At 60.4% G+C, this 230686-nt stretch carries 210 protein-coding genes and 4 pseudogenes (2 of these 214 cut by a window edge); 113 read left to right on the forward strand and 101 right to left on the reverse strand.

What is annotated here, in order from left to right; all coding sequences use genetic code 11:
* Both FFM53_RS25235 and FFM53_RS25240 read right to left on the reverse strand, forming a co-directional pair.
* Positions 1-973 carry the 5' portion of a sugar ABC transporter ATP-binding protein gene (locus FFM53_RS25235; RefSeq protein ID WP_138390315.1) on the reverse strand. Its footprint begins 479 nt before the window's first position, so the window shows 973 of its 1452 coding nt (coding positions 1-973); the start codon lies at positions 971-973; its stop codon lies off the left edge, out of view.
* 72 nt (positions 974-1045) lie between these two features.
* On the reverse strand, positions 1046-2062 hold the full coding sequence (locus FFM53_RS25240) for an ABC transporter substrate-binding protein (RefSeq protein ID WP_138330710.1): 1017 nt from the start codon (positions 2060-2062) through the stop codon (positions 1046-1048).
* A gap of 281 nt (positions 2063-2343) precedes the next feature.
* On the opposite strand from FFM53_RS25240, the gene FFM53_RS25245 reads away from it, so the two are divergent.
* Together FFM53_RS25245 and FFM53_RS25250 are read left to right on the forward strand one after the other, a co-directional pair.
* The gene (locus tag FFM53_RS25245; protein WP_138330709.1) at positions 2344-3582 is read left to right on the forward strand and encodes a GAF domain-containing sensor histidine kinase; all 1239 of its coding nucleotides are present in this window, start codon (positions 2344-2346) and stop codon (positions 3580-3582) included.
* Positions 3583-3595: 13 nt separating this feature from the next.
* Positions 3596-4318: a response regulator transcription factor gene (locus tag FFM53_RS25250; RefSeq protein ID WP_138390313.1), complete on the forward strand. Its 723-nt coding sequence runs from the start codon at positions 3596-3598 to the stop codon at positions 4316-4318.
* Positions 4319-4342: 24 nt separating this feature from the next.
* Here the strand turns inward: FFM53_RS25250 and FFM53_RS25255 are convergent, their stop codons facing one another.
* Positions 4343-5668 carry an aminotransferase-like domain-containing protein gene (locus tag FFM53_RS25255; RefSeq protein ID WP_138390311.1) on the reverse strand — a complete coding sequence of 442 codons (1326 nt, stop codon included), beginning with the start codon at positions 5666-5668 and terminating at the stop codon, positions 4343-4345.
* A 99-nt stretch (positions 5669-5767) separates the two neighbouring features.
* On the opposite strand from FFM53_RS25255, the gene FFM53_RS25260 reads away from it, so the two are divergent.
* From FFM53_RS25260 to FFM53_RS25295, 8 genes are all read left to right on the forward strand, one after another.
* Positions 5768-6730 (forward strand): substrate-binding domain-containing protein, encoded by a 963-nt coding sequence (locus FFM53_RS25260; RefSeq protein WP_138390309.1) that lies wholly within the window; start codon positions 5768-5770, stop codon positions 6728-6730.
* A gap of 74 nt (positions 6731-6804) precedes the next feature.
* A complete protein-coding gene (locus FFM53_RS25265) occupies positions 6805-7695 on the forward strand; it encodes an ABC transporter substrate-binding protein (RefSeq protein WP_138390307.1) in 891 nt (296 codons plus the stop codon).
* Positions 7692-8621 (forward strand): amino acid ABC transporter permease, encoded by a 930-nt coding sequence (locus FFM53_RS25270; protein ID WP_138390305.1) that lies wholly within the window; start codon positions 7692-7694, stop codon positions 8619-8621. Before FFM53_RS25265 ends, FFM53_RS25270 begins: the two co-directional genes overlap by 4 nt.
* Positions 8618-9397, forward strand: coding sequence for an amino acid ABC transporter ATP-binding protein (locus tag FFM53_RS25275; protein ID WP_138390303.1), 780 nt, complete (start codon positions 8618-8620; stop codon positions 9395-9397). Before FFM53_RS25270 ends, FFM53_RS25275 begins: the two co-directional genes overlap by 4 nt.
* 69 nt (positions 9398-9466) lie before the next feature.
* Entirely contained in the window at positions 9467-10657 is a 1191-nt protein-coding gene (locus FFM53_RS25280) for a M20 aminoacylase family protein (RefSeq protein WP_138390301.1), read from the forward strand.
* Between the two features lie 99 nt (positions 10658-10756).
* Positions 10757-11233 (forward strand): MEKHLA domain-containing protein, encoded by a 477-nt coding sequence (locus tag FFM53_RS25285; protein WP_173883654.1) that lies wholly within the window; start codon positions 10757-10759, stop codon positions 11231-11233.
* 146 nt (positions 11234-11379) lie between these two features.
* Positions 11380-13494 carry a carboxy terminal-processing peptidase gene (locus tag FFM53_RS25290; protein ID WP_138330700.1) on the forward strand — a complete coding sequence of 705 codons (2115 nt, stop codon included), beginning with the start codon at positions 11380-11382 and terminating at the stop codon, positions 13492-13494.
* Positions 13495-13891: 397 nt separating this feature from the next.
* Positions 13892-14773, forward strand: a complete 882-nt coding sequence (locus FFM53_RS25295; protein WP_138390513.1) for a DUF6030 family protein — start codon at positions 13892-13894, stop codon at positions 14771-14773.
* Between the two features lie 438 nt (positions 14774-15211).
* Here the strand turns inward: FFM53_RS25295 and FFM53_RS25300 are convergent, their stop codons facing one another.
* The 7 genes from FFM53_RS25300 to FFM53_RS37050 all read right to left on the reverse strand — a co-directional run bounded on the left by FFM53_RS25300 (position 15212) and on the right by FFM53_RS37050 (position 22296).
* Positions 15212-16717: a tripartite tricarboxylate transporter permease gene (locus tag FFM53_RS25300; RefSeq protein ID WP_171597896.1), complete on the reverse strand. Its 1506-nt coding sequence runs from the start codon at positions 16715-16717 to the stop codon at positions 15212-15214.
* Positions 16718-16726: 9 nt separating this feature from the next.
* Positions 16727-17188 (reverse strand): tripartite tricarboxylate transporter TctB family protein, encoded by a 462-nt coding sequence (locus FFM53_RS25305; RefSeq protein WP_138388982.1) that lies wholly within the window; start codon positions 17186-17188, stop codon positions 16727-16729.
* 174 nt (positions 17189-17362) lie between these two features.
* Positions 17363-18379 carry a Bug family tripartite tricarboxylate transporter substrate binding protein gene (locus FFM53_RS25310; RefSeq protein WP_138333135.1) on the reverse strand — a complete coding sequence of 339 codons (1017 nt, stop codon included), beginning with the start codon at positions 18377-18379 and terminating at the stop codon, positions 17363-17365.
* A 137-nt stretch (positions 18380-18516) separates the two neighbouring features.
* A complete protein-coding gene (locus FFM53_RS25315; RefSeq protein ID WP_138388981.1) occupies positions 18517-19404 on the reverse strand; it encodes an amidohydrolase family protein in 888 nt (295 codons plus the stop codon).
* On the reverse strand, positions 19404-20426 hold the full coding sequence (locus FFM53_RS25320; protein ID WP_138333097.1) for an amidohydrolase family protein: 1023 nt from the start codon (positions 20424-20426) through the stop codon (positions 19404-19406). Before FFM53_RS25320 ends, FFM53_RS25315 begins: the two co-directional genes overlap by 1 nt.
* A 242-nt stretch (positions 20427-20668) precedes the next feature.
* Positions 20669-21919, reverse strand: coding sequence for a LysR family transcriptional regulator (locus tag FFM53_RS25325; protein ID WP_138389003.1), 1251 nt, complete (start codon positions 21917-21919; stop codon positions 20669-20671).
* Between the two features lie 2 nt (positions 21920-21921).
* The gene (locus tag FFM53_RS37050) at positions 21922-22296 is read right to left on the reverse strand and encodes a hypothetical protein (protein WP_138388980.1); all 375 of its coding nucleotides are present in this window, start codon (positions 22294-22296) and stop codon (positions 21922-21924) included.
* A 25-nt stretch (positions 22297-22321) separates the two neighbouring features.
* Between FFM53_RS37050 and dctA the strand changes: the two genes are divergently transcribed.
* The 4 genes from dctA (at position 22322) to FFM53_RS25350 (ending at position 29806) form a co-directional block, all read left to right on the forward strand.
* Complete coding sequence (gene dctA / locus FFM53_RS25335; protein ID WP_138388979.1) at positions 22322-23647, forward strand: C4-dicarboxylate transporter DctA; 1326 nt, start codon at positions 22322-22324, stop codon at positions 23645-23647.
* 464 nt (positions 23648-24111) lie between these two features.
* Positions 24112-25758, forward strand: a complete 1647-nt coding sequence (locus FFM53_RS25340) for an acetolactate synthase large subunit (protein ID WP_138388978.1) — start codon at positions 24112-24114, stop codon at positions 25756-25758.
* Positions 25759-26057: 299 nt separating this feature from the next.
* Positions 26058-27182, forward strand: coding sequence for a metallophosphoesterase family protein (locus FFM53_RS25345; RefSeq protein ID WP_138388977.1), 1125 nt, complete (start codon positions 26058-26060; stop codon positions 27180-27182).
* On the forward strand, positions 27179-29806 hold the full coding sequence (locus FFM53_RS25350; protein ID WP_138388976.1) for an AAA family ATPase: 2628 nt from the start codon (positions 27179-27181) through the stop codon (positions 29804-29806). The genes FFM53_RS25345 and FFM53_RS25350 overlap by 4 nt, the downstream gene beginning before the upstream one ends.
* A gap of 39 nt (positions 29807-29845) precedes the next feature.
* On the opposite strand, the gene FFM53_RS25355 is transcribed toward FFM53_RS25350, so the two are convergent.
* The 9 genes from FFM53_RS25355 to FFM53_RS25395 form a co-directional block, all read right to left on the reverse strand.
* Positions 29846-30145, reverse strand: coding sequence for a type II toxin-antitoxin system RelE/ParE family toxin (locus FFM53_RS25355; RefSeq protein ID WP_138388975.1), 300 nt, complete (start codon positions 30143-30145; stop codon positions 29846-29848).
* 8 nt (positions 30146-30153) lie between these two features.
* Positions 30154-30429 carry a ribbon-helix-helix domain-containing protein gene (locus tag FFM53_RS25360; RefSeq protein ID WP_138333086.1) on the reverse strand — a complete coding sequence of 92 codons (276 nt, stop codon included), beginning with the start codon at positions 30427-30429 and terminating at the stop codon, positions 30154-30156.
* Positions 30430-30546: 117 nt separating this feature from the next.
* The gene (locus tag FFM53_RS25365; RefSeq protein WP_138333084.1) at positions 30547-31815 is read right to left on the reverse strand and encodes an MGH1-like glycoside hydrolase domain-containing protein; all 1269 of its coding nucleotides are present in this window, start codon (positions 31813-31815) and stop codon (positions 30547-30549) included.
* Positions 31816-31834: 19 nt separating this feature from the next.
* A complete protein-coding gene (locus FFM53_RS25370; RefSeq protein ID WP_138388974.1) occupies positions 31835-32893 on the reverse strand; it encodes an ABC transporter ATP-binding protein in 1059 nt (352 codons plus the stop codon).
* Between the two features lie 13 nt (positions 32894-32906).
* Positions 32907-33764: a carbohydrate ABC transporter permease gene (locus tag FFM53_RS25375; protein ID WP_138388973.1), complete on the reverse strand. Its 858-nt coding sequence runs from the start codon at positions 33762-33764 to the stop codon at positions 32907-32909.
* Complete coding sequence (locus FFM53_RS25380; RefSeq protein ID WP_138333078.1) at positions 33761-34612, reverse strand: carbohydrate ABC transporter permease; 852 nt, start codon at positions 34610-34612, stop codon at positions 33761-33763. Before FFM53_RS25380 ends, FFM53_RS25375 begins: the two co-directional genes overlap by 4 nt.
* A gap of 72 nt (positions 34613-34684) precedes the next feature.
* Positions 34685-35959, reverse strand: a complete 1275-nt coding sequence (locus tag FFM53_RS25385; RefSeq protein ID WP_138388972.1) for an ABC transporter substrate-binding protein — start codon at positions 35957-35959, stop codon at positions 34685-34687.
* Positions 35960-36001: 42 nt separating this feature from the next.
* Entirely contained in the window at positions 36002-37012 is a 1011-nt protein-coding gene (locus FFM53_RS25390; protein ID WP_138388971.1) for a LacI family DNA-binding transcriptional regulator, read from the reverse strand.
* A gap of 146 nt (positions 37013-37158) precedes the next feature.
* A complete protein-coding gene (locus tag FFM53_RS25395; RefSeq protein ID WP_138388970.1) occupies positions 37159-37482 on the reverse strand; it encodes an antibiotic biosynthesis monooxygenase family protein in 324 nt (107 codons plus the stop codon).
* A 366-nt stretch (positions 37483-37848) separates the two neighbouring features.
* On the opposite strand from FFM53_RS25395, the gene FFM53_RS25400 reads away from it, so the two are divergent.
* The 9 genes from FFM53_RS25400 (at position 37849) to FFM53_RS25440 (ending at position 49393) form a co-directional block, all read left to right on the forward strand.
* Positions 37849-39663: a putative bifunctional diguanylate cyclase/phosphodiesterase gene (locus FFM53_RS25400; protein ID WP_138388969.1), complete on the forward strand. Its 1815-nt coding sequence runs from the start codon at positions 37849-37851 to the stop codon at positions 39661-39663.
* 84 nt (positions 39664-39747) lie between these two features.
* Positions 39748-40707, forward strand: a complete 960-nt coding sequence (locus tag FFM53_RS25405; RefSeq protein WP_171597976.1) for an HD-GYP domain-containing protein — start codon at positions 39748-39750, stop codon at positions 40705-40707.
* Between the two features lie 273 nt (positions 40708-40980).
* Positions 40981-41991 carry a LacI family DNA-binding transcriptional regulator gene (locus FFM53_RS25410; protein WP_138388968.1) on the forward strand — a complete coding sequence of 337 codons (1011 nt, stop codon included), beginning with the start codon at positions 40981-40983 and terminating at the stop codon, positions 41989-41991.
* Between the two features lie 47 nt (positions 41992-42038).
* Positions 42039-43331, forward strand: coding sequence for an ABC transporter substrate-binding protein (locus tag FFM53_RS25415; RefSeq protein WP_062941620.1), 1293 nt, complete (start codon positions 42039-42041; stop codon positions 43329-43331).
* 71 nt (positions 43332-43402) lie between these two features.
* Positions 43403-44335, forward strand: coding sequence for a carbohydrate ABC transporter permease (locus FFM53_RS25420; RefSeq protein WP_003550718.1), 933 nt, complete (start codon positions 43403-43405; stop codon positions 44333-44335).
* Entirely contained in the window at positions 44328-45221 is an 894-nt protein-coding gene (locus FFM53_RS25425) for a carbohydrate ABC transporter permease (protein ID WP_138388967.1), read from the forward strand. Before FFM53_RS25420 ends, FFM53_RS25425 begins: the two co-directional genes overlap by 8 nt.
* 2 nt (positions 45222-45223) lie before the next feature.
* A complete protein-coding gene (locus FFM53_RS25430; protein ID WP_138388966.1) occupies positions 45224-46924 on the forward strand; it encodes a glycoside hydrolase family 32 protein in 1701 nt (566 codons plus the stop codon).
* A gap of 13 nt (positions 46925-46937) precedes the next feature.
* A complete protein-coding gene (locus tag FFM53_RS25435; protein ID WP_138388965.1) occupies positions 46938-47984 on the forward strand; it encodes an ABC transporter ATP-binding protein in 1047 nt (348 codons plus the stop codon).
* Positions 47985-48382: 398 nt separating this feature from the next.
* Complete coding sequence (locus tag FFM53_RS25440) at positions 48383-49393, forward strand: Lnb N-terminal periplasmic domain-containing protein (protein WP_138389002.1); 1011 nt, start codon at positions 48383-48385, stop codon at positions 49391-49393.
* A 138-nt stretch (positions 49394-49531) separates the two neighbouring features.
* Here FFM53_RS25440 and FFM53_RS25445 read toward each other — a convergent pair whose 3' ends face one another.
* Complete coding sequence (locus FFM53_RS25445; protein ID WP_138333060.1) at positions 49532-50398, reverse strand: helix-turn-helix domain-containing protein; 867 nt, start codon at positions 50396-50398, stop codon at positions 49532-49534.
* A gap of 99 nt (positions 50399-50497) precedes the next feature.
* Here FFM53_RS25445 and melA point away from each other — a divergent pair, with 99 nt between their 5' ends.
* From melA to FFM53_RS25490, 9 genes are all read left to right on the forward strand, one after another.
* The gene (melA, locus tag FFM53_RS25450) at positions 50498-51814 is read left to right on the forward strand and encodes an alpha-glucosidase/alpha-galactosidase (protein WP_138388964.1); all 1317 of its coding nucleotides are present in this window, start codon (positions 50498-50500) and stop codon (positions 51812-51814) included.
* Between the two features lie 187 nt (positions 51815-52001).
* A complete protein-coding gene (locus FFM53_RS25455; RefSeq protein ID WP_138388963.1) occupies positions 52002-52796 on the forward strand; it encodes a DeoR/GlpR family DNA-binding transcription regulator in 795 nt (264 codons plus the stop codon).
* The gene (locus FFM53_RS25460; protein ID WP_138388962.1) at positions 52793-53752 is read left to right on the forward strand and encodes an N-acetylglucosamine kinase; all 960 of its coding nucleotides are present in this window, start codon (positions 52793-52795) and stop codon (positions 53750-53752) included. Before FFM53_RS25455 ends, FFM53_RS25460 begins: the two co-directional genes overlap by 4 nt.
* A gap of 31 nt (positions 53753-53783) precedes the next feature.
* On the forward strand, positions 53784-55040 hold the full coding sequence (locus tag FFM53_RS25465) for an ABC transporter substrate-binding protein (RefSeq protein ID WP_128459253.1): 1257 nt from the start codon (positions 53784-53786) through the stop codon (positions 55038-55040).
* A complete protein-coding gene (locus FFM53_RS25470) occupies positions 55037-55954 on the forward strand; it encodes a carbohydrate ABC transporter permease (protein ID WP_138388961.1) in 918 nt (305 codons plus the stop codon). The genes FFM53_RS25465 and FFM53_RS25470 overlap by 4 nt, the downstream gene beginning before the upstream one ends.
* Before the next feature lie 23 nt (positions 55955-55977).
* The gene (locus FFM53_RS25475) at positions 55978-56811 is read left to right on the forward strand and encodes a carbohydrate ABC transporter permease (protein ID WP_020486869.1); all 834 of its coding nucleotides are present in this window, start codon (positions 55978-55980) and stop codon (positions 56809-56811) included.
* Between the two features lie 11 nt (positions 56812-56822).
* Positions 56823-57776: an SIS domain-containing protein gene (locus FFM53_RS25480; protein WP_138333050.1), complete on the forward strand. Its 954-nt coding sequence runs from the start codon at positions 56823-56825 to the stop codon at positions 57774-57776.
* Entirely contained in the window at positions 57773-59071 is a 1299-nt protein-coding gene (locus FFM53_RS25485) for a D-tagatose-bisphosphate aldolase, class II, non-catalytic subunit (protein ID WP_138388960.1), read from the forward strand. Before FFM53_RS25480 ends, FFM53_RS25485 begins: the two co-directional genes overlap by 4 nt.
* Before the next feature lie 67 nt (positions 59072-59138).
* Entirely contained in the window at positions 59139-60209 is a 1071-nt protein-coding gene (locus FFM53_RS25490; RefSeq protein WP_138388959.1) for an ABC transporter ATP-binding protein, read from the forward strand.
* Positions 60210-60262: 53 nt separating this feature from the next.
* Here the strand turns inward: FFM53_RS25490 and FFM53_RS25495 are convergent, their stop codons facing one another.
* Positions 60263-60943 (reverse strand): redoxin domain-containing protein, encoded by a 681-nt coding sequence (locus tag FFM53_RS25495; RefSeq protein ID WP_138388958.1) that lies wholly within the window; start codon positions 60941-60943, stop codon positions 60263-60265.
* A gap of 199 nt (positions 60944-61142) precedes the next feature.
* Between FFM53_RS25495 and FFM53_RS25500 the strand changes: the two genes are divergently transcribed.
* The 8 genes from FFM53_RS25500 to FFM53_RS25535 all read left to right on the forward strand — a co-directional run bounded on the left by FFM53_RS25500 (position 61143) and on the right by FFM53_RS25535 (position 67976).
* On the forward strand, positions 61143-61310 hold the full coding sequence (locus FFM53_RS25500; protein WP_171597916.1) for a hypothetical protein: 168 nt from the start codon (positions 61143-61145) through the stop codon (positions 61308-61310).
* 24 nt (positions 61311-61334) lie between these two features.
* Positions 61335-61799 carry an NUDIX hydrolase gene (locus FFM53_RS25505; RefSeq protein ID WP_138388957.1) on the forward strand — a complete coding sequence of 155 codons (465 nt, stop codon included), beginning with the start codon at positions 61335-61337 and terminating at the stop codon, positions 61797-61799.
* 173 nt (positions 61800-61972) lie between these two features.
* Positions 61973-62254, forward strand: coding sequence for a hypothetical protein (locus FFM53_RS37055; protein WP_020487077.1), 282 nt, complete (start codon positions 61973-61975; stop codon positions 62252-62254).
* Between the two features lie 271 nt (positions 62255-62525).
* Complete coding sequence (locus FFM53_RS25515; protein WP_138333123.1) at positions 62526-63401, forward strand: DMT family transporter; 876 nt, start codon at positions 62526-62528, stop codon at positions 63399-63401.
* Between the two features lie 159 nt (positions 63402-63560).
* Positions 63561-64475, forward strand: a complete 915-nt coding sequence (locus FFM53_RS25520; protein ID WP_129417459.1) for an ABC transporter permease — start codon at positions 63561-63563, stop codon at positions 64473-64475.
* A 3-nt stretch (positions 64476-64478) separates the two neighbouring features.
* Positions 64479-65405: an ABC transporter permease gene (locus FFM53_RS25525; protein ID WP_171597921.1), complete on the forward strand. Its 927-nt coding sequence runs from the start codon at positions 64479-64481 to the stop codon at positions 65403-65405.
* On the forward strand, positions 65398-67032 hold the full coding sequence (locus tag FFM53_RS25530) for an ABC transporter ATP-binding protein (protein ID WP_138388956.1): 1635 nt from the start codon (positions 65398-65400) through the stop codon (positions 67030-67032). Before FFM53_RS25525 ends, FFM53_RS25530 begins: the two co-directional genes overlap by 8 nt.
* On the forward strand, positions 67029-67976 hold the full coding sequence (locus tag FFM53_RS25535) for a 2-hydroxyacid dehydrogenase (RefSeq protein WP_138388955.1): 948 nt from the start codon (positions 67029-67031) through the stop codon (positions 67974-67976). The genes FFM53_RS25530 and FFM53_RS25535 overlap by 4 nt, the downstream gene beginning before the upstream one ends.
* A gap of 29 nt (positions 67977-68005) precedes the next feature.
* Here FFM53_RS25535 and FFM53_RS25540 read toward each other — a convergent pair whose 3' ends face one another.
* On the reverse strand, positions 68006-68725 hold the full coding sequence (locus FFM53_RS25540) for a GntR family transcriptional regulator (protein ID WP_138388954.1): 720 nt from the start codon (positions 68723-68725) through the stop codon (positions 68006-68008).
* A 143-nt stretch (positions 68726-68868) separates the two neighbouring features.
* Here FFM53_RS25540 and araD point away from each other — a divergent pair, with 143 nt between their 5' ends.
* From araD to FFM53_RS25575, 7 genes are all read left to right on the forward strand, one after another.
* Positions 68869-70605: an L-arabinonate dehydratase gene (gene araD / locus FFM53_RS25545; RefSeq protein ID WP_138333034.1), complete on the forward strand. Its 1737-nt coding sequence runs from the start codon at positions 68869-68871 to the stop codon at positions 70603-70605.
* A 9-nt stretch (positions 70606-70614) separates the two neighbouring features.
* A complete protein-coding gene (locus tag FFM53_RS25550; RefSeq protein ID WP_138388953.1) occupies positions 70615-71805 on the forward strand; it encodes an L-talarate/galactarate dehydratase in 1191 nt (396 codons plus the stop codon).
* 20 nt (positions 71806-71825) lie between these two features.
* A complete protein-coding gene (locus FFM53_RS25555; protein WP_138333031.1) occupies positions 71826-72536 on the forward strand; it encodes a ribonuclease activity regulator RraA in 711 nt (236 codons plus the stop codon).
* Positions 72537-72596: 60 nt separating this feature from the next.
* On the forward strand, positions 72597-74114 hold the full coding sequence (locus tag FFM53_RS25560; protein ID WP_138333029.1) for an aldehyde dehydrogenase (NADP(+)): 1518 nt from the start codon (positions 72597-72599) through the stop codon (positions 74112-74114).
* Between the two features lie 17 nt (positions 74115-74131).
* The gene (locus tag FFM53_RS25565; protein ID WP_138388952.1) at positions 74132-75037 is read left to right on the forward strand and encodes a 5-dehydro-4-deoxyglucarate dehydratase; all 906 of its coding nucleotides are present in this window, start codon (positions 74132-74134) and stop codon (positions 75035-75037) included.
* A gap of 186 nt (positions 75038-75223) precedes the next feature.
* On the forward strand, positions 75224-76744 hold the full coding sequence (locus FFM53_RS25570; RefSeq protein ID WP_012755645.1) for an ABC transporter substrate-binding protein: 1521 nt from the start codon (positions 75224-75226) through the stop codon (positions 76742-76744).
* Positions 76745-76814: 70 nt separating this feature from the next.
* Entirely contained in the window at positions 76815-77876 is a 1062-nt protein-coding gene (locus tag FFM53_RS25575) for an Ldh family oxidoreductase (protein ID WP_138388951.1), read from the forward strand.
* Positions 77877-77935: 59 nt separating this feature from the next.
* Here the strand turns inward: FFM53_RS25575 and FFM53_RS25580 are convergent, their stop codons facing one another.
* Positions 77936-79702: an SLC13 family permease gene (locus FFM53_RS25580; RefSeq protein ID WP_138388950.1), complete on the reverse strand. Its 1767-nt coding sequence runs from the start codon at positions 79700-79702 to the stop codon at positions 77936-77938.
* A gap of 177 nt (positions 79703-79879) precedes the next feature.
* Here FFM53_RS25580 and ligD (FFM53_RS25585) point away from each other — a divergent pair, with 177 nt between their 5' ends.
* The gene (ligD, locus tag FFM53_RS25585) at positions 79880-82525 is read left to right on the forward strand and encodes a DNA ligase D (protein ID WP_138388949.1); all 2646 of its coding nucleotides are present in this window, start codon (positions 79880-79882) and stop codon (positions 82523-82525) included.
* 345 nt (positions 82526-82870) lie between these two features.
* On the opposite strand, the gene FFM53_RS25590 is transcribed toward ligD (FFM53_RS25585), so the two are convergent.
* Positions 82871-83425: a methyltransferase family protein gene (locus tag FFM53_RS25590; RefSeq protein ID WP_138333022.1), complete on the reverse strand. Its 555-nt coding sequence runs from the start codon at positions 83423-83425 to the stop codon at positions 82871-82873.
* 213 nt (positions 83426-83638) lie between these two features.
* On the opposite strand from FFM53_RS25590, the gene FFM53_RS25595 reads away from it, so the two are divergent.
* Complete coding sequence (locus FFM53_RS25595; RefSeq protein ID WP_138388948.1) at positions 83639-84517, forward strand: alpha/beta fold hydrolase; 879 nt, start codon at positions 83639-83641, stop codon at positions 84515-84517.
* 321 nt (positions 84518-84838) lie between these two features.
* Entirely contained in the window at positions 84839-85318 is a 480-nt protein-coding gene (locus FFM53_RS36935) for an LBP/BPI/CETP family protein (RefSeq protein ID WP_129417473.1), read from the forward strand.
* 185 nt (positions 85319-85503) lie between these two features.
* Here the strand turns inward: FFM53_RS36935 and FFM53_RS25605 are convergent, their stop codons facing one another.
* Both FFM53_RS25605 and FFM53_RS36510 read right to left on the reverse strand, forming a co-directional pair.
* Complete coding sequence (locus FFM53_RS25605) at positions 85504-86139, reverse strand: hypothetical protein (protein ID WP_138389001.1); 636 nt, start codon at positions 86137-86139, stop codon at positions 85504-85506.
* A gap of 73 nt (positions 86140-86212) precedes the next feature.
* A pseudogene (locus tag FFM53_RS36510) lies at positions 86213-86385 on the reverse strand (PRC-barrel domain containing protein); the annotation flags it as partial.
* Between the two features lie 309 nt (positions 86386-86694).
* Here FFM53_RS36510 and FFM53_RS25615 point away from each other — a divergent pair.
* From FFM53_RS25615 to FFM53_RS25640, 6 genes are all read left to right on the forward strand, one after another.
* Complete coding sequence (locus tag FFM53_RS25615; RefSeq protein WP_138333017.1) at positions 86695-87423, forward strand: FadR/GntR family transcriptional regulator; 729 nt, start codon at positions 86695-86697, stop codon at positions 87421-87423.
* Between the two features lie 21 nt (positions 87424-87444).
* Positions 87445-88431, forward strand: coding sequence for a D-erythronate dehydrogenase (gene denD / locus FFM53_RS25620; RefSeq protein ID WP_138388947.1), 987 nt, complete (start codon positions 87445-87447; stop codon positions 88429-88431).
* A gap of 166 nt (positions 88432-88597) precedes the next feature.
* Positions 88598-89665, forward strand: coding sequence for an ABC transporter ATP-binding protein (locus tag FFM53_RS25625; RefSeq protein ID WP_138333013.1), 1068 nt, complete (start codon positions 88598-88600; stop codon positions 89663-89665).
* A gap of 148 nt (positions 89666-89813) precedes the next feature.
* On the forward strand, positions 89814-91118 hold the full coding sequence (locus FFM53_RS25630) for an ABC transporter substrate-binding protein (RefSeq protein ID WP_138333012.1): 1305 nt from the start codon (positions 89814-89816) through the stop codon (positions 91116-91118).
* Positions 91119-91201: 83 nt separating this feature from the next.
* A complete protein-coding gene (locus FFM53_RS25635; protein ID WP_129417478.1) occupies positions 91202-92134 on the forward strand; it encodes a carbohydrate ABC transporter permease in 933 nt (310 codons plus the stop codon).
* Positions 92135-92174: 40 nt separating this feature from the next.
* Positions 92175-93074 carry a carbohydrate ABC transporter permease gene (locus FFM53_RS25640; RefSeq protein WP_003550790.1) on the forward strand — a complete coding sequence of 300 codons (900 nt, stop codon included), beginning with the start codon at positions 92175-92177 and terminating at the stop codon, positions 93072-93074.
* A gap of 98 nt (positions 93075-93172) precedes the next feature.
* On the opposite strand, the gene FFM53_RS25645 is transcribed toward FFM53_RS25640, so the two are convergent.
* The 4 genes from FFM53_RS25645 to FFM53_RS25660 form a co-directional block, all read right to left on the reverse strand.
* Positions 93173-93568: a hypothetical protein gene (locus tag FFM53_RS25645; protein ID WP_138388946.1), complete on the reverse strand. Its 396-nt coding sequence runs from the start codon at positions 93566-93568 to the stop codon at positions 93173-93175.
* Positions 93569-93608: 40 nt separating this feature from the next.
* On the reverse strand, positions 93609-93842 hold the full coding sequence (locus tag FFM53_RS25650; RefSeq protein ID WP_138388945.1) for a BrnA antitoxin family protein: 234 nt from the start codon (positions 93840-93842) through the stop codon (positions 93609-93611).
* 268 nt (positions 93843-94110) lie between these two features.
* Positions 94111-95412 carry an MFS transporter gene (locus tag FFM53_RS25655; RefSeq protein ID WP_171597935.1) on the reverse strand — a complete coding sequence of 434 codons (1302 nt, stop codon included), beginning with the start codon at positions 95410-95412 and terminating at the stop codon, positions 94111-94113.
* Positions 95413-95594: 182 nt separating this feature from the next.
* Positions 95595-96047 carry a MarR family winged helix-turn-helix transcriptional regulator gene (locus FFM53_RS25660; RefSeq protein ID WP_003562469.1) on the reverse strand — a complete coding sequence of 151 codons (453 nt, stop codon included), beginning with the start codon at positions 96045-96047 and terminating at the stop codon, positions 95595-95597.
* Positions 96048-96248: 201 nt separating this feature from the next.
* Between FFM53_RS25660 and FFM53_RS25665 the strand changes: the two genes are divergently transcribed.
* Genes FFM53_RS25665 through FFM53_RS25690 form a run of 6 tightly spaced genes read left to right on the forward strand, consistent with a single transcriptional unit; the run spans position 96249 to position 101281 of the window.
* Entirely contained in the window at positions 96249-96788 is a 540-nt protein-coding gene (locus tag FFM53_RS25665) for a flavin reductase family protein (protein WP_138333008.1), read from the forward strand.
* A 10-nt stretch (positions 96789-96798) separates the two neighbouring features.
* Positions 96799-98031, forward strand: a complete 1233-nt coding sequence (locus FFM53_RS25670; protein ID WP_138388944.1) for a flavin-dependent monooxygenase — start codon at positions 96799-96801, stop codon at positions 98029-98031.
* A 47-nt stretch (positions 98032-98078) separates the two neighbouring features.
* The gene (gene tsdA / locus FFM53_RS25675) at positions 98079-99059 is read left to right on the forward strand and encodes a gamma-resorcylate decarboxylase (protein WP_138333004.1); all 981 of its coding nucleotides are present in this window, start codon (positions 98079-98081) and stop codon (positions 99057-99059) included.
* A 1-nt stretch (position 99060) separates the two neighbouring features.
* Positions 99061-100119 carry a maleylacetate reductase gene (locus FFM53_RS25680; RefSeq protein WP_138333002.1) on the forward strand — a complete coding sequence of 353 codons (1059 nt, stop codon included), beginning with the start codon at positions 99061-99063 and terminating at the stop codon, positions 100117-100119.
* A 20-nt stretch (positions 100120-100139) separates the two neighbouring features.
* Complete coding sequence (locus FFM53_RS25685; protein ID WP_138388943.1) at positions 100140-100988, forward strand: dioxygenase family protein; 849 nt, start codon at positions 100140-100142, stop codon at positions 100986-100988.
* Positions 100985-101281, forward strand: a complete 297-nt coding sequence (locus FFM53_RS25690) for a YciI family protein (RefSeq protein WP_138332998.1) — start codon at positions 100985-100987, stop codon at positions 101279-101281. The genes FFM53_RS25685 and FFM53_RS25690 overlap by 4 nt, the downstream gene beginning before the upstream one ends.
* Positions 101282-101302: 21 nt before the next feature.
* Here FFM53_RS25690 and ligD (FFM53_RS25695) read toward each other — a convergent pair whose 3' ends face one another.
* The 8 genes from ligD (FFM53_RS25695) to FFM53_RS25730 all read right to left on the reverse strand — a co-directional run bounded on the left by ligD (FFM53_RS25695) (position 101303) and on the right by FFM53_RS25730 (position 109823).
* Complete coding sequence (gene ligD, locus FFM53_RS25695) at positions 101303-102349, reverse strand: non-homologous end-joining DNA ligase (protein WP_138388942.1); 1047 nt, start codon at positions 102347-102349, stop codon at positions 101303-101305.
* 295 nt (positions 102350-102644) lie between these two features.
* Positions 102645-103100 (reverse strand): D-erythrulose-4-phosphate isomerase, encoded by a 456-nt coding sequence (gene derI, locus FFM53_RS25700; RefSeq protein WP_017996196.1) that lies wholly within the window; start codon positions 103098-103100, stop codon positions 102645-102647.
* Between the two features lie 11 nt (positions 103101-103111).
* Positions 103112-103882 (reverse strand): triose-phosphate isomerase, encoded by a 771-nt coding sequence (locus FFM53_RS25705; RefSeq protein WP_138388940.1) that lies wholly within the window; start codon positions 103880-103882, stop codon positions 103112-103114.
* A complete protein-coding gene (locus FFM53_RS25710; protein ID WP_017991649.1) occupies positions 103879-104655 on the reverse strand; it encodes a DeoR/GlpR family DNA-binding transcription regulator in 777 nt (258 codons plus the stop codon). The genes FFM53_RS25705 and FFM53_RS25710 overlap by 4 nt, the downstream gene beginning before the upstream one ends.
* A 99-nt stretch (positions 104656-104754) precedes the next feature.
* Positions 104755-105690 (reverse strand): sugar-binding transcriptional regulator, encoded by a 936-nt coding sequence (locus FFM53_RS25715; RefSeq protein ID WP_018480514.1) that lies wholly within the window; start codon positions 105688-105690, stop codon positions 104755-104757.
* Between the two features lie 70 nt (positions 105691-105760).
* Positions 105761-106693 carry a sugar phosphate isomerase/epimerase family protein gene (locus FFM53_RS25720; protein ID WP_138388939.1) on the reverse strand — a complete coding sequence of 311 codons (933 nt, stop codon included), beginning with the start codon at positions 106691-106693 and terminating at the stop codon, positions 105761-105763.
* Positions 106694-106704: 11 nt separating this feature from the next.
* The gene (locus FFM53_RS25725; protein ID WP_138388938.1) at positions 106705-108216 is read right to left on the reverse strand and encodes a glycerol-3-phosphate dehydrogenase; all 1512 of its coding nucleotides are present in this window, start codon (positions 108214-108216) and stop codon (positions 106705-106707) included.
* A 32-nt stretch (positions 108217-108248) separates the two neighbouring features.
* A complete protein-coding gene (locus FFM53_RS25730) occupies positions 108249-109823 on the reverse strand; it encodes an FGGY-family carbohydrate kinase (protein WP_246413284.1) in 1575 nt (524 codons plus the stop codon).
* Between the two features lie 756 nt (positions 109824-110579).
* On the opposite strand from FFM53_RS25730, the gene FFM53_RS25735 reads away from it, so the two are divergent.
* From FFM53_RS25735 to FFM53_RS25765, 7 genes are all read left to right on the forward strand, one after another.
* Entirely contained in the window at positions 110580-111236 is a 657-nt protein-coding gene (locus tag FFM53_RS25735) for a DUF2291 domain-containing protein (protein WP_138388936.1), read from the forward strand.
* Positions 111233-112777, forward strand: a complete 1545-nt coding sequence (locus tag FFM53_RS25740; protein ID WP_138388935.1) for a sugar ABC transporter ATP-binding protein — start codon at positions 111233-111235, stop codon at positions 112775-112777. The genes FFM53_RS25735 and FFM53_RS25740 overlap by 4 nt, the downstream gene beginning before the upstream one ends.
* A gap of 22 nt (positions 112778-112799) precedes the next feature.
* A complete protein-coding gene (locus FFM53_RS25745; protein WP_138388934.1) occupies positions 112800-113852 on the forward strand; it encodes an ABC transporter permease in 1053 nt (350 codons plus the stop codon).
* 112 nt (positions 113853-113964) lie between these two features.
* On the forward strand, positions 113965-114912 hold the full coding sequence (locus FFM53_RS25750; protein ID WP_003550839.1) for a D-ribose ABC transporter substrate-binding protein: 948 nt from the start codon (positions 113965-113967) through the stop codon (positions 114910-114912).
* A gap of 149 nt (positions 114913-115061) precedes the next feature.
* Positions 115062-115904, forward strand: coding sequence for a DeoR/GlpR family DNA-binding transcription regulator (locus FFM53_RS25755; RefSeq protein WP_138332981.1), 843 nt, complete (start codon positions 115062-115064; stop codon positions 115902-115904).
* Between the two features lie 38 nt (positions 115905-115942).
* A complete protein-coding gene (locus FFM53_RS25760) occupies positions 115943-117472 on the forward strand; it encodes an FGGY-family carbohydrate kinase (RefSeq protein WP_138388933.1) in 1530 nt (509 codons plus the stop codon).
* Positions 117473-117515: 43 nt separating this feature from the next.
* Positions 117516-119261 carry a glycerol-3-phosphate dehydrogenase/oxidase gene (locus FFM53_RS25765; protein ID WP_138388932.1) on the forward strand — a complete coding sequence of 582 codons (1746 nt, stop codon included), beginning with the start codon at positions 117516-117518 and terminating at the stop codon, positions 119259-119261.
* 6 nt (positions 119262-119267) lie between these two features.
* Here the strand turns inward: FFM53_RS25765 and fba are convergent, their stop codons facing one another.
* The 6 genes from fba to FFM53_RS25795 form a co-directional block, all read right to left on the reverse strand.
* A complete protein-coding gene (fba, locus tag FFM53_RS25770) occupies positions 119268-120332 on the reverse strand; it encodes a class II fructose-bisphosphate aldolase (RefSeq protein ID WP_018245682.1) in 1065 nt (354 codons plus the stop codon).
* A 379-nt stretch (positions 120333-120711) separates the two neighbouring features.
* On the reverse strand, positions 120712-121560 hold the full coding sequence (locus tag FFM53_RS25775) for a sugar phosphate isomerase/epimerase family protein (RefSeq protein ID WP_138388931.1): 849 nt from the start codon (positions 121558-121560) through the stop codon (positions 120712-120714).
* 11 nt (positions 121561-121571) lie between these two features.
* Complete coding sequence (locus FFM53_RS25780) at positions 121572-122558, reverse strand: ABC transporter permease (RefSeq protein ID WP_138388930.1); 987 nt, start codon at positions 122556-122558, stop codon at positions 121572-121574.
* Positions 122558-123586 carry an ABC transporter permease gene (locus FFM53_RS25785; protein ID WP_138388929.1) on the reverse strand — a complete coding sequence of 343 codons (1029 nt, stop codon included), beginning with the start codon at positions 123584-123586 and terminating at the stop codon, positions 122558-122560. Before FFM53_RS25785 ends, FFM53_RS25780 begins: the two co-directional genes overlap by 1 nt.
* Positions 123579-125093 (reverse strand): sugar ABC transporter ATP-binding protein, encoded by a 1515-nt coding sequence (locus FFM53_RS25790; protein WP_138388928.1) that lies wholly within the window; start codon positions 125091-125093, stop codon positions 123579-123581. Before FFM53_RS25790 ends, FFM53_RS25785 begins: the two co-directional genes overlap by 8 nt.
* 126 nt (positions 125094-125219) lie before the next feature.
* Positions 125220-126203 carry an autoinducer 2 ABC transporter substrate-binding protein gene (locus FFM53_RS25795; protein ID WP_138332968.1) on the reverse strand — a complete coding sequence of 328 codons (984 nt, stop codon included), beginning with the start codon at positions 126201-126203 and terminating at the stop codon, positions 125220-125222.
* A gap of 245 nt (positions 126204-126448) precedes the next feature.
* Here FFM53_RS25795 and FFM53_RS25800 point away from each other — a divergent pair, with 245 nt between their 5' ends.
* From FFM53_RS25800 to FFM53_RS25880, 17 genes and pseudogenes are all read left to right on the forward strand, one after another.
* Positions 126449-127507 (forward strand): LacI family DNA-binding transcriptional regulator, encoded by a 1059-nt coding sequence (locus FFM53_RS25800; RefSeq protein ID WP_138332966.1) that lies wholly within the window; start codon positions 126449-126451, stop codon positions 127505-127507.
* A gap of 976 nt (positions 127508-128483) precedes the next feature.
* On the forward strand, positions 128484-129494 hold the full coding sequence (locus FFM53_RS25805) for a GlxA family transcriptional regulator (RefSeq protein ID WP_138332965.1): 1011 nt from the start codon (positions 128484-128486) through the stop codon (positions 129492-129494).
* A 183-nt stretch (positions 129495-129677) separates the two neighbouring features.
* Complete coding sequence (locus FFM53_RS25810) at positions 129678-131357, forward strand: ABC transporter substrate-binding protein (protein WP_246413286.1); 1680 nt, start codon at positions 129678-129680, stop codon at positions 131355-131357.
* Between the two features lie 69 nt (positions 131358-131426).
* Complete coding sequence (locus FFM53_RS25815; RefSeq protein ID WP_138388926.1) at positions 131427-132440, forward strand: ABC transporter permease; 1014 nt, start codon at positions 131427-131429, stop codon at positions 132438-132440.
* A gap of 3 nt (positions 132441-132443) precedes the next feature.
* Entirely contained in the window at positions 132444-133319 is an 876-nt protein-coding gene (locus tag FFM53_RS25820) for an ABC transporter permease (RefSeq protein WP_138388925.1), read from the forward strand.
* Positions 133316-135406: a dipeptide ABC transporter ATP-binding protein gene (locus FFM53_RS25825; protein ID WP_138388924.1), complete on the forward strand. Its 2091-nt coding sequence runs from the start codon at positions 133316-133318 to the stop codon at positions 135404-135406. The genes FFM53_RS25820 and FFM53_RS25825 overlap by 4 nt, the downstream gene beginning before the upstream one ends.
* Entirely contained in the window at positions 135406-136668 is a 1263-nt protein-coding gene (locus FFM53_RS25830; RefSeq protein WP_138388923.1) for an MFS transporter, read from the forward strand. The genes FFM53_RS25825 and FFM53_RS25830 overlap by 1 nt, the downstream gene beginning before the upstream one ends.
* Positions 136665-138098, forward strand: coding sequence for a dihydropyrimidinase (hydA, locus tag FFM53_RS25835; RefSeq protein WP_138388922.1), 1434 nt, complete (start codon positions 136665-136667; stop codon positions 138096-138098). Before FFM53_RS25830 ends, hydA begins: the two co-directional genes overlap by 4 nt.
* Positions 138095-138856, forward strand: a complete 762-nt coding sequence (locus tag FFM53_RS25840; RefSeq protein WP_138388921.1) for an SDR family NAD(P)-dependent oxidoreductase — start codon at positions 138095-138097, stop codon at positions 138854-138856. Before hydA ends, FFM53_RS25840 begins: the two co-directional genes overlap by 4 nt.
* A gap of 32 nt (positions 138857-138888) precedes the next feature.
* The gene (locus FFM53_RS25845) at positions 138889-139926 is read left to right on the forward strand and encodes an NAD-dependent epimerase/dehydratase family protein (RefSeq protein WP_138388920.1); all 1038 of its coding nucleotides are present in this window, start codon (positions 138889-138891) and stop codon (positions 139924-139926) included.
* Positions 139926-140852, forward strand: coding sequence for an allantoinase PuuE (locus tag FFM53_RS25850; RefSeq protein WP_138388919.1), 927 nt, complete (start codon positions 139926-139928; stop codon positions 140850-140852). Before FFM53_RS25845 ends, FFM53_RS25850 begins: the two co-directional genes overlap by 1 nt.
* On the forward strand, positions 140827-142536 hold the full coding sequence (locus tag FFM53_RS25855; protein ID WP_246413288.1) for a thiamine pyrophosphate-requiring protein: 1710 nt from the start codon (positions 140827-140829) through the stop codon (positions 142534-142536). The genes FFM53_RS25850 and FFM53_RS25855 overlap by 26 nt, the downstream gene beginning before the upstream one ends.
* Before the next feature lie 16 nt (positions 142537-142552).
* A complete protein-coding gene (locus FFM53_RS25860; RefSeq protein WP_138388918.1) occupies positions 142553-143887 on the forward strand; it encodes a dihydroorotase in 1335 nt (444 codons plus the stop codon).
* Positions 143888-143897: 10 nt separating this feature from the next.
* Positions 143898-144671, forward strand: a complete 774-nt coding sequence (locus tag FFM53_RS25865; protein WP_138388917.1) for an SDR family NAD(P)-dependent oxidoreductase — start codon at positions 143898-143900, stop codon at positions 144669-144671.
* 46 nt (positions 144672-144717) lie between these two features.
* A complete protein-coding gene (locus FFM53_RS25870) occupies positions 144718-145503 on the forward strand; it encodes an SDR family oxidoreductase (RefSeq protein WP_138388916.1) in 786 nt (261 codons plus the stop codon).
* A gap of 45 nt (positions 145504-145548) precedes the next feature.
* Positions 145549-145818 (forward strand): hypothetical protein, encoded by a 270-nt coding sequence (locus FFM53_RS37060; protein ID WP_173883656.1) that lies wholly within the window; start codon positions 145549-145551, stop codon positions 145816-145818.
* A gap of 244 nt (positions 145819-146062) precedes the next feature.
* Positions 146063-146179, forward strand: a pseudogene (locus FFM53_RS25880) (helix-turn-helix domain-containing protein); the annotation flags it as partial.
* A gap of 41 nt (positions 146180-146220) precedes the next feature.
* Here FFM53_RS25880 and FFM53_RS25885 read toward each other — a convergent pair.
* Genes FFM53_RS25885 through FFM53_RS25905 form a run of 5 tightly spaced genes read right to left on the reverse strand, consistent with a single transcriptional unit; the run spans position 146221 to position 150137 of the window.
* The gene (locus FFM53_RS25885) at positions 146221-147378 is read right to left on the reverse strand and encodes a glutathionylspermidine synthase family protein (protein ID WP_138332940.1); all 1158 of its coding nucleotides are present in this window, start codon (positions 147376-147378) and stop codon (positions 146221-146223) included.
* A gap of 1 nt (position 147379) precedes the next feature.
* The gene (locus tag FFM53_RS25890) at positions 147380-147979 is read right to left on the reverse strand and encodes a DUF1190 domain-containing protein (protein ID WP_138332939.1); all 600 of its coding nucleotides are present in this window, start codon (positions 147977-147979) and stop codon (positions 147380-147382) included.
* A 12-nt stretch (positions 147980-147991) separates the two neighbouring features.
* Entirely contained in the window at positions 147992-148393 is a 402-nt protein-coding gene (locus FFM53_RS25895) for a DUF350 domain-containing protein (protein WP_138388915.1), read from the reverse strand.
* A 35-nt stretch (positions 148394-148428) separates the two neighbouring features.
* Entirely contained in the window at positions 148429-149085 is a 657-nt protein-coding gene (locus FFM53_RS25900) for a YjfK family protein (protein ID WP_029871135.1), read from the reverse strand.
* Positions 149082-150137 (reverse strand): ion channel, encoded by a 1056-nt coding sequence (locus FFM53_RS25905; RefSeq protein ID WP_138388914.1) that lies wholly within the window; start codon positions 150135-150137, stop codon positions 149082-149084. The genes FFM53_RS25900 and FFM53_RS25905 overlap by 4 nt, the downstream gene beginning before the upstream one ends.
* Before the next feature lie 103 nt (positions 150138-150240).
* On the opposite strand from FFM53_RS25905, the gene FFM53_RS25910 reads away from it, so the two are divergent.
* Together FFM53_RS25910 and FFM53_RS25915 are read left to right on the forward strand one after the other, a co-directional pair.
* Positions 150241-150687, forward strand: coding sequence for a YjfI family protein (locus tag FFM53_RS25910; protein WP_029871137.1), 447 nt, complete (start codon positions 150241-150243; stop codon positions 150685-150687).
* Positions 150684-151418: a PspA/IM30 family protein gene (locus tag FFM53_RS25915; protein WP_138388913.1), complete on the forward strand. Its 735-nt coding sequence runs from the start codon at positions 150684-150686 to the stop codon at positions 151416-151418. Before FFM53_RS25910 ends, FFM53_RS25915 begins: the two co-directional genes overlap by 4 nt.
* Before the next feature lie 249 nt (positions 151419-151667).
* Here the strand turns inward: FFM53_RS25915 and FFM53_RS25920 are convergent, their stop codons facing one another.
* The 12 genes and pseudogenes from FFM53_RS25920 to FFM53_RS25975 form a co-directional block, all read right to left on the reverse strand.
* On the reverse strand, positions 151668-152393 hold the full coding sequence (locus tag FFM53_RS25920) for an amino acid ABC transporter ATP-binding protein (protein ID WP_138388912.1): 726 nt from the start codon (positions 152391-152393) through the stop codon (positions 151668-151670).
* On the reverse strand, positions 152371-153030 hold the full coding sequence (locus FFM53_RS25925; RefSeq protein WP_138388911.1) for an amino acid ABC transporter permease: 660 nt from the start codon (positions 153028-153030) through the stop codon (positions 152371-152373). Before FFM53_RS25925 ends, FFM53_RS25920 begins: the two co-directional genes overlap by 23 nt.
* A complete protein-coding gene (locus FFM53_RS25930; protein WP_138388910.1) occupies positions 153027-153698 on the reverse strand; it encodes an amino acid ABC transporter permease in 672 nt (223 codons plus the stop codon). Before FFM53_RS25930 ends, FFM53_RS25925 begins: the two co-directional genes overlap by 4 nt.
* Positions 153699-153778: 80 nt before the next feature.
* Positions 153779-154564, reverse strand: coding sequence for a transporter substrate-binding domain-containing protein (locus tag FFM53_RS25935; protein ID WP_138388909.1), 786 nt, complete (start codon positions 154562-154564; stop codon positions 153779-153781).
* A 3-nt stretch (positions 154565-154567) separates the two neighbouring features.
* Entirely contained in the window at positions 154568-155317 is a 750-nt protein-coding gene (locus FFM53_RS25940; protein WP_138388908.1) for a GntR family transcriptional regulator, read from the reverse strand.
* Positions 155318-155512: 195 nt separating this feature from the next.
* A pseudogene (locus FFM53_RS25945) lies at positions 155513-155937 on the reverse strand (PIN domain-containing protein).
* Positions 155934-156188 carry a FitA-like ribbon-helix-helix domain-containing protein gene (locus FFM53_RS25950; RefSeq protein ID WP_138388907.1) on the reverse strand — a complete coding sequence of 85 codons (255 nt, stop codon included), beginning with the start codon at positions 156186-156188 and terminating at the stop codon, positions 155934-155936. The pseudogene FFM53_RS25945 and the gene FFM53_RS25950 overlap by 4 nt, the downstream one beginning before the upstream one ends.
* Positions 156189-156337: 149 nt before the next feature.
* A complete protein-coding gene (locus FFM53_RS25955) occupies positions 156338-157108 on the reverse strand; it encodes an amino acid ABC transporter ATP-binding protein (RefSeq protein WP_138388906.1) in 771 nt (256 codons plus the stop codon).
* 13 nt (positions 157109-157121) lie between these two features.
* Positions 157122-157781 carry an amino acid ABC transporter permease gene (locus FFM53_RS25960; protein WP_011648868.1) on the reverse strand — a complete coding sequence of 220 codons (660 nt, stop codon included), beginning with the start codon at positions 157779-157781 and terminating at the stop codon, positions 157122-157124.
* A gap of 6 nt (positions 157782-157787) precedes the next feature.
* Positions 157788-158450, reverse strand: a complete 663-nt coding sequence (locus tag FFM53_RS25965; protein WP_138388905.1) for an amino acid ABC transporter permease — start codon at positions 158448-158450, stop codon at positions 157788-157790.
* A gap of 117 nt (positions 158451-158567) precedes the next feature.
* A complete protein-coding gene (locus FFM53_RS25970) occupies positions 158568-159407 on the reverse strand; it encodes a transporter substrate-binding protein (RefSeq protein WP_138388904.1) in 840 nt (279 codons plus the stop codon).
* Between the two features lie 257 nt (positions 159408-159664).
* Positions 159665-160255 carry a TetR/AcrR family transcriptional regulator gene (locus FFM53_RS25975; protein ID WP_173883684.1) on the reverse strand — a complete coding sequence of 197 codons (591 nt, stop codon included), beginning with the start codon at positions 160253-160255 and terminating at the stop codon, positions 159665-159667.
* 88 nt (positions 160256-160343) lie between these two features.
* Here FFM53_RS25975 and FFM53_RS25980 point away from each other — a divergent pair, with 88 nt between their 5' ends.
* A complete protein-coding gene (locus FFM53_RS25980) occupies positions 160344-161147 on the forward strand; it encodes a crotonase/enoyl-CoA hydratase family protein (protein ID WP_138388902.1) in 804 nt (267 codons plus the stop codon).
* Between the two features lie 39 nt (positions 161148-161186).
* Here the strand turns inward: FFM53_RS25980 and FFM53_RS25985 are convergent, their stop codons facing one another.
* The 3 genes from FFM53_RS25985 to FFM53_RS25995 all read right to left on the reverse strand — a co-directional run bounded on the left by FFM53_RS25985 (position 161187) and on the right by FFM53_RS25995 (position 166273).
* A complete protein-coding gene (locus tag FFM53_RS25985; protein WP_138388901.1) occupies positions 161187-162974 on the reverse strand; it encodes a methyl-accepting chemotaxis protein in 1788 nt (595 codons plus the stop codon).
* Positions 162975-163200: 226 nt separating this feature from the next.
* Positions 163201-165384, reverse strand: a complete 2184-nt coding sequence (locus FFM53_RS25990; RefSeq protein WP_138388900.1) for a DUF1217 domain-containing protein — start codon at positions 165382-165384, stop codon at positions 163201-163203.
* 241 nt (positions 165385-165625) lie between these two features.
* Positions 165626-166273, reverse strand: a complete 648-nt coding sequence (locus tag FFM53_RS25995) for a TetR/AcrR family transcriptional regulator (RefSeq protein WP_003550211.1) — start codon at positions 166271-166273, stop codon at positions 165626-165628.
* A 164-nt stretch (positions 166274-166437) separates the two neighbouring features.
* On the opposite strand from FFM53_RS25995, the gene FFM53_RS26000 reads away from it, so the two are divergent.
* The 8 genes from FFM53_RS26000 to FFM53_RS26035 all read left to right on the forward strand — a co-directional run bounded on the left by FFM53_RS26000 (position 166438) and on the right by FFM53_RS26035 (position 174455).
* On the forward strand, positions 166438-167310 hold the full coding sequence (locus FFM53_RS26000; protein ID WP_138388899.1) for an EF-hand domain-containing protein: 873 nt from the start codon (positions 166438-166440) through the stop codon (positions 167308-167310).
* A gap of 319 nt (positions 167311-167629) precedes the next feature.
* Complete coding sequence (locus FFM53_RS26005; RefSeq protein WP_138332901.1) at positions 167630-168922, forward strand: flagellar hook protein FlgE; 1293 nt, start codon at positions 167630-167632, stop codon at positions 168920-168922.
* Positions 168923-168935: 13 nt separating this feature from the next.
* Positions 168936-170396: a flagellar hook-associated protein FlgK gene (gene flgK, locus FFM53_RS26010; protein WP_138388898.1), complete on the forward strand. Its 1461-nt coding sequence runs from the start codon at positions 168936-168938 to the stop codon at positions 170394-170396.
* Positions 170397-170398: 2 nt separating this feature from the next.
* On the forward strand, positions 170399-171445 hold the full coding sequence (locus FFM53_RS26015; RefSeq protein WP_138388897.1) for a flagellar hook-associated family protein: 1047 nt from the start codon (positions 170399-170401) through the stop codon (positions 171443-171445).
* An 11-nt stretch (positions 171446-171456) separates the two neighbouring features.
* Positions 171457-171831 (forward strand): DnaT-like ssDNA-binding protein, encoded by a 375-nt coding sequence (locus FFM53_RS26020; protein ID WP_138388896.1) that lies wholly within the window; start codon positions 171457-171459, stop codon positions 171829-171831.
* A gap of 155 nt (positions 171832-171986) precedes the next feature.
* Positions 171987-172880, forward strand: coding sequence for a DUF6502 family protein (locus tag FFM53_RS26025; protein ID WP_138388895.1), 894 nt, complete (start codon positions 171987-171989; stop codon positions 172878-172880).
* Positions 172877-173950 (forward strand): DUF5666 domain-containing protein, encoded by a 1074-nt coding sequence (locus FFM53_RS26030; protein ID WP_138388894.1) that lies wholly within the window; start codon positions 172877-172879, stop codon positions 173948-173950. Before FFM53_RS26025 ends, FFM53_RS26030 begins: the two co-directional genes overlap by 4 nt.
* 256 nt (positions 173951-174206) lie before the next feature.
* The gene (locus FFM53_RS26035) at positions 174207-174455 is read left to right on the forward strand and encodes a hypothetical protein (protein ID WP_138388893.1); all 249 of its coding nucleotides are present in this window, start codon (positions 174207-174209) and stop codon (positions 174453-174455) included.
* A gap of 109 nt (positions 174456-174564) precedes the next feature.
* Here the strand turns inward: FFM53_RS26035 and FFM53_RS26040 are convergent.
* Positions 174565-174675: pseudogene (locus FFM53_RS26040) on the reverse strand (type II toxin-antitoxin system VapB family antitoxin); the annotation flags it as partial.
* A gap of 239 nt (positions 174676-174914) precedes the next feature.
* Between FFM53_RS26040 and FFM53_RS26045 the strand changes: the two are divergent.
* Together FFM53_RS26045 and FFM53_RS26050 are read left to right on the forward strand one after the other, a co-directional pair.
* Positions 174915-176732, forward strand: a complete 1818-nt coding sequence (locus FFM53_RS26045) for a methyl-accepting chemotaxis protein (protein ID WP_138388892.1) — start codon at positions 174915-174917, stop codon at positions 176730-176732.
* Between the two features lie 115 nt (positions 176733-176847).
* A complete protein-coding gene (locus tag FFM53_RS26050; RefSeq protein WP_138388891.1) occupies positions 176848-177243 on the forward strand; it encodes a DUF4112 domain-containing protein in 396 nt (131 codons plus the stop codon).
* 27 nt (positions 177244-177270) lie between these two features.
* Here FFM53_RS26050 and FFM53_RS26055 read toward each other — a convergent pair whose 3' ends face one another.
* The 8 genes from FFM53_RS26055 to FFM53_RS26090 all read right to left on the reverse strand — a co-directional run bounded on the left by FFM53_RS26055 (position 177271) and on the right by FFM53_RS26090 (position 185048).
* Positions 177271-178227: an ROK family protein gene (locus tag FFM53_RS26055; RefSeq protein WP_138388890.1), complete on the reverse strand. Its 957-nt coding sequence runs from the start codon at positions 178225-178227 to the stop codon at positions 177271-177273.
* Between the two features lie 14 nt (positions 178228-178241).
* On the reverse strand, positions 178242-178943 hold the full coding sequence (locus FFM53_RS26060) for a ribulose-phosphate 3-epimerase (RefSeq protein WP_138388889.1): 702 nt from the start codon (positions 178941-178943) through the stop codon (positions 178242-178244).
* 4 nt (positions 178944-178947) lie between these two features.
* Entirely contained in the window at positions 178948-179757 is an 810-nt protein-coding gene (locus FFM53_RS26065; protein WP_138388888.1) for an alpha/beta fold hydrolase, read from the reverse strand.
* Positions 179754-180599 carry a sugar phosphate isomerase/epimerase family protein gene (locus tag FFM53_RS26070; protein WP_138388887.1) on the reverse strand — a complete coding sequence of 282 codons (846 nt, stop codon included), beginning with the start codon at positions 180597-180599 and terminating at the stop codon, positions 179754-179756. The genes FFM53_RS26065 and FFM53_RS26070 overlap by 4 nt, the downstream gene beginning before the upstream one ends.
* Positions 180599-181675: a Gfo/Idh/MocA family protein gene (locus FFM53_RS26075; RefSeq protein ID WP_138388886.1), complete on the reverse strand. Its 1077-nt coding sequence runs from the start codon at positions 181673-181675 to the stop codon at positions 180599-180601. The genes FFM53_RS26070 and FFM53_RS26075 overlap by 1 nt, the downstream gene beginning before the upstream one ends.
* Positions 181676-181810: 135 nt before the next feature.
* Positions 181811-182956 (reverse strand): ABC transporter ATP-binding protein, encoded by a 1146-nt coding sequence (locus FFM53_RS26080; RefSeq protein WP_138388885.1) that lies wholly within the window; start codon positions 182954-182956, stop codon positions 181811-181813.
* Positions 182957-183296: 340 nt separating this feature from the next.
* Positions 183297-184244, reverse strand: coding sequence for a PfkB family carbohydrate kinase (locus FFM53_RS26085; RefSeq protein WP_138388884.1), 948 nt, complete (start codon positions 184242-184244; stop codon positions 183297-183299).
* A 3-nt stretch (positions 184245-184247) separates the two neighbouring features.
* Positions 184248-185048: a beta/alpha barrel domain-containing protein gene (locus FFM53_RS26090; protein ID WP_138388883.1), complete on the reverse strand. Its 801-nt coding sequence runs from the start codon at positions 185046-185048 to the stop codon at positions 184248-184250.
* Positions 185049-185293: 245 nt separating this feature from the next.
* Between FFM53_RS26090 and FFM53_RS26095 the strand changes: the two genes are divergently transcribed.
* Positions 185294-186055, forward strand: a complete 762-nt coding sequence (locus tag FFM53_RS26095) for a DeoR/GlpR family DNA-binding transcription regulator (RefSeq protein ID WP_003550157.1) — start codon at positions 185294-185296, stop codon at positions 186053-186055.
* 92 nt (positions 186056-186147) lie between these two features.
* On the opposite strand, the gene FFM53_RS26100 is transcribed toward FFM53_RS26095, so the two are convergent.
* A complete protein-coding gene (locus tag FFM53_RS26100; RefSeq protein WP_138388882.1) occupies positions 186148-186966 on the reverse strand; it encodes a sugar phosphate isomerase/epimerase family protein in 819 nt (272 codons plus the stop codon).
* A 195-nt stretch (positions 186967-187161) separates the two neighbouring features.
* On the opposite strand from FFM53_RS26100, the gene FFM53_RS26105 reads away from it, so the two are divergent.
* Positions 187162-188310, forward strand: coding sequence for a Gfo/Idh/MocA family protein (locus FFM53_RS26105; protein WP_138388881.1), 1149 nt, complete (start codon positions 187162-187164; stop codon positions 188308-188310).
* Complete coding sequence (locus FFM53_RS26110) at positions 188307-189242, forward strand: alpha/beta hydrolase (RefSeq protein WP_138388880.1); 936 nt, start codon at positions 188307-188309, stop codon at positions 189240-189242. Before FFM53_RS26105 ends, FFM53_RS26110 begins: the two co-directional genes overlap by 4 nt.
* A 19-nt stretch (positions 189243-189261) precedes the next feature.
* Here FFM53_RS26110 and FFM53_RS26115 read toward each other — a convergent pair whose 3' ends face one another.
* The gene (locus FFM53_RS26115; protein ID WP_138388879.1) at positions 189262-190296 is read right to left on the reverse strand and encodes a LacI family DNA-binding transcriptional regulator; all 1035 of its coding nucleotides are present in this window, start codon (positions 190294-190296) and stop codon (positions 189262-189264) included.
* Positions 190297-190869: 573 nt separating this feature from the next.
* On the opposite strand from FFM53_RS26115, the gene FFM53_RS26120 reads away from it, so the two are divergent.
* From FFM53_RS26120 to FFM53_RS26130, 3 genes are all read left to right on the forward strand, one after another.
* On the forward strand, positions 190870-192117 hold the full coding sequence (locus FFM53_RS26120; protein ID WP_064655552.1) for an ABC transporter substrate-binding protein: 1248 nt from the start codon (positions 190870-190872) through the stop codon (positions 192115-192117).
* An 88-nt stretch (positions 192118-192205) separates the two neighbouring features.
* Positions 192206-193144 carry a carbohydrate ABC transporter permease gene (locus FFM53_RS26125; protein ID WP_138388877.1) on the forward strand — a complete coding sequence of 313 codons (939 nt, stop codon included), beginning with the start codon at positions 192206-192208 and terminating at the stop codon, positions 193142-193144.
* A 5-nt stretch (positions 193145-193149) separates the two neighbouring features.
* Positions 193150-193995: a carbohydrate ABC transporter permease gene (locus FFM53_RS26130; RefSeq protein ID WP_138388876.1), complete on the forward strand. Its 846-nt coding sequence runs from the start codon at positions 193150-193152 to the stop codon at positions 193993-193995.
* Here the strand turns inward: FFM53_RS26130 and FFM53_RS26135 are convergent.
* The 20 genes from FFM53_RS26135 to FFM53_RS26230 all read right to left on the reverse strand — a co-directional run bounded on the left by FFM53_RS26135 (position 193953) and on the right by FFM53_RS26230 (position 213589).
* Positions 193953-194798: an HAD family hydrolase gene (locus FFM53_RS26135; protein WP_138388875.1), complete on the reverse strand. Its 846-nt coding sequence runs from the start codon at positions 194796-194798 to the stop codon at positions 193953-193955. The genes FFM53_RS26130 and FFM53_RS26135 overlap by 43 nt on opposite strands.
* The gene (locus FFM53_RS26140; protein ID WP_138388874.1) at positions 194795-195580 is read right to left on the reverse strand and encodes a DeoR/GlpR family DNA-binding transcription regulator; all 786 of its coding nucleotides are present in this window, start codon (positions 195578-195580) and stop codon (positions 194795-194797) included. The genes FFM53_RS26135 and FFM53_RS26140 overlap by 4 nt, the downstream gene beginning before the upstream one ends.
* Before the next feature lie 9 nt (positions 195581-195589).
* Complete coding sequence (locus FFM53_RS26145; RefSeq protein WP_138388873.1) at positions 195590-196339, reverse strand: glycerophosphoryl diester phosphodiesterase; 750 nt, start codon at positions 196337-196339, stop codon at positions 195590-195592.
* Positions 196340-196393: 54 nt separating this feature from the next.
* The gene (locus FFM53_RS26150) at positions 196394-197440 is read right to left on the reverse strand and encodes a sn-glycerol-3-phosphate import ATP-binding protein UgpC (protein WP_138388872.1); all 1047 of its coding nucleotides are present in this window, start codon (positions 197438-197440) and stop codon (positions 196394-196396) included.
* A gap of 1 nt (position 197441) precedes the next feature.
* Positions 197442-198290: a sn-glycerol-3-phosphate ABC transporter permease UgpE gene (gene ugpE / locus FFM53_RS26155; protein ID WP_138388871.1), complete on the reverse strand. Its 849-nt coding sequence runs from the start codon at positions 198288-198290 to the stop codon at positions 197442-197444.
* A gap of 12 nt (positions 198291-198302) precedes the next feature.
* Positions 198303-199187 (reverse strand): sn-glycerol-3-phosphate ABC transporter permease UgpA, encoded by an 885-nt coding sequence (gene ugpA, locus FFM53_RS26160; protein ID WP_138388870.1) that lies wholly within the window; start codon positions 199185-199187, stop codon positions 198303-198305.
* 65 nt (positions 199188-199252) lie between these two features.
* Complete coding sequence (gene ugpB / locus FFM53_RS26165; protein WP_138388869.1) at positions 199253-200575, reverse strand: sn-glycerol-3-phosphate ABC transporter substrate-binding protein UgpB; 1323 nt, start codon at positions 200573-200575, stop codon at positions 199253-199255.
* Positions 200576-200912: 337 nt separating this feature from the next.
* Positions 200913-201917, reverse strand: coding sequence for a sugar kinase (locus tag FFM53_RS26170; protein ID WP_138388868.1), 1005 nt, complete (start codon positions 201915-201917; stop codon positions 200913-200915).
* Positions 201918-201935: 18 nt separating this feature from the next.
* Positions 201936-202751 carry a carbohydrate ABC transporter permease gene (locus FFM53_RS26175; RefSeq protein WP_064655543.1) on the reverse strand — a complete coding sequence of 272 codons (816 nt, stop codon included), beginning with the start codon at positions 202749-202751 and terminating at the stop codon, positions 201936-201938.
* A complete protein-coding gene (locus tag FFM53_RS26180) occupies positions 202751-203689 on the reverse strand; it encodes a carbohydrate ABC transporter permease (RefSeq protein ID WP_138388867.1) in 939 nt (312 codons plus the stop codon). The genes FFM53_RS26175 and FFM53_RS26180 overlap by 1 nt, the downstream gene beginning before the upstream one ends.
* Entirely contained in the window at positions 203689-205017 is a 1329-nt protein-coding gene (locus FFM53_RS26185) for an ABC transporter substrate-binding protein (RefSeq protein ID WP_138388866.1), read from the reverse strand. Before FFM53_RS26185 ends, FFM53_RS26180 begins: the two co-directional genes overlap by 1 nt.
* Positions 205018-205072: 55 nt before the next feature.
* Entirely contained in the window at positions 205073-205750 is a 678-nt protein-coding gene (locus FFM53_RS26190) for a GntR family transcriptional regulator (protein WP_171600412.1), read from the reverse strand.
* Between the two features lie 7 nt (positions 205751-205757).
* On the reverse strand, positions 205758-206642 hold the full coding sequence (locus tag FFM53_RS26195) for a dihydrodipicolinate synthase family protein (protein ID WP_138388864.1): 885 nt from the start codon (positions 206640-206642) through the stop codon (positions 205758-205760).
* 109 nt (positions 206643-206751) lie between these two features.
* The gene (gene repC, locus FFM53_RS26200; protein WP_138388863.1) at positions 206752-208056 is read right to left on the reverse strand and encodes a plasmid replication protein RepC; all 1305 of its coding nucleotides are present in this window, start codon (positions 208054-208056) and stop codon (positions 206752-206754) included.
* Positions 208057-208210: 154 nt separating this feature from the next.
* Positions 208211-209212, reverse strand: a complete 1002-nt coding sequence (gene repB / locus FFM53_RS26205) for a plasmid partitioning protein RepB (RefSeq protein WP_138388862.1) — start codon at positions 209210-209212, stop codon at positions 208211-208213.
* 4 nt (positions 209213-209216) lie between these two features.
* Positions 209217-210410 (reverse strand): plasmid partitioning protein RepA, encoded by a 1194-nt coding sequence (gene repA, locus FFM53_RS26210; RefSeq protein WP_017991335.1) that lies wholly within the window; start codon positions 210408-210410, stop codon positions 209217-209219.
* Between the two features lie 271 nt (positions 210411-210681).
* The gene (locus FFM53_RS26215; protein WP_138388861.1) at positions 210682-211995 is read right to left on the reverse strand and encodes a hypothetical protein; all 1314 of its coding nucleotides are present in this window, start codon (positions 211993-211995) and stop codon (positions 210682-210684) included.
* Between the two features lie 118 nt (positions 211996-212113).
* The gene (locus FFM53_RS26220) at positions 212114-212518 is read right to left on the reverse strand and encodes a type II toxin-antitoxin system VapC family toxin (RefSeq protein ID WP_138388860.1); all 405 of its coding nucleotides are present in this window, start codon (positions 212516-212518) and stop codon (positions 212114-212116) included.
* A complete protein-coding gene (locus tag FFM53_RS26225) occupies positions 212515-212748 on the reverse strand; it encodes an AbrB/MazE/SpoVT family DNA-binding domain-containing protein (RefSeq protein WP_138388859.1) in 234 nt (77 codons plus the stop codon). Before FFM53_RS26225 ends, FFM53_RS26220 begins: the two co-directional genes overlap by 4 nt.
* An 88-nt stretch (positions 212749-212836) precedes the next feature.
* Entirely contained in the window at positions 212837-213589 is a 753-nt protein-coding gene (locus FFM53_RS26230) for an SDR family oxidoreductase (protein WP_138388999.1), read from the reverse strand.
* Between the two features lie 351 nt (positions 213590-213940).
* On the opposite strand from FFM53_RS26230, the gene FFM53_RS26235 reads away from it, so the two are divergent.
* The 7 genes from FFM53_RS26235 (at position 213941) to FFM53_RS26265 (ending at position 221550) form a co-directional block, all read left to right on the forward strand.
* Complete coding sequence (locus FFM53_RS26235) at positions 213941-217576, forward strand: PAS domain-containing protein (RefSeq protein WP_138388858.1); 3636 nt, start codon at positions 213941-213943, stop codon at positions 217574-217576.
* A complete protein-coding gene (locus tag FFM53_RS26240; protein ID WP_138388857.1) occupies positions 217573-218214 on the forward strand; it encodes a response regulator transcription factor in 642 nt (213 codons plus the stop codon). The genes FFM53_RS26235 and FFM53_RS26240 overlap by 4 nt, the downstream gene beginning before the upstream one ends.
* Positions 218215-218217: 3 nt before the next feature.
* On the forward strand, positions 218218-218595 hold the full coding sequence (locus FFM53_RS26245; protein ID WP_003550117.1) for a response regulator: 378 nt from the start codon (positions 218218-218220) through the stop codon (positions 218593-218595).
* A gap of 1 nt (position 218596) precedes the next feature.
* Positions 218597-219289 carry a response regulator transcription factor gene (locus FFM53_RS26250; protein ID WP_138388856.1) on the forward strand — a complete coding sequence of 231 codons (693 nt, stop codon included), beginning with the start codon at positions 218597-218599 and terminating at the stop codon, positions 219287-219289.
* Positions 219290-219482: 193 nt separating this feature from the next.
* Positions 219483-219836, forward strand: a complete 354-nt coding sequence (locus FFM53_RS26255; protein WP_138388855.1) for an ArsR/SmtB family transcription factor — start codon at positions 219483-219485, stop codon at positions 219834-219836.
* Positions 219837-220226: 390 nt separating this feature from the next.
* Entirely contained in the window at positions 220227-220892 is a 666-nt protein-coding gene (locus FFM53_RS26260; RefSeq protein ID WP_138388854.1) for a nitroreductase, read from the forward strand.
* Between the two features lie 85 nt (positions 220893-220977).
* Positions 220978-221550 (forward strand): NADPH-dependent FMN reductase, encoded by a 573-nt coding sequence (locus FFM53_RS26265; protein WP_138388853.1) that lies wholly within the window; start codon positions 220978-220980, stop codon positions 221548-221550.
* Between the two features lie 183 nt (positions 221551-221733).
* Here the strand turns inward: FFM53_RS26265 and FFM53_RS26270 are convergent, their stop codons facing one another.
* The 6 genes from FFM53_RS26270 to FFM53_RS26295 form a co-directional block, all read right to left on the reverse strand.
* Positions 221734-222921: a galactarate dehydratase gene (locus tag FFM53_RS26270; RefSeq protein WP_011649533.1), complete on the reverse strand. Its 1188-nt coding sequence runs from the start codon at positions 222919-222921 to the stop codon at positions 221734-221736.
* A 12-nt stretch (positions 222922-222933) separates the two neighbouring features.
* Entirely contained in the window at positions 222934-224145 is a 1212-nt protein-coding gene (locus FFM53_RS26275; RefSeq protein WP_138388852.1) for a mandelate racemase/muconate lactonizing enzyme family protein, read from the reverse strand.
* A complete protein-coding gene (locus tag FFM53_RS26280; RefSeq protein WP_138388851.1) occupies positions 224142-225863 on the reverse strand; it encodes an ABC transporter ATP-binding protein in 1722 nt (573 codons plus the stop codon). The genes FFM53_RS26275 and FFM53_RS26280 overlap by 4 nt, the downstream gene beginning before the upstream one ends.
* A 7-nt stretch (positions 225864-225870) precedes the next feature.
* Entirely contained in the window at positions 225871-226992 is a 1122-nt protein-coding gene (locus FFM53_RS26285) for an ABC transporter permease (RefSeq protein ID WP_129422515.1), read from the reverse strand.
* 9 nt (positions 226993-227001) lie between these two features.
* On the reverse strand, positions 227002-227988 hold the full coding sequence (locus FFM53_RS26290) for an ABC transporter permease (protein WP_027664799.1): 987 nt from the start codon (positions 227986-227988) through the stop codon (positions 227002-227004).
* A 123-nt stretch (positions 227989-228111) separates the two neighbouring features.
* Positions 228112-230049, reverse strand: a complete 1938-nt coding sequence (locus tag FFM53_RS26295) for an ABC transporter substrate-binding protein (RefSeq protein ID WP_138388850.1) — start codon at positions 230047-230049, stop codon at positions 228112-228114.
* Between the two features lie 317 nt (positions 230050-230366).
* Between FFM53_RS26295 and FFM53_RS26300 the strand changes: the two genes are divergently transcribed.
* A protein-coding gene (locus tag FFM53_RS26300) for a FadR/GntR family transcriptional regulator (protein ID WP_138388998.1) crosses the window boundary here: on the forward strand, positions 230367-230686 show its start. It continues 394 nt past the right edge of the window; only the first 320 of its 714 coding nucleotides appear in the window; its start codon is at positions 230367-230369; the stop codon falls past the right edge of the window.

Genomic DNA, 230686 nt, shown 5'->3' on the forward strand with positions numbered 1-230686 from the left:
GGCGATCGCCGGCGACGAAGGTGACGAGCGGATCGCGCTCAGGCAGCCAGTTGCCGGACTGGGCGGCATGCAGGGCGAGCAGGAGTTCGGTCTGCCCATGGCCCGCCAAACCCGCCAATCCGATGATCTCGCCCTTGCGGGCCGCAAAGGAAAGGCCCTTCGCCTGATGGGACAGAATGAGCGGAGCGGTGGATTGTTCGCGCGCCGAGCGCTGCTTGGTCTCCTCCTTCGCAACGGTGCCCATGGCTTCGACGAGGCCGTGATGGTCGAAGCCATGCGCCGGGCGCTCGGCGACGACGCGGCCGTCCTTCATGACGATGATGCGGTCGGCGGTTTCGAGGATCTCGTGCAGAATATGCGAGATGAAGATGACGGACCCGCCCATGGCGATGAAGCGGCGGACATGATCGAGCATCTGCCGGGCAAGGCTTGCATCGAGCGACGAGGTCGGTTCGTCGAGGATCACCAGCCGCGGCGCAATGCCGGCGTCGGAAAAGGCCATGGCGATCTCGACCATCTGCCGCTCGGCGATCGAAAGATCTCCCACGGCCCGGCTGCTGTCGATGCCGTGGCCGGGAAAGACGGCGTCGAGGCTCGTCTCGATGATTTTTGCGGCGCGCCGCCGCCAGCCGAAGCCACCGAGATGGCGATGCATGATGCGCGTGTTCTCGACGATCGAAAGGTTGGGGCAGAGCGAAAGCTCCTGGAAGACGCAGCGCACGCCGCGGGCACGCGCGGCATTGATGCCATAGCGCTCCAGCCGTTCGCCGTCGCTCGCCACACTTCCTTCGTGCGGTGTGAGACCGCCGTTGATCACGCTGACGATGGTGGACTTGCCGGCTCCATTGTGGCCGACAAGCCCGACGCATTCGCCCGGCATGACGCAGAGGGTCACGCCATCGAGTGCCCTAACCGCGCCGAAGCTCATCTTGGCGCCATCGACGGCGATCACCGCCTTCAAAACGTCATCCATGCTGCCCGCCATGCCCGCTTCATAAAGAATCCCGCGCGGCCATTTGCGGCCGCGCGGCAGTCGCCGGGAGATTTACTTTGCCGACTCGATGACCTTGATTGCGTCTGCCTGCGAGTATTCCACGTTGGCGACGCCGCCGGCCTGGGTATTGGCGAGGTTGGTTTCGAGATTGTCCTGGTCAATGCGCAGGAAGGGCACGACGAGGTCCTTCTTGACTTCCTTGCCGTCGAGGATCTGCTGGGCCACCCAGAAAGCGAGCGTGGAGACGCCGGGCGCGATGGAGACGGACATGGTCTCGTAACCCTTCGCGTCCTTCTGCTCCTTCCACCACTTCAGTTCGTCTTCGCGGTTGCCCATGATAATGATCGGCATCTTCCGGTCGGTCGCGGCAATCGCCTGTGCGGCGCCATAACCGTCACCACCCTGCGTTACCACGCCGGCGATGTCGGGCAGGCTCGGCAGGATGCCGGCAACAGCCTTCTGCGCCACGTCCTGCGCCCAGTCGCCGTGCACGGAGCCAACGACCTTGAACTGCGGGAACTGCTTGACACCCTCGTGGATGCCAGCCGAGATCTCGTCGTCGACGAAGACACCGGCAAGGCCGCGGATCTCGAGCAGGTTGCCGCCGTCCGGAATTTTCTTCGACAGGTACTCGACCTCACTGCGGCCCATTTCCTTGAAGTTCACGGCGATGCGCCAAGCGCAGGGTTCGGTCACGATGCCGTCAAAGGAAACGACGGTGATGCCGGCGTCGCAGGCCTCCTTGACCGCGCCGTTCAGCGCCGTCGGCGAGGCGGCGTTCAGCACGATGGCGTCATAACCCTGCAGGATCATGTTCTGGATCTGCGCCGCCTGTTCCGTCGCCTGGTTCTCGGCAGTGGTGAAAGGGTCGGCTGCGGCAACGGTGCCGGCCTTCACGGCTTCGCCTGTCACCTTGCCCCAGCTCGTCAGCATGGCCTGGCGCCACGAGTTGCCGGCATAATTGTTGGAAAGGGCGATTTTCTTGGCCGACGTGTCGGCAAAGGCGGAAACGGGCATCGCGGCGCATGCGATAGCGGCCGATGCCAGAAGCATCTTGCTGATTGTCATGTCTTCCTCCCTGATGATCGCGCCTGTCGGCGGATCGCTTCACTCCTGCCAGCCCAACTGGGTTCGAGTGAAAATTGTTCTTGCACTGAGCTTCCTCCTCTCAGTAAGGGCAGGATGCGGGAGATCGATCGGCCTGTACAGGGGCAAGGCGGCAATCCGTTTGCGGGTTTTGCGCAACAAGCTGCGGGTTTATGCAAGACGGCGGCGCTCCCGCAGGCGCTTACTGGAAAGGAGTCGCGGCGGGTTGAGGAGCCCGGCGCCGTCTCGGGGAGGAACTGACGATGCTGCATCTCGTACCCGCAGCCATGTTCGACCATTATCTCGGCATTTCCCGGCTGCTCGCGGGCCAGCTCGACTTCCGCTCGGCTATCCGTTCCGTCGCGGCCGAGGTCGCCCATATCATCCCGCACGACCACCTCGATGTCTGCGTGCTGCTTGAGGGCGGCAACTACCACACCGCTTATGAGACGGGCATCGAGACTGCCTGGGGCGGCCTTGCCGGCGCGCCTGTTGTCAACAGCCCCATCCGCTCGCTGCTCTGGGGCGAGGTGGATTTTCTGCTGGCGGACGACGCCATGACCGATCCGCGTTTCCACTTCGAGGGCGCATTCAAGCGGCCGATCGTCGAACAGTCGCTGAGAAGCCGCTTGCATGTGCCCATGAAGGTGCAGGGCACGATCATCGCAGCGCTTTCCTGTTCGTCGCACAGGGCGGGCGTCTATACGATGGAGGATATCGAACGCGCCCGCATCATTGCCGACCTGCTGACGCCGTATTTCTTCGCGCTGCAGGCAGCCGAGCAGGCGCAACGCTCGGCGATCGTCGAGGCAGAGGCCCGCGCCCGCGAGGAGGGCTTGCGGCAAGGTGCGCTGAAACTTACCGAAGCGCTGGAGCAGGAACGCCAGCGCATCGGCATGGACCTGCACGACCAGACGCTCGCCGACCTGACGCGGCTCGCCCGCCGGATCGATCGGCTGTCGCGCAACGGCGAAATGGCGCCCGAGACGTTGGAGCCGATCTCCCGTTCCCTGCAGCATTGCATGCAGGATCTGCGGCAGATCATCGAACAGGCAAAACCCTCCGTGCTCCAGCTCTTCGGCCTCGCCCAGGCGATCGAGCATCATCTGGACCGATCGACCCGCGACACGGGATCGGGGATCGAATGGGGCCTTGTCGACGAGACGCACGGCGCGCTGGAGCGACTGGAACCCACCGTCAGCGTCGCGCTGTTCCGGATCGCGCAGGAGGCGATCAACAATGCGGTGCGCCATGCCGCTCCCTTGGCCGTCATGGTGCGGCTCGAGGCCGATGACGATCGGTTGTCAATCGAAATCTCCGACGACGGGACCGGGCTCGCCAAGGCGCGGGGCCGGATCGGCGGCGGCATCGACAATATGAAGACCCGTGCGCGGCTGATTTCGGCGCGCTTCACGACCGGGCCCGGCCACAACAATCGCGGGACTGTGGTGCGCGTCGTGCTACCGCTCGCACCGCACGACCCGCCAAGCGGGCCAAACTGAGGAGAAGGGCACCATGAAGGTTCTGATCGTCGAGGACGACCCGCTGCACCGGTCCTATCTGCACGAGGCGGTCAACGCGGCCCTGCCGGAATGCGACACGGTGATCGAGGCGGAGAACGGAACCGTCGGCGAGAAGCTCGCCCGCGACCACAAGTCGGCGCATATCGTCATGGACCTGCAGATGGCGAACCGCAACGGCATCGAGGCGGCGCGCACCATCTGGAAAGAGCGGCCGGAGACCCGCATCCTGTTCTGGTCGAACTACTCGGATGAGGCCTATGTGCGCGGCGTCTCCCGCATCGTGCCGGATGGCGCCGCCTATGGCTATGTGCTGAAATCCGCCTCCGACGAGCGGCTGAAGCTTGCGCTACGCTCGATCTTCATCGAGAGCCAGTGCGTCATCGACCGCGAGGTACGGGGCCTGCAGCAGAAGAGCCTCGGCCAGACGAACGGCTTCACCGATTCCGAATACGAGATCCTCGTCGATATCGCGCTCGGCCTCACCGACCGGGCCATCGCCAAACGCCGGGGCCTGTCGCTGCGCAGCGTGCAGAACCGCCTGCAGCAGCTATACGACAAGCTCGACGTCTACCAGAGCGCCGGTGACGACCACGAGGACGGCCGCTTCAATCTGCGCGCCCGCGCCGTCACGGTCGCTTTCATGCGCAAACTCCTGAACTACAGTGCTCTCGAGCGGGCGGAGGCAGAGCTGCAGGAATGGCTTGAGGGAAAGTAGTACGCGAGGTGCGGGCCCCTACCTTCACGGCGCATGAGCCAGAGCGATCGCATCGGCGGCTTCCTCGCAGCGATCGCTAAGCGTGCTGGTCGCCACTCGAATATGATTGCTGGGCAAGACGGAGAATTTGTTGCCCGGGTTGACAGCGATATTGCGTGCGGCGAGCGTCACCATCGCGAATGGTTCGGAGACGACGGGCACCCAGAGGCACAGGCCCTGGCCTGGCGGTATCGGTATTCCCCGTTCGCTAAGTGCATCTGCAAGAGCATCGCGCCTCTGCTGATAGATCTCGCGCGCCTCGCCGATAAGCTGCCAGGTTTCCGGATCGCGCAATAGCCAGGCGGCGGCCCCTTGCAGGATACGGCTCGTCCAGCCGGCGCTGAAGGAGCGGTAAGACTGGATCTGGTCGACGATAGGCGCGGAACTCGACAGAACCGCGAGACGGAGATCCGGGCCGAGGCTTTTCGAGAGCGAGAGGATATGGATCGTCCGCTCCGCAAATCGGCCGCCCAGCGACTGCGGAGGCGCTGTCGACACGTCGCCGACGCCGTCATCCTCGATAACAAGCGTATCGCTGTCTTCCAGCACATCTCCTAGCTGACGAAGGCGGGATGAACTGACCGTAACGCCGGTCACCGAATGCAGCCGCGGCTGGAACAGAAAAGCGGCCGGACGTTGCCGCAATGCTTCGCGCAACGAATCCGGCAGGGGGCCTTCGCCGTCGCAGGCGACAGGGATGATTTTGACGCCGAGATCTTCCAGAATATCGAGCAGCCGCATCGCGGTCGGATGTTCGATCGCGACCGACGAACCCGAGGAAACCAGCGCATGCAATATCGTATAGACGGCGTTGTAACCGCCATTGGTGGCCAGAAAGGCTTCCGCCTCATACGGCCATCGCTCTGAAACGGCGTCCTTCAACTCAGCTACGATCCGGCTGCGCTCATAGCTGTTGAGATCATCGACGGACGCGCCATAGGCCATCGCTTCGGCTAGGCGGGGAAGAAGTGCTGCATCCGGCCCGGCTAAGGTAAGGTCGAGCACACCCGCCGCATAATTTCCCGAGCTGGCGAGACGCTCCGGCTTGGCGACGAAGCGGTCGCCGCTGACCCAGGTGCCGTTGCGCCCCCGGCCGCTGATGATCTTCTGCCGCCGCAATTCGCTCCAGGCTTCGGAGATAGTCGCCGGACTGACATGCAATTCGTAAGCGATATCGCGGATCGCCGGCAGGCGTGTCCCAACGGGCAGGATACCGGCACGGATCAACGCGCTCGTTTCGAGAGCGATTCCCCTGATGCTGCGGTCGGCTATTTTTTCGGCAAACCAAGAGGCTTCGACCGCGTCGCCCATTTTTACCTCACTTTAAATGTTCAATAACGTAATAACATTTGTACTCTCTATTTTGAACATTTAATTTGCCACCCGTCGAGCAATTTTGTGAGTTTTTGCATGCCTGTGACGCTTCGCATCGCCCTTAGGGACTGGGATTACATGACACCGCTTGTGCTCGGTGATGTCATTTCTTCCCGTCTCGATATCAAAGTGGATCGTGTGGGCACGCTGGTCTCCAGCCTCGCCGATGACGCAGCGCATGACGCCGCGGAAATGTCCTTCAGCCGCTATTCGCAGATGCGCCATGACGGCGATGATCGGGTTCTGGGCATGCCGAACTTCATCATGCGCGGCTTCCGCCATCGCTGCATCATCACCGCCAAGGATAGTCCGATCCGCAAGCTCTCCGATCTGGCCGGCAAGAACATCGGCGTGACCGGCTGGCGAGATTCCGGAAATACCTGGACCCGTGCCGCGTTGCGCCGGGAAGGCGTCGGCGTCGAGGATGCCATGTGGTATGCCGGGCGCCTGACCGAGGCCCATCCGATCGTCGACCGGCTCGACGGTTTTGGACGGCCTGGCCGCATCGAACCTGCTCCCGGCGAGCGTCCGATGGTCGATCTTTTGCTGGATGGCGGGCTCGACGCCGTGTTTACGCCTTTCATGCCGAAAGGTTTCTTCGACCAAGAATCGCCGCTCCGCCAGGTGCTGGATGATTTCCGCGCCGCCGAAGTCGCTTACCTCAATGAGGTTGGCTATGTCCCAGGCATGCATCTGATCGGCTTCAAGGCTGATATCGTCCAGGAGCACCCCTGGATCATGGATGAACTCAGCGAATTGATCGACGAGTCCCAGCGTCTGTGGCTGGAAAAGCGTGAGAAATACGCCGACACCACGCCCTGGATGATCGACGAACTGCGCCGCTGCGCGGCGGATCTGCCGCCGACCTGGAGGGCCAGCGGGCTTGCCGAGAACGAGGCAATGATCGCCGACTTTGCCGAGGAACTCTACGAACAGAAGATCATGCCGCGCCTTTTGACGCCCGCCGAGCTGTTTCCGTGGCACGCCAAGGCCCAGTGAACAAGGCCAATGAAACTCATCACAGGCCTCAACGTTGAATTACCATTTTCGCAAAACCAAAAAAGGGGAATGACATGCATTCGAAACTGATCGCTTCCGCCGCCCTGCTGGGCCTGATGATGACGACGTCGGTCTTGGCCCAGGAGGCGGCCGTCGCAAAGCAGACCGTCAACGACGCTCTTCGCGCCCGCCTGCCGGAGAAGATCCGCACGGACGGCAAGATGATCTCCGTCAACAACGGTTCCTTTCCTCCCTATGAGATCGTCACCGGCACGAAACTGACAGGCGCCAGCGCCGATCTTACCGATGCGATCGGCCAGATGCTCGGCGTCGAGATCGAGCACGAAACCGTCAGCGGGTTGAGCGCGTTGCTCGCCGGCATCAATTCCGGCCGATACCAGTTCGCCTTCGGCCCGATCGGTGATTTCAAAACCCGTGAAGAGGCCAATGATTTCGTCGACTGGGTGCAGGAATACGTGGTCTTCTCCGTCCAAAAGGGTAATCCGAAGGCCATCAGTTCGCTCGACAGCGCCTGCGGCAATCGCATTGCCGTCATGGCCGGCGGCTCCGCCGAAAAGGTAATCCAGGCCCAGGTGGAAAAGTGCAAGGCGGCGGGCAAGCCCGCGCCCGAAGTGCAGTCCTATACCGACCAGCCGAGCTCGATCCTGGCGGTCCGTTCCAAACGCGCCGATGCCTTCTTCTCCTCGCAGGCGCCGCTGACCTATTTCGTGTCTCAGGCAAACGGCCAGCTGGAATTGAGCGGCGTCGGCCAGAAAAACGGGTTTGAGGATCTCTATCAGGGCGCCGTCGTGCCGAAGGGCTCGCCGCTCGGCCCCGTTCTGCTCGACTCGATCAAGGCGTTGATGGATAACGGCGCCTATGCCGCCATCATGAAGAAATGGGGTCTTGAGAACAACATGATCAAGCAGCCCGGCCTCAATCTTGGTGGAGCCCTGCCGAAATGAGCAATGACCGCACGACTGCCGCACCGCCTTTGGGCGGTGCGGACTTCCGGGATGTTGCCCACGCCCACAAGCCTTTTCAAACGGGCAGGCTCCTCCTGTGGGTGGTCGTGCTGCTGATTGCCGCGAACTTCCTGTGGATCGTCGCCCATAACGAGAATTTCGGCTGGCCTGTTGTCGCGGCTTATTTCTTCGATCCGACTGTTATCAATGGCCTTTACGTCAGCCTGGGCCTGACGGTGGTCGCGATGGCCATCGGCATCGTGCTCGGCCTCGGACTGGCGATCGCCCGGCTGTCGAATGACCGGCTCGCAAGTTCGCTGGCATCGCTATTCATCTGGTTTTTTCGCGGCACGCCGCTCCTGGTGCAGCTGATCTTCTGGTACAATCTCTCGACCCTTTTTCCCGAGCTTTCGATCGCTATTCCGTTCGGCCCGACGCTCGCCAGCTGGGATACCAATTCGGTGATCACGCCGATGACGGCGGCAATCGTCGGCCTTGCCTTGAACGAAGCGGCCTACATGGCCGAAATCATTCGCGGCGGCCTGCTCTCGGTCGATCGCGGCCAGTTCGAAACGGCGGAAGCCTTCGGCATGACCAAGGCGAGGGCGCTGTGGCGGATCATCATTCCTCAGGCGATGCGCTCGATCGTGCCGCCGACGGGCAACCAGCTGATCAGCATGATCAAGGCAACCTCGCTCGTCAGTGTCATCGCCATGGCCGATCTGCTCTATTCAGTCCAGTCGATCTATAATCGCACCTTCGAGATCGTACCGATGCTGCTGGTCGCGGTCCTCTGGTACCTCTTCATCACCTCCATCCTCAATCTCGGCCAGAGCTATATCGAGGCCTATTACGGTCGCAGCGAACGGCGCAACACCGCCGCTGCCGCCAAATCCGAGACCCTTGTCGAGGAGGCAAGCCATTGACCGCTGCCGAAATTGCAAAGCCTCTCGTCAGAGCCCGCAACGTCCACAAGTCCTTCGACCAGCTCGAAGTGCTGAAGGGGATCGACCTCGACGTCATGCCGGGTGAAGTCGTCGTGGTGCTCGGCCCGTCCGGCTCGGGAAAATCGACCTTCCTGCGCTGCATCAACCATCTCGAAGCCATCAATAGGGGGTTCATCGAAGTCGATGGCGAACAGATCGGCTACCGTCTCCGCAAGGACCGGCTGGAAAAGCTGTCGAGCAACGGGATCGCCAGCCAGCGGCGCAAGATCGGCATGGTGTTCCAGCAATTCAATCTCTATCCGCACATGACGGTGCTGCAGAACATCGTCGAGGCCCCGATCGGCGTGCACGGAGAAAGTCGCAAGGCCGCGACCGAGAACGCCATGCGGCTTTTGGAGCGGGTGGGTCTGTCGGAAAAGGCGGATAGCTACCCCCGCCAGCTCTCCGGCGGTCAGCAGCAGCGCGTCGCCATCGCCCGCGCGCTTGCGATCAAGCCGAAGCTGATGCTGTTCGATGAGCCTACCTCGGCGCTTGACCCGGAGCTGGTCGGCGAAGTTCTCTCCACCATGCGCGATCTGGCCAAACAGGGCCTGACGATGATCGTCGTTACCCATGAGATCGGCTTCGCCCGCGAGGCGGCCGATCGGGTGGTGTTCATGGACGGCGGCAATGTCGTCGAGATGGGCAAGCCCGAGGATGTCATCGGCAATCCGCAACATCCCCGGACCCAGGCTTTTCTCGCCCGTTTTCTCTAACTGATGTCAGCTTCTGCTTCGACCCTCGGGCCGGAGCAATGCCCTTTTCGATCAAGACTGGATGTTTTCATGCCCACGCTCGACAATGCCTATGCCCGCGTTTCCGATTTCGAAGCCATGGAGGCGGAGCTGAAGGCGACCCGCCAGTATCTGCATGCCCATCCGGAACTCTCCTTTGAAGAAGCGGAAACGGCGCGTTACGTTGCGGAAAAGCTGGAGGGCTGGGGTTATGACGTGACCCGCGATGTCGGCGGCCATGGCGTTGTCGCCCGCCTCAGCGCCGGCAAGGGCAGCAAGGGCATCGCCATCCGCGCCGACATGGATGCACTGCCGATCGTCGAGGAAACCGGACTTGCCTATGCCAGCGGCACGCCCGGCAAGATGCATGCCTGCGGCCATGACGGCCACACGACCGTGCTGCTCGGCACAGCCGAATATCTCGCCCGCACCCGCCACTTCAACGGCACAGTGACGCTGATCTTCCAGCCGGCGGAAGAGGCGAGCAAGAATAGCGGCGCCCAGGCGATGATCGCCGACGGCCTGTTCGAGCGGTTTCCGTTCGACGCCATCTTTGGCCTCCATAACCACCCCGGCGCTCCCGAAGGCACCATCCTGCTGCGATCCGGCCCGATGATGGCGGCGTCGGACACCGTCGCGATTACCATCAAGGGCAAAGGCGGCCATGCCTCGCGGCCGCACCTGACCGTCGATCCCGTGGTCGTGGCGTGCAACCTCGTCGTCTCGCTGCAGACCATCATCTCGCGCAACCTCGATCCGACCCAGACGGCCGTCATCACCGTCGGCACGATCCATGCCGGCGATGCAGTCAACGTCATTCCGGAATATGCCAAGCTCGCATTGAGCGTACGCTCTTTCGAGCCTGGCATTCGCGACCTCCTGCAGGAACGCATCACCAAGCTCGCCCGCTCGGTGGCAGAAGGGCACAATGCTTCCATCGAGATCGACTACGATCGCGGCAATCCTGTCGTCGTCAACTCGCCTGATGAGACGGATTTTGCCCGGATCGTCGCGGCGGAACTGGTCGGCGAAGACAAGGTCGCGACCTGCCCGCTCATTCCTGGCAGCGAGGATTTCTCGCACTTTCTCGAGCACAAGCCGGGCAGCTTCCTGCGTCTCGGCAATGGCATGAATTCCGCCATCCTGCATAGCGCCAAATATGATTTCGCCGATGCCAGCCTGACGGTTGGCGCAGCCATGTGGGCAAGGCTCGCGGAACGCTACCTCCAGGATGACGCCTGAAGTTCCGATCGCCCAGCTTGACCGCGTCGCATTTGGAGCTAGCCTTTCAAGCGAGAACATCACTTTCGACATTTCTCGCCGCTATCCAGGATGCGCAGCATGATTGCCAACTATAACGCCGGTCTCGACTTGTCTTACGATCTCGAATTTTACGCATTGATGGCGGAAAGTTTCGAACGAAGCGTGAGACGCAGCCTGACGCCGGAAGGCGAGGGTGCTGAATGGCTCTACGACCAGTCGCCGGCAGTTGTTCTTGCCCACAACACCGACGCCGATCCGCGCTTCATCTACGCCAACCGCGCTGCCCAAGCCTGCTTTGAATATTCATGGGACGAGTTCGTCACTTTGCCATCGCGTCTTTCGGCGGAGGCGCCCGATCGCGCCGAACGCGAGAGGTTGTTGAATGCCGTGGCGGCCAACGGCTTTATCGCCGACTACCGCGGACTTCGCATCGCCAAGTCAGGGCGGCGTTTCTATATCGAAAAAGCCATCGTTTGGGATCTTGTCGACCGCAGCGGGTGCCGTCGCGGCCAGGCTGCGACTTTCGATTCCTGGCAAGACGTGCAGGCGGATTGAGCGCCGGCTGCGGAGACCCCAACTAGGCGCCGGATATGTCCGCAGCTTTGCAAACCATGTCGTTTGCCATTTGGTTGCCAAAAAACCATGATTGCGTCACATAGATCGCACATCGACACTCGGCATTAAGAATTGGACAACGCTGAATGCGCATAGCCTACTTTTTCCTTGGTGCATTTCTTGCAATTGCACAGTCCGCATATGCTGAAGTTGCATCACCGCCTGCTCTGGCGCCTCTAAAGCGACAGGCGCAAGCCGCCGAGTTGAGCGCACAATTTCTTTCGCGGTATAGCTACAAGCCCGTTCCACTCGACGACGCCTTGTCGGCCAGGATCATGGATCAGTTCATCAAGTCACTTGATCCGGACCGCATGCTCTTCCTGCAAGCGGACATCGACAAGTTCATGTCCGATCGCAGCGAGATCGACGATGCGATAGAACGGAAGGACTTGAAGATTCCGTTTGCGATTTTCAACGCCTATGAACAGCGCGTTGTCGACCGCATGAACTATGCACGCAGCCTGCTGAAGCAGGACTTCGATTTCAGTGCGCAGGAAAATTATTCGGTGCTGCGCGATAAAGCGCCATGGTCGCAGTCTGAAGCCGAGAGCAATGAGCTTTGGCGCAAGCGCGTCAAGAGCGACTGGTTGCGGTTGAAACTCGGCGGCAAAAACGACGCGGCCATTCGCGAAACACTCGACAAACGTTATGAAAACATACTCGAACGCGCTTACAAGTTTAAAAGCGACGACGTTTTCCAGTCGTTCATGGATGCCTATTCAACGTCGATCGATCCGCACACGGACTATTTCGGTGCGGCCGCTTCAGCCGACTTCAATGTCTCGATGAAGCTTTCGCTGTTTGGTATCGGTGCAGTGCTGCAGGAACGCGACGACTACACGACGATTCGTGAGCTCGTGCCTGGCGGGCCGGCGCAACTGTCCGGCAAGCTCGCGGTCGGAGACCGCATTACCGGCGTTGGTCAAGGCAAGGATGGGGCTATCAAAGAAGTGGTGGGCACGCGCCTTGATGAAGTCGTGCAGATGATACGCGGGAAAAAGGGCTCCGTCGTGCGGCTGGACATCCTGCCGGCAGATGCCGGAGCTGATGGCACGCATCGCGTCATCAGCCTGGTGCGCGATAAAATCAGTCTCGATAAGCAGGCTGCCAGGAAGACTGTGCTGTCCGTAAAAGTGGGCGACGCCACGCGTAAAATCGGGATCATCACGCTGCCGGTATTCTATGAGGATTTTGAAGCCAAGCGCAAAGGAGACCAGGATTACAAAAGCGCAAGCCGCGATGTCGCCAAGCTTCTCGACGAGTTGAAGGAAGAAAAAGTCGACAGCGTTCTCATCGACCTGCGCAACAATGGCGGCGGTTCATTGGACGAGGCAATTGATTTGACCGGTCTGTTCATCGGCAATGGCCCGGTGGTTCAGCAGCGCGGCAGCGATGGCAAGGTCGACGTGAGGAGCTCGGAGCTTGCAGCGCCTGTCTGGGCAGGCCCGATGGGTGTCCTGATCAATCGCGGGTCGGCGTCGGCTTCTGAGATTTTTGCCGCGGCAATCCAGGATTACGGTCGAGGCGTGATCGTCGGCGAACCCAGTTTCGGGAAGGGCACCGTTCAGACCGTCGTCGATCTTGACCAGATCGTCCGCAACAGCAAACCCGAGTTAGGGGAGCTGAAGGTGACGATTGCCCAGTTTTTCCGGGTCAACGGCGGGACGACACAGCTGCACGGCGTAACGCCCGATATCGGCTTGCCAGGACTTTCCGATCCGACGAGCTTCGGCGAGACCAGTTATGACAATGCCCTGCCGTGGGCTCAGATCAAACCTGCGAAGTACACGGCCGCCGACACTGTCACGACGTTGCTGCCGACATTGCAAAGCCGCCATGATGCGCGGATTGAGAGCGATCCGGACTTCCAACGCCTGATAAAAGACATTGCCGACCTCAAGGCGCAGCGGGAAAAAGGAATTGTTTCCCTCAATGAAGCCGAACGTCGCAAAGAAGCGACGGCGCGCGAGAAACGGTTCAAGGATCGAGCGCAAGCAAGCGGTGGCGAGGATCTTGGAGATGACGGCCTGGAGGCAGGCGAGCGCAGCCTGAGCGCTGATATTGCCATCGAGAATGCCCGCAAGAACGCAAAAGACGTCCTGCTCGACGAGGCCGCCGCCATTCTTGCCGACGAGGCCGATTTGCAGCAAGGCGCGCTGAAGGCAGCCACGAAACAAACGGGAAAAACGGACGGAAAATAGTCGATCGGGCGAGCACTTCCTTGACGGGCTGGATCACAATGCTGGACCAGTGCAGTTGTCGGCCGCCCGTGCGCTCTTCCGCACCAATTTTAGAGGGCGAACGCCGTTCACTGGGGTTGCCGCTTGACGCTCGACAAACGCAACTTCACACTTACAGTATCGAAGGTGAGTCGGACCGACTGTACCGTTTTCACATCCGTCGCTCACCTTAGAAGGAGTCGCCAGCAGGGCTGATTGGTCGAAGCGCCGACCGATGCCGGTGGGTCGCAAATAGGATCGAGGTTGATTGAGTTCGAACTCGCCGCTCCTATTTTGCTTGTGAGGTCGCGCCATGGATAAAGTGCTATCAGCAGTCGATCCTCCTCGCGACAGCCCACTTCGGAACCGGAATTTCCGATTGCCGAGCAACCGCCGGTCTCTGCTTTGGGCGGGGCTTTTGATATCAATTTTGCTTCTTGCAGGCATCGTCGTTTTTTATCGTGAGGTCCACCAGCTCGAAGATCCAGTCGGGGTCTTTGAAAACCGAGCTCTCAATAAGGCTGCCCGATCATCTCGCATAGCCGCCCGCCCTGATCCGGAAGCTCCTTCTCCCCTGCCGCCGATGTCGATATCACTGCAGCTGACCGAGGTCCCGAAGCTGGAATTGGCAAGTCAGTTTCTGCGGATGTGGCGCGTCTCGGGGCCGAATATTTGCGGTGCTCTTCGAGAGGCCGGCATCGAGATGAGCGAATGGAAAGCCGCATCGATGCGCAATCGCAGCTATGAATGTTATTTTCAGCGCATCTACGAACGGGACGAGGTGCGTCCCCTCAGCTCAACCTTCGTTAAGGTTCGTGGAGATGAAATGGGCGATATCCTTGAGATCCGCGCCAAGATCATTGGGCCGACGACCGACGCTCAGGGACGTCTCGCCCCGGCCGTCCTGCGCATTTTCGAGATCATCGTGAAGCAGGCGTGCTGGCGTGATTTCGAGGATACTCTCGCCTCGATCCAAAACCTTCGAAATGTCGAATACGAACGATTCGGCTCCTATCTCAGCTTCACGCGCGAAGCAGGCAGCGCAAATATCTTTAATTTTGTTCTTGGTCTTAAGGCGACTTCAAGTTCGCAGGTGAAGACCAAGACGTATTTTTCGACTGAGCGCTGGCTACGAATGCCCGCAGTGCTCCTGCGAACTTCATTCTCAGGGAGCGCTTGGGGACATCCATATCAGCCAATTGCGCTCAATGACGTCGCAAGTACCCGTCGCAATTCAAGATCAAGCTGGAACTGTGGCTGAACATCGACGATTTTATCATTTTAAGCGATGAAGCGTCACGCCGAGCAGCCGAGCGGGGCGCTTGGATGGATAACGGACCGGCAACGGGTCAGGAGGTCGCGAAGGATCTCGAAGTAGTGTTCGCTGAACCATTTCGGCGATGCGTCGACATTCTTCGCAGAGATGGAAGAGCCAAAGGGTACCGCCAATCGCTGCGCAATAATTCCCAATTGCGGAGTGACGCATTGAGGATCGCGAGGCGCTGACCACGATCAAGGGATGCAAACAACATAACCTTCCTTGAGTAAGCGCGGTCAAGGCCACTGAAACAACACCGAGTACTCGGCAGACTCGCAGTATTTGCGGCTATTGACGATGATCAAGAGAGTCTGGGGCAACGACTGGAGCAATGCAACCACGTCAGTATTCCAATCCCGTTGCGGTAGGGCGAATTTGTTCTCAATCCTCTTCCTGGAACACCTCCTCACGCTTCTTCTTGACGCTCGGCAGGAAGACGACAATGAGGACGGCGACCGCAATGGCCAGAAGAATGGCACTGATCGGCCGCGTAACGAAGGTCGTCGGATCGCCGCGCGACAGGATCATGGCGCGCCGGAGGTTCTCCTCGAGCAGCGGCCCGAGCACGAAGCCGAGCAGAAGCGGCGCCGGCTCACAGCGAAGCTTCGCCAGCACATAGCCGATGAGCCCGAAGAAGGCGACGGCGTAGAGATCGTAGACGTTGGCGTTGACGCTGTAGACCCCGATCGAGCAAAAGGCCATGATGATGGGGAAGAGCACGTAGTAAGGCACGGTCAAGAGCTTCACCCAGAGCCCGATCAGCGGCAGGTTAAGGATGACCAGCATCAGGTTGCCGATCCACATCGAGGCGATGATACCCCAGAACAGCGCCGGCTGCTCGGTGGCGACGTTCGGACCGGGTACGATGCCCTGGATGATCATCGCCCCGACCATCAGCGCCATGACCGGATTGGCCGGAATGCCGAGCGTCAAGAGCGGAATGAACGAAGTCTGCGCGCCGGCATTGTTCGCCGATTCCGGTCCCGCAACGCCGGCGATCGCGCCCTTGCCGAATTCCTCCGGCGTTTTCGACATCCGTTTTTCCACCGTATAGGAGGCAAAGGCCGCGAGAATGGCACCACCACCCGGCAGGATGCCGAGCGCCGAGCCGATCGCCGTACCGCGAATGACCGGCGCGATCATCTCCTTGAATTCCTGGCGGGACGGCAAAAGGCCGGTGACCTTGGCCATCAGCACCGTGCGTGTCGACTCGCCCTCGAGGTTGCGCAGGATTTCCGCCACGCCGAACACGCCGACGGCAAGCGCCACGAAGTTCAGCCCGTCCGCATATTCACGGATGCCGAGCGTGAAGCGTGGCGTGCCGGTGTAGATGTCGGTGCCGACGAGGCCAAGCAGCAGCCCGAGCGCCACCATGGCCAGCGCCTTGACGACTGAGCCATGCGCGAGTGCGATCGAGGAGACGAGGCCGACGATCATCAGCGAGAAATATTCCGCCGAGCCGAACTGCAGCGCGATTGCGGTCAGCGGCGGTGCGAAGATCGCGACGAGAAAGGTCGAGACCGTGCCGGCAAAGAACGAGCCGAGCGCCGCGATCGCAAGCGCTGCGCCGGCCCTGCCCTTGCGGGCCATCTGGTAGCCGTCGATCGCGGTCACGGCCGAGGAGGATTCGCCCGGCATGTTGATCAGGATCGCCGTCGTCGAGCCGCCGTACTGCGCGCCGTAATAGATGCCGGCGAGCATGATCAGCGAGGAAACCGGTTCAAGTTGGAAGGTGATCGGCAAGAGCATGGCGATCGTCGCCGTGGCGCCGATCCCGGGCAGTACGCCAATCAGCGTGCCGAGCAGCACGCCGATCAAGCAGAAGAGCAGGTTTTCCGGAGTGCCGGCTGTTGCAAAGCCGAGCGCGAGATTGCTGAAAAGATCCATCATCGTCTCCTAGAACCGGACCCAGGGGCCGAAGCGCTCGAACGGCAGGCCGAGCCCATAGCTGAAGACCCCAACCGAAAAGATCGTCAGCAGCAGCGACAGAACGATCGCGAAGAACACGTTCATCTTTTGCGATGCGAAGCAGGCGATGAAGGCGGTGAGGAACAGTGACGGCGCGAAGCCGAGCCCGCGCACCGTCAGCCCGAAGAATACCGGTGCCGGCAGGATGAAGAGCATGCCGCGCCAGGCAAACGGGTCGATCGGCTCGCCCTCGACCCGCAGCGCCTGAATGAAGATGATCGCGCCGAGAAGCACGAGCACGGCGGCAAGCACCAGCGGGAAATAACCGGGCCCCATGCGCACTGCCGTGCCGAGGTCGAGCCCCAGCGACTGGATGGCGAAGAAAGCGCCGGTCGCGACGAAAAGCGCGCCGCAAATCGCATTGGTGGTATCGAAACTGATGGATTTCATGGTGTCTCCTGGCGTTAAAGGCGACGCGAGATCAAACATCCCTCTCGCAGGCGGGACGCATACAATCTACCGGTACTGCCCTTGCGCAGGCCGTTGCGAAACTTCTCCCCTTCGAAAGGAGAGAAGGATGCGACGTGGATGAGGGTTGGGCATAGTTGGCCGACGCGTTACGATCTATTGCCGCACGATGCCCGCATCCTTTATGACCTTTGACCACTTGTCGATATCAGCCTTCAGACGATCGCCGATTTCTTGCGGCGTGCTGGAACGGGCCTCGACGCCGAGATCCGCAAACCGCTTCTTGACGTCGGGGTCGCCAAGAACCTCGACGAGCGCCGTGTTCAGTTTGTTCACGACGGCCTGCGGTGTGCCGGCGGGAGCGAAGATACCGTTCCAGGACGTGACATCGAACCCTTTTACGCCTTCTTCCTGGGCCGTCGGAACGTCCGGCAAGAGGATAGAACGGGTGGAGCCAGATGATGCAATCGCAGCAGCCTGGTTCTGCTGGAGTGCCGCCTTTAGCGCCGTCTGGCTATCGATGATCAGGTCAAGCTCCCCACCGAGAAGGGCAACTTGAAGATCCGGCGTGCCCTTGTAGGGAACGATCGTGAGGTCCACTCCGGCCGTCGATTTGAAGAGTTCGGCCGCAAGGTTCTGGCTGCTCCCGACATTAATGGTCCCGACATTGAGCGCGCCCGGGTTTGCGCGGGCCGCTTCGAGAATATCCTTGAGGGACTTGAATTTGCCATCCGCCTTGGTCACGAATACGAAGTCGAAGTAGGCGAGGCTGGATACCGGAACGAAATCGGCGACGGGATCGAACTGCAGGTTTTTGAACAACGGAACGCTGATTGCGGTTCCGTTCGACAGCAGAGCGAGCGTATATCCGTCTGGCTCCCCATTCAGCGCCACCCGTGCGGCGACCGATCCTCCCGCGCCAGGCTGATTCAGGATGACGATCTGTTTCCCAAGCTTTTTGCCGAGAGAATCCGCGACGATGCGCGCAGTGATGTCGGCAATTCCACCAGGGCCGAACGGAATGACAAGACTGATCTCGCGGCTCGGATAGTCGTTCTCCTGCGCCGGTGCTTCCACCGCCATCGCGAGTATTAGAACGATCGCCGGGATTATCGATTTCATCAATGTTACGATCCGCCGGGATGGCGTGCTCACTTGTTGTCCTATGCTCATGTTCCTAATCTCCTCCTCTTGATAGATGTCGATGCACGCAGCGATGTCCGTACAACCGATGCATGAATGCGTTGCGCATCCAGATTGCCGCCCACCACCTGCGTGGGATGCGTCGCCCGGCCATTCCCGAAGGCGGGTTACCGCCAATAGAGCCGCATGGGATTTTCAACCAGCAGCTTGCGCTGAAGCTCCTCGGACGGCGCGATGCGCGGGATGATGTCCACCAGCGCGCCGTCGTCGGGCATGTGGTCCTTCATGTTCGGATGCGGCCAATCGGTGCCCCACAGGACACGCTCCGGGAAGCGCTCGACCAGCGTCCGCGCAAACGGAACGACGTCGTCGTAGTTCGGCGGACCTGATCGCGACAGTCGCTCCGGGCAGCTCACCTTGCTGACAACATTTTCATGCTCGGTCATGAAGCGGATAAAGCGGCCGAACTGCGGGCCATCGACAGGCTGGGAGACATCCGGCCGGCCCATGTGGTCGACGACGACGGTCGTCGGCAGCGAGGTGAAGAAGTCCCAGCGCTCCTCGAGATCGGCCGCCTCGAAATAGATCACCACCTGCCAGCCAAGCGGTGCGATACGGTCGATGATCGCACGATAATAGGCATCCGGTTTCGGGTCGACCAGGCGGCGAACGAAGTTGAAGCGCACGCCGCGCACCCCTGCGTCATGCAGTTCGGCGAGCTCCTCGTTCGTCACCGTGTCGCGCACCGTCGCTATCCCGCGAGCACGATCGCCAGCCGCATGCAGCGCATCGACCAGGGCACGATTGTCGGCGCCGTGGCATGTCGCCTGGACGATGACGTTGCGCTCGAACCCGAGAAAATCACGCAGGGAGAACAGTTGCTCTTTGCCGGCATCGCAGGGTGTGTATTTCCTCTCGGGCGCATAGGGAAACACATCCCCAGGCCCGAAGACATGGCAATGCGCATCCACTGCACCCGGCGGCGGAATGTAGCGCGGCTTGCTCGGGTCGGGATGATAGCGGAGCCAATCGGGATCCATCTGGAAATTTGCCATCACAGCCCCCGTGCCTTGAGCTGTGCATCGAGACGCGGATAGACGCGGCGCGCGTTGAGTTCGAACACCTTCCGCTTGTCCTCATCGGATATCGTCAGAGCTTCGATATAGCGCTTGGTGTCGTCGAAATAGTGACCCGTCTGCGGGTCGATCCCGCGCACTGCGCCAACCATTTCCGATCCGAACAGGATGTTTTCCACATCGATCACCTCGAACAACAGGTCGATGCCCGGCTGATGATAGACGCAGGTATCGAAATAGACGTTCTTCATCACGTGCTCGACCAGCGGCGGCCGCTTCAGCATGTCGGAGAGGCCACGATAACGGCCCCAGTGATAGGGAACGGCTCCGCCGCCATGCGGAATGATGAACCGCAGCGAGGGGAAATCCCCAAACAGGTCGCCCTCGACGAACTGCATGAAGGCAATGGTGTCTGCGGCAATGTAATAGGCGCCGGTCGCATGCATCGCACAATTGCAACTGCCGGAAACGTGGATCATCGCGGGAACGTCGAGTTCCACCATCTTTTCGAAGAAGGGGTACCAGGCGCGATCGGTGAGCGGCGGCGAATCGAACTTGCCGCCGGAGGGATCGGGATTGAGATTGCAGCCGACGAAGCCGAGCTCGTTGACGCAGCGCTCCAACTCATCGATCGCGTTGGCGATCGAGACCCCAGGGGATTGCGGCAGCTGGCAAACGCCCACGAAAGTCTCGGGATAGAGATCGATCACGCGCTTGATCAAATCGTTGGAACGGCGCGCCCAGACCTTTGCCACCAATTCTCCGCCGATATGCGGCGCCATCGCCGAAGCCCGAGGCGAGAAAATAGTCATGTCGGCGCCGCGCTCGCGCAGCAGGCGCAGCTGGTTGGCCTCGATGGTCTCGCGGATCTCATCGTCGGAAATGTCTGGATAGGCGGGATCGATATCGCCGCCCGATTTGATGGCAGCCTCCTGTCGTGCTCGCCATTCGCCATGGAGCGCCGGAGCGGTGGTGTAGTGACCGTGGCAGTCGATGATCATAGCTTTGAGGTTCCTGTAGCGGCAAAGATGCGTTCGCCTCGGCAGCCAATCCAGCCGATGAAGGGGAAGGCATGGGCAGCCAGCCGGCGGTGGCGCGGCTTGGCTCCTGGACCAGCATTCGCTCGAGGTCGCAGCCGGCGCGGGCGCCAGCCCCTACGGAAAGCCTCCGAAGGCTTTCCAAAACCGGTGAATGCGATCGTTTGGTGTTTGCTCATGCCCCGTTCTAACGAACCGGACGATGATCAGGCATATCGGAAGGGTTCACGCTCCATTGCTTTTCCTGAAGTCCACTGCGCACAAACCGTGCGGAAGATATCCGTGAATGCCGTTTGCAGCTGTGTCGGACGCCAGTCATCGCGCACCGTGAGGCCGATCTGGCGACGCAACGACAGCCCAGCGCCGGCGATTTCGCTGAGCAGGCCAGCACGCCGCTCGAACAGGAACTGGTCGCGCGACATCAGCGTCAACCAATCGTCCTCCAGCATCAGCCCGCGGACCACCAGAACCGAACCGCATTCGATGCGTAGCCGTGGCGGCTCATGGCCGTGCTCTGTGAACATCTCCTCCCACCGATGACGCACCGGCGCGCCCGTTGCGGCGATAACCCATGGGAAATCCAATAGCCTCGAGAAGGCAAATCCCGGCTTGGACAGCAGGGGATGTCCGGCGCGACCGACGATCACCGGATCATCGATGAACAGCGGTTCCTGAGCGATGTCCTTGACCGGCGGGGGGTCGCGCATTGCCCCGATCAGCAGATCCATCTCGCCTTCGCGAAGTCTGGCCAACAGTTCCACATATGGCCCCTCCACAACGTTCACCGACGCCATTGGATAGGCGCGAGCGAAACGAGCCAATGCTTGCGGCAACAGGATTGCACGCGCCAGCGGCATGGTGCCGACAGTGACACGTCCGGCGCCCTCCGACCGCAGTGCCTCCAATTCGTCGAACCCAGCCTCCAGCTCCGATTGCGCCAGACGGGCGAACCGCAGCAACACGGCGGCCGTCGCCGTCGGCTGAACGGTACGCCCCTGCCGGACGAGCAGCGGTACGCCCAGCAACTGCTCCAGATCGCGGCTCGCGCGATGCAATGCCGGTTCAGACAGGCCAATTCGCTTTGATGCCAGCGCAAAGCTGCCTGCTTGATCGACCGCGATCAGCGCGCGCAATTGTCCAAAAGTGATGCGCCGCTCGATATGGGGCAGCGGCGGCAAGCGGGCGCCACGTCGCACGCTTTGGCCGCCGCGCGCCACATAGGCGAGCGCGCGTTCGATGCGGGCCGTGATCAAGCGCCCCGCCTCGGTGCTGGTAACGCCGCTCGGCTGGCGATCGAATAGCACATGGCCAAGCTGCGCCTCGACCTTGGCAACGGCCTGGGTCAGAGCAGGCTGCGACAAATTCATGATGTGAGACGCGCTGCTGATGCTGCCCAGCCGCGCGGCGGCGGCGACGGCCTCGAGGTGGCGAAGGTTGAGTTCGCGGTGTGCAATCATCATCACACTTCAACACAGCTTATGACCGGTGCGCAAATCAAGTTTGCTTTGCGGCTCAATATTCCCTCCCTTAATTCCCAGCCAAGACAGGAGGGAGGATCGAGCATGCCCGATGTGATGACCAGATCGAACGCGCCGATACCGCCATCATTCACGGCCCGGCAGACGCCGGAGCGGCCATCGTCCACGATGTGCAGGGACGCACGGGACCGCTGGCCGGTTAGTTGCCGGCCGATCTTTGCGGGTGCCCGCATCGCTGCTTCCGCAGTCACCGTTTCGGGGCCGCCGGGCGCGCCAATTGAACGGTACAGTTGCCATTGAACAATTGAAAGATGGGACATCATGGCCAGGCGGCAGCTTGGGAGGAAATAAAACATGACGTATTTGGAGGCGAGTAAAACGATGACACCTGAAGGTGAGACGCAAAAACCGGCGGGCCGCTTCAGCCTCCTTGGCCAGTTGTGGTTTCAGGTGCTGGCAGGGACGCTGCTCGGCATCCTCCTCGGTCATTTCGCGCCCGCCACTGCGGTGGCGATGAAACCTTTCGGCGATGCCTTCATCAAAATGATCCGCATGATGATCGGGCCGATCATCTTCGTCACCGTTGTGCATGGTATCGCCGGCATGAACGACATGAAGAGCGTCGGGCGTGTCGCGCTGAAATCCATCATCTATTTCGAGGCGATCACGATCTTGGCGCTGATCTTTGGACTGATCGCAGTCGATCTGTGGCGTCCGGGCGAGGGCATGAACATCGACGCTGCCGCAATCGATACCGCATCGATCAAGACCTATCTCGCGACGGCGCACGATCAGTCCATTTCAAGCTATTTCCTTGACATCATCCCGGACACCTTCGCCAGCGCGCTGACGGAAGGACACGTTCTGCAGGTGCTGTTTATCTCTGTCCTGTTCGGTATCGCCATCGCCGCCATCGGAGAGCGCGGACGCCCGGTGTTCCAGGTGATCGAAAGCGCCTCGCAAGGGTTCTTCAAAATCATCGGCTACATCATGTACTTCGCGCCGCTCGGCGCCTTCGGCGCAATTGCCTTTACCGTCGGTCAGTTCGGCACCGCCTCGCTCTGGTCGCTGGGCGAGTTAATCATCGAGTTCTTCGTCGTCTGCGCACTGTTCACAACAATCGTCCTCGGCAGCGTCGCCCATTGGTGCGGTGTCAGCCTGTGGCGGCTGCTAGGCTATCTCTGGGATGAAATCGTCATCGTCGCTGCGACCACCTCGACCGAAACGGTGCTGCCGCGCCTCATCCAGAAGATGCGCAAGGCCGGCTGTGAGGAAAGTGTGGTCGGCTTCGTCATCCCGGCCGGCTATTCGTTCAATCTCGACGGCACATGCCTCTATCTGACCACCGTCGCGGTGTTCCTGGCACAGGCGACGAACACACATCTGACCTTCTGGCACGAACTCGGCCTGATCGCGGTGCTACTGCTCACCTCGAAGGGAGCGGCGGGCATCGCCGGAGCGGCCTTCGTTGTACTGGCGGCAACCCTGAACACCACCGGAACCATCCCGGTCGCCAGCATCGCGCTGATCCTCGGAATTCACCGCATCCTCGCCGAGGGGCTGACTTTTGTTAATCTGATCGGCAATGCGCTTGCCACCGTCGTGGTCGCCAAATGGGAGGGCAAGCTTGACGAGCAGCTACTGGCCACCACTATCGGCAACGGCCGCTTGCGCGCCAGGCACCAAATCCCCGCCGCTGCGTTGTGACATGGTGAAAGACTCAGCTCTGGTTTGCGATCTATCCTATTTGGAAACCGATGTGTCGCATGTTTCATGCTTTTGCGAGCGCAGGGCCAAGCGCGGTCGTCTTCGGTAAATCCGGCCGAGCGTAGCTTTAAATTCACAAAACACACAGCGCATCGACATAGAACGTTCGCTTTGGTAGCGACCACCGGCAAATCTCACCAAGGCGAACCGGCGGCCGGATCTGTGTGCTGCCGGCGGGAATACCGGGCTGAACTGCGACATCACTACGTCATCAGTCAAGCTGTTTGCCAACAGAACTGCGGAGAGCTTTTTTATTTCCGCGGCAAAACCTATCTACAAATTCTCGGCGGGATTGAGGACAACCGCCGATGCCGCCGAACGCATGGACAGGCCCGGAAAAGAACTTATCTTCGAGGGGCCTTCCTTTCTGGAAGCCTCGAACCGAACAGCACGGGCAACGATCCATGACCAAAGGCTCCGATCTTCTAGTGGCAGCGCTTGAGAACGAAGGTGTCGACCGCATTTTCGGCATCCCAGGCGAAGAGAATCTCGACGTCGTCGAATCCATCCGCAAGTCGTCGATTGAGCTCGTGCTCACCCGACACGAGCAGGCAGCAGCTTTCATGGCGGCGACCTATGGCCGCCTGACAGGAAAGCCCGGCGTCTGCCTGACGACGCTCGGGCCTGGTGCTCTTAACCTCTCGACGGGTGCCGCCTATGCCTTGCTCGGCGCGATGCCGATGGTGATGATCACAGGTCAGAAGGGGATCCTCTCGTCCCGCCAGGCGCGTTTCCAGGTGGTCGACGTCGTCGCGTCGATGAAGCCGCTCACCAAGCTCGCAAGGCAGATCGTGTCGCCGCAGATGATCCCGACGACGGTCAGGGAGGCGTTCCGCATCGCCCAGGAGGAAAGGCCGGGGCCGGTGCATCTGGAGCTTCCGGAAGATATCGCGGCCGAAGAATGCCAGGAGGTGGCGCTGATTGCGCCGCATCAGCTCGAACTGCCGACGGCAAGCGATGCGGCCCTCGATCGCGCCGCCGCTCTCATCGCCGCAGCCAAACGTCCGCTTCTGATGTTCGGGGCCGCCGCCGCCCGTCCCCGCTCGACCTCCGACATCGCGCAATTCGTGATCCGCACCCGCATTCCGTTCTTTACCACTCAGATGGGGAAGGGAACGGTTCCCGGCGGAACCGAACTTTATATGGGCACCGCCGCGCTGTCGGAGCGGGATTATGTCCACGAGGCCATCGAACAGGCTGACCTCATCATCACGATCGGCCATGACACGATCGAGAAGCCACCGTTCATCATGGGCAAGGGCGGCCCGAAGGTCGTTCATGTCGGATATCAGCCGGCGACCGTCGAGCAGGTCTACTTCCCGCAATCCGAAGTCATCGGCGACATCGGCCCTTCGCTGAAGGCGCTGGCGGATCGCCTCGAGGGCAAGCTGCCAAACGCGCAGGCGCTTCTTCATCTCCGGGAACGCATTCTCGAGCGCATCGCCGCGCGGGCGACGGAGGATCGCTTCACGCCACAGCGCCTGGTTCACGACATAAGAGAGGTGATGCCAAATGATGGCATCCTGGCGCTCGACAACGGCATGTACAAGATCTGGTTCGCCCGGAATTACCGCACGCGGATGGCAAACACGCTGCTGCTCGACAATGCTCTTGCAACGATGGGAGCGGGGTTGCCTTCGGCCATGGTTGCCTCGATGCTCTACCCGGAGCGGCGGGTCATGGCGATCTGCGGCGATGGCGGCTTCATGATGAATTCCCAGGAACTCGAGACGGCTGTCCGGCTGAAGCTCAACCTCGTCGTTCTTGTCATCGAGGACAATGCTTATGGGATGATCCGCTGGAAGCAGGCGGTGGACGAGTTCCCGGATTTCGGGATGACCTTCGGCAATCCCGACTTCGTGAAATATGCCGAATCCTACGGCGCCAAGGGAACCCGGGTCGACGATATCGGCCAGTTCAAACAGGTTCTCGAAGAGGCATTCTCCGGAGGCGGCGTCCATCTGGTGAACGTCCCGGTCGACTACTCGGAAAATGAACGCGTGCTGGTAAAGGAGCTTCGCGAACGGCTCCCCGCGATATTGGAGGCCTGAGATGCCGCCTGCCATGAAGGTCCACAGGCGTTCGACCGCGAGCCGCGGAATTGCCGGCAGACGACGCGGCACGATGGAACAGATGCCTACCTCCTTGAACGGCGACTGGGGAATATGATGTCGAGCATCACTCAAAATTAGACAAGCATTGGATAACAGCTTGTTCAGCCAGGATCGACTTGCCTCGCCTGTTGTCGGGAGGCATGGTCTGTCACGGAACAACGGAATCACGAAACTACGGACGAGAGGTCCTTGACCATGCTCGAAAGCTCGCAGCGCAGCGCAAACATGGCTGATTGATGTTTTCCTTCCTGCACAGTTCGGACCTTCATATTGGCAAGCGGTTTGGCAATCTTCCGGAGGATTTGAGAGGGCGCCTGCGCGAGGCGCGGCATGGCGTGATCGGGAGACTCGCCAGTGCGGCACGAGAGCATGGGGCTGGTGTCATCCTGCTCGCGGGCGACACCTTCGATACCGAGACGCCGACACCGGCCGTGCTTCGCCAAGCGCTTGGCGAGATGGCCCGGAATTCACCGCTGCGTTGGGTTCTGCTTCCGGGCAATCACGATTCACTGCTGGCGGACCAGCTCTGGAGTGCTGCGCGTGGCGTGGTGCCCGACAATGTCATCCTGGCGACGGAAGCGGCGCCCCTTCCGCTTGGACCTGATGTCATGCTGCTGCCGGCGCCTTGCACGACCAGGAGGCCGGGCCGCGACCTGACCGAATGGATGACGGGTGCCGCCACACCGGACGGCGCTATCCGCATCGGCCTCGCCCATGGCCCGATCCAGGAATTTTCGGAGGATGCCACGGCCACCAACGTGATTGCGCCGAACCGCGCGGCGCTGGCCGGCCTCGACTACATGGCGCTCGGCGATTGGCACGGATCGGTGGCGGTGGACGCCAGAACATATTATAGCGGCGCGCCCGAGCCGGACCGTTTCAAGCATGACCGGCCGGGGCAGGCGATGGTCGTTTCCATTGCCGGGCAGGGAGCGATGCCGACGACGACGGCAGCAGTGACCGCCAGCTTTTCCTGGCAGACATTGCAGCTTCCGCTGCTGGCATCGGAAGACGGTGTTGAAGCGCTGAAGGCGGCACTGCCGGAACCCTTCGCGCGGCGACAAACCCTGTTGCGCGTCGCGCTGTCCGGCCGTGCCCGATTGAACGGGCGCACGGCAATGACCAGCCTGCTGCAACAGGTCGCGCCGGAATTTGCGCATCTGGAGATCGATACGGAACTGCTGGGGACCGATTGCGAGAGCGATGATCTCGAGATCATCGACCGAGCCGGTGCGCTACGCGATACTGCGGATTTGCTGCTTGCCGAAAGCCTCGACCAATCCCGCTCGGGCGATGACAGGGGCGTGGCGCGCGAGGCGTTGATCCGCCTGTTTTCCTATTGCGAGGCGATTGATCGATGAAACTCAACGCTCTTCGCCTTCACAATGTCAAACGCTTCGCCGGCCGTGGCATAGCCATCGAGGGCATTACCGACGGCGTCAATGTGCTGAGCGCTGCCAACGAACACGGCAAATCGACCTGTTTCGAGGCGCTGCATGCGCTGTTCTTCCAGCCGCACGGCGGCACGCCAAAGAGCGTACAGATGCTGCGTCCCTATAGCAGTGGCAATCCGATCGTCGAGGCCGATATCACGATCGAAGCCGGCCGCTATCGCCTGACGAAGCAGTTCTATGGCGGACGGCGCGCCAGCGTCACCGATCTCGGCAGCGGCCGGCTCGTCGCCCAGGCCGACGAGGCCGAGGCTTTCATCGGCGATCTCATTTCCGGCGGAACTGCCGGCCCGGCAGGCCTGCTCTGGGTGCGCCAGGGCGTCACCGGCATCGAAAATCGTAGCAAGAGCGAGGAAGAAAACGACAAGCGGGTGCGCGAAAGCCTGTTGTCTTCGGTGCAGGGCGAGGTGGAGGCACTGACGGGCGGACGGCGCATGTCGGCGGTGCTCGAAGCCTGCGAGGATGAACTCAATCGCCTGGTCACCGCGACGCTCCGGCCAAAGACCGGAGGCCGCTTTGTCGCCGCGCTCGACGATCGTGACCGGCTGCAGGCGGAGGAGGCGCGGCTGGCCAAGGAGGTGGAGATGCTGCATGGCGCACTCGACCGCCGCCGCTCTGTGCAGGCGAGACTCAGCGAACTGGAAAATTCGGACGAAGAGGCGGGCCGGAAGGCGGCGATTGCCAATGCCGAGTCGGTGCTCGAGGCCGCTAAACTGCACGACAGGGAACTCAAGGCACTCGATGCCGAAGCTGCCCTGGCCGCCAGCCGTCGCGATGAGGCGCAGCAGGCATTCGACCGCTTCCACGCGGCATTGAACCGCAGTGACGAACTCGCGCGGCGTTTCGCCGTGACGGAAAAAGAGCTTTCAAATGCAGCCGAGCGACGCGCGGCATCGCTGGCCGAAAGCGAGGCAGCAACGGCGGAGGTTCAGGCAGCCGAAGAGGATGAGCGGGTAAACCGCGAATGGCTGGCCCGGCTGGAGGCAGCACTGCGTTCGCGCCATGCCGCAGAGCGGCTGGCGGAGGTTCGTCTGCATCTCGACCAGGCGGAAGCGGCGCGGCGGCAGATCGAGGACGCGGAGGCTGCACATGCATTGCTCGCCATTCCAGCCGATGCGATCGAACGGCTCGAAGCGTTGGATCTCAAGATCGTTGGCTTGCGTGCAGCAGCCGAAGTCGGTCTTCCCAGGCTCAGGATCGACTACCTGAAAGACGCCTCCGGCTCGGTGAGCATGGATCGCCAACCTTTGCCGGGGGGCGAGGACAAGAGCTTTGCCGGGGTGGCGAAACTCGACATAGCAGGCGTCGGTACGCTGACGATCCATTCCAGCCGGCAGGCAGAACAGGACGGGGCGCTCGAGACCGCGGAAGCCACGCGCCAAACATTGCTTGCCAGGCTCGGTGTCGATAGTTTGCGGGCGGCGCGACAGCGCGATATTGCCGCCCGGAACAAGCACGAGGAACTGGTGCGGGCACGGCAGCGGTTCGCCGACGTGGCTCCGAATGGTATCGACCAGCTTCACCTCGATGCCGCACGCTTTGCGGTACTCAGCCAGGGCCCAGTCGAACTCGACACCGACCCGGAGGAGGTGCGCGCCCGTCTCGCGGATGCGACGCAGCGTATCGACCTGGCGCGAAACCGGGCCCGGGAAGCGTCGATGATGCGCATGGAGGCCGGCGAGGCAATATTGCGTGCGCAGACGGAGCACGCCAAACTTGGTCAGGACCTCGAGGCCATCGTCGCGATCATCGGTCCCGAAGGCAGCCGAACGGAATTGCAACGGGACCTTGCGGCAAAGCTTTCCAGCGCCAAAGAACAATGCGACGCGGTTGAGCTCCGGGCCGGGCCTTTGCGCAGGGCCGGGCGGGACCTCGCCGGCGCGGAAGCCGCTCTTGCCAGGGCACGTTCGGTCGCCGACGCCGCAGCACGTGAAATTGCCAGGTTACGCGAAGAGCTTGCCGACCTCGGCGGTCAAATTCGTACCCGCTCAGACAGTGCGGTGGAAGAAAACTGGTTGGAAACTCGCGGTTTGCTTGACGCTGCGCGGGAACAGGTAAAGCGGTTCGAGGCGGAGGTCGCCGTCCTGGATCGCCTGCGCAAGGCGCTGACGGCGACGCGAGCAGCCGCGCGCGACCTCTATCTCAAGCCTGTCATGAGCGAACTCGCCCCGCTGGTCGGCCTGCTGTTCGACGACATCTCGATTACCTTCGACGGCGACACCTTGCTGCCGCAGATCGTGCGCCGCAACGGCCTGGACGAGGATGTCGATCGGCTGAGCGGCGGCATGCGGGAGCAGCTCTCGGTGCTGACCCGCCTTGCGTTCGCCCGGCTGCTCGCCCGCGACGGCCGGCCGGCGCCCGTCATCCTCGATGATGCGCTTGTTTATTCCGACGACGACCGGATCGAGCGGATGTTCGATGCGCTGCACCGCCAGTCACGCGACCAGCAGATCCTCGTCTTCTCCTGCCGCCAGCGCGCCTTCGCCAAGCTGGGCGGCAATGTGCTCACCATGCAGCCATGGCAGCCGGATTAGGGCGAGCGGTCGATCCTGTCGTCTGGTTTGAACCGTTTGCTAATTGTCGTCGAAGCTGACGTCCTGGCCGCGATGGAAGACACGCAGGATAGATACGATGTTCTCTTCCACCACAAACGCGATGCTTGCCTTGCCGCGATACGCAACGACGCGCAGTCCCGGCCGCAGGTCGTCACGCGCGGCGCCCCGCTCGGGAAACGTCTCAAAGCTGAGGCAGTAATCCACAATCTTACTGACGTAGTTGCGAGCCGTCTCCGGCCCGGCCTCGTCTATCAGATACACCAGCAGGGTTTCGAGGTCGTCGCTCGCCTCGGGCGCAAAAATAACGGTGCAGTTCATGCCCTGCGTTATTTCTTGGCGTGAGCGGCTATACGGGCATCGAGCCGCTGGCGAACTTCCTCGGCGGAGAGGGCGCGCTCGGGGTGGGCTTTCATTTCGTCATAGGTAGGCAGGACCTCATCGCGTAGCCATTTTTCAACGGCGGCGTCGCGGGCGGCCAAGGTGCGTAGGCCGTCACGGATAACTTCGCTCTCGGTCGCATATTCGCCGGAGCTGACTTTGGCCTTCACCATTTGCGCCATTTCCAGCGGGAGGGTGATAGTGAGAGGTTGGGTTGTGCGCATGGTGTGTATCCTCGTTATCTCCTTATAGCATGCCGTATGATTAAATCATACGCTTTACATATAAGCGATCCTTGGAGCGCTGATCGCGAAAATGGCTTGTTAGGCGCGACACCACGCTCAGGCAGGGTCTACGCCTCGCTCAAGCCACAGATACGCAGCAGCCGTCCAGGAAAAGCCGAGGCCGCCGCAGCCTTCGCCGGTGACGGGGTCGAAATATTCGGCAAAACCCTCCGTTTCGATCGCCGTGACAGTGGATTTTCGCAGCTCTTCGGAGGCATCCGCATGGCCATTGCGTTTGAGGCCGTTGATCAGAAGCCAGTTTATGATCGCCCAGGCGGGGCCGCGCCAGTAACGCTTCGGTTCCCAGCTTGCGCTGCCGGGCTTGGTTGTGGGGAAGGCGACCTTGAGGCTCTTGGACCAGGCCCTCATCTCGTCAACCAACGCATCCGCGATCGGCTTTTCGAGGTCTAGTGAGAGTAGGGGGATGAAGCCGGCTTGAGTCGCGGCCTCTATATCCTCGCCGGAGACGAGATCGCGCGAGACGAAGCGTGACAGGGCGGGGCGCCACTGGGCGAGGATAGCCTTGCGGGTCAGCGCATTCAACGCGGCGATCTCGGCGACATCGTCCATCCGGCCAAACTCGCGGGCGAGGGCTTCCAAATCTTCGCCGGCCTTGAGCAGGATGGCGGTCGTCTGGATCTCCGCGACCTTGAACGGTGCCTTTTCCCATTGTTTCGCCGGATCCCAGCCGCAAGCGGCATAAGTATCGACGAGATGGATGAAGCGGCGGTAATCCTCGTCGCGCGGACGCATGTCGGCATCGACATGGCCGGTATCCTTGCGCACGACGGGGGTATCGGTGGTGGTGGGTACACGAGCGAGCGCGATGTCCCAGGCGGGAGAATTGTCGCTGCCGCTTTCCCAGGGATGCAGGAGTGCGACGAGGCCGGTGCCTTCGGGGTCGCGCGCCGAGTACCACCAGCGATGCCATTTCAGCGCCGCTTCGTAGAGGGGGAGAGTGCGCGCCTCGGCATCCTTGCCGGCGGCCTCATACAGCTTGCGCAGTGCGATCGCGAAGACCGGCGGCTGGGTTATGCCAGAAGTCGGGGTCGGATGCTTCGTACGCCAGACGTTCGGCCCCGGGAAATAGGTATCGCTGGGCGCGTGGAAGACGATATGCGGGATCATCCCGTCCGCCCACTGGCCCTCGACCAGCCGCTCCAGCTCCCGATAGGCGCGATCGGTATCGTAGAGCGCAAAGCCCATGGCGACGAAGGCGGAATCCCAGTTCCACTGGAAGGGATAGAGCCGGTCGGTCGGCACGGTATAGCCGCCGCGATCGTTCACGGCGAGGATGCGCTTCGCCTGGTCGATATGCGTGTTCATTCTGGATGCTCCGGTATTCTTAGGCCAGGACGGCCGGAAAGGACTTGCCGCTTTCGGGCGAAAGCCAGGTAATGCGTTTCTGGTCGAGCTTCAGGCCGATCGTGTCGCCGCTCTTCACGGTTTCCGAGGCCGGCAGGATGACACGGACCGGCTGGTCGTGGATCGAGCCGGTCAAAAGCAGGTGCGAGCCCATCGGCTCGGCAACGCGCACCCGCATTTCGAGACCCTGCGGCAATGGCGCGAGTTCGACGGCCTCGCCGCGCAGGCCGAGGATGATTTGATTGCCGGATTCCTGCGGCGCCACAAGCTGTTCTGTACCGGCCGCCACCTGGCCGTTCGAAACCGGCAGTTGGATGAAGTTCATCGGCGGGTTGCCGATGAAGCCGCCGACGAAACGTGTCGCCGGATGATTATAGATCTCGACCGGATGGCCGACCTGCTCGACCACGCCGCCATGCATGACGGCGATGCGGTCGGAAAGGCCCATCGCTTCCGTCTGGTCGTGGGTGACGTAGATGGTGGTGGTGCCTGCCGATTGCAGCACGGTCTTGAGTTCGGTGCGCATTTCCAAGCGGAGCAGCGCGTCGAGGTTCGAAAGCGGCTCGTCCATCAGGAGAACCTTCGGTTCGACGGCAAGGGCGCGAGCGACCGCGACGCGCTGGCGCTGGCCGCCGGAAAGCTTGTTCGGGTAGCGGTCGAGATATTGCTCGATATGCAACAGGCCGGCGGCCTTCTCGACCTGCGCCTTCACGCGTGCGTCGTCGGCCTTCTGCATCCGCAGCCCGAAGGCGACGTTTTCGTAGACCGTCATATGCGGAAAGACGGCATAGTTCTGGAAGACCATCGCAAGGCCGCGATCCTTGGGAGGCAAGCCGATCACCGACTTGTCGCCGATACGGACATCTCCCGATGTTGCCGTCTCGAGGCCGGCGATGATGCGCAGCAGCGTGGTCTTGCCGCAGCCGGACGGGCCGAGCAGCGAGACGAATTCGCCGTCGTTGATCGTCAGCGAGACCTCTTTCAGCGCCTGGAAGGCTCCGAAGCTCTTGCGAATGCGGTCGATGACAATATTGGCCATATCTCTGGTCCCGTTATTTGGAGGAAATGCCCCAGATCGCGAAGAGGTAGCGCCTGACCGCGAAGATGAAGACAACCGAGGGAAGGATGAGCATCAGGCCCCCGGCAAAACGGTAATGCATCGGGCTTTCCGAAAGCACGGTCAGCAGGTAGGCGGTCAGCGTGCGGTTGCGCACCGTCAGCACCGAGGCGGCAAAGACCTCGTTCCACGAGATGACGAAGGCAAAGACCGCGGTTGCGACGATGCCGGGAAGCGCCAAGGGTGCCACCACCTTGAAGAAGGCCTGGATGCGGGTGCAGCCGAACACCCAGGCGGCTTCCTCCAACTCCTTCGGCACGCCGAGGAAAATCCCTTGCGTGACGAGTGCCGCGAAGGGCAGCGCCAGGACCGTATGGATGAGGCCGACGCCGACGATCGTATCGTAGAGGCCGAGCCGGATGAAGGAGACCGTCAGCGGCAGCGCCAGGATTGCCAGCGGAAAGGCGCGGGTCAGTAGAACCAGAAGGCGGTAGCTGTCCTTGCCGCGGAAATCGTAGCGGGCGAGCGCGTAACCTGCCGGCGCGCCGAGCAAGATTGAAAGCGCCACAGTGATGCTGGCTGCCCCCAGCGAATTGAGGAAGGACTGGACGACGCCCTCGGTCTTCAGGAAGAGAATGAAGGGCTCCAGCGATATGCCCGTGGGAAGCCCGGTCTTCGGCCAGATGTAGACGCCCTGCCGACCGCCAAGCGCGCCGAGCGCGACCAGATAGATCGGCACCAGCACCCAGGCGCAAAGCGCAGCGATGCCGCTCCACAGCAGCCAGCGCCGCGAGGAGACGAAGCCGGCGGCTTTGGGTGTGTCTTTGGCCGTACTGATGGTATCCGTGGTCATGGCAGGCGCTCCGGATCGACCTTCAAGACTTTCAGATAGATGAGCGTGGCGGCAAGCGAGATGATCATGATCAGCACCGCATAGGCAGCAGCGACGCTGTAGTTCTGGTTCTGGTTCTGCCAGTTGTAGGCCTCGCCGACGAGAACCGGAAAATTGCGCCCGCCGAGCGCATAGACCACCGCGAAGACTTCGAAGGCGAGCACGGTGCGCAGGATGAGAGCCGATTGCAGGGCGGGGCGGATCAGCGGCAGGGTGATGCGCCAGAAGCGCGTCCACGGGCCTGCGCCGAAAATTTCGGCGGCCTCCCTGAACTCCTTCGGCACCTGGTTGAGACCGGCGACGATGATGACCATGACGATGGCCGTGCCGCGCCAGATTTCGGCAACCGCAATGGCGATGAAGAGCGCGACCGGCGTCTGGTAGGAGAGCCAGCTTGCCTGCCTGCCGATGATGCCGAGACCGAAGAGCAGCGAATTCAGATAGCCGGTATTCTGCAGGATCGACAGCCAGACGAGACCGGCGGCGAGGTCGGAAATGCCGAGCGGGATCGTCCAGATCCACAGGATCGTCTCGCGCCCGCGGCCGACCTTGGCGACCATCGTGCCCATGGCAAGCGCAATGGCGATCTGCACCGGCACGACCGCGATCGTCAGCAGGAAGGTATTCTTCACCGAGCGGGTGAAATTGATGTCGGTTACCATGCGCTCGGCATTCGCGAGCGACAGCGCGCCATTGTCCGAAACCGCCAGCCAGATCGTCTGCACCAGCGGCACGACGAAGAGCAGCGCCAGAAAGGCGACGGATGGCAGGATCAGCAGATAGGGGATCCAGGGTCGGCTATTGGTCATCGGCTCCGGCCTTGACGAGCAGAGTGTCGGAAGAGCGCCCGGGCATTCCGCCCGGACGCTTCTCAGGTAGATTTATTCGACCGGGCAGGGGCCGTCGCTCTTGGCATCGGGCGCCCAGCAGGCAGCCTTCGTATCGGCCATCAGCTTGGCCATCGTCGCGCCCTGGGTCTTCAGCACGTCTGCAACGGGCTCGTTCTGCAGCACGATGCGCTGGAAACTGTCCATGTAGACCTTGTTGAACTCGCCGCCCTTGTCGCCGAGACCGACTGGGAGCAGCGAGATGACCGCGTCCTTGGAAGCCTGGGTGGCCGTGACCGCACCGGCAAGGAGGGCGACGCCGGCATCGAGATCCGGCGGCAGCTTGACGTTGAGGGTCGGGAAGAAGCCGACCTTGGAGGCGGTCAGGAGCTGCGTGTCCGGCATGGACAGGTGTTCGACGATCTTTTCTGCGCCGGCTTTGTCAGGCGCGCCCTTCGGAATGGCGAGACCCGCGACGACAGGCATGTAGCCGCGACCTTTGGGACCCGCGGGGGCGGGGAAGACGACATAATCATCCGGTGCAGCGGAAATGGCATTCTTCAGACGGGCGATATGATCCCAGGCGACCATGACTTCGCCGGCAGCGAGCGGCTCCTGCATGAAGTCGTAATTGGTCGAGTTCGGTGTCACATAGGCCCACAGCGCCTTCAGCTTTTCCCAGCCGGCGGCAGCATCGGCACTCTGGAAGGTGCGCACGACACCGCCGGTGAAGGACGGGTAGAAATAGCCCTGGAAATAACGCGCCATCAGCCCCTTCGGGCCGGCCGGGAAACCGATCTGCGGCTGGCCCGTCGCCTCCTGCATATTCTTGCCCCACTCGATCAGTTGATCGTAGTTCAGCGCGTTCACGTCGGCGCCGGCAGGCAGGTATTGCAGCGCTTCCTTCTTGGCAGCCATCACATAGGTCGCCTGCATCCAGGGGATGTACTGCTGGGTCGACTTGCCGAGCTTGCCAAGGTCGAGCAGCGACTGTGGCATGCCGCTCGCGGCCAGCTTGTTGGCGAGATCGTCGAGCGGCTCGAGCGTGTCCTTGTCGGCAAGGGGCGAGAGCTCGCCATGCAGCGCACCGACGAGGCTAACGGTGTGTTTGCCGGCCTGACGTTCGGCCTCCATGCGGACGGCAAACTGCGGCGGCTCCTCGACCACGTAATCAACCGAGCCGACGTCCTTCAGCAGCTCCTCGCGCACGACGGTCGCTTCCTCGATCGGACGAAGCTGGGTGGACACGAAAACCGTCTGGGCAAGCACAGGCGAGGCGAAGGCCAGCACGGTGGAAGCCAGAATTCCAAATGACATGATATGTTTCATCTTCTCCTCCTTCATTGTTCTTTGTTTGAGATGCACTGCTGTCTATGCCGCCCTAAGCGGACGGCGGTGGCTGTCGCGATCGACGAATTCGATCGCGTGAAGCTCCTGGAGTTCTTCGGCAGGCTCGCCTGCAATGGCGCGCAGCAGCAGCGAGGCGAAGCTCGCGCCGAGGTTTTCACCGGTCATGCGCATGGTCGAGAGCGGCGGGCTGGTAAATGCGCCCATCGCCAGGTCGTCATGGCCGACAATGCTGATCTGGTTGCCGCCATCGAGCTCGCGTAGCGCCCGGAGTGCCCCGATCGCCATTTCGTCGGTGGCGCAAACGAGTGCGGTCGGACGCGAGGGTTGGCGCAGAAGTTCGAGTGCTGCGAGATAACCGCCCTGTTCCAGCGGCGCGCCTTCGGCACAAAGGTCGGTGGCAAGGCCGCATTCCTCCATCGCCGCCCGCCAGCCGCGGCAGCGGTCATGTGCAAAGTAATATTCCTGCGGGCCGGCGATGTGGCCGATGCGGCGGTGGCCGGCGGCATGGAAGCGCAGCGTCGCGGCCCGGAATCCGGCAAAACCGTCGCCGTCGATATAGGGATGGGGCAGCAGGCTTTCGGTGCGGCCATTGGTGACGAAGGGAATGCCGCGCGACTGCAGGAATTCGACGCGCTCGTCTTTCCGCTTGGTGCGAACGAGAAGCATGGCGTCGACGCGGCGGCCATCGACGAAGCGGCGGCAGATGTCGAGCTCGCTCTCGCCGCGCGGCACCGGCGCAATCACCAGATTGAGGCCGGCGGCGGCAAGGTGTTCGGCACAGCCGGACAACATATCGAGGAAATGCGGAGGACCGATATGGCCGGGATCGCTCGGCAGCGTGACGGCAACCAGTTCGGCGCGCTGCCTGCGGAGGCGGCGGGCCGAAGCATTCGGTCGGTAGCCGACCTTGTCGGCAGCCTCTCGAACCCGTTCGCGCGTGGCGGCCGCCACATCGGCATAACCGTCGAGCGCACGCGACACCGTGGTGATCGACAGTCCCAGCGATTGCGCGAGCTGCTTGAGATTGGCCAAGATCTTCCTCCCGAGGTGAGAAAAAGATTCTCCAAAACGTTTTGGGAGTCAAGCCAAAACGTTTTGGATTCGTGCCGATGTCGCGCGCATTGATCTTTCAAGACGGAGCAGAGACGTCACAGAGATATGCGAAAGGGCGGGGGTTCTCAGCGCAGCCTAGGCGGGACCACTATCTTATGTATCTGGATACGCTCGGGAAGTTCGCAAATTAGTTCTGCATCTCGCGCCAGATGATGAACCTGCTCCGGATCACCTTTCGTAAACGCCGTCATCGATTGCATGTCGGCCCAGTAGGAGATCGTCGTGAACCATGTTTCATCCTTCCGATCTTCGCGCAGCAATTGGACGCCGATCGCCGTCTTTAGCAGTGGCGGAACTCCCTCAGCGCGATTGTAAGCTTCGTATTCATCAGCAAATTCCGGCTTCGTGCGGCCGCGCCAGATACCGGCGATAGTTGGAACTTTCGTCATGTTCTGCTCTCCGTGACATCTGAATGAAGCAAGCCAACGGTCGAGGGCGTCTGCCTCAAACGGCATGGGCACCGTCGAACAGGGCGCCAAGCCCGCCGATCAGAGGCGCCCCGGGCATGCGCCCACTCGGGCATCACACCCGTTCACAGCCCGGAACGTCTGTTCCACGAGCAAAGGAGATGAGTCCCACAATCGATCGTTCAAGGCCTCCGTGAGCCGATCGACCGGTCTGGACCTTCTACCCCGCTTGGGGGCTGGGTCGCTGATGGCTCGCGAGTGCGTTCATTCGATCAAAATCTAATCAACGGCGTAACCTGATTTGAAAGTCGGTTTGGTACGGAGGGTCTCCTTCCGGGAAGTGACGTCATGATCCTTGAGTTGCAGAATGCCATTCTGGAAATGATTGCCAAAGGGGAACCGCTGGCAACAACGATCGAGCAACTTTGCCTCAGGGTCGAGGCCGTCGTTCCTGGGATCACCGCTTCGGTGCTGACGTTCGACGGGAGCCGTCTTCACACACTTGCTGGACCCTCCCTTCCGCCTGACTATTCAGCGGCTGTCGACAATCTTGAAGCCGGACCTCTTGCGGGCTCTTGTGGTGCCGCTGCCTATTCTGGAGAAGCGGTCGTTGTCACCGATATCGAGACCGATCCTCGTTGGCAGGACTTCAAGTCTCTGGTTCTTCCGCTAGGGTTGCGGGCTTGCTGGTCCAGCCCGATCAAGAGCGGCGAGCGGGTGATCGGCACCTTCGCCTTCTATTATCGAGAACACGGCGCTCCGAAGGCCGTCGAACGGGACCTCGTCGAGGCTTGTGTCCATCTTTGCACAATCGCCATCGATCGCGAAGAACGGGTGATGGAACGTCAGCGACTGACATACAGCGACGCTATGACGGGACTGTCGAATCGTGCTCGTTTCAACCAGCTTCTCGCCGAAGATCTGCCTCGATCCCGGCGCGCCTGGGGCATCTTGCTGGTGGACATCGACAACTTGAAACTGGTGAACGACACGTTCGGGCACGCAGCCGGCGACGCATTGATTCAAGTGGTTGCAGACCGGATCTCCGCGACAGCAGGCGCCAAAAACACGTTCAGGCTTGGTGGAGATGAGTTTGCTGTCATTGTATCGGACGACAAAGACCTTGATCTGAATGCGAGGGCATCCGCCATCCTCGAAGCACTGTCCTCTCCTTCAACGTGCGACGGCCATGTCGTCTTTCCCGCCGCGACGATTGGCGGCGCGTTGGCAGAGACCGAAACAAACCCCGATCAGACCCGCCAGAACGCCGATGTGGCGCTCTATCATGCGAAAGAACACAACCGTGGCCGGTACGTGCAACACTATCCCGGCCTGGGCACCGCCCTCACCAGACGCTTCAGGGCGGTTCGGGACGTGGGCATCGCCCTAAAAGACGATCGGATCGACGCGCATTACCAACCGATCTTGCGCCTGGATACGCGGGAAATTGTTGGTTTCGAAGCCTTGTGTCGAATGACCACGCCTTCCGGCCAAATCATAGCAGCAGCGCATTTCCATGAGGCGACGAAAGACGCGCATATTGCTGCTGAGCTGACCCAACGGATGTTGCTGAGGGTTGCGAAAGACATCCGCAGCTGGCTCGCCCGAGGCCTTCCTCTCCAACATGTCGGCATCAACCTGTCCGCCGCAGATTTTCGTGGCGGCAATCTGCAAGACAGGCTGTGCCGAATTTTCGGGGACGCGGAGGTTCCTCTCAAGCACATCATCCTCGAAGTGACGGAATCGGTTTATCTCGGACAACGGGACTATGTCGTAGCGGACGAGATAAAGGCTCTTCGGTCCAAGGGCTTGCGGGTTGCCCTCGACGACTTCGGCACGGGCTACGCGTCTTTGACCCATCTGCTGACGGTGCCGGTCGACATCATCAAGATCGACAAGTCCTTCATCGACCGCATGGTGCCGGGCGACGCTGGGACCTTCATCGTTGAGGGCCTGATCGGAATAGCTGACAAGCTGGGGATCCGGGTCGTCGCAGAAGGGATTGAAACAGAACCCCAAGCTGTTCAATTGAGCCAGCTCGGCTGCAAGCTCGGACAGGGCTATCTGTTTTCGAAAGCAGTCGATCGAACGGTTGCCGCGGCCATTTTAGAGCAGCATGGACAACGGCTCAACCAAGACAAGACCCGTGCCGGAGCCCTATAGCCTGAGCGAGGTTTTCGCGCTCGGGCCAGCCCCGGATACCTGAGACAACGCTTGAGTACCAAGATTATTTTGAACGGATCAGAGATGCGAAAACGGATACATGTCAGCCAATTGCGGGTAGGAATGTATGTCGAGGACGTCGAGATTGAGGGAGAAGACAGGACACGCCGGTTCAAGCCGTTCCTGATCTCGGCCGCCGGTCAGGTCGAGAGTTTGATGGCAAACCGCCTGATGACTGTTGTTATCGACGTCGGAAAAGGCGCGGATGTCGATCCGGGCGGGGCACAGGACATCGACCGGGCTGCGTTTGACACCCAGCTTCGTGCCGTGTTTTCGGCGAAGGATATCAAGCAGGCGAGGGAATGCGTCGAGGATACAAGACCGCAGATCCGCCAAATGCTTGCCCACGCCAGGATCAAAGCTTCTTTCGCCAGTGATGCGGCAAGCGCAGCTGTGGAGCGGATCATGTCGGCAGCCTTCGACAACGCCGGCGCGCTGATCGCAGTCGCAAAGCTGAAGGAAAAAGATGAGCTGACGTTCCTCCACTCGCTGGCGGTAAGCGCGTTGATGATCACCCTAGGGCGCAGCCTCGGTCATGGAGAAGAGGATGTGCGGGTATTGGGACTCGGCGGACTGGTTCACGATCTTGGAAAAATGGCGCTCCCGGACGAAATTTTGACGAAACCCGGTAAACTGACGGCCGAGGAAATGGATCTTGTCCGCGGGCATCCTCAGCGGGGATATGAGCTGGTTTCCCATGTCGCGCATGTCCCGAAGCCGGTGCTCGACATTTGTCGCTACCACCATGAAAAGTTCGATGGCTCGGGCTATCCTGGCCGGCTCGCCGGAAAGAAGATCCCTTACGTCGCCCGGCTTGCGGCGATTTGTGACGTTTACGAAGCGCTGACCACAATCAGGCCGTATAAGCGCGCCTTCTCGCAAGCGGAGGCGATCAACATGATGATGAATTCGCCGGGCCATTTCGATAGCCAGCTTCTTTCCGCATTCGTGTCAAAAATGGTGATCAGCGGCACGCTCCACTAGAGCCATCATTTACCGGACGGCGCGTCGTACCGGCCAAACGTCACTTGTAACTCCGCTCGGATCGGCGGTCATTTCGGCAGCAGAGGCAACCCCGACCAGCGCCGGGCAGGCCAAGCGCTGATCGTCTACAGGGGGTAAAGATTGCGCGCCGATAGGGGGCAGTTTGTGCGCCGATTGACAGATAGGTGTTCGGAACGCTGAGCAGTGCGCGTAAAAAGCCGCTTGACAAAACGCGTCCGCCACGACTATTGGGTAATCGATCACCCAAGGAGGATGGTGAGGATCGTGGCAGCATCTCTTTCTGACATCGCGGAACGTGCGGGCGTCTCGGTAAAGACGGTTTCCGGCGCATTGCACGGCGGCTCCGCCCGCATGTCGGACGATACGCGCCAGAAGGTCAAAGCCATTGCGGAAGAACTCGGCTACGTGACCAACCTTGCGGCGCGTGGCGTGCGTCAGGGCTGGCTGCCGCTGGTCGGAGTCGTCTCCGACGGCCTCATCACTTCGCCCTTCGCCACCGAGATCGTGCGTGGCCTCGACGGGGCGGCCCGCAGCGCCGGCATGGCGGTCTTTGCGGTCAACCACCGCAGCGGCCAGTCTATCGGCTCGGTGCTCGACGAGGTGCAGCAGTTCCGGCCGCGCGCCGTTGCTTATGCCGCCATGTACCACAAGGATGTCGCCCTGCCGGACAGGTTGGCGGGCGCCGTCGGCGTCATGATCAACTGCCGCGAGGCTGCCGGCCGCGTCACCGCGCTGGTGCCGGACGAAGAGGGCGGCGCGCGGGAGATCGTGCGTTATCTCCTCGTCGCCGGCCGCCGCCGCATCGCCTTCATCAACCTGCCGGGCATTCTCGCCGGCACGCTACGCGAGACGGGGTTTCGTGCGGCGCTTGAGGAGGGGGGCATCGACCCCATCGGCGTTCTGCCGGCGGTGCGCCGCAGCGTCTATAGCGACCGCGCGCCAAGCCTTGTTGCCTCTCATGTGGAGGCGCTTCTGAAATCCGGTCAACGGCCTGACGCCATCTTGTGCGGCAATGACCGCGTGGCGATGGAAGTCTATGCGGCGCTTGCCCGTGCCGGCCTTCGCATTCCGGATGATATCGCGGTGGCAAGCTTCGACAACCAGGTCGAGCTGGCCTCGCGGCTGGACCCGCCATTGACGACGATGGCCCTGCCGCACCGCGCCATGGGCCGCCTTGCCATGGAGATCCTCCTGGCCGAGCAGCCCGAACCGCCGCATCTGCATAAACTGCCATTCCATCTGGTCGAACGGGCATCCGTCTGAACATCGAATAGTGCCAAACAGGAGGAGAATACGAAATGAGGATTTTAATGGGTAATCGTTTACTTTCCGCACTCCTAGCGTCCGCTGCCCTGGTCGCGACCGCCGGTTTCGCCGAGGCGAAGACCGTCATCCACGTCATGCACCAGGGCGATCCCGGCTGGGTGAAGGCCTATGGCGACGTTGCCACCCGCTTCGAGGCCGCCAATCCCGATGTCGACATCGAGATGATCTACGCGCCGCACGATGCCTATAACGAAAAGTTCAGCGCCGCCGTCATGGCCAAGCAGCTGCCCGATATCATGGAACTCGATGCTCCGTTCCTCGCCAATTATGTCTGGTCCGGCTATCTACAGCCCGTCAAGCCGCTCATTGACAAGGACCTGCTCGATGACATGACGGATTCGAATATCGCCCAGGGCACCTATCCGATCGACAAGGACCTCTATGCGATCGGCCTCACCGACTCCTCGGTCGTGCTCTACGGCAATAAGAAATATCTTGAAGCCATTGGCGCCCGCATTCCGAAATCGGTCGATGATGCCTGGACCCGCGAGGAATTCGAAGGCTATCTCGAAAAGCTTTCCAAGCTCGAAGGCGTGAAGTGGCCGATCGACACCTTCCGAGGTTACGGCATCAAGACCGAGTGGATCACCTATGCCTACGGCCCCCTGCTCGAAAGCGCCGGCTGCGACCTGATCGACCGCAAGACTTGGAAGGCCAGCGGCACGCTCGATGGCGAGGCCTGCGTCAAGGCGCTGACGATGATGCAGGACTGGGTGAAGAAGGGCTGGGTCGTACCGACTTCGTCGGGCACCAACCAGTTCTACGCCGAAGGACAGCCGGCTGCGCTCGCCATGGGCGGCCACTGGTTCTACGCGGAGGCATCGGCAGCGATGAAGGACAATATCGTCGTCATGCCGCTGCCGAAGATCGGCGACAAGGGCGTGAGCCCGAACGGAACCTGGATCTGGGGCATTTCCGCGACCTCGGAAAACCCTGAGATCGCCGGCAAGTTCCTGAGCTTCCTGCTGAAGGACAAGGAATACAGAGAGTACGCCAAGACCCAGTCCGCCTATCCGGGCCTGAAGAGCTTCGCCGCCGAATCCCCGCTCTATGCGGAAGGCGGTCCGCTCGCCGTCGCCTTTGAGCAGGCTTCCAAGACCGCGATCGCCCGTCCGCCGCACCCGGCCTATCCGACGATCACCTCGGCCTTCATGCAGGCCGTCGACAAGATCTTCAACGGTGGTGACGCGCAGGAAGCGCTGACGGCCGCCGCCAAGAAGATCGACGAGGATATCGAGGACAACGCCGGCTACCCGCCCTTCGACGAGCAGCAGTAAGGGGTTTTGACGGGCCGGCTCTCCGGCCGGCCCTGGACTATCTCGGGAGGATGACCGATGAGGAGGAAACAATGACTTTGCAACAGACCTCCACGCCCGCTTTGCGACGTCCGGCGAAACGCCGCGACAACAAGCGGCTCTGGCAGGAAATGGCGATGATCGCGCCTGCCTTTCTGCTTATGGCGATATTCCTGATCACGCCGTTCCTCTTGTCCTTCTGGACGGCGATGACCAACCAGCCGCTCGTGCCGCGCCCGACGCCGGTGCGCTTCGTCGGCCTCCTGAATTTCGAGCGCGTCTTCACCGATCCGCTGTTCTGGACCTCGCTGTGGAACGTTACGCGCTTCACCGTCTGGGTGCTGCCGCTGCAGTGCGGCCTCGCCTTCCTGACCGCGCTACTCTTGCATCAGAAGCTGCCGATGCAAAACCTGCTGCGCGGCCTGTTCTTCCTGCCGGCGATCACCTCCATGGTGGTGGTCTGCGTCATCTGGGGCACGCTTTTCCAGTACCCGAGCGGCCCGCTCAACCAGATCGTCGGTTTCCTTTCCGGCGGCACGATTCAGCCGATCGACTGGCTCGGCGACCCCAACTGGGCGATGTTCTCCATCGTGTTGCTTTCAGCCTGGCAGGCCTATGGCTTTCAGATGATCATCTATCTCGCCGGCCTGCAGGGCATTCCTGAAGAACTATACGATGCCGCCCGCATCGACGGGGCAAGCGCGCTGCGCCGCTTCTGGCACGTCACCATGCCCGGCCTTCGCCCGACCCATGTCTTCGTGCTGGTCATCACCACGATCCAGGCCTTCAAGCTCTATACGCAGGTGGCGATCCTCACCCAGGGCGGCCCGAACGAAAGCACCGAAACCGTTGTCCACTATATGGTGCGCGCCGGCTTCGAGGAGCAGAAACTCGGCTACGCATCGGCCGTGTCCGTCATCCTCTTCGTCATCGTTCTTCTGATCGCGCTCCTGCAACGCAAACTCCTGAGGCGCTTCGATGTCTGATCTCGCTTTGACCCAGCCCGTCCCGCTGGCAATCGCAAGGGGCAACGGCAAGAGAAGCCTGCGCATCGTGCAGAGCCTCTGCATCCTGGTCATCGCGCTGGTGATGATCTCGCCGCTGTTCATGCTGCTGATCGCCAGCCTGAAGGACGACCGCTTCCGCATCCTCGCCGACATGGGCAGCTTCCGCGCCTTCTGGGTCAGCGACCCGACGCTGTCGAACTACAAGGAGATCGCCCATTTTTCCGGCGAGCTGGCCTATGGCCGATATCTCTTCAATTCGTTGGTGATCCTTGTCGCCACGGTCGTCTCGGGTCTGGTCGTCAATTCCATGGCAGGCTTCGTTCTCGCCTGGGGCTCGCTGCGCGGCAAGGCGGCGCTCTTGGCGCTGGTCGTCGCGCTCTATGTCATCCCGCAGGAAAGCATCATCATGCCGCTCGTCGTCATGATGTCGCGGGCGGGGCTGACGGATACCTTCGCGGTGCAGATCCTGCCCTGGGTGGCAAGCCCGCTCTATGTCTTCCTCTTCTACCAGTTCTTCGCGCAGCTGCCGAAGGAACTCTATGAAGCGGCGGAAATGGATGGCGCATCGGTCTTCCGCATCTACCGGTCGATCTACATGCCGCTCAGCCTGCCGGCGCTCGCCACGGTCTCGATCCTCATGGGCATTGAAAGCTGGAACCAGTATCTCTGGCCGACGCTGGTCACCCAGACCGACTATGCTCGGCCGATTGCCGTCGCCATCGCCACCTTCTTCGGACAGGACAGCATCTACTGGGACCGCGCCATGGCCGCCTCGGTGCTGATGATGATCCCCGTCCTCATTCTCTATCTGGCTTTCCAGCGCTGGTTCGTCAGTTCATTCGTCGGCTCCGCCGTGAAAGGTTGATTATGTCTCTGCAGGCAAAGTCCGAAACGTCAGCATCTGAACCCATCGAAGCGGAGCTCCCCGAAGGCACAGTGCTGCATCTCTGGCTGAAGGCGCGCCATGCCGGCGGCGAGGCGAAGCTCTTCGTCGCTGTTGATGGCAACGACATCGGCGAGCCCTCGACCCGCCGCACGGGGGAATTTGAGTTCTTCGCTGTGACGCTGGCGAAAGGCGGTCGTGCGACGCTGTCCTATGATGTGACAACCACAGCGCTCTCCGTCGCTTATGCCTTCCGGCCGGAAACCGTGATGAAGGAGGGCATCCGCGTCCTGTACAGCGATGCCCGCACCGCCGCCCCCGACGTGCCCGACAGCTACCACTTCCGCCCGCCCTTCGGCTGGATGAACGATCCGAACGGTTTTGGACGGTTCGGCGGAAACGCTCACCTCTTCTACCAGCATTATCCTCATGAGCCGCGCTGGAACACTATGCACTGGGGCCATGCCGTCTCGAAGGATTACGTCCGCTGGAGGCATCTGCCCATGTTCCTCTTCCCGGCGGCGCACCTATCGGAAAAGGACGATGGCCGCGGCGGCGCCTTCTCCGGCTCGGCGATCCCCGGCTCCGGCCCGGAAGGCGAGGAGATCCGGGTCTTCTACACCGAGCATGTGCGTGACCGGCAACCGGAAGAGCAAATCCAGCTCTCCGCCGTCAGCCGCGACGGCATCGTCGCCGGCCCGTCGGAAACCGTGATGCCGCTGCGCCCGGAAGGCTTGAACCTCACCACCGATTTCCGCGATCCCTATGTCTTCAAAGGCCCGGACGGCCGCTGGAAGATGCTGCTCGGCAGCCGCGACAGGCAGGGCGGCGTCATCCTGCTCTATGAAACCGCAGACGCGCAAGGCGCCGATGGCTGGACCTTCCTCGGCATCATCCATCGCGAGGACGGTTTCGGCATGACGGCGGCGGAATGCCCCTGCATGGTGCCGCTTTCCGGCAAAAACGCAGAAACCCGCTGGGCGCTGATCTTCGGTCTGCTCACCAGCCGTGACCCGGCCACCGGCCGCCGCAACCTCACCTCCGTCACCGTCGGCGGTTTTGATGGCCGCACCTTCACCGCGGAGTTCGTGCAGGAGTTGGATTTCGGTTCGGATGCCTATGCCTTCCAGGCCTTCGTTGATGGCGAAGAGCCGGTCGGCATCGCCTGGCTCGCCAACTGGACGGATTTTTCCAAGAAGGACGATTTCCCGACGACCATGACCCTGCCGCGCCGGCTGCTTCTCGACGGCGACACCGTGCTGACCCCGCCGGTCGCAGCCGTCGAAAGCCTGCGCCATCAGTTGCTTGATGACACCGCGCTTGCCGCCGGCAAGACCGTGCCGCTCGGCACCGGCGCCGTCGAGATCGTACTTGATCTCACCGAGCCGGGCGCCGCCTTCGATCTCACCTTCGATCATCCGGATGTCGATCTAGGCGTGAAACTCGATGCCGATGGTCTGGCGATTGTCTTCGACGCTCGCACCGGTGTGACGCCGCCACGTTACGTCGCCGCCGGTGCGAAACCGTCGAGCCTGCGCATCTTCCTCGATGCCGGCTCCATCGAGGTCTTCGCTGACAACGGCCGCTGGACGGGGTCCAAACGCATTCCGGGCTTTGCCGCCGCGCGTTCGGCAACGCTCACCGGCGCCGTCGCCGGGGCCGGCGTCTGGCAACTGAAACTGTGAGGGAGGACAGACAATGGCATCGGTAGCAATCGACCGGGTTCTGAAGCAATACGGCGCGGCCTCCGTTATCCACGGGGTTTCCGCGGATATCGAGGACGGTGAGTTCGTCACGCTCGTCGGGCCGTCCGGCTGCGGCAAGTCCACGCTTCTGCGCATGCTGGCGGGGCTAGAGGATATCAGCGGCGGTGAAATCCGCATCGACGGCCGCGTCGTCAACGACGTCGCGCCGAAGGAGCGCGATATCGCGATGGTGTTCCAGTCCTACGCGCTCTATCCGCACATGACGGTGCGCGAAAATATGGGCTTTGCCCTGAAGCTGCAGGGGCGCGATAAGGCGACCATCGACAAGCTGGTGAGAGAAGCCGCCGGCATTCTCGCACTTGAACCCCTGCTGGAGCGCTTGCCAAAGCAGCTTTCCGGCGGCCAGCGCCAGCGCGTCGCCATGGGCCGCGCCATCGTACGCCATCCGAAAGTGTTCCTCTTTGACGAGCCGCTGTCCAACCTCGACGCCAAGCTGCGGGTGACCATGCGCAGCGAAATCAAGGAGCTGCATCAGCGCCTTGGCACTACCATCGTTTACGTCACCCACGACCAGATCGAGGCGATGACCATGGCCGACAAGATCGTCGTCATGCGCGCCGGCCGCATCGAACAGATCGGCAAGCCGCTCGATCTCTACGACCGCCCGGATAACACCTTCGTCGCCGCCTTCATCGGCTCGCCGTCGATGAACCTCTTCGAGGGTAGCGTCAGCGACGGCGGCTTCCGTATCGAAGGCGGTGTGTCCCTGCCGCTTCCGCCACAATTGAGCCAAAGCGCGGCGCGCACCTACGGCATCCGCCCGGAAGACCTCGACATTGCGGAGACGGGCATTCCGGCCACCGTGCTGACTGTCGAGCCGACCGGTGCGGAGACCCATCTTTCGGTGCGTGTCGGCACGCAGACGGCAACCATCGTGCTGCACCGGCGGCTGGATATAAAACCCGACCAGCAAATCCACGTCGCGCCCAAATCCGAGAAAATCCACCTCTTCTCCGCCGAAGGCAGTCGGATAGGCTGATCCCTCGGCGCCTCCCGCTGAGCCGCGTCCGTCATTTGACGGGCGTGGTTCGGTGCCGGTGCCATCCAGCCTTGCGACGTCTTAGTTTTGAGTGTTCGCCCCTTCAGTTGATCGAATTGGCCAATTGCGCGGCAATCTGTTGCCGCGGTTCGAATCTCTTCAGGAGCCGCATGCGATCGGGAGGTCAAGTGACTTCATCTGCGCTGGCGGTTTCCATGAAGAATATCTTGGTTTTGTCATGCCTGCTGGCACCGTCGGTCACGCCAGCGGAATTCAAGCCATACCAAAATGGAGGATCCGGCGGCCTGTCGCTTCGGATAGGTTCTGGGCTTCGTGTCCGGAAACCGATAGGGTCCAACGATCAGGACGAACGCTTCAAACTCGTTTGGAAAAGCAAAATGATTCGACCGGCCCGTGCGATCGTCATTGCAGTGCTCGTCTTGCTTGTCGTCTTTGCATCGGCTTGGTCGTCGCTGGCGCTTTGGTACCGCTTGCCGTTGCCCGAGGTCGGCAGGCAAGCCAGCGCCATCTTGTTCGGGCTTTTTGGCGCCGCCGTCGTCGTGGCGCTCTTTGGCAGAAGGCGCTTTCGTGCGGTCCTCGCGTTTGGGGCCGCGTTCGTCCTTGTCCTCGTCTGGTGGAGCACTATCGAGCCGCAGGCAAATGGAGCGTGGGCTCCGGACGTCGCTCGTCAGGTCACCGGCGAATTCGACGGTGATCTGTTGACGCTGACAAATGTCCGCGATTTCGAGTGGCGCAGCGCCACCGACTTCACGGAACGATGGACGAAGCGCAGTTATGACCTGAGCAAGTTGAAGACCGTCGACATGTTCATGTCGTACTGGTCAGGTCCGACCATCGCGCATGTCATCATGAGCTTCGGCTTCGACGACGGCCGCTATCTGGCGTGGTCTATCGAAGTGCGTCGCCTTTCTGGAGGCACGTTCTCGCCGCTGGCGGACCTCTTCAAAAACAGCCCTCTAGTCATCCTCGCCGCAGACGAAAGAGATGTGATCGGCCTCCGCTCCAATTTTCGCGGTGAGGACGTCCAGATCTACCGCCTGAGGGCGTCGCCTGCAGCTGCGAGGCTTCTTCTGCGCGAGTACGTCTCCGACGCAAACGCCCTTGCGGCCACGCCCGCCTTCTACAATTCGCTGACGACCAACTGCACGACGACCATCGTCAAGATGATGCGCGTCGCAGGCGACGCCGTGCCGATGGACTGGCGCCTCGTCGTCAACGGATACCTGCCGGAATACGCCTATGACCGGCGCGCGCTGGACACCTCGGTTCCCTTGTCGCAACTTCGGTCGGCCGCACACATCGCTGCAAGGGCGCACGACGACGGTCTTTCGCCGATTTTTTCGCAGGCCATTCGCGTCGGCGTCCCGTCGCCGCGGGGCGCGTTGTGACCGGGGATGATCTGGGAAACAGGCTGAGGCCGAAGCCGTAACACGTGCCGACCAGGCGATCACGACGGCGAAGAGAACGTTGCCTGGTAGACGCACGCTAGTCGAACAGATCAAATAGTTTTTCCGACGGACCATTCGTCAAGGCGCCGGAGTGTTCTTGGAGTTCACCGCTTCTCGGAAATGACGGGGGGTCGTCCCCGTGCGCTCCTTGAAAATCTCGTAGAAGCGACTGCTGGAACCAAACCCGCAGTCAAAACCGATCTGGAGGACCGGATCCTCCGTGTCCGTCAGTCGCTGCATCGCCCGGGCAATCCGATGTCGGGTCAGGTATTCGTTGACTGATATTCCCAAAATCTTTCGGAAAGCGCTGTTGGCGGTGCTTGGATGCATGCCAGCGAGTTTTGCGAGATCGGCTACGCCTACCGGATCTGCATAGCGGGAATTGATGAGGTCGATCAGCAGCTCGACGTGTCGCACTGCCTGGCCGGCCAACGATGTCGGAGAAACATGGGTTGGCGAATTGTCGCTTTCAGCATTGTCCAGAATCAGACGTCGTATTCGCAGTCGTGCTTCCTCCACAACCAATTTCCGTCTTGCCGCACTACCGCACTGCCATTCCTTTTCCCATCGTGGGAGGGTCAACGCATCCATCGTTTCCTGATTTGCCTGCGCCAGAAATCTCCCCTGCATGATCGACTGCCTTGCTTTCCTGTCCACCGGCAGACCCAGGAAATCGATAAGGGGAAGATAGACGCATACCAGCGGCGCATTTTCGCTAACAGCGATCGTCTGATGCGGAATTGCAGCCCAGAATAAAACCAGGCGGCCGGCCTCCACCTGTTCCTGCCTTCCATTAAAAAGGTAGGTCATCTGGCCTGCCATGAGCAGGTTTATTTCAACGTGGTCGTGCCAATGCGGTGCGGCCATCGCATCAGCGATGTGACGCTCGATCAGGAACTCCCCTCGGGATCCAATCCATTCGCCGCGGCTTTGGAGATGTTTCATGTGTCTGAGACTCGAATTCCGGAATTAATAGGCCGATGTCAGGAAGAAATTCTGATCTAGAAGGAGCAGTAAGCAATCACAACCGATAGGGAGATTGCAATGCCGAAGATTTGCCTGGTAGGCGCTGGTAGCACCGTTTTTGCACAGAACATTCTGGGAGATGTCCTATCCTCGCAGAGAGGCGGCGACTACGTCATCAGTCTCTTCGATATTGATCCAGAGCGACTGAAGACGTCAGAGATCGTCGCTCGCCGGATCTGCGAGTCGCTTAAGCTTTCAAACGTCAGGATCGACGCCACGCTCAACCGGCGAGAAGCGCTGCGCGGGTCTGATTTCGTCATCCTCATGATGCAGGTCGGTGGCTACAAACCGGCTACCGTCACGGACTTCGACATTCCAAAAAAATACGGCTTGCGTCAGACGATCGCCGACACCCTTGGCATCGGCGGCATTTTCCGCGGTTTGCGGACGATACCAGTCCTTGAGGCGATCTGCCGAGACATGCAGCAGGTCTGCCCGCAGGCTCTTCTGATGCAGTACGTCAACCCAATGGCCATCAACTGCTGGGCGATCAAGGATCTGGCCCCGGAAATCCGCACCGTCGGCCTGTGTCACAGTGTGCAGCATACAGCCGGGCATCTCGCGCAATGCCTCGGAGAGGACATTGCCGACGTGAACTACGTTTCGGCTGGCATCAATCACGTCGCCTTCTTCCTGAAATATGAGAAAGTTCATAGCGATGGACGGCGGGAAGACCTTTATCCGAGACTGAACGCTCTCGCCGCCGATGGCCGCGTTCCGCCGGACGATCGGGTGCGGTTCGATGTGCTCAAACGGCTCGGCCACTTCGTCACCGAATCCAGCGAGCATTTCTCCGAATATACCTCCTGGTACATCAAGGAGGGACGAGGGGATCTGATCGATCAGCTCAATATTCCGCTGGACGAATACATCCGGCGCTGCGAAGTGCAGATCGAAGAGTGGCATGCCCTGCGCAAAGAACTGGAAGGCGACAAACCGATCGAGGTGTGCCGCAGCAATGAATATGCGGCCGGCATCATTCATGCCGCGGTCACTGGCAATCCGGCGCTGATATACGGCAATGTCCCAAACAACGGCCTGATCGAGAATCTGCCCGATGAATGCATTGTGGAAGTGCCTTGCCATGTCGACAGAAATGGAATTCAGCCGGTCCGGGTCGGTCGGATCCCCTCTCAGCTTTCCGCCGTCATGAACTTGAGCGTTTCCGTTCAGCAGTTGACGGTCGAGGCGGCTCTGACAAAAAACCGCGAGCGCATCTACCAAGCCGCTCTGCTCGATCCGCATACGTCTGCGGAATTGTCTCCAGACCAAATCTGGAACCTTGTCGACGACCTGATCGATGCACACGGCAATTTGTTGCCGAGATATCAGTGAGATCCCGCGGATAAGCCAGCCAGAAGCGCATGGCAGTTCATTCGTTTAGGCGCGCCGTGATTCACGGCGCGTCTTTTTCATTCCAGCATCATCCAATAAATCAAAAAACGTCATCAAATTGATTGACATTGATCATTTGAAATGAAATCATGATCGAAATTGGGATCGGCCGTGAGGGAGGTTTTCGTTGAGCCAGGCAGTTGGAGTGAAGGTCGATCGACTGGATGCCATTCGCAGCCACCTCTACGCGAACGGCTTTTCGACCATTCAGGCGCTTGCCGATGCGATCGGAGCATCGCTTGCCACGGTTCGTAGAGACCTGCAGATCCTTGAGCAGGAGGGCGCCATTGATCGCGTGCATGGTGGAGCGCGCATTGCCGAAGGATCGTCGGTTGAGGTTGCATTTCAGGAGCGCGAAAAGCGCCATCTATCGGCCAAACGGGCGATTGCCACCGCGGCCTACGATCTGCTTCATCCGCGTACGGCAATCTTTCTCGACGCGGGAACCACCGTCCTGCAGCTTGCGCGCCTCGTTCGCATCAACCCCATGCCGCTCAGGATATTCACCAACGGCCTAACGGTAGCGCAGGAATTCCTGAATATTCCGAATTTGGAAGTGGTGCTTCTCGGCGGTCAGCTGCGCAGCGAGAATGCGTCGCTTGTCGGACCTCAGGCGGAGGCAATGCTGGAAACATTATGGTTCGACCAGCTCTTTCTTGGCGCCAGCGCCATCAGCTCCGACGGTGCGATCTACAGCGTGGACAGTGCGGAAGCGAGCCTCAACCGGCGCATGCTGGCTCGGTCGGCCAATCGTTTCGTCCTGGCCGATTCCTCGAAATTCGGAACCATGGCGACTTACAAGGTCGCGCCGCTGGACACTGCGAAAGTCATTACCGATTCCGGGCTTTCGCGGCATTGGCGCGAGGAACTCGTCAACTTCGGCGTCGACGCAACAATCGCGGATCTGAGGGCGAAAGAGTGAGCGACGCGCTGATCCTCGGCATCGACGGTGGCGGAAGCAAGGTGCTGGTTGCCCTCGCGGACAAGCGTGGGCGGATATTGCGGCGTTCCCGCGGCCATGGGGTCAATCCCATGGACAATCCGAATTGGCTCCAGGAGCTGGAGCAGCATCTCCTTCCCTTTCGCGATGAAGGAAATCTGGCGGCCGTCGCCGCAGCACTGCCCGCCTACGGGGAGGTCGAACGCCTTTCGGCTCTGCAGCGGGATGCGATCGAGCGCCTATTCCCAAACGTCCACCGGCGCGTCCTCAACGACGTCGACGCGGCGCACCTCGGTGCTTTTGCGGGCGAGCCGGGTATCCTCATTCTTTCCGGCACGGGTTCAATGGCATGGGCGCGCAATTCCAAAGGCCAGTCGGCGCGGACCGGCGGCTGGGGAGATCTCGTCGGTGACGAGGGCAGCAGCCATTGGATCGGGCAGAGGGCGCTCAATCTCGTCAGCCAAAGCTTGGACGGGCGCGCTCCGGCAACAGCTCTCGCAACGGCTCTGTTTGACCACCTTGGCATCGACTTGAGCAATCCCATGAATGGGCTCGGCGATTGGGCCAGCTCCCTGGCGAATGCACGGGCGGACATTGCAGCAATTTCGACCCTCGTCGATCAGATCGCACTTGGCGGCGACAAAGGAGCGGTCGGCTTGATCGAGCAGGCCGCCGATGAACTCGCGAAGCATCATAAGGCAATTGCCGGCCACTGTGATCCGGATGCCGACTGGACCTATGCCGGCGGTACTTTTTCGAGCCGGCTTCTTTTGGAGGCGCTTGAACGGCGAATCGGCAGGCCTACGGTTTTGCCGAAACTTCCCCCGATTGGCGGCGCGCTCCTGGCTGCCGCCCAACTTCTCGACTGGCCGTTGGACGACGGCTGGTTCGGGCAAATCGTGGCCACGGCCGAAGGTGGTGACCGCACATCCCAGTGAATTGAGCTCAAGAATAATGAAGGATGGGAACATGCATAAATTGATCTTGCCTCTACTTGCATCGGCGGCCTTGGCAATCGCCGCACCGGCTCTTGGCCAGGACGCCAAGCCGCTTGCCGGTCAGTCGATCACGGTGCTCATGCCATCGCCGCAGGGACCGAACATCGCCTCTGACTTCGAAGCCGAAACCGGCATTCACGTCGACCTGCAGACCCTGTCGTGGGACGACATCCGCCCGAAGCTGGTGACAGCCTTGGTTGCCGGTACAGCGCCAGCGGATGTGACCGAATTCGATTGGTCCTGGACCGGTCAGTTCAGCGCGGCCGGTTGGTATATGCCGCTCAACGACGTGATCGACGCCGACACGGTGAAGGATATCGGCGTTGCCAAGATCTTCACGGTTGACGGCAAGTTATTGGGAATTCCCTACACCAACGACTTCCGGGTGATGCTCGTCAACAAGAAGCATTTCGCGGATGCAGGCATCACCGAGATGCCGAAAACATTGGACGCCCTGGTCGCTGCAGCCAAGAAGATCAAGGAAAAGGGCATTGTCGAGTATCCGATCGGCCTGCCGGTTTCAGCGACGGAAGGCGCGTCAACGAGCTGGTACTTGCTGACCAAGGCCTTCGGCGGCGAACTCTTCGACAAGGACTTCAATCCGCTGTTCACCTCGCCGGATTCGGCTGGTTACAAGGCGCTTGCTTTCGAGCTGATGCTCCTCAAGGAAGGGCTGGTCGATCCGGCGTCTACCGGCCTGAAGGACAGCCAGATCAATGAGAGCATGTTCGCGCAGGGCATCACCAGCATCATGATCTCCGGTGAGCCTGGTCGTCTTGGCCAGATGAACGATCCCAAGCAGTCGAAAGTCGCCGGCCAGGTAGAGGCGATCCTGGTACCGACGGCAAGCGGTGAAACGCGCAGTTTCGGCCTTCCAGAAGCGCTGGCTATTCCAAATGTCTCTCCCAACAAGGAGGCGGCGATCGCCTTCGTCAAATGGTTTACCAGCAAGGACTTCCAGAAGAAGAATGCCGTGAACGGCTTCCTGCCGACACGCACGTCGGCGCTTTCCGAACTGAACGAGTCCGGAAAGCTGAACAGCGGCGACGCTCTCGTGGCGCAGTCGAAGACGGTTGAGCCGCTGTTCCCGCAGGGCACGCCGCCTTGGTATCCGCAATTTTCCAGCGGTGTAAACACGGCAATCAATAGCGCTGCCAAGGGACAGATGAGCGTCGACCAGGCGATGGAGGCTATTGCTTCCGCCGCCAAGCAGGCAATGGCGCAATGACAGCTTTGGCGTCCGAAGAGGCCACGAGCAAGCGTGGGGTCGGCTTCAACGCCGACGCCACACTCGGCTTGCTGTTGGTGTCGCCCATCGTTCTCACGATGGCAGCTTTGGTCTTCTACCCGATGGGAAGAACCGTCTGGGACAGCCTGCACAGGGTCAACCCCATGCAGGCCGGCACGCCATTCATCGGCCTGGAAAACTACAGCCGAATGCTGTCGGATGGCCAGCTCGCGACGACCTGGAGCAACACGCTCATGTACGTTGTTCTGGCCGTCACCGCCGAAACCGTGTTCGGCATTCTTGCCGCCGCTCTCATCAATCAGATCAAGGTCGGGCGGCAATGGGTGCTCGCAGCAGTGATCTTGCCCTGGGCGCTGCCCGGCGTTGTGAACTCGGTCATATGGCTTTGGATTTATCAACCGGGCGCGGGTCTGTTGAACGGCATTCTTTCGGCGCTCGGGCTCCCTTTCGAAAATCACGTCTGGTTCAACGATCGCGCCAGCGCCATCGTCGCCGTAACGGTGGTCCACGTCTGGCGCATGATGCCTTTGACGATCGTTATCGTCCTTGCCGCGATGCAGAGCATCCCTGCGCATCTCTACGAGGCTGCGCGGATCGATGGAGCCACGCGCATTCAGATGTTCGGATGGGTAACCCTGCCGCTGGTTCGCAGTGCGATCGCTGTCGCCATGACCAACGCAACCGTGAACGCTTTCAATCTCTTCGACGAGGCCTGGGTTCTGGCGGGTGCCAGCCTCGAGACCCGACCGGTGCTCGTCCAGATCTACCTCGAAACCTTCCAGAACCTCCGCTTCTCGTATGGCATGGCGCTATCGGTCGTGATCACTCTCGTGTCTCTGCTGATTTCGCTCGTCTACGTCCTTCGTGTCTATCGCAACACACGGTTCGACTGATGAGATCCACTATTGCCTATCGAATGATGATTTGGACCGGTGTCGTCGTCCTGTTGATCTGGTCTCTGGGGCCAATCTACTGGACCATCGCGAGTTCGGTTACTCCAAGCGAAGACTTTTCGACCCGACCGATCAACTTCTTTCCGCAGCACTTTACGCTCGATCACTACTCCCGGCTGCTCGGCATCAATATCGCCCGGATCGGGGGTGTGGAGGTGTTCAAACAGTTCCGTGCCGCATTGCTCAATAGCGTGGTGACATCAATCGCCGCTACGCTGCTTTGCGTCGCGATATCCTCTCTTGGGGCTTACGCATTCACCAGGCTCCAGTTTCCCGGCCGCAAAGCGCTTTTTGTCGCTGTCGTCGCGACCCTGGCCATTCCTGCCTACGCTGTCTTGATCCCGCTCTATCAGATCATGATCAAGCTGCATCTCGTCGATACCTATCTGGGCGTCTCGCTGATCTATGTCTCGGCCTTCCTGCCCCTGTCGTTATGGCTGCTGCGGAGCGTGTTCGAAGCTCTTCCGATCGCACTGGAAGAGGCGGCACAACTCGACGGAGCCGGCCGGCTCTACATCTTCTTCAATATCGTCCTGCCGCTGGCCGGACCGGGTCTGACGGCCGCGGCGATCCTCACCTTTCTTGGTGCCTGGGGACAGTATCTCGTGCCGCTCATTTTTTCGCCGCAGGCAACGAAGCCGCTAACGGTTCTGATCCCGGAATTCGTAACGAAGAACTTCATCGACTACGGGCTCATCACAGCGAGCGGCTCGATCGCCATCGTCATCCCCGCCCTCGTCGTCATTTTCCTCAACCGTTACCTCGTCAGCGGCCTGTTGGCTGGTTCAGTCAAATAATCGGAGACTTCATGAACACGACCGAAAAAGTCATTTTCGAGCAATTTCCCTACTGGGAGAAGGCGATCGGCTCGAATTCAGCTGCCGATAGGGCGGAGCTGCTCGTCTTCGTCGGCTGCGGCACGTCCTTCAATCTGGCGCTTGCGCTAGCAGCCTATGCCAATATGGCCGGACGCAAGGCAATCGCGGTGCCCGGTGCCGAATGGCAAAACCGCCCCTCGGCCTTCTGGCCGGAGTGGCGCAACACGCACGTCGTCGCACTTTCCCGGAGCGGTGAGACGACAGAGACAGTCGCCGCAGCAAAGGCAAGCCGCGCCGCCGGCGCCTTCGTGACGGCGATAACCGTCGAACCGGAAAGCTCTCTGGCGAAAAATTGCGATCGGATGGTCGCGGCCGAAACCCATCCGGACGAAGGGATCGTCATGACGGTATCGGCCAGTCTCATGGTCCTTCTCGGTTTGCAGATGATCGGGCAGAAGGTTCCCGCCTCTGTCGTGAATTCCGCCCGCCAGCTGGCGAGCGCTCTCGATGCCGCACTTCCTGGAATTATCGCCGACCGGTCGCACTTCGTCTTTCTCGGTGGAGGCCCCCTCTTCGGTGTCGCCCTGGAGGGAGCGCTCAAGCTCATGGAAATGAGCCAGATCATGACCCAGGCTTTCCATCCGCTGGAATACCGGCATGGGCCGATCAGCCTCGTTGACGGGAAGACGGTTGCGGTCATGCTGTACAGCTCCGACCAAAGGGAGGCGGAGACGAAACTGGTGGGAGAACTGAGAGAAAAAGGCGCGGTCGTCATCGGTGTGGGTGGTCCAGGCGATCTGGAACTGGCCGTCGATGTCGATCTGTCGCTTGCGGGTCTCGTTGTCCTTCCGGCGCTGCAGGTCCTCGGCGAACGCGCCGCGCAGGCTCGGCAAATCGACACGGTCTCTCCCCGTCACCTGACGAAGGTTGTAACGCTCGCATGACGTCGATCGAAGAGAACCGGCAGATCGCGCTGCGAAAGCTTTTCGGTGCCCGAAGCCTGCCTTTTCCCCGTGGCGTCACTTCGGTCTGCTCGGCGCATCCGCTGGTCATCGAGGCAGCGCTTCGGCGTGCCGGCATGGAGCACCGGGCGGTCCTCATCGAAGCCACCTGCAATCAGGTCAATCAGGAGGGCGGCTATACCGCGATGACGCCGGCGGACTTTCGCAGGTTCATCGAGGACATCGCCGCAGCGACTGACTTTCCAGCCGAACGCATCATCCTGGGAGGCGATCACCTCGGTCCCAACCCCTGGAGAAAGTTGGCGGCCGAGGAGGCAATGCTGCGCGCCGCGGCTATGGTGACGGCCTATGTCGAGGCAGGGTTTGAAAAGATTCACCTGGACACGTCGATGGGCTGTGCCGGTGAACCCACGGCGCTCGATGACGAATTGACCGCGGCGCGGGCCGCTCGATTGGCAAAGGCCGCTGAAGAGGCCGCTCTTCGTTCAGGCCGCCGTCCGCCGGTCTATATCATCGGAACCGAGGTGCCGCCTCCAGGTGGTGCAACGCACGCACTCGAAGAAATCGAAATTACCCGGGCCGATGCGGCGATGAAAACGCTGGCGGTTCACCGGGCGTCGTTTGCCGCAGCAGGTTTGGCGTCGGCAATGGAGCGGGTCATTGGGATCGTGGTTCAGCCGGGCGTGGAATTTGGTAACACGGACGTGGCGCACTACAAGCCTGAACGGGCCAAGAGCCTCATTCGTTCGCTGGACGACATGCCCGGCTTGGTTTTCGAAGCACATTCCACCGACTACCAACCGGCCGAAGCCTTGTCTGCTCTCGTTGACGGCGGCTTTGCAATCCTCAAGGTCGGACCAGGGCTGACTTTCGCGCTGCGCGAAGCGCTGTACGGTCTCGATGCGATCGCTGACGTGCTTGCCGGGAAGACGCCACGAACCGGACTGGTGACCACCATGGAAAAAATCATGGTCGAACAACCGGCAAGCTGGGCGGGCCACTATGGCGGCGGTCCCGATGAGGAGCGACTGCAACGGCATTTCAGCTATAGTGATCGAATTCGCTATTACTGGCCGGATCCTCGCGCATCCGCCGCGGTCGGCGAATTGTTCAGCCGGCTCCCCGATGAAATTCCCGAAACTCTGATCAGCCAATATCTCGGCCGACTCTATTCCGACGTGGTGTCAAAGCGGGTCGCTCCGAAGGCCGGCGAACTCTGCCTTGCTGCCATCGACGCGGTACTGGCGCCTTATTCAGCCGCCACGGCAATCCGATAAGCAATCGACAGCCGTGTCAGACGAGCGGCTGCGTCCCGAAGATATCAATATTCAGCCGGAGAAAGTTATGGCGTCAGTAAGTGTGGCGAATGCCCGCAAGAGCTACGGTCACTTCGAAGTTCTGCATGGTGTGGATATTGATATCCAAGACGGCGAATTCGTGATCCTGGTCGGTCCGTCCGGGTGCGGGAAGTCGACATTGTTGCGGATGATTGCCGGCCTCGAAGAGATTTCGGCTGGCCGGATTTCGATCGGCAGCAAGGTCGTGAACAATGTCGCGCCAAAAGAACGCGATATCGCGATGGTTTTCCAGTCCTACGCGCTCTACCCCCATCTGACAGTCGAGGCGAATATGGGTTTTTCGCTGAAGCTGGCGAAAGCACCCAAGGAACAGACCAGGCAGCGTGTTCGAGCAGCCGCTGAAATTCTGGGGCTCGAGCATCTGCTCGATAGATATCCGAAAAATCTGTCGGGTGGCCAACGCCAACGTGTGGCGATGGGCCGTGCCATCGTCAGAAATCCGCAGGTCTTCCTGTTTGACGAACCATTGTCGAACCTAGACGCAAAGCTGCGTGTCCAGATGCGTTCGGAAATCAAGCAACTGCATCAGCGACTGAAGACAACGACCATTTACGTCACCCACGACCAGATCGAGGCCATGACGATGGCCGATCGGATTGTTGTGATGCGGGACGGCTTCGTCGAGCAGATAGGCTCGCCGCTCGATCTCTACGACCGGCCGGCAAACCTTTTCGTGGCGGGCTTCATCGGTTCGCCGGCGATGAACCTTATTCGAGGCCAGGTCAGCACTTCGGGGCCGCTGGAGTTGATCGCGGACGGCGGAGGCAGGTTGCCGCTGCCGGAAGCAGCGTCACTGGAACGCGGCGCGCAGCTTATCTACGGCATTCGCCCTGAACATCTCGCAATCGGACAAGGCCCTGTTGCCGCTGAGGTCGTTCTCGTCGAGCCTACCGGTGCTGAGATCCAGATAACCACGAAGTTTGGCGCCGATCACCTCGTTGCAACGGTAAGAGAGCGCCTTGATCTCCGCGCCGGCGACCAGATCGTCATTACCCCGGATCTCAGTAAACTGCATCTGTTCGACGCAAAAACCGAAAAACGGTTAAGGTCCGTGTAACGTGCCAATTTTTCCGGACAGTTCGCCAACGCTGGCAGATGGTTCGCTGCAGGTCAGCGTCCAAGGCTGCCAGCGGCGGCGATGATCTCCGCCGCGGTCGGGAAGATGGAGAGGCTGTTCGGTCCGTCGAGCGCCTCGATTTGTGCCCAGCCGATGGTGCCGTTCGCCTTGACCAGGAAGTGCCCGACGAGCTGGGTAGCGTGGTTCGCGAAGATCGCATTATCGACTTCGTCAAGCTCGAAGCCGTCCTTGGCGTTGAGTACGGTGTTGGCTTCCATCGGGTGAAGCGGTTCCGGCAGCTCGCCCGTGGGGTTGATGCGTGCCGCCTGGAATTGCGCCATCGTTGCGCCATAGGGCCATTCGGGCTGCTCGCAGCTTCCTTCGGGCAGGAACTCGCCATGCGGCACACCGTAGGCCCGGTGCGTGCGGCAATCCGGGTCACACAGAAGCGTTATCGGCGTCGGCCGGTGGCGGAAATACAGGCGGGCACGTTCCACCGGCGTGTTGATCACGGCAACAGTCTCCACCCCGGCGGAGCGCAGGGTCGGCTGTACGCCGGCAAGCTGCTCTAGCTGGCGCCGGCAGAACGGGCAGTGCAGCCCGCGAAAGAACCCGATCACGAACGGGCGACCGCTCAAGTCGGCGAAAGAGACCGTTCCGTCGAAGTTGGCCGTGGCTAGTGCGAAGGCCGGGGCGGTTTCTCCTGGTTGCAGCGGGCGCTTCTGGTCTCCCATGGAACAATTCCTTTGTCGTATCGTCTAGGTAGACGACCGAAATTTAACTATACCACTTGTCGCAAGAAGGCCCAGCGTTCGATGTTGAGATCGCCAAATGTGGTTCGGAATGCCATTTGCCGCTCCGACCGGCGTCGAGAGCTTGCCGGTATCGATCGCCGCTCCTATCTTATTTAGAATAGACTGATGGAGCAACGAGATGGCGGAACTTGTGGCCGACACTCTAATCGACACGACGATCGAGATCATTCCACCGGAAGACACGAAGGAACAACCCGATAGTCGTGCTTGCCTTTGCTGTAAGCGCCGGCGTCAGTGGATGGACGATGACGGCTGCGGCATCTGTGAGGAATGCCTGGCCTCGTGATCGACACAACAAGGGCACAAGGCGATGGCAATCCGTAGCGCCGGACTTCTGCTATACCGGCGTGTTTCCAGGGACATCGAAGTGCTTCTCGTCCATCCGGGCGGCCCTTTCTGGGCCAGGAAAGACGAGGCTGCGTGGTCGATCCCGAAGGGGTTGATCGAACCTGGAGAAGATGAGCTCGCGGCGGCAATAAGGGAAACCGCCGAAGAGCTGGGTGTAGCAGTCGATGGCAGGTTCACGCCGTTGGGCGAATACCGACAACCTAGCGGAAAGATGGTTGTTGCGTGGTCGATCGAAGCCGATCCGGTACTGGACGTGAATTCGATACAGAGTTCCGAATTTGAAATGGAATGGCCACCACGGTCGGGCCAGGTAAAGAGCTTTCCGGAGGTCGATCGCGCGGGGTGGTTTTCCCCGCCCAACGCAGCCATAAAGCTGTTGAAAGGGCAGCGACCGATGATTGCCGACCTCCTGACGCATCTGGAATGATCGGCCCGAAATTATTGATTGAGCCGTCCGATCTCGCTTCACTCATGCGTCAGGTGCGCGGCAGCCATGAGTTGCTTCTGAAAACAGCCATCCTATCTGACAGTCACCGCCACGTCACTGAAATCGAGAAAACGGAGCTGCGATCCGCCTTGAGCACACGCGAGGAGACAATCATGAACGGCATTTCCAAAACCCTGAACGACATGACGCTCGTCGAACGCTCGAGCCTGCTCGACACCGTCGCCGACGCCTTGGAAGCAACGGCCGAGGAGGCGGAAGGTGAGGGCGACGCCCGCTTCGTCGCCAACTCCATCTGCGTCGCCAATACGATTCGCGGTCTATCCGGAGACCTGACGCCACGCGATCTGCAGGCGGCCGAGTTGCTCCTTGAGCAGGGGATCATGCTCGTCCACCAGTTCTCGAACCGGGCGAAAACGAACGGAGTGATCCACTAGCGGGGGCGAGGGCGGCCCTGTACGCAATGCGCTCTGTCCGTGTGGACGGCGGCTGATGGATTGAGATAAAGCCGTTAATCCGCGCCGGAGATAACGGATGCTGCCGGCCCCTGGTGACAACGAGTGGTCTCAGCCGCGGCAAACCGTGGGAGCGGGAGATAAGCAGACACGCCAGGAAGGCTTTATTTCCAATGGATTGCCGGTTCAACGCGCAGCTGTATCGAATGGTCGATATAGCAGGGTTCACCCTTGTTCGATCAGGAGAAGTGTGATGCAGCCTGGTCGCACAGGCCTTGCCGTCTGCTTAATGGTGGCCGCCGCTTTTTTAAATAGTCTCGACGCAGTCATTGTGCGTTTGCTGGCCGGTGACGTGCATCCATTGATGATCGGCTTTTTCCGGTCGTTTTTCGGACTTCTTGTCGTCACGCCCTGGATCGTGTCACGGGTCGACCTGAAAGCCTCTCCCTATCGTGTCCTGCATGTCGTGCGTGCGGGTCTGAAGCTTGCCTCACTGGTTGCTTTGTTCGTCGCCTTTGCGCACGCGCCACTCGCCGATGCGACGGCGATCAATTTCACCATGCCCATGTTTCTCGTTCTCGGTGCGTGGCTGGTGCTCAAGGAACATGTCGGCATCTCCAGCTTGGCCGGCATTGTCGCAGGTTTTATCGGCGTCATGATCATCATTCGCCCTGGAGCGTCCGGTTTCGACCAATGGCTGCTTTTTGCGCTGGCAGGAGCGGTCTTGACGGCAGCCAGCCAATTGATGCTGCGGCGCATGGCATTGAGGGATAGCGCCGACCGGCTGGTTGCATGGAATCTGATAGCGACGGTGCCGCTTGGCCTGATCGTCATGCTGCCGGTCTGGTCAATGCCAAGCTGGAGCCAACTCGGACTGCTTGCCATGCAAGGGGCACTCGGCGCACTCAACATGACGCTGATCACACGCGCCTTCGGTATGGCGGCCGCAAGCGTTCTGGCACCGCTCGACTTTCTCCGACTGCCCGTCGTGGCCCTCATGGCCTTCTCATTTTTCGCGGAAGTTCCGGCCGCACAGACTTGGATCGGCGCGGCGGTGATCATCGGCGCGGCCATTATTGGAACCCGCGGCATGACATGGCGACGCAAGCCGCCGGTTGACAAGCCCTGATCATTTTTGGGGTTCACAAAAATTTTAGATGCACTAATATTTCAGTTGTAGCGACTGGTCGTCGAGCCGTGCCTATTGCCGGAGGGGTATGACAGGCAGCACAGACGAAGACGAAACCGGACATCACGGCCCCTATGGGGTTCACTCGGGAGGAGTGGCATGAAGAGTTTCATCGGCAAGCGCGCGATCGCCAGTGGCGTATCACTCGTGGTGCTTATCGTCATCGTGTTCTTCCTTTCCCGGCTGACGGGCGATCCGACCGACCTCTATCTGCCGATCGATGCGACCACGGAAATGCGCCAGCAATTCCGTGAGATGAACGGTTTCAACGATCCGTTGATCATCCAGTTCGGCCGTTATGTCTCGGATCTTGCCCAAGGCAATTTCGGTCAGTCACTGCGACAGGCCCGTCCGGCCATGAATGTCGTGCTGGAGGCCTTCGTCTGGACCTTCTGGCTGGCTGCCATCACCATGGCGCTGGTCACGGTCGCCGCGATCGTCATCGGTTCTCTGGCGGCCTTTCGTGTCGGCGGCGTCTTCGACCGTCTTGCCACTTTCTTCTCGCTGATCGGCGCTGCGGCGCCGGATTTCTGGCTGGCCATCGTGGCGATCGTCATTTTCGCCGTCAAACTGCATGTCCTGCCGACATCGGGAACGGGAACTTTCTGGCACTGGGTCCTGCCGGTCAGCGTGCTGTTCATCCGGCCTTTCGGCCTGATCCTGCAGGTGGTCCGCGGCTCGATGATCAGTGTTCTGTCTTCCGCCTATGTGAAGACGGCCCGCGCCAAGGGGGTCCGCTCGAACTCGATCATCTTCATTCATGGACTGCGCAACGCCATGCTGCCGGTGATCACAGTCATCGGCGACCAGGCGGCAGCCATCTTGAACGGCGCCGTTGTCGTCGAGACGGTGTTTGGTTTTCCTGGAATCGGCAAGCTGATGATCGATTCCATTTTGCTTCGCGATTTCGCCGTCGTGCTGGCCGTCATCATGGTCTCGGCACTGGCGATCTTCATCATGAACCTGTTGATCGACATCGCCTATGCGCTGCTCGATCCGCGCATCCGGTATTGAGCGATGACGATGGCCGACACACAAATCCTCGCCGAGAAAAAACCAAACAGCCCGATCGGGCGCTGGCTGACGATGCTGTGGGCGGACAAGCTCGCTTTTTTCGCGGCTCTGTTCCTTTTGATCGTTCTGCTCTGCGCGCTGTTTGGCCCGTTCCTGCTGGAGGCCATCGCCACCAAGCAGAACCTGCGGGGCCGGAACGCGCCGCCGTTCGATATCACCCGCGGATTGCTCTATGTCCTCGGCGCCGATGCGCTGGGCAGGCCGCTTCTTGCCCGCGTCATCGTGGCGGCGCAAAATACCATCCTGGTTGCCGCGGCAGCCGTGCTCGCCTCATCCGTCGTCGGTACGGCGCTCGGTCTGGTGGCGGGTTACAGCCGCTCCTCCGCGGCTCAATGGATCATGCGCCTCGGCGACGTCATCATGTCCTTTCCGTCGCTGCTTCTGGCGGTGATCGTGCTCTACATGCTCGAGCCCTCGGTCACCAATATCGTCCTCGTCCTGGCGATCACCCGCATTCCCATCTATCTGCGCACCACGCGCGCCGAAGTGCTGGAAGTGCGCGAGCGGATGTTCGTGCAGGCGGCGAAGGTCATGGGAGCATCGTACTGGCGCATTATCTTCCATCACATCCTGCCGGTGATCTTCCCCACGCTGGTGACCATCGCGACGCTGGATTTCGCCTTCGTCATGCTGGCGGAATCCTCCCTGTCATTCCTTGGGATCGGCATTCAGGCGCCTGAGATCACCTGGGGTCTTATGGTTGCTCAAGGACGACCCTATCTCACCAATGCCTGGTGGCTTTCCTTCTGGCCGGGCCTTGCAATCATTCTGACGACGCTGTCGCTGAACCTTCTGTCGAATTGGCTGCGTATCGCACTCGATCCGACGCAACGCTGGCGCCTTGAAATGAGGGGCAGGAAAAATGGCTGAACATCTTTTGGAAGTGCGTGACCTCTCGGTCGAGTTCCACACCGCCAGCGGGACCGTCAAGGCGGTGCAGGATGTCAGCTGGCATCTCGATCGCGGCGAGACGCTGGCGATCCTTGGGGAAAGCGGTTCGGGCAAGTCCGTGTCGGCCTCGGCGATCATGAACCTGATCGACATGCCACCTGGCAAGATCACCAGCGGCACCATTCTCCTCAACGGCCGCGACATGCTGAAAATGACGCCCGAGGAGCGGCGCTCGATCAACGGCGCCAAGATCGCCATGATCTTTCAGGACCCTCTCGCCCACCTCAATCCGGTCTATCCGGTCGGCTGGCAAATCACCGAGATGATGACGACGCATGGTCAGTCGGCGGAACGCGCTGGCGCGAGGGCGCTCGAATTGATCGGGCGCGTCGGCATAAGCGATCCGCAGGCGGCGATGCGAAAATATCCGTTCCAGTTCTCCGGCGGCCAGCGGCAGCGCCTGATGATCGCCATGGCAATTGCCTGCAAGCCCGATATCCTGATCGCGGATGAACCCACCACCGCGCTTGATGTTACCGTGCAGGCGCAGGTGCTCGAACTTCTGCAGGAGTTGCAGCAGGAAACCGGCATGGGCCTGTTGCTGATCACCCACGATTTGGGCGTCGTTGCCGAGATCGCCGACCGGGTCGTGGTGATGAATTCCGGCTGTGTCGTCGAAACCGGCAATGCGGCCGAAGTCTATCGCAACCCGCAGAACGCCTATACGAAGAAGCTGATTGCTGCCGCACCGGGGAAGGGTGCGATGGCCCAGGAGCGTGACCGGCAGGGCGAACCGCTGCTGCGCGCCATTGGCTTGAAAAAGAGTTTTGGCGCATTCCAGGCGCTGAAGGGCGTGGATTTCGTCATCATGCCCGGCGAAACGGTTGCCGTTGTCGGCGAGAGCGGTTCCGGCAAGTCAACCCTTGCCCGGGCGATCGTTCGGCTCGATGATCCGCAGGAGGGCCAGGTTCTCTACCGCGGCAACGATCTGCTTGCGATGACCCCGAGAGAAATATTCGGGCTGCGTCGCGATTTGCAGATGGTCTTTCAGGACCCCACCCAGTCACTGAACCCGCGGATGAGCGTGTTCCGGTTGATTTCGGAGGCCTGGGTCATTCACCCGGATATCCTGCCGAAAGCGAGATGGAAGGAGAGAGTGGCCGAGTTGCTGGTCAAGGTTGGCCTGAAACCGGATATGGCCGATCGGTATCCACATCAGTTTTCCGGCGGCCAGCGCCAGCGCATCGCGATTGCCCGGGCGCTGGCTATGGAGCCGAAACTGATCATCTGCGACGAGGCGGTTTCCGCGCTCGACGTGTCGATCCAGGCACAGGTGATTGCCCTGCTTGAGGGCCTGCGCCGCGAATTCGGCCTGTCTTACCTCTTCATCGCACACGACCTGCCGGTGGTTCGCGATTTCGCCGATCGCGTCATTGTCATGAAGGCCGGCGAGATTGTCGAGGAGGGGCCGGTGGAACAGATCTTCAACGCGCCCTCCCACCCCTACACGCAGGCGCTTCTTGCCGCGAGCCTCGATCCCGATCCGGAAATCCAGGCCACCCGACGCGCCGCCCGCCAACTACAGGAAGGACTCGTTTCCGCATGAAGCCCGATGTCATCGTCGCCTATCCGCTCCGGCCCCATCAGATGGCAATGCTGGAGGAGACCTATACGCTGCACCGGCTCGATCTTGTCAAAGGCGAAGAGCGGGATGCTCTCTTGCAGCAAGCCGGCCCGATCTCTTCCGCACTGGTCTGCAACGGCCATGTGACGATCGACGAAGCCCTGCTTTCGAAATTGCCGGCATTAGAGCTCGCCGCCTGTTCCTCGGCTGGCTACGACCAGATGGATGTCGAGGCGATGACACGGCGCGGCATCAAGCTCACCAACACATCGGAGGTGCTTTGCGACGACGTTGCCGACATGGCACTGCTTCTGATGCTGGCGGCACGACGGCGCCTGCCGGAAGGCGATCGCTATGTGCGCTCCGGCGACTGGGGGCAGAAGGGCATGATGCCGCTGACGACGTCGACGTCGGGCAAGAAGGCCGGGATCGTCGGCCTCGGCCGCATAGGGATGGCGATTGCCAAGCGATGCGAAGCTGTCGGGCTGACGGTCGGCTATTATGGAAGGACGAAGAAAGCCGGCAACGATTTTACCTATTTCGACACACCGGTCAAACTGGCGGACTGGGCCGATATCCTGATCGTCGCAACCCCTGGCGGGCCCTCGACCGAAGGGTTGATTTCGGCAGACGTGCTGAATGCGCTCGGACCGACGGGCAGCTTCATCAACATTGCCCGCGGCACCGTGGTCGACGAGCCGGCCTTGATTAAGGCCTTGCAGGAAAGGCGGATCGCCTCGGCCGGCATCGATGTCTACCTCAACGAACCCAATCCCGATCCGCGCTTCGCAGCGCTCGACAACGTCGTGCTCTATCCCCATCATGCCAGCGGTACCGAGGAAACGCGCGACAGGATGGCGCAATTGACGGTCGACAACCTTGCCGCCTTCTTCGCAGGCAGGCCGCTGCTGACGCCGGTCAATTGACCCCGACTGAAACCCGCGACGCGGCAGGTTCAGACGAAGTAATCCGGGAACTCCTTCCTGAGCTCTTCGACTTTTGCGACGGTCTGGCTGAGATGCTCACGGATCGCGTCGACGGCACCCTGTTCGTCGCGGGCGGCAATTGCGTCGATGATGGCGTGGTGACCCTCGAGGATGCTCATGATCTTGCCCTTTTCGGGCAGATGCAGACGACGAATGCGCTCGAGATGGCCGGACCGCTCGCGAACCAGCTGATGCAGGCTGCTGCGCTTGGCGCCTGCGAACAATGTCTGGTGAAAGAGCTCGTCGAGCTCCTGGAAGATCGCGATCTGATCGGCGTCGTCGGCGACCGCCGACTGCATTTTGATGATCGAGCGGGCGCGGGTGATGACGCTTGGATCCGGATCCGGATCGGTCGCGAGGCGGCGGCAGACTTCCGATTCCAGCGCGACGCGAAGGAAATGCGCCTCGTAAATTTGCAGCACGTCGATCCTGGTCACCACAGTGCGGGACTGCGGATAAATGCGAACCAGACCCTCCTGTTTGAGAAGCTGCAATGCGTCACGAATGGGAGTCTGGCTGACTTCATAAGTCTCGGTGAGCTCGGTGCGCGACAGAGTGGTGTCCGGCGGCAGCTGAATGGTGATGATCCGCTTTCGCAGATCATCATAGACCCGCTGGACCGTACTGCCGGCGACGACCGGAAAGCCGGGCGCAGTCAGGCCAAATGTGGAGGCGAACTGGGAATTCATGTGAGGCGTCCTTTTCGATTCCATTCATAGCTTTGCACGACCTAATGCACAAGAATGCAAACTTTCCATTGATATATATGTCAAACTAAAATATCAGTTGGTGCAAACGCTGAGATAAGCAAGCGAAAAGGTGGGAGAAAGCCGTGACCGCGAAGAAAACCTACGAGCAATTGCGGTCCGCCCGATGGATGCTGCCGGATGATCAGCGCTCGTTCGGCCACCGGTCGCGGACCATGCAGATGGGTTACGCGCCGGAGGATTGGCAGGGGAAGCCGATCATTGCCGTGATCAACACCTGGTCCGATGCGCAGCCGTGCCACATGCATTTCCGTGAACGCGCCGAATGGGTGAAGCGCGGAATTCTTCAGTCGGGCGGGTTCCCCATGGAACTGCCTGCTCTTTCCCTTTCCGAAAACTTCGTCAAGCCGACCACGATGCTCTATCGCAATATGCTGGCGATGGAGACCGAGGAACTGCTGCGGAGCCATCCTGTCGATGGCGCCGTTCTGATGGGTGGCTGCGACAAGACGACACCGGGCCTGGTCATGGGCGCAGTCAGCATGGGCATTCCCTTCGTCTATCTCCCTGCCGGCCCGATGCTGCGCGGCAACTATGCCGGCAAGACGCTAGGCTCCGGTACCGACGGCTTCAAATACTGGGACGAGCGGCGTGCCGGCACGATCACCCAGGAGGAGTGGCAGGGCATAGAAGGCGGGATCGCCCGCAGTTACGGCCATTGCATGACCATGGGCACGGCGTCGACGATGACGGCGATCGCCGAGGCTATGGGGTTGACGCTGCCGGGCGCATCCTCGATCCCCGCGGCCGACGCCAACCATCAGCGCATGTCGGCGGCCTGTGGCCGCCGCATCGTCGACATGGTGTGGGAGGATCTGACGCCGGATCAGATCATCACTCCGGCGGCCGTCGACAACGCGGTCACGGTCGCCATGGCGACCGGCTGCTCCACCAATGCCATCATTCACCTGATTGCCATGGCCCGCCGCGCCGGTGTCCCGTTGGAGCTCGATGATCTCGATCGCATCGGTCGCACGACGCCGGTTCTCGCCAACATCCGGCCTTCTGGTTCGACCTATCTGATGGAGGATTTCTTTTATGCAGGGGGCCTGCGCGCCCTGATGAAGCAGCTCGGCGACAAACTGGATCCCACCGCGATTACCGTGACGGGAAAACCCTTGTTGGATGGTCTCGACCAGGTGAAGATCTACAATGACGACGTTATCCGGCCATTGTCGAACCCGGTCTATCACGAAGGTTCGCTGGCCGTGCTCAAGGGGAACCTCTGTCCCGATGGCGCGGTTATCAAACCAGCGGCCTGCGACCCGAAATTCCATCGCCATTGCGGCCCGGCGCTGGTCGCCGACAGTTATGCGGAGATGAAGAAGATCATCGATGATCCCGACTATCCATTAACGCCGGACACGGTTCTCGTGCTCCGCAACGCCGGCCCCCAGGGTGGGCCGGGCATGCCGGAATGGGGCATGATCCCGATGCCGAAGGCGCTGTTGAAGCTCGGCTTGCGCGACATGGTACGCATCTCGGACGCCCGCATGTCCGGAACCAGTTTCGGTGCCTGCGTGCTGCATGTCGCACCGGAATCTTATGTTGGCGGGCCTCTGGCGCTGCTGAGAACAGGGGACATGGTCGAGCTTGATATTCCGGCACGCAGCCTCAATATGCTGGTTTCCGAAGAAGAGATCACAGCGCGGCGGGCCGCCTGGGTGGCGCCGACGCGGCATTACGAGCGCGGTTACGGCTTCATGTTCTCCGGCCATATCGAGCAGGCCGACAAAGGCTGCGACTTTGATTTCCTGACCACGGAATTCGGTGGCAAGACGCCGGAACCGGCAATCAACTGAGGCACCACGATGTTTGATCCCGATCGACGTACGATTCCCGCACAGCCTCCGAAGGCTGGCTTCGCTGCCGGTCCGTCCAAGCTGGACGCTATCCGATCGGTCACCCTGTCGCTCGTTTACCTGCCTTTGGCGCGGCCGATCAGCGATGCCAAGGTGTTGACGGGCCGGCAGAAGCCGCTGACGCAGGTGGCCTTTCTGTTTTGCGAGATCGTCTCCGAGGCTGGCCATAATGGGCTCGGTTTCAGTTACTCGAAGCGGGCAGGCGGACCTGCCCTTTATGCACATGCCTGCGAGCTTGCCGACAACCTGATTGGCGAAGATCCCAACGATACCGCGCGCATTTGGGACAAGCTCTGCTGGGCCGGGGCCTCGGTCGGCCGCTCCGGCATTGCAACCCAGGCAATCGCCGCCATCGACATCTGCCTCTGGGACCTGAAGGCGAAACGCGCCGGCCTGCCGCTCGCAAAACTGCTTGGCGCCCATCGCGACAGTGTCGCCTGCTACAACACCTCCGGCGGCTTCCTGTCATCGACTGTCGAGGAAATCCGCGATGCCATCGATCACTCGATCGCCTCCGGTATCGGCGGCATCAAGATCAAGGTCGGGCAGCCGGACCCGATGATCGACCTTCGCCGGCTCGATGCGGTGACCAGCCATATCGATGGCCGTGTCCCGCTGATGGTCGATGCAAACCAGCAATGGGACCGCACCACGGCCTTGCGTTTCGGCCGGCTGGTCGAACCGCTCAACCTCGAATGGATCGAAGAGCCGCTCGATGCCTATGACGCCGAGGGCCATGCGGCGCTGGCGCGCGAACTTGCCACGCCGATCGCCACCGGCGAAATGCTGGCAAGCGCCGACGAGCACATGGCGCTGATCCGGGCCGATGCGGTCGACTTCATTCAGCCGGATGCGCCGCGTGTCGGCGGCATCACACCCTTTTTGCGCATCTGCACACACGCCGAGGCGAAACGCATGCGCCTGGCGCCGCATTTCGCCATGGAAATCCATCTGCACCTGGCGGCTGCCTATGCGCATGAGCCGTGGGTAGAGCATTTCGATTGGCTGGCGCCGCTGTTCAACGAACAACTCGAAATCAAGGACGGCCGGATGATCGTGCCGGCTCGTCCGGGGCTTGGTTGCAGCCTGGCGGGCAAAGCCCGCGACTGGACCGTGGAAACCCGCAGTTTCGGCGTCTGAATGAGAACGAGGAGAGAAACATGAACCCCGCAACCCGTGAAAAGCTGATGGGTGTCTCCGTCGCGACGCTCTGTTCAGCGCTGTTCAAGCGTGGCCTGAGAAACCAGACGGTCCAGGATGTTCGGCCGGTGCAGCCGAAGGGCCGCAATATGGTCGGACCGGCCTTTACGCTGCGCTACATGCCGGCGCGCGAGGACCGCAATGCAATGAACGTCTTTCGGAACCCGAAACATCCGCAACGGCTTGCTATCGAGACGTGCCCGGAAGGCTCTGTTATGGTGATGGACAGCCGCAAGGATCCGCGTGCAGCCTCTGCCGGCGACATCCTGATTACCCGCCTGATGATGCGCGGCGGCGCCGGCGTCGTCACCGATGGCGGCTTCCGGGACGCCATGACGATCGGCGGCCTCGATATCCCCGCCTATCACCATCGTCCCTCCAGCCCGACGAACCTGACGCTGCATGAGGCAATCGACATCAATGTGCCGATAGGCTGTGGCGATGTGGCGGTCTTCCCGGGCGACATCATGGTTGGCGACGATGACAGCGTGATCGTCATCCCTGCGGAGATTGCCGACGAGATCGCCGATGAAGCGGTGGAGATGACCGCTTACGAGGATTTCGTGACGGAACGCGTCAAGCAAGGTCACACGATCATTGGCCTCTACCCGGCCACCGACGAAAGCAATCTGACGCTTTTTGCCGAATGGCGGAAGGTGAATGGCCGCTAAGGCGGCGCATCTTGAACAACGGAATCAGGACGGAGCAAGGCTCCGCCGAGGAGAATAACAATGAGCTGGACCCCTTCAGGCAAGCATTTCATCGCCGGCGAATGGATTGCCGGAACGACGACATTTCGGTCAGAGCCGGCGCATGGGCAGGCACGTGACTTCGCTGTCGGCACAACGGAACTGGTCGACCGCGCCTGCCGCGCCGCCGAAGCTGCTTTTGCAGCATTTTCGGCAACGACACGCGAGGAGCGCGCCACTTTCCTCGAGGCAATCGCCGAGGAGATCGACAAGCGCGGCGAGGCCGTCACCCTCATCGGAACGCAGGAAACCGGGCTTCCGGAGGGCCGGCTCAACGGCGAACGCGCTCGCACCACCGGCCAACTCAAACTGTTTGCCGACCATATCCGCAAGGGCGCGCATCTCGACGCTCGGATCGATGCGGCCCAACCCGATCGGCAGCCGGCGCCGCGGCCCGAGATCCGTCTGGTGCAGCGGCCGATCGGCCCGGTCGCCGTCTTCGGCGCTTCGAATTTTCCGCTGGCATTCTCGACGGCCGGCGGCGATACGGCAGCCGCGCTTGCCGCGGGCTGCCCGGTCGTGGTGAAGGGACATTCAGCCCATCCCGGCACAGGTGAGATCATTGCCGAGGCGATTGCAGCCGCTATCGAGCGCACCGGAATGCCGGCCGGCGTCTTCAGCCTGATCCAGGGTGGCCGTCGTGATGTCGGAACGGCGCTGGTGACGCATCCGGCCATCAAAGCCGTTGGCTTTACCGGCTCGCTTGCCGGCGGAAGGGCGCTCTTCGACCTTTGCGCCCAGCGCCCTGAGCCGATCCCCTTTTTCGGGGAACTCGGCAGCGTTAATCCGATGTTCCTGCTGCCGGCCGCCACCGCTGCCCGGGCAGAGGCGATCGGTTCAGGCTGGGCCGGTTCCCTGACGCTTGGTGCCGGCCAGTTCTGCACCAAACCCGGTATCGCCGTCGTCGTCGACGGGCCGGAGGCAGACAAGTTCACCAGTGCCGCCAAGGCGGCTCTTGAAAAGGTGGCGCCGCAGACGATGCTGACCAAAGGCATCGCCACGGCCTATCACGAAGGTGTCGAGCGCATGCGGGCAAGCAATGCCGTCGCGCCGGTTCTCGCGGCACAGAGCGACGGCCGCGAAGCAACGCCAAACCTGTTCGAGACCAACGGCTCGGCCTGGCTTGCCGATCACTCGCTCAGCGAAGAAGTATTCGGTCCTCTCGGCCTCGTCGTGCGCGTCGGCTCACCTGAAAAGTTGCTCACCCTTGCCGAAAGCTTTCAGGGACAGCTGACTGCAACGATCCATATGGACGACGCCGATCTGGGCCTTGCCCGCGACCTGCTGCCAATCCTCGAACGGAAGGCGGGCAGAGTGCTGGTCAACGGCTTCCCAACCGGCGTCGAGGTTGTCGATTCCATGGTGCATGGCGGACCCTACCCGGCCTCGACCAACTTCGGCGCGACCAGCGTCGGGACCATGTCGATCCGCAGGTTTTTGCGCCCCGTTGCCTACCAGAATTTCCCCGCCGACCTGTTGCCGCAAGACCTGCGCAACTGAAACCGAGGAGTGCCAAATTGATTGCCCCGACGGAACTTCGCGAGATCATTCGCAACGGCCTGCTGTCTTTTCCCGTCACTCCTTTCGATGCCGAGGACCGGTTTGCCGCCAAGCCGTTTTCAGCGCATCTGGAATGGCTGTCATCCTACCCCGTTGCCGGCCTGATCGTTGCCGGCGGCACCGGTGAGCTGTTCTCGCTGACGCCGGGTGAGGTGGTTGAGGTGGTAAAGGCCGCCCGCGCCGTGTCCGGCGATGCACCTGTTATTGCCGGATGCGGCTACGGCACGCGTATTGCCTGCGACATGGCGCGCGAGATCGAGGCGGCCGGTGGCGACGGCATTCTTCTGTTGCCGCATTACCTGACCGAGGCGCCGGCAGATGGCATTGCCGCGCGTGTACGGGCCGTTTGCAAGGCCACCAATATGGGCGTTACCGTTTATAATCGTGGCCAGGCGCGGGTTTCGGCCGAGCAGCTTGCTCAGCTTGCCGACGAATGCCCGAATCTGATCGGCTTCAAGGATGGAACCGGTGACATCGATACGGTGCGCCGTGTCACGATCGCGCTCGGCGACCGCCTTTCCTATATCGGCGGCATGCCGACACACGAACTGTTTGCCCAGGCCTATCGCGGAGCCGGCATGCCGACCTATTCCTCCGCAGTCTTCAATTTCGTGCCTGAAACGGCATTGAAATTCCACAAGGCATTCCTTGCCGGTGACGACGCAGCCTGTGAACAGATGCTGCGCGATTTCTACTATCCCTTTGCCCGTATTCGCGATCGCAAAGCCGGTTATGCGGTATCCGCGGTCAAGGCAGGCGTGCGCTTGCGCGGCTTTGAGGCGGGACCGGTGCGGGCGCCGCTGACGGATCTCACCGACGAGGAAGTCGAGATGATGCGCGAACTGATTGCCTCGGCCCGGTAAAAATGAAGGGTTCCAGACACGGTTGAGGGCTCCGTGCTTCGGAGCGCCTGAGTTGAAGGCCGTCGTTAACTAGTATATTAGTGCACTTGTGCTTTGTAAAACCATGAGGAGATGGATGCCGGAGCACCGGAAACGGGACGCAGATTCACTGTGAGGAGCGCCAAAGGCGCATGGGAGGAGAACGAAATGAAACTGCATTTGTTAGCTGCCTGCTTTTCAACAACGGTGCTCGCGCTGAGCGGCGGTACGGCGCACGCTCAGGATGCCAAGAGCAACGTCACTGTTGTGCTTGCCGAAACCGTCGATGTCGTCGAACCCTGTATGGCAGCGCGCCAGGACGTCGGCCGGGTCATTTCCGAAAACGTCAACGAGATGCTGGTGGAATTCGACTACGTCAATGGCGGCCTCAAGCCCCGCCTGGCGACGGAATGGTCGAAGATCGATGACGACACCTGGGAGTTTAAGCTGCGTCCGAATGTCAAATGGCACGATGGCAAGCCGTTCACCGCCAAGGATGTCCAATTCACCATCGAGCGCAACAAGAATAAGAAGCTCAGCTGTGAGACCGGCGGCAAATATTTCGGCGGCACGGAGTTCAGCTTCGAAACGCCCGATGCCAACACGATCCGGATTACGACAAAACCGGCGCAGCCGATTCTTCCGCTTCTGATGACGGTGATGGCTGTGGAATCGGCCGAGGCGACACCAGCCGACGAATTCACCCGCAAGCCGATTGGCACCGGCCCTTATACGTTCGACAAATGGGAAATCGGCCAGTCAATCGTGCTGAAACGCAATCCGGAATATTGGGGGGAGAAACCCCAGGTGGAACAGGCGACCTATCTGTTCCGCTCCGACAGCGCCGTTGCTGCCGCCATGGTCGATGCCGGCGAAGCCGATATTGTTCCGGCGGTATCCGTACAGGATGCCACCAACAAGGAAACCGATTTCGCCTACCCGAATTCGGAGACGACATCGCTGCGCATCGATACGCGCGCAGCACCCCTTAACGACCGGCGCATCCGCGAAGCGATGAACCTCGCTATCGACCGTCAGGCGATGCTCGGAACGTTGTTCCCCGAACAGGCGAAGATCGCGACACAGCTCGTCGTGCCGACCACGATCGGCTACAATGCCGATATCCCCGCTTGGCCCTATGATCCCGAAAAAGCAAAGGAACTGGTCGCAGCAGCGAAAGCGGACGGCGTCCCGGTCGATCGTGAGATCCGCATCATCGGTCGCAATGGGCAATATCCCAATGCCACCGAAGCGATGGAAGCGATGATGGCGATGCTTCAGGAAGTCGGCTTGAACGTAAAGCTCGACATGTATGACGTGTCCGTGTGGAACGGCTACTTCGTTGCACCCTTTGTCGCCGATTCTGGTCCGACGCTGACCCAATCGCAGCACGACAACGCGACCGGCGACCCCGTCTTCACCGCATTCGTGAAATACGCGACCGACGGTTCCCACTCCATGGTTCGCGATCCCGCCGTCGACGCGCTGATCGCCAAGGCGACGTCTGCCACCGGCGACGAGCGCACAAAACTCTGGAAGGAGCTTTTCGCCAAGGTGAACACCGAAATCATCGCCGACATCCCGATGTTTCACATGGTCGGTTTCACCCGCGTCTCGCCGCGTCTCGACTTCAAGCCGACGATCGCGACGAATTCCGAACTGCAGCTGTCGCAGATCCGCTTCAAGTAAGCCGGTATGCTGCACTTAACCACGGGCCGCCGCGAACAGCGGCCCGTGCTTTCCATGACGTGAGGGAGAAATGCCGATGCCCCTGATTGACCGCATTGCCCTGACTCAATTCGCAAAGCAGATATTGACCCGCGCCGGCATGGAGGCCGACAAGGCCGAAACGACTGCCACCGTCCTGGTGGAAGGCGACATGATCGGCCACGAAACCCATGGCGTCAGTCTTTTGAACTGGTATGTCGAGGCGTTGGAAGACGGCTCGCTGGCAAAGTCCGGCAGCTATGAGGTCGTCAATGACCGCGGCGCAGCCTTTGTTTGGGACGGCAAATCCCTGCCGGGCGCATGGCTGCTGACAAAGGCGATCGAGCAGGCCTGCGAACGGGTCGGCGATCATGGCGTCGTCACCGCCGCGATCCGCAACTGCCACCATACCTGCGCGCTTTCAGCCTTCATGCGGCAGGTGACCGAACGGGGCCTCATCGTACAGCTGTCGGTCTCGCATCCCGCGGCGAGCCGCGTTGCGCCCTATGGCGGCACGAAGCCGCTCCTGACACCCAATCCGATGGCTGCCGGCTTCCCGACGTCTGCGGATCCGATCCTGATCGACGTCTCGGCCTCGATCACCACCACGACCATGACGCAAAACCTGGCGAAGGCCGGCAAGAAATTTCCTGAGGCCTGGGCTTTCACCGCCGCAGGCGAGCCGACCGATGATCCGCGCGAGGTGACGGAACGGGGCGGGACAATGATGCCTCTTGGCGGTCAGCTGAAGGGACACAAGGGTTTTGGGCTCGGGCTGATCGTCGAATTGCTGGGGCAGGGGCTTTCCGGCAAAGGACGGGCCAACACGCCGTCCGGTGTGTTTTCGCAAAGCGCTTTCCTTCAGGTCATCGATCCCGCCTTTTTCGCCGGGCTGGACGCCTTTACGGCGCAGTCTGATTTTCTCGCCGCTGCATGCCGCAGCAATCCTCCGGCGCCCTGGAACAATGGCCCCGTTCGCATGCCGGGCGACAATGCGGCGCGAAGGCGCCGCGCGGCGTTGGAAGAGGGCGTGCCGGTCGGCGATGCAACTTGGGCGAAGCTTTGCAAACATGCCGAGATCCTAGGCTTGCCTATTCCCGACGTCGCCGCGTGAGGAACACATCTGCTTCAAACCTTCTTGTCGGTCGCCGCAATGCCCGGTGTCAGTTGTAATCAAATCGGCCAAACCAGCAATAGGATCGGCACACTGACGATCACCACAATGAGCGAGAGCGGCAGACCCAGTCGGGCGTAGTCACCAAATCGATATCCGCCCGGTCCCATCACGAGCGTGTTGCATTGGTGTCCGATGGGCGTGAGGAAGTCGCAGCCGGCTCCAATTGCCACCGCCATCAGAAAGGCATCGGGCCTGAAGCCCAGCTTCTCGGCAAAGGTCGCGGCGATCGGGGCCATGACCAGAACCGTCGCTGCGTTGTTCAAAAACGGGGTTACGGCCATGGCCGCAACCAGGATCAGAGCCAAGGCACCGAAGGGCGGGAGCATTTCGGCGGTTCGCGAGAGGAGGTCCGCGATGATGTCGGTGGTTCCTGTGGTCCTGAGCGAGTCGCTGATCGGAATGAGAGCGGCCAGCATGATCAGAATGGGCGCATCGAGATGCTGATAAACTTCCCGCAAAGGAACGGATCCGGTGACCACCATCAGAAAAGCGGCGGCGAAAAACGCTGTCGCGACGGGAATGCCCCCGAAGGCTGTCGCCCCCATCGTTGCCATCAGGATAATGACGGGGATCATGCCATTGCGGGCGTTGCCGAGCTTCATATCTCGTTCGACCAGCGGCAAACATCCCCATTCGCGTAGAAGATCCGGTAGTTTCTGCAAGTCGCCCTGCAAGACCACGACGTCGCCATTGCGGATCTTGATCTCGCCCAGGCGCTCGGTGAAGCGCCTGTCGCGGCGGCTGACGGCAAGAAGGTTGAGCCCGGTATTGTGGAAGAGAGAAACGTCTTTTGCGCTGACGCCGATCAATCGGGAATGTTCGCCAACGATAGCTTCAACAGAACTGATGTCTTGGCGGGTCTCAGGCTCGTGTTTACGGTCGGACAGTTGAAGCTTGGCTTCACTGACGATCTTGTCGAGGGCGCTCTGCTCCCCCTCTATAATAAGAAGGTCGCCATCCTTAAGCACCGTGTCGGGAAGGGGCGTTCGTCTTTGGCCGTTGCCACCGATAATCGCAGTCACCATCGCATCGCCGCCCGCCGGCTTCTGCAGCCAGCTGACGGACCGCCCGATTGCCCCTGATGGCGTGGTGACCTTGGCCTCGGTCGTGTAGTTTTTGATCGCCACCGCCTCATCCATCGACGTTTCGACCCGTGATCTTTCAGGCAGCAGCTTGTAGAACAGCGCCAGAAAGACAACGCCGGCGACCGAGAGCGCCAGGCCGACAGGCGTATAGTCAAACATCATGAACGGCTGCCCGGTGATCTCCTCGCGCACCCGGGAAACGATGATGTTTGACGATGTGCCGATCTGCGTCATAAGCCCTCCGAGCAGAGAGGCGAAAGACATCGGCATCAGGAACATCGACGGTGATACGCGTGATTTCCGGGCCATTTGCACAGCGACCGGGATCATGATCGCCAGCGCACCAATGTTTTTAATGAAAGCCGACAGGGCTGCGACAATGGCAACCAGAATGATCAGCTGCATCCGTGGCCCGCGTCGTTCGGGAGAAAATCTGCGCAAGGCGACATCCATAATCCCCGATCTGGATATCGCCGCACTGACGATGAGCGCGCTGCCAACGATGATAACAATGTCATCGGAAAAGCCGGAAAAAGCATTTTTGGCAGGGACGATGCCGACAATGATTGCAGCGAGAAGGGAGCTTACGGCGACTATATCGTATCGATAACGCCCCCACAGGAACGCGCCCATCATCAGCGCGATGATGAGAAGAGAAAGCCATTGATCAGCGCGCATGTTTGCATCCCGGTGGTGGCAATTAACGTTTCAAGCAAGAGAACGATGCGACAAGGTGGTGAAATTTTTTCTCGTCTATCCCAGCCGTTTTGTCCGCTGACGGCTGGAGGAGTACTCTGATGGAACTTCCAGCCGCCAGGCGGCATTTCGCTGTCGGGGTTGCTTTCGGGAACGACCATGGCCAGTGACAAACTATCGACCTATCGGTCGAAGCGCGACTTTAAAAAAACGGATGAGCCAAGCGGCGAAAAACGCCTCGCGCGCAGCAATCGCCGTCGCTTCGTGATCCAGAAACATGATGCCACCCGGCTGCACTACGATCTGCGGCTCGAGTTGGATGGCGTCTTCAAATCCTGGGCGGTCACCAAAGGCCCGTCTCACGACCCGCACGACAAGCGGCTGGCAGTTGAGGTCGAGGATCATCCGCTCGACTATGGCGACTTCGAAGGCACTATTCCGAAAGGTCAGTATGGCGGCGGGACGGTCATGCTCTGGGATCGGGGCTATTGGGAACCGGAAGGAAATAAGAGCCCCGAGCAGGCACTCGCCAAGGGTGACTTCAAGTTCACCTTGGAAGGCAAACGCCTGCACGGCAGCTTCGTGCTGGTGCGCATGCGCAATGATCGCAACGGCGGCAACCGGACAAATTGGCTGCTCATCAAACACCATGATGAGTTCTCCGTCGAAAACAATGGCGAAGCGATCCTCGAGGAGAACAACACCTCTGTCGCCTCCGGCCGAACCATGGAGATGATTGCCGCCGGCAAGGGACGAAAGCCCAAGCCTTTCATGATCGAGGATGGCGACGTTCAGGCTGATGCCGTCTGGGACAGCAACCACGGACTGGCTGCCGAAGAGCGAAAAGAGAACGTCGGAGGCGGTCGGAAATCGAAACCGGTCACAAAGGTCGATCTGCCGGATTTCATTGCGCCGCAGCTCTGCCGGACACTGGAACGCCCTCCGGCCGGCACCGGCTGGCTTCACGAGATCAAGTTCGACGGTTACCGGATCCAGATGCGAGTGCTGGATAGCGAGGCGACGCTGAAGACCAGGAAAGGGCTCGACTGGACGGCAAAATATCCCGAGATCGCCGAGGCGGCATCGACGCTGCCCGATGCGATCATCGACGGCGAGATCTGCGCCCTGGACGATAATGGCGTTCCTGATTTCGCTGCCCTGCAGGCGGCCCTTTCGGAAGGCAAGACCGGCGAGCTCGTCTATTTCGCCTTCGATCTTCTCTATGAGGGTGGCGAGGACTTGCGATCTCTGCCGCTCATCGAGCGCAAGACGCGGCTTCAAAGCCTTCTCTCCGACGCCGGCAATGATCCGCGCATCCGCTTCGTCGAGCATTTCGACACCGGCGGTGATGCAGTTCTCCGGTCTGCCTGCAAACTCTCACTGGAAGGCATCGTCTCGAAAGAGGCGGATGCACCCTATCAATCCGGCCGCACCGAAAGCTGGGCGAAGTCGAAATGCCGCGCCGGCCACGAGGTGGTGATCGGCGCCTATGCCAAGACCAATGGGAAATTTCGATCCCTGCTGGTCGGCGTCTACCGCAGCGACCACTTCGTCTATGTCGGCCGCGTCGGCACAGGATATGGCGCGAAGACGGTTGAAACGCTGCTTCCGAAGTTGAAAGCGCTCGAAACGGCGAAATCGCCTTTCACCGGCATCGGCGCGCCGAAGAAGGAGGCCGAGGTCACCTGGCTGAAGCCCAAGCTCGTGGCGGAAATCGAATTCGCTGGCTGGACCGCCGACGGCATTGTCCGGCAGGCGGCCTTCAAGGGACTGCGGGAAGACAAGCCGGCCAAAGAGGTCAAGGCGGAACGGCCGGCAAAACCCGCGCAAACTGACGTGCCGCAACCGGCCGTGGAGGCGAAGGCCAGACCTACCCGCAAAAAAGGCGCCAAGGCGGAGGTCATGGGGGTGCTGATCTCCAACCCGGACAAGCCGCTGTGGCCGGATGCCAATGACGGCAAACCCGTCACCAAGGAAGAGCTGGCCCGTTACTACGAAGCCGTCGGCTCCTGGCTGATAGAGCACATCAAGGGTCGGCCATGTTCCATCATCCGCGCGCCAGACGGGATCGGCGGCGAGGAGTTTTTCCAACGCCATGCGATGCCCGGCACCTCGAACCTTCTCGAACTGGTCAAGGTCTTCGGCGATAAAAAGCCCTATCTGCAAATCGACCGGGTCGAAGGCTTGGCTGCCGTCGCGCAGATCGGCGCCGTCGAGCTGCACCCCTGGAATTGCGAACCGCATCAGCCTGAGGTGCCCGGCCGGCTCGTCTTCGACCTTGATCCAGGTCCGGACGTGCCATTCTCCGCGGTCGTTTCGGCAGCCCGCGAAATGCGGGACCGTCTCGACGCGCTGGGTCTGATCAGCTTTTGCAAGACGACCGGCGGCAAGGGTCTGCACGTCGTCACTCCGCTTGCGGTCAACAAGCGCAAGCCGCTTTCGTGGGCTGAAGCGAAGGGTTTTGCGCACGATGTCTGCCAGCAGATGGCGCGCGACAATCCCGATCTCTATCTCATCAAGATGACGAAGAGCCTGCGGAACGGCCGGATCTTCCTCGACTATCTGCGCAATGACCGCATGGCAACGGCGGTTGCACCTTTGTCGCCGCGCGCCCGATCGGGAGCCACCGTCTCAATGCCGCTCAGCTGGACGCAGGTCAAATCAGATCTGGACCCCAAGCGCTTCACCATCCGCACCGTTCCTGCGCTTCTGGCGAAATCGTCGGCCTGGGAAGACTATTGCGACGGCCAACGGCCACTGGAACAGGCGATCAAGCGCCTTGCCAAGGCTCGGGTCACGGCTTGATTGAGGGGCTTACCGCGGACCGGTTCGAGGTGATAGTTAGCCCAAACCGGAATTGCTTTGGGAGTTCGGGTCCCGCCCGGCGATCCACCGTGGGGACAGCCGGGCCAGGCGTCGGACTAATGCCGTGGTGTTGAAGTTGGATTTGTTGCAGGCAACGACACTCGCCTGGCCACGATCGACAGTTTCCGTGGAGCAGTCCGAAAAGTCCATCGGTCGGAGGCTTTCGACGCTGATTGCTGTATCGCATCGTCGAGAGGTCAGTCGCCTATCGGGCCGCTGCCTCGTGGTACTACTTCATCGCGTCTGACGCGGTTCCATCATGCGTACCCTCCCTCGGAGGCGGGTTTACCGCCAATCGAACCACGGTGTCAGCAAGCCCGTCTTGCGCCGATAGGCTTCATATTCGGATGCCAGCGGTGATAGGGAGAACTTCCTCTCCTCATTGCGGGCTGCAATCACGTAGACAACCGTAAAAAATAAGACCGGCAGGATCGACCATATCGACCAAGATGCCAGCGCCCACCCCGACCAGAAGAGCAGGTAGGACGTGTAAAAAGGGTGCCGCAGGTAGCGATAGGGACCGTCGGTGACAAGACTATCTGGATGATCGAGGGTGAACACAAAGCGCAACCTGGCCTCTCGCGACGCCGACACCGCCCACCAGAACAAGCCCGCCGACCCGATTTCAAATCCCAGTCCTACTACCTGTACCCATAGCATCTGCGTCTCGGACCAAACCAGGTACAGGAAAAACGCCGTCGTCGCGATGACGCCGACGGTGATCAGCTTTGCTCCGGCTTCCATCTTCGGTGAGTTGAAGTGGCCACGCAACGACCACGCGTAGGACCCGACGATAGTCAGGCTGGTGATCGAAATAATGAAGTCCAGAAGAAATTGCATCTCGATACCCAGCTTGAAAGGTTGGTTACAATTGCTGCTGCGACAGACCTAACCCGTATAAAACGCCAAGGCAAATGATTGATGTATGATACGTAACCGCACCGAAACGTGTCGTGATTGCACGGCCTGGTTTAGATCTGGTTTACGATGATCATGCACCTGCCGTAGATATTTTTGTGCAAGATTTTGGCTGCGCTTTAGGGGTCGCAGCTTATGGACGTATTTCACTGTACAATCGACACCAGCCACGGCGCTGTACGCATCAGTGACACTATCGATGGCGCTGCACCACTGGTTATGATACACGGTTCCGGCAGCTCACGGACGGTCTTTTCACGGCAACTACACAGCCATTTGTCCCGGAATTGGCGTCTGATTGCGCTCGATCTTCCGGGACATGGCGAATCGAGCGACGCTCGAGATCCGCAGTCAACTTACACTGTCACCGGTCTTGCCGACTGCATAGGAGAGGTGGCAGCCCGCCTGGGGCTTCATCGCTTTCCCGTGCTCGGATGGTCGCTTGGCGGTCACGTCGCGATTGAGATGGCGGGCAGCGGCAACGGCATTTCGGGCCTGATGTTGTGCGGCACGCCACCGGTCCCCAGCGGTCTCCTCGGAATGCTGCGGGGATTCCATCCATCATTTGATGTTCTTCTGGCATCAAAAGAGAACTTTACGTCGCGTGACGTGGAGCGGTTTCAGTCTCTTTGCTTTGGAGACACGAGCAACCCCTCCTTTCGCGATGCTATAGCGCGCGCAGACGGGAGACTAAGGAGCGTTTTTTCTCGCGCAATGTTGCGGGGGCAGGGGGTGGATCAGCGCCGCACCGTCGAACAGGCAGATATACCCATTGCTTTTGTGAATGGATTTTATGACCCCTTTGTCAAACTCAGCTATTTTTCGGGCCTGAACATCCAGTTGCTCTTCGAAGGCAAAGCGCATGTAGTGGAAGGTGCTGGTCACGCGCCTTTCTGGGAAAAGCCGGAGTGCTTCAACTCGATGCTCGACCGGTTCCTGAACACAGTCGCCGCTCATGAAGCCAATACCGGTCTGAAAGATCATCACTTTCTTTCGAACAGATCAGTGTTCTAAGAGCGATCCGCAGAGATGCGGTTCCTGTGCTTACAGTTTCCGAAACAGTCGCGGGAAGATCGACGAGTGGCTCGAAAGACGACACAGGATCTTTCAGGGCAGATAATCGGATCTGAATGCGAGGGATGTGGCTCGCCATTCGCCGCGGCCACGAGCTCGTACTGCAAACGACGTAGTTTCCATCGGTCGTTAGACAATATTTGACGTCTAAGTTCATTGTGCGACGGTCATGGTCGGGCAACCGTCATTGCCTTTCCCGCAGACCGATCCCGCCCTATCATTCAGAGGCACCTGCATGAAATCCAGGGAGATGGGAGAGCGATGCGGAATTGTTTAGGCCTGCTAGCTGCAGGAGTCTCTCTCCTCCAGCTATGCTCCTTCGCCAACGCACAGGCACCGAATGCCCTGGAGAGGGCCATCGGAGATGCGCAGCCATGCAGGTCGTTGAAGACCAAGGTATCGAGCTTCGGCATCAGTGTGGAGGTAGGCGTCGACAAGCTCGATTCCGTGAAGATCGAAAACCTGCAATTGTCGGTGAATGGCAACACCGCGGAGGCGAGCGCCCGCGGCACGCTTGCTTGCAAGACCTCGGACGAAGCGCTGGTAGAAGGAGGGTTTTCAGCGACCGCTGAGGTTCGGCTGAAGGTCGACCTTACGACCTGCAAGATGACCGAGACCTCCATCGAGATCGTGAAGACCGGTGGCAGGTTCGGCGACATCGTCAAAGGACTTGAGACTGAAATCTCTGGCGCCCTCCGGCGAAGTCTGGAGAAGAACTTGGCCAAGCTTTGCGAGAAGTGATCAGCGGATCGACACCGTTAGACAGAGTTGCGGATTGAAGCCGCCGAAAAGTGTCTCCAGCCTTAGAACGAAGGACATCGGTGAGACGCGAGGGATGGAGTCACGCATTGTGTGCCCGGTCGCCGAAATGCCTTCGGCGACTATTGGGAAGGGATCGAAGACTGCGTTGCAGAGGTTCCGCCGCCTTAGCGGAGCAACCCATCGCGACTGAACTCTTCCCAGCCGAGAGGTTTCGAACGTGACGCATCGTCGGGGGCGGCATCAGGCTTGGAAGGGGTCTTGGCCTTGGTCTTCAGCGAACGCGTCAACTTCGCTTTCAAGGCTGCCCGTCGTCGTTTCTCGGCCGTAGCTTCAGCATCCTCTTCGCGCCAGACTGTCACCAGGTCTTGGTCGAGGATGTCCTCCACCACGCGCGGGTCGAATACGTGGAAGGTAATTTTCCTCGCCCGCCCACGCAGCTTCACCGTGCGGGTTCCTGCACTGGGCAATCGCCCGTCGCTGAGCCAGCGATGTCTCTCGGTAGTAGAGATCGTCAGGATATCCTGGATTTCACGGGGGATCACAGGCAGGCTTTCGATGTCTTCGAGCGCGTTGGAAACGACTGACGAAGCAGCACGGAACGCACTCTTCGCCGTTTCAGCCATCGCCAATGTCAGAGCACCCGCCTCGATTTCGAGCGACTTTCTCACCGCCAAAGGCAGACGTGCGCGAATTTCCAGCAGAATCCCCTTCGCGCGAACGGATGATCCGAGCGTGGCTGCGGTCGATAGGGGCCACTCCTTGATCAGCTCCGCATCGTCGGTGGTCTTGGGTTTTGCCATGTACGAGTAGATGGACCTTCCGCTCTGCAGCGTCAACGACTACGCCAGGACGGAAGGCATCATATGATTACGCTCAGTCGCGGTACACGGGCATCTGCTTGAGCTCGTCCTTGGTCCAGCTCGTAAAGGCATGAACGTCGCCGTCTTCATCGCGCATGACTCAAGATCCAAGATCGGAACTGCAACAGGCTTCGCGCCGATACCCAGAAAGCCTCCGACGTCGATGACCGCGGAGCCGCCGGCGCCCGCGCACCGTTCCGGCCTGCTGTCAAAATCTTCCGCCTGGGAAGATTACAGTGACGGCAAGCGTCCGCTGGAACAGGCGATCAAGCTCCTCGGGAAAGTCTCCAAAGTGGCTTGAGCGTTATCGGACTACAGTCCGTCCGGCACTGTGATCAGCTGGTTTTCTCGGCGTGCTGATATTGCCATTCACAAAACTGCTCCAAATAACGGTTGGGTAGATCGCGTGCCATCATGCGTTGACAATCCTCTTTTGCTCAGGTCTACTGGTCCACTTACCGGACCAGTAGACCTGAGCGTGGGGAGGAAAAAGCAATGGACGTTCGAGCGATGCTCGAAGACGACGTTGCGGCGCTCGGTGGAGCGCCGAAGAAGTCGATAAAAGACTTCGTCGTCCAGAAGATTGCGACCTTCATCGCCACCGGCATCCTCAAAGCCGGCGACCCGCTGCCCAGCGAACGGGAGCTCGCCTCCGCACTCTCGGTCAGCCGCGAGACCGTCCGTGGGGCGATCCTGATCCTTTCCACCCATGGGATTCTCTCGGTTGTGCACGGAACGCGCACAGTGGTGGCATCGGAGGACGTCGGCGAATTGGCCGTCCAGGCTGCGCGGTATCGCGACATCGCGGCCTACAGTCTCGACAATGTTCATGAGGCCCGGCTTCTTATCGAAGCACAGGTCGTCAGGGCTGCCGCGCTCAAGATGGAGCCTTCAACTTTTGATTATCTCCGCAAGTCGATCGCAGCGCAGGAGGCCGCCTGTGACGATCCTGTTCGTTTTTTGATATGTGACCGGGAATTTCACACCGCTATCTACCGTTCCAGCGGCAACGCGGTGCTGGCTGATATGGCCGCCGACCTCTATTCCTATCTTCTGAGCCACCGAAGGCGCGTCGTATCGCAGCCCGGGAGTATCGCCACGAGCATCGCCGATCACCGGTTGATCCTCGCTGGTTTGGAGACGCGGGACCCGGATGCCGCGGCCGCGGCCTTCGCAATCCACGAAACCCGTATTTATACGACGACCAAGTTACTTTTCTCGTAGTTCGCAGGGAGGCGAAACACGATGCATATTCTCATTATCGGGGCGGGAGGAATGATCGGCCGGAAGCTCGCCGCCACACTGGGGCGCAGCGGGTCACTCGGCGGCGATACAATCACGCGCATGACGCTTGTGGATGTAACGCCTCCGCCTGTGCCCGCCGACGTCTCCGTGCCGGCGGAAGCGCTGGCTGCCGATATTTCCGAAAGCGGCGCAGCGGAAGCCCTGGCGGCTCGCCGGGCCGACGTGATCTTCCATCTCGCCGCGATCGTTTCCGGTGAAGCCGAGCGCAATTTCGACCTCGGCTACAAGGTCAATCTCGACGGCACGCGATTGCTGTTGGAAGCGATCCGCCGGGAAGGAAGCCGCCAAGCCTATGTTCCCCGGTTCGTATTCTCCTCGTCGATCGCGGTCTATGGCTCGCCGTTTCCCGATCCGATTCCCGATGATTATGTGCTCGCACCTCTCACCAGCTACGGAGTCCAGAAGGCGATTTCCGAGCTTCTGCTTGCCGACTATTCGCGGCGCGGCTTTATCGACGGCGTCGGAATTCGGTTGCCGACCATCGTGATCCGGCCGGGTGCGCCGAATGCCGCCGCATCGGGATTCTTTTCCGGAATCCTGCGTGAACCGCTTGCAGGCCAGCGGGCCGTTCTTCCGGTCGAGGAAACGGTCAAGCACTGGTTGGCAAGCCCGCGTTCCGCCATCAAGTTCCTGATCCATGCTGCGACGCTCGACACGGCGGCGCTGGGTGTCCGGCGCACGCTCACCATGCCGGGCGTCGCCGCTACCGTTGCCGACCAGATTGCCGCCTTGCGGCGTGCTGCCGGTTCCGAGGCGGCGGAGTTGATCGATCGTCGCCGCGACGAGGTCATTGAGGGGATCGTCGCCGGATGGCCGAAGTCCTTTACGCCCGAACGCGCGACGCAACTGGGTTTCGTCGCCGAAACCACGGTGGACGAGTTGATCGAGGTCTACCTCGCCGAAGACGCTCCGGGTGCGTCCGGATGAGGTTGAGCTGGGCTGAAACCGCCCCATAGGAGGAGAGTACCGCCCGGGCACACCCGCATATGCGGGATTGCGGCGGCAGAAGGACTTGAGAAGATAGGGCCGCCGGCAAGATATACGAAAATACGAATACATAGCATGTAGCGCTCGATTTCTGGGAGGAGTGGGTATGGCAGGCGTTCAATTCGCGGATGTGCGGAAATCATTCGGAGCATTTCCGGTGATCAAAGGCGTGGATATCGACATTGCCGACGGGGAGTTCGTGATCCTGGTCGGCCCGTCGGGTTGTGGAAAATCCACTCTTCTGCGGATGCTGGCGGGACTTGAGAATATTTCCGGCGGCGAGATCAAGATCGGCGGGCGCGTGGTCAACACGCTGCCGCCCAAGGACCGCGACATCGCCATGGTGTTCCAGAACTATGCGCTCTATCCGCATATGACGGTACAGGAGAACATGGGTTTCTCGCTGATGCTGAACAAGGCGCCGAAGGCGGAAGCCGAGAAGCGGGTGAAATATGCCGCCGGCATCCTCGGTCTCGACAAATTGCTCGACCGCTATCCGCGCCAGCTTTCCGGCGGCCAGCGCCAGCGTGTCGCCATGGGGCGGGCGATCGTCCGCGATCCGGAAGTCTTCCTGTTCGACGAACCGCTATCCAACCTCGATGCGAAGCTGCGCGTCGCCATGCGCGCCGAAATCAAGGAACTGCACCAGCGGCTGAAAACGACGACGGTCTACGTCACCCATGACCAGATCGAGGCCATGACCATGGCCGACAAGATCGTGGTCATGCATGACGGCGTTGTCGAGCAGATCGGCACGCCGCTCGAGCTTTACGATAAGCCGGCCAATCTCTTCGTTGGCGGGTTCATCGGCTCGCCGGCGATGAACATGATCAAGGGCAGGCTCGACCCCGAAAACCCGACAAGTTTCAAGGCGCCGGACGGCACGGCGCTGCCGGTTGCCAATCCGCCTGCCGACGCCCTGGGGCGCGACCTCGTCTACGGGCTTCGCCCGGAATACATCCTGCTCGATGCCAATGGCCTGCCCGGTGAAATCGTGGTGATCGAGCCGACCGGCTACGAGACGCATCTTATTCTCAGGCTCGGCGGCAGCGATCTCAGCTGCGTCTTCCGCGAACGCGTCAGCGCGCGGCCGGGCGAGACCCTGCGCGTTGCGATCGACGCCGCGCATGTTCATCTCTTCGATGCCGAGAGCGGCCGGAGATTGACCGACTGACGCCGTCCGGCGGCTGCGCGGGGCGGAGGAGCCCCCGTCGCCCGCAGGCCGGCAGCACCCCGTTTCGGGGATGCAAGGACCGTCGTTCACCAAGCGGGAGGTGAATGGCGGGGAGTTCGCGCCCGCTTTTTTGAAGAGGAGGAATATCATGAGGTTTAAGAGACGTGACTTTCTTGCCGCCTCGGCTGCCGTTGCCGGCGCCGCTGGCCTCGGCATTCGGCCATCCCTCGCGCAGGCTGAACCGACCTACACGCCGGAAAGCGGCGCCAGCCTGCGGCTGCTGCGCTGGACACCTTTCGTCAAGGGCGACGAGGAGGCATGGCTTGCCAACACAAAGAAGTTCACCGAAGCGACCGGCGTCGAGGTGCGCATCGACAAGGAAAGCTGGGAAGATATCCGCCCGAAGGCTGCCGTCGCGGCCAATGTCGGCTCCGGCCCGGACCTCATCATGTGCTGGTTCGATGACGCTCACCAGTATCCCGACAAGCTGGTCGACCTGACCGAACTCGCCAACTATCTCGGCAACAAATATGGCGGCTGGTATGACGGTGTGAAGGGCTATGCCGCGCGCGGCGACACCTTCATCGCCATGCCGCTGGCGGCAATCGGCAATGCGGTGGTCTATCGCGACACTCACGTGAAAGCAGCCGGCTTCAGCGAGTTCCCCAAAGACACGGCAGGCTTCCTCGAGCTTTGCAAGGCGATGAAAGCCAAGGGCACGCCGGCCGGCTTCCCGCACGGCAAGGCCGTCGGCGACGGCAACAACTACGCCCATTGGCTGCTTTGGAGCCATGGCGGCAAGATGGTCGACGAAGGCGGCAAGGTGACGATCAACAGCCCGGAAACGCTGGCGTCGATCAACTACGCCAAGGAGCTCTATGCGACCTTCATTCCAGGCACGGAAAGCTGGCAGGACGTCAACAACAACCGCGCCTTCCTCGCGGGCCAGGTGTCGCTGATCGCCAACGGCGTCTCGGTCTATTACACGGCCAAGAACGACCCGAAGCTCGCCGAGATCGCCAAGGACATCCGCACGACGAATTTCCCCGTCGGCCCGGTTGGCCAGAGCGTCGAGCTTTTCCAGACGAGCTCACTGCTTCTCTTCAAGCATACGAAGTATCCGGAGGCGGCGAAGGCCTACATCAAGTTCATGATGGAAGCCGACCAGATGAATGCCTGGATCCAGGGCTCAAGCGCCTATTGCTGCCAGCCGCTCAAGGCTTTCGCCAAGAACCCGATCTGGACATCCGATCCGATCCACGCGCCTTATGCACGTGCTTCGGAAAAGCTGCGTCCGAACGGCTATGCCGGCCCACTCGGTTATGCCTCGGCAGCGACCATGGCCGATTACGTTCTGGTCGACATGTATGCGGCCGCCGTCACCGGCCAGATGTCGCCCGAGGATGCGATGAAGGAAGCTGAACGGCGGGCAAACCGTTACTATCGCGTCTGAGCCGCGCTTCAAAACAAGCGGCATGCCGGCTTCGGCATGCCGCAAAGTCCTCTGGGAGTTCAGTGCAATCTGGGAGATAAGCAATGTCGATGGTGAATCCGGAGGATAGACGCGGGCCGATCTCCTCGCTCCTGCAGAACAACAATGTGCTGGGCTTCCTGTTCATGCTGCCGGCGGCGGTGTTCCTCGTCTGCTTTCTGACCTATCCGCTGGGGCTTGGTGTCTGGCTCGGCTTCACCGATACGAGGATCGGCCGCGACGGCATCTTCATCGGGCTGGAGAACTACCAGTTCCTGATGGACGACAGCGTCTTCTGGCTGTCGGTCTTCAACACCATTCTCTATACCTCCGTTGCCTCGGTGCTGAAATTCGCGCTCGGCCTCTGGCTGGCGATGCTGCTCAATCAGCACCTGCCGTTCAAGTCCTTCTTCCGAGCCATCGTGCTGCTTCCCTGGGTGGTGCCGACGGTGCTTTCGGCGCTGGCCTTCTGGTGGATCTACGATTCCCAATTTTCGATCATCTCCTGGTCGCTGATGCAGCTCGGGCTGATCAGCGGACCGATCAACTTCCTCGGCGACCCGATCAATGCGCGCATATCCGTCATCGTCGCCAATGTCTGGCGCGGCATTCCCTTCGTGGCGATCTCGCTGCTTGCGGGGCTGCAGACGATTCCGGCGTCGCTGCAGGAGGCCGCCTCGCTCGACGGCGCCACGAGCTGGCAGCGTTTCCGCTACGTGACGCTGCCGATGCTGACGCCGATCATCGCCGTGGTGATGACCTTCTCGGTGCTCTTCACCTTCACGGATTTCCAGCTCATCTACGTGCTGACCAAGGGCGGACCCGTCAATGCGACACATCTGATGGCGACGCTATCGTTCCAGCGCGGCATTCCAGGCGGTCAGCTCGGTGAAGGTGCGGCGATCGCGGTCGCCATGGTGCCCTTCCTGCTCGGCGCCATCATGTTCAGCTTCTTCGGGCTGCAACGGCGCAAATGGCAACAGGGCGGCCAGGATTAAGGCCAGGGTTAGAGCCAAATTGGGGTTAGGGAGAGTGATGATGTCGATAAATTCAAACGCCGCCGATCAGGTCGTAACCGACAATGCCGAAGGCATGAGCTATCTGAACCGCCTGCCGCGGCGGATCGTAATGCTCTACCTGCCGATGGCCGTCTTCGTCGTCGTGCTGCTCTTCCCGTTCTACTGGATGGCGATCACCGCGGTGAAGCCGAACGATCAGCTGACCGACTACAGCAACTACAGCCCCTTCTGGGTGGTGGGAGCGACGCTCGATCACATCAAATACCTGTTCCTTGAGACATCCTATCCGGGCTGGCTGTGGAACACGATGCTGGTCGCGGTCTGCTCCACCTTCCTCTCGTTGGTGGCGTCAGTCTTCGGCGCCTATGCCATCGAGCGCGTCCGCTTCACCGGTTCCCGTTCAGTTGGCCTCGTCATCTTCCTCGCCTATCTCGTGCCGCCGTCGATCCTCTTCATTCCGCTTGCCTTCATCGTCTTCAAGCTCGGGATCTACGACTCGCGGCTGGCGCTGATCTTCACCTACCCGACCTTCCTCATTCCCTTCTGCACCTGGCTGCTGATGGGCTATTTCCGGTCGATCCCATTCGAGCTGGAGGAAAGCGCGCTGGTGGACGGCGCCAACAGATGGCAGATTCTCACCAAGATCATTCTGCCGCTCGCAGTACCCGGGTTGATTTCAGCTGGCATCTTCGCCTTCACGCTGTCCTGGAACGAATTCATCTATGCGCTGACTTTCATCCAGTCCTCGGAAAACAAAACCATCCCGGTCGGCGTGTTGACCGAACTGGTGCGCGGCGACGTCTTCGAATGGGGGGCACTGATGGCGGGCGCATTGTTCGGCTCGCTTCCGGTGGTCATCCTCTACTCGTTCTTCGTGGACTACTACGTCTCATCGATGACCGGGGCGGTGAAGGAGTGACAGTCTACCGCGGACACGCCCTGCTTCTGCAGCAGTTGCGACTGCTTGTTACCGTGTGCAGGAGGAGTGTCCGCAAAATGGGATCAGCTGCCTTCCCATCATGTATCGAAACCTCGTCTTGCCGAGATCGAATAATTGTAAATTGCCGCGTAGCTCGTCGATACGAGCAGCGGAAATGCGATGGTCTTGAGTATTTCCGGTGTACCGGTCGCCGCATGGATTGCCACGAGAATACTGGCTGAGCCGAGACAAGCAATGAGAGGCGGCGCCCAAAATCGCGCAGATCCGACGAAGCGCTTCGAAAGCCAGTCGATCACAGATTTCAGGAAAAGCGTCAGGAAGGCGGATATCGTACCCTGCACAAGGCCGGCGTAGAGCGGCAATGGCATGGCGTGCGCGCGATTGGCGAAAACCGCCCAGCTGCCCATTGCCAAAAAGGCGAAGAGAACATGGACAACGCCGCTGCGGAGAAGCCGGTGCAGTGCTTTCGGCATCACAACAACCACCCGTGGCCTACAAGATGGTGCAACAGGGTCAGAACCTGTTCTTCATCGCGGCGCGCAAAATGTCGTTGATCCGATCCTGCCAGCCAGGGCCATCTTCCTGGAAATAGGCAAGGACATCACTGTCGATCTTGAGCGAAACAAGCTCCTTTGTATTTGGCAACGCCGGCCGCTCAACAGCTTGCTCCGGCTTCTTCTTCGCGGGTTTGAACAACGCTTCGGCAGCATCCATTGGATTGACAGATCTGCGGGGCGGGTTTGCCATCGTTATGACTTTCTATTGCCTGTCGGATCGACATATGAGCGGCATACGGGATCTCGGCTGCTTCGTCGACTATTTAGCTTGTTTTCCAAGGCGATTTAGCCGACCTGCTCGATCGCCAGCGTGCCGGCGGCAGAAACCACTTGTCCTTGCGCCTCCGGTCTTTCGCCTCGGTGACCGCGTAAAGCCGTCGGCTATGATCGGGAATCAGCTTCACAAGGTTTGCATTGCCGGCAGGTTCTGGATGTAAGACCTGCCGGCAATCTGGCCGTCAATCAGCCTTTTTGCGATACAGCAACGTCATGAGCGCGAGGACACATCCCAAGACTCCGACCGATGCGAAGATGTAGAAGTTCCACTGCGGAGCCAGGCCCGCACCCAGAACCGCACCGCCGATGGCCGGTCCTATCATGCCGCCGATACGGCCGATGCCGAGCGAGAAGCCAAGGCCGGTTCCACGGATTTCGACCGGATAGAGGTTTCCAACGAGAACGTTGGCGAGGATCTGCGTGCCGATCGTTCCCGTACCGGCAAGTGCGACGAGACCATAAACCTGGAGGCCCTGATCCACTTGCGTCAGCAACCAGATCGAGCAGGCTCCGAGAAGAAACATGCCTGCCACGACTATTTTGACGTTTCCGCGGTCGGCAATCCTTGCGCCGATCAGGAGGCCGACGGCCGCTCCGAGATTGAGCGTTACGGAGAAAAGGAGGGCAGAACCGAGGTCATAGCCCATCTTGTTCATGATGGTCGGAAGCCAATTGACCATGCCGAATGTGAGCAGAAGCGAACAGAAGTGAATGCCCCATGCGTTCAACGTCGGCAGCAGGCGACCTTCGGAAAACAGCGAGCGGATGCCCACCTGGCGTGACGCAACGGGCCTGGCTACGGGATTGGGCAGCCCGTACTGGTTTGCGATCTGGTTGGCTTCGGTCTGGCGGTTCTTTGTTGCCAGCCATTCGGGAGACTCGGGGATGAGGCGGATGAAGAAAGGCAGAAGCAGGATCGGTGCACCGCCGATAATCATCAGTGGGCGCCATCCGTATTTCTGTATCAGCAGCATTCCGAGGATACCCGAGATGATGCCGCCGGCCAGGTAACCGAGAAGAGCAATCGAATAGGCCATTGCCTTCCGCTTCGGCGGAGAAAACTCGATGATCAAAGCGGTTACCGTCGGAAAAAGAGCTCCAAGCCCCAGGCCGGCGAGAAAGCGTGTTCCCTCGAAAGCGAGAAAGTTCGGCGCAAGACCGCTGCCGATCATCATCACGGAAAAGCTCAGAAGACTGCCGATGATGACCTTGCGACGACCTATCCTGTCAGCAAGTGTTCCGGCAACGAGAGCGCCCAGCAGCATACCGAACAGGGTGATGGAGGCAGCCCGTCCGACCATGCCCGGAGTCAGGCCCCAACTGGCTTCACCGAGCAACGCCGGCGCGACTGCGCCGTAAACGATCAGGTCGTAGCCGTCGAACAGGATCAGCAGACCGCAAAGGGCGATGATGATATTCGGGCTGCGAACGCGTTCGTTGATAATAGCGAGATCTTGTATGGCCAATTTTCCCTCCCCATACATTTGCGTACAGGAAGTACGCTCCTGCCAGCGGCAGGTCCGCGTCGATCCGTGTACAAACCCTCCTGGATCGTTGCCGGCGTGGTTCCTCCCAGCGCCAGACTCACCCGCAAACGGGCTATGTCAAGACAACGATGACACGCTATTAAATACTTGCGAATAAAATATTTGCAACTGCAAACTTTTCAGCTCGCAACTTTTCCCTTTCCGGACATTGCCGGCAGGTTGCTGTGCATGCGGCGCAGCGCCTTCTTCAGTGCTGCGACCTCCTCGTCCGACATGTCCTGAACCGCAGTGCGTTCAAGCTCGACGGCAAGCGGCATGAGCCTTTCCGTCAGCGCCTCACCCTGCGGGGTCAGTCTTACGATGACGATACGGCCATTATCTTCCGGACGCGTTCTCGACACCAGCTTGCGCTTGGCCAGTGTGCCGACGAGGCGCGAAAGCGTCGAAATCTCGACAGAGACGACGTCGGCGAGATCCCCCAGGGTGCTCTCCCGGCGCTCCTTGAGCATGGCCAGAACCCGGTACATCGCCACGCTGAGATTGTCTTCAGCGATTCTCTGCGCGAATACCTCGGCTATCCGCACGCCGGCGCGATTGAGAAGATACGGAACGGAATCGGTAAGTTTGTACATGTCTCTGTCTGCTGGCGGGATTTCGCTTGCTGAGGGCTCTCTCCGACATGCACCTAAATTACCGGAATGACAACACGATTGGCTTTCAGCCGTCGAGAAAGGCTGAGTAAGGCAAGCATTTTCCCGCCCAATTTATAAACTTGCATTGACAATAGTTGCAAATGCAATAATCTAGATGCCAAGGAGACACGGGAGGAAATCATGTCTGCCACTGCTGCCCTCGATATAGCGCCGGCCCCCGCACCCATCAGCGATGCGTTTCGATCGACCATGCGCCGTTTCCCGGCGACGGTGACGGTCATTTCTGCTTGTCGCAACGGTTCGGATCATGGAATGACGGCCACCGCCGTCACATCACTTTCGATGGATCCGCCATCTCTTATCATCTGCCTGAACAATCGCACCTACCTGCATGACATGCTGCTTGAGGTGCCGGAATTCGCAGTCAGCATTCTGACCGACAGGCAGGCAGCCGTATCGGAAGGTTTCAGCGGCAAGATTGCTCCTGAGCGTCGGTTCGACGCTGCCGATTGGGTTCGCCATGAGCGCGGCATGATGGTGCTGAATTCCGCTCATGCCTCGGTTGTCTGCCGCCGCATGGGCGCAGTTCCCTATGGTACGCACACGATCTTCATCGGGCAGGTGGTGGATACACGCCATTCCGACGACACGATCGCGCTGATGTACGAGAATTCGAAATATTGCGCGCCACAGCACGCGCTTCCTGCATCCCAGAACTGAAGGTAGTTCCATGAACAATACAGCCGCCCTGTTTCCCGCCTCGGCGCGGGTCAAGACCGCATGTCTTGCAGATCGCATCGCCCCGGTGCTGGACGAAATCCGTGCCGGCGCGCGCGACACCGAAAAATCCGGCCGTGTGCCGGCGCGCTCTATCGATCTGCTTCGCTCCGCCGGCTATTTCGATATCGTCAAGCCGGCCCGCTTTGGCGGCGACGAAGGATCCTTTGTCGAGCTTGTCGATGCAAATATCGAGCTGTCGTCGGCCTGCGCCTCCACCGGCTGGGTTGCCGGCCTCCTTTCCGCGCATCAATGGCTCCTTGCCATGTTCGATGAAAGGGTTCAGCAGGAGGTGTGGGGCAGCAATCCGGATGCGCTGCTCTGCGGTTCCTATGCGCCGGTCCGCATGGCGGAACGCGTCGAGGGTGGCTTCCGGCTATCCGGCGATTGGGCCTTTGCGAGCGGATGCGAAAATGCCCAATGGGCGCTCTGTGCGGCGATCATTCCGCCAAACGGCGAGGGGGAGCGTCCTGTGCCGGCGTTCCTTCTGGTTCCCGCCAGCGATTATGCCATTGCCGAGACCTGGGACGTGGTCGGCCTCGCGGGCACCGGCTCAAAAAGCCTGATCCTCGAGGATGTCTTCGTTCCGGAATACCGCATGTTGAGCTTTCCGGATGCGACCTCCGGCAGAACGCCGGGGGGACGTGGCTACAAGGGTATCGGGCTTTTCAACATTCCACTTCTCATGGGCGTTCCGTTCTGCCTCGGCAGCGCAGCCGTCGGTGCGGCGAAGGGCGCACTGGATAGCTATATCGACCAGATCGGGACACGTGTGACACGTGGTGCAGTTGCCGGTGGCAACAACAAGATCGCGGAGTTTCCGACGATCCAGCTTCGCGTGGCGGAAGCCTCCGCATCCGTGGATGCCGCCCGCGAAATCATTCTGCGCGATATTGCCCGGGCACAGCAACTGGCCCAGGCCCGCGAGGATGGCACCGGCGAGATCACCGAGGAAGATCGGATTCTCGCCCGTCGGAGCCAGTCTTTTGCGGTCAGCCTGGCTCTTCGGGCCGTGGAAGCACTCAATGCATCGACAGGCGGCCTCGGCCTCCAGATGTCCAACCCCGTCCAGCGGGCATGGCGCGATGCAAATGCTGTCGGGCGCCACATTTCCATGAACTGGGATGCCGTGGGCACCATGGTCGGCCAGCAGCTGCTCGGTCTTCCGCCCAAGGGACAATTCTGATCCGCCATCCCCATTATTTCGATTCAAGACAGGAAAGAGAGCATATCGTGCAAGGCAAGATCGCGCTTGAAGAACACTTCGCCATTCCCGAGACGCTGCAGGATTCGGCTGGATTCGTGCCGGGCGACTACTGGACGGAACTGTCCGCCCGTCTTCTGGATATCCAGGACAAGCGTTTGCGGCTGATGGATGCCCACGGCATTGAGAAAATGATCCTGTCGCTCAACGCTCCGGCCGTGCAGGCGATCCCGGATAAGGCAAAGGCCCTGGATATTTCCCGACGCGCCAACGACTTTCTGGCGGAGCAATGCGTCAAGAACCCGAACCGTTTCCTGGGATTTGCAGCTTTGCCCCTGCAGGATCCGGATGCCGCAACACAGGAATTGCAGCGCTGCGTGACGACGTTGGGTTTCGTCGGCGCACTGGTCAACGGCTTCTCGCAGGAAGGCGACGGAACGACACCGCTCTACTACGACCTGCCGCAATACCGTCCGTTCTGGGCCGAAGTCGAAAAACTCAACGTTCCCTTTTATCTGCATCCGCGTAACCCGCTGCCGCAGGATAGCCGGATCTATGCTGGCCATTCCTGGCTGATGGGTCCGACATGGGCGTTCGCGCAGGAGACCGCCGTTCATGCGCTGCGCTTGATGGGATCCGGCCTCTTTGACGAACATCCGGCCTTGCGGATCATCGTTGGCCACATGGGCGAGGGACTGCCATACATGATGTGGCGCATCGACAACCGGAATGCGTGGGTCAAGGTGGAAAAGAGCTATCCGGCCAAACGCCCGATTGCCGATTATTTCAACGAGAATTTCTACATCACGACGTCGGGGAACTTCCGCACCCAATCGCTTATCGATGCTATGCTGGAAATCGGCGCGGACCGAATTCTGTTCTCGACGGACTGGCCATTCGAGAACATCGATCATGCTGCAAACTGGTTCGACAGCACGACCATCTCCGAAGCCGACCGTCTGAAGATCGGTCGCACCAACGCGGTTTCACTATTCAAACTCGATCGATAGCATGGTTACACCTTTCAGATACACGGCCAGCGCGGCCCAGGTCTTCTTCGGGAGTGGCTCGTTGAACCGTCTCGCCGAGGCGATTGCAGGACAGGGCGGCAAACGCGCCCTGATCCTTTCGACCCCGCACCAGAAAGCGGAGGTGGAACGGATCGCTGCTTCCCTCGGTCCGCTTGCGGCGGGACTATTCCACGATGCGACGATGCATACGCCGGTCGATGTGACCGAGCGCGCGATGGCGGCATACAACGCAGCCGGCGCCGATTGCGTCGTCGCCATCGGCGGTGGATCGACGATCGGTCTCGGCAAGGCGATCGCCTATCGCAACGACGCGCCACAAATTGTGGTGGCGACGACCTATGCGGGATCGGAGGTTACACCGATCCTCGGCCAGACAGAAAATGGGCAGAAGACGACGGTCCGCGGACCCGGCATCCTGCCCGAAGTGGTGATCTACGACCCTGAATTGACATTGGGATTGCCGGTCAACATCAGCGTCAGCAGCGGGCTCAATGCAATGGCGCATGCGCTCGAAGGTCTCTATGCGCAGGATCGCAATCCCATTTCATCAATGATGGCGGTCGAGGGCCTGCGCGCGCTGAAGCAGGCTTTACCTCAAATTGTCAATGCCCCTGGGGACATCGAGCCGCGAAGCGAAGCGCTTTACGGTTCCTGGCTGTGCGGCACGGTGCTCGGAGCAGTTGGCATGGCGCTGCATCACAAACTCTGCCATACGCTGGGCGGTAGCTTCGATCTGCCGCATGCGGAAACCCATGCTGTCATTCTTCCCCATTCTGCTGCCTATAACGCCGTAGCCGCAGCGGATGCGCTAAAACCGGCTGCCGATCTTTTCGGCGGCTCGCTGGGCAGCAGTCTTTATGATTTTGCCGCTTCGATCGGCGCGCCCTTGGCGCTGCGCGATCTGGGTATGAAGGAAGCCGATCTGGACCGTGCGGCGGAACTCGCCGCCCGGAACCCCTACTGGAACCCGCGCCCGATCGAACGGGAAGCGATCCGGGCTTTGTTGCAGAGCGCCTGGGAAGGCTCGCGGCCGCGTTAACGCCTTAGGAGGATGGCCACGTGCCTGAATATTTCAGCGAAGAGAGATCCGTGGAAGCCGTCAACTCGCGGATGGGGCAGGGCATTGATCCGCGCCTTGCCGAAGTCATGGCGTCGCTGGTCAAGCACCTGCATGCCTTTGCCAAGGATATCAGCCTGACCCAGGAGGAATGGGAGCTGGTCATCGGCTTCCTGACCCGTACCGGCCATCTCTGTCATGACGAGCGACAGGAGTTCATCCTGCTCAGCGATACGCTGGGTCTGTCGATGCTGGTGGATGCGATCAACAACCGGCGCCCGACAGGCGCCACGGAAAATACGGTGTTCGGACCATTCCATGTCGAAGGGGCGCCCGTACGGCAGATGGGTGAAAACATCTCGCTCGACGGCAAGGGCGAGAGCTGTCTCTTCATCGGCCGGGTGCTGGATCTTGACGGCAATCCGATCGAGGGAGCCCGGATCGATGTATGGTCGGATAATTCCGATGGCTTCTACGACGTCCAGCAGCCGGATATCCAGCCGAAGTGGAACAACCGGGGCATTTTCATCACCGGCGCAGATGGCACCTATAGCTTCGTCGGCATAAAGCCGGTTTCCTATCCGATCCCGGATGATGGCCCGGTCGGCCAGATGTTGACGTCCCTCGGCCGCCATCCCTACCGTCCTGCCCATACCCATTACCTGATCACCGCTTCAGGTTATCAGAAGCTCGTAACCCACACTTTTGTCGGCGACGATCCCTATCTGCAATCCGATACGGTTTTTGGCGTCAAAAGCAGCCTGATCGCGCCTTTCGAGCGTGTCGATCATCCGACGATCTGGCGCTCCGATTTCGATTTCGTGCTGACGCCGGTGGAGAATAGACAATGATCGTAGCCCGCTACGCGATATCCGACCCCGGCAAGGCTGCCGAACGCTCCCGATTGCTCGATGAGCACAAGGCCTATCTGCATGGCGCGGCGATCCGCATCCTGCTGTCCGGACCTTCCGCACCGCCGGCGGAGGGCAAGGGTTCCACCGCAATCGTGATGGCGCAAGTCGAAACGCTCGCCGAGTTCGAGGCGTTCAGCGCAGGAGACCCCTTCGTCCGCTCCGGCGTTTACGCGAGCGTCGATATATTCGAATGGCGGCCCAGTTTTGGGCTTCTTCTGGAGAGTCTCTGATCGGCGTTTTACCTGCTGAAATCAGATGTAGGTCATATCGAAGACAGCGGCGTTGTCCTGCACCTCGCGCAGCCCCTTGTACGCGGCGTGGCGGAGATTGCCATCATCCGTCCAGCCGCGAAACTCGATCTCGGCGATCAGCGTCGGCTGCACGAGGACGAGGCGCTTGCCCTTCAGGGGAACAACGGGCCGGCTCGTCTTCAACCGATCCAGCGTCTTTTTCAGGTATTCAGCATCGCTCGTACCGAAACCGGTTCCGACGGAGCCAACGTAAATCCAGTCGAGGCCTCGTCTGCCGGCCAACAGCAGCCTGCCGATGCCGCCGCGGGCGGATGCCGACGGCTCATACCCGACGATCATGAAGCTCTCGCTCTGGACGCATTTGATCTTCAGCCAGTCGCCCGTGCGGCCACTGCCGTAGGGCCGGTCGCGATGCTTGGCGATAATGCCTTCCAGATGACGATGGCAGGCGTGCTCGAGAAGGTCTTCGGCCGGCAGTTCTATTTCTTCGGAAATGCGGATCGCCTGATCGTCGCCCGGTATCAGATCTTCGAGCAGGTGCCGGCGTACGTCAAGCTCGGTGCCTGTCAGATCGTGTCCATCGAGATAAAGAAGGTCGAAGGCGACGAGGATCGACTCGGTCGAGACACGCCTGCCGCTCCGCCCGCCGAGCGAGCGCTGCAGGGCGCCAAAATCCGATCGGCCATGATCATCGAGTACAACCGCCTCGCCATCGAGAATGGCAGTCGTCACGCCAAGCTTTTTCGCTGCGGCGGCGATGGTGGGGAAGCGGTGGGTCCAGTCATGGCCACCGCGGGTGAGGACCCGCACCCCTTTCGGCTCAACGTGGATTGCCAATCGATAGCCATCCAGCTTCACCTCGTAGAGCCAGTCCGGTCCCACGGGCACGGTCGGCTTCAGCAGCGCAAGGCAGGGCTCGACGCGCGACGGCATTGGATCGAAGGGCAGACTGGGCTGGTCGGGGTCGCGCTTGCGGATCGGACGAGACTGCAGCGTTGAGCGAGATTCGTCGAGCAAGGGTAGAATGGGGCGGCGCGGGCGCTTCATGAGTATGTCCGACGCCTCCCCGGCTGGATTTCGGCGTCGACCGAGTTGCGCAGAACATTCATGGTTCTGATGACATTGCTCGGTGCCGGCCCTTGCTTTTCCCTCTTGGGCTTTGCCCTGTACGGCCTTTTCATCTGCTTCTTCTTCGCTTCGATGGCAACAACGCGACTCAACCGAATCATTCGGCCGATTGTTCCGAGTCGAAACGAATCTCAATTCAACGACTTAACGTGTCGGTGCCTCCGGCCCGAAATCGCTGCCGGATCTGGATCGGGCCGAGCAGTCGTCCCATTCTTCAACGGGCGCTGTACTTCGCGTCGAGATCATCCATGGCCTTGACGTTACCGGCAGAGCGGCCATTCTCGTCGAAGGTCTGGGCAAGAAACGCGTCAGCGATCGACTTTGCAAGCTCGGTTCCGATGACGCGGGCTCCCATGGTGATGATCTGCGCATTGTTGGAAAGCGCGGCACGCTCGGCAGAATAGGTGTCGTGCGTCAGGGCTGCGCGGATGCCCGGAACCTTGTTGGCCGAGATGCAGACGCCGATGCCGGTGCCGCAAACGAGGATCGCCTTGTCGTAGGTGCCGTCGATGACGCCCGAGGCAACGCGATCCGAGAGGTTGGCGTAGAAAGGATCGGCACCGGCGCTCGTGCGCGAGACTTCGTACACGTCAAAGCGCTCTTTCAAATGGTCGGCCAGGATCTTGGCGAGGCCTTCGCCGGCGCTGTCTCCTGCAATGGCAAGTTTCATTGTCTTTCTCCTCAGAGTTTGGCGGCGCATTTGGCCAGGATGTCGAGGTAGCCTTCGACATTCCAGGCCGAACGGCCGATGAAGAGCCCGTCGATATGCGGGCTCGAAATCAGTTCTTCGCAGTTCTGCGGGTTGACCGACCCGCCATAAAGGCAGGGGATCTTCCGGCCCAGCACAGTTTCGGCAACGGCGATGATTTCAGACTGGCGGGCATCCGCATAATCCGCAGTCGCCGGGATGCCCTTCTCGCCGATCGCCCAGACCGGCTCGTAGGCCAGCAGGATTTCGGCGCCTTTCTGGGCGCCCGAAAGTTTCGAAAGCGCGCCGCGCACCTGGGTTGCGAGGATTTCGGCAGCCTTTCCACTTTCGCGGTCGGAAAGCGTCTCGCCAATGCAGATCAGAGGAATGAGACCGTGGCGAACGGCCGCTTCGGTCTTCAGACCCACAGTCTCGTCGGTCTCTCCAAAATGTTCGCGCCGCTCGGAATGGCCGAGCTCCACGAGATCGAGATTGCAGTCCCTCAGCATTACCGGCGAGACTTCGCCGGTCCAGGCGCCCTGGTCGGCCCAATGCATGTTCTGGGCGCCGACCTTCACCGAGGTCTTGGCAAGCAGCGACTTGACCTCGCGCACCGCTGTGAAGGGCGGAATCACAAAGCGCTGGATACGCGGCTCGCGGGCGGCATCGACAGCCTCGAGGCCGCGGGCGAAATGCTCGGCTTCAGCAAGCGCCTTGTTCATCTTCCAGCTGGTGCCAATCCAGAAGCGCGGCTTTTCGGTCATGTCGGATCCTGCGTTGATGCGATGGTGAGCGTAATGCCCGCCTGCTCGAATTCCTCCAGGACAGCAGCATCCGGTGCGCTGTCGGTGATAATCGCGTCGAAGTCGGCTAGATCCGCCATGACATGCAAGGCGGTGTGGCCGATGCGCTGATGGTTGACCAGAAGGCAAGTCCTGGTCGATGACGCGATCATCGCCCGTTTGGCGCGCACGACGTTATCGTCCATGTGATAGGCGCGCCCGCCGCTGACGGCCGGCGTCGAAATGAAGGCGATGTCGGCTCTCAGCCGCGACAGTGCCTCCTCGGTAACAACCCCGAGATAGGCGTTGAATTTGGCCGAGTAGATGCCGCCGAGCGCGATCAGCGTGATGCCTGTTTCGCCTTTCAGCCGCTCCATGATCGCCGCATTGTTGGTGATCAACGTCAGCGGCCGCTTCTGCAGCAGCATTTCGCCGAGCACGGCGGCCATCGAGCCGTCGTTTACCATCACCGTCATTCCCGGCTCGACCAGTTCCAGCGCGGTCTCAGCCATTGCCAGCTTTGCCTCGCTGCCTTGGCGCTCGCGAATGCGGAAGTCGCTTTCGAACTGCGTTCCGGCATCAATGGTCGCGCCACCGCGAACCTTGCGCAGGACGCCCGCCTGCTCGAGATCGTCGAGATCGCGATGGATCGTCATCTTTGACACGGTGAAGCGATCGGCAAGATCGTCGAGATCGACGGTCTTGTTTTCGACGAGCAGGTTGACGATCAACTGCTGCCGCTCTTCCCGCCTCATCCCGGTCTCCACCTCATTTGATGTTAAGATAACGGAGTATGCGTGATAATCAACATTTATTATGTGATTTTGCGATAAAATATTGTTGTGTTTCCATAGCTACTTCAGCAGCGCCTGCGCGGTTCGTTCGTCGGTGATCAGCCCGAAAAGACGGCGGCTATTCAGAATTGCCCGGATGGCCGCCACTTTCGACTGTCCGCCCGCCAGCGCCACGAGCCGCTCTTTCTTGGTCTTGGGAAAAGACGCGGAGAGCGTGCGCGCCGTCAGCGCGGTGTCGAGGATATGGCCGTCGGCGTCGAAAAAATGACCGAGGATTTCGCCGACGCCGCCCGCGGCAGCGATGTCGTCGATTTCACCGGGTTCGACCATGCCGGACAAAACCAGCTGCGCCTCGGCATCGACAGTTCCCAGGCCGACGAGCTTCAGATCGGCATTATTGGCAAGATCGAAGACTTCCTTGACGGCACGCTGCGCCTTCAGCACTTCGCGATCCTCGCCGGTATTGGCGAAAAAGGGAACCGGCATGACATAGGCATGGGCGCCGGTCTTTTCGGCAATGCGATGCATCACGTCATAGGGATTGGCGCCGTAGTTTCGTGTCAGCCCGCCAAGCAAAGAGACGAAGCGCAGGTTCTTCGCACTCACCCTCGGCATATATTGCACGGCAGCGGAAAGCGTGCGGCCATGACCAAGGCCGATGACCGTATTGTCGCCGCGCTCGATCTCGCGCTTGAGATAGCCGGCGCCGGCATGGCCGAGCGCGCGCAGCGGCAAGCCTTCCTCGCCGAGATCGGGGGCGACCTCGCAATATTGAAGCCCGAACCGTTCCGAAAGCCGCATCTCCAGTTCGACGCATTCGACGATATCCCCGTCGATGGTAACTTTGACGACGCCATCGGCAACCGCTCTGGCGATCAGGCGATGGGCCTTTACCGACGGCACGCCGAGGCGGCGCGCAACGTCGGACTGCGTCAGGCCACCGGCATAATGAAGCCAGGCAGCACGCACGGCAAGCGTATCATCGGCGTCCGTCATCACGGCTCCTTTTCGAAGGTCATGCGGCGATTCCGCCGTATCGCAGTGCTGCCTTTTAAAGATCTCCGCCTCAGATGTTCAAGTCAGCGACGCCGGTGTCGATATGCGGCGCCCAGAAGGCGACGCTTTCGGCGATCTGCGGGATGACCTGGCGATCATTCGGCTCGCGTTCCTTGAAGGAGAGTTCCAGGCAGATTTCATTGTCCTTCGCCCCACCTTCGGCCAGCGCCTGGAGCAGAGGTGCCGGCTGGATGCGGCCCTTGGCGTTGAATTCGGCGGTAAAGGGCCGGTGCCCGCCCTTGTCCATCAGGCTCTGTTTGATGTGGATGATCGGCGATACCGGTGGGACGGCGCGCGCCCAGGCATAGGGGTCGTAGTCGTCGGGGTTGGCAGAGGTGATATCGCCATGATCGATGTCGGCCATCATCCACATCGGGATGGCCATTCCGGCGGCTGTCAGCCGCTCCTGCAGCGACAGGCAGGCGCCGATCGTCTCGCCGAACTCGCGGCCGATGCTCATCGGCTCCCAGAACATGTAGGAGAGGCCTGCGGCGCGCGCATGCTCGGCGACATCGGCCCAACAATCGATGGCGGTCTTGATCAGTTCCTCGCGTCTGGCCGGATCGTCGAAGTCCTTATAGGTGAAGATCGCAAATTGCGTGCCGACCGAATGGCCGCCGAGATCGGCGGTGATGTCGGCAAAGGTCTTGAACCAGTCGACGTAGTAGCGGCGCACATCGGCATCCGGATGTCCGAAATGGTTGAGGCGCCCATAGGGGCCCGTCATTCCCGAGGTAACCCGCACCCCCGTGCGCTTCAGCGCAGCGCTCATCGTGCGCGTCAGGCGGCGGATCACCGGCGCTTGCCAGCTCGGATTGATGAACTCGTGGGTCAGTTGGAGGTCGCGGATCCGCAAGTCATGCGCAACCGTGTCGATCAGATCGTCTGGGTCGGCGAAGCGGTTCACCAGCGGATTGGTATTGAGCGAAAGGGTCAGCGGCATGGCGGCATCCTTCAGGCGGCGGCAAGGCGGGTGGAAGCAAACCACTCGCCAAAGGCCGCGCGCTCCGCTTCGTTCAGATGGAGGTAGTGTTTGGTGCGGCGATAGAGGATGTCCTCGGCCGTTTCGGCCCATTCCGTGGCGACGAGATAGCGGGCCTCGGCCTCATAGAGCTGACCGCCGAAATGCCGCCCAAGCCCTTCCATACCTGTCGCGCCGGCAACCACGTTCCTGGCGCGGGCGCCATAGAGACGGCCGTAGTGATGCACGAGTTTGCGCGGCATCCAGGGATAGATATCGCGCAGGCTGTTGGCGAAGGTCTCGTAATCGGCATTCGGAATTTCGCCGCCGGGCAGTGGCGCCTTCTCCGTCCAGTCGCCTCCCATGTTCGGGAAGATATGCTTCAGGCGCTGCATGCCGCGTTCGGCGAGCTCGCGGAATGTGGTGATCTTGCCGCCGAGGACGTTGAGCAGCGGAGCGCCGCCTGTCTCGTCGAGATCGAAGACATAGTCGCGGGTAACGGCGGACGGGTTGCCCTTTCCATCGTCAAACAGCGGGCGCACGCCGGAGAAGCTGTGCAGCACGTCGTGGCGACGCAGCTTTTCCTTGAAATAGCGATTGACCGCCTGGAGCAGATACTCGATCTCCGTCTCGTCGGCGGCAACATCCTCGGCCCGGCCTTCGTAAGCGATATCGGTCGTCCCGATCAGCGCCTTGTCGCCCTCGTAGGGATTGATGAAAATGACGCGTTTGTCGTGGTTCTGCACCAGATAGGCATTGGCGCCTGCCCAGAACTTCGGCACGATGATGTGGCTGCCCTTGACGAGGCGGACGTTGCGGCCGGAGTTCGATCCGGCGACGCGATTGATGATGTCCATCACCCAGGGGCCGGCGCAGTTCACCAGACATTTGGCGCGGAAGGTTCGCGTCTCTCCCGTGGTGTTGCTTTTCGTGACTACGGTCCAACCGCCGTTCTCGCGACGGGCCGACACGGCCGGCGAGCGGGTCAGCACCAGAGCGCCGTTTTCCGCTGCGCTGACCGCATTCAAGGTCACGAGGCGGGCGTCGTCGACCCAGCAATCGGAATATTCAAAGCCGCGTGTGTATTGATCGAGGATCGGCGTGCCTTCCGGGTCGCGGAGCAGATTGAGCGTTCGGGTCCCGGGCAGCTTCTTGCGGCCGCCGAGATGATCGTAGAGGAAGAGGCCGAGCCGCACGAGCCATGCGGGGCGATCCTCAGGGCTGTGCGGCAGGACGAAGCGCATCGGCCAGATGATATGCGGCGCGGCGTTGAGCAGCACTTCACGCTCGATCAGCGCCTCACGCACCAGGCGGAATTCGTAATATTCGAGGTAACGCAGACCTCCATGCACCAGCTTGCCCGAGCGCGACGAGGTTCCCTGGGCCAGGTCGTCCTTTTCGCACAGCACGACCTTCAGGCCGCGGCCGGCAGCATCGCGTGCTATCCCCGCGCCGTTGATGCCTCCGCCGATGACGAAGAGATCCAGGAGTTCGGGTTCGGTCATGTCATGCTCCTTCGATGCCTGCTGCATCAGAATTACGCGCCCACCGGCGACGTCGTTGCGGCTTCGGCAAGCTTGTCCCAGGCGGGCGCCATTGCCTGGCGTACATCGGTGTAGGCAGAAAAAAGCCGGTCGAACCGGTGGGCCTCGCTGGCATCCGGTATCTCCGGATCGCCGAGCAGCGGCGTCACCCAGTCGTCAATGCAATCGTCCATGCTGGAATAGACGCCGACAGCCACCGCGGCCATCATCGCCACGCCGGCCGCCCCTGTCTCCTCGCGGCGCGACTGGCGGATCGGTGCGTTGACGGCGGCCGAAAGTGAGTGGCGAAGGGCGACGGAGCGTGTTGCCCCGCCGGTGACCCGCAGCTCTTCGGGCATCGCGCCCATCGCCGAGTAGCAGTCGCGGGTGGCAAGCCCCAACCCTTCGATCACGCTGCGCAGCAGGTCGGGGAAGCCGTGACGCATCGAAAGCCCGGTGAAGCCCGCGCGCGCATTGGCGTTGACGAAAGGACCACGTTCGCCCGCTTCGGAAATGTAGGGATGGTAAAGCACCGACCCCGGTCGGCTTTCTGCAAACCAGCCGTCGATGCGCGCAATGAGGTCTGCATGCGAAGCAGGCTTGCCCGCCTCGGCCATGAGATAGGCGGCGACATCGAGGATCCAGTCGATGTTGATCGTGGCGCCCATATTCGTCTGGACCTGAGTGACGATGCCGGGAATGGGCAGGGCGATCACATAGCCGGTGCCCTCCCGATTGAGCTGAACGTCGGCAACGGACTTGGCGCGCAAATGCACGCCGGTCGAGCCGATCGTCGAGCAGGCGGCGTTGCGAGCGCCGCTGCGCACGCCTGCACCAAGCGCCGTCATCACCATGTCGACATAGCCGAGGCAGACCGGCGTTCCGGCAAGAAGCCCGCAGGCCTTCGCCGCCTCCGATGTCAGCGGGTGGCTGATCTCGCTGCCGTCGATGATTTCGGGCAGGAGCCCCCGTCGGTGGTCAAGGCCGAGCGCGTCGATCACGACCGCATCATACTGGCGCGTTCTGAAATTGCCGAAGGTGAAACTCGCCTCCGATGGATCGGTTGCCCGCACGCCTGTGAGGTTGAGATAGAGCCAGTCCTTGCAGTGCAGCGCCGTCTCCGCTCGATCGAGAAGGTCCGGCGTGAAGCGGTCCATATGGGCGAGTTGCGCGCCCTGCTGGCACGTGTTGAGGCCGGTTCCCGTTGCCTCGAAGCGGGCACGGTTCTGCGCCCCGCCGGCCAGCGACGTCACTGTCGGCGCGGCGCGCGCGTCGAGCCACAGCCAAGCATCGGCAACCGGCCTGTTGCCGCGGCCGACGAGCCATGTGCCGTCGCCCTGTCCGGTGACGGCGATGGCTGCGGTGCGTGATGCGAGGTCGGGGACTTTTTCGCCAAGGCCACGCAACGCGCTGGCGCAATCGAGCCAGGTCCGATCCAGCGACTGCGTTGCCGAACCATCGTCTCCGGTCGCGTATCGGTTGCGAACGGAGGCCGTGGCGAGCTGGCGGCCGGACAGATCGAAGGCGACCGCCTTGATGACCGAGGTGCCGGCATCTATCCCAATGATGATCTTCTCGGTCGATGTCATTGCAGGCTTATCTCGCCATCCTAGCAAGTGTCACGGCGGGCAATACGCGCATCAAATTCATCTGCAGTCCTCCCGATCCCTCAACTCGTCTGGCATGATGCATCCGGCTGCCAACTTCGGTTTTTAACCCAGATCGAGCGCGCAGCCGAACCTCCTAAGCTCGCTTGAAAATATAACATAAAGATACCATAATGCCAGTAAGATTTTTCTAGCGATGTAATTTTTTTCATCTAAAATAGAAGGGTACGGAAGTTAAGCTTGTGCCGCCCAGCGATTGCCGTGCGGCATTGGAAACGGCAGCGCCCGCGAAGCTCAACGTGCAAACTATTGATTTAAAATCAGCTATATACAGCCGTAACGCAATCGAATGACGTGCGTGAAGATGTTAGCATTTGCCGCCCCTTTCTGCTGCAGCGCAGCATGATAAACAAGATGTGAGATCGTGCATTTTAATCGAGATACCGCGGAAGCGCCGTTGACAGCTCATAAAATTTATAACATCATTTGCGGCATAAATAACATACTTCTATCACGGAAGTGCTCTTCCTGATGGAGAATTTACAGATCCAGGCGGTTGGAGGAGACAAGCGCCGGTCTTGTTGAGGAGGCTTCCGATGCGAATTTTCGTCCAGAGTTGCGCTCTTGCGGGCGGCCCGCCGGCATCTGTTCCGGTGCGACGCAATGCTTCAGCACACCAGCGATCATCATCGCGCTAACCCTCTCCATCTCGCCATTCCAAGCCAAGGCCGTCCGGACATGAGTACTTCGCCCGATTATCCAGCATCAAAGCCGAGCAGCGGCAATCGCACGCTCCTTGTCAGCGCGGCGTTGGCGGTCATCGTCGTTGCAGCGATCGCGTTCGATACGACGGTCGTCAGGATCGGCTCCGAAAACGATGTCCGGCAGCAGGTATTCTCTCCGGAAACCTTCGGCGCCGAGCAGTTCCCGAAGATCAAGGCGAATGTCGAAGAGCGGGCCGTTGCGGCCGCCGATCTCGCGGCCGCCATTGCCGCCGACAAGAAGGCGGCGGCCGAGAAATACGGCACCGCAACGAGCACCGGCCCGGTTATTCCCGTCACGCTGACCGGCGTTTTCGGCGCCCGCAAGTCGAACACCAACGAAATGAAGATCGATGGGTTGCCTCCCGAGACGGTGGTCCGTGTCCAGACCGGCCCTGCGGTCAACGGCACGGACCTCCGCGATGCAACCGGCACCATCGAATTCGGCCAGTTTACCAACCAGATCCAGTATCAGGATGCCGGCTCGGCCATCAATAACGAGATGAAGAAGGCGGTTTTCACGGGCCTGGATGCTGATGCCCTGGGCGGAAAGCAGGCGACCGTCGTCGGCGTTTTCAAGCTCATCAACCCGAAGAACTGGCTGGTCACGCCGGTGAAGGTCGAGCTCAAATGAACCAGCCGCAACGCAGCAACGGGGCGATAGGCGAGGTCGTCCTCGCTGCCCGCAATATCGCAAAATCCTACGGCAGCGTTCACGCCCTCAAGGGAGTGAACTTCGACATCCATCGGGGCCAAGTCACAACGCTATTCGGGGAGAATGGCGCGGGCAAGTCGACCTTGATGAAGATCCTTTCCGGTGTCGCGCAGCCAAGCTCCGGCGAGATCATTCTCGATGGCTCGCCGATCAGCTTTACCTCGTCGACCCATGCCCGCGAGTGCGGGATCTCCATCATTCACCAGGAGCTCAGCCTCGCGCCCAATCTCAGTGTGCGCGACAATATTTTCATGGGCCGGGAGATCATCAAGGGCGGTGTTGTCGATTTCGCGGAAGAGGCGCGTCAGACCCGCGCGCTGATGGAGGAGCTCGAGGAAGACATCGATCCACTGACGCGCGTCGAGGATCTTCGCCTCGGCCAGCAGCAGATCGTCGAAATTGCCCGGGCGCTCTCCGTCAATTCGCGCATCCTGATCATGGACGAGCCGACCTCGGCGCTGAGCGCGACCGAGGTGGAAGTGCTCTTCAAGGTCATCCACGATCTGACGAGTCGCGGCGTGTCGATCGTCTACATCTCGCATCATCTGGAAGAGGCGCTGCAGATCACCAATCACGCCGTCGTTCTGCGCGACGGAAACATGACAGCCTATGCCGAGCGCAAGGATATCGATCTCGAGTGGATCGTCCGCAACATGGTCGGCGAGAATTTCGACCTCGGCAGCCCGCCGCAAGCTCACCAGTTCGGAAACGTCTCGCTTTCCATCGAAAATCTCTGTGTCCCCGGTCCCTCCGGCGCTGCCTATAATGCAGTCGATCGTCTGTCTCTCAAGGTGCGTGCCGGCGAGATCGTCTGCATCTACGGTCTGATGGGCGCCGGGCGCACGGAACTGCTCGAGTGTATTGCCGGACGTCTGCGCGCAAGTGGCGGACAGGTTCTGCTCGAAGGACAGGACGTCAGTGGGCTCAGCATCGCCGGGCGCATTGCCAGCGGTCTCGTGCTCGTGCCCGAAGATCGCCAGCGCGACGGTCTCGTCCAGACGATGACGGTCGGCTCCAATCTGTCGCTTGCGAGTATCCGCGCCTTCACCAAAGGGCTTTTCACCTCCGGCCATCGCGAGCGCGATCTCGTCAATGACGCGATCCGGCGGGTGCATGTGAAAACCGATGGCGGTGCAGCTTCGATCGGCTCGCTCTCCGGCGGCAACCAGCAGAAGGTCGTCATCGGCAAGATGCTGGCAACCCAGCCGAAGGTCATCCTGCTCGATGAGCCAAGCCGCGGCATCGACATCGGCGCCAAGGCGGAAGTTTTCAAATTGCTCGCGGAGCGCGCCAAGCAGGGATTGGCGGTCATCTATTCGACGTCCGAAGTCAATGAATGCCTGAGCATCGCGCACCGCATCATCGTCATGCATCGCGGCAGGATATCGGCCGAGTTCGGCTCGGATGTCACCAAGGAAAAGATCATGGCCGCCTCCGGCGAAGCCGTGGTCGCGCACTAGCCTGGATTATGGAGCACTGATTATGTCAGTCACGAACATCACCGAAAAGAAATCAGTTTCCAGTGGGCAGAAGCGCAATACCAATATCGTGCGTCTCATTCTGGAGGGCCGGGCCTTCTTCGCGCTGATCGTCATCATCGCGGTCTTCTCGTTCCTGTCGCCCTATTACTTCACCCTGAACAACTTCCTGATCATGGCGTCGCACGTCGCGATCTTCGGCATTCTGGCGATCGGCATGCTGCTCGTCATCCTGAATGGCGGCATCGATCTGTCGGTCGGCTCGACGCTTGGGCTTGCAGGCTGCATCGCCGGTTTCCTGATGCAGGGCGTCACGCTCACTTATTTCGGCGTCATCCTCTATCCGCCGGTCTGGGCCGTCGTCGTCATCACATGTGCGCTCGGTGCGCTGGTCGGTGCGGTCAATGGCGTGCTGATCGCCTATCTCAAGGTGCCGGCCTTCGTCGCCTCGCTCGGCGTGCTCTACGTGGCCCGCGGTATCGCGCTCTTGATGACCAACGGCCTGACCTACAACAATCTTGGTGGCCGTCCGGAACTCGGCAATACCGGCTTCGACTGGCTCGGCTTCAACCGGCTCGCAGGCATTCCGATCGGCGTCATCGTGCTTGCGGTTCTCGCGATCATTTGCGGCATCGTGCTGAGCCGCACCGCCTTCGGCCGCTGGCTCTACGCCTCAGGCGGTAACGAGCGAGCCGCCGACCTCTCCGGCGTCCCGGTCAAGCGCGTGAAGATCATCGTCTATGTGCTTTCGGGCGTCTGCGCTGCGATTGCCGGCCTGGTCCTCTCCTCGCAGCTGACCTCAGCCGGTCCGACGGCAGGCACAACCTACGAACTGACGGCGATCGCAGCCGTGGTCATCGGCGGTGCGGCGCTGACCGGCGGCCGCGGGACGGTCCGCGGCACCATGCTCGGCGCCTTCGTTATCGGCTTCCTTTCGGACGGCCTCGTGATCATCGGCGTCTCGGCCTACTGGCAGACCGTATTCACCGGCGCTGTGATCGTTCTCGCCGTCCTCATGAACAGCATCCAATACGGCCGCCGGGTCAAATCGTCCTGACGGCTGCGACCGAAACTTATCCACGACGGCAGGCTGGACTCCAGGAAAGCCGATTGGGGAAAGCAACGCCGGATCACCGGCAATAACTGAGCTCACGAATGGGAGAGAGACTATGTTTAAGAAAGGCATGCGCATACTTCTGGCCGCCGCGGCCGTAGCACCGCTTCTTGCAAGCTCGGCTTGGGCAGCGGGCATGATGACGATCATCGTCAACGATCCGTCGAATCCATACTGGCTGACGGAAGGCAATGTCGCAAAGGCAACCGCCGAAAAGCTGGGCTACACGGCCTCGGTCAACGCCCACAAGGGTGACACCAATACCGAAAGCAACCTGATCGACACGGCGATCACCAACAAGTCGGTGGCGATCATCCTCGACCCGGCAAACGCCGACGGTTCCGTCGGTGCGGTCAAGAAGGCCGTTGCTGCCGGCATCCCGGTCATCCTCGTCAATGCCGAAATCAACCAGGAAGGCCTGGCCAAGGCGCAGCTTGTTTCCAACAACGCACAGGGTGCCGCCCTCGGCGCGCAACAATGGGTCGAAGCGATCGGCGACAAGGGCAACTATGCCGAACTCTTCGGCGCTCCGTCCGACAACAACGCGGCAACGCGGTCGAATGGCTACGAGACTGTCCTTTCGCAGTATCCGGATCTGAAGAAGGTCGCCAAGGAAGTTGCCAACTGGGACCGCACCCAGGGCCACAACAAGATGCAGTCCATGCTGCAGGCCAACCCGGATATCGTCGGCGTCATCTCGGGCAATGACGAAATGGCGCTCGGTGCGATCGCCGCGCTCAAGGAAGCCGGCAAGCTCGCCAATGTGAAGGTCGGCGGCTTCGACGGTTCGCCGGATGCCGTTGCCGCCATCAAGGCGGGCGAACTCCAATACACCGTCCTCCAACCGGTTGCCGTCTTCTCCGAAGAAGCCGTCAAGCAGGCCGACAACCTGATCAAGACGGGTAACACCGGCGCCAAGAGCGAAAAACAGCTCTTCGATTGCCTGTTGATCACCAAGGACAACATCGACAAGTACACCGGCCCGTTCGTTCTGGCGCAGTAAACGGTAAAGGGCGCTCGCAAGAGCGCCCTCATTTTCATGCTGGAAGCGATGGTCTGCGGTTCAATCCGCGGTTGCGCTTCGCCTTTTTGCCTTGGCGCGGCAATCACTGTACGAAGCTGGGATCCATAATTCAGCGACAGGGGTGACCCGTGACACAGAAGACCAGCCGGGACGACGATCTGTTGGACCAGCTCACCAGCGACAGCCGGCAGACGCGCCAGATCGCGCGCCGCCGCATGATTGCAGAGGCCGTGATGGGTGAAGGCTCGATGCGGATTGAAGACCTGACGGACCGCTTTGGGATCAGCCTGATGACGGCTCACCGCGATGTCGATGAACTCGTCAGCCGCGGCCTCTTCAGGAAGACGCGCGGTATCGTCACTGCGGCGGCGACCAATCTCATCGAATCCAGCGACGTCTACCGCTCGAACCGTCAGTCAACCGAAAAGAAGCTGATCGCCGAGGCGGCAATGCAATTCGTCGAACCGGGGCAGGCAATTTTTTTCGACGACTCGACCACGGTTCTTCAGATGGCGGCACATTTGCCTTCGAAGGCGCCGGTCACCGCAATTACCAATTCCCTGACCCTGATGAATGCGCTGACGGGCCTGCACGACGTGACGCTACTCGCCCTCGGCGGCCAGTATTACAATTGGTGCAATGCCTTCATGGGTCGCATGACCATCAACGAGATCAAGGCTCTCAGGGCCGATGTCGCGTTCATCTCGATGTCGGCGATCAGCGAGGGCACGGTGCTGCACCAGTCTCCTGAGACAGTCGATACCAAGCGCGCCATGTTCGATTGTTCCGTAAAACGCATCCTGCTTGCCGATCATACCAAGTTCGAACGGCGTGCGCTCCACAGTTTCGCAGCACTGGATGAGTTCGACGTCGTCATAGTCGACGACAAGACCCAGCCGGTGCACATCGACCGCATGCGGTCCAGAGATATCAACGTGGTCATCGCCAAGGGCGCCGGAGGGCGCTCCTGACGGCGCCGGCCCGTTGCTCCTCGTGAGGTAAATTTAAAATGCCGACACTGCTCGGGATCGATAGTGGTTTGACAGTCACCAAGGCGGTCATCTTCGATATCGACGGCACGCCGCTTGCAGCCGCGCGTCGCCGTGTCACGCAGTTCATTCCGAAGGCCCGCCATATCGAGCGCGACATGGATGAATTGTGGAACGCGACGGCCGATGCCATCCGCGAAGCGATTTCACTCAGCGGACGGCCGGCAAGCGACATAGAGGGCATTGCCGCTACCGCGCATGGAGACGGCATCTACCTGCTCGATCACACCCAAAAGCCGCTCGGCCGGGCCATTCTCTCGCTGGACAGCCGGGCAGGGGCAATCGTCGACCGGTGGATGGAGAGCGATGTCGCCGACCTGGCGATCGAACTGACGGGGCAGATCCCGCATGTCTCCGCGCCATCGGCATTGCTTGCCTGGATCCGCGAAGTGGAGCCTGAGCGCTACAAGCGCATTGGCCATTTCTGCAGCTGCAAGGACTGGCTGCGGTTCTGCCTGACCGGGATCATCGGTACGGACCGCACCGAAGCCAGCACCTCCTTCACCAATGTCAAAACGCAGAACTACAGTGAAGATGCCCTGCGGCTGTTTGGCTTGCAGGATCTCGTCCACGCCCTGCCGCCAGCCTCGCGCTCCGACCAGATCGTCGGACGCGTGACCCGTGAAGCCGCGCAACAGACGGGCCTTGCCGAAGGAACGCCTGTCGTTGCCGGTCTGCACGACGTCACGGCCTCGGCGCTCGGGGCAGGGGGCTATGCCAAAGGCGTTGTCGCGGTCATTGCCGGGACCTATTCGATCAACGAGACGCTTTCGTCGGAACCGCGTGTCGACCGGCGCTGGTTCTGCCGCAACGGGATTGCACCCGGCATCTGGAACAGCATGTCGATCTCCCCGGCATCGACAGCGAATTATGACTGGTTTCTGGACACGCTCTGCGCTGCCGAACGGAAGAATGGCGACGTGCAAGGTAACTCGATCCACGCCCTGCTGGCGCCCGAGATCGCGGCCGCCTTCGAGCGCCCCTCGACCGCGCTCTTCCATCCCTATCTGTTCGGCTCGCCTTATGGCGCGACGGCGAGCGCCGGCTTCTTCGGGCTCGGTGGATGGCACGACCGCGGTGACATGCTGCGCGCCGTGCTAGAGGGTATCGCTTTCAATCATCGCATCCATGTCGACGCGCTTCGCGACGGCTTTGCCTTCGATCAGGCGCGGCTCGCCGGTGGCGTCTCGCGCAATCCTGCCGTCGTGCAGATGTTTGCCGATGTGCTTGGCATGCCGGTCACGGTAACAGAGACGGATGAGGCGGCCGCCTGGGGTGCTGCGCTTTGTGCCGGGTCGGGCGCCGGTATCTTCGCCGATCCGCAGAGCGATCCGCGCGACACCGCTTCCATCGCGAAGACTTTCCGGCCGGATGCGGCGCGCAGCACGGATTATGAAAAGCGTTACCAGGTGTTCCGCGACATTGCCGACGTGATGATCCCCCTTTGGCCGAAGATTTCCGCGCTTGCGCCGGAGCACCCGGCAAACTGAAAAGACAGATGCCTGCTGCGGCGGGCGATTTAGGACGACGAGCATGACCCCCGATTTGCAGCAGCGCTTCTCGAACCTCGGCGAGAACGATATCGACGTTTTGATCATCGGGGCGGGCATCAACGGCGCCGGCCTGTTCCGCGACCTCTCGCTACAGGGTGTCAACTGCCTGATCGTCGACAAGGCCGACTTTGGCTCCGGCACAAGCGCCGCACCATCGCGGCTCATTCACGGCGGCCTGAAATATCTGGAAACGGGCGAGTTCGGACTGGTTGCGCAGTCGACGCTTGAGCGCAACCTCCTGCTCAAGAATGCGCCGCATTGCGTCGAACCACTGCCGACCTTCATTCCGGTCTTTTCCTGGACGCGCGGCATCTGGGCAGCGATCCGGACGCTCTTCGGGTCGAAGACGGCGCCACGCAGCCGTGGCGCGGTTCTCATCAAGATCGGGCTTCGGCTCTACGACTTTTTCGGTTCGCGCGACCAGGTCATGCCGCGCCACCGGCTGATTCTGAAGAAACAGGCGCGCAAGGAGATGCCGCATATTACCCCCGCCATCGTCGCCGGCGGCATCTATTACGATGCCAAGATCAGCAGGCCGGAGCGGCTCGTCTATGAGCTCGTGAGCGATGGTCTCGATGCGAATGCGGGGAGCCTCGCGGCAAATTTCGCGACACTGGCTGCCGTTTCAGACGGGCGTTTGACCTTCCGCCAGCCCGATGGCCACGATGTCACCGTTGCTCCCAAGCTGGTCGTCAATGCGGCAGGTCCTTGGATCGATCAGGTCAACACTTTGCTCGGCGCTCCATCGCACCTGATCGGCGGCACCAAGGGTTCCCATATCCTGCTCGACCATCCCGAATTGGTGCGAAGCCTCAACGGCCACATGATCTATTTCGAGGCCGACGACGGCCGCATCTGCCTGGTCTACGACTATCTCGGGCTGGCACTGGTCGGGTCGACCGACATTCCGGCAGGTGATCCGGACAATGTCTCCTGCGAGGAGCCGGAAACGGAGTATTTCCTCGAAAGCATCCGCTCGCTGCTGCCAACCCTTCGCTTCGATCGTGATCAGATCGTTTACAGCTATAGCGGCATCCGCCCGCTGCCGGCATCGGATGCGACCGCGCCGGGGCTGATCAGCCGCGACCACTCCGCGCCGGTGAAGGAACCCGAGGACGGCAGACCTTTTCCGGTCATTTCGCTGGTCGGAGGCAAGTGGACGACGTTCCGCGGCTTTGCGGAAGAGGTCGCCGACACCGTTCTCTCCCGGCTGCAACGCCGCCGCAGCCAGTCGACACGCTATCTGGCGATCGGCGGCGGCAAGGCCTTTCCGGCGGATGCTAAGCAGCGTAACGCCTGGATCAGCGATGCCGCGGCGCGCAGCGGCATTGGCGCCGAACGTGCCGACGAACTGCTCGGCCGATACGGCACGACGGCTGTGGCCCTGCTTTCCTCCCCTTCAAGCTATTCCGACGAACAGCGCCTGACGGGTGCTGCACGTTACAGTCTCCGGGAGATCGACTGGATCGCCCGGAACGAGCTCGTCGTCCACCTGTCGGACATCGTGATGCGTCGCACGACGCTTGCGATCGAGGGTCGGTTGACGCTCGCAGGCTTGCGGGAAATCGCCGGCGTTGCCGAGGCGGCGCTCGGCTGGAGTGGCGAACGAACGACCAGCGAAATCCAGGGGGTTGTCAGCCAGCTGAGCCGTTTCCACGGCCAAACGCTGACGGGCAAGCCTGCCGCCGCCGAGCCGGAAAAGGCACCCCGCCCGGCGTTGGGCTAGAGCGTTTCAGGAGAAAGCCGGATCGAGGGAACCGGACTTGTAACGCTTCGCCATTTCCGAAACGGGAAGGGGCGTGATGCGGCCGGCCATGCCGGCAGTGCCGAACTGTTCGAAGCGCTCCTTGCAGAGCTTGGTCAGCGCCGTCATTGCCGGCTTCAGATATTTGCGCGGGTCGAACTCGCTTGGGTCCTCCTGCAGCACGCGGCGGATCTGACCGGTCATCGCCATTCTGCCATCGGTGTCGATGTTGACCTTACGCACGCCGTTCTTGATGCCGCGCTGGATTTCCTCGACCGGCACTCCCCATGTCGGCTTCATCTGGCCGCCATATTTGTTGATGATCTCCTGCAGCTCGATCGGGACCGAGGACGAGCCATGCATGACGAGATGCGTGTTCGGGAGCTTACGGTGAATTTCTTCGATGACATTCATCGCCAGCACCGAACCGTCCGGCTTGCGGGTGAACTTGTAGGCGCCATGCGATGTGCCCATCGCGATGGCGAGCGCATCGACCTTGGTTTCGCGCACGAACTTCACGGCCTCGTCCGGATCGGTCAGCAACTGGTCATGCGAAAGCTTGCCCTCGGCGCCGTGGCCGTCCTCGGCCTCGCCCATGCCGGTCTCCAGAGAACCGAGAACGCCGAGTTCGCCTTCCACCGAGATGCCGCCGAAATGCGCCATATCAGTCACCATTTTGGTGACGCCGACATTATAGGCCCAGTCGGCGGGCGTCTTGGCATCCGCCTTCAATGAACCGTCCATCATCACCGAGGTGAAGCCCGCCTGGATCGCCGTCATGCAGTTTGAGGGATCGTTGCCGTGATCGAGATGCACACAGACCGGAATATGCGGATAGATTTCAACGACGGCATCCATCATGTGCTTCAGCATGATGTCATTGGCATAGGCGCGGGCTCCGCGCGACGCCTGCATGATAACCGGCGCCTGACACGCGTCGGCGGCCTCCATGATGGCGAGCGCCTGCTCCATGTTGTTGATGTTGAAAGCTGGAACGCCGTAGCCTTCCTCCGCAGCATGGTCGAGCAGTTGCCTCAGCGTAATGCGTGCCATCCAAGATTCCCCCATATCGATGGTCGAACGAAATGCCGCCATCTCCTCGAAACTAGAGCCCGGGCGCGAGCCGTTCAAGCCTCTTATTTTAATAGGCAAAATGGCATAGGAGGAGGAATGTAACAAGCAATAATAACAATATCACAACGAGTGTGATATTTCCTGACAGTCATTTCGCCTGCCCGAGGCAAATGATATTCAGGGGATGTGCTGAAGAGGCGGGCCGCCGACACGGTCCTCTGCCAGCGATGGCGAGATCTCTTCAGCCAAACACCCCATCTGAACGCTACGGTTGCGGCTTGTGACCAATGGCAGACGGCCAGCATCAGCCTCGATCTAAAGCTGATGCAACCGAATGGGCGACATCCGGCAACTGGGGTCAGATGAGACCGTATTGTTCCGCCTTGTTGCGCAGGAATGGCAGCCCCTTGTCCATGACCTCTTCCATATCGCGTGCGACGGGGCGCCACACGGCCAGGCCATAGGCGACCTCGGGCGGCATATTGATGAAGCTCTCCATCGCAAGTCCGCCCTTGAAGCCGATTGCGGCGAGCGCGGCGTAGATCGCATCCCATGGAATATTGCCGTAGCCCGGCGTGCCACGGTCGCTTTCGGAAAGATGGATGTATTTGAGGTGGTCGCGGCTGATCAGGATGCCGTTTGCCGCACCCTTCTCCTCGATATTCATATGGTAGGTGTCGAGGTGAACGAAGACGTTTTCCGCGCCGACACGCTCCACCATGTCGACGGCCTGCTGCGCCGAGTTGATCAGGTGGTTCTCATAGCGGTTCACGGCCTCGACGCCGAGTTGGATGCTGTACTTCCTAGCATGTTTTGCTGCTGCGTCGAGCACCTTGGCGATGTTGTCGTATTCGCCTTGCGTCGGTGGCAGGCCGGTGCGCTCGCCAATGCCACCGAAGATGACTCCGGAGAGCGCCTCGGCGTTCATTTCCGCAGTCTTTTCGATCGCAACCTTCAGGTGCTCGATCGCCGCATCCGGGCGGACGGAGGCCCAGGCGTGCTCCGGCAGGCCGAGCGAGCAGACGGCGCGCAGCTTGTTCTTTTCAAGCAGGTCGCGGGTGTGTTTGGCATCGACGGCCGGCGCGTTGAGCAACGCGATCTCGATGAAATCCATCTTGTAGTGCACGGCTCCGGCAATCGCCTTGTCGGCGCCTGCGCGATCCCAGTTCATGGTCCACATGCTGGTGTGAACGCCGAAACCTTCCATGGTCGTATCTCCTATTTCACGATTTTGATGAACTTGGCCGAGAGCCAGCGCAGCACCATCACGACGATGAGCAGGATGCCCCAGACGGCGGTGGTGAGGTGCTGGTTGGCGCCGAGCAGGTTGAGCCCCGAAGAGAGAAGCTGCAGCACGATGAGCGCCACGAAGACGGGCAGGACGCGGCCGAAGCCGCCGAAGGGATTGATGCCGCCGAGGAAGCAGGCGAGCACGGTGATCAGCAGATAGGATTCGCCGTGGCCGACGCGCACCGAATTGAACCGCGCAAGCATAATAATGCCGGCAACAGCAGCCATCACCCCGGAAAGCATATAGACCAGCACCAGGACCTTGCGGGTGTTGAGGCCGGAATACCGGGCAGACTCGATATTGGAGCCGATCATATAGGTGGAAAAGCCGAGCTTGGAGCGCGAGAGCAGGATGTGGCTGGCGATCACGCAGGCGATCAGGATCAACAAAGGGACCGGGATGCCGAGAATGCTGCCGTGGCCGATCGGAGCGATGAAGGTGGGAAAGCCCGAGATATCGCCGCCACGCGTCAGGAATTCGCCGAGGCCGCGCAGGAAGATCATCATCGACAGCGAAACGAGGATCGGATGGGCGCGGGTAAAGGCGATGACCAGGCCCATGACCAGGCCGCTTGCCGCGCCGACGGCGAGCGCCAGAGCCGAACCGAGCAAAAAGGCGCCCGGGCCGGCATCGATGCCGCCATTTGCCTGCAGCGTCCAGGCGAGCGTCAGGCCGGCGATGTTGGCGGTGAAGGTGATTGCAAGGTTGAGGCCGCCGGTGAGGATCGGCATCAGCATGGCAAGCGTCAGGACGCCAAGCTCGGGAAGCTGAAAGGCGACCGAGCCGAAGGTCGCGCCTGTCAGGAAATGCGGCGAAGCGAAACCGAAGACGACAAGCACCACCGCCAGCGCGGCGAGGGGACCGGCCATGTCGGCCCCGAAGATGGCGTTGAAGCGGGCGGCGGGCGCGTTCATCAGCTCTCTCCCCTGTCTGCAGGCCTGTCACCGGTCGATTTGCGGGTCGCAAACACCGGCACCAGATTGCCGATGCGGGCGCTCGACAAGGTGATCGCAACGAGGATGATTGCGCCGACGATCATCTTGAAGGCGAAGGGCGAGACGCCCATCAGGTTGAGGCCGTTCTGGGTGATCGAGACGAGTAGCACGCCCAGCACGCAACCAAGCACGGAGCCCTTGCCGCCGCCCAGCCGCGCCCCACCGAGCACCACCGCGGCCAGGACATCGAGCTCGCGCCCATAAAGGGCGTTCGGCACGACCTCCTGCGCATAATGCGCCTGCATGAGCCCGGCGATGCCTGCCATCAACCCAAGCCAGCCGAAGGCGATGAACTGCATGGCGCCGATATTGATGCCGAAGCGGCGCGCGCCTTCCGGATTGTCGCCGAAGGCATAGAGCTGCCGGCCGGTCGTCGTGCGGGTAATGAAGAACCAGGTGGCGAGCGCGCAGACGGCCATGACGACAACCGGCAAGGTGATCTCAGCCCAGCTCCCATCGGCCATTTCGCGCTCGTAGATGATGACGCGGCTCGTCAGCCAGTCGGGCAGATTGTAGATCGACACCCCCTTGGTGAAAAACATCAGCAAGCCGAAATAGACGTTGAAGGTCGCGATCGTCGCGACGATCGAGATGATGCGGAAGCGGTGGATCAGGAAGGCGTTGATCATGCCGAGCACGATGCCGATGCAGGCCGCAATCAGGAGACCGGATACCCATCCGCCGCCGCCGATCCTCTCGAGCGCAAGTGCAGTGACATATTGCACGATCGAGGCTGCGACGGCGAAGGAGATGTCGATCCCGCCTGATATCAGCACCACGAGCAGGCCGACGGCAAAGATGATGTTGACCGCGCTGATATTGAGCAGGTCGAACCCATTGCCGAGCGTGAAGAAACGGTCGGTCGTAAAAGCCAGGACAATACTCATCGCGATGATGACGGCAAACAGCACAAATTCCGTCGTATGGGACAGGAACAGCTTACGCATAGACCGCCGCCTCCAGGTCCTTCAGTGTGGTCGCGCGGGGATCGTGCCAGCCGGCGATGCGGCCCTTTTCCATATGGATGATCCGGTCGGCGTTGAAATAGATCTCCGGCACCTCGTCCGAGATGAGGATGATCGCAAGCCCCGCCTCGGCGAGGCGGGCAACGATTTCGAAGATGCCGGCGCGCGCGCCGACATCGACGCCGACCGTGGGCGCATCGAGGATCAACACTTTTGGATCGGTGGCGAGCCATTTGGCGATCGCGACGCGCTGCTGGTTGCCGCCCGAAAGCGTCGAGATCGCATCGTCCTGCTTGCCGATCCTGATGCCGAGATCGGCGATCCAGCGCGCGACCAGCGAGCGCTTCTTTTCCGGCGAAATGAGCCGGCCACTCAGGATACGGTTGAGCGAAGCCATGACCAGATTGTCGGCGATGGATTGCGGTTGGTTGAGACCAAGCGAAAGGCGGTCTTCGGAGAGATAAGCGACGCCTGATGTGATCGCCTCGCGGTTGGAGGCAAAGCGCACCGGCTTTCCCTCCAGCACGATCGTTCCGGCGGCGGGCCGGCGCATGCCGAACAGCGTCAGCGCAAGTTCGGTGCGCCCGGAGCCGAGCAGGCCGGTGATCCCGAGCGTCTCCCCACGGCGCAGATCGAAGGAGATATCCTCGAACTCGCCGAGCCGGGAAAGCTTGCTGACGGAGAGCAGGACCGGGTTCTGCGATACGTCGCGGGCTCGAACGTTCTGGTCGAAGGTGCGTCCGGTCATCAGCTCGGTGATCTTAGACTGGGTCATGCCCTCCACCGGATAAACCCCGACCAGTGCGCCATCGCGCAGCACGGTGATGCGAGAGGAGATTTCCAGCACTTCCGCAAGACGATGGCTGACGAAAACCACGGCAACGCCCGAGGCCGACAGCGTGCGCACGATCGCCAGCAGATGATCGGTCTCCGACTGGGTGAGGGATGCGGTCGGCTCGTCCATGAAGACGACCCGGGCCTCTCCGACCAGCGCGCGGGCAATGGCGACGATCTGGCGCTGGGCGATGGCGAAGTCCTTGAGGGGTCTGTCGACGTCGAGGGTGATGCCGAGCCGGGCGAGCGCTTCCTCGGCTATCCCGCGGATCGCGGCATAATTGACGAAGCGCGGGCGCGAACCGGAAAGGGTCTGGAAGGCGATATTCTCAGCCACGCTCATTTCCGGAAAGAGCGCGAGGTCCTGCCAGATGATCTGGATGCCGCGGGACTGGGCCATGGCAGGCGTCATGTGGGATATCGTCTCACCGTCGAAGACGATCTCAGCGCCGTCTGCAGGCCGATAGACGCCTGATATCACCTTGATCAACGTGCTCTTGCCGGATCCATTCTCGCCGGCCAGACAATGTACTTCGCCGGGCAAGACTTCGAAGGAGACGTTTTTGAGCGCCTTCACACCGCCGAATGTCATGTCGATGCCGCGAAGCGAAAGAAGCGGCTGGGCCTTCACACCATCATCCGTTGCCGTGCTCATGCCGGTTGCCTGTCCAGTCGAATGCCATGAAAGATCAATGGTCCGGCCATCGCCGGATACCGCTCTCTTTCCCGAACGCCGGGCCGGTCGACATGGACCAGCCCGACACCCGGGGAGGGGGCCTCTTCAGAGGCCCATTGCGGCCAGGTCGTCGACCGTATCCTTGTTGATCGGCAGCAGTTGATCGACGATGATGTCGTTACCAACAGGCTTGATCACGCCGAGACCCGGAATGTCATCACCTTCCTTGACGCTCTCGCCCTTGATCAGGCGATCGGCGAGTGTGACGAAGACTTCGCCGGCCTGCTTCGGATTCCACATGAAGCCGCCCGATATCGCATCGGACTTGATCAGCTTCTGGCCCTGGCCGGGCGAGAACGGGCCGAGCACGAAAATTTTGCCCGTCTTGCGGCGTTCCTCGATGGCGCGCCCAGCGCCGATCGGACCCTGGCTGCCGAAGGCGAGGAAGCCGCTCAGATCCGGATGCGCGGCAATGAGATCGAGCGCCGTCGAGCGGCTCTTGTCGACGTCCTCCGCCACGCCGTAGCGCTCGCCGACGAGCTTCATGTCCGGGTAATTTGCCTTGATATAGGCGATTGCGGCATCCGCCCAGGCGTTGTGGAGCGGCACGGTCAGCGAGCCGACGAAGACGGCATATTCGCCCTTGCCACCCATTTTCTCGGCGAGCAGCTTGCCATGCGCTTCACCGAAGCCGGTGGCCGATGCGAGTTCGAAATTCCAGTCGGCGCCCTTCTGCGAGGGTGATTCATGCGTAATGACCTTGATGCCGGCGGCTTGAGCCTTGGTGAGCACGGGCTCGAGCACCTTGGCATCGTTCGGAACCACACCAATGACTTTGACGCCTTGGGCAATCAGATCCTCGATGGCGCGCACCTGCAGCGCCGGATCGGCGCTAGTCGGGCCGATCATGAAGGCATCGACGCCTAATTTCTGGCCCTGTTCCTTGATCCCGGCTTCCATCGCGTTGAACCAGGGAATGCCGCCGATCTTGACGACAACGCCGACCTTCGGCGCGTCCTGCGCAAACGCGACCACCGCCCCGGCAAGCGACAGCGATGCGGCAAATGCCGCTACGATAAGGCTCCTCATCCTCACTCCTCCTCAAAGGTCGCTCATACGAACGACGACCACCGGCCGGTTTGCGGCAGGTTGTTCCTGGTTGCTTCTTGGCGAGGGAATACCCTTGCCTCCCATCTCGCCTCCTCCGGCGAACCATCTTTGCACAATCGATCTTTCTTTTTTGCACAATCGATGGTGCAATGACTATCGATCAAGGCAGGGCTTTCGTCAAGAGGGGTTTGTTTCTAAGGGAAGCGACAAAGGAAAGGCGAGATATGACCGACATCGGCAAGAAGAAGGCGACGATCTACGATCTCTCGATGCTATCGGGTGCGTCGCCTTCGACCGTGAGCGCCGTGCTGAACGGGAGCTGGCGGAAGCGGCGTATCAAGGAGGCGACGGCGCAGCTTATTCAGAACCTGGCAAACGAGCACGGCTATACGGCAAACCTGCAGGCCCGTGGCCTGCGTTCGTCCCGCTCAGGTCTTGTTGGTCTTCTGCTGCCGGTGCACGACAACCGCTATTTCTCCTCCATGGCGCAGTCTTTCGAAGCACAGGTCAGAAGCCGCGGCCAGTGCCCCCTCGTCGTCAGTGCCTGTCGCGATCCGGAAGAGGAGCGCAAGGTCGTCGAGACACTGATCTCCTATTCGATCGACGAGCTTTTCATCGCTGGCGCAACCGATCCGGATGGCGTGCACAGGGTCTGCGAAAAGGCAGGACTGAAGCACGTCAACATCGATCTGCCCGGTACACTGGCGCCGTCGGTCATCAGCGACAATCATGAAGGTGCGCGCATGCTGACACAGGCGATCATCGAACGCGCGCAGGAGGATGGACCGCTTTCACCTGACGATCTGTACCTGTTCGGCGGCCGCAACGACCATGCCAGCCATGAGCGAATTCGCGGTTTCCGCGACGTAAAGCGCGCATTGCTGGGCGCGGATCCGGACATCTGCATCCAGCCGACGGGCTATTCCCCGGCCATGACGGCGCGTGCCTTCGAAGCCTTCTACGAAGGCCACGGAAAGCTGCCGCGCGCATTCTTCGTCAATTCCTCGATCAACCTCGAAGGGCTGATGCGTTTCCTCGCCCTGCATCCGCACGAGACCTTCGCCGATATCATCGTCGGCTGCTATGACTACGATCCCTTCGGCTCTTTCCTGCCTTTCCCCGTCTTCATGATCCGGCAGGACAGCGAAACGATGATTACAAAGGGGTTTGCGATCCTCGATGCGGACCGCCGCCCGCCAATCACGCATCTGGTGCGGCCGACACTCGTGCCACCACGCACGGCGCTGATCGGCCCGCTCGATGCGCTGAAAGATATCGAGTAAGGCGTCCTGCCGCATTGGGGAGGCGGGGCAGACGGAGCAGCAAACTTTTTGCTACGCCTCGCGCCAAGCCGAAGGCGCCTGCCGAAAATGCCGCTGCCAGGCGGGTCGCTGCGCGGATCACCGCCCGAACGAAAAGGTCGACGCATTGACAGACCAGCACGTGAGATTTCGAGGCTTGGAACCTGACGGCGCCTGGACATCAAAAAAGCCCCGCCAGATGGCGGGGCCGAGTTCGCATGCAGGGAAAGCGGATTGTGAAGAGGGGTCACGACATCTCGCGCTCTTCATATCCGCGAATAAACAGATCACGCAACACGAAGTTCCGGCGCCTGACGCGTTTTTCTAGTAAATAACACAATCGACGGGATAATAACAGCCGTTTTTTGCATCAAATGGCACATCGTTACTGTATTGTCTTCCACTAAACTGAGATGGCGGAGAGTTCATAGCGTAGTTGCTTCTGAGGCTTGGACCTCTCGGTGAGAAAGAAGTTGAGCTGCTTTCCGCGGAGGAAGCCACAACCCGATATTACTTTCACATCCGAAAGCGAAGTCGTCGCAGAGAGACCAAGAGAGGAAGGAGTAAACGTTTCGACGGTTCTCGCCGGCAAGTACCCCGACCGCGAAGCGCATCGCATCCTGACCCAGTTCCCATTCCAGCGAGACGTGGTGAGCCGTACAACCATCTCGAACTACATCGGTGACGTCACCGTCAGTCAGGCATCACCAGCATCGAAGCTTGCTGCTCGGTGGCCGGCACGGTAACTTGTTGCTATTGGCGAATGCGATTGAAACCAGCTTCACATCGCGAGCTCCCCCGACCGTAGCAGAGTGGCCGCGGGGTGTTCGACCAATGAAAATCGTTATTGAACGGGGCGAGGGCGCTGGTTGGAAGGTGCCCACTCCCTTTCCCAACGCTCGGTGGCTAGCGTCGGTCATCATGCGCGTCCGGTTCCAAGAAAGTATCGAGCTTTTTTATGCCTGACCACACCTACACTTTGAAGCAATTGGCGCAGGGCCACCGGCCAATCCGGATCGGCTTCTTTCTGGTCCCTGAATTCCCGCTGATGACCTTTGCCGCCGCACTCGACTCCCTCCGGCAGGGTAACCGCCTGGCAAAGCGAAAGGCCTTCGAGTGGCTGATCCTGTCGGCAGATGGCGGCCATGTGAAATCCAGTAGCGGATTGGGCTTCGACGCCGATGCTGCGATAGGTGGGGCACCGCGTTGCGATATCGTCATTCTTTGCGCCGGCATCAATTATGCCGACGCTTATGATGCCAATGTGTTTGCATGGTTAAGGCGCATCTATTCCGAGGGATGCGTGCTCGGAGCGGTCAGCACGGCCGTGTTCTTTCTGGCGAAGGCCCGATTGCTGGAAGGACGGCGTTGTGCGGTTCACTGGGAGTCGCTTGCAAGCTTTCGCAGCGAGTTCCCGAACTGTCTCGCCACGGACGACATTTTCGCCATCGACGGGCGCTTTCTGACCTCCTCGGGCGGCACGGTCACGCTCGACATGATGCTTTACCTAATTTCAGCCGTCGAAGGCCGGGAGCTGGCCGCACTGATTTCGGATCAGTTCAATCACGCGCGGATACGGCGCCAGGACGACGTCCAGCGGATGTCACCCGAAGACCGCTTCGGCATCAAGAATGCCAAGCTCGCATTTGTGGTCCGCCGCATGGAAGCAAGTCTTGCGGATCCCGTCGAGATTTCCGACCTTGCCGACAGCGTTGCGCTCTCGCTTCGGCAGCTTGAACGGCTGTTTCACGCCAATCTTGGCAAAAGCCCCACCAATTTCTACATCGAACTTCGCATGGTGCGCGCAAGAGAGCTCCTGACCTACACGGAGCTGGCAATTGGGGAAATTGCCCAAATCTGCGGCTATCAGTCCGCCTCCCATTTCGGTCGCTCTTACCGCATACGATTTAGCGAAAACCCTGCTGCCACCCGAAAGGTCGAAAGGCGGCGAGAGATACCGGTCACCTGAACAATGTCGATCCGCGCAGAAAAGATGTCGGGTCGCTGCATGTCACAAAGGTCCATCCCGTTTTAATTTTGATGAAGACGGATGGGTGAAGGACAAAAGTCCTCTGCGACCGAGGCCTTGGGCGAACGCCGCCGACCGGTCCAACCAACAAGAAGACGGAACAGTTAAAGCGCTAACTAGGAGATGACTACCGTGGACAAGACTCAGCATTCCTATATTCCGACACTGGTCGAACAGATGTCGAGCGGCTCAATCGGCCGTCGAGAATTCCTGCGTAAGGCGACATTGCTCGGTGTTTCTGCTGCAGCCGCCTATTCTCTGGCCGGCGTACCGGTGCCCGGCAATATTGCGCAGGCCGAGGACATGCCGAAAGGCGGAAACCTGCGGATCGGCATGCGCTGCATGGAGATCAAGGATCCGCATCTGGCCGACTTCGCCGAGAAGTCGAACGTCATCCGCCAGGTCTGCGAGTATCTTACCCTCACTGACCGCAATAACATCACCCATCCCTATCTCCTCGAGAAATGGGAAGTCAGCGACGACCTGAAGACGTGGACGCTCCATCTGCGCAAGGACGTCAAATGGCGCAAGGGCAGGTCGCTGACCGCAGATGATGTGGTTTGGAATCTGAAGCGCGTTTGCGATCCTGCAATTGGCTCGTCGATGCTTGGCCTTTTCACCGGCTATCTCGTGCAGCAATTCGAAACAGGCGAAAAGGACGAAAAGGGCAATCCAAAGAAGTCGAGCAAACTTTGGGCTGACAACGCCATCGAGAAGGTCGATGATCACACCGTCCGCCTCAACTGCTCCTCGCCGCAGATTGCAGTGCCCGAGCACCTTTATCACTACCCGATGTTCATCACCGATCCGGAAGAGAACGGCGCCTTCGGGGCGGATGCAAACGGCACCGGTCCCTTTATCCTGACCGAATACGTCGTCGGCAAGAGCGCCAAGTACAAGGCTCGCACGGATTATTGGGGCACGGGTCCCTATCTCGACACTTTCGAATATGTCGACCTCGGCGACAATCCGGGTGCCGGTATCGCCGCCATGGCCTCCAAGCAGATCGATGGCCTGTCCGAGGCCGATGCTGTTCAGATCAATGCGATGAAGAGTTTCCCGCATGTCGCAGTGTATCAGGTCGAGACGACCCAGACGGTGGTCGCCCGTATGCATCCCGATATCGAGCAGTTCAAAGACAAGCGTGTGCGCCAGGCGATGCGCTATGCGATTGACCGCGACAAGGTCATCCAGACCGCGCTTCTGGGTGCCGGCGTTCCTGCCGAAGATCATCACGTCGCGCCCTCGCATCCCGAATATGCTGCGCTGCCGAAATATCCGCGCGACATCGAGAAAGCGAAGAAGCTCCTGAGCGATGCCGGCTATCCGGACGGTTTCGAATTCGACATGGTCACGCGTCCCGATCCGATCTGGGAACTGAACACGGCGCAGGTCCTCGCCGAACAGTTCAAGGACATCGGCGTCAAGATCAACATCAAGTCCCTGCCCAGCGCCCAATATTGGGAAGTCTGGACGACGGCTCCCTTCAGCCTGACCGCGTGGGGCCACCGGCCGCTGGCAATCATGACACTGTCGCTTGCCTATCGTTCGAATGCCGCCTGGAACGAGTCCAATTATTCCAACGCCGATTTCGACAAGCTGCTGACCGAAGCCGAGGGCATCCTCGATCCGAAGGAACGCAGCAAGGTCATGGCGAAAATCGAGGCGATCATGCAGGATGATGGGCCGATCGTTCAGCCCTTCTGGCGGCTGTTCTCGACCGTCATGGACAAGAAGGTCAAGGGCTTCGAGCTCCATCCTTCGCAATACATCTTCGCGCATCAGTACGCGATCTCGGCGTAACCTCCCGGCTGGCGCCTGGCCGCGTTCGCGCGGTCGGGTGCTAGGCCCAGTCAGCGGATTCCTCCGGCTATGGCGACATTTCTCCTGAAACGCTTGGCGATGATGTTCGTGACGATGCTTTGCGCCTCGTTTCTCGTCTTCGCCGTCTGTGAGTTCACTCCCGGCAGCGTGGCGCGCAAGTCGCTCGGTCCTTTCGCCACCCAGCAGCAGGTCGACCTGCTGTCGGAGAAATTGAAGGCGAATGATCCGCTGCTGGTGCGTTACGGCCGCTGGCTCGGTGTGCTCGTCGGCGCAATCCCCGATCCGCTTCAGGATCCGACCACCGGGTTAAACTTCAAGGATCCGCGCGGCGCCCAGTATTTCGGTAACTTCGGCTACTCCACCCTGAACAAGCTGCCCGTCAACGATGTCATCTGGGATCGTCTCGGCAATACCTCCATCCTCGCCGGGCTGGCGTTCCTGCTGATCGTCCCGCTGTCGATCATTTTTGGCATCCTCTCGGGGTTGAAAGAAGGTGGGGTGCTGGACCGGACGCTATCGGTCATCTGTATCACCTTCACCTCTATTCCGGAGTTTGCGTCAGGCGTCTTCCTGGTGACGCTTTTCGTGATCCTCTGGCCGATCCTGCCAGGCACCAGCCCGCTCAACAGCGATGGCGGCTGGGCTGTACCGTATCAGTTCGTCCTGCCCGTCGCGGTGCTCGTCATCTATGACTTCGGCTATGTGGCCCGCATGATCCGCGTTTCGATGATCGGTGTCATGGAGCGGCCCTATATCCGCACCGCAATCCTGAAGGGCATGAGCACGCGCCGCATGGTTCTCGGGCACGCGTTGCGGAATGCGATGATCGCGCCGTTCACCGTGCTCCTGCTGCAAATCAACTTCCTGATCAGCGGCGTCGTCGTCACCGAGCTCGTCTTTGCCTATCCGGGCTTCGGGCGCCTGATCCTCGATGCAAGTCTGTTCGGCGATATCGCAACGCTCGAGGCCGCCACGCTGATCACCGTTGCCATCGCCGTCATCACGCAGTTGCTTGGCGACCTTGGCTACATGCTGCTCGATCCACGCATCCGGGTGAGGTAAATCATGGCTGTTCAAGACAACATCACCGGAGCAGTCGCCGCACCGCCAAAGCGTGCTACAAGGCCCAACTGGATGCGCATCTTTCATTCGCACACGGCCGTCGTCGGTCTTTGCCTGGTTCTCTTCTGGGTACTTGCGGCACTTCTGGCGCCGATCCTCCCGCTTCCATCGCCGACGGATTCCGATGTCATGGCGATGAGCAACCCCTATCCTTCCGCTGCCCATTGGTTGGGGACCGATATTCTCGGTCGTGATATGCTGTCACGGTTGATCTTCGGCGCCCGCACAGTGCTTTCCGTTGCGCCGCTGTCTGTGGCGGTTGCCATGATCGTCGGCATCACGATGGGGATGATTGCAGGCTATTATGGCGGCTGGGTCGATGTGCTGATCAGCCGCTTCTCGGACATCATCCTGGCCTTTCCGGTTCTCGTTATCTACGTCATCCTGATCGCCAATATCGGACCGTCGGTCCTGAATATCGTCATTGCAACGATGATTGCCTCGGCGCCCGGTATCGGCCGCATAACCCGCGGCCTGGTGCTCGGCCTCAAGCAACAGGAATATATTTCGGCGGCAAAGCTGCGTGCGGAAAGCACGCTCTACATCATGATCGTCGAGTTGCTGCCGAACTGCCGTAGCCTGCTGATCGTCGATGCCTGTCTGCGCATCGGCTACACGATCATCACCATCGGCATCCTCGGATTTCTCGGCCTCGGCCTGCCGCCACCGAACCCCGATTGGGGCGGCATGGTCAAGGAGAGCGTCACTGTCCTGAATGTCTGGCCGCACATGTCGCTGATCCCGTCCTTCGCGCTCGTCAGCCTGGTCCTCGGCTTCAACCTTCTCGCTGACGGTATGCGGGAGGCATGGAAACCATGAACATCATCGCGTCCAATCTTCAAGGAGCGGCCATGTCCATCACGCCATCGATTGATCGTGAACCCGTTCTCGACATTCAGAACCTGCGTATCGAGTTTCGCGGCAAGAGCGAAACGGTGGTTGCGATCCCCGATCTCTCATTCAAGGTCATGCCGGGTGAAAGCTACGGTCTCGTCGGTGAATCGGGCTGCGGCAAGAGCACCACGGCCATGGCGATCATGGGCTATCTCGGCGCGACCGGCGTTGTTGCCGGCGGCAGCATCCGCTTCAACGGCAAGCAGCTGGTCGATGCCTCCCCCAAGGAGTTGCGTTCCATCCGCGGGCGGCAGATTGCGATGGTTTACCAGGATCCGATGAGCGCGCTCAATCCTGTCAAGACGATCGGTGCGCAGCTTGCCGAAGTGCCTTTGCTTCACATGCGCGCCAGCAAGAAAGACGCCGTGGCCATGGCGGAGGCGATGCTTGCCGACGTTCGTTTGCCAGACCCACGAGACATGATGAAGCGGTATCCGCATCAGCTGTCCGGCGGCCAGCAGCAGCGCGTGATCATCGCCATGGCATTGCTTGCCAAACCGTCCCTGCTGCTGCTCGATGAACCGACAACCGGCCTTGATGTGACCGTCGAGGCTGCGGTGATCGATCTGATCGCCGAATTGCGCCAACGCTATTCGACCAGCCTGCTGTTCATCTCGCACAATCTCGGCCTGATCGCAGAGAGCTGCGATCGTCTCGGCATCATGTATTCCGGCGAGATGGTGGAAGAGGGAACGACATCAGAGGTATTCCGCCGGCCGAAGCATCCTTATACGCGCGGCCTTATCGATTGCATTCCCGATATTACCGGCGATAAGCGCAGCCGCACGCTTGCCGCTATCCCGGGCTCTATCCCGCTGCCGCAGGAAAGGCCGCAAGGCTGTCTTTTCGGGCCGCGTTGTTCGAGTTTCGTCCCCGGCCTCTGCGACCGTCCGGACCTTGCTCTAGAGCCGGCGGCGGAAGACCATCTGGTGCGCTGCGTCCGCTGGCCGGAAATTTCGGCAACGGAAGCAACCTTTGCTCCGGTCGAGGTGCAGAGCATCGCGAGATCGGCGGCGATAACGCTGTCCGATGTGAACCGTCTCTATCCCGTCGGCCGCCAGAAGACCGTCAAGGCAAACGAAGCGGTCAGTTTCGAAGCGGCAACAGCTGAGATCGTCGCGCTGGTTGGCGAGTCCGGCTGCGGAAAATCCACGCTTGCGCGCATCGTGACCGGTCTCGATAAGGCGACGTCAGGCGAAATCCGCATGGCGGGCGAAAACATTGCCGGGCTGCAGGCCAGTGAGCGACCACGCGCACTCCTGCAGCAGGTTCAGATGATCTTTCAAAATCCTGATAGTACGCTCAACCCTTCGCACTCGGCCGCCTTCTCCATTCGCCGTTCGATCAAGAAGTTCGGCATTCGCAAGGGAAAGGCCGAGATCGAGCAGCGTGTCCGCGAGCTCCTCGAGATGGTGCGGCTGTCTCCCGCCGTTGCCGATCGAAAGCCGAACCAGCTCTCCGGCGGCCAGAAGCAGCGTATCGCCATCGCGCGCGCCTTTGCGGCTGAACCTTCGCTCATTGTCGCCGACGAACCGGTCTCGGCGCTCGACGTCTCGGTGCAGGCCGCGATCGTGACGCTCCTCCTTGATATCCAACGGGAGAAGCATGCCACGATGTTGTTCATCAGCCACGACCTGGCGCTGGTTCGCCACGTGGCAGACAAGGTTGTGGTCATGTATCTCGGCAAGATCATGGAGCAGGGAACCGTCGAGGAAGTCTTCGGCGAGGGCGCGCATCCCTATACCGAAGCACTGCTTTCGGCGATCCGCAGCCCGCATCCGGATGAAACGCCGCGCGAGCGTATTCGCCTGTCCGGCGAAACACCGAGCCCGGTCAACGTACCCGCCGGCTGCCGTTTTTCAACGCGGTGCCACCGTAAGCTCGGCAGCATCTGCGACACAGCTCCGCCGCCGCTGCGCAAGATGTCCGAGACGCATGAGATTCTCTGCCACATCGATCAGGCAGATCTCGCGGCCCGGCCTTCCGTCCTTGCTCCCGCCGAAAAGGCATAATGATGCGCGATCCCGATAGGACGATTGGTGACTTCTGGCGGAGGGCCGCGGGGCTTCGCGCAATCCTGCATGTCATGGCGAGCATCTGCATCGTCGCGACTGGCAATTCTCTTTTGACGACGACGGTTTCTCTTCACCTTAGTGACCCCGCAATCGATCCCCATATCGTCCAGTTGTTGCTGACGGCGTTTCCCATAGGCTTCCTTGCCGGCTGCCTGTCAGCCCGTATCATGGTCGTCCGCTTCGGTCATGAGCGGGCTTTCCTGGCCGTGGCATTGCTCGCCGCTTTCGGCGCCTGCGGTTACATGCTGACGGAAGTCGCTCCGGTCTGGTTCTGCCTGCGTCTGATAAACGGCTTTTCCATCGCAACGCTGTTCGTCGTTTCCGAGAGCTGGATCAATCTTTACGCTGACCAGAAGAACCGCGGAGCCTATTTCTCGCTCTATATGCTGATGACGTCGCTGGCGACGCTATTTGCACAATTGCTTGTCGAAGCGGCCGGAGCGGACTCTCCCCATCTCTTTCAGATCGTGCTCGGCGTGATCCTGCTTGGACTGATCTACGCCCGCTTTGTTGGTGGACCTTGGCCTGTCTTGCGGCTGCCGCTGGCGGTGACGGTCGATGCGGGTAACGCCCACTCCGGGCATCGGTATGGCATTTGGCGGCTCGCTGCTCTAGCGCCGGTCACCGTCGTTTGCGTCTTCCAGTCCGGCATGACGAATATGAACGTCTATACGATGACGCCCATCTATGCGGAGCGGGTGAACCTCGATGCTGCCGTTGCGGTGACGCTAGTGACGGCTTTTAGCCTCGGCGGCATGCTTGCCCAGGCGCCGGTCGGATGGCTTTCGGACCGTATGGACCGGCGCGTGCTGCTCCTTCTGCAGGGACTGGCGGCAGCTGGTTTGTGTGCGGCAATCGCGTGGCCGGGAGTAAGGCCGCAGGCGCTGCTCTACGGCCTTTTCTTTGCCTATGGCGCAGTCGCGCTGACGATCTACCCTGTAGGCATCGCCTACGCCAATTCGCGGCTCGACAGCCGGCATATGGTTTCCGCGTCGGGCAGCCTTCTGCTTTTGTATTCCATCGGCAACATCATGACGCCTGGGCTTGCCGCACAGATGATGGAGCAGTTTACGCCGCAGGCGCTCTTCCTTCTTCTTGGCAGTGGAGCATTTTTGGTCGCTGTTGCTGCGTGCTTCAATCTGCTGCGCCGTCCGATCGGCGCCGCCAAGCCTTGCCTCGTTTCGGGAGGAAGCGAATGACGTCCGCCAAGCCTTATGACCTGGTGATCCGTGGTGGCCGGGTGGTTCTGCCGGATGCAACCATGCAGATCGATATCGGCGTTCGCGACGGCGTGATTGCGGCGTTGGAACCGGATTTGCCCGAAGGAAAAAATGAAGTCGCGGCAGAGGGGCGACTGGTTTTGCCCGGCGGGGTCGATAGCCATTGCCATATGGATCAGCAGCCGTGGGAGGGCAAAGCGACGGCCGACGATTTCAACACCGGCACGTTGTCGGCGATGTGCGGCGGGACGACCACCGTCGTGCCTTTCGCCATGCAGATGCGTGGCCAGTCGCTGCGCGATATCGTCGAGGACTATCATGAGCGCGCCCGTCCGAAGGCGCGGATCGACTATGGTTTTCATCTGATCGTCGGCGATCCCTCAGCCGAAGTATTACGCAACGAAATTCCTCAGCTGATCGCCGAAGGCTGTACCTCGATCAAGATCTACCTCACCTATGACGGTTTGAAGCTCGATGACTATGAGGTGCTGAATGTGCTCGACCTTGCCCGCGCGCAGGGCGCAATGGTCATGGTTCACGCCGAAAACGACGCCTGCATTCGCTGGTTGACCGAAAAGTTCATCGCCGCCCGCAAGACCGAACTGCGCTATCATGAGAAGGCGCATTCGGCGATCGGCGATCGGGAAGCAACCTTCCGGGCGATCAGCCTTTCGGAACTGATCGAAACCCCGATCCTCGTCAGCCATGTTGCAGCTGGCGGCGCCGTCGAGGAGATCCGCCGCGCCAAGGCGCGCGGGCTTCCGATCTACGCCGAAACCTGCCCGCAATATCTTTTCCTTTCGGCCGAAGACATCGACACCCATGATCTCTCCGGCTCCAAATGCGTCTGCACGCCGCCGCCGCGCGATAAGTCCAACCAGCCGGCAATCTGGGCCGGTATCCTGGACGGAACGCTGGAGGTTTTTTCTTCGGATCATTCGCCCTGGCATTATGCGGATAAGATCGCGGGCGGGCCGGGGACGCCGTTCCACCGTATTCCCAATGGGATTCCCGGCATCGAGACGCGGCTCGCTTTGCTGTTTTCCGCTGGTGTGAACGGTGGGCTGATCTCGCTGCAGAAATTCGCGGATCTGACCGCCGGCGCCCCGGCGCGGCTTTTCGGTCTGCATCTCCGCAAGGGACGGATTGCGCTTGGCGCAGATGCAGATATCGCGATTTGGGATCCGGATCGCAGCGTCACGATCACCAATTCGCTGCTGCATCATGCGACGGACTACACGCCCTATGAAGGGCAGGTCGTGAAGGGCTGGCCCATCATGACGATCTCACGGGGCGACATCGTCTGGGACGATGGAAAGATCATGGCCGAGCCGGGACGGGGCCAGTTCATCGCCCGTCAGCGGCCGTTCCCGCCGCAGCAAGGTCTTTCGAAGGTGCTTGCATCATGACGGCGGCGATGTCACGCCTTGATGGCAAGGTGATCTTTCTGACCGGTGCTGCGAGCGGTATCGGCGCGGCGATCGCGCGTCGCTGCATCGATGAAAACGCCTCGGTGATCTGTGCGGATCAATCGCTCGATGGCGTCACCGCGCTCGCTCAGTCCCTTGGCCCCCAGGCTTTCGGCATCCAGTGCGACGTGACGGACGATGCGTCAGTCAGGCGTGTTGTGGATAGCAGTGTGAAACGGTTCGGACATCTGGACGGGCTCGTGCACAACGCTGCAGCACCGTCCATGGACGGCACGGTCACCGATCTTGCCGAAAAACAGTGGCGCCTGGAGATCGATGTCATCCTGACCGGCGCCTTTCTGGCCAGCAAGCACGCACTTCCGGCAATGATTGCGGCCGGCGGCGGATCGGTCGTCTTCATCGCATCGCAGTTCGCCCATGTGGCGACCGGCAAGGCCGTCGCCTATTGCGCCGCCAAAGCGGGCCTCGTGCATCTCGCCAAGGCGATGGCGGTCGACCACGCGGCCGATGGCATCCGCGTCAACAGCCTTTCGCCGGGTGCTGTCGCCACTCCGCGGCTGCTGCAACGGTGGCCGGATCTCGAAGCGGCCAATGCCGGGCTCGGGCCTGCGCATTTGCTCGGACGCATCGGGCAGCCGGAGGAAATAGCCGCCGCCACCGCATTTTTGTTGTCGTCGGATGCATCGTTCGTCACCGGAACCGATCTCCTGGCCGACGGCGGTTACGCGACGCGCTGATACCTGGTTGAAAATCTTTGGATGGATTTGAAATGACCCTTCTCGTCACCGGTGGAACCGGCTTCGTCATGAGCGTCCTTGCACGGGAATGGCTCGAACGCGATGCCGATGCACGCGTCGTCATTCTCGATCGCGCTGGCCTGGATGCGATGGCGGAGCGCTATTTTGCGCCGGTCCGCGATCGGCTGACCGTGGTTACGGCCGACATCTGCAGACCCGCCCAGTGGGAAGCGACACTCGACAGCCACGATATCCGCTACGTGGTGCACGGCGCGACCGTCACCCCCATCTCGCGCGGCAGTGCCGCAGAGGCAAAGCGCCAGCCCGAAGCCGAAGATCCCGCCAGAATCGTCGATGTCAATTTCATGGGCACCGTGCACATTCTCGAATGGCTGAGAAAGCGTCCCGGCATTGAACGCTTCGTCTTTGTCAGTTCGGGCTCCGTCTACCGTCACCATGGGCCGGACTGGACGGGCGAACCGCTTCCCGAAGATGGCTATGTTGCGCCGCTGACGCTTTACGGGATCTCCAAATTTGCTGCCGAGATGGTGGTCAACCGTTACGCCGATCTCTTCGGTCTGTCGGCAGCCTCCGTCCGGCTTGCTTCGGTTTACGGGCCGATGGATCGGGTAACCGACAGCCGCAATTTCCGGCATGTGCCAAACCGCGTCGCCCATATGGCGCTTGCCGGCCAGACCATCCGGCCGAACAGCCTGGAGCCGGTCGGCGACTATCTCACTTCAACTGACGTGGCTGATGCGATCATCGCGCTGCTCTTAGCAGAGCGCCTGCGTTACCGGCACTACAACATCGGCAGCGGTGAGACGTCGACAATCGGCGACATCATCGGCTGGGCGAGGGAGCGTGCGCCTGGCCTGCAGGTTGAAGTGAGCCCGGCGGAAACCGCCAACATCATCCAGGACGTCTCCCTGAAGGACGGCATGTGGGGTGCCTACGACATCGCCCGCATCGCGCGGGATACGGGCTGGCAGCCACGCGGCGCCAAGCAGTCGTTCCACGACTACATGGACTGGATCGTCGAACACGAAAATCAGAGCGAGGGAAAGTGATGGGCGCTGCTGCAAAAGACCAATTGCGCGATTTTATCGGCTACGGCCCGAAGCCGCCGGTCATGAAATGGCCCGGTGGCGTCAAGCTGGCGATCAACCTTGTGCTGAACTACGAGGAGGGCGCCGAATATTCCTGGCTCGACGATGGGCGAAACGACAATTGGGGCGAATACAATATTCCCAATAGCCCGCCGCTGCGTGATCTCGGTACCGAGACGCATTTCGAGTACGGCAGCCGCGCCGGCGTCTGGCGCCTAGCGCGCCTGTTTGACCGCTACGATATTCCAGTGACGGTCTCTGCCTGCGCGGTTGCGCTGGAGAAGAACCCGGCGGTCATCGAATGGATGAATTCTCGTGGCCATGACCTGCTCGGCCATGGCCTGCGCTGGAGCGAATATTCCGGCATGCCTCGCGATGAGGAGGAGCGGCAGCTGCATGACGCCATCGCTCTTTACAAGAAGTTGACCGGCAAACGGCCGCTGGGCTGGAATTGCCGTTCCTTTCCAAGCGTCAACACTCGGGATCTGATCGTCAGGGAAGGCGGCTTCCTCTATTATTCCGACCCTTGCAACGACGATCTTCCCTATTTCCTCGATCACCAGGGCACGCGGCTTCTCGTGGTGCCCTATTCGAAGACGCTGAACGACAGCCGCTATCTCATTGCGCCGGGCTACAGCAACCCGCGCGACTTTGTCGAAGATTGCCGCTCGGCGATCGACTACATGATCGGCGAAGCCGACGAGACAGGCGGACGGATGCTGACGATCGGCGTGCATGCCCGCTGGATGGGCCAGCCTAATCGGGCGTCGGGGCTGCGTGATGTCATTGAGCACGTCAAGAAAACGCCAGGTGCCGCATTCATGCGTCGTGAGGATATTGCGCGCCACTGGATGGACAACCATGAGGGCTTCTCCCGCCATGGCTGACGGCAACCAGGCCAAGCCGGCCGAAAGGCTGAGCGCTCAGACGCAGGCGATGAACGGCGCGCAATATGTCGCCGGCGTATTGAAGGAAGAGGGCGTCAAGCAGATCATCGGCTTCCCGGCCAGCGAACTGTTCGATGCGTCTGCCGAACTCGACATTCGCCCTATCATCGCCCGCACGCAACGCGTCGCCGTCAACATTGCGGAAGGCTATGCCCGCGCGACTGCCGGCAGGGAACTTGCCGTGGTCACGGTCCAATACGGTCCCGGAGCCGAAAGCGCCTTTGCCGGCATTGCCCAGGCCTTCAACGACGGCGTGCCGATGCTGTTCCTGCCGACCGGCTATCCGCGGGGCTCGGAGGCAGTGGCTCCGAATTTCGAATCCCGCCGCAACTTCACCCACATCACCAAATGGTGCGAGGCCGCGACGCGTGTCGCCGATCTGCCGAAACTGATGCATGCGGCGATATCGCGTGTTCGAAACGGACGGCCGGCGCCGGTGTTGCTGGAACTGCCAGTCGATCTTCTGGCCGAAAAGGTCGATGCCCTGCCGGCAGATCACCGACGCCCACGCCGCAGCAAGCCCCAGGCTGATGATGGCGAGGTGGCCCGTCTGGTCGAAACACTTCTGGAGGCGAAAAACCCGATCATCTGGGCAGGGCAGGGGGTGCTGTCGGCATCAGCCTCGCAGGAACTGGTCGAGCTTGCCGAACTCTTGAACATTCCGGTCATGACGACGCCGAATGGCAAGAGCGGTTTTCCCGAAGACCATCCCCTCGCTCTGGGCACGGCCGGCCGGGCGCGACCTGCCACGGTCGACCATTTCCTCGCAAAGTCCGATGTGGTGTTCGCCCTCGGCAGCAGCCTGACGCGTTCCTATTACATCTTGCCAGTCCCGGACGACAAAATCATCCTGCAAGTGACGCTCGATGAGGCCGATCTTGGCAAGGACTATGCGATCGCTCAAGGGGTGATCGGAGATGCAGCCTCTGTCCTCAAGCAGATGATTGACCTTATCCGCCGTGATTATCTGCCGCTCGGCGAACGCCCCCGACCAGCTGCAGAAATCGCCGCCATTCGCGAGGCCTTCATGGAAAAGTGGATGCCGCTGCTGACATCCGACAGCACGCCGATCTCGCCCTACCGCGTCGTCTGGGAGATCATGCAGACAATCGATCCCAGAAATTCGATCGTCACGCATGATGCCGGCAACCCGCGCGATCAGTTTTGCCCATTCTACGTTGCAAGCAGTCCCGGCAGCTATATCGGTTGGGGCAAGACCACCCAGCTTGGCAGCGGCCTCGGCTTTGCGATCGGGGCAAAGCTCGCCCGCCCTGAAGCAACCGTCGTCAATCTGATGGGCGAGTCCGCCTTCGGGATGGTCGGACTCGACTTCGAAACCGCCGTGCGCTGCAACCTGCCGGTCCTGACAGTCGTCCTGCGCAACAACGTGCTCGGCGGCTATGCCAAAAGCATGCCGATTGCCACCGCGAAATATGACGCGAACCGGGTGACGGGCAATTACGCGCCGATCGCCGAAGCCCTTGGCGGCTATGGCGAATGCGTGACGGAACCGAAAAGCCTGCGGCCCGCATTGCTGCGCGCCCTGAACAGGATCGCTGCCGGTCAGGCCGCGCTCATCGAGGTTGTCACGCACGAAGAACCGCGGCTCGCAGGCCTGTGGTAGAGAAGCGGGGGCGGACGTGTTCGATACGATGATCCTTGGCGGCACGGTCGTCAATGCAGATGGTCAGGGTCTAGCGGATGTCGGCATCCGCGACGGGCGGGTAGCTGCTCTCCTTGCGCCGGGCGAGACCGTGATGGCACGAAGTTTCATCGATGCCGGCGGCAAGCAGCTGTTGCCTGGGCTCGTCGATGCACATGCGCATCTGCGAGAACCCGGACTGACGCAGAAGGAAGATTTTGAAAGCGGCACGCATGCTGCAGCGCTCGGTGGCGTGACGACCATCCTCGACATGCCGACGGACGATCCCTGGACAGCAACCGCGCGGCAACTGTCGGAGAAGATGGCGAGCGCGACGGGGCGCCTCCATGTCGACGTCGGGTTTCAAGCCGTGGTTTCGAAGAGCTGCGACAGCCTGGATGACCTGCTCGCTCTGTCGCCTGTTTCTCTTGAACTATTCACGGCTGACGTACCCGCCGAATATCTCTTCGACAGCCTGGATGCCGTCACGGAAATCCTGCGCCGGCTGGCAGGGGCCGGCCCGGTGATAGGCGTTTCCCCCGGCGACCAATCTATTCTGGAGGGCAGCGCCGGACGTGATCGCGGCGGCGACATTTCGGCGTTTCTGGCAAGTAGGCCGCCGATCGCCGAAGCCGGAGGTATCGCGCGCGCAGTGCTGGCGGCGGCCGAGACCGGCGCGCGGGTGCATGTGCGCCAAGTCAATTCGAAGCTCGGGGTCGAGGCCTGGTGCCGCCTTCAAAGCATGGCCGATGTCACCGTCGAAACGACACCCCAGAACCTGTTCTTCACATCTGGCGACTACGAGACGGCCGGCGCCAAGCTCAAGGGATCGCCCCCATTTCGGCGTTACGACGATGTCCAGGCCTTGCGTCATGCGGTCTTTGAAGGGCTGATCACAATCATGGCGACGGATCACGCGCCGCACAGCGCGGTTGAAAAGTCCGCGGCCTATGGATCCTTTGCCGACATTCCCGGTGGGATGCCGGGCCTCCAGACGTTGCTCTCGGTGATGTTGGACCTTGTGGCGGAGAAGCTTGTTGCCCTTCCGGACCTTGTGCGCATGTGCGCGTACAACCCCGCCAACCGCTTTGGGCTCGGGCGCTCGAAAGGATCGATCGCCGTTGGTTGCGATGCCGACATCCTGGTCGTCGACTTGAACCATTCGACTGTCATCACCGATGCCGAGCAGGCTACACGCGCCGCCTACACCCCGTTTCATGGCAGGCGCATGGCCGGCAGGTTGACCGATGTCTTCCTGCGAGGCGAGCGCATCGTCAAAGACGGCGTGCTCATTGCTCCCCGTCGCGGCCAAGTCGTCCGCAGCGCTACTTGAAGGAACGTCTATGCCTCTGCTTGATAGGAAAATTGCGATCGTCACCGGCGCGAGCTCAGGTCTCGGCCGTGCAATCGCGCTGCGCTACGCCGACGAAGGCGCGACAGTGGTGATTGCCGATGTCTCCGAGGCGCCGATCGAGGGAGGCGATAGCACGCTTGACCGCATTATCGCGGAGGGCGGAAAGGGCATGTTCATCAAGACCGACATCTCCAGTTGGGCAGATGTCGATGCGCTGGTTTCGCAAACGGTGAACGAGTTCGGGCGGCTCGACATCATGGTCAACAATGCCGCGATCTACACCTCGACCAATCTCCTCAATACGTCACCGCAACAGTGGGATCGAGTGATCTCGGTCAACGTCACCGGCTTTTTCTACTGCTGCAAGCGAGCGGCCGCGCAGTTCCTGAAGCAGGAGCCGGTGGGCGAGGCACGCGGCCGGATCATCAATATCTCGTCGCAGCACGGTATGGTGGCCTGCCCGGGTGACTTTCCCTATGGCGTCAGCAAGGGAGCGATCGTGCAGATGACTCGGCAGATCGCCGTCGACCACGCGGCCGATATGATCCTGTGCAATGCGATTGCACCGGGAAAGATCATCACCGGAAAGCCGGGCGTCGCCAACGATCCGGACGCGCTTGATTATTCGCGCCGACGCACGCCGTGGCCAAGACTTGGCGAACCGCGCGACGTCGCGGGTGCGGCACTGTTCCTCGCCAGCGACATGGCGAGCTACATTACCGGCATCAACATGATGGTCGACGGCGGCTGGATGGCCGGCTGACCTGACTCCCATCGAACAATCAACAACAACGCAAAGGAAACAGACCATGGATCTGGGATTGAAAGGCAAGACCGCCCTCGTACTGGGGGCTGGCGGGGGACTTGGCGGGGCGATTGCAAAAACGCTCGCCACCGAAGGAGCAAAGGTCGCGGTTGCCGACATCAACAGGGAAGCTGCCGACAGAACGGTTGTCGACATCCGCGCAGCCGGCGGCTCGGCGATGGCACTTGAATGGGACCTCGCCAATCTCGACATGATCGAGCCCAATCTCGCCGCCATCGAGAAGCAGCTCGGTTCGGTGGACGTGCTTGTCAACATCACCGGCGGCCCGCCGCCGACACTGGTTTCCGGTCAGAGCACCGAGAGCTGGCGCAAGTATTTCGATAGCATGGTGCTGTCGGTCATCGCCATCAGCGATGCCGTTCTTCAGAAGATGCGCGAAAAGAAATGGGGCCGTATCATCACCTCGACATCGTCCGGTGTCGTGGCTCCGATTTCTAATCTCGGACTTTCGAATTCGCTGCGCATGTCACTTCTCGGCTGGTCGAAGACGCTGGCAGGCGAAGTCGGCCGCGACGGCGTGACCGTCAACGTCGTTCTTCCAGGGCGCGTCGCGACGCAACGCATCACCTTCCTCGACGAACAAAAAGCCAAGCGTGAGGGCAGGGCTGTCGAAGAGGTCTCGGCGGCCAGCACGGCTTCGATTCCCATCGGCCGATACGGGGATCCGCAGGAATACGCTGATGTCGTCGCCTTTTTGGCGAGCAGCCGTGCCTCCTATATGACTGGCTCGGTGATTCGCGTCGATGGTGGTCTGATTGCGAGCGTGTGAGAAGATTATACCCTGCGATTGTCGTAGTTGGCGTGGGTGATCGGCATGTGCACCTTCACTACTCGTGCAAAGGCACGCGGAGATGATCTCGGCGGTGCGCAGGGTGACGCCGCCGATGGCAAGGGCAGGATGTGTCCCGCGGATGTGAACAGCCCATACCATTCCTCGCGGGTCAGCGAGACATCCGGGCCGACTGCAGCTTCGACGACCCGCTCGAGCCTCGTTGTGCCGAGGACGACCTCGATCTTTGCCAGATGGCGGGTGATCCAGGCAACGACGACGGTCGTTGCCGATGCTGGTTTGACCTGCTGGTAAATCTATTCCGAATGCATTTTGGCCGCCGATCCAGTGGCCGAGATTGTGATTCACTGTGGTCATTGACTTGCGGAGCGGATCATCCGCTCCAAGCGATCCGGGCTTGGCTGACGAGGTTTTGGCTGGTCAGTGATAGAAGTTCCATAAGCTATCTTATGTGATGTAAATATGTAGGGGGGTGGGTTCAAGGATGAAGTGCGACTTGCAATAGATAACAACGGTTTATCCCTGCAAGGAACGAGATATGAAGCGCACCTACTCCCAGATCGATATGGACGAACGCCGCAAGATTGCTCGCTGGCGTACGGCTGGGATCAGCGTTGAGGTGATCGCCGAGAAATTCGGGCGGCATCGCTCGACGCGTACACGAAGATAGCTACGCCTGAAGCGATATATCTTCTCTTATCCGACTATGACGTGCGGCACGAAACGCGATAGGTTGGCGGTTATGCGCGAGCGATCCTCGCGGACGGCAAGACCGCAGGCGCGATCACCGACGATCCAGCTGCCGAGCACGGCGAAGCCGCCATCGCTTTCGAAAAGCGGGGCATAGGCCTGGACGATAAAGCCTTCGTCGCCATAATCGCCGGGGGCAGAAATCAATTCCCGGCCATCTCGGAATATCGTGACGTTCTCGCCTTCTCGCGACAGCAGTGGCTTGCGCACATAGTCGCTCAAACTCGAGGCCGCCGGGTCGTCTGCGAAATAGCTAGCCAGCAGGTTGGGATGATTGGGGTGGCGCTGCCAGAGCAGAGGCAAAAGCCCTTTGTTGGAGAGCACGGCCTTCCAGGCGGGCTCGACGAAAACATCGCCCGAGCGCACGAGATCGCGGGCGAAGGGCTCGCGCAGCATGAATTCCCATGGGTACAGCTTGAAGCAGCGGTCGATTACCCGATCCTGGAGGTCGGTGTAACGGCCCTGCGCATCGATGCCGATCTCGCGGATGTCCAGAAGCTCGACGCGATGGCCGGCCTGCACTGCGCAGTCCATCAGATAGACCGTCGTGCCGCGATCCTCCTCATTGTCGGTCATCGCCGCGAAGTGGAAGATCGGCTCTTTGGAAAATTGCTCGAACGCCTCGACGAGGCTTTCCTGCAAGGAATTATACTGGTCCGCGTCCTTGGGCAGGCTACCCAAAGCCACCTGGTCGGTCAGCCAGTTGAACTGGAAATAGGCTGTCTCGAACACCGAAGTGGGAGTATCGGCGTTATATTCGAGCAACTTGACCGGGCCAGTGCCGTCGTAAGCGAGATCGAACCGGCCGTAGAGGTGGCGGTCGCGGCGCTGCCAGGAGCGCTGCACCACATCGCGCAGATCCTCCGGAATGGCCAGCCTGTCGAGCGCCTCTTCGCTTCCGACGATATCGCCGACCAAATCCATGCACATGTCGTGCAGTTCCTGGCTTGGCCCTTCGATCTGCATCTCGATCTCATCGAGCGTGAATGTATAGGCGGCATCATCGAGCCAATAGGGCTCGCCATACATTTCGTGAAATCCGAAGCCAACGGCGCGCGCCTTGTCAAGCCAATCAGGACGCGCCGGAAGGGTGATGCGCTTCATGTCAGCCGCCGAAACTGAACGACGAACGACCCCCGAAGCCCTGACGGGCGACGGTGCGGGTGTTGACGTTGACCGGCTTGACAGTCTGGCGTGAGGGCGCGATCGAGGTGTCGTTGCCGCCGCCCGAGCGAACAGTCGTTGTCACCGTTTGTCCCGAGCGATTGCGATAAATCGGCGTCGAGCCGTAATAGGAGCCACTCTCCTCCTGGCGCCGGCGATAATTGTAATAGTCGCCGATGTTGTTCAGTGCCGAAGACAGCATGTAGCCTGTCAGGAACGGCACGAAGAAGCTGCCGCCTCCGCCGGTATTGTTGGGGACGGCACTGGCCGACTGTTCCGTGCACTGGCCCGAGCCGTATTCGGCCTCGCAGGCGGCCATGCCGTTGAAACGCGGCGCGGCGGCAAGATGGGCCCGCATGGCATCCTGATAGCCGGCCTGGCAGACCTGCCGGTCCATGCCGGAAGTCACGCATTGGTCGACGGAGGTGAACATTGTCTCGGAAGGAGTCTGATCGCCGCAACCGGACAGCGCCAGGGTCGAGGCAGCGATAGTGCCGAGGGCCAGGAAAGGTCGTTTGTGCCCGCTCTTACGTCTGCGCATCATTCCCTCCCCTCAATAGGTCATGCAGGCGGCGTTGAGAATACCGATGACGAGCGCGATGCCGCCGCCCCATATGCCCGCGGCGATATCGCCGGCAGTGATCTTTTCATGCAGATCCGTCATGGTGAAATTCGCAACATAGTAAGCCAGGATCTGCGCCAGAATGCCGACCACCGCCCATATGATGTAGTCGACGATGCTGACCGAATTGGCTGCGGCCGAAGCCAGAGGCAGGCTGAAACCAACAAGCGCGCCCAAGAATGCCGTGACGGCGGCAAGATTGCCTGCGCGAATGAGTTGGACTTCCTTCTGCGGCGTCAGGAATGTGTAGATCACCGCGAAAACGCCGTAAGCGGCAAGACCAACGGCGAAATAGCCGAGGAAGGCAGGCAGACCCGCCACGTAATCGAGCATTGAAAAAGTCCTCCGTTGAAAATTGACAGGGTCTATCAGACGCGGCGAACATCGGCCGGAGCGAGTCCGTAGCCGATCAGAAATTCCACCGAGCTGCCTGCCTGGCTCTGTCCGAGATCGAGGTCGCGCTCGACATTGATCAAAAGCATTTCGCGCGTCGAGCCAAGCGGGCGATAATACAGCATGCAGGTCTGGTGAATGGAGCGCTGCGCCTCACCGTCGTCGACCTTCTCGACAAACTCCGCCAATGGGGTGCGCTCCGGGCCTTCGCCCCAGAAGCGGCTATAGAGGATGCCATCGGCATCGTAGCTTGGCTGACCGATCAGGCCGTCCGGCCCGGTCCAGCGGTTCCATTCGCCCTGCCCGGCAGGCACGACGCTGTCCCAGGGCTGATAAAAGCTGATGTCGTCGACATCACCCGGCTGGCCCGACGTCGACATCACCTGAATCATCCGATGGTCTTCATCGTAGTAGCGCGACAGAACCGTCGCGGCATCGAGCGAAACCTCACCGTAGGCGGCAATGATGAACGGGCCGCTCCGTGGGAGCGGCATGGCCGGCTGGCCGGCCAAAGCCTCGGCTTCGAGGGAGAGGAAATCGATGTCCAACGCCCCGCCGATGGCGGCGCTCAACGGGCCAAGTTCTTTGGGTAAGGGCCTTTCGTTCTTGTCTCTGCCGAACCAGCCGATCATGATACGTCTCCCATTCGAGCCCAAGCGATGGCAGCGGGATCTAGCCGCATTCCGCTGATGTAGTAAAGGGTCTCGCCGCCCCGCATCAGCGTCTCGTCCTGGCAGTTGAGGTCGGTCATGCCCTGGCTCAGCATGCCCACCAGCGTCACATTATGCTGACGCTTGAGCCTTAAAAACACGTCCCCATAGAGTAGCGGCGTTTGCAAAGGCGGTACCGGCAGCGAAAACGCCGTGTCGGTGGAAGCGGCCGACAGCAGCCGTGCGGCGATTTCCGAAGAGCCCGGATCACGAGCGGAACGCGACAGCAGCTCCTCGGCGAGCGATCCCACCGCCTCGACGCGCGGCCGGCGTTGTTTGACCATCTGTGCCGTGCGGTCGTCGGCGAAATAGGCCACGATATGGGCATTGGGCGCATGGTCTTCAGCAATCAGCACGGCGGCCAGCGTCTCGTCGTCATTTGCACCGCGCGCGATGATCGCGCGCGCCTGTGCCACTCCGGCCCGCACCAGAGCATCGGCATCGGCAAGCCGCTCGGTTCTGATATAGTCGGCGTAATTGCTGGCGGGATTTTCCGGCAGGTCCTTGGCAACCAGAACACTCATCGGCTCGTTGGCCTGCCGTTCGGCATGCAGCAGCCGGAGCGTCTGGTATGTCTGCCCCTCTTGCCAGCCGAGGACGATGATATGGCCGGCGCGTTCGCTGTAATCACCCAATCCGCGCATGCGGTTTCTCCAGATCGTACCGATATTTGTCAACAACTTACCAAGAACAGCGGTGAAGATGGCAATGCCGCCGGGAAGAACGAACAGGACGGCAATGATTCGGCCGAGCCCCGATTTTGGAGAAAGATCGCCATAGCCGACAGTCGTTGCCGTCACCATATAGTAGTAAAGAAAGTCGACCGGATTGCCGACGAGATCGCCTTCGCCGGCCAGCATGAAGAGCAGGTAAGAAGCGACCAGGTGGATCACGAGGATAACAAAAAGCGCTGACCAGGCCAATTCGCTGAGCGAGAGATATACACGCCGCATCAATGAAGCGATAAATGGCAAGCGATTCGCCCCCGTTCCCAACGCGTACCCTAGCGAAATTTATTTAGCGCACCAGATCTTTAAGTTGCAAACCGATTACCCAAATATTTTGACGTTCCAACCGATGGAGGACTTTTTGGAGACCTGGAACCTCACCACTTTAACGCGCCTGTTCGCCGCCGATCCCGACGCACTGGGCGATGTGGATGTAGCCGTACCCGAACAGGGCGACGTCATATGCGTGACTCTTAAGGAAAAAGGCGATCTCGACGTCTTCGTCGCGGTAAGCGGGGAGCGCGACATCCTTGTCAGCGCTGTTCTGGTGCCTTGCAAGGACGTGTCCAATCGAGAAGCCTTCGAACGTATGGTGCTGAAGACCCATAAGTTCGTGCCGCTCTCCAGCTTCGGCATCACCACGATCGACGGTGAGGAATGGTATGAATTGTTCGGCTCGCTGTCAGCACGCTCGCCGGCCGAGACGGTGGTCGAGGAAGTCGCGATTCTGGCTGCCAATGCCGTCGATGCGGCACATATGATTGAAGAATGGAAAAGCGGGGAGATTGCAGCGTGAGCACCTGGGGAAAGATTTTCACCGCCATTCGCGGCGGCATCAACGAGGCAGCGGAAGCGGCCGCCGACAGCCAGTCCATGCGCATTCTTGACCAGGAAATCCGCGACGCTGAGCAGTCGCTGCGCAGTGCGCGATCCGATCTGGCCGGCATCATGGCGTCCAACAAGAGCGTCATGCGCCGACTTGAAGAAAACCGCGCAAAGGAGACCAAGGATACCGACAGCGCTCGTGCAGCGATCTCCGCGGGCCGCACGGATCTGGCTCAGGGTCTCGCTCAGCGCATTGCCCGTACCCGTGCCGAAGTGCAGCGCGACCAGGAAGAGCTTGACCGGCTGCTGCCCCGCCAGCAGCAGATGCTGCGCACGATCCAGGAGACCGAAGCGCGCATTGCTCAGATGAAGCGTGAGGTGGAGAATGTCAAAGCCAACGAGTCGCTGCTGCGCGCTCAGTCGGCGATCGCCCATAGCCAGTCGGGCATCAATACCCGTCTCGGTAGCGCCGTCGAAAGTCTCGAACGTATCAAGAAGCGCCAGGAAGTCACTGCCGGCCGCATCGAAGCCGGTGCTGAACTGGCGGCGCTGGAAAACGGCAGCGACCTCGATCGTCAACTGCGCGAGGCCGGCATTGGCAGTTCGAGCCATTCGGCCGACGACATTCTTGCACAATTGATGGCACCGAAACATTCGGTCGAGCCCATCTTGCTGCCCGCGCCGACTGGCAACAAGGACTGACAATCCCCGGGAAGGGCAGCCCTGCCTGCCCTTCCCGGCACGCCTGCGGATTGGAGCGCCTGCGCGCTTGTTGACGAGCAGCTGGAAGAGAGGTTCATCGTCGCTATCTGCGGCTGGATGCCTTTGTCAAACGGATTCCCGTACCATTTGGCGAGTCCCTGCATGATCCAGGCGCATCCCGGTCTGCAACCGAACGCCTCAATGTCACGACGATGCCGGCCGGTATAAGCGAGAGCATGTCGTCGTTTCTTAACTGACGCCGAGGAACTGCTTCAGTTCTGCAGTCTGCGGATTGGCAAAGACTTCCTCCGGCCGGCCTGCTTCGTGGACTCGGCCCTGGTGCATGAAGACGACGCGGTTGCAGACGTCGCGGGCGAACTTCATCTCGTGGGTTACCATCAGGAGCGTCATTCCCTCGGCGGCAAGTTCGCGCACGACGGCCAGAACTTCGGCGACCAGTTCCGGATCGAGCGCGGAGGTAATCTCGTCGCAGAGAAGTGCGGTCGGCTGCATGGCGAGCGCGCGGGCGATGGCGACGCGCTGCTGCTGGCCGCCCGAGAGCTCGTCGGGATAGGCGTCGAACCTGTGGCCCAGCCCCACCCGCTCCAGCATCTTGCGGGCGGTGGCCTCGGCTTCGGCCTTCGGGGTCTTCTTGACCACGGTCTGCGACAGCATGACGTTGCCGCCGACGCTCAGGTGCGGGAAGAGGTTGAACTGCTGGAAGATCATGCCGACCTTGAGGCGCAGTGCCTTCAGATGCACTTCGTCATCGAGTAGCTGCGCGCCGGCCACGGAGATGGAGCCGTCGGTGATGGTTTCCAGGCCGTTGATGCAGCGAAGCAGGGTCGATTTGCCCGAACCGCTCTTGCCGATAATGGCGATGACCTCGCCGGCCTCCACATCGAGATTGATGCCTTTCAGCACTTCGGTGGTGCCAAAGCTCTTGCGGACTTCAGTGATTTCGATGAGCGACATTGAGCTTCCTTTCCAGGATCTGGCTGCTTTTTGACAAAGGCCAGCAAAGGGCGAAGTAGATGAGAGCGACGAGCCCGTAGACGGTGAAGGGCTGGAAGGTGGCATTGGTGACCACCGTGCCGGCTTTCGACAATTCGACGAAACCGATGATCGAGGTCAGCGCCGTTCCCTTGACGATTTGCACGGAGAAACCGACCGTCGGCGGTATGGCGACCCTCAGCGCCTGCGGCAGGATGACATAACGCATCTGCTGCAGCCGACCCATGCCGAGGCTGGCCGAGGCTTCCCATTGACCCCGCGCGACCGCCTCGACGCAGCCTCGCCAGATTTCGGCGAGAAAGGCGGCACTCCACAGGGTGAGGGCCAATCCCGCAGCAAGCCAGGCCGGCACGTCTATCCCGAAGAGGCCGAGGCCGAAAAATGCGATGAAGAGCTGCATCAGCAGCGGCGTGCCCTGGAAGAGCTCGATATAATATTTCGCGACTGTCCTGAATGCCTTGCGCTTGCTGATACGCAGGAAGAGCAACCCCAGCCCGACCACGCCGCCGCCGATGAATGAGACCAGCGAAAGAAGGATCGTCCAGCGCGTGGCGAGCAGGAGGTTGCGCAGAATGTCCCAGAATGTGAACTCGATCATTTCGCCGCCCTCCTCGGGAAAATGAACCCGCCGACCACCGCCAGCACCTGCCGGAGCAGGATCGCCAGGGTGAGATAGATGGCTGTCGAGACGATGTAGGCCTCGAAGGCGCGGAAGGTTCGCGATTGTATGAAGTTCGCGGCAAAGGTCAGATCCTCGGCGGCGATCTGCGACGCGACCGATGAGCCGAGCATGACGATCACCACTTGCGACGACAGCGCCGGCCAGATGCGCTGCAGTGACGGCACGAGAACGACATGCCGGAAGGTTTCGAAGCGCGTCATGGCAAGGCTCTCGCCTGCCTCGAACTGGCCCTTCGGGGTTGCCTGGATGCCGGCGCGGATAATTTCGCAGCTATAGGCGCCGAGATTGACGACCATCGCAAGGTTGGCGGCCGTCAGTTCGGAAAGCTTGAAACCGAGCGACGGCAGACCGAAGAAAATGAAAAAGAGCTGAATCAGGAACGGCGTGTTGCGGATCAATTCGACATAGGTCGCAATGATTGGCTTCAGCCAGGCCGGGCCGAGTGCGCGCACCCAGGCGCAGAAGATGCCGAGCGAAATGCCGAGCACTCCGCCGATCGCGATAAGCTCCAGGGTGATCAGTATGCCCTTGATGATCTCGGGATAATATTCAACCAGCCAGCCAAATTCGAAGTGATAGCTCAAGGAATTGTCCCCTCTTGCGGTGACGGATCGTCATGTCATCCCGCGCGCAGGCGCGGGATGACATCCGTAGGACCGGGTCCTTACAGATCCGACGGAAGATCGGCGCCGAGCCACTTCTGCGATATGGCGTTGAGCGATCCATCGGTTTTTGCGGCGGCGATAATGCCGTTCACCTTCTCCAGAAGAGCCGCCTGTTCCTTGTTGAGGCCGATGTAGCAGGGCGAGTTCTTGATGAGGAACTTCATCTCAGGGCGCTTGGGGGGATTTTTGGCCAGGATTGCAGCGGCCACGACGTTGCCGGTCGCGATGGTGTCGACCTGGCCGGAGAGGAAGGCCGAGATGGTGCCGTTATTGTCCTCGTAGCGCTTGATCGTCGCGTCGGCCGGCGCGATCTTCGTCAGTTCGAGGTCCTCCACGGCGCCGCGCGTGACGCCGATGCTCTTGCCCGCGAGGTCTTCCACCTTGGCGATCGAAACATCGGCCGGTGCGAACACACCATTGAAGAAGGGCGCATAGGCCGTGGTGAAGTCGATCACCTTTTCGCGCTCCGCATTCTTGCCGAGGCTGGAAATGACCAGATCGACCTTATTCGTCTGCAGATAAGGAACGCGGTTGGCGCTGGTGACCGGCACGAGTTCGGTCTTGACGCCCAGCTTTTCGGCAATGAGATTGGCCACATCGATATCGTAGCCCATCGGCGCCATATCGGTACCGACGCTACCGAAGGGCGGAAAATCCTGCGGGACGGCGACACGCAGCGTACCGCGCGCCGTGATGTCGGCGAGAGCATCGGCGTAAGACGCGGAGCCGAAGCCGAAGGTTGCAGCCAGGGTCGCGATTGCGAAGAAGACTCGTCTTGTCAGCATGTTTTAATTGCTCCTTTGAAGTTGTGGCTTTTTGGGTCTGACAGTTGGGCCGGAGGACACGGCCTTGGGAGGGAGTGACAGCGAACTGCGCAGTTCCGAGAGCGGATCCGGGCGTGTGGTCAGGTCGAGGCCCATTTCCACTTCGTCCAGATGTTCGATAGAGAGCTCGGCAGCTCTGACGAAATCACCCGCTTGCATGGCCTCGAAGATGCGGCAATGCCCGTCATGAGACTGTGCTGCATGAAATTCAGACTGATAGAGCATCGAAATGAGGATCGTCCTCGCGGTGAGATCGCGGAGGATATCGACGATGATGGCGTTGCCGCTCAATTCTGCGATGCGGATGTGAAAATCGCCCATCAAATAGATCAGGTGCTGGCGGTCGCCCGCAGCCATTGCGCTTTTTTCCTTGTTCAAATGCGCGTCGAGCGCTTCGCGTCCCTCGCCTGTCAGCACGCGCATGCTGCGCAGCAATCCGGACTCGATGACGCGCCGTGCCTCATAGACCGCGATCGCCTCTTCAGCAGACGGCTCGACAACAAACCAGCCTCGTCTCGGACTGACATGCACGATACCGCGTGTTTCCAAGCGCATCATGGCTTCACGGACGCGGGTTCGAGACACGCTGAAGAGCGTTGCCAGCTGGTTTTCGCTGAGACGCGTCCCAGGCCGAATTTTGGCTGAAAGAATCCCAGAGACGATCGTCTCCTCGATGGTTTTCTGCGTGCTCTCAGATGTGTGGCTATCTTGCATACAAGACAGGAAAGCAAAGCTCGTGCCAAAATCCTGCGTTCAGGATTTCCAAGATGTCTCGGATCCCTCCCCCTGGAATTTGCACGCTGGGAATGCAGACTGAGCGTAAATTGAGCGCGTGCCTGCAACGCCTTGCAAACGCAGACCAGCGTCGAACCACTCACGTGGCGGCTTGTTCTTACTGGCCGAACGACCTTATGCGGTCGAAGCCGCCCAGGGATTGATCACTTCAACACCTGCAGCGTCGAAAGCACTTGTATCGCGCGTGGCTACGGCGAACCCTTTTGATGCCGCGATGGCGGCGATATAGCCGTCCGGAGTGGGAAATCCTCTGCCAGCGGCTCGGGCCTTGACCGCGAGATCGGCATAGCGCCGTGCCGCTGTGATGTCGAAAGCCAAAATACGGCTTTCGAAGAGTTCCATCAGACCGTCCAACGCGTCGCAGAGCCTTTCCTTGCGTTTGCCAGCCGGGAGGGCGCCGATTCCAAACATCAGTTCGGCGATCGTGACGCTAGAAGGAAGAGGGTTTCGGCTGCCTGCTCATCGAGCCAGAATTTCACGGCTTCGTCGGGCGCTGGTTTCATCGCCTCGGAAACGACGTTCGTATCGAGGATAATCATTCAAAGCTCATCGGCTTTGCAGGCAATGTGTCGCGAGCTTGGTCCAGAACGGCAAAGTCCTCATTCGTCAACGCGAGGCGACGGCTCCGTTCGGCGAGCGCGCTGCCAAGACGCAGGCGTGTTTCCGGACGGACGGCAGCCTCGAGGATTTCGCGCATTTCCGCTTCGGCGCTACGCCCGTGATGAGCCGCACGCACCTTGAGAGCACGGTGCGTCGCGTCGGAGAGGTTTCTGATTGTGACTGCGGGCATGATGGCAACCTGTGGGACATGATAGCGATGCTAGCAATATAATGGATTGCCATCACATTCGATGTGCGCTTGCCATGCGATCGTAAGCCAACCAGTCGTTAGGGGAGTTGCGCCACCGTAACGTGTGATCGGCATGGATTCTCTTTCGTCTAGTTGAAACTCGAGGTCTTGAGGAATTCCGCCAGCCGTTCGGTCTTTGGATGCACGAACATGTCCTTCGGATCGCCCTCCTCGCAGATGACGCCCTGGTTCATAAAGATGACGCGTGACGAAACGTCGTAGGCAAAGCGCATCTCGTGCGTGACGAGCAGCATGGTCATGCCGTCGGCGGCAAGCCCCTTGATGACCTGAAGCACTTCGCCCACCAGTTCCGGGTCGAGCGCGGAAGTCACTTCGTCGAACAGCATCAGCCTCGGCGACATGGCGATGGCGCGGGCGATCGCGACGCGCTGCTGCTGACCGCCGGAAAGCTGTCCGGGATAATGGTTCGAGCGGGCGGAAAGGCCGACACGATCGAGCCATTTTTCCGCGATGGCGCGGGCATCCGGCTTGGCCATTTTCTTCACCTTGACGAGGCCGAGCATGACGTTTTCAGCGGCACTCATATGCGGAAAAAGATTGAACTGCTGAAACGCCATGCCGGTCAGCGCGCGCTGGCGCGCAATCTCTTTCTCGCTCTTGCGGCGGCGCGTCGCGCCTTCGGCGCGGTAGCCGATCTCCTCGCCGTCGAGGCTGATCGTGCCGCCCTGGAATTCCTCGAGCATGTTGATGCAACGCAGCAAGGTGGTCTTTCCGGAGCCGGACGAGCCGATGATGGAAATAACTTCGCCTTCCTGCACGGCGCAATCGACGCCCTTGAGGACTTCGTGGATGCCGTAAGTCTTGCGCAGACCCTGGATGTCGAGAATGGTCTTGGCCATCGGGGGTGTCTCCTCAGGACGGCAGGGCGGTCTTGCGCTCGACATATTTGCCGAAGTGCTCGATGCCGTAGTTGATGATGAAATAGAGACCACCGGCCAGGAAGTAGAACTGGAGGCTCATGAAATTGCGGGAGATGATCTCCTGCGTGCGCAGGAGAAGCTCGGCGACGCCGATGACGGAGAGCAGCGTCGAGGCCTTCACCATCTCGGCCGCCGTATTCACCCAGGCCGGCAGGCACTGGCGCATGGCCTGCGGCCACAGCACCGAGGTGAAAGTCTGGGTAAAGGTCAGGCCGATCGCCTTGGCCGCTTCGGTCTGGCCCTTCGGGATCGCCTGAAGCGCCCCGCGCACGATTTCGCCGACATGGGAGGAGCAGAAGATGGCAAGGGCAAGCACCCCGGCCGAGAACGGTCCGAGATCGAGGCCGACGGCGGCGGAGACGTAGTAGCTCGCCAGCACCAGCACGAGCACCGGCGTGCCACGGATGATATCCGTATAGGCGCGCACGGCCAGACGCAAAACAACGCCGCCATAGACGAGCGCCAAACCGACGAAAACGCCAAGTATGGAACCCGCGAGGATGGCCAGCAGGGAGATCGACACGGTCACGCCGATGCCGTTCATGATGACGTATCGAGCGATCCAGAGTTGTTCGAGAAAAGTGTGGGACATCAGGGCTTATCTCGGCAGGGCCAGACGGCGCTCGACGAAGCGCATCACGGCGGCGATGAGGAAACAGGTCGCGACATAGAGCGCGGATGTGACCATCCAGGTCTCTATGACGCGGAAGCTCTCGACATTGATCTTGCGGGCGGCAAACGTCAGCTCGGGCACGGCGATAGCGGCGGCGAGCGAGGTGTCCTTGAAGAGTGAGATGATCGTCGAGGACAGCGATGGCAGCACGTTGCGCAGCATCAGTGGAGCGATGATGGAGCTGCGGATCTGCATCCCTGTCAGGCCGATGGCAAGCCCCGCTTCCGTCAACCCTCTTGGAATGGACAGCAGCCCGGCGCGGAACACTTCGGCCAGATAGGCGCCGGAATAAAGCGACAGAACCAGGACGAAGCTTTTTATCTTGTCGAGGCGCAAACCCATTTGCGGCAGCGCGAAAAAGACGAAAAGCACCAGGACGAGAATCGGCAGGTTGCGAATGACAGTGACATAGATCCGTGCCGGCACGACCGCAAAGCGGCTTTTGGACGTCAGCGCGAAGGCCACCACAAGGCCGATCGCGGCCCCGATCAGGATTGAGATCACCGCAAGGCCGAGGCTGAGCGCGAGCCCGCTCAAAAGAAAATCGAAATTGCGCCAGACGGCAGCGAAATTCAACGTGTAACCCATACGGGCCGCCCTTTCAGACCAGAGCATGATGCCGAAAAGTCTGAGCGGTTTTCGGACAACGTCATGCTCTCACTTTTTAAATGCGGAGCGGGAAACATGTCCCGCTCCGCATGGCTGCTACTTGAACTCGACCGGGAAGCCGATCTGCGGCGGCGTCAGATCTTTGCCGAACCAAGTCTTGAACGACTTGGCGTAAAAGTCGAATTCGACGCCGGTCATGGCTTCGTGCAGGGCGGTGTTGACGAAGTTCAGCCAATCCTGGTCGCCGCGCTTGACGGCGCAGGCGTAGGTCTGCGGGTTCCAGCCGTAGCCGGCATCTTTATAGCGACCCGGATTCTGCGTCATGTACCAGGCGAGCGACGACTGGTCCGTGGCAACTGCATCGGCACGTGCCGATTCCAACGCCTGATAGATCAGGTCGACGGAATCGTACTGGTCGACGGTCGCCTCCGGCAATGCCGCATGCACCATTGCCTCGGCATAGACGTTCTGGAGAACCGAGATGGTAACGGAGGAACCGGCCGCCTTGAGGGCGGCGTAGTCGGCATATTTGCCATCCGCCTTGAGCATGAGGCCGACACCCTCGCGATAATAAGGAATGGTGAAGGCAACCTGCTGGGCGCGCTCGCCGGTAACGGTCATGAACTGGCAGGTGATGTCGACTTTGTCGGTGGTGATGTTCGGGATGCGGGCGTCGGAGGACTGGTTCACATATTCGATCTTTTCAGGATCGCCGAAGAGCGCCTTGGCGATGATGTGGCCCATGTCGACGTCGAATCCCTGAAGCTTGTCGTCGGCGCTCTTGAAGTGCCAAGGCGCATTGGTGCTGCCCGTGCCGAGGACGAGATGGCCGCGGGCCAGCACTTCATCGAGCTTGCTGCCTTCGGCCAGCGCAGGCGTGGACAACAGAGCGGCGACGGCCAGCGATATCACGCCGGTGCGAAAGGAAATGGTCATGGCGTTCCCCTTATGGATGATTCCTATTGTTCCAGTATAATGGACGCATGTCTGTTTTACTGGAACAATGTTATGAAGTGCCATCAAGGATGAATTGTCAATGGGGTCATGCTGAAAAAACGCGCAGTGGCGCGCGTGGCGATTTTTTCGGCAGTGCAGCATTGTTCCGTTGTTTAGAGGCTCAACATCATGCCCTTCCCGCTCAGCGACCTCAGGCCATGCCGAGGGCGAAAGATGCGGTCTTCAGAGCGAGCGCCTTACGCGTTTGCGTTTGCGGTCGCAGCGCGGATCAGTGAACCAGCCGCCTCGCCTGCCGCTTCCATATAGGTCGGATCGCGGTGCAACAGTACGACGGCGAACGAGCCATCGAGCAGCAGGACGATCTGCCGGGCGAGTTGCGGCGCTTCCGCCTTGATTCCGGCCGCCTCGAACGTCACCCGCAACCAGGCCTCGACCCTCTTCTTGTGTTCAATCCCGACTTTCATGGCTGGATGGCCAGGCATATTGGCGAGTTCCGCAGAGGTGCGCAGGAAACCGCAGCCCTTCCACTTCGGATGGCGGGCCGCGCGGGCGAGATTGCGAAAGATGCCTTGCACCTTATCCGCCGGTTCGCCCGCCGTTTCCGCGTACCAGCGTTTGAACAGAGCGAGGTTGGGCTGGTCGCGCGCCTCCAGATAGGCCCCGATGAGGTCGTCCTTGCTGGCGAAATGGTAGTAAAGGGTCCGTTTCGTGACGCCGGCCTCTTCAGCCACCGCATCGACGCTGACGCTCCTGATGCCCTCGTTGTAAAACAGCTTGGCGGCGGCCGAGATGATACGTTCGCGCGTCGGGATTGCGTGTGAGATCATGTCGCCATGTATACCGACTAGTGAATATACACAAGCATCGACCGGCGGCATACTTCTCCTGACGCAGCATAGCGGAAAGGAAAACCGAATGGCCGACACTGTTTTGATCGACAGCCGCGACGGAATCGCCACGCTCACTCTCAATCGCCCGGAAAAGCTCAATGCGCTGAATTACGCCTTGATAGACCGCTTTCTCGCGATCCTCGACGCCATCGAAACCGACAATTCAATCCGGGCGATCATCCTCACCGGCGCAGGCGAGCGGGCATTCTCGGCGGGCGGCGATATCTACGAATTCTCAGAAAGCGTGGCGCAGGGCACCGATGTCGCCATGCGCGATTTCGTCGCGCGCGGACAGCGATTGACTGCGCGGCTGGAAGCCTTCCGAAAACCCGTCATCGCCGCCGTCAACGGCCTTGCCTTTGGCGGCGGCTGCGAGATCACCGAGGCTGTGCCCCTCGCCATCGCCAGCGAACGCGCCCTGTTCGCCAAGCCCGAGATCAATCTCGCAATGCCGCCGACCTTTGGCGGAACGCAGCGTTTGCCGAGGCTGGCCGGGCGCAAGCGCGCCCTCGAACTGCTGTTGACGGGCGACACATTCTCCCCGCAACGCGCCCTCGAACTCGGCCTTGTCAACCAAGTTGTCCCGTATGGCGCTCTCATGCCGGCCGCCCACGACCTCGCGCGGCGCATTCTGCGTCATTCACCGCTGGCGGCGGCGAGCATTCTGACGGCGGTGACGCGCGGCATCAACCAGAGCATTGCGGAGGGGCTGCTGATCGAAGGCGAACAATTCGCCCGGATGGCGCCAACCGCCGATTTGCGCGAAGGGCTCGACGCGTGGATCGAGCGCCGCAAGCCGAACTATCCCGGCTCGTGGTCGCTCGATTGATTGCCGCCAATACTGCCGAGAGTGGCTCAGTCAGCGTAATCAGAACTCTTCCCAGTCGGACTTCAGCGCGACGGAGGCCGACCCGCGCTGGATGGATGCGAGGGGCGAATTACGAACGACTTTCAAAGCCGTCGGTGCGGCGGGGTGACGATCCGCCTGCGCAAACGAAGACCTGGATCTCGGCGCATCGTTGAAACGGAACTGCTCAAGAAGCTCGAAGAGCGCGGCAGCCTCTCGGGCAAGGCCATGGCTCGCAGCCGTCTGCTCCTCGACCATTGCGGCATTCTGCTGCGTTCCCTGGTCGACGGTGTTGATGGACTGGCTGATCCCGCCGAGCGCAGTCGATTGCTCGCGCGCCGCCTCCACGATCGCTGTGACGTTGGTATTGATTTCGTGAACCTGACTGGCGATTTCCTGGAGCGCTGATCCGGCATTCGTCACGAGGGCGACGCCGTTTGCGACATGGGAACCGGACGCCGTGATCAGGCTCTTTATCTCCTTGGCAGCTTTCGCCGACCGCTGCGCCAGCTCACGGACCTCTTGGGCAACGACTGCAAAACCCTTGCCCGCCTCCCCTGCTCGTGCCGCCTCTACGCCGGCATTGAGCGCCAAGAGGTTCGTCTGGAAGGCAATCTCATCGATAACACCGATGATATTGGAAATTTCGCGTGACGAGTTTTCGATCTGGTCCATCGCTCCGATGGCGTCACGCACCACCTGGCCGGAATGCTCGGCGTGATTTCTGGCGCGCCCCACGAGTTGACCGGCCTCCTCGGCGCGGCGGCTCGAATCGTTGACCGTCGTCGTGATTTCCTCAAGGGCGGCGGCTGTTTCTTCGACGGATGCCGCTTGCTGCTCGGTACGCTTTGCCAGGTCGTCGGCCGCTGTGCGGATTTCGTTGGAACCGGCTGATATCGCCTTGGCATTTTCGGCAACCGTTGCCATTGCGCCCTTCAACTTCTCCGAGGCGCTGTTGAAGTCCGCACGCAGCCTTTCCAGCGAAGGAATGAATGGCTTCTGGATCGTCTGCGACAGATCGCCGTCCGCAAGATTCGTCAGGCAACGGGCAAGTTGTTCGACATTTTCGACGCGCGCCGTGACATCGGTTGCGAACTTCACGACTTTGAACACTTTGCCGTTCAGGTCGAAAATCGGATTGTAGGAAGCCTGGATATAGACCTTCCGTCCGCCCTTGCCCACACGCATGAATTCGTCGGCAACCAGCTGGCCGCTCGCAAGTTTCCGCCAGAATTCCTTGTAAGCCTCCGACCTCAGGTAATCGGCTTCACAGAAGATCGAATGATGTTTGCCCTGGATTTCGGCAAGCGAATAACCAAGCCCCGACAGGAAATTGTCGTTCGCGGTCAGGATTTCGCCGGCCGGCGTGAATTCGATGATCGCCTGAGCCCGGGACAATGCGTCGATCTTGCCCGAATCTTCGGCAGACCTCAGCTTCTGCGCAGTGATATCAGTTGCAATCTTGATGACCTTGACCGGCTTACCGCGTCGGAACACGGGATTGTAGGATGCTTCGATCCAGACCTCGCGGCCGCCTTTTCCAAGGCGCTTATATTGCTGCTGGTCGAATTTCCCGGCTGCGAGCTTCGTCCAGAAAGCCTTGTATTCCGTTGAGGATACATAGGAAGGCTCGACAAACATGCTGTGATGTTTTCCGACAATCTCCCTCAACTCGTAGCCGAGCGCCCTGCAGAAGTTTTCGTTCGCGGTGAGGATCCTGCCCGATAAATCAAACTCGATCATGGCCTGCGAATTTGATAAAGCGGCAAGAGCCGCGACAGCATTTGCACCGCGATCAAGAATATTCACGCGCAATCCCCCTAGATTCCGTTGCTGTCAATCCAGCCATTTCGGAAATATTCGCCTATGCTTATTAATGGGGATTTAATTATGAATATAACGTGCAGGATATTTTTGCTTTCAACCAGCGCTGCCTTCATCAGGCGCATCCTGGCAAAGGCAGCCGGCCCCCTGCCCTGCCGGCAGGCAGCGATGCACCTCCGTCAGGCTCTTCGGGAAGGGGCTTGCAGGCCGCTCAACCGCTTTTCAATTGCGCCATAGCAAGCAGCGTATCGGCGCTTATCGTCGCCGAGCCAGTCAGGATCGAAAGTGCCGTCGACGTGGTGCCTGTGCCGTTGGCCATGTCATACATGGCGGTGAAGCGTTTGATCAGATCGTCGACTTTGTCAGGATCCGACAGATCCTCGAGGTCGATAAAATTGTCGATCATCTCGGCTTGCTTGTCGACGTCCATGTTCGAGACGTAACTGGACAGGTTGAAGCTCGTCGTAAAAAACTCAAAGAGCGCGCTGTCGCCCAGAATGTCGTAGGCGCTCGAGATCTCCGGCGCCTTGCGCTGGAAATAGAGGGCAAGGCGCACGCCGGTGTTGCTGTCGCCTTGATCATCCTCCAGCGTCAGCCTGACATAGGCGTCGATCGTCTCCAGCACGTCGCCGCGCTGCTGCACCGTTCCGGTGGGCTCCGCTGAAATATTGCCGTCCTGATCGAAATTGAACGCGCCGACGAGTTCGGCGAAACGATTGTCGCCCAGCTTGTTGACATAACTGTCTTCGTCATCGAGGTCGGAAGAAAACATCTTCTCCAACTCGTCCGACGTGACAGCATCAGGATCGAGCCCCTTCGCCTCGAGCGCGAAGGAAACCAAGCGATCGTCGGCCAGAAATTCGCTGGCCGTGGTGATCGTGGCCATCTGCTCGCGAAAATACGTGATCTCCTCATCCGCCGCATCGGTCGCTTCCGTCAGCTCGTCGCCTTCGAGGTATCGGATCTTGTTCTGCTTGTAATAGGTCGCATAATCGTCGACGACGGATTCCGACATGGCCTGCAGCGGAACGGTCACGTCGCCATTGTCGTCGAAGTTGAAGGCTTTGCGAAAGGCGACGAACCGGTCATCGTCGAGGCTGTTGACATAGCTTTTCGAGTCCGAGGGATCGCTTTCGAGAATTTTCCGGACCTCGTTTCTCGAAACGTTGTCCGGGTCTATGTCATAGGCTCGCAACGCCATTTCCCACAGTTCCGGGAGATCGTCGTTGTCGTCATCGTCGTCGTCATCATTCGACACCAGGAAATCATCGATCGAGGTGACGCTGGCGATGCGCGTCGTATAGTTGTCGACGGCGTCTTCGGTGTCGGTGTTGGCGATCAGCACCTCATAATTTTCATCGAAGGCCGCCGTGGTGGCGGCGGTCTGTTCCGATGTCTGGGCCGTGTCGCCATCGGCAAGAGCGCCGTCTTCATCGAAATTGAAGGCATCGTGCAGTTCGGACAAGCCGATCGCGTCGGCGATATCAGCGCTTTTCAGCGCCGCGGAAATGAAGTTATCGGTCTCGCTATCGGTAAGCCCATAGGCAGTTCTCAGATAGGAAATCAGTTTGTCGTCGCTCATCAACTCATCGACGGAGGTGATGTTGCCGATTTGCGCCGCGAAGTAAGTGTCATAGGCCTCCCCGGTTTCCGAGGAAGCGATCGTCGCGGAGGCTACCGCATAAGCGCTTGTGACCAGCGAGATCTGATCTTCCAACATCACGTCGCCGTCGGTCGAGCCATCCTCGTTGAAGTTGAAGGCCTTCGCCAAGTTGACATAGACCTCGTCGTCGAGCTGGTTGACGAAACTATCGGCATCGTCGAGATCGCTCGTCAAAACACTCTTCAGGAAGCCGGTCGAGGTATATTCGGTGCTGAGGCCGAAAGCCGTCAGCACATAGTTCTTCAGCTTCGAACTCGACAGAAGATCGTCGACCGAGGTGATCGACGAGATATTCTCTTCGAAATAGTCCGTCGCGTCGGCGATGTCGTCCGCCTCGGTGTCGAAGGACCCCTCATAAGCATCGAGCAGATTGTCCCGCTGCACGTCCGATTGCGCCGTCTTCGTCTCGCCGGCGAATTTGAAGGCGGCAGCGAACTCGGCATAACGGGTGTCGCTCAAGCTGTTGGCGAAGCTCGATGAAACGCTGAGGTCGCTCTCCAGCACCTTCTTCATGAAGGCCTTGGCATATGTCATGTCTTCAAGGCCGTAGGCCTTCATGGCGTAGGAATAGAGCTTGTAATCGCTCATGAATTCATCGACGGTCGTGACCTTCTCGATGTTTTCCTTGTAATAGGCGCTGTCGCGGGCAACCGTTGCCTGTGAAGCCACGTTCGAGAGGCTGGCGTTCAGATTTCGCGCGACCGTGAGATAGCTTACATAGGTGGAAACCAACGTCTGTCCCTTTCATAGGCACGGCGGTGCCGCGCGAAAGCCGGCCGGCAGTCACGGGTGAACATTTTTCATCTCTGCGGGAATGTCGTCGCCGGTCATGGCGAAGCGCAGCCACCTACATGTGGCCGAATCAATTTAATAGAACTACATGGTTCTGTAATTCATCCAATGCGGAATTGGAAGCGAAAGTCAAGGGATCGCGTTTTGCCGGACGAAAGCGCGAGGAGCGAATCTGAGCGCTTTAAGTGGCGCCAACGCCTGCGGCAAAGATGGCAATGCAGCGGCGAAGATGGGCAAACAGTTGAGCCCGATCGGGCCAGGCCTGAGCCCGCCCTTCCGGCGGACCCATGCCGCCGAGGATCATATCCATCAGCATCCGGGCTCCGCTCGCCGTATCGTCCAGCGTCAATCTGCCTTCCGACCGGCGTTCGCTCAGCCAGTCGGCGAGATGCTGGCGGCTGGCAAGCATGCCTTCGCGCTGCAGGATATCGACAAGTTCGGGAAATTGCGCCGCTTCGCGAAAGACGAGTTGCAGGAAGCCGGTGCGATCCGCATCCTTGTCCTCATCCATATCGATCATGAAAATGCGCTCGAGGCTCGCGGCAATCGAGATATCTTCGGCAGGCCTGGGCAGATCGAGCATCAGGCGTCGATGCGCGCCGACCACGGCAGCAAACAACTCTTCCTTGCTCTGAAACAGCTTATAGAGCGTCTGCTTCGAAACGCCCGCCTCGGAGGCGACGATCGCGGTCGTGCTTCCGGCATAACCGTATTTGACGAAAACGCGGCCGGCGACTTCGACGATATGCGCCCGCTTATCCTCGTCGCTGGAAACTTTCGGCCGGCCCCGTTTGCGCGGCTCGTCCGCAGGTTCGTCGATAATATCCATGACGGTCTAGACCACCCTGCCGAAACGCGTGCCGACGACCTGAGAACGCAGACTACGATTTCTGAGGGGCAATTTTTTCGGTTGTGGCATTAGTGATTTCGATTTAGAGAACTTATCAGTTCTGTAATGCGTTGCATCCTCACCCTCCTAGCGATGGAGCGCTTATGACGACCATTTCCGCTGCAACATCAGTCTCTTCCTATTCCTATAGCAAGTACCCGACATCCGCGTCCGAGGAGATCCTATCCTCTAATACGGTTTCGTCGGCAAAAGCAACCAAAAGCGGGCAGCTCGATGAAGACACGTCCAGCAGCGCCGACAAACTCCTGTCCCAACTGATGACGCTGTCGATGAACCGCTTCTCCGATCAGTCGGTATCGGGCGAGGATGAGGATGGCGGCGAAGGCATGGACGTTGCCCAATTGGACAGCGATGGCGACGGCTATGTGAGCAAGGCCGAGTTCGTCGCGGCCCGGCCGTCCGACGTGACGGAGGACCAGGCCAACACGCTTTTCGACAGCTTCGACAGCGAAAGCACTGGCTCGCTATCGGTCGATGCGCTCGCCGAGGCCATGTCGGTTGAGCAATCGCAACGCTCCGGCGGACCGCCACCTCCGCCCGCCGGTGATGACGATCTTGCATCCCTGCTCTCCGATCTCGATACCGATGGCGACGGCTCCATCAGCAAGGACGAGTTCGTCGCAGGCCGGCCGTCCGATGTGACGGAAGACCAGGCTGGCACGCTTTTCGACAGCTTCGACAGCGAAGGAGCGGGTTCGCTGTCGGTCGATGCGCTGACCGAGGCCATGTCGGCCGAGCAGTCGCAACGTTCCGAAGGAGCGCCACCGCCGCCCGCAGAAGACGACCAGTCTCAATCCCTGCTCTCCGATCTCGATACGAATGGAGACGGGCTCGTGACATTGGACGAGTTCATGGCAGGCAAGCCCGAGGACGTCACCGAAAGCCAGGCGAGCCAGCTCTTTAGTCTGCTCGACACAACCGACACCGGTTCATTGTCCGTTCAGTCCGCGGGCTGACGGCGGATACGGAGCGTCGCCATTGCAGTTGCTGGAGAAACTGCAATGAGACGATCTGAAAGCGGCCCGGCAGTGGAGCTGGCAGAGCCTTCAGCCGGGCCGTTCGTGAAATACTGAAACGTTGGTGCGCCGCCACAGGCGCACGATACTAGCGCGCGGATGAGCCGAAGCGCCTATCGCCATCACGGGGTCAGTCCAGACAATCAGATCATCGACCGGTGTCGGCCTTGCCCGGCGCCAGCGATGTCGTGCGCCCGCAATCCAGGCCCTGGAAGCCCCTCGTCACATGGCATGTTCCCAAACCTTAAAGGATCGAGCCATGAGCATTTTTGGAAGCATGAAAACCGCCGTCTCCGGCATGAGTGCACAGGCAAACCGGCTGAGCACGGTTTCCGACAATATCGCAAACGCGAATACCACCGGCTACAAGGCCGTTTCCACGTCCTTTTCGTCGCTGGTCCTGCCGTCTTCCTCGGGCAATTACAATTCGGGCGGCGTTCAGACATCCGTGCGCCAGGCGATTTCCCAACAGGGCGACATTTCCTATACGACTTCGGCCTACGACCTGGCGATCTCGGGAGACGGGTTCTTCATCGTGGAAAGCGCCGACGGCACGCCTGTGCTTACCCGGGCCGGTGACTTCTCGGTCGACAGCGACGGCAATCTCGTCAACGGTGCCGGCTTCACGCTTATGGGATATTCCTATGATTCCGGCGTACCGGCAGTGGTCGTCAACGGCTTCGACGGCTTGGTGCCGGTCAACGTATCCCAATCGGGCTTGAGCGCCGTCGCTTCGAGCAGCGCCTATTTCAGCGGCAACCTGAACTCCGAAGCGACCGTCGTCACGGATACGACGACGCTGCCGAGCGCCAATACGGCAAGCGTCACCGACGACACGCAAAAGATGTCGCTGGTTGCCTATGACAGCCTCGGCGGCACCGTCCAGTACGACTATTACTTCACCAAGACCGGCGTCACGACGGATGCAAGCGGCGCGGTCACCGGCAGCACCTGGGAGGTCGCGGTTTACCGCAATGCCGATGCAGCCACTGGCAGCACGACGTCCTTTCCCTACTCTTCCGATGCCGTGAGCGTTGCAACGCTCTCCTTCGACGCCGATGGCCAGCTGACCTCCGCAACCGACACCGACATCGTCGATCCGGTGACGGCAAAGACGATCACCATGGACTATTCCGACTTCACCCAGCTTGCCTCCGACTTCTCGGCGACGGGCTCGGCAGACGGCCAGGCCGCAAGTGCGGTGAGCTCGGTGTCTATCGGTGCGGATGGCGTGGTGTCGGTCTCCTACGCGAACGGCGCGACAAAGGCTCTCTACCAGATCCCTCTCGCGACGGTCGCCAGCCCCGACAATCTGACGCTGCTCAGCGGCAACGTCTATAGCGCCAACGGATTGTCCGGCGTCACGGTCACCGGCTTCCCGCAGACGAACGGGCTTGGCTCCATCCAGTCCGGCGCTCTCGAAAGCTCGAACGTCGATCTCGCCGGCGAACTGACGGAGATGATCGAGGCGCAGCGCAGCTATACCGCGAATTCCAAGGTGTTTCAGACCGGCTCCGATATCATGGATGTCCTCGTCAATCTGAAACGATAGGGAGGGCGCCGGCATGTCGCTCACCTCCGCCTTGAACAGCGTGCAAAGTATTTTCAACACTACGGGCCAGCAAAGCAGCGTCGTCTCGACGAATATCGCCAATGTCGGAAATTCCGACTATGTGAGACGGGAGGCGTCGGTTACGACGTCTCTTTCCGGCGCCCAGGTCGTCAGCATCAGCCGGGCGCAGGAAACTGCGCTGCTTGCGCAGTATCTGCAAACGAATGCCAAGGACAGCGCCCAGCAGACGCTGGTGACCGGTCTCGAAAGCCTGAAGTCGCTGGTGGGCGGCAATGACTACGAGACCTCGCCGAGTACCTATCTCACGGCATTCCAGCAGGCGCTCCAGACATTCGGCACGTCGCCAAGCAGCACGACCGCCGCGCAATCGGCCGTGACCGCCGCGCGGGATCTCGCCAATTCGCTAAATACCGCAAGCGACGGCGTCCAGTCGATCAGAGCCGAGGCGGATGCGGAGATCGCCACACAGGTCTCCACCCTGAATACGCTGCTGTCTGAGTTCGAGGCGGCCAACAATGCGGTCAAGCTGGCGACATCGACCGGCACCGATACATCCTCGGCACTCGACGAGCGTGAAAAGCTCCTGAAGCAGATCTCCTCGATCGTCGGCGTCACCTCCACCGTGCGCGACAATAACGATATGGCGCTCTACACCTCTGATGGCACCGTGCTGTTCGAGACCATTCCCCGCACCGTCACCTTCGCGTCGACAGCAACCTACGTTGCCGGAACGGAAGGCAATTCCATCTATATCGACGGCGTTGCGCTCGACGCCGGCGAGGGATCGACGACGAGTGCCTCGGGCAGCCTGCAAGGGCTGCTGCAGCTTCGCGACGAGATCGCCCCGACATTCCAGGCCCAGCTCGACGAGATCGCCAAATCGCTCGTCCAGATCTTCTCGGAAACAGACGGCAGCACGAGCGCGCCGGGACTTTTCGTCTGGACGACGGCGTCAGGCGCAACCGGGGGAACACCTGCTGCTTCCGACGATACGACAGGGATCGCCTCCACCATCTCGGTCAATCCAGCCGTCGTCACCAGCGAGGGCGGCGATGCGACAAAGCTGCGCGATGGCTCCATCAGCGGGATCACCGATCTCAACACCTCGGGAGACAGCGGCTTCTCGGACAATCTCGACGCCCTGTATGAGGCGCTGACGGAACAGCGCTCATTCTCTTCCGACGCCGGTCTCTCGACGTCGCAAAGCCTGACGGACTACGCCAGCGCCTCCATCGGCTGGCTCGAACAATATCGAAGCGACGCCACGTCGGCCTCCGAAACCACGGCGGCGGCCTTGTCGCGCTCCGACGAGGCCTATTCCAACGAAACCGGCGTCAACCTCGACGAGGAACTGACACTGCTTCTCGACATCGAACAATCCTACAAAGCGGCGACAAAGATCCTGAACGTCATCGACGAGATGTTCCAGTCGCTCCTCGACATAGCGAGCTAGTCATGAAAGCATCTTTTGTCTCATCATCGGCGATGCAGAATGTTTTGCGGCTCACCATCAGCCAGTCCCAAAACAAGCTGCAGCAGGCCTCGACGGAAGCGACCACAGGAACCTACGCCGATATCGGCGTATCCCTCGGCGCCGGCGCTGCAAAGTCGATCAATCTCACCAGCGCCATCGCCCAGGCTGCCTCGTTCAAGATGAGCAATGCCGTCGTCGAATTGCGCATGAACGCATCGCAAACCGCTCTTTCGAGCCTCAAGGATGCCGGGGACAGCCTGGTCTCGAACCTGACTGCGCTCCAGGCGAGCCAGGATACGACGAGCATCGCCGTTGCCCTGCAGACGGCGAGCGCCACGATTTCGCAGCTGGTCTCGACGGCAAACACGTCAGTCAATGGCGAGTTCCTGTTCGGCGGAACGAACCTCGACAGCCAGCCTCTGACCGATCAATCCTCGGCGGTCTCGGCTACAATCGTTTCGGCTCTGAACGATTATGTAACCGGTCTCGGAAAAGACGTCAGCGAATTGACGGGCGAAGAAATCGGCAGCTTCATCACCGACACGGTCGAGCCGATGTTCTCCGAGAGCGCCTGGACGGACGCTTCCGAAGGCTGGTCGGCCGCTTCCAGCACCGACATGACGAGCCGGATCAGCGGATCGGAAACCATCACCTCGTCGGCCAGCGCCAATTCCGAAGGCATGCGTTATCTCGCGCTCGCCTCCGTCGTCGTCTCTGCCCTCTTCGGCCAGGATCTCAGCTCCGACGCGCAGAGCACCGTCGCATCCAAGGCGATCGCCTATGCGGCGCAGGCGACCTCCGGGATCGTGACGCAGCAAAGCGAACTCGGCCTCGCCCAGGAACGGCTCGAAAAGGCAAATGACGCGCTCGACGCTCAATCCACTCTGCTTCAGGGAAACCTCGTCGATCTCCAGGGCGTGGATACCTATGAGGCCTCGACGCTCGTCAACCAGCTGCAGACGCAATTGGAAACGGCCTACACGCTCGTTTCGAAACTCCAGAGCCTGAGCCTGGTCAACTATCTCTGACGGATTGAAAAATGCGGGAATTCAAGCAGTTGCAGATACCGGCCTTGGCGAAGGAGCCCAACACGACCTGTTCCGAAATCGTGGCGGAGGCGGCCTTCGCGCTTGCCTCCGGCATCATCGATACGATCCCCTTCGTCGGCAGCAAACTCGACGAGCAACAGACGCGGGCATGGCCGCGATCGGGTGTCTTCACGGATGACGGCGTCGAGATGACCGCTACGCCGCCTGAAATATTCGAGCTTTGCGAGTTGCTGGCAGCCCACATCGAGAAAGGCACCTCATTCGACGTTTTCGAGGTTTTCCACAAGATTGCACGCATCGACCGGCTGATCGACTGGCGCCACGGCGCAGTGCTGTCACCCGAGCCCCATCCGGTAACGCATTGACAGAAGACGCAAAATGTCTTCCCAATGGCGGCGCGTTCACGGCCGCGCCGCCAGCAAGCATGGCATAGGCTGGTCTTGCATAGGGCTTGTCCGTTGCGGCAGTCTGGACTTTCCCATAGGGGAGACTGAGGACGATTGCCGAAGGTCTGCCGGCAATGGTCTTTCAGAGACCGAGTGTGTTCTTGATGTCGAAGCCGCGCGCGAAGCTACCCTTCTCCGAAGAGACCTTGCAGTCCATGCTGATCCGCGTGCTTCGCCCGCTGGTCAAGCTCGCACTCGCCTCCGGCTTCAACTTCATCTCGTTTTCGACCGTTCTTCGCCGCCTCTATATCGAGGTCGCAGAGAAGGAATTCGCGCTGCCGAACAAGAACCAGACGGATAGCCGCATCTCGCTTCTGACCGGCATTCACCGCAAGGACGTCAACCGGCTGCGCGGTCAGGTGCTTGCGGCATCCTTCCTGACCACCGGCGTTTCGCAGACGAGCCGCATTCTCGCCAGATGGCTTGCCGATCCGTTTTATTGCGATGCGGAGGATCGGCCGAGCGCTCTGCCCCGGACCTCCAGCGACGGCGGTCCGTCATTCGAGAGCCTGGTGAGCGACATCACCAAAGACGTCCACCCCCGCTCCATTCTGGACGACTGGCTGGATAAAGGCATCGTTGTTCTCGATCAGAACGGCTGGATCCAGCTGGACCTCTCATCAATCGTCCCCAATGCAGGTGACGAAGCCCGCCGGCATTATTTTACGCGCAACCTCCGTGACCATGTGCAGGCGTCGGTCATGAACCTGATGAACGAGCCCCCCCCGAACTTCGAACGCGCCGTCCATTATGACGGGATATCACCTGTTCTGGCGGCCCGGCTCGACGAAATCGCGCGCGCGGAAGGAATGGCGCTGCTCCTGAAACTCAACAAGATCGCCCATCAGGCTATCAAGGACGACCCCGGCGGCAACAGCCGCTGGATCGCTGGGCTCTATGTCATGACCGAGGAGGGCGAGGCCGATCGTCAGACAGACGCCGCATCCAAGACGGAGACGGACGAATGACCCCGTCGGCGATCTCGAGAAGACAATTTCTGCTGGCCGGAATAGCGCTTCAGGTCCTGGGGCCCAAGATTGCCGACGCGCAGCCGACGGGCAGCAGCGATCATGGCATCGGCGGGTCCGGTCTTTCCATTCAGGGAGGTGGGGAGAACGAAGATCACGGGATCGGCGGAACGGGCATCGTCGGGACCATCCAGGGCTTTGGAAGCATCATCGTCAACAACATCCACATCCCGTTCAGTGCGACGACACCGATCGAAATCGACGGCCGACGGGTTCGCGCGAGCGCGATGAAGGTCGGTCATGTCGCCCGGGTGCTGCTGACGGGCAAGCTTGCCGCCCGCATTACGATCGCCAGCGAAGTCCAAGGCCGCATCGACCGGATAGACAAGACCGGCATGACCGTATTGGGGCAGACGATCGACACGACGGGTGTCGCGACCAAGGGCCTGCGCAAGGGCAAGCGGGTCGCCGTATTCGGCATCCGCAAACCTGACGGTACGATCATTGCCCGGCGCATCGAGCCCCGCTCCGTTTCCGAAGGCGCCCATGTTCGAGGCATCCCGGTCAAGAGCAGCAATCGCGTCCTGATCGGCGGCCTTTCGCTTGGAAGCACACATGGATACCTGGCCGGCAAGCAAACGCTCGTGCGTCTCAAGGCCGTCGCCGATCGATTGATCATCACGCGCATTCAGGCTGAACCCCTGGTCCCGGGCTTGAAACACGGCATCGTCAACGTCGAGACCTTCCGGCCGACGGATAAGGACGGGCCGGGCGCGGGACCCAGAGGTTCCGCGCCTTTCGGCTCGACGCCGCCATCTCCTGATGGTCATGGCTTCGTCGATATCGGCGTGCGGGACTCAAGCAGAATGACCGGCTTTCCCGACGGGCGCATTCCGGACGGCTTCGGTTCTCGACGTCCAGGAGGCCCTTCGGATCGACCGCCGCCCGATCGTTCGCCCTTCGGCAGAGGCGGGCCGGACCGAGATTTTTCCGCTCCGGATAGAGCGGGGCCGCCACCGCAGGACGGCCCGCCGCCACCGGGCCCAGGTCCAGGTCCGGGTCCGCACTGAAAACGCGGTCGTCTCCGTGTTGACAAATGGGAAAATTTCCCATTTATTGCTCATGCGAATTCTGCTTCGGGTGATTCCAGGGAGGGTTTGCCGATTGGCTAACGGGTCCGCCCCACACCCGCTAGCCAATCGTTTGATTTTCAATCGTTCTGAGACTGTCAAACCCATGTTCCTGAATCATCGCAGGGATGGCCGATCCCGCAGGCTGGATGGCGCCATCCGAACCAAAACGTCATCGCCCAAGAGGAATCAGGAATTGTTTTTGCTGGAACGCGAACCGGATATGTCAGTGGAGATGGACGAACCGACCATCGTTGCAACCTGGGAAAACCGCGCTCAAATCATCGAAATCATGAGCAGCGCGCACCAGACGAGCCAACAATTTCAACATCTTTGGCAGAGCAGCGGCGGAACGGGCCGGCTCAGTCAAGATGATACGGATAAGTTGGTCGAGCTGCTGCGAAAGATCGGCGACCTGAATGAAACTCTCATGCGATTGGCCTGAACGGCGTTTAACGCGCGACAATCGACCCAATCAGAAGCCAACCGCTTGACACTCTCCCGCGGAGCTTCGACACCAGGAGAAAGCACGGCAGGTTGCGAGTGCGTACTCATTCGAGAGCCTGCTCGACAATGTCGGCTATCGAGCGGTTTTCACGGCGGGCAAGCCGGTGAGCAAGATCACGCGCTTTTGCGCTTCGTACGGAAAGCGGAGGTTCAGCCATGCCGATCTCCTTTGCGATGAATGTAATGTCGCCTCGAGCCGTCACGATGGCTGGCGATGGTTTGGTACCACGGCTTAAACCTATCAACCCAATTTTGGACGGTTGCCCCAGACCTGAAAGAGCTGGCTAAAACCCCGACATCAAAAGAATTAACCATATTTCAGTGTTCTTGCCAAATAATGCCGTACGTAGATCAGGTCTCTCGAAGTAGAGAAGCCAAAAGTTATTTGGAGACAGTCTTGGCATTCACCATTGCTCGCAGTCTGGTGGCGTTCGGCGTCGCCGTTTCAGTAGGCCTTTTCATGTCGATCGGATTGCAGCAATCGGCGCTTGAACGGCTGAAAGTCAACGGGCCGGTTTATGAGCAGGTCGTCTACGGCAAGGATTTGATCGCCGATATTCTACCGCCGCCGCTATTTGTAGTCGAATCCTACATGCTCTCCTTCGAGGCGAGCAAATTTCCCGAACTCACCGACACCAATCTTGCCAAGATCGCAAATCTCAAGGCCGCTTACGACGACCGTCGCGCCTATTGGAAAACCACCCGGCTGCCGCAAGCCTTGAAGGACGAGCTTGAAAACGATGTCATCGCCAAGGGTGATGCATTCTGGGGGGTGATGAACCACGAGATCATCCCCGCCTTGAATGCCAGGGATGAAGACAAGGCGCATGGTGCGATCGAACAACTGCGCGTCGCCTTTCATTCGCATCAGGACGCGGTCGAGAAACTCGTTGCCAATTCCGACGCTTTCCTGAAGGGCGAGGAACGCAATGCGGCCTCGGAGATCGTGACCTGGACGATCTATGCGGGCGCTGCGGGTTTCGGATCGTTCGGACTATTGCTGGTGGGGCTCTATCTTCTGCGACGCCGGGCGATCGTGCCGCTCGATGGCATGAAGGCCTATATGGGCAATCTTGCCGAAGGCGATTTTTCGACCGACGTTCCCTATGCCAACCGTTCAGACGAGATCGGCGCCATGTCCAAGGCCGTGGCGGTATTCCGCCGCAACGCACTTGAGCGGCAGGACGCACAGAAACGTGAGACCGCACTTCGCGATGCGGAATTCGAGCGTGAACGCAGCCAGCTGGCCGAAAAGGCCGCCGAGGAACAGATCCGCGAAACGGTGATCGATCAGCTGACATACGGCCTGGAACAGCTATCGACTGGCAATCTCGATTGCCGGATCAAGACACCCTTCGCCGCCGCCTACGAGACTTTGCGCGCGAAATTCAACGACAGCATGGACGCGCTTTGCGCGTCGATGACCGAGATTGCCCAGACCTCCAAGCAAGTGGGCAACTCCTCGGCCGGCATCACCGATGCAGCTGACAGTCTTGCGTCGCGCACGGAACAGCAGGCCGCGATGCTCGAAGAGGCCACAGCCGCACTCGATGAAATGAATATCAAAGCCAAAGACGCCTCTGACCATGCCGGCAGGGCGACAGGCATGATGGCTCAGACCCGCACCAGCGCCGAACATTCGGCAGCCGTCGTTCGCGAAGCAATCGCCGCCATGGAAAGGATCGAAGGCTCGTCCTCCCAGATTGGCGCCATCGTCAACGTCATCGATGAAATTGCCTTCCAGACCAATCTTCTGGCGCTCAATGCCGGGGTTGAAGCCGCCCGCGCCGGCGAAGCAGGCAAGGGTTTTGCCGTTGTCGCACAGGAAGTGCGCGAACTTGCCATGCGCTCGGCCAACGCCGCCAAGGAGATCAGAGCTCTGATCTCCACCTCCTCGGCCCAGGTCTCCAGCGGTGTGGAGCTCGTCAACCGAACCGGCAAGGCGCTCCTGGAAATCGAAGGGCAGGTCGAGCAAGTTGCCGGCCTGATCGCCCGCATCGTTTCGGTGTCCTCCGAACAGGTGGTGGCGATCGGCGAGATCAACGCCTCCGTCAACGCGCTCGATCAGGTAACCCAGCGCAACGCAGCCATGGCCGTCGAAACCGCCTCGGCCTGCCGCGCCCTCGGCAGCCAGACACAGACACTGGAGGGGGTCGTCAACCGCTTTCAGGTCGATGCGGGAGCCAGCGGCTCAAGACCGCGAAAGGCTGCCTGACGCGCCGTCGATCTTCCTACCCGCTTCACAGGCGAACCTTATTCGGTTTGCATCGTTTCAAGGCAATGGAAATTCACAATGAGGCGCAGCGATTGCTTGCGCCAAAAGGCCGCTGATGCCAACCTCCACCCGCACGAAACACCTGACGTCCATCGAACTCGGAAGAATTCGGCGCGCCGTCGGCATAGCGCGCCTGATGGATACCGCGGTCAGACTGCCTGTCATCGGCGTGCGTATCGGCGCGGACTCAATTCTCGGCCTCATCCCCGCCATCGGCGACATTGCCGCATCCCTCATCGGTCTTTTCATCATCGATGAGGCAAGACGTCTCGGCATTCCCACCCACAAACTCGCCCGCATGGCCGTCAATCTCGGCATCGACGCCGCCGGCGGAACGGTTCCGCTGCTTGGCGATCTCTTCGACGTCTATTTCAAATCTCATCGTCGAAACGTCGGCATCATTCTCGACCACTTTGGGATCAGCGAAGACGAGTTGAACCGGCGCATCTGACCAAGCCTGTCGCCTCGAGGGTCTGGATCAGGTCCGAACGCCTTTCCCCGTCAGAAACGCCAGAGCCGCTGCGCCAACGAGGCCCGAGTTCTGATCCAACGCCGCCAGCACCACTTTGACATCCTTGAATGCCGGCATTGCCCATTGCGCGATGTAGCCTTGAATGCCCGGCTGCAGCCGGTCGAACTCGTGGGAAAGCCCGCCTCCCATCACGATGATATCGGGACTGAAGATATGGATCAGGCTGGTGAAGCCGCGACCGAGAATTTCCGCTTCCTCGTCAATCAGTTGATTTGCGAGACGATCGCCATTTCTTGCCGCCGCAAAAACGCTGCGGCTGTCGATGGCGCCGCCATCGCTGCCGATTGTCGTCCCGCTGGATTCCATCGCCCTCATTTGGGCGCGGCGCGCAAAAGCCGTTCCGGATCCGTAGGCCTCGAAACAACCCCTGTTGCCGCAGGGGCAAGGCTCTCCGTTCGGCACGACCGACATGTGCCCGACATGGGCTGCCATGCCCTTGCGGCCGCGCACGACGCGACCATCCGACACAACGCCACCGCCAATGCCGGTGCTCACGGTGACATAGACCAGATTGTCGAGCCCTTTGCCGGCTCCGAACTGCCACTCGCCGATGGCGGCGGCAATCGCATCGTTCTCGAGGTCGACCGGAAACGGAAACCGCTTCTGCAACTCCGCCTTCAGTGGAAAGTCGACAAAGCCTGAGAGCGTCGGGATATTCGAGGCGACGCCGGCGACCGTATCGAGTGGACCCGGAGCGGATACGCCGACGCCCACCACAGAAGCGGGGTTCGATGCTGCAAGCAGTCCATCGGTCAGGCCGCAGATTTGGGCGAGCACGCGGTCGGGGCCTGCCAGCGCATCCGTCGGTTCGGCTGCGCGCGCCAGGATCCTGCCCTGCTCGTCGACGAGGGCAGCGCGCACCTGCGTCCCACCGAGGTCGATTCCAATGGCAACCTGCTGCATGTGAAGACCATGAGTTAAAGTGCGCGCACCCATGCCATCCGCTCGTCGAGCGATGGCGCATTGAAAGCCAGGGAACCGAGGACGACCGTCTCCGCGCCCGACTGGCGCAGAAGCGGCACGGTGTGCTCGCGAATACCGCCGTCGGCCGCCAGCACGATCCGATGCGCTGCACCGCAGCCGCCAATGATTTGCTTTGCCTGCTGAAGCCGCGCTCCGGCTTTTTCGTCGAGACCCTGGCCCTTCACGCCGATCGCCGTGCCGAGCAGCGTCACAAAGCGCAGCCGGGAAGCATATTTCTCGACGCGTTCGACAGGGGTGTCGACCTTGAGCACCATGCCGGCGGCCACACCGCGGCGATCGAGAAGATCGAGCGCCTCGGCGGCGACGCTTTCGTTTTCAAAATGAAGACTGATCAGGTCGCTGCCCGCATCGGCGAACTGCTCGATCTGCGACAGGAGGATGCTGTCGGCGACCATCAGGTGAACATGGATCGGGCGCGAAGACACTTTGCGCACGCCGGCAACAAGATCAGGGAAAAACAACATTGCCGGCGCGAAATGGCCATCGGCGACATCGATATGGAGGATGTCGACGTGAGGATCGACACGCGCCAGATCGTCCGCCAGATGCACGAGATCGGCCGACCAGACGGAGAATTCGGCAATCAGGCGATCTTTCGGAAGATCGGCGATCCAGGTTTTGGAGGGGGTCGTCATTGTTTCAGAGCTCCTTCAGAAAATTGCCCATGGCAAGCCGGAAGTCGGCAACGTATTGCGGGCGGCTCTCGGTCTTCGATGTGATCTGCACCAAACGCGCGCCGGCAATCCGCTCGGCAAGAGCATGCGCATGGCCAAGAGGATGAATGCTGTCCCGATCATGGCCGATAACCAGCGTCGGTACGGTGAGATTGCCGACGTCCTCGTCGGTCACATCAGGACCGTCATTGGAAATCCTGGTGAGCAGTTCGGCGGTCACATCCAAAGGCGTGCGGGAGAAAAAGCCGGCAAGCGAGGCCAGATTGTCCGGCGCCTCGGCGGCGAGCCGCACGCCCACCGGCCCGGCCAGGAATGCTGTCTTTGCGTCATTTGGCGGCAGATTTTTCAGAAGCCGGCCGACTTCGGCGTTGGGTTCCATATTCTCCGGCGCGGATGCCGTCAGCCAGGCCGGCCTTGCGATGATCAGTGCCTTGACAAGATCGGGCCGCTTGATCGCGAGACGCAAGGCGATCGCCGCGCCCATCGAGATGCCGCCGATCACGATCGGCGGCGTAAGGTTCTTTTCGATATAGGCGGCGATATCATCGCAGAAGGTCGCGATCGACAACCGCTCCGGATGGCCGGCCCGGGAATGGCCGTGGCCGCGCGCTTCGATCGTAACCCGGCGAAAACCTGCGTCGAGCGGAAAGACCTCATCGGTCTGCGCCGCGTCTCCGCATAAGCCATGCTGAAATATGACGGCCGCGCCTTCGCCCGCCATATCGACATTGAGAATGGTTCCGTCGCTGGTTTCGAACGGTTCGGCCCGTCTCATCTTCCTGTCCCCGCGGGTTCCCCGTCGAGGTTAGTCTTCAGGAAAGCCGCCGCACCGGCCGCCTCCGAAGCCGAAAGGCCATGCGTGACAAGACTGCCCTCAAAGCCGATCGCCTTGAGACGGCCGAGATAATGCGCGTAGTCGAGGACACCCTTGCCGGCAGTCGCGAAACTACCGTCCGGATTGCGATCTTTCGCATGCGCCATGACGATCCGATCAGCCAGAAGGTCAATGGCGGAAGAGACAATGTTCCGCTGCTCATCGAGCGTCGTGACCTCGAAGAGATTGGCCGGATCGAGCACGATCTTGACGCGGGGGCTCTTCAGCGCCGTGATCAGCCGATACGCCTTCTCAGCCGAGTTGACGACGTTGGCAAGCTCGGGCTCGATGCCGAGATCCACGTCATAGCGCTCGGCGATCTCGATGGCTGCCCCCATGGCTTCGAGGAGATCCCGCCAGGCCTCCGGCGTGTCGTTGTCGGCATGCGCCTTCCACTGATCGATGGGGTCGCGTGTGCCGGTGCAGAGCGTGATCAAGGTCGTCGACATGCTGGTGCTGCGCTCGGCCAGAGTCGCGAGGTTGCGAAGGCCGGCCTCGCGCACGGCGGGGTCCGGATGGATCATGTTGAAAGTGCCCGAAACGGCAACGATCTCGACGCCGCTCTCGCGCGCCGCTTCGGCAACTGAGCGGGCCTGGGCTTCCGTAATCGTCTCCGGCATCGGCGAAAGGCCGGAGCAGGCCATATTGTATTGGGCGCAGGTGAACCCGGCGCCAGCGACCGAGTTGAGAACGGTTGCGGGTTCCGTTCCCTCGAAGGTCTTTGCGAAGATGCCGAGCTTCATCACACGCCACCCGTGACGTCCGACAGCGCAACCGCCTTGCCGCTTTCGACAGAGCGCGCGACGGCGACCATGGCCCGGACGGATGCCAGGCCATCATCGATGTCGGCGCCTTCCATCACGGCGCCATCCAGAATGGTGCGGGCGAAGCCTTCGACCTGACGGCGATAGAAATGGCCGTCGGCACCGAGAACGCGATGGGTGGCGCCGTCCGCTTCCCGGAAAATGTCGACCTCGCTGGTCTTGTAGTACCACGGGTTATAGGTCTTGCCCAAAATGCTGCCGTTCTTGCCGTAGATCTGGAAGCCTTCGTGCCAGTCCATGCGCACCTGGACGGTGAGATCGAGATGGCCGAGCGTGCCGGAGGCAAATTCCACGTCCACGAACCAGCACCAGATGCCGGCTCGCTCGGACAGACGAGCGTTGACCGAAACAATGTCGCCGGCGAAATAACGTGCCGTGTCGATCAGATGGCAACCGTGCGCAAGCATATAGTAGCGCCGCAGGTCGGCTTTCGGATTGGCGGAGGGCTTCTTCGCATTGGCGCTGGTGACGATCAGCGGCTGGACCGCATCGGTCATCGGATAGCGGTGCGTGCTGTCGCAATACCATGCTTTCAAAGCGACCATCTCGCCCATTTCATCGCGGATGAAGGATTTGGCAGCTTGGAGCCCCGCGTCGAAACGCTTCATATGCCCGACCTGAAACACCTTTCCCGACGTGTCGACCACAGCCTTCAGTTCGAGGCATTCCTCAATAGTGACACCGACGGGTTTTTCGCACAGGACATGTTTGCCCGCCTGAAGGGCGCGAAGGGAAGCCGGGACGTGAAAAGCGTCGGCGGTCGCGATAATCACGGCATCGAGGTCGGGATCGGCCAGCATCTTGTCGTAATCGTCATAGGTTTTTTCCGCCCCATGGGTGATTGCCATACGTTCGCGGAGATCTTCGGCAACGTCGCAAATCGCATAGAGGTCGGCATTGGCTGCCTTCGTGCAGCTTTCGAAGTGCGCGGCCTGGGCAATCTGGCCCGCTCCCAATACGCCGATGCGGAGACGTCGTTCCTGTTTTGCTGGCATCGATAAGCCCTTTAAGTCGGATACTGAAGATGAACGCTGGTTTCGGCGTTGGGTGGAATGCTTTCAAGACATCAAACGTCGCCGACGGCTTCTGGCCGGGCCGCGACCGGCGCCTGCCGGCTTTCCCTCGTCACGTCACAGCGCCATATGCGTTTGAGGATGGAAAAAGTGCAGTTTCGCCGGGTCGATGGCCAAATCGATCGATTGGCCTGTCTCGACCGCGCTGACGGCTTCGAACCGTGCGACCGCGTTGGCGGCCCCGCTCAGGTCCTCGACGGCATCGGGGTCGCCTGAGTCGATCCGGACCGCGTCGATCTTCAAATGCACGATCAGTTCGGACCCAAGCTCCTCGATCGACTTCACGACAACCGGGATCGTCGGATGGGAGGCTCCAGACGGCAACCGGCTGTCGTAGAGGTCCTCGGGCCTGACCCCAAAGATCACGTCCTTTCCCTCGAAAGCGGATAGACCGGGAGCACGCTCGAAGGCGCCGCCGGACAAGGGAATGGAGAAGCCCGGCAGATGGATCCGTCCACTCGCCAGACGCCCTTCGAAAAGGTTCATCGACGGCGAACCGATAAAGCCGGCGACAAACGCATTGACCGGGCGGTGATACAAAGCCTTGGGCGTATCCACCTGCTGCAGCACGCCGCCCTTCAGCACCGCGACCCGATCGCCCATGGTCAGCGCTTCGGTCTGGTCGTGCGTGACGTAGATCGTCGTCACGCCCAGCTGTCTCTGCAGGCTTGCGATCTCTGCCCGCATCTGAACACGCAGCTTCGCATCGAGGTTCGAGAGCGGTTCGTCCATGAGGAATGCCGCGGGCTCGCGGACCATGGCGCGGCCCATCGCAACACGCTGGCGCTGGCCGCCGGAGAGCTGTGCGGGCTTGTTGCCCAGCAAGGGCTCCAGCTGCAGGATCTTGGCGATCTCGTGCACGCGCTTGCTGCGTTCGGCCTTGTTCTTTCCGGCCAGCTTCATTGAAAAGGCGATGTTGTCAAAGACGGTCATGTGCGGATAAAGCGCATAGCTCTGGAAGACCATGGCAATGTCCCGGTCCTTGGGCGCGAGATCCACGACGTCCTGACCGCCGATGCTCAATGTTCCGCTGCTGATTTCCTCGAGCCCGGCAATCATGCGCAGAGCGGTCGATTTTCCGCATCCGGACGGCCCGACCAGAATCAGAAACTCGCCATCATGGATCGTCAGGCTCAGATCCTTGATCGCATGGTAGCTGTTTCCATAGGTCTTGCAGATTTTGTCGAGTACAACCACAGCCACGTCTCGTCCTCCCGTACCAGTCCGGAGCATATCTTCAGACGGCGCTCCCCGCCGTCTCCGATCCTTTTGACAAGAAAGCTCAGGCCTGAGCTTCAAAGTCAACCAAAGAATCGAGGATAGTTCGCCGCAGATTGCCAGCCGTTCCTAATATCTATTTGAAAAATATCGATCTTTTACAAGAAATTAAAAATAAACTGCGGAATTATATTTTTTATCGCGCGTAACTTTTGTGATCGAAGTTGCCGCTGTTGAGAGATCGCTCAAAGCGATTCAATGCCAAGTCAGCCTTGAGGCTCTGCTCGGGCAGTCGACCGGTGCTGGCACCCATCGCCGCCCGCGCTCATTTTTGGCATCCCGGCATCGGCATCGGCATCGGCTCAGGCGCATTCTCCGCCGCCATCCATGCCAGGCACATCAGGTGATCTGGCAGGCCTCGGCGCCCTCCCCGTGCGGTCACGGAAATGGCGGCAGCCGCCGTGGCATAGGCAGTGCAATCAAGCGGGCTCTTACCCCTCGCGAGGGCAAGAGCGTAGGCACCGTGAAAGCAATCACCGGCGCCGGTCGTGTCGACCGCCTGAACCTGGTAGGCTGGCAAATGCCAGCGGATGGCATCGCCTTTCTGGCGGAGGTAGGTCCCTCGCTCGCCATCGGTCAGGACAACCGCGGACCGATCCCCGGACCAGAGTTTGTCCAGGATCATCGTGGGATCACCCTCGCCGGTGTACTCCCGCCCGAAGGCAAGCGGCAGCACCAGATGATCGGCAAAAGCCAGGATCCGGTCGGTCGCGGCGCCCACCGTCCATTCAATATCGGCAATCACGGCCAGACCCAGGGCGCGTGCGCGCGCCACGACGTTTTCCGAGTGCGTGGCATAACCATCGATCAACAGTACCGGGGCTTGCATCAGAACATCATCGGGCAGCGCATCCGACGTGCCGTGCAGCACATCGTCGTCATAGGCGATGAACCGGTCGCCGTCGGGACCGACCGTGATCACGGAGCGGATCGGCGCAGCATCCGCGTGGCGGGGAGCCAGCGATATGTCGACACCGTCCCGCTCGAGCTCGCTGCCCGCCACGTCGGCCGTTGTCTCATCGCCGAGCCAGCCGATGAAGCCGGCCCGCCCGCCGAGCCGGGCGACGGCAACAAGGGCCGTCGCCACGTTGCCGCCATGGTCCGTGGTGCGCTTCGTCACTTTCCCCTTGCCGGCCGTCAGCCCCCGATCGACATAGATGATGTCATCGATTGCCAGGGCGCCGAAGCCCAGAACCTGGAAAGGGCGCGACACGTCTCAAGCACCGGCCGCCGCCAGCGCATCCTCCGGCGTCATCCCCTTATGAATGACCAACTTGAAGGCGCGTGCAGCCATGGTCGTATCGCCGTGACCCCAGAGGTTGCGACCGACGACCGCGCCTTTGGCCCCAGCGCGCAGTGCTTCCGACGTCTGGACGAGCGCCCCGAGCAGCGTATCGGTCTTCGGGCCGCCGGCGATCACGACTGGAATCGGGCAGGTCGCGACCGTCTCACGGAAGGATTCGAAATCGCCGGTGTAGCCGACCTTGATCACGTCGACACCGGCCTCGAAGCCGATGCGCACCGCATAGGCAATCTCATCCGGCGTGAATACGATCTTGCCGCCATCTGTGAAATCGCGGGGATAGACATGGGCGACGACCGGCATCTCGAAGCGGGCAGCGGCGTTGACCGTATCGGTGAGCCAGCGGATATACTCTCCTTCTGTGGCGCCGCGCACGGGAATGGCGACAGCCAGTGCGTCCGCACCATAACGCACCGCGTCTTCCGGGGTCGCAATGAGCTGGCGAATGCGGTCGTCAGCCGTGAAGCAACCGCCCTGAATGACCAGCGCTGCCTTTCCGGCATATTCCGACCACAGGTGGCGCGCCGCGCCAGGCTGGATGCTGATGTAGTCAGGCCCCCCAGCCATGACGCGTCTGAGCGCACCCGGCAGATCGGCAAGCCCGCCCTCACGCACATTGCCATAACCGACAAAATGATCGACGGCGCCTCCGAACAGATGACCCGATGGGTTCGAGAACAGGCGTGCGAGGCGGACTTTGGTTCCGAGACCCATGGCGATACTTCCTTTGTGATTGCCGGCTTTGCGATTGCTGGCGCCGATGCTGGGGGAACCCTAACTCGAAAACAAACAAATATTCAATATTTCGATTTCTTTCGTTTTTACATGGATGATGAATTTTTGACGTGCATTTTCGTCATCATGCGGCTATTTTTGTAGCAAGCGCCGTAGGATAAGGCGGTGAACTTTCGTTTTTCAAAAGCCATATGATCGCAAAGGGCGACAGGTCGGGATCACATATGCTTGCAGAACAGAGGCGGCAGCAGATCATGCTGGAACTTCAACGGGTCGGCCAGGCACGCACCCGCCAGCTCGCGGAATTCTTCGAGGTCTCGGAAGTGACGATCCGCTCCGATCTCGAAATCATGGACGCCAAAAAGCAGTTGATCAAAACGCATGGCGGGGCAATCGCCCTGCCGTCCGACTCTCCGGCAGCGGCTTTCGAGGAACGCATGCAACGCAATTTCGATGCGAAGCGACGCATCGCCCAGATGGCTGCGCGACAGATCATCGATAACCAGTCGATCGTCTTCGACAGCGGTTCGACGCTGTTGCAGGTGGCCATGCAGATGCCACCGGTCAACAACGTCGTGGTTGCGACGACGGCAATGAACATCGCCCAGCATCTGATGTACCGGCCAGGGCTCGACGTGCACATGATCGGCGGCCGCGTGTTTCCCAGCACCGTGAGCACGATCGTACAGGACTCCGACAAGGCGGTCGGCGGGCTCGTCGCCCACCAGGCCTTTGTCGGCGCCCACGCGATCGATCAGGCCTTCGATGTCGTCGATGTCTCCGAGGACGTGGCGCGGACCAAGCGCAACCTGGTTCGCATGGCCCGGCGTGTCGTCCTCGTGGCGGATTCGAGCAAATTTGACATCGGCGCCTCCTCCAAAGCCTTCTCGCTGTCACGCGTCGATCTGATCATCACGGATAGCAACATGCCGCACAGCATCCGTCACCGGTTGGACAAGCTGGGCGTGGAGGTTCGCTACGCGTGATCTGCAGTCCACCTGTCCATTTCAAAAGAGAAACGGGAGAGGCTTTGGCGCGAGCCGAAGGCCCCGGCCGATGCCGGGGAAAGCGAGATGGGCTAAAATCCCAGACGTCGAAGCGTCTCGCGGTTCGCGCGAACGGCGGCGGAAGGATCGGTTCCGGCATGGTCCGATTCTTCTTCCACCACGATCCAGCCGATAAATTGCGGCGCATTGCGAACGGCCGAAATCACGGCAGGCACGTCGCAGACGCCTTCGCCGAGCATCGCCCAGGTCCCGCCGGCGTCGACATCCTTCAGATGCACGTAACGGATCCGGTCCCGGTGGGCCGCCAGCGTGTCGCCGATCTGCTGGCCGCCACGCAGGATATGGCCGGTATCCGGCACCCAACCCACTTGTGGATCCAAGAGAGCAAACAGCTGATCATAGTCGTTCCGCGTGAACAGCAGCGTGTTGTGGTGCGAGGAAGGATGGACAGCTACAGTGACGCCAGCCGACTGTCCAATCTCGGTCGCACGATTGTAGCACTCGGCCGCAATGGCAAATTTCTCATCGCGTGGACCATCCGAGACAACCGTCGCCGATCCCATCGATACCATCGCACCGGGAAAGTTCGCCGCGAAATCCATCCATCGCCGCGCCGTTTCGAGATCGGAGGCAATCTTTTCCGCCACCGTGAAGCCGCTGGCGGAGCCGAAGGCAAAGGAAACCAGCGCCAAGCCGGCATCCGTCAGGGTGCGGGCAAAGTCGGCAGGCTTGAGCGCGTAGTGACCGATCATCGTATCGGTAATTTCGAGACCGGCATATCCGCCATCGGCAATGGCGCGCACCAGATCATCCGGACCGCCGCCCCAACCCGTGCCCAGCATCTCCCAGGTGAATGTTTGGCAGCCGATCTGCGGCTCAGCATTTTTCATATCGCGGTCCTGACCTATTCGTTGATGACAGCCGATACCGAAGCCGGCGGTCTCTTCAGCGGGGATTGCGACGACAGCGTCTTGCCATTACGTACGGTCAAATGTTACCGTGCGTCAATATATTTTATTCCTTGCGATTAAAATGTAACGCACCCTCAACCCTTCGCACCCGCAACGGCAAAATCAGGTTCTTCGATGACACAGACCAATGGCATGAAACTCAGGATCGGCGTTGTGGGATGCGGCAACATTTCGCTCGCCTATATGCGCAACGCGCCGCTGTTTCGCGGCGTCGAAATCATCGCCTGTGCAGACCTCAACGCAGACGCCGCCAAGCGCCGCGCAGCTGAGTTCGATCTGCGTGCGGCTGACGTCGATAGCCTCATCGACGACAGGAACATCGACCTCATCCTCAATCTGACGATCCCGGCCGCGCATTTTGACGTTTCGATACGGGCGCTGTCGGCGGGCAAGCATGTCTTCACGGAGAAGCCGCTCGGAGTCACGGCCGCCGAAGGACGCCGGTTGGTGGATGCCGCCGCCGTAAAGGGCCTCATGCTCGGCTCGGCGCCAGACACGTTCCTGGGGGCGGCCGGACGCCATGCCCGGCGGCAGATGGAAGCCGGCGCCATCGGCAAGCCGGTGACCGGGACAGCCTTCATGATGGGGCGCGGCATGGAGCACTGGCATCCGGATCCCAGCTTTTATTACCAGGCCGGCGCCGGCCCGGTCATGGATATGGGGCCTTATTATCTGACGATGATGGTCAATCTGATGGGGCCGATCCGCCGTGTGCAGGCCGTCGCCACAAGCGGGCAGGAAGAGCGGCTCATCACGGCGGAGGGACCGAAGCAGGGCACCACGTTCAAGGTCGGCACGCCGACCAGCGTGCTGTCGTTGCTGGAATTCGATTGCGGTGCCACGGTCACCTTCGGCACCTCCTGGGACGTCTTCCGCCACTCCAATCACCCCATCGAGCTCCACGGGACCGAAGGCTCGCTGCGTCTGCCCGACCCCGACAATTTCGGCGGCTCCGTCGCGCTCTCCAGCCGCGGCGCGCCCTGGCAGGAAACGGATACATCAGGCGAACTCTTTGGCGCCGTCAACTGGCCGATCGCAGCGCCTGATCGCGCCAACTACCGCATGCTGGGCCTTGCCGATCTCGCACGCGCAATCATCGAGGGCCGTGCGCCGCGTGCTTCGGGCGATCTCGCTCTCCATGTGCTCGAAGTCATGGAAGCGATCCTGCGTGCCGGTGAAACCGGTGTCGTGCAGACCATTCCGGGTATTGTCGCGCAGCCAAAAGAATTGCGGGAAGACGAAGCGAGGAGTTTGCTGGCATGACACAACTGGATGAATCCGCCAAACGCGCGCTTGCATGGCCCGGCGATCCGGAAACACCGGTCGAAAGTTGTACGCCGGCGCTGGCGCGGCAGCAATATCTCGATAGTTTCGCAGACATCCAGCGGCCGCTCGAAGACGTGGCCGAGATCCTGGAAAGGCATGTGGGCGCCATCCGGTTGAAAATATGGCGCGGACGGACCGCGCCGCGCCAGGGCGCTCCGTCCTTGCTTTATCTCCATGGCGGCGGCTTTGTGATCGGCGCGCCGGAAACCCATGAGGATATCTGCCGGGCGCTTGCCAATATGGCAGGCGCCGTCGTCGTCTCGCCCGACTATCGCCTCGCCCCGGAACACCCCTTTCCCGCTGCCATAAACGATTGCGCCGCCACACTCGTCTGGATGACGGAGCAGGCGGATGCGCTCGGCATCGATCCCTTGCGAATTCTCGTCGCCGGCGATAGCGCCGGCGGCAATCTGGCCGCCGTCGTCGCCCTGCTGGCGCGGGACGGACAGGTGCCGGCTGTCATCGGACAGGTGCTGATCTATCCGGTGACCGACCAGTTGCAGACAACCGACAGCTACTCACGTTACGAAGAGGATTTCGGCCTGACGGCCGCAGCGATGAAATGGTTCCGAGACCACTATCTGCCGGACGCCGCGAGCCGGTCGGACTGGCGAGCCTCACCGCTGAACGTAGCGTCGCTGGCGGGCGTGGCGCCGGCTCTCGTGATCCTTGCCGGATACGACGTGCTGTTCGACGAAGGGGCCGCTTATGCCGAGCGGCTCAGTACCGAGGCGAAGGCAACGACCCGGACCTGGCCCGGACAGATCCATGGCTTCGTCTCGAAGCGACGGGCCATTCCGGAGGCGCAGGAGGCTCTCGAGGTTATTGCTATGGCATGGCGCGCCATGGATCCTGCGCTTGCCCGTTGAGGCGGGAACCTGCCCAGTCTCAAGCCGAGTCGCGCATGACCAGCGTTGCCTCGAGGATCACCTTGTTCGTCATAGGGGTCGTCCCATCATCCTCGCTTTCGATATGCGCCAGCAACAGCTCTACGGATTTCGCGGCGATCTCGGGCGCGTTCTGGGCCATCGTCGTCAGCGACGGACAGGTATATCGGCTCAGCGGGTGGTCGTCGTGCCCGGCAATGCGTACGTCGCACGCGTCACTACGGCCGATTTTCAGTCCCGAAGCGAATGCGGCAGCCATTGCTCCGAAAGCGAAGCGGTCATTGGCGCATAGCAGCGTTTTGCCGGGAAGGCCGCCTTTGGCAAGAATTCTCTGCATCTGCTCGTATCCGAGACGCTCGAATTCCCAGGAAGGTGGTGCGTCGCAATCGATGACCAGCGGAGCATGCCCTTCCCTCGCCATGGTCGCGCGATAGCTCTCCTGCCGCTCGCCGGCATTTTCGGTCAAATGCGGAATCTCCAGGAATATCGGTGGCTCACCGGACCGGCAGAGATATTGCACAATGGCTGCCATGCTTTGCGCGTTATCGTTGCCGACATAGGGAAGGTCAGCGCCGGCAGGGTTGTCGAAGCAGACGACGGGGATTGCGCCGCTTAGTCTTTCCAGCGCGGAACGGCGTGAACCGGCTCCGAGCGGCGCCACGATCGCGCCTGCAACCTTCAGCGACAGCAAGGTCCGCACGGCCTCCGCCTCCAGCTCCGGCCGCGTATGCGAAGAGATCTGGACGGGCCAGAATCCCTTTTCGCGCAACTCCAGCTCGATCAGCGACACGACCTGCACATAAAAGGGATCCGACATGGTCGGGACCAGAATCCCGATATTCCTGGTACGCTTGCGATTGAGATGCCGGGCGAAAAGGTTCGGCTCGAAATGCGACTTCTTGAGAGCCGCCTCGATACGCTTGCGGGTCACCTCCTTGATCTGTGAGGGATCATCGAAATATTTCGACAAGGTCGGACGCGATACGCCGGCGGCAGTCGCGAAGTCGTCCATCGATTTATAATTTTTCTTGGCCATTCAATTCCTTACTGCCGGGACGACGACAACTGATCGGGAATGACTTCACGCAACGGCCGATCCTCTGACGCGCCAAATCACGCATTCGGCAATTTGTACAGGTGGTCTTCGTATCCTGAATCGTCGAAAACCACCGCGTAAGCCGGCGTGATCCGTCATTTTTGGTGCGGGCCCTGCCCTCCCTTTCGAAAATCGAAATATTCCCTTCACTGCGACTTGCGCCATTTGCGCCGCGTGGTTGCAAAAGGTGCTTGTTTCAGCGCCCCAAATTCGAAAATTTGCAGTGAAGACGCCGGGTTCCACGCTTTTCATTTTGTTGGGTAAACTTTCATTTGTTTACGAAAGTAAAGAAAAAATGCGTCACAAGCAACACAAATGCTGCAGAAAAATACCGATGATGTCAATCGGTTTTATTATTTTTTATCAATGATTTAACTCGACACACGCCGTGAATGCCGGCCTCCCATCTCTTCCCGATCGCAGTTCTTCATTGACAGCTGGGGGCTTCAGGGAACCTACTTTGCCTACGATCTTGAGGAGGATCGATTAACTGACAATCTTTGGGAGGCACAGATGAATATCAGAAAATTCGGCGTGACGATGCGGGCTGCCGTGGCGGTATGGGCGCTCTGCGCCACATCGGCGTTTGCCGACACCACCATCGAGTTCATTCAATGGTGGGAACCCGAAATGCCGTCGGGCGCTCTGCGCGGCATCATGAACGATTTCGAAGCCAAAAACCCCGGCATCAAAGTGACGCTGGTCAGCGGTCCCTATGCCACGACGCGTGACCAGATCGTCGTCGGTGCAGCCTCGGGAACGCTCAGCGACGTGGTGGGCCTCGATGGTGCCTGGGTAAACGGGCTCTCCAAGCAGGGCGCGATCGCCTCCATGGACGAACTGATGGAGAAGGCGAAATACGACAAAAGCCAGATCACCGATATCGTCAAGGTCGATGGCAAGAGCGTGATGTTCCCGCTGGCATCCTTCGTCTATCCCGTCTTCGTGAACCTGGATATCGCCAAGGCGTCCGGCGTCGACAAGCTGCCGACGACGCGCACGGAATTTGCCGAAGCCGCGAAGAAAATGACCGACGCCTCGAAGAACCAATACGGCTGGGTCCTGCCGCTATCGCTGCAGTCTCCGAGCGGAATCCAGAACGACGTCATGTCCTGGGTCTGGGCCTCCGGCGCCTCGATGCTGAAGGACGGCAAGCCTGACCTCGAAAATGAAGCAGTCGTCGGCACGCTCGACTATATCGCTTCCCTCAACAAGGAAGGCGTTATTTCTCCCGGCATTTTTGCCAAGAAGGAACAGGACAAGGTCGAGGAATTCGTCAATGGCCGCGTCGGCATGATGGTCGACTCCCTCGCCCATGTGAACCTCATCCGCGAGCGTAATCCGAAGCTCAATTTCGGCATCTCCGCTTTGCCGGCCACGGACGGCTACACCGGCAAGCGCGGCATGCCCTATGCGTCCTGGGGCATCGGCATCAGCGAGGGCAGCCAGCACAAGGAAGAAGCCTGGAAGCTCGTCGAATACCTGATGAGCCCTGACGTCAACGGCCGTCTCGTCTCGATTGCCAATGCCTTCCCCGGCAACGTCCATGCCAAGCCGGACTTCGTGGCCTCGGACCCGATCTTCGCGGAAGCCTTCAAAATCTTCCAGAGCGGTTATCCTGCAAACGAATTCGTCGGCCTTCCGGTTGCCGAAGAGCTGATGCGCGACATGAACGTCGAAGTTCAGAAGATGTTCGACGGCGGGCAGTCAGCCAAGGAAGCAGCTGCCAATACCGAGAAGGCTTGGCTGGCGAAGTTCTAAGCACGTCGCTTTCACGGATCACCGGCAGCGCAACCAGGCGCTGCCGGTGCAAGTCGTCAAATTTCGGCAGAATAGAAAGTCACAGCTCATGAATCATTCGGCTACGGCTCTGGTCGCTGCGCACCCCAAAGCGCGAAGAAAAGGATGGCTTCGTTACAGCACCCTGAGGAAGCTGGTGCCGTATTTCTACGTGTCGCCGGCGACCCTGCTGCTTGTCCTGCTGATGCTGTTTCCCATGGTGATGGTCTTCAAATATTCACTGATGGACGGCGCCATCATGAAAAAGGACGCTGCCTTCGCGGGCGTCCAGAATTATATGACGATCTTCGAGAATCCGGTCTTCTGGCAGTCGGTCGCGCAGACGCTTTATTTCACGATCATGAGCGTCGTCTTCCACTTCATCATCGGCCTGGCCTTTGCGCTGCTGTTGAACACCAACCGCGTCGATCCGCTTATTCGCAGCATCCTGCGTGTGCTCTTCATCCTGCCCTGGCTGTTTACCGCCGTCATCATCGCCATCATCTGGCGCCTGCTGCTCGACCCGAACGGCGTCGTCAACAGCGTGCTGATGGCGCTCCATATCATCAACTTCAAGGTCGAGTGGTTTTCGTCGACGCGCACCGCCATTCACGCTTTGACCTTTGCAAACATCTGGGCGGGTTATCCGCTTTACATGGTCAGCCTGCTCGCCGGCCTCCAGGGCATTTCGAAGGAGCTTTACGAGGCGGCCGGCATCGACGGCGCCAACGGACTCCAAAAGTTCTGGTACATCACCATTCCGCAGCTGATGCCGATCATCATCAGCATCGCGCTTCTCGATTTCATCTGGACGATGCAGGTTTTTCCGCTGGTATGGATGACGACGGGCGGCGGCCCGATCTATTCGACGGAAGTGCTCTCCACCTTCACCTACAAGCTCGCCTTCTCCCAATATGAATTCTCGCTGGCTTCGGCGAGCGCGATGATCATCCTCATCATCTCGATGAGCGTCACCTATTTCTACATCAAACACCAGCAGCGCAGGTGACCGCCATGGCAAAGCGTTCCTTCAAGAGCTCCCTATTGCCGACCATCCTGACCTATCTCGGTCTGGCGATCGGCCTGGTTTTTTCGGCTTTTCCGATCGTGTGGATGTTTTTCAGTTCGCTGAAATCGAATACCGAAATCTTCGCCCTTCCGCCGCGGCTGTTGCCGGATGATTTCACGGTGGCCGCCTATCTGACGATTTTCAACGATCCGGTGAAAGTGCGGTTCTTCATCAACAGCTACTTTGTCGCCGGCGTCGTCACCGCCCTGACCCTCCTCGTCGCGATCGTGACCGCCTACGGTTTCAGCCGTTATCAGTTCCGGTTCAAGAACACCTTGAACATCTTCATCATCAGCACCCAGACCGTTCCGCCGATTACCCTTCTCATTCCCTATTTCGGAATGGTGGTCGCCTTCAGGATCTTCGATACCTATCTGGCGCTGATCCTCACCTACATGGTCTTCACCCTGCCTTACGCCGTCCTTCTGATGACAGGCTATCTCAACACCTTGCCGAAAGAGCTGGACGAGGCCGTCCTGGTCGACGGCGGCTCGAGCTGGACGGCCCTATGGCGCGTCATCGTTCCGGTCTCCATCCCCGGGATCGTCGCCACCGCGGTCTACACCTTCCTGCTGGCGTGGAACGAATTCCTCTTTGCGCTGACGCTGACAAAGTCGATGGACCTCAGAACCGTTCCGATCGGCATCCAGCTTCTGATGGGCCAGCACGCCTTCGAATGGAACGAGATGATGGCGATGAGCGTGCTCGGTTCCCTTCCCCTTCTGGTCCTTTACCTGGTTGCTCAACGCTACTTCCTGGCAGGCATGACCGCCGGCTCAGTCAAAAGCTGATGAGACGTCTCAGAACCTGCGCCAGCCGCGTTCAAGATTGTTTGGGCAATATCGGCAAAGCCAAGCCCGGCGGGCTGCGAGGAGACCCATTTCGGCGCGTGTTGCAATTGTGAAAGAACCGGGATGATGTTGTTGACCCCGAAGGAGTTGCGGATAAAGCCAAACATCGGTGCATCATTTCGAGAGTCACCGACGAAGGCGGTCACAGCGGCTGTTTCATCGGGATCGACACCAAACATCTCGGTTAAAACGCGCTCGCTCATCGAGCGCTTGTTGTAATCACCGATCCAAGTGTTGATGTGAATGGAGCTGATCGCAACCGTTCCGCCAATGGCTTTTATACTGGATGCGAGATCCTCGACCTCACGCGGGTCGTGACCCTGAATATCGATCGCGACGTCCGCCAGCCGAAAGACCTGGTCGTGGGCAATTCTGAACGCCGCGCCCCTTCGCGAGACCAGCTCTTCGATTGCCTGGAGGTGCTGACGCTGGCGCTCGGTCTGGAGGGCGGCGTCCTCCCAATAGTCGAAGACGACTGCACCGTCCCGACGGGTGACACAATATGCGCCACTTTCGCCGATGACTGCGGCCACCGGCCAGGCACGAACGATATGTTCGCACCAACCGGCGGAGCCGCCCGTAACCGGCACGACGGCAATACCCGCCCGGCTGAGATCCCAGAGAGCTTCGTAGGTTTGCGGCAGAAGCTTGCCTTCGGTGGTCAGGGTATCGTCGATGTCGGTGAACAGGTAGCGCACATCCTGTAACTCACGAGCTGATGGCGCCAGGTCTACGTAGCTCATGTCATGTCCTCGCTGCATGTGACCACGTCCAAGCCGCTCTCGGCGAGGGCATTGATGGCGGCCGCTTCGCCAGGCAACCGATCGGTGTAAAAACGGGTGAGTTTGCTGAATGGCGCCACACGCACGGAAGCGTTTCGCGTCCACTTGCTGACGTCGGCGGCCAGAATCTGCGTTTGCGAATTCTCAAGGAGGGCATTGGTGATTTGGGCTTCGCTATAGCTGAAGTCCATCAGACCGTTGAGCGGGCTTAAAGCGCCTGCGCCGACGACTGCGTAAGTCGCATAGAATTTTTCGACGAACTTGATCACATCCGTGCCCACCACGTCGCGATCGTCGTGACGCAAAAGACCACCCGTCAAATGGACCTCGACACTCGGCGCGTCGCAAAGGCTCAAAGCGACGTGGATGTTGTTGGTGATCACCGTCAGACCCTGGTGATCACGCAACGCCTCTGCAACGAACCGAACCGTGCTGCCGATCCCCAGGAACACTGTCGCCTCTGCACCTATATCGGAAGCGACGCGCTTGGCGATCAGCCGCTTGGCCCGCCGATTGAGCTGGGCGCGGGCATTGAGCGAGATGTTGCTGCCCTCGACCGGTAGGTCGACGCCGCCGTGGAAGCGCCGCGCGTGCCCGAGATCGCATAATGCATTGATATCGCGGCGGATCGTCTGCGTCGTCAAATCGTACCGGCGCGCCAGCTCCTCGATGTACTGAACACCTTCCGCTTCGATCAGCGCGAGGATCTCACGTTGTCGGCTCGATATGATCCGCTGCCCCATCGCCGCTCCTTACGTGAGGTAGACACTGGGGTCGTCTGTTATCACACCGGTCAAACCAACATCCCAGAAAGATGCGAGCCGCCTGGGATCGTTGCAGGTCCACGCCCGCACCGAGATGCCGCGACGCACGGCCTCCTCGAGAAACCCGATACTCAGTGCCTTGTAGTCGAGATGGATGGTCTTTGCGGGAATCGACCGAAGGACATCCAGCCAATCCGCAGGCAACTTGCTCCACAGCATGGCGAGCTCGTAGCTTGGATCAATCTCGTGCATTCCCTTCAACGCAGCGGCATCAAAGCTCGAGATCATGATCTTGGTGTGCGCCGCCCGCGCCTTCAGATGTTGATCAACGACTTTGACCAGTTGGTCGAGTGACTTGTGATGGGCATGCTGCTTGATCTCGACATTGGCGTTGAGGCCGAGTTCGCCAAGCGCCGAAACAACGCGGGCCAGCGTTGGCAGTGGTTCACCTTTGAATTTAGGGCTGAACCATGAGCCCGCGTCGATGGCTTCGAGATCCGATGCGGTGAGGTCGGCAAGATTTCCCTTTGACGAGGAACAGCGATCGATAGAAACGTCGTGGATGACGACCGGCGTACCGTCGGCAAGAAGTGCAACGTCGAGTTCGACCCACTCCGCGCCTTGTTCAGCGGCCGCCCGGAAAGCGGCAATGGTATTCTCGGGCGCTATGGCAGAGGCGCCTCGATGCGCCTGAACTTCACTGCGTCTCGGGCCGGATCGCGGCTCTACGGTCGTCATCGTCTCATCACTTTCGTCGTCTTCTGGGTGGGATGGAGAAATAATAAACCGGAGTCAATCGGTGCGTTTTCCGGTATCGCTGTTGAAAGGGTGCATCGCGCCGACACGTGCGAAGACGTCGACATTTGCGTTCTCGGCAAAATCCGGACGCCCCGGTACGGTCAGGACGACCGTCTGCTGGCTCCCACCCAATCGCACATGCAGATGGCTTTCTCCCCCAATTGGCTCGAGCAACTCGACCGTTGCATTGAGACGAACGGAAGGCTCAACCGGCTTGGTGACGAGCAGCGCGTCTGGGCGAAGACCGACCATGTCGGTGCCGGCGGGCAATGCCAGGGCACTTTCGCTGTCGGCTGCCCTGAGGACGTCGATCGGCACAAGATTCATAGGCGGTGAGCCGATGAAGCTGGCGACAAACAAACTCGCCGGGCGATCGTAGACCGCCACGGGCGTGCCGACCTGTTCGACAAGTCCTCCGTTCATGACGACCAGCCGGTCTGCCAGCGTCATCGCTTCAAGCTGGTCATGGGTGACATAGATGCTGGTGGTCTTCAGGCGCCGTTGCAGCCGGCGTATTTCAACGCGCATCTGTACCCGCAATTTGGCATCGAGATTGGACAGAGGCTCATCGAAAAGGAAGGCGGCCGGCTCGCGAACGATGGCGCGCCCCATCGCAACACGCTGGCGTTGCCCGCCGGACAGTTCGCGAGGCTTACGATCCAACATCGGCCCGATTTCGAGGATCTCGGCCGCCTCCGCCACACGGCGGTTGATTTCCGCCCGTTCGGTGCCGCGATTTTTCAAACCATATTCGAGATTTCCGCGCACGGTCATATGCGGATAAAGCGCGTAATTTTGAAAGACCATGGCGATATCGCGGTCGGCGGGCTCTGCCTTGTTGACATTGCGGCCGGCAATCTCGACGTGGCCCTCGCTGATGGTTTCCAGCCCGGCAATCATGCGAAGCAAAGTTGACTTGCCACAGCCGGACGGGCCGACGAGCACGATGAGTTCGCCATCCGCAACAGACAGGTTGATGCCTTTGACCGCCGGAACGGCACCATAATTCTTCTTGACGTCGATGATGTTGATCGTTGCCATTTCATTTCTCCGTTTCGACCAGGCCTTTGACAAAAAGGCGTTGCATGGCGACGATGACGAGGACAGGTGGCAGGGCGGCCAGAATGACCGCTGCCATCACGAGGTTCCAGCGCGGCTCGGCATCGGCAACCGCTGCCATGCGCTGGATTCCCATTACGACGGTATAGAAGCTCTGGTCGGTCGTTATGATGAGCGGCCAGAGATACTGGTTCCAGCCGAGCACGAAGAGGATGATGAAGAGCGCCGCGATATTGGTGATCGACAGCGGCAGCAGAATATCGCGGAAGAACTTCATCGGCCCTGCTCCATCGACACGGGCAGCCTCCATCAGTTCGTCAGGGACTGTCAGAAAGAACTGACGAAACAGGAAGGTTGCGGTTGCCGATGCTATCAGCGGAATGATGAGGCCGCCGTAATTGTTCAGCATTCCAAGGTCGGCGACGACCTTATAGGTCGGCACGATGCGCACCTCGACCGGCAACATCAGGGTGATGAAGATCATCCAGAATGCCAAGGTCCGGAACGGAAACCGGAAATAGACGATGGCAAAGGCCGAAAGGATCGAAATGATGATCTTCCCGACGGCGACGCCAACCGCCATGATCAGCGAGTTGATCATCATCGGCCCGATCGGCGGCGCCCCTGAGCTTGTCATCCCGGATGACAGCATCGTCGAATAATTCTCGATGATGTGGCTACCTGGTGTCAGTGGTACGACGCCTGACAAGAAGTCGTTTGGGCCGTGGCTCGATGCGATGAAAGCCACGTAGACCGGAAAGACCACGATCGTGACGCCAATGATGAGGACAAGGTGCGCCAGGAAATTTAGGAAGGGGCGATTTTCAACCATCCTTGGGATTCCTCAATATTGCACGCGGCGTTCGATGAAGCGGAATTGGACCGCGGTCAGAGCGATGACGATCACCATGAGAATGACCGACTGCGCCGCCGACGAACCCAAATTCAGTCCGATGAAGCCGTCGAAATAGACCTTGTAGACAAGGATTTCCGTCGCGCGCGCCGGTCCGCCTTGGGTGGTCGCATGAATGATGCCGAACGTATCGAACATCGCGTAAACGATATTGATGACGATCAGATAGAAGGTCGTCGGTGAGATCAGCGGGAAGACGATCGTCCAGAAACGCTTCATCGGCCCGGCTCCGTCAATGGCCCCGGCTTCCTGAAGCGAGCGTGGGACGGATTGCAGCGCAGCCAAGAAAAACAAGAAGTTATAGGAAATCTGTTTCCACGTCGCCGCGATCACGATCAGAACCATGGCATCATCGGGATTGATCAGATGGTTCCAGTTGATCCCCATCGCTCGCAACATATACGCGACGATACCGATCGACGGATTGAACATGAACCACCAAAGAATGCCGGCGATCGCGGGGGCGACGGCATATGGCCAAATGAGCAAGGTCGAATAAATTCGAGAGGTGCGCAACACACGCATTGCCGCTGCAGCCAGGAGCAGCGCAATTGACGTTGATAGCACCGTCACGAGAATGGCGAAGATGAGCGTGTGGCCAAAGGCATTGATGTAGATCGGATCGGCGAAGAGCCGACGGTAGTTTTCGAACCAGACGAAGCTCGTTTTGAAACCGAAGGCGTCCTGGCGCAGGAAAGATTGCCAGAATGCAGTTGCCGCAGGCCAGAGGAAAAAGACCACCGTCACGAAAATTTGGGGAGCGATGAGCAGGTAAGGCAAAAGCTTGTTGGGAAATACGGTCCGTTTGGTTTGCATGGGCCCTCACACTGACGGATGGGAAACGGGGGCCGGTCTTTCACCAGCCCCCGTCGCGGAGCCCATTAGTTGGCGGACTGGAAATCGCGAAGCTGTTCGTTGCCTCGTGCGACCACGGAATCAACTGCTTCCTTCGCCGTCTTCTTCCCGCCCAGCAAGGTCGCAAACTCATCGTCGATGATGCCACGCACCTGGACGTAGTTGCCGAACCGGATGCCCTTGGAATTGTCGGTGGGTGTCACCCGCGTCAGCTGCTTAATACCGATATCTGCTCCGGGATTCTTCTCGTAATAGCCCTGATCCTGGCCCAGCTTATAGGCAGCCTCGGTTATCGGCAGGTAGCCCGAGAACTGATGCCAATCGGCTTGGACGTCCGGCTTCTGCAGGTAAGTGAAGAACTTCGCGACACCTTTGTATTCCTCTTCCGGGCGACCCTTCAGCGTCCAGAGCGTGGCGCCGCCGATAATCGAGTTGAGCGGCTGCGGAATAACGTCGTCATAGTAGGGAAGCGGCGCAAAACCGACCTTGAAAGCCTTTGCGTTGTTGATGACCCCTGCCCGACCGGCGGACGAGTTCATGTACATCGCGCATTCCTGAGAATAGAACATCGGAGGAGCGTTATCGCCGCCGCCAGGTCCTCCGAATTTGAAGAGCCCCTCGTCCTGCCACTTCTTCAGGTTGCCCCAATGGCGGATCGTGAGATCATTGTTGAAGGTGAATTCTGCGTCCAAGCCGCCAAAACCGTTGGCCTTTGTGGAATACGGCTTATCGTGCAGCGCATTCAGGTTCTCAGTCTGGATCCACGAGATCCAGGCGCTGGTGAAGCCGCATCTGGCTGCGCCGGACTTCATGATCGTCCGCGAAAAGGCTTCAACGTCCGCCCATGTTTTCGGCGGCGTCTCCGGATCAAGCCCCGCCTTCTTGAAGACATCCTTGTTGTAATACATGATCGGCGTCGAGGAATTGAACGGCAAGGACAGAACGTTGCCGCTGGTGTCCGAGTAGTAACCGACGACCGGAGCAATGAATTTGCTCTGGTCCCAGGCCTCCCCCTCATCCTTCATCAACTGGTAAACGGGATAGACCGCGCCCTGTGCTGCCATCATGGTGCCGGTGCCGACTTCGTAGACCTGCACGATTGCGGGCTGCTGGTTGGCGCGGAACGCAGCAATGGCGCCCGTCAGCGTCTCGTCATAAGTGCCTTTGAAGACCGGGACGATCTCGTAGTCAGATTGAGATGCGTTGAACCCCTTGGCGATCTGTTCAAGCTTCGCGCCATTCTCGCCGCCCATCGCGTGCCACCACTGGATCTTCGTGGCTGCCATTGCCGGAACGGATAACGATAGGCTGGTCAATCCTGCGGACAGGAAAAAAGCGATCTTGTTCATCCTCACTCCCACTTGTTGTCGGTCCGAAGCCTCCCGCTACGAACGTGAGCCCGATGGTAACAGGCGAGTTTCACTTTGCAAGAATGAAATGTTCAAATGAACATTTGATTGCCAGCCGCGACCGACGATCACCCGTGCTGGGTTGGCGCAATGCTGGCGACAGCCTCAGGTTCGAGGTGCGCTGTTCTTAGGTCGGGGATATGGACTAAGCGCCGTATAACTGGCCGCATGGGCTTGGTCGCCTTTGGGTGACAGCGCAAGCGTGAACGCCTCCATGGCGTTCACCGTTAACGGCCGTTGCTGCCCGGATCTTCACAACTCTCCCGTTGTGATCACTTTATCGGCCTTCCGACCTCTTCCAATTGGGACCTCTCATCGCCGCCACCGGCGGGTCCCAATTTTGCAGCACCCTGCAGACTTCGGCTCTGGTGGGCGCGCCGGTGCGACCGCCGAAAACCTGGCATTTGAGCGCCGCCGCCATGGATGACAAGCGCATCGCCTCTTCGATCGGCATGCCTTCGGCGATAGCCAACGCGAAAGCGCCATGGAAGATATCGCCGGCTGCGAGCGTATCGACGGCCCTCACCTTCGGAGCGACAAGATGGACAACTTCGCCGGTTCGGTCATCGAACCAGAAGCAGCCGTTTTCGCCAGCCGTGACGCTGATGAAGGCATGCTCGAACTTTCGCTTGAGAAGGCCGACGACCTTCACCAGCTCGGCTGTTCCGGCAAGCCGTTCGGCCGCCGGCTGCGAGAACACGATGTGGCTGGCGGCCGGTGCAAGCATCTCGATCACGCCATCGCCTGCAACGTCACCATCGAGAATGGCCGGAATGGCCGCGTCTCTGGCTGCCACCAACGTCCGCAGCGCAAGCTTCGGCCACCGGACGTCGACCAGCACCGCATCGAAAGCAGAAATTTCCTGTTTTGTGACCGGCTTGATCGTCTCGTGCAGGCCTGCATCGTAGAAAGGCACGATCAAGCGCTCGCCCTGATCATCGACAAGGATCGTCGAAACGGCCGAGCGGGCGCCTACCACGCGCAGCATGCCGCCCGTGTCTATGCCGCTATCGCTGAGGTCGGCAATGATGCGTTCGCCAGTGGAATCATCGCCGACTGCACCCCAGAGGCTGGCATTGCCGCCCAGCCGGGCGACTGCAAAGGCAGCACTCGATGCCATGCCCTCGGCGACCTGCAGCATATCGTAAGGCAGGATTTTGCCCTGGCCAGTCGGTAGCGAGCGTACACGAAACAGGGTGTCCATAACCGCCGCGCCGACACACAAAACGCGGCGCGCCTGACCGGGAGGCGGGTCGAAGATAGAAATAGAAGAAGTCGTCAAAACCGTAGTCTCACCCGCTCACTTGACGGCGCCGGCCGTCAGGCCCGCTACGATCTGCCGTTGCGCGAACACCGTCAATATCAGCACCGGCAAGGTGACAATCAATGCCGCCGCCGCCAGCGGACCCCAACTGACCTGTTCGAATGAGAGCATGTTGTAGACGGCGACGGGGAGCGTGCGCGTCTCGCGACTGGCGAGCACGATGCCGAAGACGAAGTTGTTCCACGAGAAGATGACCGAGAGGATGAAGGCGACGACAATGCCTGGCCTGGCGATCGGCAAGGCGACCAGCCGGAAAACCTGCCAGGGTGTTGCGCCGTCGATGCTTGCAGCCTCTTCCAGCTCCATCGGCGTCGTCTCGAAATAACCGATCATGATCCACACGACGATCGGCACAGTGACGACGAGATGGATAATGATCTGCGGCAGCAGCGTGCCGAGCAGATTCAGCCACTGGAACAGCAGGAAGAGCGGGATCAGGAAGGAAAGGCCGGGCGTCATGCGCGCGATCATGATGACCAACGCAGACTTCTCAGCCTTCAGGCGCGCGATGCCATATCCGGCCGGTACGCCGATCAGCAGCGCCAGAAGCGTGGCGGCACCGGTCACCAGCACCGAATTCCAGAGATAGAGGAAGAAGTTGTTCTCCTCGAAAACCTTCAGATAGTTCGACCAGGCAAAGCGCTCCGGGATGAAGATCGGCGGATAAGCGCCGTTGTCGATTTCATATTTCAGCGACAGCGAGATCATCCAGAGGAAGAACAGGACGACCGGCGATATCATCACCAGGGCAACAAACAGCAAGCCGATGCGATCGAGCGTCTTGCGCTTCATCAGCGTGCCTCCCCGTCGGACCAGTTCGCGCGCTGCCGCAGCATCATCAGGACGAAGGCGAGCAGGACGATGAGGATGAAAAAGACAACCGCCATCGCAGATCCATAGCCAATATCGTAGTAAGCGAAAGCAGTGTTGTAGAGATAGATGTTGATCGTTTCCGACGCCGTGCCCGGGCCGCCCTGGGTCATGGCGTAAATGATGTCGAAACTTTTCACCGCATCGATGCTGCGGATCATCACGGCAATCATCAGGAATGGCGCGATCATCGGCAGCGTCAGATAGCGAAATTTCTGCCAGACATTGGCTCCGTCGATTTCGGCACTTTCATAGGGCTCGCGTGGAACCGCCGCCAGACCGCCGAGCACAATCAGCATGATAAGCGGCGTCCATTGCCAAGTCTCGACCAGCACCAGCGATGGGATGACGCTGTTCTGATTATAGATCCACTCCTGCGGGCCGATGCCGATGAGGGAGAGAAGATAGTTGAGGACGCCGAGCTGCGGGTGGAACATCATCGTCCAGACGAGGGCAATGGCGACGGGCGTCGCCATCATCGGCATCACGAATATGCCACGCAGAAGGCCGCGCAGCGGAAATTGCGTATCGAAGATCAGCGCGGCGAGCGTCCCTAGGAAAAGGGGCGCCACCACGGAGAGCGTCGTATAGAGCACCGTATGCCACAGCGAGTCCCAGAAGCGCATATCCACGACCAGGCGGGCATAGTTGTCCAGTCCCGCAAAGACCTGGGACTGGCCAAGCGTCCAGCTGTTGACGCTCATCCAAAGGGTAAACACCCATGGAAAAACGATGACGGCCGCAATGACGATGAGCGCCGGGATGACGAAAGGCCAGTAGTTGGGAGCAAACCGATCCGGTTTGCTCCTTCCTTTCGACGTCTTGGCCACTGCGGCCGTTTCGATGCTTGTCGAGGCCATTATCCCTCGCTTTTCGCCAGGACGGGTTCGAACTGTGCCGTCGCTGCCTTCAGCTCGGTTTCGGGATCGGCGCCGCCGATCATGTTGGTGAGACCGACACCATAGACGTCGCGGAACTCGGTGACCGGAATGATGACCGGCAGCGCGAGCTGCGAGATCTTGCCGGAACCGACAACGGCATCAAGCCAGGCGCCCGGCATCTTGACGCCTTCGCGGACCTTCGCATCCTCGAGGACGGACTGGCGGAAAGGAACGCCGGCGCCGGCCTGCAGCAGACGTGCGCCCATTTCATGCGAAATCGCCCATTGGCAGAAGAGGTAGCCGGCTTCTTTCTTCTGACTTGCCGCGACGACGCCGAGCCCGTCGCCGAAGGTGCCCGCGGCCTGTGCCTTCGGACCTTTCGGCATGATGCCGTAACCGACCTGGCCGACGACGCGCGACTTTTCCGGATTCTCGATCGGCGGCGCAAAACCGACGCCGTCCAGCCACATGCCGATCTTGCCCTGCAGGAAGGCCGACTGCGCCTCGGCCCAGTTGAAGCCGGAGACGCCGGGAGGGGCGGTCTTGGTCATCAGCTTTTGATAGAGCTTGGCTGCATCGATCGCTTCTTGCGATGTCGTGCGCAGCTTGCCATCAGGGCCGAGCGGGCTCGAACCATAGCCGAGCAGCAGCGACGTCCAGACCGGCGTATTGGCGTTCTTCAGGCCGCGGGCGACGAAGCCGTAGGTGTTGCTCGAAGGATCGGTGAGCGCTTCCGCAGCACTGGCGAGTTCTTCAAACGTCGTCGGGTAGGCCAGCCCCTTCTTCTCGAACAGCGTCTTGTTCCAGTAGATGATCCAGTAATCGACCGAGAATGGAAGCGAACGCAGAACGCCGTCCGGATCTTTGGCGAAAGTCAGGCCGGCTTCGGCAAAGTCGGTTTCAACCAGAGACGGGTCGGTCAGCGAGGGGTCCTTGAGAAACCCGCCGATATCGGCAAGCCAGCCGCCCTTTTCGAACTGCCGCTTCTGGACATGATAGCTCATGTGCACGACATCGAAGCTCGGCTTGCCGGAGCTCAGCTCGATGGTCGTTTTCTGGCGCTGCTGTTGTTCGGGTGTCGCTTCGGCATTGACCTTGATGCCGGTGAGCTCCTCGAATTCGGACAGGTACTTCAGAAGTATTTCGCTGCGCGGGCTCTTGACCAGGTTGACTTCAAGCGTCGTGCCGGCAAAGCGCTTCCAATCGACGGCAGCCGATGCAAACCGGACGCCGAGCATGCTGCTGGCGCCAAAAGCGGCCGTACCTGCCAGAAAGCCGCGTCTCGTCGGGTTCAAAAACGATGACATGTGATTCCTCCTCCTTTTGCCGGCGATCTCCTCATCCCCGGCTGTTTATTTCCGATTATATCCTGAGCGCACGATCTCTTGCATGATTGATATGTGCGACAAGGCTGTTGACGGCGTCCTCCGCCGATCGTCGTTCGATTGCCTCGAGCACCTTCAGGTGCTCAACCATGACAGGTCCGACGTGACCATCGATGCGAAAACGGTCCTGACTGATCAGGCGCATCTTGATCGAGTTCACCCGGTAGGCGTTCGAGATGATGGTATTTCCCAAAGCATCGATAAAGGCGTCATGCATGCCCCAATCGACAGCTTGCGCGTGTACTTCCAATTCGTGCGATCCATCGCCATTTCGAATGGCGTCGGCGATATCCCGATGCTGCTTCACAAGCCCGGCGACCGTCTCGTCAGACGCGGAGCGGGTGAAAAGCGCGACCGCTTCCTTCTCCAGGAAGACGCGCAGCTGGAACGCCTCGCGAATGAGGTTCAGGTCGATATGCGCGATTTGCAACCCCCGCTGGGGCACCGTCTTGATCAGACCTTCGGCTTCGAGCCTCGGGATGAGTTCGCGGATGGCGCCAAGCGTCAGCCCTGTCAGCTCGACGAGGCGCCGCTGCGAAACGAACTGGCCGGGGCGCACGTCACGCGCAAGAAGATGGCGTGTGAAGCTCTCATACGCCTTTTCCCGCAGTGTCGGCTGCTCGTCCGTTCCGTCCATCGCCTCTCCCAGAAACATCTCCGACCTATGCCGCCTTCGAGCGGAAAAGAGTGTCGAACGCAAGAGCGAGTTGCGCCTGCCCTTCGTCGGATATTGAAACGAGTGGTGGGCGAACCGCAAGCCAGATTTCATCCGACGTCAAGTGAGCGACCATCGCTTTCACGGCAGCGGTCACCGGAAATTTCAACAATTCGGCCACGAAATCCTCTATGCGAGAATCGTCTTTGCCCTCTTCCGCCATCAGCTTGACTTCGCGAGGTACGAAATTCGCCATGCCGGAGATCGCACCCTGGCCGCCAAGCCGCACGCCCTTCGCCAGGTGACGTTCGTCGCCCACCAGGATGACGAGATCGCCATGCGCCTTCAGCAGCTTTTCCGTAAAAGGCCAGTCGCCGGAGGAATCTTTGACGCCCGTAACGACATTGGGAAAGGCGGTTCGTAGCCGGCCGATTAGCGATACACTCAGCGGAACCATGGTGACCGAAGGAATGTTGTAGACGATTATGTCTCGCGCCTTGTCGCCCAGAATAGCGAAAACAGCCGAAAACCACTGGAAGACGCCGTCGTCACTCACGTTCTTGAAATAGGACGGTGGCGCAAGAAGGATATTGCGGGCTCCCTTGGAGAGCGCATGACCGGCCTGCATCGCCGCATCCTCGGCAGCGTCGACCAGCACACCGACGATGATCTGCTTTGCGGCTATCCCACTGTCGAGCATGGAAGCGAGGATACGCTCACGTTCCTGGGTGCCGAGGGAAGAGCCTTCACCCGTCGTCCCGAACAGGGTCACACTCGAGCAGCCGGCCGCGAGGCTGCGCCGTGCCTGCTCGATCATCGCCTCGATCGCGATATCGCCATTGCTGTCGAACGGCGTGGCAAGAGCAACCGAGAGCCCGAATTTTTGTGTCAAATATGCTTCCTCCCAATGAACGGATCAGATGTAGCAAACTAACATGTTAGCTGTAAAGAGGTGATTGCGCACTGCCTACGCGAATGTCGAGGCAGTCGCTTTCTCACGATCAACTGGCATGCCTCGCCGCCGGCCCATTCGCCCGCACGAGCGCCATCAGCATCGGGCCGATCGCAAATTCGCCCCTTTCGGTCCTTCGGGTCAGATCTCTGAGATAACCGCCGGGCGAATTGATGTGCCCACCCCTTTCCAAGATGCAGGCGATCACGGTTGCGGCGTTTTCCGGCCCCATGCCCGAGCAGGCTTCCTCATAGGCCGAGGGACTGACGCCGAGCATCGAGCGCACGACGACGGCCGCCGACATAAGGTCTCGCCAATTGCCGATGCTTCCGCCAGGCCCGTAATCGAGAATACTGGGGCAGGCCTGGAGGACGAGGCCGAGCGGGAAGGATTTCAGGCTTGGTCCGGCGCCTGGATCGGCCGCGCCCCCCGTCCTGTTGCTCATCCCGCCGGAAGGCTTTTGCGGTTTCAATCTTCGTTCGTCGGACGGCCCGGCGTTCGGGTCATTATCGGCCGCTGCCTTTTCGCCCTGCTTCGTATCGAAGCTTGGTTCAAATTCATAAATGGAGTTGGGATTTGAATTCTGTTTGTGATGCTCAATTTGAGACTCATTGGCGTCTATTTTTTTTGTTTTTATCCGTATTTCCAGCATGTTGACGATCTCGGCACGCAGCAGCCCCATCTCGTCGAGCAGCGGTGCCAGGTCTTCGGCTGTCGCCACGCGTGGAAGTCGGGCAAGAAGCGCTCGAAACATCGCCGAAATGCCTTCCCAATCACCGGGAACCCCTTCTTCGAGGGCCGTCTCAATCAGCTTGGAGATATCGCGCCGGCACAGCGTCATGCGTTGCCTGGTCACCCGCAGCAGCTCCCGGTCGGCAACCGCCTGGGCGGCCAGGGTTTCGATTTCGACAGCACGCGCCAGAAGCGGTGCGACGCTGAAGCCGAAAGCCTCGCCGATGGCCCCTGCCCTGTCGCGGCGCGCATAGCGTTTGCCATTCGGGCTGTCCTTGCGCAGGATCAGGCCGGCCTCGACCAGGACGGCAAGATGCCGCCTGAGGGTGGCTGGGGTCATGCCTCGAGCGCGCAACGAAAGCTGCGCATTCGACGGGAAGACGATCAGTCCTTTTTCCTCGGAGATTTCGTCGTCAGGGTAGAAGGTCAGAAGCGCATCGAGCACCGTCAGCGCCCGATCGGTGACGCCAAGCGCCGGCCGCGCTTCGCAGATCGCCCTGAACAGCTTCCATTTACTGCGTTTCATTCCCGGCTCGATGGTCTCGGCCAGTTGCTGGCTTGCCAGCATGCCAAGCGACATCGGCCGCCGCCCAAAGGGCGTCGTCACATATCCACTCTCCATTTGCCTTCACCTTCGTTCAGGCAAAAGAAAACCATCCACCAATTTGGTGCCTAAGACGCTTGACTGTGATTCGGGGAAATGCGATTCTCGATGTGCTTAAGATCTGAGAAGGGCTTCCACGGCGTCGTCGTTGGGGGCCTTTTTCTTTTGCGCGCTACGCTCCTCTGTCCTTGTTGAACTCCTGGAACAGGCCCTTCAGCCTTTCCTGGACGAATTGATCGAAACCGGGCGCGGTCTTGCCGTCGAAGACGAAGGTCGCACCGGATGCTGTCTTCTTGATCATGACAGGCACGCCACTAACCTGGGCTTTGGCCACCGCCGGCTTCGGCGCAGCCGTCTTCTTCGTTGCCAGAACGAGTGCCCGCTGAAACCGCTCGTCGCTCGAAATTTTACGCGCGTCGTCCGCGGACAACTCCGCGATGATCCTTTCGACATCGGCTTTCTCAAGCCGCTCGCCCAATTCCAACCATCGCCGGCGGCCGATATCAGGTGCCGCACCTATGGCGTTGACGAGATCAAGGGGGACCTGTCGTATGACGATCAGCATTCTCGACAGCGCCGCCTTGTCCACGCCGAGAGCCGCCATGATGACATCGCGGCCAAAGCTGCGTTCCTCGAGCCGCGATGCGAAGAGCGCGCGCTCGATGTAGGAGAGATTGGTTCGAGCGCTGTTTTCCTGTCCCTGGCTGACGACCAGCTGACCGTCGGTGAGATCGCGGACGACCGCACGCACCCTGATGCCGATTTCTCGGGTGGCAGCCAGGCGCCGATGGCCGTAGGCGACCTGATAGCGTCCCCTGGTTTCGGGATGCGGGCGGACAAGGATCGGAACCTGCTGCCCATGCTCGCGGATCTGCTCGACAAGTTGCGCGAGTTCGGCCGCATCGATCGCCAATCGGTCGCTGACGAAGGAAGCGTCGATCAGGCCGGGATCGAGTTCGACGATGGTCTGGCCGGTGGCAAGCTGCCGCTCCAGCTCACTCGCCCGCTCCATTTTCTCGGTAATGTTGCCGAGCGTCTTGGTAATGCCGCCGACCGGCGCTGCACTGCGCTCCTGCGGCACGAATCCCGCGATCGGGCGATTGTCGCGCGGTGCGACTGCGTCCATTCTTTCCGGGCTCGGAGCGGAGATTTCGATGAGGTTCTTGCGCGCCATCTATCTATTTCCTCCCCCAGGTCGAGCGAATATGCGCCTCGATCTCGCCATTCACGAGGTTGAGCGACTCCAGAGCCCGATCGTAGGTTCCGCGTGTGAACTGCGACCGCTCGACCTCGTAGAGTGTCTGCTTGGTGACGCCGGCGTCGGCGACCGCCGTCGACTTCACCATGGCGTTGTGGAGCATTCGATTGCCGAAGATCGCCCGCATGAAGCCGGTCATCTGGCTTTGCGGTCCGTCGTTCGGCTCGAACCGCGTCACGAGATAGCGCATCCAGTCATAGCTAGTACGCCCGCCGGCCTTTTCCACGACCGACATCAGCTCACTCGTCATCGTCAGAAACTGCGACATCGACATGACATCCAGCATCTGCGGGTGGACCGTGATCAAGACCGAGGTTGCCGCGCAGAGCGCCGACATCGTCAGGAACCCCAGTTGCGGCGGGCAGTCGATGACCACGACGTCGTAAAGGCTTTCGATCTCCGTCAGGACCTCGCCGATGCGGGCAAAGAACATCGTCTCCGCCGTCCCCGACGCCATCGCCTTCGGCGTCTCGTGCTCGAATTCCATCAGCTCGAGATTGCCCGGAATGAGATGCAGATTGGGCGTGTAGGTGGCACGCACGATGTCGGCGATGGGGCGCGGCTCCTCATATCGGATCGCACCGTAGATCGTTTCGCCCTCTCCGACATCGAATTCCGGCTGATGGCCGAACAAGGCGGACAAGGAGGCTTGCGGATCGAGGTCGACGGCGAGCACGCGGTAGCCCCTGAGCGCCATGAACTGCGCCAGATGGGCCGCGGTGGTGGTCTTGCCCGAGCCGCCCTTGAAATTCATGACGGAGACGATCTGGAGCTTTTCCCCCGGCCTGCGGGCCGGCACATATTTCGGCGTTCCGTTTCGCTCGTCGAGGACCCGGCGAATCCGGTCCATATCGGTTGCACTGTAAAGCCGCCGTCCGTTTGCGAGCGGATCAGGCCCATGGCCGTCGGCGGCCACCTGGCGGAGATAACCTTCGCCGATACCGATGAAGGCCGCAGCTTCCGCCGGCGAAAATGTTCTGATGGTCTTTTGCGAGAGCGGGGGAAAGATTTTTGCCTGATGCTGCTGAAGTTGATAGGATAACTCCTTCGCATCTGTTGCCAGAAGCGACGGGAGATGCTCTTGATCGTCCTGAAGAGCAAGGCTCGGCTGCATGATCTTTTTCCCAAGTAACTGCGCAATTTTGAACGAAAGCGCTTCAGTTGCGCAGTTACTATATGCCTCGATTCGTTACCAATTTACAAATGCTTAACCAAACCGTCCGTTTCAGCGCCATCGCGGCGGCTGGCGACATGAGCCAGATTTCAAGTGATTCACGCATTGCCGATCACTCGAAGTGACTAACCACGGTGGCTTTCCAGCCGACCGGGAGGTCAACCGCGTCGCCATATAAGCCTAATGTATCAATAGCTTGGGCGCTTTCTCTCTATTTCCCATCGTCCTTCAGGTAGTTGTTGCCGTTGATCACCAGAAGGTCGTCGGAACCTTTGTCCGGCTCGAATATGCTCATGCTTTCCGTCTTGCCGCTCGCATCGGTCAGGTCGAGACGGTAGCCGGAAAGCTTGTAGCGTCCGCTTGCGCCCGGCCGGTTGCTTGACGTGGTGACGCCCGATTGCGACCCGCCGATTTCGTTCGTGATCGAGGCGCCGGACCAGCCTGTACGTTCGAAAGTACCGTTTCGACGAAGCGTCATCGTATGGCTGGACGCCACCGATCCCGACGAGGTCGCGGTCATGCCGCTCGAGGCGAAGGTGGATACCCATTCGCCGTCGAGCGTCGCACCCTCATCAAATGGCGGCACGGCGCGGTAGTCTGCGTCGGCAATTTCCAGGTCTTCGCCTTTTTTCGAGAATGGTTTCGTCTCGATCTCGATTGTGCCGTAGGCAGAGGTGACGCTACGCATTTCGATCGACCCGGCGGAGGAGAAAAACCCGCCGCCGGCAAGCTTGTAGAGGCCGCAATCGGTCGGGGTGTCCCTGCAATGTTCGGCAATGCTCCGGCCGCCCTTCGGCAGTTCCGTGCTGAACAGCCCTTTCGGATCGAACGTGGTGATCGTGCTGTCCGAATAGAAATCCATACCACCGAAGACATTCGGCCGGAGACCGGTATCGAGATGGGTGAAAACGCCGTCCAGCCCGCCGTCATCGCTCGCCGGCACGAGATCGAAATCCTTGTCGGAAGGATCAAGCTTCACCGAGCGCACGAGGGTTGCGAAATCGGCCTCGGCGCTACTGCTTCTGTCCCCGTTCACATTCAGCAACACGAGCTGCAGATAGGTCTGCCGCTCGTCGCCGGCGATGCCGACGACGATCTGGTTAATGGTCACGTTCTTCTGATGGACGCAGCAGCGTTCTTCCACGCGGATGTCGTAGCCGTTCACCGTGACCCCATAATGCTTGATCAGGATATCTTCCTTCGCCATGTCGGGAAGCGTCGCGACGAAGGTCTTCATGCCGGCCTGCAGAGAATTGCGCGCCGCCGGGAGCGGCTTGGTGATCTGGATCAGAGCACTGCCGCGCTTGTCATCCTCCGTTTCCGGAAAATCCTTCTGCAGCATGAACAGATTGCCCTTGCCGGCTTTCCTCCAGCCGGAAGCGGCATCGGGCAGGCTCACCGTCAGGTCGCCGATATCGGCGGGTGCCGCCAATGCCTGGGAGCAGGACAGGAGGCAGAAAATGACGAGAACGAAGCCCAAGGCCGATTTGTCCCGGCCGATCCGATCGATATGCGCGTTGCCCATACGCCCTCCCCTCGCGTTTCGACTACCGCCGACGGGATTTGGAGTTGGGCGCGACCATTTCAACCCTGAGCTTCATGAAGGTTTGTTGAATGCTTCGACACACGCCCTATCAGGGAGCTTAGGAAACAGGCGCTATCAATTTCAATGATGGGAAATAGGACCGATAGCGGCCGATATCGCGGGTCAACAGCGGCAGTTGTTCTACGGCTGCGTGAGCGCCGATGAAGAAATCGGGAAGCACGCCGGTGCGCAACCCGCCTGCCTTGCGATATTGCGTGAAGACCTTGCCCGCAAGAAACAGGGCGGCCTTCGGCATCGGCCTCATATCGAGGCCGGCCTCTTCCAGAAAAGTCTCGAGCGCTTCGATCCTGTCGTATCGAACCGCAAGTTCGGCATAGACGACATCATTGATCGGCAGGGAACCTTCGATGCTCGCCGTCTCGAGCTGGGCTATGGACCAACTCGACCATTTCGGGTCACCGGTCACGAGGCCCAGAAGAACTTTGGTGTCGACGAGCGTCACGTTTCGCTACGCGTCAAAGCCATGATAGCGTCGGTGTCGAGGCCCTTGCCGGCATGGCCGCGTAGCTTCTCGAAACGACTGACCGGCCGCTTCCTGTCAGCGCGCGTCAGAACCACACTGCCGTCGGCAGCGCGATGAAAATCGACCTGGCTGCCCGGAACGATGCCAAGCAGATCCCGGACCCGCTTGGGAATGGTCACCTGCCCTTTCGCGGTAACGGTCGTGGCCATATCGGGCGCCTTTGTAATACTCTCCTGTTGGAAAGTATTACCTTCGTTGGAAAATTTCAAACCCGATGCTTACCGCAGAAGCCGGTTGCTAAGCGGCCATCGATTGGTAGAGCCAGTCGGAAAGCGTCTGGCGCGCCACGCGCGCGCCAGCGCCGGGAATCAGTGCGTCGTCGGTCAGTTCGACACCGAAATACGACGTGGATCGATCGGTTATCACCTGCCGTTCGTCTTCGTTCGCGGCGAGATAGACCCGGGCGATTTCATCGATGCCGAATTGCTCCGGGCCGCCGATTTCGACGACATCGCCCGAGGGAGCACCGGCTGTCAGTTCCGCCAGGAATGCTGCGACATCCCCGGCTGCGACCGGTCTCATCAAGGCCGATGGCAATCGAAAGACATTGCCTTCGGCCCCGATGTCGATCAATCCGTTTATGAACTCGTAAAATTGCGTGGAGCGGAGGATCGTATAGGGTCGACCTGAAGCCCGGATGAGATTTTCCTGTACCATTTTCGCGCGAAAATAGTCGCTTTCCACGAGGCGCGGCGTGCCAACGACCGAGAGTGCGAGATAGTGTCTGATGCCGGCTTCCGCCGCAGCTGCGAGCAAGTTCTTCGTCGACGCCTTGAAGAAATCGAACGCCGAACTGTCGCCGAACGATGCGGCATTGGTCACGTCTACAACGACTTCGGTTCCCGCCATCGCCACGTCCAGACCCTTGCCGGTGACCGTGTCGACGCCAAGCGACAATGATGCGGCCGCGACGTCGTGGCCCGATCGGCGCAACTTCTCGCTGAGCCGCGTTCCGATGAGACCGCTTGCTCCCACCACCGTGACTTTCATATCGGCATCCTCTGTTGCATGTCGTCTACAATGCCTCACGCCGATCGACAATGACCGGAAAGCCGGACGCCTTCCATCGTTCTTGAGGTCTGGCGCCCTAGCCGAAGGGCATAGCGGTACCAGCCTGACGTCTAGGATGCGCCATCGGGAAAACAGGACAGTCTTCCGATCCGTCGTCCGCCCGAAAATTCCGGCTACGTTCCCGCGCGATGCATGGGTTTCCATGAGTTGCGGTTGTGGTGCGGCGGGATTACGCTTTGTAACATGAGCTCGCCAGCCCCGAAATCGAGAACGACTGCTGCAGGAAATGCTGATGATCCCCCGGTTTTCTCTGTCCGGCAGGAGCAGTTGATGCTGAGCGTCTGGTCGCACCGTCCCCGTTTCCTACATCTGGGGCTTTTCTTCCTCGCCTATGTACTCGCCTGCGGCTTCGCACAGTCGCTGGCAATCGTGCCGGGAACGGGTATTTCCATCTGGCCTCCGGGCGGGCTTTTCGTCGCGACCCTCATCCTTGCCTCCAGGCGCAGCTGGCCATGGTGGATCCTGGCGGGCTGCCTGGCAGAGATGTTCAGCAATTTCCTGTGGTTCTACAGCCCCGTGCCTGCGGCCTTCCTGATTTATGTCGGCAACGCTCTTGGAGCAATGGTCGCGGCATGGCTGGTGAACCGGACCTTGAAGCACCCAGTTCAGTTGGAAACTCTGCAGGAAGTTCTCACATTTGTCATCCTGGCTGCCGGAATTGCACCGATTGTCAGCGCGACCGTGGGAAGTGCCACGCTTGCCTGGTTCGCGATTCAATCGCAATCCTTCGCGACGGCCTGGCCGCTATGGTGGATCGGAGACGCAACCGGTGTCCTCATCGTTTCGCCGCTGGCCTTGGTCCTCTTTCACAGCTGGCGCAGCAAGACGCAGTTCTCGGCCGCGCAATGGGTGGAAGCCTGCGTCCTGGCGCTGATCTTTCTCGGTGTCGCGGCTCTTTCACTGAGCGGCTACCTTCCTTTCGCCTATATTATCATGCCGCCTCTCCTTTGGGCCGCAGTCCGCTTCGAGTTCAAGGGCGCTGCGGTATCGCTCGCTCTGCTTGCTCTGATCACGGCGGTATTCACGATAACAGGCGCCAGCCAGTTTGCCGGTGATCCCGAATCCCAGAAACACAATCAGATCATGCTGCAGCTGTTTCTGGCCATCTCGGCATTTTCGGCGCTGATTGTCGCCGCCATATCCCGACAGCACCAGCTTGCAGTACTCACATTGCGCCAAAACGTGGAGACGTTGCGCGACCGGGAACGGGAGCTCTCGCAACTCGTGGACATGGTTCCGAGCCATGTCTGGCGTCTGACGCCCGAGGGCGAGCCAACCTTCTTCAATAGGCGGATGGTCGATTTCCTGGGTCTTGACGTGGCGGACTCGGACAGGCCAGGCATGAGCCGGCTGGAGGCGGTCCTGCAGGCCACCGTTCATCCCGATGATACAGCCGGGTTCAGGGACGCCCTTCGCCATTGCCTCGCCACCGGCGAGAGCTTCGTCATGCGGTATCGGCTGCGGCGCGCCGACGGTCTCTTTCGCTGGATGTCGAGCCGCGCCGAGCCGATGCGCGATCAGGCCGGAAACATCGTCCAGTGGTACGGGCTTTGTCACGATATCGACGATCAGATGCGTGCCGAAGAGGCCATTCGGCGGAGCGAAAGACAGCTTCAGCAGATGATCGACGCCGTGCCGGTCCGCATATGGAGCGTGGAACCGACAGGCGGATCGACCTACTTCAACAAACGCTACCAGGATCATTTCCGTGCCGTCATCGCCAATTTCGACGCGCGGGCCGAACCGCGCATCGACGAGTTGCTGCGGCAGCTGATTCATCCCGAGGATGCGCCCGACGTGCAGCGCACGCTACGCAATTGCTTCGAAACCGGCGGCGGCTCCGTCATGCGGTTTCGCTGGCTTGAAAAGGACGGCGTCTACCGCTGGGCCGAATGCAGGGTGGAGCCGCGCCGCGATGACAACGGAACGGTCGTGCAATGGTACGGCGTCTCCCTCGATATCGACGAGGAGGTGCGCGCGCTGGAGGCGTTGCGCGACCGCGAACGCGAGCTCTCGCAGCTCGTGGACATGGTCCCGGTCCAGATCAGGCGCCTGACGCCGGAAGGCGAACCGGTCTTCTTCAACAAGCGCCTGATCGACTTTTTCGGTCTCGATGTCGGCGATATGGACAGGCCCGGCATGAGCCGCCTCTCCTCGGTCATTCACACTCTCGTCCATCCCGATGACGCATCGAGGTTGCTGGAGACGGTTCACCATTCCCTCGCCACCGGCGATTCCTTCTCGATAAAATATCGCATGCGCCGTTTCGACGGAGCCTATCGCTGGGTCGATGGCCGAGCCGAGCCGCTACGCGATCAAAGCGGCGCGATCATGCAATGGTATGTCATATCCGTCGATATCGACGATGAGATGCGCGCGCAGGAAGCGCTACGCGACCGGGAGCGGGAGCTTTCGCAACTCGTGGACATGGTTCCGAGCCTGCTCTGGCGGCTCAATCCGGAAGGCGCTCCAACCTTCTTCAACCAGCGCCTGATCGATTTTCTAGGTCTCGACATTGCCGATATGGAAAAGCCGGGCGTCAGCCGGCTGGCGGCGCTCATCGAGGCCGCCGTCCATCCCGACGATGCAGCCAGCCTCGAGCAAGCGCTCAACCATTCCTTCGCTACGGGGGAGCGCTTCTCCAGCCAGTATCGCCTGCGGCGCGCCGATGGCGTCTATCGCTGGGTGAAAGGCAGCGCGGAGCCGCTGCGGGATCAGAGCGGCCGGATCGTCCAATGGTATGGTCTGTCGCATGACATCGACGATCAACTGCGCGTCGAGGAGGCACTGCGGGAGAGAGAACGATCGCTCTGGCAGCTCGTTGAAACGCTGCCGGCAATGATCGATTGCGCAGCACCTGATGGAGAACCGATCTATCGCAGCCAGCAACTGCGTGACTTCCTCGGCTATAATCTCGAGGAGTTGGACGGAACGGGCAAAACCCGGCTGGACGGCACACTCGATGCCGGTGTTCATCCCGACGATGTGGCAGGGGTCAAAGAAAACTATGCCCATTCATTGTCCACTGGCGAGCCCTATGCGCGTAGGCACCGTCTGCGGCGCCATGATGGTGAATATCGCTGGGTCGAGACGCGTGCGGCACCGATGCGCAATGCCGAAGGCGTCATCGTCCAGTGGAATGTCATCTGCCTTGATATCGACGGTGAGGTTCACGCGGAGGAAGATCTGCGCCGAGCGCGAGAGGGTCTTGCACGGGCGAGCCAAGTGGCGAGCCTGGCCGAGCTTTCAGCCTCCATCGCGCACGAGGTGAACCAGCCGCTTGCGGCCGTCGTGGCCAACTCACACGCCTGCCAGCGCTGGCTCATGGCCGAACCGCCGAATATGGAGCGGGCACAGAGGACGGTCGAGCGCATCATCCGAGATGCCAACTCGGCGGCGGATGTCGTCAGCCGCATTCGCGCTCTGTTCAAGCAATCCGCAGACAGAAGGATCCCATCGACGCTCTCCGGCATCGTCAACGAAGCGCGCAACCTCATGGCCGACGAGGCCTGGCGTCGTCACGTTAGGCTGGAGGTGGAGGTCGACGCCACCCTTCCGCTCATCGCAATCGACCGCATCCAGATCCAGCAGGTTCTGATCAATCTCATCCGCAACGGCATCGAGGCAATGGACGCCACGACAGGCGACAGGGTCATCGAAATCCGCGTGCGCCAGATCGGGAATATCCTCCAGACCGAGATCAGCGATCGCGGCCAGGGCATCGACTTTCCCGAAAAGATGTTCGAGCCGTTCTTTACGACGAAGGAAAACGGCATGGGCATGGGGCTGGCCATCTGCCGCTCGATCGTCGAACTGCACGGCGGACGATTGTGGGCCGAGAAGAACAATCCGTGCGGAGCAACGTTGATCTTCACATTGCCTATTGAAACGAAGGCGGCGCCATGACGGCCGACGACCATATCGTCTTTATCGTCGACGACGATGAACGTATCCGGGAAGCGCTCGGCGAGCTGCTGGACTCGCACGGCATGCACGCCATTACCTTCGAATCGGCCTGCGACTACGTGAGAGCGGACAAGCCGGACGTGCCCGCCTGCCTCGTGCTGGATATCGAGCTGCCTGACATCAACGGTCTCGATCTGCAGAGACAGATCGCAGACAGGGATCATCCGCCGATCGTCTTCATTACGGGACACGGCGACATTCCCTCTTCCGTGCGTGCGATCAAGCATGGCGCGGTGGACTTCCTGACCAAGCCGTTCAGCGATGCGGATCTCATGGCGGCAATCCACGCGGCGATTGCTCAGGATCGGGAAAAGAGAGCCGAGCGCGCCGAGATCGACATGCTCAGACAACACTATCTCGACCTGACGCCGCGCGAGCGCGAGGTGCTGCCGCTGGTCGTCAGCGGCCTTCTCAACAAGCAGGCCGCAGCCGAATTGGGGATCAGCGAAGTGACGCTGCAGATTCACAGAAGAAACGTGATGCACAAAATGGCGGCGGCATCGCTCGCCGATCTGGTGCGGATCGCGGAGAGATTGGAAATACCGATAACCCACTCGCGCCGAGTGGGAGGGAATTGAAACATGAACAAGACAAGACACGTCGTGGCAATTGTCGATGACGATCCAAGGTTGCTTGAATCGATGGGCGACCTTCTGGAATCCGCGGGTTATGTGGCCCGCAGCTTCTCATCGGCGGGCTCGCTGCTCGTCAACGGGCTGTCGGACCTCGACCTGCTCATTACCGATATCGGAATGCCCGGCATCGACGGCTTCGAACTTCGTGACCTGGTGAGGAAATCACGGCCGGAGCTGCCGGTATTCATGATCACGGGCCGCCACGAGATAGCAGATCAGGGACGCGCTCAAGGCGCGAGCGGATTTTTCCGCAAGCCCTTCGATGCCCAGGCCCTGCTGGCGGCCATTGCCAACGCTTTGCATAAATCGACAGATGGAGGGTGACATGAGAGTTGACCAGCCGTTGCTGCGGAGATCGGCGCCGTTATCATTGCAGTGCAGTTATGAAGAGAACCAGCCGCTTGTCATTATCGTCGATGACGACGCATCGGTTCGCGAGGCGCTGTCGGAGCTGATCCTGTCGGCGGGTTTCCAGTCGACCAGTTTTGCTTCGACCCGTGAATTGCTTGACGCCGATATCTTGGATAGCCCCGGCTGCCTGATCCTCGACGTACGCATGCCAGGCGCAAGCGGTCTTCACCTGCAGAGCCATCTGGCCGAAAACGGCATTTCCAAGCCGATCATCTTCCTGACCGGGCATGGCGACATCCCGATGACCGTCCAGGCGATGAAGGCCGGCGCCGTGGATTTTCTCACCAAACCGGTGCGGGACCAGACGCTGCTCGACGCCGTGACTGCCGGCATTGCGATGGACGCCGAACGGCGAGCCGAAGCGGCGGTCACCAAGCGCAATATCAAGCGCCTGGAGACACTGACGCAGCGCGAGCGCGAGGTCCTGCATGAAGTGGCGCGCGGCCGCCTCAACAAGCAGATCGCCTTCGATCTCGGCATCAGCGAGGTGACGGTCAAGCTGCATCGCAGCAATGTCATGCACAAGATGGAGGCGGCCTCCATCGGCGAACTGATCCGGGCCTGGGAAACACTGCCCGCACAAATGCGCCAGGTCGGCCCGCGCTAGTAGGCGAAGGATGCCGGCCTCGAAGATGATCTGCCGCCGCTGTCCATTTGATGCGCGCCGTATCCGATTTGCGCCGGAAAAGACGATGCGGCGCCGATAATGGGTTTCGGCCCCGCACCCATGCGTTATCTCTAAATTAAAGCTCGGGGATATGACCAGATACCCGGCTTTGGTTCCCCAAGGAGATCTCGCTTTGAACAATCAATCGTCAGCCGCGCCTTCCCCTGAAACCAACGTCTTCGACAACGAAGCAAACTTCCTGTCGGCCATGGGGAATGCCAAACGGCTTCACATTCTGCATCTGCTGGCCGAAGGAGAAATGTCCGTGAGCGTCCTGGCCGACGAGGTGGGATTGAGCCAATCTTCGACTTCCCAGCATTTGGCAATTCTTCGAGAGCAGGAACTCGTGCAGACCCGAAGGGCTGCCCAGACGATCTACTATTCACTTCAATCCGCCGCGGCCACGGCGATGCTCAATACGCTTGCCGACATCTTCGGATGGCACCCTCGCCCCCCAGTGGAACGCGTCCAAGCCGTAGGCACCTGACGAGACGACGAAGCGTTGCTCTTGCGGCTCATGATTGGAGCATGATCTTGTAGGCAACTCGGGATCGGCGCCGCGGCAACGAAGAGCAGCGCAATGGCGAAGACGGCGAAAAGGATGACTGCGGCTTGAGCGTAAGCGCCAAGCTGAGGCCGTTCAGGGGCGTCATTCCAGGCCGGGACGCCCGTGGCGCGGGAGCCCCGCGATGCTTCGCCCACATGCCCCCCCGAACGCATCGATCCCTGATGTACGTTTGATGTACGCCTCCTAGACCACGGTGTGATTACGCCTCCATTGCGAATGGAGATAATGAACCACATCAGAAACGGAACAGTCAGGAGGAAGCGGCCATGAGTATGGACGTAACGAACGGCCAGCGCCATGGAGGCGATCATGGACGTATATGAGGCAGTCAAAAGTCGACGGTCGGTGCGCGGATTCAAAGACGAGCCTGTGGAGAGGGACGTGCTTGAGCGTGTGCTGTCCGCCGCAGCTTGGTCGCCGTCAGGATCGAACATCCAGCCGTGGAACACCTACGTGATGACCGGCGCACCGCTGGCAGAGCTCAAAACGTCCGCCGTCGAGCGCGTGGCCCATGGCGACGCCTGGGACAAGCGGCAGTACGAGATGTACCCGGCCGGGCTGAAGCCCCCTTACGGCGAGCGCCGGTCCGCCTTCGGCAAGGAGCGCTACAGCGCGCTCGGCATTGCGCGCGAGGACTGGGAGGCGCGCCAGCGGGCAGCAATCGCCAACTGGAACTGTTTCGGCGCGCCCGCCGCCCTGTTCTGCTACATCGACCGTGACCTGGGCCTACCGCAATGGGCCGACGTCGGCATGTATCTGCAGACCGTCATGCTGCTGCTCCGCGCCGAAGGTCTGCACAGTTGCCCGCAGATGGCGTGGTCGCAGGTTCGCGAGACCGTCGCAGAGGTCCTATCACCCCCGGACGGGCTCATCCTCTTCTGCGGCATGTCGATCGGGTACGAAGATCCCACGGTCAGTTACGCCCGTACGGGCCGCGCCCCGCTCGGCGAGACGGTCACGTTCCTCGGCGATTAGTGACCTGCGAACGAAGGACAAGACACCCCTTCTATGATTCTTGCGTATGATACGTCCCTTATCATGCGAGATATTGGAGAACGCCATGACCACGCATAAAGTAGGCTATCTTATCGGCAGCCTCGCCAAGGGCTCGATCAACCGCAAGCTCGCCAAGGCGTTGGTGCGGCTCGCCCCGCCGGAACTTGAAATGTCGGAGATATCCTTCAAGGACCTGCCGCTCTACAGCTACGACTACGACGCCGACTACCCTCCGGCTGGCAAGGCATTCAAGGCGGCAATCGCGGCCGTCGACGCCGTGCTGTTCGTCACGCCCGAATACAATCGATCCATACCCGGCGGGCTGAAAAACGCCATCGACTGGGCGAGCCGCCCGTATGGCACCAACTCGTTCACACGCAAGCCGTCAGCGGTGATCGGCACGTCGCCGGGCGCGATTGCCACGGCAGTCGCCCAGCAGAATTTGCGCAGTGTGCTCAGTTTCTGCAACTCTCCCCAGATGAATGCCCCGGAAGCCTACATCCAGTTCACACCGGGGCTGATCACCGATGACGGCGAGGTCACCAACGACAAAACCGCCGATTTCCTTCGCACTTACATGCAGGACTTCCATGTCTTCATCGCAAGGGTTCGCTCAGTGCTGCCGAAAGATGCCTAGAACAGGATGATTTTAGGCCGACCGGCCTAAAATTTGAATCCTGTTCTAAATTAAATAGTTAGAGCATGATGTCACCCGAAAACCGCTCACACTTTTCGGCATCATGCTCTAGAAGCGTCGCCCTGCAGGAGCTGGCCGCGCCATCCGGGCGGTCAGCTCCTGTTTTTTAAACGGGCAATGCCCTCAGGCGAAGGCGTAGGAGCCGTCGGGCCGCTTCGGCACGCGTCGCTGCCAATGGATGTAGCCCTCCTCTTCCATCGCCTTCTCGTCCATTTCGACGCCCCAGCCCGGCCGGTCGGGACGCAGTTCCAGATAGCCGTCCTTCGGCAGATAGGGATCGACGACGTAACGGGTTTCTCCCTCCCGCTTCTCGATATCGAGGCCGCCATAGACATAGGCCTGTCCCTTCGGCAGCCGGTATTCGAGGATGCGGAAATTCTGTGCCGCCGCCGAGAAATGAACATTGACCGCCGTCGCAAGCGGGCCCATCGGGTTGTGCGGCGCCACGCCGACGAAGAAGGCTTCGGCGAGTGTGGCGATGCGGCGCATTTCGCTGATGCCGCCGACGACGCAGATGTCGGGCTGGATGAGGTCGGCGCCCTTAACCTGCAGCAGCCGCAGGAACTCGTTTCTGTTATAGAGCGACTCGCCGGTCGCAAGTGTGCAGTTGAGCCCCTGTTTCAGATCGCCCCAGGCCTCGATATTTTCAGGACGTAGCGGCTCCTCGAAAAACAGCGGGTCATAAGGCGCCAGCGCATTGCCGAGCTGGCGAGCGGCGATCGGTTCGAAAATCTTCGCATGGGCATCGAAGGCGATTTCGTATTCGTCATTGACCGTTTCGCGAAGCGAGCGGAAATAATCCGCCGAGGCTTTGACGACATTACCCCAGCGGTTGGAGTGCATGTCGATCCGCCAGGGGCTGAGCTTGAAGGCGGTGAACCCCCATCCCTCCTTCAGGCGATCGAATTCGTCGCGGGCCGCCGGCGCATCCGGCGCGGTATAGACACCGGCATAGACCTTGATGCGGTCGCGCACTTCGCCTCCGAGCAGCTTGTAGACCGGGACATTCACCGCCTTGGCCGCAAGGTCCCACAGGCAGTGATCAAGCGCGGAGATCGCGGCAAGGCCAAGCGCCCCCGGCGGAAAGCGGCTCTGCTGGATCAGCAGATTGACGAGATACTCCACGCGTGTCGGGTCCTGGCCGGAGACAAATCCGTAGAGATAATCGAGCAGCGGCGGCAGCGCCTTGTCGGGGCCGTGATTGTAGCATTCGCCCCAACCCGTCAGCCCGTCATCGGTGTCGAGCGCGACGATCACGCGCGGACGGTCCTTGTCGCGGGTCATGAAAACCCGCATGCGGTCGATCTTCATCTTTCTGTCCTTCTAGCGATTGAAATAGGTGCGGCGCGACTGGCGCGTCTGCACGTAGAGATGCTCGTTGTCGGTTCCGGGATTGTAGGCACCGGCACTTTGCGGCACCGAGACATTGCCGTTGCTGGGGAAGCGCGCCACGAAGGCCTCGTCGATATCGCAGCCAAGTCCCGGGCCATCGGGAACGGCGATCAAGCCGTCGACCTGTTGCGGGTGCGGCACGATCGTCTGGCGGCGGCCGTCCCAGTCGTCGTCGAGCCGCTCAAGGATGAGGGCGTTGGGGATCGCTGCAAGCAGATGCAGAGCCGCATATTCCGCCACCGGCCCGAGCGAACCCGAATGCGGCGCCATCTGGATATGATGGGCTTCGGCCATGGCCGCGATCTTCTTCATCTGGGTGATGCCGCCGGCCCGGCCGGTGTCCGGCTGGATGATGTCGACCAGTTCCTTCTCTATGAGCTCACGCTCGCCGAAGATGGTCGCCGAGCGCTCGCCGGCGGCAAGCGGCACATGTGCTGCGTCGCGGATGCGCCGGTAGCCGTCGATATTCTCCGGCGCAATCGGATCTTCCACCCACATCAATTCATAGGGTTCGAGCGCCCGCACCAGCCGGCAGGCATCCGCAGGCGTCAGCCACGGCGGCCCATGCAGATCGATGGCGATGTCCATGTCGTCACCGACGGCGTCACGCAGCGCAGCAACCTTGCGGACCGGATCGGCGACGCCGCCGCATTTGATCGCCTTTATGCCTCGCGCTTTGATGGCAAGCGCACGCTCGGGCGTATTCGCATGCGAATAGATCGGGATCCGGTCGCGCACCTTGCCGCCGAGCAGCATCCAGACAGGCACGCCGAGCGCCTTGCCCTTGATGTCCCATAGCGCCATGTCGATGCCGGTCATCGCACCGCCTCCGACCGTTCCGAGCATGCCATGGCCCATCATCGCGATATGCATCTTCTGCCATAGCCGTTCGATATGGGCCGGATCTTCGCCAATGAGGAGTGGGGCGAGATCATGGATCGCCGTCTCGACGACGCGCGGCCAGCCTGAGCATTCACCGATGCCGGTGATGCCCTCGTCGGTATCGACCTTCAGAAAGAGCCAGTTTCTGGTGCCGCCGAACTGTTTCGAGACGCCACTACTGGAGCGTTGGTCGGAAGCCCAGTTCGCGGGATCGGGCTGACCGACATGCATGAGAAAAGTGCGGATTCCGGTGATTTTCATCGCTGAAAACTCCCATTCTTCAAAATGTCCGGCGCGACGTAGCGGAAGCGCCGCGATTGATCGCGATCACGCGGATCAGGGCGCGGAATCGCTGATATGAGCGCCTGCGTATAGGCGTGCTCGGGTGTGCGGCAGACCTTCTCCGCGTCGCCGATTTCGACGAGCTGGCCTTTGTACATGACGCCGACACGGTCGCACATGTAGCGGATAACGCCGATGTCATGACTGATGAAGATATAGGCGAGACCGAGTTCGTCCTGCAGGCGCATCAACAGATCAAGCACCTGCGAGCGCACCGAGACGTCGAGCGCCGAGGTCGCCTCATCGGCAACGATGACGCGCGGATTGAGGGTGATGGCGCGGGCAATGCCGATGCGCTGGCGCTGGCCGCCGGAGAATGCGTGCGGGTAGCGTTCGCGTGCCCTCGGGTCCAGGCCAACCTGCTCCATCAGGTGACAAACCCGCTCTTCCAGCGCCCGCCCTTTTGCAACGCCATTGACGAGCAGCGGCTCGCCAATGATCTGTGAGACGGTCATGCGTGGGTTGAGGGAGCCGAAAGGATCCTGAAACACCATCCGCAATTCCCGCCTTGCGGCGGCAAGCGTCTGCCCTTTTGCCGTTGCCAGATCGATGATGTCGCCGTCGGCGCGGCGATAGAGGATTTCGCCGGCAGTCGGATCGATCAGCCGCATGATCGAGCGACCCATCGTCGTCTTGCCGGATCCGCTCTCGCCGACAATGCCGAGCGTCTCGCCCGGCAGAAGCGAAATGGAAACATCGTCCAGCGCTTTCACCTCGCCGAAATCCATCGAGACATTGCGGAGTTCGAGGATCGGTGGCGCCGTCGTGTCGAGCGGCGGGCGCGCCAGCCGGATTTCGGCCTTCGCTTCCAGCTTCAGCACCGAGCCGATCAGCATGCGGGTATAGTCGTCTTTCGGCGCATGAAAGATCTGCTCGACCGGCGCATATTCCTTGGCGACGCCGTTGTGCATGACGAGCACATCGTCGGCGATCTGCGCCACGACACCCATGTCATGCGTAATGAAGAGAACGGCCATGCCCTTGGCCTTCTGCAGCCGGGCGATCAGGTCGAGAATTTCGGCTTGGGTCGTCACGTCGAGGGCCGTGGTCGGCTCGTCGGCGATCAGCAGTTGCGGTTTGCAGGCGAGCGCCATGGCGATCATCGCGCGCTGGCGCATCCCGCCGGAATATTGAAAGGCATATCGGTCCAGCGCTTTTTCCGGTGAGGGAATCTCGACTTGGCTGAGCAGCGATATGGCTTCAGCGCGCGCCTCTGCCTTGCTCATCCGGGTGTGAAGGCGAAGCGCCTCGACGATCTGGTTGCCGACCGTGTGGATCGGCGACAGCGACGACATCGGCTCCTGGAAGATCATGGCGATGTCGCGGCCGCGGATCGCCCGGATCTGACGCCCGCGCGGATTGAGGCTGGTTAGATCGATCGAGCCGCCGTTCTGATCGTTCAATATGATCGTTCCGCCGGATATACGGCCAGGCGCATCGACGATCTGCAGGATCGAACGCGCCGTCACCGATTTGCCAGATCCGCTTTCGCCGACGACACAGAGCGTCTTGCCCGGCTCGATCGAGAAAGACAGATCGCTGACGGCGCGAAAGACGCCGGTGCGCAGAGGGAACTCCACCGTCAGATTTTTCACCTGGAGCAGCGGCCTGCCGGCAATAGGAAGGGTATCGGTCATGCCGGCCTCATTTGTTGTAGGGGTCGGCTGCATCGCGCAGGCCGTCGCCGAGAAGGTTGAGCGCCATCACGGCGACCACGACGGCACAGCCCGGCATGAAGAGCCATGGCGCGGTGGCGATCGAGCGAATGTTCTGGGCCTCGCGCAGAAGCACGCCCCAGGAGATGGTCGGCGGCTGCAGACCGAGCCCCAGGAAGGAAAGAGAGGTTTCGGCAAGGATCATTGCCGGCACCGCAAGCGTGATCGACGCGATGATATGGCTGGCAAAGCTCGGCAGCATGTGGCGAAAGATGATGCGTCTTTCGCGAACGCCGTCGAGCCTGGCGGCGGCGACGAATTCCTCGGTGCGCAAGGACAGGAAGCGGCCGCGAACGACGCGGGCGAGCTGCGCCCAGCCGGTCAGCGACAGGATGATCGTGATCATCATATATTGTAGCGTCGCAGGCCAGTCCTGTGGCAGGGCCGCGGCCATCGCCAGCCAGATCGGGATCGTCGGCAGCGACAGCACGAAATCGATCACCCGCTGCAGGAAGAAATCGATGCGGCCGCCGTAATACCCCGAGATGCCGCCGAGCACGATGCCGAGCATCAACGAGAAGAAGACACCGACGAGGCCGATCGACAACGATATCTGCGAGCCCTGCACAGTTCGGCTGAAGACATCGCGTCCAAGCCTGTCGGCGCCGAAGAGAAGCAGCGGCGTCGTCTTGTCGGGCGAGGCGATCAGATGGATGTTGGTCCTGAATAGGCCGAACACGGAATATTCATAGCCGCGCCCGAAGAACTGGACGTCGACACGTTTTGTCGTGTCTTCCTTGTAGATGGCGGCCAGCGTTTCCGGATCGCGGGTGAGCTTCATCGGATAATAATGCGGGCCGAAGGAGAACCCGTTCTCAGTATCGATCAGATGCAATTTCTGCGGCGGGTGAAAGGTCGCCCGCGCATTTTGCAGGTACGGATCGTTGATGGCGAAAAAGCCGGGAAGCAGGGCGACGATATACATCAGCACAGTGACGACAAGCGCCACCATGGCCAGCCGGTGCCGGCGGAAAGCCCACCAGATGAGTTGCCACTGCGATGCAACGGCGGCGCGATCCGGGGGAATGTTTGTAACGGTGATGTCGGCCACGTGGGGCTCCTATTCCAACCGGATGCGGGGATCGACCAGCGCAAGCAGGATATCGCTGATCAGAGAGCCTATCAGCGTCAGCGCGCAGATCAGCAGGACGAAGGCGCCGGCCAGATACATGTCCTGGGCCATCAGCGCCTGCAGCAGCAAAGGTGCGGCCGTCGGCAGATTGAGGACGATCGCGACAACGACCGAGCCGGAAATGAGGTTGGGCAGCAGCCAGGCAATCGTCGAGATGAACGGATTGAGCGCGATCATCAGAGGATATTTCATCAGCAGCCGGAACTCAGAGAGACCCTTTGCCCGGGCCGTTGTGACGTAAGGCTTCGGCAACTCATCGAGCATGTTGGCGCGCATGACGCGGATGAGGCTCGCCGTCGAGGAGACGGCAAGGATGATGACCGGAAGCCAGAGATGCGAGAAGAGGTCGACCATTTTGGCGAAGCTCCAGGACGCGTTCTCGTATTCCGGCGAAAAGAGCCCGCCGACATCCTGCCCGAATTCGACCGCCGCGACATACATCAGCACCAGCGCCAGCAAGAAGGACGGAACGGCCAGGCCGAAGAAAGTGAAGGCGGTGAAGAAATAGTCGCCGATCGAATATTTGCGCACGGCGGAATAGACGCCGATCGGCAGCGCGATCGCCCAGGTGGCGATCAATGTCGACAGGGCCAGAACCAGCGTCAGCGCCATGCGCTCCCAGATCAGGTCCGAGACCGGCTGCTGCCATTCGAAGGAGATGCCGAAATCGCCGCGCGTGAGAATGCCCCACATCCATTTGAAATATTGGACGAGCATCGGGTCGCCGAGGCCGAAGCGCTCGCGCAATTGCGCCGCCGTGTTCTGATCGACGATCTCGTTGGAGGCTGCCAGCGTCGCAATATAGGTCGTGACATAATCGCCCGGCGGCAGCTGGATCAGCACGAAAGCCAGGAAGCTGACGGCAAACAGCGATGGGATCATCCATAGGAAGCGTTTGGCGATAAAGACCAGCATGAGGCGCCTCTTGCATTGAACGCCGCCTTCCGGGCCTTGTCGGCCGTCAGGGCCGGCAAGGCATCTCGGAGGGCGAACTGAAAGAAAGCGCCGTACCTGATGGTACGGCGCTTATGACGAAAATCAGCTCGTGAAGGTGAATTGCTGCGGCATTGCAGGGCCGGGATTGGGCCAGGACCAGCTATCCGGCTCCTTCTCGGGAACATTGCGCAGATTGTTGCGGATGATGCCGAAACCGCCGACGGCAAGGCAAAGGCCGACGGTCTCGAACTCCTCGGCCGCGATGTCGAAGATCTGCTTCATGATCGCGCCGCGCTTGTCGAGATCGGCCGTCGAACGCGCTTCGTCGAAGAGCTTCATGCGCTTCTTCTGGCTTTCCGGCGGTTCTTCGCCGCGTGCACCGTTGGAGGTGTACCAAAGCGTCCACGGAATGGCGTAACGCGAACCCTGCGGATGGAAGGCGAAGAAATCGCGCGGATCGAGCATTGGATCGAGACCGCCAGGACCTGGCCACACCGCCGCGTCATGGGCGTTGTCGTCGCCGCGGGTGTAATAGAGCGCCCGCTCGATCGTGTTGACCTTCATGTCGACACCGATCTGAGCCCAATGCGCCTTGACCAGTTCCAGGGCATCGACGAGGTCGGGATAAAGCGTCGGAATGACGTCGATCGAGAAGAACACCTTCTGGCCGTCAGGCCGGAGGCGGAAACCGTCGCTGCCTTTCTTATAGCCGGCCTCATCGAGCATCGCGCCTGCCTTGTCGGCGTCGAATTCGGTGAATTGGCGCGCGTATTTCTCGTTATACCAGGGATGGGTCGGACGCGGCCCGGCCTGATAGGGCTCACTCTGTCCGAAATAGACGATGTCGATGAGCTCCTGGCGATTGATGCCGATCGACAGCGCTTGCCGGAACGCCTTGTCGGCAAACATCTTGCGCATGGCAGGATCTTTGTGGGTGATGTTGAAATAGATCTGGCACTGTTGCGAGGCCGAAGGCACGAGCGTCAGCAGCCGATAATCGCCCTTTTCCATATTCTTGGACAGCGTCGGCTTGTTGGCGAGAACGCTGATGTGACGTTCCTGGATGTCGATCTTTCCAGAGATGACGTTCAGCATCAGCGATTCGACGTCCTGCGAGATGCCGAAGTTGATCTCATCGATGTAGGGGAGCTGGTTGCCCTCGGTATCGACCTGCCAGAAATAAGGATTGCGGGTCATGACGACGCGCGTCGCGCCGCCGGCATAGGGCTCTTTGACCACCCATGGATCGAGCGTCGGCTTGTCGACATTGCCCCATCGCGACGGGATCTCGATGTCGCCGCAACGGCTGCGGAAGAGCTCCGTCCAGCTGGTGACGCCGGCCTTCTTTGCATCGGCCTCGATATTGGGATTATATTTCGGCAGGAACTGGCTGCAGTAATGCTTCGGGAACAGCGTCGGATGCTGGCCAAGCGGTGTGGCGAGGTTTTCCAGGTAAAGCGCGTTGGCCGCAGCAAAGGTGAACTTCACCGTATAGTCGTCAATCTTCTCGACGGTGACCGGCTTGCCGGCGACGGCAAGCTGCGCCGGTGTCGAGCTGTAGAGCTCGGTGTTCTTGACGCAGTCTTCGATCGCGAAAACGACGTCATCGGCCGTAAAGGGATGACCGTCGGACCAGTGCACGCCTTCGATCAGATGGAACGTGAATTGTGTTGCGTCGTCGCTGACTTCCCAGCGCTCGGCAAGGTTCGGCTGCACGGCGGTAAAATCGAGGTTCCAGCGCACAAGGCTCTGGTTGCCGACCATACGCAGGATGCCGTTATGGTCGGATGAACCGCGAAGGCCGCGGCGCAGCGAACCGCCATAGGTGCCGACCTTCTCGAACGGCGTCACGACCATCGGCTTTTTCGGCAGGCGCTCAGCCAGCGGCGGCAGCTTTCCATCCTTGGCGAGCTGCGCAAGGGCCGGCGCTTCGCCGCCTGCGGCAGACACGCGACCGGCGATAGACAGCGCCGCGACACCAGCCATGCCACCAAGCACGGCGCGGCGGGTGACGCCACGCGACAGTATTTCTTTGGCCATCGAATTCCTCCCTTTTGTGCCGGCGCAGCCTTTGCGCCGGCTGATGCGACGGGCTCCCGACCCGACGCTGACGCCCTCCTCGGCGCTACGATCGAAACCATAGACACGTTCTCAAATGATTACAAGAGTTGACAGATAATTACAAATTTTGTAGCCATGCTGCATTGAAATGCGACGTTGTGCCGCTGAAATACGGCCAGCAGGACGAAAAACGTTGGATCTGTCAGATGCTGTCGCCGCCCTGAACATCATGGCCGGCGACAGCCAAGGTGTGGCCGCTGACCCGGCGCACGCGGCCTTGAGAGAAAAGGACCATGATGACACTCGCCGTCGATGCCGTTTCGAACAGGGGCGCAACGCGCTTCAGCGACATCATCTACGAGAAGATCGTGGGGATGATCGCCGACGGCAACTTTCCGGTGAACGAACGGCTGCCGCCGGAGACGAAGCTCGCCGCTGATTTCGGCGCATCGAGACCCGTCGTGCGCGAAGCGCTCGAACGCTTGAGAGCCGATGGCTTGGTCGTTTCGCGCAAGGGTTCCGGTTCCTATGTCAGACAAAGGCCGGATTCGTCGATGCTGAAAATGGTGCCGGTCGGCTCCTTGGCCGATGTCCAGCGGTTCTTCGAATTCCGCGC

The organism is Rhizobium indicum (assembly GCF_005862305.2).
Lineage (GTDB): Bacteria > Pseudomonadota > Alphaproteobacteria > Rhizobiales > Rhizobiaceae > Rhizobium > Rhizobium indicum.

Coding starts and splice junctions, on each gene's coding strand:
- FFM53_RS25240 (WP_138330710.1), bottom strand. CDS start 2,062: ATGACAATCAGCAAGATGCTTCTGGCATCGGCCGCTATCGCATGCGCC.
- FFM53_RS25245 (WP_138330709.1), top strand. CDS start 2,344: ATGCTGCATCTCGTACCCGCAGCCATGTTCGACCATTATCTCGGCATT.
- FFM53_RS25250 (WP_138390313.1), top strand. CDS start 3,596: ATGAAGGTTCTGATCGTCGAGGACGACCCGCTGCACCGGTCCTATCTG.
- FFM53_RS25255 (WP_138390311.1), bottom strand. CDS start 5,668: ATGGGCGACGCGGTCGAAGCCTCTTGGTTTGCCGAAAAAATAGCCGAC.
- FFM53_RS25260 (WP_138390309.1), top strand. CDS start 5,768: ATGCCTGTGACGCTTCGCATCGCCCTTAGGGACTGGGATTACATGACA.
- FFM53_RS25265 (WP_138390307.1), top strand. CDS start 6,805: ATGCATTCGAAACTGATCGCTTCCGCCGCCCTGCTGGGCCTGATGATG.
- FFM53_RS25270 (WP_138390305.1), top strand. CDS start 7,692: ATGAGCAATGACCGCACGACTGCCGCACCGCCTTTGGGCGGTGCGGAC.
- FFM53_RS25280 (WP_138390301.1), top strand. CDS start 9,467: ATGCCCACGCTCGACAATGCCTATGCCCGCGTTTCCGATTTCGAAGCC.
- FFM53_RS25285 (WP_173883654.1), top strand. CDS start 10,757: ATGATTGCCAACTATAACGCCGGTCTCGACTTGTCTTACGATCTCGAA.
- FFM53_RS25290 (WP_138330700.1), top strand. CDS start 11,380: ATGCGCATAGCCTACTTTTTCCTTGGTGCATTTCTTGCAATTGCACAG.
- FFM53_RS25300 (WP_171597896.1), bottom strand. CDS start 16,717: ATGGATCTTTTCAGCAATCTCGCGCTCGGCTTTGCAACAGCCGGCACT.
- FFM53_RS25305 (WP_138388982.1), bottom strand. CDS start 17,188: ATGAAATCCATCAGTTTCGATACCACCAATGCGATTTGCGGCGCGCTT.
- FFM53_RS25310 (WP_138333135.1), bottom strand. CDS start 18,379: ATGAGCATAGGACAACAAGTGAGCACGCCATCCCGGCGGATCGTAACA.
- FFM53_RS25315 (WP_138388981.1), bottom strand. CDS start 19,404: ATGGCAAATTTCCAGATGGATCCCGATTGGCTCCGCTATCATCCCGAC.
- FFM53_RS25320 (WP_138333097.1), bottom strand. CDS start 20,426: ATGATCATCGACTGCCACGGTCACTACACCACCGCTCCGGCGCTCCAT.
- FFM53_RS25325 (WP_138389003.1), bottom strand. CDS start 21,919: ATGATTGCACACCGCGAACTCAACCTTCGCCACCTCGAGGCCGTCGCC.
- FFM53_RS37050 (WP_138388980.1), bottom strand. CDS start 22,296: ATGTTTTATTTCCTCCCAAGCTGCCGCCTGGCCATGATGTCCCATCTT.
- dctA (WP_138388979.1), top strand. CDS start 22,322: ATGACACCTGAAGGTGAGACGCAAAAACCGGCGGGCCGCTTCAGCCTC.
- FFM53_RS25340 (WP_138388978.1), top strand. CDS start 24,112: ATGACCAAAGGCTCCGATCTTCTAGTGGCAGCGCTTGAGAACGAAGGT.
- FFM53_RS25345 (WP_138388977.1), top strand. CDS start 26,058: ATGTTTTCCTTCCTGCACAGTTCGGACCTTCATATTGGCAAGCGGTTT.
- FFM53_RS25350 (WP_138388976.1), top strand. CDS start 27,179: ATGAAACTCAACGCTCTTCGCCTTCACAATGTCAAACGCTTCGCCGGC.
- FFM53_RS25355 (WP_138388975.1), bottom strand. CDS start 30,145: ATGAACTGCACCGTTATTTTTGCGCCCGAGGCGAGCGACGACCTCGAA.
- FFM53_RS25360 (WP_138333086.1), bottom strand. CDS start 30,429: ATGCGCACAACCCAACCTCTCACTATCACCCTCCCGCTGGAAATGGCG.
- FFM53_RS25365 (WP_138333084.1), bottom strand. CDS start 31,815: ATGAACACGCATATCGACCAGGCGAAGCGCATCCTCGCCGTGAACGAT.
- FFM53_RS25370 (WP_138388974.1), bottom strand. CDS start 32,893: ATGGCCAATATTGTCATCGACCGCATTCGCAAGAGCTTCGGAGCCTTC.
- FFM53_RS25375 (WP_138388973.1), bottom strand. CDS start 33,764: ATGACCACGGATACCATCAGTACGGCCAAAGACACACCCAAAGCCGCC.
- FFM53_RS25380 (WP_138333078.1), bottom strand. CDS start 34,612: ATGACCAATAGCCGACCCTGGATCCCCTATCTGCTGATCCTGCCATCC.
- FFM53_RS25385 (WP_138388972.1), bottom strand. CDS start 35,959: ATGAAACATATCATGTCATTTGGAATTCTGGCTTCCACCGTGCTGGCC.
- FFM53_RS25395 (WP_138388970.1), bottom strand. CDS start 37,482: ATGACGAAAGTTCCAACTATCGCCGGTATCTGGCGCGGCCGCACGAAG.
- FFM53_RS25400 (WP_138388969.1), top strand. CDS start 37,849: ATGATCCTTGAGTTGCAGAATGCCATTCTGGAAATGATTGCCAAAGGG.
- FFM53_RS25405 (WP_171597976.1), top strand. CDS start 39,748: ATGCGAAAACGGATACATGTCAGCCAATTGCGGGTAGGAATGTATGTC.
- FFM53_RS25410 (WP_138388968.1), top strand. CDS start 40,981: ATGGTGAGGATCGTGGCAGCATCTCTTTCTGACATCGCGGAACGTGCG.
- FFM53_RS25415 (WP_062941620.1), top strand. CDS start 42,039: ATGGGTAATCGTTTACTTTCCGCACTCCTAGCGTCCGCTGCCCTGGTC.
- FFM53_RS25420 (WP_003550718.1), top strand. CDS start 43,403: ATGACTTTGCAACAGACCTCCACGCCCGCTTTGCGACGTCCGGCGAAA.
- FFM53_RS25425 (WP_138388967.1), top strand. CDS start 44,328: ATGTCTGATCTCGCTTTGACCCAGCCCGTCCCGCTGGCAATCGCAAGG.
- FFM53_RS25430 (WP_138388966.1), top strand. CDS start 45,224: ATGTCTCTGCAGGCAAAGTCCGAAACGTCAGCATCTGAACCCATCGAA.
- FFM53_RS25435 (WP_138388965.1), top strand. CDS start 46,938: ATGGCATCGGTAGCAATCGACCGGGTTCTGAAGCAATACGGCGCGGCC.
- FFM53_RS25440 (WP_138389002.1), top strand. CDS start 48,383: ATGATTCGACCGGCCCGTGCGATCGTCATTGCAGTGCTCGTCTTGCTT.
- FFM53_RS25445 (WP_138333060.1), bottom strand. CDS start 50,398: ATGAAACATCTCCAAAGCCGCGGCGAATGGATTGGATCCCGAGGGGAG.
- melA (WP_138388964.1), top strand. CDS start 50,498: ATGCCGAAGATTTGCCTGGTAGGCGCTGGTAGCACCGTTTTTGCACAG.
- FFM53_RS25465 (WP_128459253.1), top strand. CDS start 53,784: ATGCATAAATTGATCTTGCCTCTACTTGCATCGGCGGCCTTGGCAATC.
- FFM53_RS25470 (WP_138388961.1), top strand. CDS start 55,037: ATGACAGCTTTGGCGTCCGAAGAGGCCACGAGCAAGCGTGGGGTCGGC.
- FFM53_RS25475 (WP_020486869.1), top strand. CDS start 55,978: ATGATGATTTGGACCGGTGTCGTCGTCCTGTTGATCTGGTCTCTGGGG.
- FFM53_RS25480 (WP_138333050.1), top strand. CDS start 56,823: ATGAACACGACCGAAAAAGTCATTTTCGAGCAATTTCCCTACTGGGAG.
- FFM53_RS25485 (WP_138388960.1), top strand. CDS start 57,773: ATGACGTCGATCGAAGAGAACCGGCAGATCGCGCTGCGAAAGCTTTTC.
- FFM53_RS25490 (WP_138388959.1), top strand. CDS start 59,139: ATGGCGTCAGTAAGTGTGGCGAATGCCCGCAAGAGCTACGGTCACTTC.
- FFM53_RS25495 (WP_138388958.1), bottom strand. CDS start 60,943: ATGGGAGACCAGAAGCGCCCGCTGCAACCAGGAGAAACCGCCCCGGCC.
- FFM53_RS25500 (WP_171597916.1), top strand. CDS start 61,143: ATGGCGGAACTTGTGGCCGACACTCTAATCGACACGACGATCGAGATC.
- FFM53_RS25505 (WP_138388957.1), top strand. CDS start 61,335: ATGGCAATCCGTAGCGCCGGACTTCTGCTATACCGGCGTGTTTCCAGG.
- FFM53_RS37055 (WP_020487077.1), top strand. CDS start 61,973: ATGAACGGCATTTCCAAAACCCTGAACGACATGACGCTCGTCGAACGC.
- FFM53_RS25515 (WP_138333123.1), top strand. CDS start 62,526: ATGCAGCCTGGTCGCACAGGCCTTGCCGTCTGCTTAATGGTGGCCGCC.
- FFM53_RS25520 (WP_129417459.1), top strand. CDS start 63,561: ATGAAGAGTTTCATCGGCAAGCGCGCGATCGCCAGTGGCGTATCACTC.
- FFM53_RS25525 (WP_171597921.1), top strand. CDS start 64,479: ATGACGATGGCCGACACACAAATCCTCGCCGAGAAAAAACCAAACAGC.
- FFM53_RS25530 (WP_138388956.1), top strand. CDS start 65,398: ATGGCTGAACATCTTTTGGAAGTGCGTGACCTCTCGGTCGAGTTCCAC.
- FFM53_RS25535 (WP_138388955.1), top strand. CDS start 67,029: ATGAAGCCCGATGTCATCGTCGCCTATCCGCTCCGGCCCCATCAGATG.
- FFM53_RS25540 (WP_138388954.1), bottom strand. CDS start 68,725: ATGAATTCCCAGTTCGCCTCCACATTTGGCCTGACTGCGCCCGGCTTT.
- FFM53_RS25550 (WP_138388953.1), top strand. CDS start 70,615: ATGTTTGATCCCGATCGACGTACGATTCCCGCACAGCCTCCGAAGGCT.
- FFM53_RS25555 (WP_138333031.1), top strand. CDS start 71,826: ATGAACCCCGCAACCCGTGAAAAGCTGATGGGTGTCTCCGTCGCGACG.
- FFM53_RS25560 (WP_138333029.1), top strand. CDS start 72,597: ATGAGCTGGACCCCTTCAGGCAAGCATTTCATCGCCGGCGAATGGATT.
- FFM53_RS25570 (WP_012755645.1), top strand. CDS start 75,224: ATGAAACTGCATTTGTTAGCTGCCTGCTTTTCAACAACGGTGCTCGCG.
- FFM53_RS25575 (WP_138388951.1), top strand. CDS start 76,815: ATGCCGATGCCCCTGATTGACCGCATTGCCCTGACTCAATTCGCAAAG.
- FFM53_RS25580 (WP_138388950.1), bottom strand. CDS start 79,702: ATGCGCGCTGATCAATGGCTTTCTCTTCTCATCATCGCGCTGATGATG.
- ligD (WP_138388949.1), top strand. CDS start 79,880: ATGGCCAGTGACAAACTATCGACCTATCGGTCGAAGCGCGACTTTAAA.
- FFM53_RS25590 (WP_138333022.1), bottom strand. CDS start 83,425: ATGCAATTTCTTCTGGACTTCATTATTTCGATCACCAGCCTGACTATC.
- FFM53_RS25595 (WP_138388948.1), top strand. CDS start 83,639: ATGGACGTATTTCACTGTACAATCGACACCAGCCACGGCGCTGTACGC.
- FFM53_RS36935 (WP_129417473.1), top strand. CDS start 84,839: ATGCGGAATTGTTTAGGCCTGCTAGCTGCAGGAGTCTCTCTCCTCCAG.
- FFM53_RS25605 (WP_138389001.1), bottom strand. CDS start 86,139: ATGGCAAAACCCAAGACCACCGACGATGCGGAGCTGATCAAGGAGTGG.
- FFM53_RS25615 (WP_138333017.1), top strand. CDS start 86,695: ATGGACGTTCGAGCGATGCTCGAAGACGACGTTGCGGCGCTCGGTGGA.
- denD (WP_138388947.1), top strand. CDS start 87,445: ATGCATATTCTCATTATCGGGGCGGGAGGAATGATCGGCCGGAAGCTC.
- FFM53_RS25625 (WP_138333013.1), top strand. CDS start 88,598: ATGGCAGGCGTTCAATTCGCGGATGTGCGGAAATCATTCGGAGCATTT.
- FFM53_RS25630 (WP_138333012.1), top strand. CDS start 89,814: ATGAGGTTTAAGAGACGTGACTTTCTTGCCGCCTCGGCTGCCGTTGCC.
- FFM53_RS25635 (WP_129417478.1), top strand. CDS start 91,202: ATGTCGATGGTGAATCCGGAGGATAGACGCGGGCCGATCTCCTCGCTC.
- FFM53_RS25640 (WP_003550790.1), top strand. CDS start 92,175: ATGTCGATAAATTCAAACGCCGCCGATCAGGTCGTAACCGACAATGCC.
- FFM53_RS25645 (WP_138388946.1), bottom strand. CDS start 93,568: ATGCCGAAAGCACTGCACCGGCTTCTCCGCAGCGGCGTTGTCCATGTT.
- FFM53_RS25650 (WP_138388945.1), bottom strand. CDS start 93,842: ATGGCAAACCCGCCCCGCAGATCTGTCAATCCAATGGATGCTGCCGAA.
- FFM53_RS25655 (WP_171597935.1), bottom strand. CDS start 95,412: ATGTATGGGGAGGGAAAATTGGCCATACAAGATCTCGCTATTATCAAC.
- FFM53_RS25660 (WP_003562469.1), bottom strand. CDS start 96,047: ATGTACAAACTTACCGATTCCGTTCCGTATCTTCTCAATCGCGCCGGC.
- FFM53_RS25665 (WP_138333008.1), top strand. CDS start 96,249: ATGTCTGCCACTGCTGCCCTCGATATAGCGCCGGCCCCCGCACCCATC.
- FFM53_RS25670 (WP_138388944.1), top strand. CDS start 96,799: ATGAACAATACAGCCGCCCTGTTTCCCGCCTCGGCGCGGGTCAAGACC.
- FFM53_RS25680 (WP_138333002.1), top strand. CDS start 99,061: ATGGTTACACCTTTCAGATACACGGCCAGCGCGGCCCAGGTCTTCTTC.
- FFM53_RS25690 (WP_138332998.1), top strand. CDS start 100,985: ATGATCGTAGCCCGCTACGCGATATCCGACCCCGGCAAGGCTGCCGAA.
- ligD (WP_138388942.1), bottom strand. CDS start 102,349: ATGAAGCGCCCGCGCCGCCCCATTCTACCCTTGCTCGACGAATCTCGC.
- derI (WP_017996196.1), bottom strand. CDS start 103,100: ATGAAACTTGCCATTGCAGGAGACAGCGCCGGCGAAGGCCTCGCCAAG.
- FFM53_RS25705 (WP_138388940.1), bottom strand. CDS start 103,882: ATGACCGAAAAGCCGCGCTTCTGGATTGGCACCAGCTGGAAGATGAAC.
- FFM53_RS25710 (WP_017991649.1), bottom strand. CDS start 104,655: ATGAGGCGGGAAGAGCGGCAGCAGTTGATCGTCAACCTGCTCGTCGAA.
- FFM53_RS25715 (WP_018480514.1), bottom strand. CDS start 105,690: ATGACGGACGCCGATGATACGCTTGCCGTGCGTGCTGCCTGGCTTCAT.
- FFM53_RS25720 (WP_138388939.1), bottom strand. CDS start 106,693: ATGCCGCTGACCCTTTCGCTCAATACCAATCCGCTGGTGAACCGCTTC.
- FFM53_RS25725 (WP_138388938.1), bottom strand. CDS start 108,216: ATGACCGAACCCGAACTCCTGGATCTCTTCGTCATCGGCGGAGGCATC.
- FFM53_RS25730 (WP_246413284.1), bottom strand. CDS start 109,823: ATGACATCGACCGAGAAGATCATCATTGGGATAGATGCCGGCACCTCG.
- FFM53_RS25735 (WP_138388936.1), top strand. CDS start 110,580: ATGAGTACTTCGCCCGATTATCCAGCATCAAAGCCGAGCAGCGGCAAT.
- FFM53_RS25740 (WP_138388935.1), top strand. CDS start 111,233: ATGAACCAGCCGCAACGCAGCAACGGGGCGATAGGCGAGGTCGTCCTC.
- FFM53_RS25745 (WP_138388934.1), top strand. CDS start 112,800: ATGTCAGTCACGAACATCACCGAAAAGAAATCAGTTTCCAGTGGGCAG.
- FFM53_RS25750 (WP_003550839.1), top strand. CDS start 113,965: ATGTTTAAGAAAGGCATGCGCATACTTCTGGCCGCCGCGGCCGTAGCA.
- FFM53_RS25760 (WP_138388933.1), top strand. CDS start 115,943: ATGCCGACACTGCTCGGGATCGATAGTGGTTTGACAGTCACCAAGGCG.
- FFM53_RS25765 (WP_138388932.1), top strand. CDS start 117,516: ATGACCCCCGATTTGCAGCAGCGCTTCTCGAACCTCGGCGAGAACGAT.
- fba (WP_018245682.1), bottom strand. CDS start 120,332: ATGGCACGCATTACGCTGAGGCAACTGCTCGACCATGCTGCGGAGGAA.
- FFM53_RS25775 (WP_138388931.1), bottom strand. CDS start 121,560: ATGGAAGGTTTCGGCGTTCACACCAGCATGTGGACCATGAACTGGGAT.
- FFM53_RS25780 (WP_138388930.1), bottom strand. CDS start 122,558: ATGAACGCGCCCGCCGCCCGCTTCAACGCCATCTTCGGGGCCGACATG.
- FFM53_RS25785 (WP_138388929.1), bottom strand. CDS start 123,586: ATGCGTAAGCTGTTCCTGTCCCATACGACGGAATTTGTGCTGTTTGCC.
- FFM53_RS25790 (WP_138388928.1), bottom strand. CDS start 125,093: ATGAGCACGGCAACGGATGATGGTGTGAAGGCCCAGCCGCTTCTTTCG.
- FFM53_RS25795 (WP_138332968.1), bottom strand. CDS start 126,203: ATGAGGAGCCTTATCGTAGCGGCATTTGCCGCATCGCTGTCGCTTGCC.
- FFM53_RS25800 (WP_138332966.1), top strand. CDS start 126,449: ATGACCGACATCGGCAAGAAGAAGGCGACGATCTACGATCTCTCGATG.
- FFM53_RS25805 (WP_138332965.1), top strand. CDS start 128,484: ATGCCTGACCACACCTACACTTTGAAGCAATTGGCGCAGGGCCACCGG.
- FFM53_RS25810 (WP_246413286.1), top strand. CDS start 129,678: ATGACTACCGTGGACAAGACTCAGCATTCCTATATTCCGACACTGGTC.
- FFM53_RS25815 (WP_138388926.1), top strand. CDS start 131,427: ATGGCGACATTTCTCCTGAAACGCTTGGCGATGATGTTCGTGACGATG.
- FFM53_RS25820 (WP_138388925.1), top strand. CDS start 132,444: ATGGCTGTTCAAGACAACATCACCGGAGCAGTCGCCGCACCGCCAAAG.
- FFM53_RS25825 (WP_138388924.1), top strand. CDS start 133,316: ATGAACATCATCGCGTCCAATCTTCAAGGAGCGGCCATGTCCATCACG.
- FFM53_RS25830 (WP_138388923.1), top strand. CDS start 135,406: ATGATGCGCGATCCCGATAGGACGATTGGTGACTTCTGGCGGAGGGCC.
- hydA (WP_138388922.1), top strand. CDS start 136,665: ATGACGTCCGCCAAGCCTTATGACCTGGTGATCCGTGGTGGCCGGGTG.
- FFM53_RS25840 (WP_138388921.1), top strand. CDS start 138,095: ATGACGGCGGCGATGTCACGCCTTGATGGCAAGGTGATCTTTCTGACC.
- FFM53_RS25845 (WP_138388920.1), top strand. CDS start 138,889: ATGACCCTTCTCGTCACCGGTGGAACCGGCTTCGTCATGAGCGTCCTT.
- FFM53_RS25850 (WP_138388919.1), top strand. CDS start 139,926: ATGGGCGCTGCTGCAAAAGACCAATTGCGCGATTTTATCGGCTACGGC.
- FFM53_RS25855 (WP_246413288.1), top strand. CDS start 140,827: ATGAGGGCTTCTCCCGCCATGGCTGACGGCAACCAGGCCAAGCCGGCC.
- FFM53_RS25865 (WP_138388917.1), top strand. CDS start 143,898: ATGCCTCTGCTTGATAGGAAAATTGCGATCGTCACCGGCGCGAGCTCA.
- FFM53_RS25870 (WP_138388916.1), top strand. CDS start 144,718: ATGGATCTGGGATTGAAAGGCAAGACCGCCCTCGTACTGGGGGCTGGC.
- FFM53_RS37060 (WP_173883656.1), top strand. CDS start 145,549: ATGTGCACCTTCACTACTCGTGCAAAGGCACGCGGAGATGATCTCGGC.
- FFM53_RS25885 (WP_138332940.1), bottom strand. CDS start 147,378: ATGAAGCGCATCACCCTTCCGGCGCGTCCTGATTGGCTTGACAAGGCG.
- FFM53_RS25890 (WP_138332939.1), bottom strand. CDS start 147,979: ATGCGCAGACGTAAGAGCGGGCACAAACGACCTTTCCTGGCCCTCGGC.
- FFM53_RS25895 (WP_138388915.1), bottom strand. CDS start 148,393: ATGCTCGATTACGTGGCGGGTCTGCCTGCCTTCCTCGGCTATTTCGCC.
- FFM53_RS25900 (WP_029871135.1), bottom strand. CDS start 149,085: ATGATCGGCTGGTTCGGCAGAGACAAGAACGAAAGGCCCTTACCCAAA.
- FFM53_RS25910 (WP_029871137.1), top strand. CDS start 150,241: ATGGAGGACTTTTTGGAGACCTGGAACCTCACCACTTTAACGCGCCTG.
- FFM53_RS25920 (WP_138388912.1), bottom strand. CDS start 152,393: ATGTCGCTCATCGAAATCACTGAAGTCCGCAAGAGCTTTGGCACCACC.
- FFM53_RS25925 (WP_138388911.1), bottom strand. CDS start 153,030: ATGATCGAGTTCACATTCTGGGACATTCTGCGCAACCTCCTGCTCGCC.
- FFM53_RS25935 (WP_138388909.1), bottom strand. CDS start 154,564: ATGCTGACAAGACGAGTCTTCTTCGCAATCGCGACCCTGGCTGCAACC.
- FFM53_RS25940 (WP_138388908.1), bottom strand. CDS start 155,317: ATGCAAGATAGCCACACATCTGAGAGCACGCAGAAAACCATCGAGGAG.
- FFM53_RS25950 (WP_138388907.1), bottom strand. CDS start 156,188: ATGCCCGCAGTCACAATCAGAAACCTCTCCGACGCGACGCACCGTGCT.
- FFM53_RS25955 (WP_138388906.1), bottom strand. CDS start 157,108: ATGGCCAAGACCATTCTCGACATCCAGGGTCTGCGCAAGACTTACGGC.
- FFM53_RS25960 (WP_011648868.1), bottom strand. CDS start 157,781: ATGTCCCACACTTTTCTCGAACAACTCTGGATCGCTCGATACGTCATC.
- FFM53_RS25965 (WP_138388905.1), bottom strand. CDS start 158,450: ATGGGTTACACGTTGAATTTCGCTGCCGTCTGGCGCAATTTCGATTTT.
- FFM53_RS25970 (WP_138388904.1), bottom strand. CDS start 159,407: ATGACCATTTCCTTTCGCACCGGCGTGATATCGCTGGCCGTCGCCGCT.
- FFM53_RS25975 (WP_173883684.1), bottom strand. CDS start 160,255: ATGATCTCACACGCAATCCCGACGCGCGAACGTATCATCTCGGCCGCC.
- FFM53_RS25980 (WP_138388902.1), top strand. CDS start 160,344: ATGGCCGACACTGTTTTGATCGACAGCCGCGACGGAATCGCCACGCTC.
- FFM53_RS25995 (WP_003550211.1), bottom strand. CDS start 166,273: ATGGATATTATCGACGAACCTGCGGACGAGCCGCGCAAACGGGGCCGG.
- FFM53_RS26000 (WP_138388899.1), top strand. CDS start 166,438: ATGACGACCATTTCCGCTGCAACATCAGTCTCTTCCTATTCCTATAGC.
- FFM53_RS26005 (WP_138332901.1), top strand. CDS start 167,630: ATGAGCATTTTTGGAAGCATGAAAACCGCCGTCTCCGGCATGAGTGCA.
- flgK (WP_138388898.1), top strand. CDS start 168,936: ATGTCGCTCACCTCCGCCTTGAACAGCGTGCAAAGTATTTTCAACACT.
- FFM53_RS26015 (WP_138388897.1), top strand. CDS start 170,399: ATGAAAGCATCTTTTGTCTCATCATCGGCGATGCAGAATGTTTTGCGG.
- FFM53_RS26020 (WP_138388896.1), top strand. CDS start 171,457: ATGCGGGAATTCAAGCAGTTGCAGATACCGGCCTTGGCGAAGGAGCCC.
- FFM53_RS26025 (WP_138388895.1), top strand. CDS start 171,987: ATGGTCTTTCAGAGACCGAGTGTGTTCTTGATGTCGAAGCCGCGCGCG.
- FFM53_RS26030 (WP_138388894.1), top strand. CDS start 172,877: ATGACCCCGTCGGCGATCTCGAGAAGACAATTTCTGCTGGCCGGAATA.
- FFM53_RS26050 (WP_138388891.1), top strand. CDS start 176,848: ATGCCAACCTCCACCCGCACGAAACACCTGACGTCCATCGAACTCGGA.
- FFM53_RS26055 (WP_138388890.1), bottom strand. CDS start 178,227: ATGCAGCAGGTTGCCATTGGAATCGACCTCGGTGGGACGCAGGTGCGC.
- FFM53_RS26060 (WP_138388889.1), bottom strand. CDS start 178,943: ATGACGACCCCCTCCAAAACCTGGATCGCCGATCTTCCGAAAGATCGC.
- FFM53_RS26065 (WP_138388888.1), bottom strand. CDS start 179,757: ATGAGACGGGCCGAACCGTTCGAAACCAGCGACGGAACCATTCTCAAT.
- FFM53_RS26070 (WP_138388887.1), bottom strand. CDS start 180,599: ATGAAGCTCGGCATCTTCGCAAAGACCTTCGAGGGAACGGAACCCGCA.
- FFM53_RS26075 (WP_138388886.1), bottom strand. CDS start 181,675: ATGCCAGCAAAACAGGAACGACGTCTCCGCATCGGCGTATTGGGAGCG.
- FFM53_RS26090 (WP_138388883.1), bottom strand. CDS start 185,048: ATGGGTCTCGGAACCAAAGTCCGCCTCGCACGCCTGTTCTCGAACCCA.
- FFM53_RS26095 (WP_003550157.1), top strand. CDS start 185,294: ATGCTTGCAGAACAGAGGCGGCAGCAGATCATGCTGGAACTTCAACGG.
- FFM53_RS26100 (WP_138388882.1), bottom strand. CDS start 186,966: ATGAAAAATGCTGAGCCGCAGATCGGCTGCCAAACATTCACCTGGGAG.
- FFM53_RS26105 (WP_138388881.1), top strand. CDS start 187,162: ATGACACAGACCAATGGCATGAAACTCAGGATCGGCGTTGTGGGATGC.
- FFM53_RS26110 (WP_138388880.1), top strand. CDS start 188,307: ATGACACAACTGGATGAATCCGCCAAACGCGCGCTTGCATGGCCCGGC.
- FFM53_RS26115 (WP_138388879.1), bottom strand. CDS start 190,296: ATGGCCAAGAAAAATTATAAATCGATGGACGACTTCGCGACTGCCGCC.
- FFM53_RS26120 (WP_064655552.1), top strand. CDS start 190,870: ATGAATATCAGAAAATTCGGCGTGACGATGCGGGCTGCCGTGGCGGTA.
- FFM53_RS26125 (WP_138388877.1), top strand. CDS start 192,206: ATGAATCATTCGGCTACGGCTCTGGTCGCTGCGCACCCCAAAGCGCGA.
- FFM53_RS26130 (WP_138388876.1), top strand. CDS start 193,150: ATGGCAAAGCGTTCCTTCAAGAGCTCCCTATTGCCGACCATCCTGACC.
- FFM53_RS26135 (WP_138388875.1), bottom strand. CDS start 194,798: ATGAGCTACGTAGACCTGGCGCCATCAGCTCGTGAGTTACAGGATGTG.
- FFM53_RS26140 (WP_138388874.1), bottom strand. CDS start 195,580: ATGGGGCAGCGGATCATATCGAGCCGACAACGTGAGATCCTCGCGCTG.
- FFM53_RS26145 (WP_138388873.1), bottom strand. CDS start 196,339: ATGACGACCGTAGAGCCGCGATCCGGCCCGAGACGCAGTGAAGTTCAG.
- FFM53_RS26150 (WP_138388872.1), bottom strand. CDS start 197,440: ATGGCAACGATCAACATCATCGACGTCAAGAAGAATTATGGTGCCGTT.
- ugpE (WP_138388871.1), bottom strand. CDS start 198,290: ATGGTTGAAAATCGCCCCTTCCTAAATTTCCTGGCGCACCTTGTCCTC.
- ugpA (WP_138388870.1), bottom strand. CDS start 199,187: ATGCAAACCAAACGGACCGTATTTCCCAACAAGCTTTTGCCTTACCTG.
- ugpB (WP_138388869.1), bottom strand. CDS start 200,575: ATGAACAAGATCGCTTTTTTCCTGTCCGCAGGATTGACCAGCCTATCG.
- FFM53_RS26175 (WP_064655543.1), bottom strand. CDS start 202,751: ATGAAGCGCAAGACGCTCGATCGCATCGGCTTGCTGTTTGTTGCCCTG.
- FFM53_RS26180 (WP_138388867.1), bottom strand. CDS start 203,689: ATGGCCTCGACAAGCATCGAAACGGCCGCAGTGGCCAAGACGTCGAAA.
- FFM53_RS26185 (WP_138388866.1), bottom strand. CDS start 205,017: ATGTCATCGTTTTTGAACCCGACGAGACGCGGCTTTCTGGCAGGTACG.
- FFM53_RS26190 (WP_171600412.1), bottom strand. CDS start 205,750: ATGTTTCTGGGAGAGGCGATGGACGGAACGGACGAGCAGCCGACACTG.
- repC (WP_138388863.1), bottom strand. CDS start 208,056: ATGGAGAGTGGATATGTGACGACGCCCTTTGGGCGGCGGCCGATGTCG.
- repB (WP_138388862.1), bottom strand. CDS start 209,212: ATGGCGCGCAAGAACCTCATCGAAATCTCCGCTCCGAGCCCGGAAAGA.
- repA (WP_017991335.1), bottom strand. CDS start 210,410: ATGCAGCCGAGCCTTGCTCTTCAGGACGATCAAGAGCATCTCCCGTCG.
- FFM53_RS26215 (WP_138388861.1), bottom strand. CDS start 211,995: ATGGGCAACGCGCATATCGATCGGATCGGCCGGGACAAATCGGCCTTG.
- FFM53_RS26225 (WP_138388859.1), bottom strand. CDS start 212,748: ATGGCCACGACCGTTACCGCGAAAGGGCAGGTGACCATTCCCAAGCGG.
- FFM53_RS26230 (WP_138388999.1), bottom strand. CDS start 213,589: ATGAAAGTCACGGTGGTGGGAGCAAGCGGTCTCATCGGAACGCGGCTC.
- FFM53_RS26235 (WP_138388858.1), top strand. CDS start 213,941: ATGCTGAGCGTCTGGTCGCACCGTCCCCGTTTCCTACATCTGGGGCTT.
- FFM53_RS26240 (WP_138388857.1), top strand. CDS start 217,573: ATGACGGCCGACGACCATATCGTCTTTATCGTCGACGACGATGAACGT.
- FFM53_RS26245 (WP_003550117.1), top strand. CDS start 218,218: ATGAACAAGACAAGACACGTCGTGGCAATTGTCGATGACGATCCAAGG.
- FFM53_RS26250 (WP_138388856.1), top strand. CDS start 218,597: ATGAGAGTTGACCAGCCGTTGCTGCGGAGATCGGCGCCGTTATCATTG.
- FFM53_RS26260 (WP_138388854.1), top strand. CDS start 220,227: ATGGACGTATATGAGGCAGTCAAAAGTCGACGGTCGGTGCGCGGATTC.
- FFM53_RS26265 (WP_138388853.1), top strand. CDS start 220,978: ATGACCACGCATAAAGTAGGCTATCTTATCGGCAGCCTCGCCAAGGGC.
- FFM53_RS26270 (WP_011649533.1), bottom strand. CDS start 222,921: ATGAAGATCGACCGCATGCGGGTTTTCATGACCCGCGACAAGGACCGT.
- FFM53_RS26275 (WP_138388852.1), bottom strand. CDS start 224,145: ATGAAAATCACCGGAATCCGCACTTTTCTCATGCATGTCGGTCAGCCC.
- FFM53_RS26280 (WP_138388851.1), bottom strand. CDS start 225,863: ATGACCGATACCCTTCCTATTGCCGGCAGGCCGCTGCTCCAGGTGAAA.
- FFM53_RS26290 (WP_027664799.1), bottom strand. CDS start 227,988: ATGCTGGTCTTTATCGCCAAACGCTTCCTATGGATGATCCCATCGCTG.
- FFM53_RS26295 (WP_138388850.1), bottom strand. CDS start 230,049: ATGGCCAAAGAAATACTGTCGCGTGGCGTCACCCGCCGCGCCGTGCTT.